The sequence below is a fragment of the Mycobacterium sp. C31M genome, from assembly GCF_053345865.1.
Map to the genome: position 1 here is coordinate 115,344 of NZ_JBKFAX010000005.1, position 230,686 is coordinate 346,029.

The 230,686-nt window shown below is 67.5% G+C and carries 207 protein-coding genes, 1 tRNA gene, 1 pseudogene and 1 riboswitch (2 of these 210 only partly in view); of the genes and pseudogenes, 139 read left to right on the forward strand and 70 right to left on the reverse strand.

What is annotated here, in order from left to right; translation table 11 throughout:
- Positions 1 to 1,053: the 5' portion of a polyprenol phosphomannose-dependent alpha 1,6 mannosyltransferase MptB gene (mptB, locus tag ACLBYA_RS09695; protein WP_447709180.1), read on the reverse strand. 609 nt of this gene lie to the left of the window's left edge; only the first 1,053 of its 1,662 coding nucleotides appear in the window; it begins with the start codon at positions 1,051 to 1,053; the stop codon falls past the left edge of the window.
- A 90-nt stretch (positions 1,054 to 1,143) separates the two neighbouring features.
- Between mptB and ACLBYA_RS09700 the strand changes: the two genes are divergently transcribed.
- The 13 genes from ACLBYA_RS09700 to ACLBYA_RS09760 all read left to right on the forward strand — a co-directional run bounded on the left by ACLBYA_RS09700 (position 1,144) and on the right by ACLBYA_RS09760 (position 13,427).
- Positions 1,144 to 1,896, forward strand: a complete 753-nt coding sequence (locus ACLBYA_RS09700; protein WP_447709181.1) for a helix-turn-helix transcriptional regulator — start codon at positions 1,144 to 1,146, stop codon at positions 1,894 to 1,896.
- Complete coding sequence (sufB, locus tag ACLBYA_RS09705; RefSeq protein WP_304106832.1) at positions 1,893 to 3,323, forward strand: Fe-S cluster assembly protein SufB; 1,431 nt, start codon at positions 1,893 to 1,895, stop codon at positions 3,321 to 3,323. The genes ACLBYA_RS09700 and sufB overlap by 4 nt, the downstream gene beginning before the upstream one ends.
- Positions 3,324 to 4,538, forward strand: coding sequence for a Fe-S cluster assembly protein SufD (gene sufD, locus ACLBYA_RS09710; RefSeq protein ID WP_447709182.1), 1,215 nt, complete (start codon positions 3,324 to 3,326; stop codon positions 4,536 to 4,538).
- Entirely contained in the window at positions 4,538 to 5,302 is a 765-nt protein-coding gene (gene sufC / locus ACLBYA_RS09715) for a Fe-S cluster assembly ATPase SufC (protein WP_447709183.1), read from the forward strand. The genes sufD and sufC overlap by 1 nt, the downstream gene beginning before the upstream one ends.
- Positions 5,303 to 5,322: 20 nt before the next feature.
- Positions 5,323 to 6,612 carry a cysteine desulfurase gene (locus ACLBYA_RS09720; protein ID WP_447709184.1) on the forward strand — a complete coding sequence of 430 codons (1,290 nt, stop codon included), beginning with the start codon at positions 5,323 to 5,325 and terminating at the stop codon, positions 6,610 to 6,612.
- Complete coding sequence (sufU, locus tag ACLBYA_RS09725) at positions 6,612 to 7,070, forward strand: Fe-S cluster assembly sulfur transfer protein SufU (RefSeq protein WP_447709185.1); 459 nt, start codon at positions 6,612 to 6,614, stop codon at positions 7,068 to 7,070. Before ACLBYA_RS09720 ends, sufU begins: the two co-directional genes overlap by 1 nt.
- Complete coding sequence (locus ACLBYA_RS09730) at positions 7,067 to 7,429, forward strand: metal-sulfur cluster assembly factor (protein ID WP_447709186.1); 363 nt, start codon at positions 7,067 to 7,069, stop codon at positions 7,427 to 7,429. Before sufU ends, ACLBYA_RS09730 begins: the two co-directional genes overlap by 4 nt.
- Positions 7,430 to 7,445: 16 nt before the next feature.
- A complete protein-coding gene (locus ACLBYA_RS09735; RefSeq protein ID WP_447709187.1) occupies positions 7,446 to 7,994 on the forward strand; it encodes a hypothetical protein in 549 nt (182 codons plus the stop codon).
- Between the two features lie 508 nt (positions 7,995 to 8,502).
- Positions 8,503 to 10,146: a glycoside hydrolase family 16 protein gene (locus ACLBYA_RS09740; RefSeq protein WP_447709188.1), complete on the forward strand. Its 1,644-nt coding sequence runs from the start codon at positions 8,503 to 8,505 to the stop codon at positions 10,144 to 10,146.
- A 66-nt stretch (positions 10,147 to 10,212) separates the two neighbouring features.
- Positions 10,213 to 10,566 carry a thioredoxin gene (trxA, locus tag ACLBYA_RS09745; RefSeq protein WP_447709189.1) on the forward strand — a complete coding sequence of 118 codons (354 nt, stop codon included), beginning with the start codon at positions 10,213 to 10,215 and terminating at the stop codon, positions 10,564 to 10,566.
- A gap of 45 nt (positions 10,567 to 10,611) precedes the next feature.
- Entirely contained in the window at positions 10,612 to 11,481 is an 870-nt protein-coding gene (locus ACLBYA_RS09750) for an enoyl-CoA hydratase (RefSeq protein WP_447709190.1), read from the forward strand.
- Between the two features lie 23 nt (positions 11,482 to 11,504).
- Positions 11,505 to 13,139 (forward strand): ABC-F family ATP-binding cassette domain-containing protein, encoded by a 1,635-nt coding sequence (locus ACLBYA_RS09755; protein WP_447709191.1) that lies wholly within the window; start codon positions 11,505 to 11,507, stop codon positions 13,137 to 13,139.
- Between the two features lie 96 nt (positions 13,140 to 13,235).
- The gene (locus ACLBYA_RS09760; protein ID WP_447709192.1) at positions 13,236 to 13,427 is read left to right on the forward strand and encodes a helix-turn-helix domain-containing protein; all 192 of its coding nucleotides are present in this window, start codon (positions 13,236 to 13,238) and stop codon (positions 13,425 to 13,427) included.
- On the opposite strand, the gene ACLBYA_RS09765 is transcribed toward ACLBYA_RS09760, so the two are convergent.
- Entirely contained in the window at positions 13,428 to 13,994 is a 567-nt protein-coding gene (locus tag ACLBYA_RS09765) for a TetR/AcrR family transcriptional regulator (protein ID WP_447709193.1), read from the reverse strand.
- 2 nt (positions 13,995 to 13,996) lie between these two features.
- Positions 13,997 to 16,807, reverse strand: a complete 2,811-nt coding sequence (acnA, locus tag ACLBYA_RS09770; protein WP_447709194.1) for an aconitate hydratase AcnA — start codon at positions 16,805 to 16,807, stop codon at positions 13,997 to 13,999.
- A gap of 161 nt (positions 16,808 to 16,968) precedes the next feature.
- Between acnA and ACLBYA_RS09775 the strand changes: the two genes are divergently transcribed.
- From ACLBYA_RS09775 to ACLBYA_RS09800, 6 genes are all read left to right on the forward strand, one after another.
- A complete protein-coding gene (locus ACLBYA_RS09775) occupies positions 16,969 to 17,502 on the forward strand; it encodes an Rv1476 family membrane protein (protein WP_447709195.1) in 534 nt (177 codons plus the stop codon).
- Positions 17,503 to 17,713: 211 nt separating this feature from the next.
- Entirely contained in the window at positions 17,714 to 19,177 is a 1,464-nt protein-coding gene (gene ripA / locus ACLBYA_RS09780) for an NlpC/P60 family peptidoglycan endopeptidase RipA (protein WP_447709196.1), read from the forward strand.
- Between the two features lie 30 nt (positions 19,178 to 19,207).
- Positions 19,208 to 19,915, forward strand: a complete 708-nt coding sequence (gene ripB, locus ACLBYA_RS09785; protein ID WP_447709197.1) for an NlpC/P60 family peptidoglycan endopeptidase RipB — start codon at positions 19,208 to 19,210, stop codon at positions 19,913 to 19,915.
- 141 nt (positions 19,916 to 20,056) lie between these two features.
- On the forward strand, positions 20,057 to 21,193 hold the full coding sequence (moxR1, locus tag ACLBYA_RS09790; protein ID WP_447709198.1) for a chaperone MoxR1: 1,137 nt from the start codon (positions 20,057 to 20,059) through the stop codon (positions 21,191 to 21,193).
- Positions 21,190 to 22,140, forward strand: a complete 951-nt coding sequence (locus ACLBYA_RS09795; RefSeq protein ID WP_447709199.1) for a DUF58 domain-containing protein — start codon at positions 21,190 to 21,192, stop codon at positions 22,138 to 22,140. The genes moxR1 and ACLBYA_RS09795 overlap by 4 nt, the downstream gene beginning before the upstream one ends.
- Positions 22,141 to 22,174: 34 nt before the next feature.
- Positions 22,175 to 23,182 (forward strand): VWA domain-containing protein, encoded by a 1,008-nt coding sequence (locus tag ACLBYA_RS09800; RefSeq protein ID WP_447709200.1) that lies wholly within the window; start codon positions 22,175 to 22,177, stop codon positions 23,180 to 23,182.
- Here ACLBYA_RS09800 and ACLBYA_RS09805 read toward each other — a convergent pair.
- Positions 23,179 to 24,255: an aldo/keto reductase gene (locus ACLBYA_RS09805; RefSeq protein WP_447709201.1), complete on the reverse strand. Its 1,077-nt coding sequence runs from the start codon at positions 24,253 to 24,255 to the stop codon at positions 23,179 to 23,181. The two genes, ACLBYA_RS09800 and ACLBYA_RS09805, sit on opposite strands and share 4 nt — an antisense overlap.
- 131 nt (positions 24,256 to 24,386) lie before the next feature.
- On the opposite strand from ACLBYA_RS09805, the gene ACLBYA_RS09810 reads away from it, so the two are divergent.
- The 4 genes from ACLBYA_RS09810 to ACLBYA_RS09825 are packed head-to-tail and all read left to right on the forward strand — an operon-like array spanning position 24,387 to position 27,987.
- Positions 24,387 to 25,283 (forward strand): AraC family transcriptional regulator, encoded by an 897-nt coding sequence (locus ACLBYA_RS09810; RefSeq protein WP_447709202.1) that lies wholly within the window; start codon positions 24,387 to 24,389, stop codon positions 25,281 to 25,283.
- Between the two features lie 47 nt (positions 25,284 to 25,330).
- Entirely contained in the window at positions 25,331 to 26,086 is a 756-nt protein-coding gene (gene fabG1 / locus ACLBYA_RS09815) for a 3-oxoacyl-ACP reductase FabG1 (RefSeq protein ID WP_447709203.1), read from the forward strand.
- 39 nt (positions 26,087 to 26,125) lie between these two features.
- Entirely contained in the window at positions 26,126 to 26,932 is an 807-nt protein-coding gene (inhA, locus tag ACLBYA_RS09820) for an NADH-dependent enoyl-ACP reductase InhA (RefSeq protein ID WP_447709204.1), read from the forward strand.
- 8 nt (positions 26,933 to 26,940) lie between these two features.
- Entirely contained in the window at positions 26,941 to 27,987 is a 1,047-nt protein-coding gene (locus tag ACLBYA_RS09825) for a ferrochelatase (protein WP_447709205.1), read from the forward strand.
- Here the strand turns inward: ACLBYA_RS09825 and ACLBYA_RS09830 are convergent.
- Positions 27,953 to 28,801 carry a hypothetical protein gene (locus tag ACLBYA_RS09830; RefSeq protein WP_447709206.1) on the reverse strand — a complete coding sequence of 283 codons (849 nt, stop codon included), beginning with the start codon at positions 28,799 to 28,801 and terminating at the stop codon, positions 27,953 to 27,955. The two genes, ACLBYA_RS09825 and ACLBYA_RS09830, sit on opposite strands and share 35 nt — an antisense overlap.
- Before the next feature lie 58 nt (positions 28,802 to 28,859).
- On the opposite strand from ACLBYA_RS09830, the gene ACLBYA_RS09835 reads away from it, so the two are divergent.
- From ACLBYA_RS09835 to ACLBYA_RS09845, 3 genes are all read left to right on the forward strand, one after another.
- The gene (locus ACLBYA_RS09835) at positions 28,860 to 29,291 is read left to right on the forward strand and encodes an NfeD family protein (RefSeq protein ID WP_447709207.1); all 432 of its coding nucleotides are present in this window, start codon (positions 28,860 to 28,862) and stop codon (positions 29,289 to 29,291) included.
- A 35-nt stretch (positions 29,292 to 29,326) separates the two neighbouring features.
- Positions 29,327 to 30,553 carry an SPFH domain-containing protein gene (locus tag ACLBYA_RS09840; protein WP_447709208.1) on the forward strand — a complete coding sequence of 409 codons (1,227 nt, stop codon included), beginning with the start codon at positions 29,327 to 29,329 and terminating at the stop codon, positions 30,551 to 30,553.
- A 156-nt stretch (positions 30,554 to 30,709) separates the two neighbouring features.
- Complete coding sequence (locus tag ACLBYA_RS09845; protein ID WP_447709209.1) at positions 30,710 to 32,053, forward strand: hypothetical protein; 1,344 nt, start codon at positions 30,710 to 30,712, stop codon at positions 32,051 to 32,053.
- A gap of 3 nt (positions 32,054 to 32,056) precedes the next feature.
- Here the strand turns inward: ACLBYA_RS09845 and ACLBYA_RS09850 are convergent, their stop codons facing one another.
- On the reverse strand, positions 32,057 to 32,794 hold the full coding sequence (locus tag ACLBYA_RS09850) for a TVP38/TMEM64 family protein (RefSeq protein ID WP_447709210.1): 738 nt from the start codon (positions 32,792 to 32,794) through the stop codon (positions 32,057 to 32,059).
- A 152-nt stretch (positions 32,795 to 32,946) separates the two neighbouring features.
- Here ACLBYA_RS09850 and mutA point away from each other — a divergent pair, with 152 nt between their 5' ends.
- The 10 genes from mutA (at position 32,947) to ACLBYA_RS09900 (ending at position 53,866) form a co-directional block, all read left to right on the forward strand.
- On the forward strand, positions 32,947 to 34,779 hold the full coding sequence (gene mutA / locus ACLBYA_RS09855; protein ID WP_447709211.1) for a methylmalonyl-CoA mutase small subunit: 1,833 nt from the start codon (positions 32,947 to 32,949) through the stop codon (positions 34,777 to 34,779).
- 1 nt (position 34,780) lies between these two features.
- Entirely contained in the window at positions 34,781 to 37,033 is a 2,253-nt protein-coding gene (scpA, locus tag ACLBYA_RS09860) for a methylmalonyl-CoA mutase (protein WP_447709212.1), read from the forward strand.
- Positions 37,034 to 38,008: a methylmalonyl Co-A mutase-associated GTPase MeaB gene (gene meaB / locus ACLBYA_RS09865; protein WP_447709213.1), complete on the forward strand. Its 975-nt coding sequence runs from the start codon at positions 37,034 to 37,036 to the stop codon at positions 38,006 to 38,008.
- 109 nt (positions 38,009 to 38,117) lie between these two features.
- Positions 38,118 to 39,422, forward strand: a complete 1,305-nt coding sequence (gene lipL / locus ACLBYA_RS09870) for an esterase/beta-lactamase LipL (protein ID WP_447709214.1) — start codon at positions 38,118 to 38,120, stop codon at positions 39,420 to 39,422.
- A 735-nt stretch (positions 39,423 to 40,157) separates the two neighbouring features.
- Entirely contained in the window at positions 40,158 to 46,430 is a 6,273-nt protein-coding gene (pks2, locus tag ACLBYA_RS09875; RefSeq protein WP_447709215.1) for a sulfolipid-1 biosynthesis phthioceranic/hydroxyphthioceranic acid synthase, read from the forward strand.
- Positions 46,431 to 46,491: 61 nt separating this feature from the next.
- Entirely contained in the window at positions 46,492 to 47,937 is a 1,446-nt protein-coding gene (locus ACLBYA_RS09880; RefSeq protein WP_447709216.1) for a condensation domain-containing protein, read from the forward strand.
- A gap of 31 nt (positions 47,938 to 47,968) precedes the next feature.
- Positions 47,969 to 49,333 (forward strand): wax ester/triacylglycerol synthase domain-containing protein, encoded by a 1,365-nt coding sequence (locus tag ACLBYA_RS09885; protein ID WP_447709217.1) that lies wholly within the window; start codon positions 47,969 to 47,971, stop codon positions 49,331 to 49,333.
- A 16-nt stretch (positions 49,334 to 49,349) separates the two neighbouring features.
- Positions 49,350 to 50,714: a hypothetical protein gene (locus ACLBYA_RS09890; protein WP_447709218.1), complete on the forward strand. Its 1,365-nt coding sequence runs from the start codon at positions 49,350 to 49,352 to the stop codon at positions 50,712 to 50,714.
- Positions 50,715 to 50,756: 42 nt separating this feature from the next.
- Positions 50,757 to 52,508, forward strand: a complete 1,752-nt coding sequence (locus tag ACLBYA_RS09895) for an AMP-binding protein (protein WP_447709219.1) — start codon at positions 50,757 to 50,759, stop codon at positions 52,506 to 52,508.
- Positions 52,509 to 52,528: 20 nt separating this feature from the next.
- Entirely contained in the window at positions 52,529 to 53,866 is a 1,338-nt protein-coding gene (locus ACLBYA_RS09900) for a hypothetical protein (RefSeq protein WP_447709220.1), read from the forward strand.
- On the opposite strand, the gene ACLBYA_RS09905 is transcribed toward ACLBYA_RS09900, so the two are convergent.
- From ACLBYA_RS09905 to ACLBYA_RS09915, 3 genes are read right to left on the reverse strand one after another with little or no spacing between them, the layout of a single operon-like run.
- Positions 53,863 to 55,113 carry a glycosyltransferase gene (locus ACLBYA_RS09905; protein WP_447709221.1) on the reverse strand — a complete coding sequence of 417 codons (1,251 nt, stop codon included), beginning with the start codon at positions 55,111 to 55,113 and terminating at the stop codon, positions 53,863 to 53,865. The genes ACLBYA_RS09900 and ACLBYA_RS09905 overlap by 4 nt on opposite strands.
- A 52-nt stretch (positions 55,114 to 55,165) precedes the next feature.
- On the reverse strand, positions 55,166 to 55,900 hold the full coding sequence (locus tag ACLBYA_RS09910) for a hypothetical protein (protein WP_447709222.1): 735 nt from the start codon (positions 55,898 to 55,900) through the stop codon (positions 55,166 to 55,168).
- A gap of 54 nt (positions 55,901 to 55,954) precedes the next feature.
- Positions 55,955 to 56,329 (reverse strand): XRE family transcriptional regulator, encoded by a 375-nt coding sequence (locus tag ACLBYA_RS09915; protein ID WP_447709223.1) that lies wholly within the window; start codon positions 56,327 to 56,329, stop codon positions 55,955 to 55,957.
- A gap of 134 nt (positions 56,330 to 56,463) precedes the next feature.
- On the opposite strand from ACLBYA_RS09915, the gene ACLBYA_RS09920 reads away from it, so the two are divergent.
- Both ACLBYA_RS09920 and ileS read left to right on the forward strand, forming a co-directional pair.
- A complete protein-coding gene (locus ACLBYA_RS09920) occupies positions 56,464 to 57,114 on the forward strand; it encodes a hypothetical protein (RefSeq protein ID WP_447709224.1) in 651 nt (216 codons plus the stop codon).
- A gap of 230 nt (positions 57,115 to 57,344) precedes the next feature.
- Complete coding sequence (gene ileS, locus ACLBYA_RS09925; protein ID WP_447709225.1) at positions 57,345 to 60,464, forward strand: isoleucine--tRNA ligase; 3,120 nt, start codon at positions 57,345 to 57,347, stop codon at positions 60,462 to 60,464.
- Positions 60,465 to 60,481: 17 nt separating this feature from the next.
- Here ileS and ACLBYA_RS09930 read toward each other — a convergent pair whose 3' ends face one another.
- A complete protein-coding gene (locus ACLBYA_RS09930) occupies positions 60,482 to 60,694 on the reverse strand; it encodes an RNA-binding S4 domain-containing protein (protein WP_447709226.1) in 213 nt (70 codons plus the stop codon).
- On the opposite strand from ACLBYA_RS09930, the gene ACLBYA_RS09935 reads away from it, so the two are divergent.
- Positions 60,693 to 62,087: a DNA polymerase IV gene (locus ACLBYA_RS09935; RefSeq protein ID WP_447709227.1), complete on the forward strand. Its 1,395-nt coding sequence runs from the start codon at positions 60,693 to 60,695 to the stop codon at positions 62,085 to 62,087. The genes ACLBYA_RS09930 and ACLBYA_RS09935 overlap by 2 nt on opposite strands.
- A 1-nt stretch (position 62,088) precedes the next feature.
- Here ACLBYA_RS09935 and ACLBYA_RS09940 read toward each other — a convergent pair whose 3' ends face one another.
- Positions 62,089 to 63,009 carry an asparaginase gene (locus ACLBYA_RS09940; RefSeq protein ID WP_447709228.1) on the reverse strand — a complete coding sequence of 307 codons (921 nt, stop codon included), beginning with the start codon at positions 63,007 to 63,009 and terminating at the stop codon, positions 62,089 to 62,091.
- 73 nt (positions 63,010 to 63,082) lie between these two features.
- Here ACLBYA_RS09940 and lspA point away from each other — a divergent pair, with 73 nt between their 5' ends.
- The 6 genes from lspA to ACLBYA_RS09970 all read left to right on the forward strand — a co-directional run bounded on the left by lspA (position 63,083) and on the right by ACLBYA_RS09970 (position 71,307).
- Entirely contained in the window at positions 63,083 to 63,739 is a 657-nt protein-coding gene (gene lspA / locus ACLBYA_RS09945; RefSeq protein ID WP_447709229.1) for a signal peptidase II, read from the forward strand.
- On the forward strand, positions 63,736 to 64,665 hold the full coding sequence (locus ACLBYA_RS09950; RefSeq protein ID WP_447709230.1) for an RluA family pseudouridine synthase: 930 nt from the start codon (positions 63,736 to 63,738) through the stop codon (positions 64,663 to 64,665). The genes lspA and ACLBYA_RS09950 overlap by 4 nt, the downstream gene beginning before the upstream one ends.
- Complete coding sequence (rarD, locus tag ACLBYA_RS09955) at positions 64,662 to 65,585, forward strand: EamA family transporter RarD (RefSeq protein ID WP_447709231.1); 924 nt, start codon at positions 64,662 to 64,664, stop codon at positions 65,583 to 65,585. Before ACLBYA_RS09950 ends, rarD begins: the two co-directional genes overlap by 4 nt.
- Before the next feature lie 73 nt (positions 65,586 to 65,658).
- A complete protein-coding gene (locus ACLBYA_RS09960) occupies positions 65,659 to 68,823 on the forward strand; it encodes an MMPL/RND family transporter (RefSeq protein WP_447709232.1) in 3,165 nt (1,054 codons plus the stop codon).
- A gap of 238 nt (positions 68,824 to 69,061) precedes the next feature.
- A complete protein-coding gene (locus ACLBYA_RS09965; protein ID WP_447709233.1) occupies positions 69,062 to 70,384 on the forward strand; it encodes a UDP-glucose dehydrogenase family protein in 1,323 nt (440 codons plus the stop codon).
- Positions 70,381 to 71,307: a glycosyltransferase gene (locus tag ACLBYA_RS09970; RefSeq protein ID WP_447709234.1), complete on the forward strand. Its 927-nt coding sequence runs from the start codon at positions 70,381 to 70,383 to the stop codon at positions 71,305 to 71,307. The genes ACLBYA_RS09965 and ACLBYA_RS09970 overlap by 4 nt, the downstream gene beginning before the upstream one ends.
- 3 nt (positions 71,308 to 71,310) lie before the next feature.
- Here ACLBYA_RS09970 and ACLBYA_RS09975 read toward each other — a convergent pair whose 3' ends face one another.
- The 4 genes from ACLBYA_RS09975 to ACLBYA_RS09990 form a co-directional block, all read right to left on the reverse strand.
- On the reverse strand, positions 71,311 to 72,105 hold the full coding sequence (locus ACLBYA_RS09975; RefSeq protein ID WP_447709235.1) for an ABC transporter permease: 795 nt from the start codon (positions 72,103 to 72,105) through the stop codon (positions 71,311 to 71,313).
- Positions 72,102 to 72,836, reverse strand: a complete 735-nt coding sequence (locus ACLBYA_RS09980) for an ABC transporter permease (protein WP_447709236.1) — start codon at positions 72,834 to 72,836, stop codon at positions 72,102 to 72,104. The genes ACLBYA_RS09975 and ACLBYA_RS09980 overlap by 4 nt, the downstream gene beginning before the upstream one ends.
- On the reverse strand, positions 72,833 to 73,765 hold the full coding sequence (locus ACLBYA_RS09985; protein ID WP_447709237.1) for an ATP-binding cassette domain-containing protein: 933 nt from the start codon (positions 73,763 to 73,765) through the stop codon (positions 72,833 to 72,835). Before ACLBYA_RS09985 ends, ACLBYA_RS09980 begins: the two co-directional genes overlap by 4 nt.
- 73 nt (positions 73,766 to 73,838) lie before the next feature.
- The gene (locus ACLBYA_RS09990; RefSeq protein WP_447709238.1) at positions 73,839 to 74,093 is read right to left on the reverse strand and encodes a hypothetical protein; all 255 of its coding nucleotides are present in this window, start codon (positions 74,091 to 74,093) and stop codon (positions 73,839 to 73,841) included.
- 126 nt (positions 74,094 to 74,219) lie between these two features.
- Between ACLBYA_RS09990 and dnaE the strand changes: the two genes are divergently transcribed.
- Positions 74,220 to 77,777: a DNA polymerase III subunit alpha gene (gene dnaE / locus ACLBYA_RS09995; RefSeq protein WP_447709239.1), complete on the forward strand. Its 3,558-nt coding sequence runs from the start codon at positions 74,220 to 74,222 to the stop codon at positions 77,775 to 77,777.
- A 267-nt stretch (positions 77,778 to 78,044) separates the two neighbouring features.
- Complete coding sequence (locus tag ACLBYA_RS10000) at positions 78,045 to 78,995, forward strand: hypothetical protein (protein ID WP_447709240.1); 951 nt, start codon at positions 78,045 to 78,047, stop codon at positions 78,993 to 78,995.
- A gap of 205 nt (positions 78,996 to 79,200) precedes the next feature.
- On the opposite strand, the gene ACLBYA_RS10005 is transcribed toward ACLBYA_RS10000, so the two are convergent.
- The 3 genes from ACLBYA_RS10005 to ACLBYA_RS10015 form a co-directional block, all read right to left on the reverse strand.
- Entirely contained in the window at positions 79,201 to 79,902 is a 702-nt protein-coding gene (locus ACLBYA_RS10005) for a hypothetical protein (RefSeq protein ID WP_447709241.1), read from the reverse strand.
- Between the two features lie 51 nt (positions 79,903 to 79,953).
- Positions 79,954 to 81,321: a hypothetical protein gene (locus ACLBYA_RS10010; RefSeq protein WP_447709242.1), complete on the reverse strand. Its 1,368-nt coding sequence runs from the start codon at positions 81,319 to 81,321 to the stop codon at positions 79,954 to 79,956.
- Positions 81,322 to 81,454: 133 nt separating this feature from the next.
- The gene (locus tag ACLBYA_RS10015; protein ID WP_447709243.1) at positions 81,455 to 81,646 is read right to left on the reverse strand and encodes a hypothetical protein; all 192 of its coding nucleotides are present in this window, start codon (positions 81,644 to 81,646) and stop codon (positions 81,455 to 81,457) included.
- A 106-nt stretch (positions 81,647 to 81,752) separates the two neighbouring features.
- Here ACLBYA_RS10015 and ilvA point away from each other — a divergent pair, with 106 nt between their 5' ends.
- Entirely contained in the window at positions 81,753 to 83,036 is a 1,284-nt protein-coding gene (gene ilvA / locus ACLBYA_RS10020) for a threonine ammonia-lyase IlvA (RefSeq protein WP_447709414.1), read from the forward strand.
- Here the strand turns inward: ilvA and treZ are convergent.
- The 4 genes from treZ to ACLBYA_RS10040 are packed head-to-tail and all read right to left on the reverse strand — an operon-like array spanning position 83,024 to position 91,347.
- Positions 83,024 to 84,745 carry a malto-oligosyltrehalose trehalohydrolase gene (gene treZ, locus ACLBYA_RS10025; RefSeq protein ID WP_447709244.1) on the reverse strand — a complete coding sequence of 574 codons (1,722 nt, stop codon included), beginning with the start codon at positions 84,743 to 84,745 and terminating at the stop codon, positions 83,024 to 83,026. The genes ilvA and treZ overlap by 13 nt on opposite strands.
- Positions 84,742 to 87,021, reverse strand: coding sequence for a malto-oligosyltrehalose synthase (gene treY, locus ACLBYA_RS10030; protein WP_447709245.1), 2,280 nt, complete (start codon positions 87,019 to 87,021; stop codon positions 84,742 to 84,744). The genes treZ and treY overlap by 4 nt, the downstream gene beginning before the upstream one ends.
- A gap of 14 nt (positions 87,022 to 87,035) precedes the next feature.
- Complete coding sequence (glgX, locus tag ACLBYA_RS10035) at positions 87,036 to 89,210, reverse strand: glycogen debranching protein GlgX (RefSeq protein ID WP_447709246.1); 2,175 nt, start codon at positions 89,208 to 89,210, stop codon at positions 87,036 to 87,038.
- The gene (locus tag ACLBYA_RS10040) at positions 89,167 to 91,347 is read right to left on the reverse strand and encodes an acyltransferase family protein (protein WP_447709247.1); all 2,181 of its coding nucleotides are present in this window, start codon (positions 91,345 to 91,347) and stop codon (positions 89,167 to 89,169) included. The genes glgX and ACLBYA_RS10040 overlap by 44 nt, the downstream gene beginning before the upstream one ends.
- Before the next feature lie 92 nt (positions 91,348 to 91,439).
- On the opposite strand from ACLBYA_RS10040, the gene ACLBYA_RS10045 reads away from it, so the two are divergent.
- Genes ACLBYA_RS10045 through ACLBYA_RS10060 form a run of 4 tightly spaced genes read left to right on the forward strand, consistent with a single transcriptional unit; the run spans position 91,440 to position 95,105 of the window.
- On the forward strand, positions 91,440 to 92,732 hold the full coding sequence (locus tag ACLBYA_RS10045) for an adenosylmethionine--8-amino-7-oxononanoate transaminase (protein WP_447709248.1): 1,293 nt from the start codon (positions 91,440 to 91,442) through the stop codon (positions 92,730 to 92,732).
- A gap of 29 nt (positions 92,733 to 92,761) precedes the next feature.
- On the forward strand, positions 92,762 to 93,904 hold the full coding sequence (locus ACLBYA_RS10050) for an 8-amino-7-oxononanoate synthase (protein WP_447709249.1): 1,143 nt from the start codon (positions 92,762 to 92,764) through the stop codon (positions 93,902 to 93,904).
- Entirely contained in the window at positions 93,901 to 94,578 is a 678-nt protein-coding gene (gene bioD / locus ACLBYA_RS10055; protein WP_447709250.1) for a dethiobiotin synthase, read from the forward strand. The genes ACLBYA_RS10050 and bioD overlap by 4 nt, the downstream gene beginning before the upstream one ends.
- Positions 94,579 to 94,580: 2 nt before the next feature.
- Positions 94,581 to 95,105: a 2'-5' RNA ligase family protein gene (locus tag ACLBYA_RS10060; RefSeq protein WP_447709251.1), complete on the forward strand. Its 525-nt coding sequence runs from the start codon at positions 94,581 to 94,583 to the stop codon at positions 95,103 to 95,105.
- A gap of 107 nt (positions 95,106 to 95,212) precedes the next feature.
- Here ACLBYA_RS10060 and ACLBYA_RS10065 read toward each other — a convergent pair whose 3' ends face one another.
- Entirely contained in the window at positions 95,213 to 95,797 is a 585-nt protein-coding gene (locus ACLBYA_RS10065) for a TetR family transcriptional regulator (protein WP_447709252.1), read from the reverse strand.
- An 86-nt stretch (positions 95,798 to 95,883) separates the two neighbouring features.
- Here ACLBYA_RS10065 and bioB point away from each other — a divergent pair, with 86 nt between their 5' ends.
- The 5 genes from bioB (at position 95,884) to ACLBYA_RS10090 (ending at position 99,845) form a co-directional block, all read left to right on the forward strand.
- Positions 95,884 to 96,879 carry a biotin synthase BioB gene (gene bioB, locus ACLBYA_RS10070; protein WP_447709253.1) on the forward strand — a complete coding sequence of 332 codons (996 nt, stop codon included), beginning with the start codon at positions 95,884 to 95,886 and terminating at the stop codon, positions 96,877 to 96,879.
- Between the two features lie 26 nt (positions 96,880 to 96,905).
- On the forward strand, positions 96,906 to 97,133 hold the full coding sequence (gene bsaP / locus ACLBYA_RS10075) for a biotin synthase auxiliary protein BsaP (protein ID WP_447709254.1): 228 nt from the start codon (positions 96,906 to 96,908) through the stop codon (positions 97,131 to 97,133).
- A complete protein-coding gene (locus ACLBYA_RS10080; RefSeq protein WP_447709255.1) occupies positions 97,130 to 97,792 on the forward strand; it encodes a DUF2567 domain-containing protein in 663 nt (220 codons plus the stop codon). Before bsaP ends, ACLBYA_RS10080 begins: the two co-directional genes overlap by 4 nt.
- Before the next feature lie 128 nt (positions 97,793 to 97,920).
- Positions 97,921 to 98,832 carry an ATP-grasp fold amidoligase family protein gene (locus tag ACLBYA_RS10085; protein WP_447709256.1) on the forward strand — a complete coding sequence of 304 codons (912 nt, stop codon included), beginning with the start codon at positions 97,921 to 97,923 and terminating at the stop codon, positions 98,830 to 98,832.
- 101 nt (positions 98,833 to 98,933) lie between these two features.
- Positions 98,934 to 99,845, forward strand: coding sequence for an ATP-grasp fold amidoligase family protein (locus ACLBYA_RS10090; RefSeq protein WP_447709257.1), 912 nt, complete (start codon positions 98,934 to 98,936; stop codon positions 99,843 to 99,845).
- Here ACLBYA_RS10090 and ACLBYA_RS10095 read toward each other — a convergent pair.
- Both ACLBYA_RS10095 and ACLBYA_RS10100 read right to left on the reverse strand, forming a co-directional pair.
- A complete protein-coding gene (locus tag ACLBYA_RS10095; RefSeq protein WP_447709258.1) occupies positions 99,842 to 101,194 on the reverse strand; it encodes a lipase family protein in 1,353 nt (450 codons plus the stop codon). The two genes, ACLBYA_RS10090 and ACLBYA_RS10095, sit on opposite strands and share 4 nt — an antisense overlap.
- Positions 101,195 to 101,239: 45 nt before the next feature.
- Positions 101,240 to 101,932: an NUDIX hydrolase gene (locus tag ACLBYA_RS10100; RefSeq protein WP_447709259.1), complete on the reverse strand. Its 693-nt coding sequence runs from the start codon at positions 101,930 to 101,932 to the stop codon at positions 101,240 to 101,242.
- Positions 101,933 to 101,980: 48 nt separating this feature from the next.
- Here ACLBYA_RS10100 and nadA point away from each other — a divergent pair, with 48 nt between their 5' ends.
- The 3 genes from nadA to nadC are packed head-to-tail and all read left to right on the forward strand — an operon-like array spanning position 101,981 to position 105,479.
- Complete coding sequence (gene nadA / locus ACLBYA_RS10105; protein ID WP_447709260.1) at positions 101,981 to 103,027, forward strand: quinolinate synthase NadA; 1,047 nt, start codon at positions 101,981 to 101,983, stop codon at positions 103,025 to 103,027.
- A complete protein-coding gene (locus ACLBYA_RS10110; protein ID WP_447709261.1) occupies positions 103,024 to 104,607 on the forward strand; it encodes an L-aspartate oxidase in 1,584 nt (527 codons plus the stop codon). Before nadA ends, ACLBYA_RS10110 begins: the two co-directional genes overlap by 4 nt.
- On the forward strand, positions 104,604 to 105,479 hold the full coding sequence (nadC, locus tag ACLBYA_RS10115) for a carboxylating nicotinate-nucleotide diphosphorylase (protein ID WP_447709262.1): 876 nt from the start codon (positions 104,604 to 104,606) through the stop codon (positions 105,477 to 105,479). The genes ACLBYA_RS10110 and nadC overlap by 4 nt, the downstream gene beginning before the upstream one ends.
- A 12-nt stretch (positions 105,480 to 105,491) precedes the next feature.
- Here the strand turns inward: nadC and ACLBYA_RS10120 are convergent, their stop codons facing one another.
- The 5 genes from ACLBYA_RS10120 to ACLBYA_RS10140 all read right to left on the reverse strand — a co-directional run bounded on the left by ACLBYA_RS10120 (position 105,492) and on the right by ACLBYA_RS10140 (position 110,094).
- On the reverse strand, positions 105,492 to 106,880 hold the full coding sequence (locus tag ACLBYA_RS10120) for a hypothetical protein (protein WP_447709263.1): 1,389 nt from the start codon (positions 106,878 to 106,880) through the stop codon (positions 105,492 to 105,494).
- A gap of 290 nt (positions 106,881 to 107,170) precedes the next feature.
- Positions 107,171 to 108,256, reverse strand: coding sequence for a PrsW family glutamic-type intramembrane protease (locus ACLBYA_RS10125; protein WP_447709264.1), 1,086 nt, complete (start codon positions 108,254 to 108,256; stop codon positions 107,171 to 107,173).
- Positions 108,253 to 108,825, reverse strand: a complete 573-nt coding sequence (locus ACLBYA_RS10130; RefSeq protein WP_447709265.1) for a hypothetical protein — start codon at positions 108,823 to 108,825, stop codon at positions 108,253 to 108,255. Before ACLBYA_RS10130 ends, ACLBYA_RS10125 begins: the two co-directional genes overlap by 4 nt.
- Positions 108,826 to 108,997: 172 nt before the next feature.
- Positions 108,998 to 109,636: a LysE family transporter gene (locus ACLBYA_RS10135; protein WP_447709266.1), complete on the reverse strand. Its 639-nt coding sequence runs from the start codon at positions 109,634 to 109,636 to the stop codon at positions 108,998 to 109,000.
- Between the two features lie 35 nt (positions 109,637 to 109,671).
- Positions 109,672 to 110,094, reverse strand: a complete 423-nt coding sequence (locus ACLBYA_RS10140) for a nitroreductase family deazaflavin-dependent oxidoreductase (RefSeq protein ID WP_447709267.1) — start codon at positions 110,092 to 110,094, stop codon at positions 109,672 to 109,674.
- 66 nt (positions 110,095 to 110,160) lie between these two features.
- Between ACLBYA_RS10140 and hisD the strand changes: the two genes are divergently transcribed.
- Genes hisD through ACLBYA_RS10190 form a run of 10 tightly spaced genes read left to right on the forward strand, consistent with a single transcriptional unit; the run spans position 110,161 to position 119,224 of the window.
- The gene (gene hisD / locus ACLBYA_RS10145; protein ID WP_447709268.1) at positions 110,161 to 111,474 is read left to right on the forward strand and encodes a histidinol dehydrogenase; all 1,314 of its coding nucleotides are present in this window, start codon (positions 110,161 to 110,163) and stop codon (positions 111,472 to 111,474) included.
- Positions 111,471 to 112,604, forward strand: a complete 1,134-nt coding sequence (locus ACLBYA_RS10150; protein WP_447709269.1) for a histidinol-phosphate transaminase — start codon at positions 111,471 to 111,473, stop codon at positions 112,602 to 112,604. Before hisD ends, ACLBYA_RS10150 begins: the two co-directional genes overlap by 4 nt.
- On the forward strand, positions 112,601 to 113,209 hold the full coding sequence (gene hisB / locus ACLBYA_RS10155) for an imidazoleglycerol-phosphate dehydratase HisB (RefSeq protein ID WP_447709270.1): 609 nt from the start codon (positions 112,601 to 112,603) through the stop codon (positions 113,207 to 113,209). The genes ACLBYA_RS10150 and hisB overlap by 4 nt, the downstream gene beginning before the upstream one ends.
- Positions 113,206 to 113,859 carry an imidazole glycerol phosphate synthase subunit HisH gene (gene hisH, locus ACLBYA_RS10160; protein ID WP_447709271.1) on the forward strand — a complete coding sequence of 218 codons (654 nt, stop codon included), beginning with the start codon at positions 113,206 to 113,208 and terminating at the stop codon, positions 113,857 to 113,859. Before hisB ends, hisH begins: the two co-directional genes overlap by 4 nt.
- 24 nt (positions 113,860 to 113,883) lie before the next feature.
- The gene (priA, locus tag ACLBYA_RS10165; RefSeq protein WP_447709272.1) at positions 113,884 to 114,618 is read left to right on the forward strand and encodes a bifunctional 1-(5-phosphoribosyl)-5-((5-phosphoribosylamino)methylideneamino)imidazole-4-carboxamide isomerase/phosphoribosylanthranilate isomerase PriA; all 735 of its coding nucleotides are present in this window, start codon (positions 113,884 to 113,886) and stop codon (positions 114,616 to 114,618) included.
- The gene (locus tag ACLBYA_RS10170; protein ID WP_447709273.1) at positions 114,618 to 115,430 is read left to right on the forward strand and encodes an inositol monophosphatase family protein; all 813 of its coding nucleotides are present in this window, start codon (positions 114,618 to 114,620) and stop codon (positions 115,428 to 115,430) included. The genes priA and ACLBYA_RS10170 overlap by 1 nt, the downstream gene beginning before the upstream one ends.
- Before the next feature lies 1 nt (position 115,431).
- Complete coding sequence (hisF, locus tag ACLBYA_RS10175; protein ID WP_447709274.1) at positions 115,432 to 116,205, forward strand: imidazole glycerol phosphate synthase subunit HisF; 774 nt, start codon at positions 115,432 to 115,434, stop codon at positions 116,203 to 116,205.
- A 34-nt stretch (positions 116,206 to 116,239) separates the two neighbouring features.
- Positions 116,240 to 116,587: a phosphoribosyl-AMP cyclohydrolase gene (gene hisI / locus ACLBYA_RS10180; RefSeq protein ID WP_447709275.1), complete on the forward strand. Its 348-nt coding sequence runs from the start codon at positions 116,240 to 116,242 to the stop codon at positions 116,585 to 116,587.
- 35 nt (positions 116,588 to 116,622) lie between these two features.
- Positions 116,623 to 118,239, forward strand: coding sequence for an N-6 DNA methylase (locus ACLBYA_RS10185; RefSeq protein WP_447709276.1), 1,617 nt, complete (start codon positions 116,623 to 116,625; stop codon positions 118,237 to 118,239).
- Positions 118,229 to 119,224 (forward strand): hypothetical protein, encoded by a 996-nt coding sequence (locus ACLBYA_RS10190; RefSeq protein WP_447709277.1) that lies wholly within the window; start codon positions 118,229 to 118,231, stop codon positions 119,222 to 119,224. Before ACLBYA_RS10185 ends, ACLBYA_RS10190 begins: the two co-directional genes overlap by 11 nt.
- Here ACLBYA_RS10190 and ACLBYA_RS10195 read toward each other — a convergent pair.
- The 3 genes from ACLBYA_RS10195 to ACLBYA_RS10205 form a co-directional block, all read right to left on the reverse strand.
- Positions 119,221 to 120,018 (reverse strand): ABC transporter ATP-binding protein, encoded by a 798-nt coding sequence (locus ACLBYA_RS10195; protein ID WP_447709278.1) that lies wholly within the window; start codon positions 120,016 to 120,018, stop codon positions 119,221 to 119,223. The genes ACLBYA_RS10190 and ACLBYA_RS10195 overlap by 4 nt on opposite strands.
- Positions 120,015 to 120,692, reverse strand: a complete 678-nt coding sequence (locus tag ACLBYA_RS10200; RefSeq protein ID WP_447709279.1) for a FadR/GntR family transcriptional regulator — start codon at positions 120,690 to 120,692, stop codon at positions 120,015 to 120,017. Before ACLBYA_RS10200 ends, ACLBYA_RS10195 begins: the two co-directional genes overlap by 4 nt.
- Before the next feature lie 76 nt (positions 120,693 to 120,768).
- Positions 120,769 to 121,224, reverse strand: coding sequence for a peroxiredoxin (locus tag ACLBYA_RS10205; RefSeq protein ID WP_447709415.1), 456 nt, complete (start codon positions 121,222 to 121,224; stop codon positions 120,769 to 120,771).
- A 69-nt stretch (positions 121,225 to 121,293) separates the two neighbouring features.
- Between ACLBYA_RS10205 and ACLBYA_RS10210 the strand changes: the two genes are divergently transcribed.
- The 6 genes from ACLBYA_RS10210 (at position 121,294) to lgt (ending at position 128,461) form a co-directional block, all read left to right on the forward strand.
- Entirely contained in the window at positions 121,294 to 122,817 is a 1,524-nt protein-coding gene (locus tag ACLBYA_RS10210) for an anthranilate synthase component I (RefSeq protein WP_447709416.1), read from the forward strand.
- Positions 122,814 to 123,437, forward strand: coding sequence for a TIGR02234 family membrane protein (locus ACLBYA_RS10215; RefSeq protein WP_447709280.1), 624 nt, complete (start codon positions 122,814 to 122,816; stop codon positions 123,435 to 123,437). Before ACLBYA_RS10210 ends, ACLBYA_RS10215 begins: the two co-directional genes overlap by 4 nt.
- A gap of 68 nt (positions 123,438 to 123,505) precedes the next feature.
- Positions 123,506 to 124,321: an indole-3-glycerol phosphate synthase TrpC gene (trpC, locus tag ACLBYA_RS10220; protein WP_447709281.1), complete on the forward strand. Its 816-nt coding sequence runs from the start codon at positions 123,506 to 123,508 to the stop codon at positions 124,319 to 124,321.
- Between the two features lie 44 nt (positions 124,322 to 124,365).
- A complete protein-coding gene (trpB, locus tag ACLBYA_RS10225) occupies positions 124,366 to 125,625 on the forward strand; it encodes a tryptophan synthase subunit beta (protein WP_447709282.1) in 1,260 nt (419 codons plus the stop codon).
- Positions 125,622 to 126,410 carry a tryptophan synthase subunit alpha gene (trpA, locus tag ACLBYA_RS10230; RefSeq protein WP_447709283.1) on the forward strand — a complete coding sequence of 263 codons (789 nt, stop codon included), beginning with the start codon at positions 125,622 to 125,624 and terminating at the stop codon, positions 126,408 to 126,410. Before trpB ends, trpA begins: the two co-directional genes overlap by 4 nt.
- The gene (gene lgt, locus ACLBYA_RS10235; protein WP_447709284.1) at positions 126,407 to 128,461 is read left to right on the forward strand and encodes a prolipoprotein diacylglyceryl transferase; all 2,055 of its coding nucleotides are present in this window, start codon (positions 126,407 to 126,409) and stop codon (positions 128,459 to 128,461) included. Before trpA ends, lgt begins: the two co-directional genes overlap by 4 nt.
- Before the next feature lie 17 nt (positions 128,462 to 128,478).
- Here lgt and ACLBYA_RS10240 read toward each other — a convergent pair whose 3' ends face one another.
- The 4 genes from ACLBYA_RS10240 to ACLBYA_RS10255 form a co-directional block, all read right to left on the reverse strand.
- A complete protein-coding gene (locus ACLBYA_RS10240) occupies positions 128,479 to 130,164 on the reverse strand; it encodes a DUF222 domain-containing protein (RefSeq protein WP_447709285.1) in 1,686 nt (561 codons plus the stop codon).
- A 110-nt stretch (positions 130,165 to 130,274) separates the two neighbouring features.
- Positions 130,275 to 130,577, reverse strand: coding sequence for a Rieske (2Fe-2S) protein (locus ACLBYA_RS10245; RefSeq protein ID WP_447709286.1), 303 nt, complete (start codon positions 130,575 to 130,577; stop codon positions 130,275 to 130,277).
- Entirely contained in the window at positions 130,574 to 133,039 is a 2,466-nt protein-coding gene (nirB, locus tag ACLBYA_RS10250) for a nitrite reductase large subunit NirB (RefSeq protein WP_447709287.1), read from the reverse strand. The genes ACLBYA_RS10245 and nirB overlap by 4 nt, the downstream gene beginning before the upstream one ends.
- Before the next feature lie 5 nt (positions 133,040 to 133,044).
- Positions 133,045 to 133,398, reverse strand: a complete 354-nt coding sequence (locus ACLBYA_RS10255; protein ID WP_447709288.1) for a molybdopterin oxidoreductase — start codon at positions 133,396 to 133,398, stop codon at positions 133,045 to 133,047.
- Positions 133,399 to 133,590: 192 nt separating this feature from the next.
- Between ACLBYA_RS10255 and ACLBYA_RS10260 the strand changes: the two genes are divergently transcribed.
- The 3 genes from ACLBYA_RS10260 to ACLBYA_RS10270 all read left to right on the forward strand — a co-directional run bounded on the left by ACLBYA_RS10260 (position 133,591) and on the right by ACLBYA_RS10270 (position 139,401).
- Positions 133,591 to 135,006, forward strand: a complete 1,416-nt coding sequence (locus tag ACLBYA_RS10260) for a nitrate/nitrite transporter (protein WP_447709289.1) — start codon at positions 133,591 to 133,593, stop codon at positions 135,004 to 135,006.
- Between the two features lie 126 nt (positions 135,007 to 135,132).
- Positions 135,133 to 139,122 (forward strand): molybdopterin-dependent oxidoreductase, encoded by a 3,990-nt coding sequence (locus tag ACLBYA_RS10265; protein WP_447709417.1) that lies wholly within the window; start codon positions 135,133 to 135,135, stop codon positions 139,120 to 139,122.
- A 69-nt stretch (positions 139,123 to 139,191) separates the two neighbouring features.
- Entirely contained in the window at positions 139,192 to 139,401 is a 210-nt protein-coding gene (locus ACLBYA_RS10270; RefSeq protein WP_447709290.1) for a hypothetical protein, read from the forward strand.
- A 7-nt stretch (positions 139,402 to 139,408) separates the two neighbouring features.
- On the opposite strand, the gene ACLBYA_RS10275 is transcribed toward ACLBYA_RS10270, so the two are convergent.
- The 3 genes from ACLBYA_RS10275 to ilvD all read right to left on the reverse strand — a co-directional run bounded on the left by ACLBYA_RS10275 (position 139,409) and on the right by ilvD (position 143,212).
- Positions 139,409 to 140,404, reverse strand: a complete 996-nt coding sequence (locus ACLBYA_RS10275; RefSeq protein WP_447709291.1) for an ABC transporter substrate-binding protein — start codon at positions 140,402 to 140,404, stop codon at positions 139,409 to 139,411.
- Entirely contained in the window at positions 140,404 to 141,180 is a 777-nt protein-coding gene (locus ACLBYA_RS10280; protein WP_447709292.1) for a class I SAM-dependent methyltransferase, read from the reverse strand. Before ACLBYA_RS10280 ends, ACLBYA_RS10275 begins: the two co-directional genes overlap by 1 nt.
- Positions 141,181 to 141,237: 57 nt before the next feature.
- Positions 141,238 to 141,360: riboswitch (cobalamin riboswitch) on the reverse strand.
- A gap of 7 nt (positions 141,361 to 141,367) precedes the next feature.
- Positions 141,368 to 143,212 carry a dihydroxy-acid dehydratase gene (gene ilvD / locus ACLBYA_RS10285; protein WP_447709293.1) on the reverse strand — a complete coding sequence of 615 codons (1,845 nt, stop codon included), beginning with the start codon at positions 143,210 to 143,212 and terminating at the stop codon, positions 141,368 to 141,370.
- 78 nt (positions 143,213 to 143,290) lie between these two features.
- Here ilvD and ACLBYA_RS10290 point away from each other — a divergent pair, with 78 nt between their 5' ends.
- Positions 143,291 to 144,121, forward strand: a complete 831-nt coding sequence (locus tag ACLBYA_RS10290; RefSeq protein ID WP_447709294.1) for a helix-turn-helix transcriptional regulator — start codon at positions 143,291 to 143,293, stop codon at positions 144,119 to 144,121.
- Positions 144,122 to 144,123: 2 nt separating this feature from the next.
- Here the strand turns inward: ACLBYA_RS10290 and ACLBYA_RS10295 are convergent.
- Together ACLBYA_RS10295 and ACLBYA_RS10300 are read right to left on the reverse strand one after the other, a co-directional pair.
- Positions 144,124 to 145,048: pseudogene (locus tag ACLBYA_RS10295) on the reverse strand (type II toxin-antitoxin system HipA family toxin).
- 268 nt (positions 145,049 to 145,316) lie between these two features.
- A tRNA-Leu gene (locus tag ACLBYA_RS10300) sits at positions 145,317 to 145,402 on the reverse strand.
- A 143-nt stretch (positions 145,403 to 145,545) separates the two neighbouring features.
- Between ACLBYA_RS10300 and ACLBYA_RS10305 the strand changes: the two genes are divergently transcribed.
- Positions 145,546 to 146,868 carry a M20/M25/M40 family metallo-hydrolase gene (locus tag ACLBYA_RS10305; protein ID WP_447709418.1) on the forward strand — a complete coding sequence of 441 codons (1,323 nt, stop codon included), beginning with the start codon at positions 145,546 to 145,548 and terminating at the stop codon, positions 146,866 to 146,868.
- A 22-nt stretch (positions 146,869 to 146,890) separates the two neighbouring features.
- The gene (locus tag ACLBYA_RS10310; protein ID WP_447709295.1) at positions 146,891 to 147,415 is read left to right on the forward strand and encodes a YbhB/YbcL family Raf kinase inhibitor-like protein; all 525 of its coding nucleotides are present in this window, start codon (positions 146,891 to 146,893) and stop codon (positions 147,413 to 147,415) included.
- On the opposite strand, the gene ACLBYA_RS10315 is transcribed toward ACLBYA_RS10310, so the two are convergent.
- The 3 genes from ACLBYA_RS10315 to ACLBYA_RS10325 are packed head-to-tail and all read right to left on the reverse strand — an operon-like array spanning position 147,412 to position 149,719.
- The gene (locus ACLBYA_RS10315; protein ID WP_447709296.1) at positions 147,412 to 148,464 is read right to left on the reverse strand and encodes a quinone-dependent dihydroorotate dehydrogenase; all 1,053 of its coding nucleotides are present in this window, start codon (positions 148,462 to 148,464) and stop codon (positions 147,412 to 147,414) included. The genes ACLBYA_RS10310 and ACLBYA_RS10315 overlap by 4 nt on opposite strands.
- An 11-nt stretch (positions 148,465 to 148,475) precedes the next feature.
- Complete coding sequence (locus tag ACLBYA_RS10320; RefSeq protein WP_447709297.1) at positions 148,476 to 148,718, reverse strand: DUF5703 family protein; 243 nt, start codon at positions 148,716 to 148,718, stop codon at positions 148,476 to 148,478.
- Positions 148,715 to 149,719: a YncE family protein gene (locus ACLBYA_RS10325; RefSeq protein WP_447709298.1), complete on the reverse strand. Its 1,005-nt coding sequence runs from the start codon at positions 149,717 to 149,719 to the stop codon at positions 148,715 to 148,717. The genes ACLBYA_RS10320 and ACLBYA_RS10325 overlap by 4 nt, the downstream gene beginning before the upstream one ends.
- A 108-nt stretch (positions 149,720 to 149,827) precedes the next feature.
- Between ACLBYA_RS10325 and ACLBYA_RS10330 the strand changes: the two genes are divergently transcribed.
- Genes ACLBYA_RS10330 through ACLBYA_RS10350 form a run of 5 tightly spaced genes read left to right on the forward strand, consistent with a single transcriptional unit; the run spans position 149,828 to position 153,122 of the window.
- On the forward strand, positions 149,828 to 150,139 hold the full coding sequence (locus ACLBYA_RS10330) for a hypothetical protein (RefSeq protein ID WP_447709299.1): 312 nt from the start codon (positions 149,828 to 149,830) through the stop codon (positions 150,137 to 150,139).
- Positions 150,140 to 150,175: 36 nt separating this feature from the next.
- Positions 150,176 to 151,003 carry an undecaprenyl-diphosphate phosphatase gene (locus ACLBYA_RS10335; RefSeq protein WP_447709419.1) on the forward strand — a complete coding sequence of 276 codons (828 nt, stop codon included), beginning with the start codon at positions 150,176 to 150,178 and terminating at the stop codon, positions 151,001 to 151,003.
- Entirely contained in the window at positions 151,004 to 151,687 is a 684-nt protein-coding gene (locus ACLBYA_RS10340) for a histidine phosphatase family protein (protein WP_447709300.1), read from the forward strand.
- Between the two features lie 33 nt (positions 151,688 to 151,720).
- Complete coding sequence (locus ACLBYA_RS10345) at positions 151,721 to 152,308, forward strand: DUF3090 domain-containing protein (RefSeq protein WP_447709301.1); 588 nt, start codon at positions 151,721 to 151,723, stop codon at positions 152,306 to 152,308.
- On the forward strand, positions 152,292 to 153,122 hold the full coding sequence (locus tag ACLBYA_RS10350) for an SCO1664 family protein (RefSeq protein WP_447709302.1): 831 nt from the start codon (positions 152,292 to 152,294) through the stop codon (positions 153,120 to 153,122). The genes ACLBYA_RS10345 and ACLBYA_RS10350 overlap by 17 nt, the downstream gene beginning before the upstream one ends.
- On the opposite strand, the gene ACLBYA_RS10355 is transcribed toward ACLBYA_RS10350, so the two are convergent.
- Complete coding sequence (locus tag ACLBYA_RS10355; protein ID WP_447709303.1) at positions 153,119 to 153,523, reverse strand: DUF2628 domain-containing protein; 405 nt, start codon at positions 153,521 to 153,523, stop codon at positions 153,119 to 153,121. The genes ACLBYA_RS10350 and ACLBYA_RS10355 overlap by 4 nt on opposite strands.
- On the opposite strand from ACLBYA_RS10355, the gene ACLBYA_RS10360 reads away from it, so the two are divergent.
- The 3 genes from ACLBYA_RS10360 to ACLBYA_RS10370 all read left to right on the forward strand — a co-directional run bounded on the left by ACLBYA_RS10360 (position 153,522) and on the right by ACLBYA_RS10370 (position 156,597).
- Positions 153,522 to 154,352 (forward strand): 3'(2'),5'-bisphosphate nucleotidase CysQ, encoded by an 831-nt coding sequence (locus ACLBYA_RS10360; protein ID WP_447709304.1) that lies wholly within the window; start codon positions 153,522 to 153,524, stop codon positions 154,350 to 154,352. The genes ACLBYA_RS10355 and ACLBYA_RS10360 overlap by 2 nt on opposite strands.
- A gap of 101 nt (positions 154,353 to 154,453) precedes the next feature.
- Positions 154,454 to 155,692 (forward strand): cysteine--1-D-myo-inosityl 2-amino-2-deoxy-alpha-D-glucopyranoside ligase, encoded by a 1,239-nt coding sequence (gene mshC / locus ACLBYA_RS10365; RefSeq protein ID WP_447709305.1) that lies wholly within the window; start codon positions 154,454 to 154,456, stop codon positions 155,690 to 155,692.
- 26 nt (positions 155,693 to 155,718) lie between these two features.
- Positions 155,719 to 156,597, forward strand: a complete 879-nt coding sequence (locus ACLBYA_RS10370; RefSeq protein ID WP_447709306.1) for an SDR family oxidoreductase — start codon at positions 155,719 to 155,721, stop codon at positions 156,595 to 156,597.
- On the opposite strand, the gene ACLBYA_RS10375 is transcribed toward ACLBYA_RS10370, so the two are convergent.
- Positions 156,594 to 157,529, reverse strand: coding sequence for a PAC2 family protein (locus tag ACLBYA_RS10375; protein ID WP_447709307.1), 936 nt, complete (start codon positions 157,527 to 157,529; stop codon positions 156,594 to 156,596). The two genes, ACLBYA_RS10370 and ACLBYA_RS10375, sit on opposite strands and share 4 nt — an antisense overlap.
- Positions 157,530 to 157,674: 145 nt before the next feature.
- On the opposite strand from ACLBYA_RS10375, the gene metH reads away from it, so the two are divergent.
- From metH to ACLBYA_RS10415, 8 genes are all read left to right on the forward strand, one after another.
- Entirely contained in the window at positions 157,675 to 161,409 is a 3,735-nt protein-coding gene (gene metH, locus ACLBYA_RS10380) for a methionine synthase (protein ID WP_447709420.1), read from the forward strand.
- Positions 161,410 to 161,626: 217 nt separating this feature from the next.
- Complete coding sequence (locus ACLBYA_RS10385) at positions 161,627 to 162,310, forward strand: HAD family hydrolase (protein ID WP_447709308.1); 684 nt, start codon at positions 161,627 to 161,629, stop codon at positions 162,308 to 162,310.
- Between the two features lie 115 nt (positions 162,311 to 162,425).
- A complete protein-coding gene (locus tag ACLBYA_RS10390; RefSeq protein ID WP_447709309.1) occupies positions 162,426 to 163,892 on the forward strand; it encodes a sugar porter family MFS transporter in 1,467 nt (488 codons plus the stop codon).
- Positions 163,893 to 163,973: 81 nt separating this feature from the next.
- The gene (locus ACLBYA_RS10395) at positions 163,974 to 166,295 is read left to right on the forward strand and encodes a putative bifunctional diguanylate cyclase/phosphodiesterase (RefSeq protein ID WP_447709310.1); all 2,322 of its coding nucleotides are present in this window, start codon (positions 163,974 to 163,976) and stop codon (positions 166,293 to 166,295) included.
- 29 nt (positions 166,296 to 166,324) lie between these two features.
- A complete protein-coding gene (locus tag ACLBYA_RS10400; RefSeq protein ID WP_447709311.1) occupies positions 166,325 to 166,606 on the forward strand; it encodes a phosphoribosyl-ATP diphosphatase in 282 nt (93 codons plus the stop codon).
- 4 nt (positions 166,607 to 166,610) lie between these two features.
- Complete coding sequence (gene hisG / locus ACLBYA_RS10405; RefSeq protein WP_447709312.1) at positions 166,611 to 167,456, forward strand: ATP phosphoribosyltransferase; 846 nt, start codon at positions 166,611 to 166,613, stop codon at positions 167,454 to 167,456.
- A gap of 68 nt (positions 167,457 to 167,524) precedes the next feature.
- Positions 167,525 to 168,025, forward strand: coding sequence for a DUF4126 family protein (locus tag ACLBYA_RS10410; protein WP_447709313.1), 501 nt, complete (start codon positions 167,525 to 167,527; stop codon positions 168,023 to 168,025).
- Entirely contained in the window at positions 168,025 to 169,404 is a 1,380-nt protein-coding gene (locus ACLBYA_RS10415; RefSeq protein ID WP_447709314.1) for an FAD-containing oxidoreductase, read from the forward strand. Before ACLBYA_RS10410 ends, ACLBYA_RS10415 begins: the two co-directional genes overlap by 1 nt.
- On the opposite strand, the gene ACLBYA_RS10420 is transcribed toward ACLBYA_RS10415, so the two are convergent.
- From ACLBYA_RS10420 to ACLBYA_RS10445, 6 genes are read right to left on the reverse strand one after another with little or no spacing between them, the layout of a single operon-like run.
- Positions 169,388 to 169,987: a flavodoxin family protein gene (locus ACLBYA_RS10420; RefSeq protein ID WP_447709315.1), complete on the reverse strand. Its 600-nt coding sequence runs from the start codon at positions 169,985 to 169,987 to the stop codon at positions 169,388 to 169,390. The two genes, ACLBYA_RS10415 and ACLBYA_RS10420, sit on opposite strands and share 17 nt — an antisense overlap.
- Complete coding sequence (locus ACLBYA_RS10425; RefSeq protein ID WP_447709316.1) at positions 169,980 to 170,495, reverse strand: SRPBCC family protein; 516 nt, start codon at positions 170,493 to 170,495, stop codon at positions 169,980 to 169,982. The genes ACLBYA_RS10420 and ACLBYA_RS10425 overlap by 8 nt, the downstream gene beginning before the upstream one ends.
- A complete protein-coding gene (locus ACLBYA_RS10430; protein WP_447709317.1) occupies positions 170,492 to 170,797 on the reverse strand; it encodes an ArsR/SmtB family transcription factor in 306 nt (101 codons plus the stop codon). The genes ACLBYA_RS10425 and ACLBYA_RS10430 overlap by 4 nt, the downstream gene beginning before the upstream one ends.
- A gap of 43 nt (positions 170,798 to 170,840) precedes the next feature.
- A complete protein-coding gene (locus ACLBYA_RS10435) occupies positions 170,841 to 171,095 on the reverse strand; it encodes a hypothetical protein (RefSeq protein ID WP_447709318.1) in 255 nt (84 codons plus the stop codon).
- A complete protein-coding gene (locus ACLBYA_RS10440; RefSeq protein ID WP_447709319.1) occupies positions 171,092 to 171,886 on the reverse strand; it encodes a thioesterase family protein in 795 nt (264 codons plus the stop codon). Before ACLBYA_RS10440 ends, ACLBYA_RS10435 begins: the two co-directional genes overlap by 4 nt.
- Positions 171,883 to 172,713 (reverse strand): RecB family exonuclease, encoded by an 831-nt coding sequence (locus ACLBYA_RS10445; RefSeq protein WP_447709320.1) that lies wholly within the window; start codon positions 172,711 to 172,713, stop codon positions 171,883 to 171,885. The genes ACLBYA_RS10440 and ACLBYA_RS10445 overlap by 4 nt, the downstream gene beginning before the upstream one ends.
- Before the next feature lie 73 nt (positions 172,714 to 172,786).
- Between ACLBYA_RS10445 and ACLBYA_RS10450 the strand changes: the two genes are divergently transcribed.
- Positions 172,787 to 173,623, forward strand: coding sequence for a tRNA (adenine-N1)-methyltransferase (locus ACLBYA_RS10450; RefSeq protein WP_447709321.1), 837 nt, complete (start codon positions 172,787 to 172,789; stop codon positions 173,621 to 173,623).
- A 4-nt stretch (positions 173,624 to 173,627) separates the two neighbouring features.
- Here ACLBYA_RS10450 and ACLBYA_RS10455 read toward each other — a convergent pair whose 3' ends face one another.
- Genes ACLBYA_RS10455 through ACLBYA_RS10465 form a run of 3 tightly spaced genes read right to left on the reverse strand, consistent with a single transcriptional unit; the run spans position 173,628 to position 174,965 of the window.
- Positions 173,628 to 173,924 (reverse strand): DUF503 domain-containing protein, encoded by a 297-nt coding sequence (locus tag ACLBYA_RS10455; RefSeq protein WP_447709421.1) that lies wholly within the window; start codon positions 173,922 to 173,924, stop codon positions 173,628 to 173,630.
- Positions 173,925 to 173,929: 5 nt separating this feature from the next.
- Positions 173,930 to 174,460 carry a hypothetical protein gene (locus ACLBYA_RS10460; RefSeq protein ID WP_447709322.1) on the reverse strand — a complete coding sequence of 177 codons (531 nt, stop codon included), beginning with the start codon at positions 174,458 to 174,460 and terminating at the stop codon, positions 173,930 to 173,932.
- A 10-nt stretch (positions 174,461 to 174,470) separates the two neighbouring features.
- Positions 174,471 to 174,965, reverse strand: a complete 495-nt coding sequence (locus tag ACLBYA_RS10465; protein ID WP_447709323.1) for a hypothetical protein — start codon at positions 174,963 to 174,965, stop codon at positions 174,471 to 174,473.
- Positions 174,966 to 175,120: 155 nt separating this feature from the next.
- Between ACLBYA_RS10465 and arc the strand changes: the two genes are divergently transcribed.
- Positions 175,121 to 176,932 (forward strand): proteasome ATPase, encoded by a 1,812-nt coding sequence (gene arc / locus ACLBYA_RS10470; protein WP_447709324.1) that lies wholly within the window; start codon positions 175,121 to 175,123, stop codon positions 176,930 to 176,932.
- On the opposite strand, the gene ACLBYA_RS10475 is transcribed toward arc, so the two are convergent.
- The gene (locus tag ACLBYA_RS10475; protein ID WP_447709325.1) at positions 176,929 to 177,822 is read right to left on the reverse strand and encodes a LysR family transcriptional regulator; all 894 of its coding nucleotides are present in this window, start codon (positions 177,820 to 177,822) and stop codon (positions 176,929 to 176,931) included. The two genes, arc and ACLBYA_RS10475, sit on opposite strands and share 4 nt — an antisense overlap.
- A 71-nt stretch (positions 177,823 to 177,893) precedes the next feature.
- Here ACLBYA_RS10475 and ACLBYA_RS10480 point away from each other — a divergent pair, with 71 nt between their 5' ends.
- Entirely contained in the window at positions 177,894 to 178,790 is an 897-nt protein-coding gene (locus ACLBYA_RS10480; protein WP_447709326.1) for a DMT family transporter, read from the forward strand.
- A 9-nt stretch (positions 178,791 to 178,799) separates the two neighbouring features.
- Here ACLBYA_RS10480 and ACLBYA_RS10485 read toward each other — a convergent pair whose 3' ends face one another.
- Positions 178,800 to 179,093, reverse strand: coding sequence for a DUF732 domain-containing protein (locus ACLBYA_RS10485; RefSeq protein WP_447709327.1), 294 nt, complete (start codon positions 179,091 to 179,093; stop codon positions 178,800 to 178,802).
- Positions 179,094 to 179,298: 205 nt separating this feature from the next.
- Between ACLBYA_RS10485 and ACLBYA_RS10490 the strand changes: the two genes are divergently transcribed.
- Complete coding sequence (locus tag ACLBYA_RS10490) at positions 179,299 to 179,667, forward strand: hypothetical protein (RefSeq protein ID WP_447709328.1); 369 nt, start codon at positions 179,299 to 179,301, stop codon at positions 179,665 to 179,667.
- A 6-nt stretch (positions 179,668 to 179,673) separates the two neighbouring features.
- Here ACLBYA_RS10490 and ACLBYA_RS10495 read toward each other — a convergent pair whose 3' ends face one another.
- Positions 179,674 to 180,828 carry a hypothetical protein gene (locus ACLBYA_RS10495; RefSeq protein WP_447709329.1) on the reverse strand — a complete coding sequence of 385 codons (1,155 nt, stop codon included), beginning with the start codon at positions 180,826 to 180,828 and terminating at the stop codon, positions 179,674 to 179,676.
- A gap of 36 nt (positions 180,829 to 180,864) precedes the next feature.
- Here ACLBYA_RS10495 and ACLBYA_RS10500 point away from each other — a divergent pair, with 36 nt between their 5' ends.
- Positions 180,865 to 182,271 carry a sensor histidine kinase gene (locus tag ACLBYA_RS10500; protein WP_447709330.1) on the forward strand — a complete coding sequence of 469 codons (1,407 nt, stop codon included), beginning with the start codon at positions 180,865 to 180,867 and terminating at the stop codon, positions 182,269 to 182,271.
- On the opposite strand, the gene ACLBYA_RS10505 is transcribed toward ACLBYA_RS10500, so the two are convergent.
- Positions 182,247 to 182,921, reverse strand: a complete 675-nt coding sequence (locus tag ACLBYA_RS10505; protein ID WP_447709331.1) for a response regulator transcription factor — start codon at positions 182,919 to 182,921, stop codon at positions 182,247 to 182,249. The two genes, ACLBYA_RS10500 and ACLBYA_RS10505, sit on opposite strands and share 25 nt — an antisense overlap.
- A gap of 543 nt (positions 182,922 to 183,464) precedes the next feature.
- Here ACLBYA_RS10505 and ectA point away from each other — a divergent pair.
- The 15 genes from ectA (at position 183,465) to ACLBYA_RS10580 (ending at position 198,392) form a co-directional block, all read left to right on the forward strand.
- Positions 183,465 to 184,025 (forward strand): diaminobutyrate acetyltransferase, encoded by a 561-nt coding sequence (gene ectA / locus ACLBYA_RS10510; RefSeq protein ID WP_447709332.1) that lies wholly within the window; start codon positions 183,465 to 183,467, stop codon positions 184,023 to 184,025.
- Between the two features lie 66 nt (positions 184,026 to 184,091).
- Complete coding sequence (gene ectB, locus ACLBYA_RS10515; RefSeq protein ID WP_447709333.1) at positions 184,092 to 185,390, forward strand: diaminobutyrate--2-oxoglutarate transaminase; 1,299 nt, start codon at positions 184,092 to 184,094, stop codon at positions 185,388 to 185,390.
- A 30-nt stretch (positions 185,391 to 185,420) separates the two neighbouring features.
- A complete protein-coding gene (locus ACLBYA_RS10520; protein ID WP_447709334.1) occupies positions 185,421 to 185,816 on the forward strand; it encodes an ectoine synthase in 396 nt (131 codons plus the stop codon).
- Complete coding sequence (thpD, locus tag ACLBYA_RS10525; RefSeq protein WP_447709335.1) at positions 185,813 to 186,709, forward strand: ectoine hydroxylase; 897 nt, start codon at positions 185,813 to 185,815, stop codon at positions 186,707 to 186,709. The genes ACLBYA_RS10520 and thpD overlap by 4 nt, the downstream gene beginning before the upstream one ends.
- Positions 186,710 to 186,752: 43 nt before the next feature.
- Positions 186,753 to 188,261 (forward strand): depupylase/deamidase Dop, encoded by a 1,509-nt coding sequence (gene dop, locus ACLBYA_RS10530; protein ID WP_447709336.1) that lies wholly within the window; start codon positions 186,753 to 186,755, stop codon positions 188,259 to 188,261.
- Between the two features lie 87 nt (positions 188,262 to 188,348).
- Positions 188,349 to 188,543 carry a ubiquitin-like protein Pup gene (locus ACLBYA_RS10535; RefSeq protein WP_083054794.1) on the forward strand — a complete coding sequence of 65 codons (195 nt, stop codon included), beginning with the start codon at positions 188,349 to 188,351 and terminating at the stop codon, positions 188,541 to 188,543.
- Positions 188,540 to 189,388 (forward strand): proteasome subunit beta, encoded by an 849-nt coding sequence (gene prcB / locus ACLBYA_RS10540; RefSeq protein WP_447709337.1) that lies wholly within the window; start codon positions 188,540 to 188,542, stop codon positions 189,386 to 189,388. Before ACLBYA_RS10535 ends, prcB begins: the two co-directional genes overlap by 4 nt.
- Entirely contained in the window at positions 189,388 to 190,119 is a 732-nt protein-coding gene (gene prcA, locus ACLBYA_RS10545) for a proteasome subunit alpha (protein WP_447709338.1), read from the forward strand. Before prcB ends, prcA begins: the two co-directional genes overlap by 1 nt.
- Before the next feature lie 91 nt (positions 190,120 to 190,210).
- Positions 190,211 to 191,569 (forward strand): Pup--protein ligase, encoded by a 1,359-nt coding sequence (gene pafA / locus ACLBYA_RS10550; protein WP_447709339.1) that lies wholly within the window; start codon positions 190,211 to 190,213, stop codon positions 191,567 to 191,569.
- 46 nt (positions 191,570 to 191,615) lie between these two features.
- On the forward strand, positions 191,616 to 192,608 hold the full coding sequence (locus ACLBYA_RS10555) for a helix-turn-helix transcriptional regulator (protein WP_447709340.1): 993 nt from the start codon (positions 191,616 to 191,618) through the stop codon (positions 192,606 to 192,608).
- Positions 192,605 to 193,552 carry a helix-turn-helix transcriptional regulator gene (locus ACLBYA_RS10560; RefSeq protein ID WP_447709341.1) on the forward strand — a complete coding sequence of 316 codons (948 nt, stop codon included), beginning with the start codon at positions 192,605 to 192,607 and terminating at the stop codon, positions 193,550 to 193,552. The genes ACLBYA_RS10555 and ACLBYA_RS10560 overlap by 4 nt, the downstream gene beginning before the upstream one ends.
- A gap of 29 nt (positions 193,553 to 193,581) precedes the next feature.
- On the forward strand, positions 193,582 to 193,851 hold the full coding sequence (gene tatA / locus ACLBYA_RS10565; RefSeq protein WP_447709342.1) for a Sec-independent protein translocase subunit TatA: 270 nt from the start codon (positions 193,582 to 193,584) through the stop codon (positions 193,849 to 193,851).
- A gap of 85 nt (positions 193,852 to 193,936) precedes the next feature.
- Positions 193,937 to 194,881, forward strand: a complete 945-nt coding sequence (gene tatC / locus ACLBYA_RS10570) for a twin-arginine translocase subunit TatC (RefSeq protein WP_447709343.1) — start codon at positions 193,937 to 193,939, stop codon at positions 194,879 to 194,881.
- On the forward strand, positions 194,865 to 197,615 hold the full coding sequence (locus ACLBYA_RS10575; protein ID WP_447709344.1) for a DEAD/DEAH box helicase: 2,751 nt from the start codon (positions 194,865 to 194,867) through the stop codon (positions 197,613 to 197,615). Before tatC ends, ACLBYA_RS10575 begins: the two co-directional genes overlap by 17 nt.
- A gap of 42 nt (positions 197,616 to 197,657) precedes the next feature.
- Entirely contained in the window at positions 197,658 to 198,392 is a 735-nt protein-coding gene (locus ACLBYA_RS10580; RefSeq protein ID WP_447709345.1) for a DUF4333 domain-containing protein, read from the forward strand.
- Positions 198,393 to 198,467: 75 nt separating this feature from the next.
- Here the strand turns inward: ACLBYA_RS10580 and ACLBYA_RS10585 are convergent, their stop codons facing one another.
- Positions 198,468 to 199,427, reverse strand: coding sequence for a 5'-3' exonuclease (locus ACLBYA_RS10585; RefSeq protein WP_447709346.1), 960 nt, complete (start codon positions 199,425 to 199,427; stop codon positions 198,468 to 198,470).
- Between the two features lie 19 nt (positions 199,428 to 199,446).
- Here ACLBYA_RS10585 and ACLBYA_RS10590 point away from each other — a divergent pair, with 19 nt between their 5' ends.
- Positions 199,447 to 200,583 (forward strand): M24 family metallopeptidase, encoded by a 1,137-nt coding sequence (locus ACLBYA_RS10590; protein ID WP_447709347.1) that lies wholly within the window; start codon positions 199,447 to 199,449, stop codon positions 200,581 to 200,583.
- 4 nt (positions 200,584 to 200,587) lie between these two features.
- Here ACLBYA_RS10590 and ACLBYA_RS10595 read toward each other — a convergent pair whose 3' ends face one another.
- On the reverse strand, positions 200,588 to 201,001 hold the full coding sequence (locus ACLBYA_RS10595) for a F420-dependent biliverdin reductase (RefSeq protein WP_447709348.1): 414 nt from the start codon (positions 200,999 to 201,001) through the stop codon (positions 200,588 to 200,590).
- Between the two features lie 35 nt (positions 201,002 to 201,036).
- Between ACLBYA_RS10595 and ACLBYA_RS10600 the strand changes: the two genes are divergently transcribed.
- The 4 genes from ACLBYA_RS10600 to ACLBYA_RS10615 are packed head-to-tail and all read left to right on the forward strand — an operon-like array spanning position 201,037 to position 204,461.
- The gene (locus ACLBYA_RS10600) at positions 201,037 to 201,780 is read left to right on the forward strand and encodes an SDR family NAD(P)-dependent oxidoreductase (protein ID WP_447709349.1); all 744 of its coding nucleotides are present in this window, start codon (positions 201,037 to 201,039) and stop codon (positions 201,778 to 201,780) included.
- A 28-nt stretch (positions 201,781 to 201,808) separates the two neighbouring features.
- Entirely contained in the window at positions 201,809 to 202,972 is a 1,164-nt protein-coding gene (gene cbiE, locus ACLBYA_RS10605) for a precorrin-6y C5,15-methyltransferase (decarboxylating) subunit CbiE (protein ID WP_447709350.1), read from the forward strand.
- Complete coding sequence (gene cobM, locus ACLBYA_RS10610; RefSeq protein ID WP_447709351.1) at positions 202,969 to 203,724, forward strand: precorrin-4 C(11)-methyltransferase; 756 nt, start codon at positions 202,969 to 202,971, stop codon at positions 203,722 to 203,724. Before cbiE ends, cobM begins: the two co-directional genes overlap by 4 nt.
- A complete protein-coding gene (locus tag ACLBYA_RS10615) occupies positions 203,724 to 204,461 on the forward strand; it encodes a cobalt-precorrin-6A reductase (RefSeq protein WP_447709352.1) in 738 nt (245 codons plus the stop codon). Before cobM ends, ACLBYA_RS10615 begins: the two co-directional genes overlap by 1 nt.
- Here the strand turns inward: ACLBYA_RS10615 and ACLBYA_RS10620 are convergent.
- The 4 genes from ACLBYA_RS10620 to cobG are packed head-to-tail and all read right to left on the reverse strand — an operon-like array spanning position 204,458 to position 208,800.
- Positions 204,458 to 205,498 (reverse strand): phosphotransferase family protein, encoded by a 1,041-nt coding sequence (locus ACLBYA_RS10620; protein ID WP_447709353.1) that lies wholly within the window; start codon positions 205,496 to 205,498, stop codon positions 204,458 to 204,460. The two genes, ACLBYA_RS10615 and ACLBYA_RS10620, sit on opposite strands and share 4 nt — an antisense overlap.
- A gap of 51 nt (positions 205,499 to 205,549) precedes the next feature.
- Positions 205,550 to 207,037, reverse strand: a complete 1,488-nt coding sequence (locus ACLBYA_RS10625; protein ID WP_447709354.1) for a precorrin-2 C(20)-methyltransferase — start codon at positions 207,035 to 207,037, stop codon at positions 205,550 to 205,552.
- Positions 207,034 to 207,660, reverse strand: coding sequence for a precorrin-8X methylmutase (locus ACLBYA_RS10630; protein ID WP_447709355.1), 627 nt, complete (start codon positions 207,658 to 207,660; stop codon positions 207,034 to 207,036). The genes ACLBYA_RS10625 and ACLBYA_RS10630 overlap by 4 nt, the downstream gene beginning before the upstream one ends.
- A 9-nt stretch (positions 207,661 to 207,669) precedes the next feature.
- Positions 207,670 to 208,800 (reverse strand): precorrin-3B synthase, encoded by a 1,131-nt coding sequence (cobG, locus tag ACLBYA_RS10635; RefSeq protein WP_447709356.1) that lies wholly within the window; start codon positions 208,798 to 208,800, stop codon positions 207,670 to 207,672.
- 153 nt (positions 208,801 to 208,953) lie between these two features.
- Here cobG and ACLBYA_RS10640 point away from each other — a divergent pair, with 153 nt between their 5' ends.
- Positions 208,954 to 209,145 carry a hypothetical protein gene (locus ACLBYA_RS10640; RefSeq protein ID WP_447709357.1) on the forward strand — a complete coding sequence of 64 codons (192 nt, stop codon included), beginning with the start codon at positions 208,954 to 208,956 and terminating at the stop codon, positions 209,143 to 209,145.
- 4 nt (positions 209,146 to 209,149) lie between these two features.
- On the opposite strand, the gene ACLBYA_RS10645 is transcribed toward ACLBYA_RS10640, so the two are convergent.
- Positions 209,150 to 210,079 carry a TauD/TfdA dioxygenase family protein gene (locus tag ACLBYA_RS10645; protein WP_447709358.1) on the reverse strand — a complete coding sequence of 310 codons (930 nt, stop codon included), beginning with the start codon at positions 210,077 to 210,079 and terminating at the stop codon, positions 209,150 to 209,152.
- Between the two features lie 370 nt (positions 210,080 to 210,449).
- Between ACLBYA_RS10645 and cobN the strand changes: the two genes are divergently transcribed.
- Genes cobN through ACLBYA_RS10665 form a run of 4 tightly spaced genes read left to right on the forward strand, consistent with a single transcriptional unit; the run spans position 210,450 to position 215,782 of the window.
- Positions 210,450 to 214,043: a cobaltochelatase subunit CobN gene (cobN, locus tag ACLBYA_RS10650; protein ID WP_447709359.1), complete on the forward strand. Its 3,594-nt coding sequence runs from the start codon at positions 210,450 to 210,452 to the stop codon at positions 214,041 to 214,043.
- 41 nt (positions 214,044 to 214,084) lie between these two features.
- Positions 214,085 to 214,468, forward strand: coding sequence for a PPOX class F420-dependent oxidoreductase (locus ACLBYA_RS10655; protein WP_447709360.1), 384 nt, complete (start codon positions 214,085 to 214,087; stop codon positions 214,466 to 214,468).
- 1 nt (position 214,469) lies between these two features.
- Positions 214,470 to 215,366, forward strand: a complete 897-nt coding sequence (gene purU / locus ACLBYA_RS10660; protein WP_447709361.1) for a formyltetrahydrofolate deformylase — start codon at positions 214,470 to 214,472, stop codon at positions 215,364 to 215,366.
- Between the two features lie 17 nt (positions 215,367 to 215,383).
- On the forward strand, positions 215,384 to 215,782 hold the full coding sequence (locus tag ACLBYA_RS10665; protein ID WP_447709362.1) for a PPOX class F420-dependent oxidoreductase: 399 nt from the start codon (positions 215,384 to 215,386) through the stop codon (positions 215,780 to 215,782).
- A gap of 3 nt (positions 215,783 to 215,785) precedes the next feature.
- Here ACLBYA_RS10665 and ACLBYA_RS10670 read toward each other — a convergent pair whose 3' ends face one another.
- Entirely contained in the window at positions 215,786 to 216,391 is a 606-nt protein-coding gene (locus ACLBYA_RS10670; protein ID WP_447709363.1) for a TetR/AcrR family transcriptional regulator, read from the reverse strand.
- An 88-nt stretch (positions 216,392 to 216,479) separates the two neighbouring features.
- On the opposite strand from ACLBYA_RS10670, the gene ACLBYA_RS10675 reads away from it, so the two are divergent.
- The 5 genes from ACLBYA_RS10675 to ACLBYA_RS10695 are packed head-to-tail and all read left to right on the forward strand — an operon-like array spanning position 216,480 to position 222,422.
- A complete protein-coding gene (locus ACLBYA_RS10675; RefSeq protein ID WP_447709364.1) occupies positions 216,480 to 217,652 on the forward strand; it encodes an aromatic ring-hydroxylating oxygenase subunit alpha in 1,173 nt (390 codons plus the stop codon).
- Positions 217,653 to 217,694: 42 nt separating this feature from the next.
- The gene (locus ACLBYA_RS10680) at positions 217,695 to 218,267 is read left to right on the forward strand and encodes an FxsA family protein (RefSeq protein ID WP_447709365.1); all 573 of its coding nucleotides are present in this window, start codon (positions 217,695 to 217,697) and stop codon (positions 218,265 to 218,267) included.
- Positions 218,268 to 218,279: 12 nt separating this feature from the next.
- A complete protein-coding gene (locus ACLBYA_RS10685) occupies positions 218,280 to 219,884 on the forward strand; it encodes an amidohydrolase (RefSeq protein ID WP_447709366.1) in 1,605 nt (534 codons plus the stop codon).
- Positions 219,877 to 221,643 carry an apolipoprotein N-acyltransferase gene (gene lnt, locus ACLBYA_RS10690; RefSeq protein ID WP_447709367.1) on the forward strand — a complete coding sequence of 589 codons (1,767 nt, stop codon included), beginning with the start codon at positions 219,877 to 219,879 and terminating at the stop codon, positions 221,641 to 221,643. The genes ACLBYA_RS10685 and lnt overlap by 8 nt, the downstream gene beginning before the upstream one ends.
- Positions 221,640 to 222,422: a polyprenol monophosphomannose synthase gene (locus tag ACLBYA_RS10695; RefSeq protein WP_447709368.1), complete on the forward strand. Its 783-nt coding sequence runs from the start codon at positions 221,640 to 221,642 to the stop codon at positions 222,420 to 222,422. The genes lnt and ACLBYA_RS10695 overlap by 4 nt, the downstream gene beginning before the upstream one ends.
- Positions 222,423 to 222,449: 27 nt before the next feature.
- Here ACLBYA_RS10695 and ACLBYA_RS10700 read toward each other — a convergent pair whose 3' ends face one another.
- Entirely contained in the window at positions 222,450 to 222,785 is a 336-nt protein-coding gene (locus tag ACLBYA_RS10700) for an RNA polymerase-binding protein RbpA (protein WP_030135466.1), read from the reverse strand.
- 134 nt (positions 222,786 to 222,919) lie between these two features.
- Between ACLBYA_RS10700 and ACLBYA_RS10705 the strand changes: the two genes are divergently transcribed.
- The 3 genes from ACLBYA_RS10705 (at position 222,920) to ACLBYA_RS10715 (ending at position 225,261) form a co-directional block, all read left to right on the forward strand.
- Entirely contained in the window at positions 222,920 to 223,294 is a 375-nt protein-coding gene (locus tag ACLBYA_RS10705) for a hypothetical protein (protein ID WP_447709369.1), read from the forward strand.
- A 2-nt stretch (positions 223,295 to 223,296) separates the two neighbouring features.
- Complete coding sequence (locus ACLBYA_RS10710; protein WP_447709370.1) at positions 223,297 to 224,502, forward strand: alpha/beta fold hydrolase; 1,206 nt, start codon at positions 223,297 to 223,299, stop codon at positions 224,500 to 224,502.
- A gap of 72 nt (positions 224,503 to 224,574) precedes the next feature.
- The gene (locus ACLBYA_RS10715) at positions 224,575 to 225,261 is read left to right on the forward strand and encodes a hypothetical protein (RefSeq protein WP_447709371.1); all 687 of its coding nucleotides are present in this window, start codon (positions 224,575 to 224,577) and stop codon (positions 225,259 to 225,261) included.
- Positions 225,262 to 225,265: 4 nt separating this feature from the next.
- On the opposite strand, the gene ACLBYA_RS10720 is transcribed toward ACLBYA_RS10715, so the two are convergent.
- A complete protein-coding gene (locus tag ACLBYA_RS10720; RefSeq protein ID WP_447709372.1) occupies positions 225,266 to 225,955 on the reverse strand; it encodes a hypothetical protein in 690 nt (229 codons plus the stop codon).
- A 76-nt stretch (positions 225,956 to 226,031) separates the two neighbouring features.
- On the opposite strand from ACLBYA_RS10720, the gene ACLBYA_RS10725 reads away from it, so the two are divergent.
- The 3 genes in view from ACLBYA_RS10725 to ACLBYA_RS10735 are tightly spaced (at most 53 nt apart) and all read left to right on the forward strand, a layout consistent with a single transcriptional unit that may run on beyond the window.
- Entirely contained in the window at positions 226,032 to 227,540 is a 1,509-nt protein-coding gene (locus tag ACLBYA_RS10725) for a carboxylesterase/lipase family protein (RefSeq protein ID WP_447709373.1), read from the forward strand.
- Between the two features lie 53 nt (positions 227,541 to 227,593).
- Positions 227,594 to 229,507, forward strand: coding sequence for a primary-amine oxidase (locus ACLBYA_RS10730; RefSeq protein ID WP_447709374.1), 1,914 nt, complete (start codon positions 227,594 to 227,596; stop codon positions 229,505 to 229,507).
- A 41-nt stretch (positions 229,508 to 229,548) separates the two neighbouring features.
- Positions 229,549 to 230,686, forward strand: the 5' portion of a protein-coding gene (locus tag ACLBYA_RS10735; RefSeq protein ID WP_447709375.1) for a DUF7064 domain-containing protein. Its footprint extends 863 nt past the window's final position; the window shows 1,138 of its 2,001 coding nt (coding positions 1-1,138); it begins with the start codon at positions 229,549 to 229,551; its stop codon lies off the right edge, out of view.

Consider the following 230,686-nt stretch of genomic DNA (forward strand, 5'->3'; position numbering starts at 1 on the left):
CCACCCGATGATCGCCATCACCGCCAGTGAGATCGCACCCAGGGAGAACCCGGCGGCCAGGAATGCCTTGACGGTGCCGCCCCAGCGCCAGGCCAGGGCCATCGCGACGAACCCGATCGCGAGCAGTGCGGGCAGTTTCACCTGGGAGGCCATCGTGATGAGCACCGTGCCTGCGGTGAGCATCGCGGCGGCCCCGGTCGGCAGCCGCCAGCTGTGCTCGCGGACGCCGTCGACCCCGCGCAGGGCGAACTCGGTACCGGCCAACATCAGACCGAGCATCAGGGCCTCGTTGTGGATACCGGCGACCAGGTGCATGAACAGCAGCGGGTTACACGGGCCCAGCCACAGCGCGCTGACCTCGGCGACGCCGCAGCGTTGCGCTAACCGCGGGGTGGCCCAGACGATCAGGCCGACACCGACCAGCACGACGAGCCGGTGGCACAGCACGGCGGCGACGATGTTGTCGCCGGTGAGCACCGAGATGCCCTCGCCGATCCACAGGAACAGCGGCCCGTACGGGGCCGGGGTCTCGCGCCACAGACTGGGCACCGACAACGTGAAGACATGGTCGAGGCCCAGGCCGGGTGCCGGTCCCACCTGATACGGATCCAGGCCGAGCCGCGCGATCTGGCTCTGCGCCAGGTACGAGTAGACGTCCTTGCTGTACATCGGCGGTGCGATGAGCAGCGGCAACAACCACAGCAGGAGGGTCCGGTCGAGCTGGCTGCGCGACATCTTGTGCGGCCCGAGCGCGAAGCGGCCGAGCATCAACCAGGCCAACGCCATCATCACCGCGCCGGTCGTGGTCATGGTCAGCGAGACGGTCTGGATGCGCGAGGGCAGATTCAGTAGCCGGACCCCGAAGGTCGGATCCTGCACCACCGGCCGGGCCCCCGCGCCGAGCGCACCGATGGCCATCAGCACCGTGCCGGTCGCACCGAACACCCGGGTGCGCCGCATCGAGATGACCTCGGCGTCGTTCAGCGGCGAGCCGGACCGCTCGTCGGCATGCCAACGGGCGACCGCGGAACTGAAGGACCCGAGGGCGGTCATTCGAGCAGCGTAGCGGCCGCCGTTTCGAGGCCCGCCGGGGTTAGGGTCGCCTTGCTGGAACTGCTACACGAATTCCGTCACAATGGTGTTGTGAAATTCCGCCAGGAGGCTCCAGGCGCGACCGCACCCGCTGCTGTCGCGCCTTCTGTGGTGTCTCCGGACGGGCATACCCGCAGCGCCATCGTGCAGATGTTGCTGGAGGGGCCCGTCACCGCCGGTGATATCGGCAGTCGGCTGGGTATCTCCGCGGCCGGGGTGCGTCGGCATCTCGACGCACTGATCGAGGCCGGTGACGCACAGGCCAGTGCGGCCGCGGCATGGCAGCACAACGGTCGTGGCCGGCCGGCCAAGCGGTACCGGCTGACCGCCGCCGGGCGCGGAAAGCTCTCGCACGCCTATGACGACCTCGCGGCCGCCGCCATGCGGCAGTTGCGCGAGATCGGCGGCGACGATGCGGTCCGCACGTTCGCCCGACGCCGGATCGACAGCCTGCTGGCCGGGGTCGACGGAGTGGAAGCCACCGGCGACGTCGAGCAGACCGCCGACGAGATGGCCGTGGCGCTCACCGACGCCGGTTATGCGACGACCACCACACCGGTGGCCGGTCCGCTGCCCGGTGTGCAGATATGTCAGCATCATTGCCCGGTATCGCATGTCGCCGAGGAATTTCCTGAGCTCTGTGACGCTGAACAGGAAGCCTTCGCCGAAATTCTGGGCACCCACGTCCAACGGCTGGCCACCATAGTCAACGGCGACTGCGCCTGCACCACCCACGTTCCGCTGCAACAAGATCGGCCCGCAGCCCGCGCCGATTCCACCACCACACAAGGAGTGTCGCGATGACCCTCACCCCCGAGACACCATTGACCCAGGAAGAGACCATCGCGTCCCTGGGCAATTACGGTTACGGCTGGTCGGACTCCGACGTCGCGGGCGCCAGCGCCCAGCGCGGTCTGTCCGAGGCGGTGGTCCGCGACATCTCGGCGAAGAAGAGCGAACCCGAGTGGATGCTCGACATCCGACTCAAGGCGCTGCGCACCTTCGACAAGAAGCCGATGCCCAACTGGGGCTCCGACCTGGACGGCATCTTCTTCGACAACATCAAGTACTTCGTGCGCTCCAGCGAGAAGCAGGCCGCCACCTGGGACGACCTGCCCGCCGACATCAAGAACACCTACGACAAGCTGGGCATCCCCGAGGCCGAGAAGCAGCGTCTGGTCTCCGGTGTCGCCGCACAGTACGAGTCCGAGGTCGTCTACCACTCGATCCGTGAGGATCTCGAGGCCCAGGGTGTCATCTTCCTGGACACCGATTCCGGACTGCGCGAGCACCCGGAGATCTTCCAGAAGTACTTCGGCACCGTGATCCCGGCCGGGGACAACAAGTTCTCCGCGCTCAACACCGCGGTGTGGTCGGGTGGCTCGTTCATCTACGTTCCGCCGGGAGTGCACGTCGATATCCCGCTGCAGGCCTACTTCCGGATCAACACCGAGAACATGGGGCAGTTCGAGCGCACCCTGATCATCGCCGACGAGGGCTCCTACGTGCACTACGTCGAGGGCTGCACGGCGCCGATCTACAAGAGCGACTCGCTGCACTCGGCCGTGGTCGAGATCATCGTGAAACCCGGTGCGCGCGTGCGGTACACGACCATCCAGAACTGGTCGAACAACGTGTACAACCTGGTCACCAAGCGGGCCCGTGCCGAGGCCGGCGCCACCATGGAGTGGGTCGACGGCAACATCGGGTCCAAGGTCACCATGAAGTACCCGGCGGTCTGGATGACCGGTGAGCACGCCAAGGGCGAGGTGCTGTCGGTGGCGTTCGCCGGCGAGGGCCAGCACCAGGACACCGGCGCCAAGATGCTGCACCTGGCGCCGAACACATCGAGCAACATCGTGTCCAAGTCGGTGGCCCGCGGCGGTGGCCGCGCCTCCTACCGTGGCCTGGTCCAGGTCAACAAGGGTGCGCACGGTTCCAAGTCCAGCGTGAAATGTGATGCGCTGCTGGTCGACACGATCAGCCGGTCCGACACCTACCCGTATGTCGACATCCGCGAGGACGACGTGACGATGGGCCACGAGGCCACCGTGTCCAAGGTCAGCGAGGATCAGCTGTTCTACCTGATGAGCCGCGGCCTCACCGAGGACGAGGCGATGGCCATGGTGGTGCGCGGCTTCGTCGAGCCGATCGCCAAGGAACTGCCGATGGAGTACGCCCTGGAGCTCAACCGGCTGATCGAACTTCAGATGGAAGGCGCGGTCGGTTAAGTGGGAGATTTGACAACGGCGGTCGAGGGCGCCGCCAAGAGCGGCTCGCTGCTCAACCTGAACAAGGGTGAGCAGTTCGCCTCGTTCGACGTCAATGCCTTCGAGGTGCCCGCCGGGCGTGACGAGATGTGGCGGTTCACCCCGCTGCGTCGGCTGCGTGGCCTGCACGACGGCAGCGCCGTGGCCTCGGGTTCGGCGCTGATCGAGGTGACCGAACGTCCCGGCGTCACCGTCGAGACCGTCGGCCGCGACGACGAGCGGCTCGGCCAGGGTGGGGTGCCCACCGATCGTGTTGCCGCCCAGGCGTATTCGGCGTTCTCGCAGGCGACCATCGTGACCGTGGCCCGCGATACCGAGGTGACCGAGCCGATCGAGATCACCATCGACGGTCCCGGTGCGGACACGGTGGCCTACGGGCACCTGCAGATCCGCGTCGAGGAACTGTCGCGCGCCATCGTCGTGGTCGACCTGCGCGGCAGCGGTGTGTACGCCGACAACGTCGACATCATCGTCGGCGATTCGGCCGGCCTGGGTGTCATCTGGATCGCCGATTGGGCCGATGACACCGTGCATGTCAGCGCGCACCACGCCAAGCTCGGCAAGGACGCCACCCTCGGTCATGTGAACGTCACCCTCGGCGGCGATGTGGTGCGCACCGCGGCGACGGTCCGCTTCACCGCCCCCGGCGGCGACGCCAAGCTGCTGGGAACCTATTTCGCCGACGACGGTCAGTTCTTCGAGTCCCGACTGCTGGTCGACCACGCACACCCGAACTGCAAGTCCGATGTGCTGTACAAGGGTGCGTTGCAAGGTGATCCGGCATCGAAGAAGCCCGACGCGCACACCGTGTGGGTGGGCGATGTGCTGATCCGCGCCGCGGCCACCGGCACCGACACCTTCGAGATCAACCGCAACCTGGTGCTCACCGACGGCGCGCGCGCCGACTCGGTGCCCAACCTGGAGATCGAGACCGGCGAGATCGCCGGTGCCGGGCACGCCAGTGCGACCGGTCGTTTCGACGACGAGCAGTTGTTCTACCTGCGTGCCCGGGGTATCCCCGAGGAGCAGGCGCGCCGCCTGGTGGTGCGCGGTTTCTTCAACGAGATCATCGCGAAGATCGCCGTGCCCGCCGTGCGTGAGCGCCTCACCGAAGCCATCGAAAAAGAGCTGGCCATCACCGCTGGGTCTGACTCAAAAGAAGAGAGAACTGTCTGATGACCACACTGGAAATCAAGGACCTGCACGCATCGGTCTTCACCCCTGAGGGGGAAGAGGTACCGATCCTCAAGGGCGTCAACCTGACCGTGAACTCGGGGGAGACCCACGCGGTCATGGGCCCCAACGGTTCCGGCAAGTCCACGCTGTCCTACGCCATCGCCGGGCACCCCAAATACACCGTCACCTCCGGGTCGATCACCCTGGACGGGCAGGACGTCCTGGAGATGTCCATCGATGAAAGAGCGCGAGCGGGGCTCTTTTTGGCCATGCAGTACCCGATCGAGGTGCCCGGGGTGTCGATGTCGAACTTCCTGCGCACCGCGGCGACCGCCGTGCGCGGTGAGGCGCCGAAGCTGCGGCACTGGGTCAAAGAGGTCAAGGGGGCGATGGCCGATCTGGAGATCGACGCCGCCTTCGGCGAGCGCAGTGTCAACGAGGGATTCTCCGGTGGCGAGAAGAAGCGCCACGAGATCCTGCAGCTCGGTCTGCTCAAGCCGAAGATCGCCATCCTCGACGAGACCGACTCCGGCCTGGACGTCGACGCGCTGCGGGTGGTCAGCGAGGGCGTTAACCGCTACAAGGAAGCCGAGAACGGTGGCGTGCTGCTGATCACGCACTACACCCGCATCCTGCGCTATATCCACCCGCAGTTCGTGCACGTGTTCGTCGGTGGCCGCATCATCGAATCGGGTGGCCCCGAGCTCGCCGATGAGCTCGAGAACAACGGCTACGTGCGCTTCACCCAGCCCGCATCCGCCTAGGAGAGATAGGAGTCCCGAGCATGACAATTGTCGGCAGCGCCGTGGATCTGGAGAGGATCGCCCGCATCCGCGCGGACTTTCCCATCCTGAACCGGGTGATGCGCGGCGGTTGTCAGCTCGCCTATCTGGACTCCGGTGCGACCTCGCAGAAACCGCTGCAGGTGCTCGACGCCGAGCGCACCTTCCTGACCACCTCCAACGGTGCGGTGCACCGCGGTGCACACCAGCTGATGGAGGAGTCCACCGACGCCTACGAGCAGGGGCGCGCCGATATCGCCGCGTTCGTGAGTGCCGATGACGACGAGCTGGTGTTCACCAAGAACGCCACCGAGGCCATCAACCTGGTGGCCTATGCGTTGGGGGACAGGCGGTTCGAGAACGCGGTCGGGCCCGGGGACGTCATCGTCACCACCGAGCTGGAGCATCACGCCAATCTGATCCCGTGGCAGGAGCTGGCGGCCCGGACGGGTGCCACCCTGAAGTGGTACTCGGTGACCGATGACGGGCGTATCGATCTGGACTCGCTGGAACTGGACGCGTCCGTGAAGGTTGTTGCCTTCACTCATCATTCGAATGTCACCGGTGCGGTGGCCCCGGTCGCGGAGTTGGTCCGCCGGGCCAAGGCGGTCGGCGCACTGACCGTTCTGGACGCCTGCCAGTCGGTGCCGCACCAGCCGGTGAACTTCCACGCACTCGACGTCGATTTCGCGGCGTTCTCCGGGCACAAGATGCTCGGTCCCACCGGCATCGGGGCGCTCTACGGCCGCCGCGACCTGCTCAATGCGCTGCCGCCGTTCCTGACCGGTGGCTCCATGATCGAGACCGTCACCATGGAGAAGGCCACCTACGCCGCGGCCCCGCAGCGTTTCGAGGCCGGTACCCCGATGACGTCGCAGGTGGTCGGATTGGCCGCGGCCGCACGCTATCTCGGCGCGATCGGGATGGATGTCGTCGAGGCGCACGAGAACGAGTTGGTGTCCGCCGCGCTGGCCGGCCTGGGCACGGTGCCCGGTGTGCGGATCATCGGCCCGGCCGGCATCGAGCATCGTGGTTCGCCGGTGAGCTTCGTGGTGGACGGGATCCACGCCCACGACGTCGGGCAGGTGCTCGACGACGAGGGAGTTGCCGTGCGGGTCGGTCATCACTGTGCCGCACCGCTGCACCGCCGGTTCGGTATCACCGCGACGGCGCGGGCGTCGTTCGCGGTGTACAACACCCTCGACGAGGTGGACCGGCTGGTCGCCGGGGTACGGCGCGCGGTGGAATTTTTCGGTTCGGCGGGTAGGAGCGAAGCGACCGGGGATCGATGATGCGAATGGAACAGATGTACCAGGAAGTGATCCTGGACCATTACAAGCATCCGCATCACCGCGGGCTGCGTGAGCCGTTCAATGCCGAGGTCCATCACGTCAACCCGACCTGTGGGGATGAGGTGACACTGCGGGTGACGTTGTCCGCCGACGGCGACACCGTCGCCGATGTCTCCTATGACGGGCAGGGCTGTTCGATCAGCCAGGCCGCGACCTCGGTGTTGACAGACCAGATCATCGGCCAGACCGTCGGCGACGCTCTCAAGACGGTGGCATCGTTCACCGAGATGATTTCCTCGCGCGGAACGGTTGAAGGGGACGAGGATGTCATCGGTGATGGCATCGCCTTCGCCGGGGTCGCCAAGTATCCGGCGCGGGTGAAGTGTGCACTGTTGGGGTGGACGGCCTTCAAGGCCGCACTCGCCGACGCCAGCCATGATGTGGAGGACAAGCGATGAGCGAGACAGAAGCGGTCGGTACCGATCCAGTGAACGAGGAACTATTGGCCGACGTCGAAGAGGCCATGCGCGACGTCGTCGATCCCGAACTCGGGATCAACGTCGTGGACCTCGGCCTGGTGTACGGCATGAACCTCGAAGAGGGCGAGGCCGGCACAGTTGCGCTCATCGACATGACGCTGACCTCGGCGGCGTGCCCGCTGACCGATGTCATCGAGGATCAGACCCGCACCGCGTTGATCGGTGCCGGGCTGGTCAACGAGATCAAGCTGAATTGGGTGTGGAACCCGCCGTGGGGTCCGGACAAGATCACCGACGACGGCCGCGAGCAGCTGCGCGCACTGGGCTTCACCGTCTGATCGCCGGCGAACGCGGGTGATCACCATCCCGGCGTTCGTATGGCGCTGGGGCCTGGTCGGTCGAGCGCTGATCACCGGTGCGGCCATCGGGTTCGGACTGGGTGTGCTCGCCTGGGTCGATTCGGGTTTGCCGGCCGCGGGCTTGAGCGTGTTCGTGGTGGTCGGCGTCGGCTACGGAGTGTGGACGTCGCGGCGGATGCGCCGCTTCTGGCCGGCGGCCGCGCAGCTGTGCGGATCTGACCGCGTGGCGGTGGTGCGCGCGGTCCGCAGCGGTCACCCGATATCCGAGGCCAGGCTGGCACCGTCGGCCGCCGACTACCGAGACGGACTGCATGCCGCAGCGGCTGCGTCCGGACCGGTGCGTTGGCTGCTGCCGACGGTGCTTGTGGTCGCGCTGGCGGCCGCCTTGTGGGACAGCATGTTCGGTTCCTGGGGCAACCTCGTGGTGTCGGCGGTTTATCTCGGGTTGATGGGCGCCGAGGTGTGGTGGTGGCCGCGGCACCGAGACCGGCTGCTGGCCAACGCCGACCGTTCGTGCCGCACCGACCGTGATGTGCTGCCGTAGAGCGGCTTTCGAGACCTGCCCGGCGCACACGACGGCTGGTGCGATTACAGCAACTCCGCGAGCGCGAACGGAAGGTCGCGCCGACGGGCGGAAATCGCACTTGGATGCCCGATCCACGGATCGTGGCGAATTAACTGACCGCGTTCTGGCGACTCCGGATGGCACTCGCTATTTGAATTCAAGATCACCCGCCGGCATATTTGCTGCACTCGTTAATTGACGCCGAAAATACATTTTTCGAATTTAGCTGTACGCTCTGTACGTCTCGGATACTGTCTGAATCGCGACGGCCCCCCGCCGCAGGCTCGGTCAAATCTGTAGTGGCACCACATGTTCCAAAGCGGTGATCAGTCTCGGTGGGATCGCCGTCACCGTTCGCGGTCTGCTGTGTGACGAGTTGAGTTTGCGCTGTGAGTTAGTAAATGGTTCTCGTACCGTTCCCTCCGCATTTCATCTGAAGTCACGCCCTCCCGCATATTCCCGTGAGCAGATGAATGGGGTTATGTGCATGGCTGATGACGCCAAGAACACCGCCGGCTACCGCTTTTGGCTGGGCGCTTCAGTGATGGCGGCCGGGCTGGGAGCCGCCGTCGCGTCCGGGCAGGGGCTGGCCACCGCGGCGGCCGACGAGGGGGCAGGATCGGGCAGCGCCAGCTCAGAGGCATCATCTGCCGGCGATGCGGGTCCGTCGGCTGCGACCTCACCCACGACGGCGCGGACGGCCGGTGACCGCGGACTGCGGTCGCCCCGCACGGCAATGCGCGCGCGTACCGCGGCGACCGCTCCGCGTCCGTTGGTGCGCCTGGATGCGACGACACAGCGAGACACCTCGACGGCGGTCGAGCCCGGTGACGGCGACCCACGCACCGTCACCGTCGAGGTTGCCGACGTCGAAATCGACACCACCCCAACCGATACCAAGCAAACGGATACCGCGGACGGTCTGATCATCGACGCGGTATCGGAGCAGCCGTATGACCGCCGTCGAGCCGATCACGACACCCGGCCCGCACGCGCCGACCGGGACAGCAGCCGAGCGGACGCCGGTGAGGCGGCGCAGCCACCCGAGCAGTCGACGACCGGTTCCGCGGCAGCCGAGGTCGCCCTTACCACGGCGGCCGCGGCACCGACCGCCGCAGCGGACAAACCCGTCACGTTCGGTAGTCTGATCTCGAACTTCATGTCGCGCCTGGGATTCAAGCCCTTCAACTTCAACTTCTTCACGGTGTCCCTACCCAAGATGGTCAACAACTTCTGGCGCGATATCCGCACTCGACTGTTCGGCGCACCGGCCACCCCGGTGGTGGTGCCGCCGACCAATCCGGGCACCCCGGCCAACCCGGGACCGGTCACCACACCGCCGGCCACTCAGGAGCCGGTGTTGTTGTGGGAGACGAACTTCAGCTCCATCGAGGAGGCCATGGAGGCGTGGTCGCTGCAGAGCGGCCGGTGGGGCGCCGTGGCGGGGGAGAACCAGTACTACACACCCGATTTCTCCAATGTCACCGTCGACGCGAACGGGCACCTGATCATCAGCGTGCGGCGTGGCCCGACCCCGGACAACGCGGCCGCGCCGAACAACTACACCTCGGCCCGAGTGGTGAGCTTCGGCAAGCAGAGCGTGCAGCCCAACAGCCGCATCGTGGCCCGCATGCAGCTGCCGTACTCGAAGGGGCTGTTGCCGGCGTTCTGGATGGTGGGCCTGGAACCGGGGCACGAGTTCGACTGGCCGCGCCAGGGCGAGGTGGACATCGTCGAATACCCGGGTTTCGGCACCGAGGAGGGCAAGACGCACTGGACCGGCAACGTGCACGGCCCGGCAGCCGACGACAACACCGTGGACGTCAAACTGCACAACATCGGCGGCAATCTCGGTGTCGACCTGTCCCAGGGCTTCCATGACTACGGAATCGACTGGTATCCCGACCGGATCGTCTGGCATATCGACGGTGTCCAGACCGGGCAGATCACCCAGGCCCAGTACGAGGCGCTCGGCGGCGACTGGACACCGTTCTCCGGTGCGTGGCCGCACTACCTGATCCTCAACGTCGCCGTCGGCCATGACTGGACCGGCGACCCCGATCCGAGGGCGCAGTTCCCGACGCAGGAGATGAAGGTCGACTGGGTGCGGGTGTACTCGCTCGCGGACTGATACGACGGCCCGGTCGGCAGGGGCGATACTGGGAATTGCACACGTCGCCCCAACGTTAGGAAGATCGTGAGTACAAAGGACATCACCGCAGCCGAATTCAAGTCGATCATCGACGAGAACGAGATCGTGATCGTCGACTTCTGGGCGACCTGGTGCGGTCCGTGTCGGGCCTTTGCCCCGACGTTCGGCGCGTCGGCGGACAAGCACCCCGACGTCGTGCACGCCAAGGTCGACACCGAGGCCGAGCCGGAACTGGCCCAGGCCGCCGAAATCCAGGCCATCCCGACGCTGATGGCGTTCAAGAAGGGGCATCAGGTGTTCCGGCAGTCCGGCGCACTGGGCCCCGCACAACTCGAAGACCTGATCGCCAAGATCAAGGAGTTCGACATCGACGCGGCCGTCGCGTCCCAGCAGAACTGACGTAGCCGCCCCGGTCGCGACGACGCACGCGATAGCGTGCACGTCGTGACGGCGCACAGCGACTTCGTAACGGTCTCCCAACCCGAGCCGGGCGTGTGTTTGGTCACGCTGAACCGCCCCGAGCGGATGAACTCGATGGCCTTCGACGTCATGGTGCCGCTGGGCGCCGTGCTGGCCGACGTGCATCACGACAACTCGGTGCGGGTGGTCGTGCTGACCGGAGCCGGGCGCGGGTTCTCCTCGGGTGCCGACCACAAATCGGCCGGTTCGGTACCGCATGTCGACGGACTCACCCGGCCCAGCTTCGCGCTGCGGTCCATGGAAGTGCTCGATGAGGTGATCCTGGCGTTGCGGCGGTTGCATCAGCCCGTCATCGCGGCGGTCAACGGTGCCGCGATCGGCGGTGGACTGTGCCTGGCGTTGGCCTGTGATATCCGTATCGCCGCAGGTGGCGCCTATTTTCGGGCGGCGGGCATCAACAACGGTCTGACCGCCAGCGAGCTGGGGTTGTCCTATCTGCTGCCCCGCGCCATCGGGGCGTCGAGGGCCTTCGAGATCATGCTCACCGGGCGTGACGTCGATGCCGCCGAGGCCGAGCGCATCGGGCTGGTGTCCAGCGTGGTACCCGAGGACGAGCTGCTGTCGCGGTGCTTCGAGATGGCGCGCGGAATTGCCTCGTTCTCGCGGCCCGGAATCGAGTTGACCAAGCGCACGCTGTGGAGTGGACTGGACGCCGGTAGCCTGGAAGGCCACATGCAGGCCGAAGGTCTGGGCCAGCTCTATGTGCGTCTGCTCACCGCCAACTTTGAGGAAGCGGTCGCCGCACGCAAAGATAAGCGGGATCCGGTGTTCACCGATGAGCGCTTGCGCGAAGAGTCGACGAGCACCGACGACCGGAGCGCTGAGCACACGTAGTGCATTCATGAGGAGGTAGTTGCGTGATCACCGCAACGGACCTGGAGGTCCGCGCCGGGGCGCGCACACTGCTGTCCATCGACGGTGCCGCGCTGCGCATCCAGCCCGGCGACCGGATCGGTCTGGTGGGCCGCAACGGGGCCGGTAAGACCACCACCATGCGGATCCTCGCCGGGGAGGGCGAGCCGTATGCCGGCAAGGTCGAGTCGACCGGTGAGATCGGCTACCTGCCGCAGGATCCGCGCGAGGGCGACCTCGATGTGCTGGCCCGCGATCGGGTGCTCTCGGCCCGCGGCCTGGACACCCTGCTCTCCGACCTGGAGAAGCAGCAGACACTGATGGCCGAGGTCGCCGACGACGACGCCCGCGACAAGGCGGTGCGCCGGTACGGTCAGCTCGAGGAACGTTTTGCCGCCCTCGGCGGATACGCCGCCGAGAGCGAAGCCGGACGGATCTGCGCCAGCCTGGGCCTGCCCGACCGGGTGCTCACCCAGCCGCTGCGCACACTGTCCGGCGGCCAGCGGCGCCGGGTGGAACTGGCCCGCATCTTGTTCGCCGCCGGCGGAGGATCAGGTACCGGCTCGTCCAACACCACCCTGTTGCTCGACGAACCGACCAACCACCTCGATGCCGACTCGATCGGCTGGCTGCGTTCCTTCCTGCAGAACCACACCGGTGGGCTGGTGGTCATCAGCCATGATGTCGACCTGCTCGCCGATGTGGTCAACCGGGTCTGGTTCCTGGACGCCGTACGTGGCGAAGCAGATGTCTACAACATGGGTTGGCAGAAGTACCTCGACGCCCGTGCCACCGACGAGCAGCGCCGCCGCCGCGAGCGCGCCAATGCCGAGAAGAAGGCCGGCGCGCTGCGGGCTCAGGCCGCCAAGATGGGCGCCAAAGCCACCAAAGCCGTTGCCGCGCAGAACATGTTGAAGCGGGCCGAACGGATGATCGCCGAGCTTGACGACGAGCGGGTGGCCGACAAGGTGGCGCGCATCAAATTCCCCGTGCCCGCACCCTGCGGTAAGACTCCGCTGGTGGCCAAAGGGCTGACCAAGACCTACGGTTCGCTGGAGATCTTCACCGGTGTCGATCTGGCCATCGATCGTGGTTCGCGGGTGGTGGTGCTGGGGCTCAACGGTGCCGGTAAGACCACGTTGCTGCGATTGCTGGCGGGCACCGAAAAGGCCGACGCCGGCGGGTTGGAGCCTGGGCACGGCCTCAAGATCGGCTACTTCGCGCAGGAGCACGACACCCTCGACAACGAGGCGTCGGTGTGGGAGAACATCCGGCACGCGGCCCCGGACACCGGCGAGCAGGATCTGCGAGGTCTGTTGGGCGCGTTCATGTTCACCGGACCGCAGTTGGACCAGCCGGCCGGCACGCTGTCCGGTGGTGAGAAGACCCGACTGGCGCTGGCCGGGCTGGTGGCCTCGACAGCGAACGTGCTGCTGCTCGACGAACCGACCAACAACCTCGACCCGGCCTCACGCGAACAGGTGCTCGACGCATTGCGCAGTTATCAGGGCGCGGTGGTGCTGGTGACCCACGACCCGGGCGCGGCCGAGGCGCTGGACCCGCAGCGTGTGGTGCTGCTGCCGGACGGCACCGAGGACTTCTGGTCCACCGAGTACCGCGACCTCATCGAATTGGCATAAAGCCGGTCAAGGCATTTGCTCGAATACGGCGTGTGCCGTTTTGCCGATTCCTACTCTGGGTATCCGCCTCAAGGATCGGGAGTGGGGAGAAGATCGATGAGGGAAACGGATAAGGCCCGTGAGCAGATCCTGACCGACCTGCGCAGCGCGTACGAGCGCGGCGCGAGTATCCGGTCACTGGTCGCCCAGACCGGCCGTTCGTACGGATCGGTGCACAGCATGTTGGTCGAGTCCGGCACGCGGATGCGCAGCCGGGGTGGACCCAACCATCGCCGCCGAGCGGGCTGATCAGCGGGGTTGACGCACCGAATCCTCGACGAGGTCCAGTACCGCGCTGAGGTTTTCGGTGCCCTCGCCGGATGCCAGCCGGGCTACGAGCCCGTCGAGCACCAGGTCGAGGTAGGTCTGCAGCACCGCGCCGGGTACATCCTCGCGTAGCCGACCGGCCTGTTTCTGCTTGCGCAACCGTTCGGTGGTGGCCGCCGACAGTTCGGCGGACCGCTCGGCCCAACCCTGGTGGAACGCAGGGTCATTACGCAGTTTGCGGGCGATCTCCAACCGCGTGACCAGCCAGTCGAACTGGTCCGGCGCGGCCAGCAGATCGCGCATCACCTGGATCAGTCCCTCGCGCGCGGCGACGTCCGCCATCCGTTCGGCATCCTCGCGGGCAAGTTCGAAGAACAGCGTGTCCTTGTCCCGGAAGTGATGAAAGATCGCGCCGCGCGACAGCCCGATGGTGTGTTCGAGCCGCCGCACGGTCGCCTTCTCATAGCCGTACTCGGCGAAGCAGCGCCGGGCGCCGTCGAGGATCTGGCGGCGGCGCGCCGCCAGATGATCGTCGGTAACCCGAGGCATTACTAGGACTTCAGCATGTTGCGCAGGACGTACTGCAGGATGCCGCCGTTGCGGTAGTAGTCCGCCTCACCGGGGGTGTCGATCCGGACCACCGCGTCGAACTCGACCTTGGAACCATCTTCCTTGGTCGCGGTCACCTTCACCGTCTTCGGGGTCTTGCCCTCGTTGAGTTCGGTGATGCCGGTGATGTCGAAGGTCTCGGTACCGTCCAGCTTCAGCGACGCGGCCGACTCACCGGCCGGGAACTGCAGCGGGATGACACCCATACCGATCAGGTTCGACCGGTGGATGCGCTCGAAGGACTCGGTGATGACCGCGCGCACACCCAGCAGCGTGGTGCCCTTGGCCGCCCAGTCGCGCGAGCTGCCCGAGCCGTACTCCTTACCGCCCAGCACGACCAGCGGGATGCCGGCCTTCTGGTAGTTCACCGACGCGTCGTAGATGAACGCCTGCGGCGCGTCCTTCGCACTGGCGGACTGAGTGAAGTCGCGGGTGTAGCCACCGGAGACATCATCGAGCAGCTGGTTCTTGAGCCGGATGTTGGCGAAGGTGCCGCGGATCATCACCTCGTGGTTGCCGCGACGGCTGCCCAGCGAGTTGTAATCCTTGCGCTCGACCCCGTGCGCGTCGAGGTACTGCGCTGCCGGGGTGCCCGGCTTGATGGCACCGGCCGGGCTGATGTGGTCGGTGGTCACCGAATCGCCCAGCAGGGCAAGCACTCTGGCACCGCTGATGTCCTGAACCGGCTCCGGCTCGGCGGGCATCCCGTCGAAGTAGGGAGCCTTGCGCACGTAGGTGGACTTGTCGTCCCAGGCGAAGGTATTGCCCTCCGGTACCTGCAGCGAGCGCCAGCGCTCGTCACCCTTGAACACATCGGCGTAGGACTCGGCGAACATCTCGCGGTTGATCGAGGAGGCGATGGTCTCCTCGATCTCCTGGGCAGATGGCCAGATGTCCTTGAGGAACACGTCATTGCCGTCGTGATCCTGGCCCAGCGGTTCTGACTCGAAGTCGAAGTCCATGGTGCCCGCGAGTCCGTAGGCGATGACCAGCGGCGGCGATGCCAGGTAGTTCATCTTCACATCGGGGGAGATGCGGCCCTCGAAGTTGCGATTGCCGGACAGCACGGCCGTGACCGAGAGGTCATTGTCGTTGATGGCCTTGCTGATCGCGTCGGGCAGCGGGCCGGTGTTGCCGATGCACGTGGTGCAGCCGTAGCCGCCCAGGAAGTAGCCGAGCTTCTCCAGGTACGGCCACAGGCCGGCCTTGTTGTAGTAGTCGGTGACGACCTGGCTGCCCGGCGCCATGTTGGTCTTGACCCAGGGCTTGGTGGTCAGGCCCTTCTCGACGGCCTTCTTGGCCAGCAGTGCCGCGCCGAGCATGACCGACGGGTTCGAGGTGTTGGTGCACGAGGTGATGCCCGCGACGACGACGGCGCCGTGGTCGAGCACAAAGTCACCGCGCTCCTCGTCGTGGACCTTGACCGGCTTGGACGGCCGGCCCTCGGCGCCGTTGGCGGCGTTCGGGATGATCGCGTCATCGTCGGCGAAGGACAGCACCGCCGGATCGCTGGCCGGGAACGACTCCTCGACGGCCTCGTCGAGCTTGGTGTGCTCGACCGGCAGGTTCTCTTCCACGTAGTTGTGGATGTCCTTGCGGAAGGCGGTCTTGGCGTCGGACAGCTCGATGCGGTCCTGCGGACGCTTGGGGCCCGAGATCGAGGGCACCACGGTGGACAGGTCCAGCTCCAGGTACTCGGAGAAGACCGGCTCGGAGTCCGGGTTGTGCCACATGCCTTGCGCCTTGGCGTAGGCCTCGACCAGCGCCAGCTGCTCGTCGGAGCGACCGGTCAGGCGCAGGTAGTTGATGGTCTCCTCATCGATCGGGAACGACGCTGCGGTGGAACCGAATTCGGGGCTCATGTTGCCCAGGGTGGCGCGGTTGGCCAGCGGCACCTCGGCGACACCCTTGCCGTAGAACTCGACGAACTTGCCGACCACACCGTGCTTGCGCAGCATGTCGGTGACGGTCAGCACGACGTCGGTGGCGGTCACGCCGGGCTTGATCTCGCCGGTCAGCTTGAAGCCGACGACGCGGGGGATGAGCATCGACACCGGCTGGCCCAGCATGGCGGCCTCGGCCTCGATACCGCCGACGCCCCAGCCCAGCACGCCCAGACCGTTCTGCATGGTGGTGTGGCTGTCGGTACCCACACAGGTGTCCGGGTAGGCCACCCCGTCGCGCTCGAAGACGACGCGGGCCAGGTACTCGATGTTGACCTGGTGCACGATGCCGGTGCCCGGCGGGACGACCTTGAAGTCGTCGAACGCGCCCTGGCCCCAGCGCAGGAACTGGTAGCGCTCGGTGTTGCGCTCGTATTCGAGTTCGACGTTGCGCTCGAAGGCGCCGGCGTTGCCGAACACGTCCAGGATCACCGAGTGGTCGATGACCATTTCGGCCGGCGACAGCGGGTTGACCTTGTCCGGGTCGCCGCCGAGTGCCGCCACGGCCTGGCGCATGGTGGTGAGGTCGACGATGCAGGGCACACCGGTGAAGTCCTGCATGAGTACCCGGGCCGGGGTGAACTGGATCTCGATGCTCGGCTCGGCCGACGGATCCCAGTTGGCGATGGCCTCGATGTGGTCCTTGGTGATGTTCGCGCCGTCCTCGGTGCGCAGCAGGTTCTCCGCGAGCACCTTCAGGCTGTAGGGCAGCTTCTCGGTTCCGGGTACCGCGCCGAGGCGGTAGAACTCATAGCTTTTGTCCCCGACGGTCAGCGTGTCGTGGGCACCGAATGAATTTACGCTGGTCACATCAACTCCCGGCTAGATCTTGCCGCGGACGGGCTGTGTCGGCGGCACCACTGATCCTAACAGTACGCTTGTCCTGCATTAGAGGGCGGGTGGGGTCAAGTCTTCTCCAGTCCGGCGCGCTGTGCGACCTGGTTGGCCAGATGGTGGGATACCGTTCGGTGGTGACCGGACCGCACGTACTGCCACACCTGCCCGCCTACATCCCGCCGGGAGTGGACATGGTCGCGGTCAACGATCAGGTGGGCGCCGGCGGCGTCAGCGCTCCGGCCGGTGCGGATACCGCGGGCCTGCAGCAAGTGGTGGCGGCCGCCAACGCCGACGGTATCGACCTCAAGATCGTCGTGATCGAGCAGAACCCGCCGATCGACACCCCGCTGCGGGATATCGCCACCGAGGTGGGCGAGAACTTCCCCGGTTCGACGGTGCTGGCCATCAGTCCGGGCTTCGCGGGAACCTATAGCCAGGTGTTCGACCGGGTCACCCTGGAGGCGGGTCAAGACCTCGCGAAAACCGGCGATCCGGTCCAATCTTCGAAGAATTTCGTCGCCGAGTTACAAACGCCGGACTTTAGCTGGATGCCGTTTACCATTTTGTTGGTACTGGGCGTTGCTGTGGCCGCTATTTTCACCCGTGTAATGCAGGTTCGCGCGAAGCGTTCGGTTGCCGACGACCCTGCCGTGACGGCTGTCGATTAATTCGCGCAACACATTCATCGAATTCGAATATCACCATTCGATAACGCTCGATCCAATTACATTCATGTAATTTGTGGCTAAAGTTTCTTTAGCGCGTCCTGTGACGTACGGTGCAAACAGTGCTTGGTGTTGCAGCTGTGATTGATGTGACTCCTGACACGAATGTGAAGTGCCAAGACGTTCGCGTTGAGCCCTAGGAGACTTGAGTCGAATGAGACGCACCCCAGGCGCCTCCGCGTCCCGCCTCTATGGGCGAGTCTGTGCCATTCCCGTCTCGGTGGGCCTGCTGTGCGCGGGTGTCCTACCGCACGGTCCGATCACCGGACCACTGGCCATCGCCGATCCGGTGAAGCCGGAGGGCATTGCGGCACTGGTCGCCGCCGTCGCCGATGCCAACCAGAAACTGCAGGACCTCGGGGCCGCGGTCCAGGTGCAGCAGGAGAGTGTCAACAAGGCCATCGTCGAGGTGCAGAACGCCCGCGACAATGCCGCCACCGCCGCCGCCGCGGTCGAGGCAGGCCAACGTGGTGTCGCCGACGCGAACACCGCGATCGCCGACGCGCAGCGTCGTGTCGACACCTATGCCGTCGCGGCCTATGTCAACGGGCCGTCGGCGTCCTATCTGACCGCGGCCGACCCGGATGCCGCGCTGCAGACCGCCGCCGCCGGACAGGCCCTGGCCGTCGGCTCGCAGCAGGTGCTGGCCGACCTGCAGGCTGCACGCACCGAACAGGTCAACCGGGAGTCCGCGGCGCGGCTGGCCAAGCTCAACGCCGACAAGGCCGCCGCCGACGCCCAGGCCAGCCAGGACGCCGCCGTGGCCAGCCTGACCCAGGCCCAGCAGACCTTCGGATCCCAGCAGGTCGAACTCGACCGGCTGAGCGCCGAACGCAGTGCGGCACAAGCGAAGTTGGACGCCGCCCGGCCTCCGGCCCCGGCCGCGGCGCCGTTGGCGGCTCCGAGTGCGCCCGCACCGGCCGGCCGCGCTCCTGCGGTTCCGGGCCCGTCGACCGCAGGGCCGTCGCCCGACTGGGACCGCCTGCCCGGTGGACCGGCGCCCGCGCAGTCCAGCCAGTGGGACCTGACGCTGCCGGCGATCCCGAGTGCCTTTGTCAGTGGCGATCCGATCGCGATCATCAACGCGATCCTGGGCATCATGCAGACCTCTGCCCAACTGACCGCGGACATGGGCCGCAATTTCCTGCAGAAACTCGGCATCCTTCCGACACCGACCGGCTTCACCAACAACGGGGCCATCCCGCGGGTGCACGGACAGGCGGCCTCCGAGCACGTCATCAAACGGGCCATGTCGCAGATCGGGGTGCCGTACTCCTGGGGTGGCGGCAACGCCGCGGGCAAGAGCAACGGTATCGACGGTGGCGCCGGCACAGTCGGTTTCGACTGCTCCGGGCTGGTGCTGTATGCCTTCGCCGGTGTCGGCATCAAGCTGCCGCACTATTCCGGCGCACAGTACGACATGGGCCGCAAGATCCCCACCTCGCAGATGCGTCGCGGTGACGTCCTGTTCTGGGGACCGGGCGGCAGCCAGCACGTGGCCATCTACCTCGGCAACAACCAGATGATCGAAGCGCCCTATACCGGTTCGCACGTCAAGATCTCGCCGGTGCGCACCAGCGGTATGACGCCGCACGCCGTCCGCTATATCGAGTACTAGATCTGCATTACCGACAACGTTGGGAATCTCTTGAACTTCAACCGCTTTCAACGCCTCAACCGCGTCCTTGCCGTATTGGCGGTGGCCGCAGGGATGGCCATCGGCGCGGCGTCGCCGGCGTCCGCGGCACCGGAGTGGGACCCGACGCTGCCGGCCCGCCCGAGTTCGGGTGCCCCCGGTGACCCCGTCGCGATCGCCAACGCTTCGTTCCAGGTCAGCAAGATCGCCCTGGAGACCACCCAGAGCCTGGGCTCGAAGTTCCTGCAGACCCTCGGCCTGGCGCCTGCCCCGGCGGCGTCGACCGGCGGGTTGCCCGCCGGCGCGCGGGTGCGCGGGCCGCAGGCGATCGAGTACGTGATCCGCCGCGGCGGTTCACAGCTCGGTGTGCCGTACTCCTGGGGCGGGGGCACGTTGACCGGCCCCGGCCCCGGTGTCGACTACGACGCCGGAAAGATGGGTTACGACTGCTCGGGCTTCACCCGGTACGCCTTCGCCGGCGTCGGCGTGCAGATCCCCAAATACTCCGGTGACCAGTACAACTTCGGCCGGGCCATCTCGCCGTCGCAGGCCAAACGCGGCGACCTCATCTTCTGGGGTCCCGGCGGCAGCCAGCACGTTGCCATCTATCTGGGTGGCGGCAAGATGCTGGAGGCCTCGGGCAGCGCAGACAAGGTGACCGTGAGCCCGCTGCGCACCGCGGGGATGTCCCCGCACCTGGTACGCATCATCGAATCCTGACGCACCCGGCGCGCGGGGCGGGCGGGCAACGTCGACGGATTCCGAACTGCCTGGAATAGTTGACGGCGGACGCTCCGCCACCTCGGCGGTTGCCGCGTAGTCCAGCGAGTGTGTAGCAGATCGACCGTGGGAGGAAGCTAGATGACGTCACCGAGTGGGCCGCCGCAGGGCGCCGGAGGCTATCAAGGCCCGGCCCCGACGCAGGGCTACCCGCCCGGAACGCCGAGCGCACCCCCCGCAAGTTCCGGTCTGCAGGGTGAGGTGCACACCCTGGAGCGGGCGATCTTCGAGGTCAAACGCATCATCGTCGGCCAGGACCGGCTCGTCGAGCGGATGCTGGTGGGCCTGCTGGCCAAGGGGCACGTGCTGCTCGAGGGTGTGCCCGGTGTCGCCAAGACACTGGCGGTCGAGACCTTCGCCAAGGTGGTCGGCGGCACCTTCGCCCGTATCCAGTTCACCCCCGACCTGGTGCCCACCGACATCGTCGGTACCCGCATCTACCGGCAGGGCCAGGAGGCGTTCGATATCGAACTCGGGCCCGTCGTGGTCAACTTCCTGCTCGCCGACGAGATCAACCGCGCGCCCGCCAAGGTGCAGTCGGCCCTGCTCGAGGTGATGGCCGAGCGCAAGATCTCCATCGGCGGCAAGACCTTCCCGCTGCCCACCCCGTTCCTGGTGATGGCCACCCAGAACCCGATCGAGCAGGAAGGGGTGTACCAGCTGCCCGAGGCGCAGCGCGACCGCTTCCTGTTCAAGCTCAACGTCGACTACCCGTCACCGGAGGAAGAGCGCGAGATCATCTACCGGATGGGCGTGAAAGCGCCTGAGCCCAAGCAGATCCTGAACACCGGCGACCTGCTGCGGCTGCAGGAGGTCGCGGCCAACAACTTCGTCCACCACGCGCTGGTCGACTACGTGGTGCGGATCGTCACCGCGACCCGGGAGCCGGAGAAGTTCGGCATGCCCGACGCCAAGAGCTGGATCGCCTACGGTGCCTCGCCGCGCGCCTCGCTGGGCATCATCGCCGCCTCGCGTGCGCTGGCGCTGGTGCGCGGCCGCGACTACGTCATCCCGCAGGATGTCGTCGAGGTCATCCCGGATGTGCTGCGGCACCGCCTGGTGCTGACCTATGACGCACTGGCCGACGAGGTCTCGGCCGAGACCGTCATCAACCGCATCATGCAGACCGTCGGTCTGCCCCAGGTGAACGCCATTCCGCAGCAGGGTCATTCGGCGCCTCCCGGGGTGCCTGCCGCGGCGGCGGCCGGCGGTCGGTGACCGGGACCGGCGGGCGCGGGGTCGACCTGCCCTCGCTCAAGCGTGGTGAGATCCGCGACCCCGCACTGAGCGCGGCACTGCGCAAGCTCGAGCTGACGGTGCGCCGCAAGCTCGACGGTGTGCTGCACGGCGACCACCTCGGCCTGATCCCGGGTCCCGGGTCCGAGCCGGGGGAGTCGCGGATGTACCAGCCCGGCGACGATGTCCGCCGGATGGACTGGTCGGTTACTGCGCGCACCACACATCCGCACGTCCGGCAGATGATCGCCGACCGCGAGCTGGAAACCTGGCTGGTGGTCGACGTGTCGGCCAGCCTGGACTTCGGTACCGCCGGCTGCGAGAAGCGTGATCTCGCGGTGGCTGCGGCCGCCGCGATCGCCTTCCTCAACAGCGGCGGCGGTAACCGGATCGGCGCGATCATCTCCAACGGTGAATCCACCAAACGGGTGCCCGCGCTGTCCGGCCGTCTGCACGAGCAGGAGTTGTTGCGTGCCATCGCCACCACCCCGCAGGCGCCGCTGGGCACCCGCGGTGATCTCGCGGCGGCCATCGACTCCCTGCGTCGACCCGAACGCCGCCGCGGAATGGCGGTCATCATCAGCGACTTCCTCGGGCCGATCGACTGGATGCGTCCGTTGCGGGCGATCGCCGGGCGGCACGAGGTACTCGGTATCGAGATCATCGACCCGCGTGATGTCGAACTGCCCGATATCGGTGACGTGGTGTTACAGGACACCGAGTCCGGGGTCACCCGCGAATTCACCATCGACGAGAAACTGCGTGACGACTTCGCACACGCCGCGGCGGCACACCGCGCCGAGGTCGCCCGGACGCTACGCCGCTGTGACGCACCGCTGCTGACATTGCGCACCGACCGGGACTGGATCGCCGACGTGGTGCGGTTCGTGGCGGACCGGCGTCGGGGCGCCGCCGCGGGAAGCCGGTAGCGTTGATGAAAACGACTGAAATGACTAGCTGCACATGACATTGCCGTTGCTCGGCCCGATGAGTCTGTCGGGCTTCGAACACATCTGGTTCTTCCTGTTCCTGCTCGTCGTCGCCGGCCTTGTCGCGCTCTACATCGTGGTGCAGCGGGCGCGACAGAAGCGGATCCTGCGGTTCGCCAACATGGAACTGCTGGAAAAGGTTGCCCCCAAACAACCGACCCGGTGGCGACACCTGCCGGCGATCGCGCTCATCACCGCCCTGTGCCTGTTGACCATCGCGATGGCCGGACCCACCAACGATGTCCGGATCCCGCGTAACCGCGCCGTGGTGATGCTCGTGATCGACGTCTCGCAGTCGATGCGGGCGACCGATGTGGCCCCCAGCCGACTGGTGGCCGCCCAGGAGGCCGCCAAACAGTTCGCCGATCAGCTCACCCCGGGTATCAACCTGGGTTTGATCGCCTACGCGGGTACCGCGACGGTGCTGGTGTCGCCGACCACGAATCGCGAGGCCACCAAGGCCGGTATCGACAAGCTGCAACTGGCCGACCGGACCGCGACCGGTGAGGGCATCTTCACCGCACTGCAGGCCATCGCGACCGTCGGAGCGGTGATCGGCGGCGGGGACGAGCCCCCGCCGGCCCGGGTGGTGCTGATGTCCGACGGTAAGGAAACCGTGCCGTCCAACCCGGACAACCCCAAGGGCGCGTACACCGCGGCCCGGACGGCCAAGGACCAGGGCGTGCCGATCTCGACGGTGTCCTTCGGCACCCCGTATGGCTACGTCGAGATCAACGAGCAACGCCAGCCGGTGCCGGTCGACGACGAGATGCTGGCCAAGATCGCCGAACTGTCCGGCGGTGAAGCCTTCACCGCGTCCAGCCTGGAACAGCTCAAAGAGGTGTTCAGCTCGCTGCAGCAGCAGATCGGCTACGAGACCATCAAGGGTGACGCCAGCGTCGGCTGGTTGCGCCTCGGCGCTGTCATGCTGGCGTTCGCCGCGCTGGCCGCGCTGCTGATCAACCGCCGCCTGCCCGGCTAATAGCGGACGGTCCCGACGGCCAGCGGCGGATAGGCCAGCGAGGCCCGGCCGTCCACCGTCGCACCGGCGAACTGCAATGCCGCCAGCAGTTCGGGTTCCACCGGGACGTGCAGATCCGGTGCCGACACCAGGTCGAGCCGTTGCAACTGCTCCGCGTCCAAGGTGATGTCGAGGCCGGCCAGGTTGGTTTCCAGATGCGCGATCCGCCGCGCGCCGAGGATCGGGATGACGGTGCCTTCCCGAGCCCGCAACCAGGCCAGTGCCACGGCGGCCGGGGTGGTGGCGAGTTCGTCGGCCACGGCGGCAACCGTCTCGATGACCGTGTACTCGTCCTCGGTCGGACCGCCGACATACGCCGCCCGGACCGAGTCGGTGACCTGCGCCCCGCGCCGGTATTTGCCTGACAGGAAACCGTTCTGCAGCGGGCTCCACGGCACCAATGCCATGCCCTGATCCGAGGCCAGCGGTGCGATCTCGGCCTCGACACCACGATTGAGCAGTGAGTAGCCGATCTGCAGGGCGATCAGTGGTGTCCAGCCTTTCAGCTGCGCCATGGTCTGAGCCTGGGCGGTGACCCAGGCCGGGATGTTGGAGAACCCGATGTAGCGGATCTTGCCCGCTCGGACAAGGTCGTCGAGGGTGCGCATGGTCTCCTCGACGGGGGTATACCGGTCCCAATTGTGCAGCCAGTACAGGTCGATGTGGTCGGTGCGCATCCGACGCAGGCTCTCCTCCAGCTGGTTCACGATGGACCGCCGACCGGCACCACCGCCGTTGGGATCGCCGGGGGACATGTTGGTGAAGAACTTGGTCGCCAGGATGACACGATCCCGCCGCTGCCGGTGACTTCCGAAGTAGTCACCGAGGATCTTCTCGGAGTGCCCGTTGGTGTAGAAGTTCGCGGTGTCGATGAAGTTGCCGCCACGCTCCAGGTAGCTCTCGATGATGGCCTCGGATTCGGCGACACTACAGCCGGCGCCGCCGGCATCTTCGCCGAATGTCATGGCGCCGAGTGCAAAAGGGCTGACACGCAGCCCGGACCGGCCCAGGGTGACGTAGTGGTCGAGTGACATGGGATGTGCTCCTTGATGGGGTCGGATGAACGTTCTCCATACAACCGCCGCGGGTATCGGTGGCGGTAGACCGATCCGACCGCACTCTTGCCTGATCCTGTCTATCTTGGTGGTATTGAACAATCAGATGCTTGACTGGGCACATGCATCCGCTCGCCGAGCTTCGCGCGCTCGTCGAGGCCCACGTCGCGCCGGACACGTCGACATCCGTCGACGGGTTGTTGCTGTCCCGGGCCACGACGTCCGATCCGGAGTACTCGTTGACCGCACCGCTGCTGGTGGTGATGGCCGCCGGCGCCAAGCGGCTGCTGCTCGGTGACCAGGTGTTCGAGTACCGGGCCGGCGAGGTGCTGGTGGTCTCCGCCGAACTCCCGGTGAGTGGGCATTTCATCGGCGCCGATGAGCGCCATCCGGCGCTCGGCATCGGTATGGTGCTGCGTCCGCTGGTCATCGCCGAACTGCTGCTGCAGGGCGGTGTGCGACCGCGACCCGCCGCCGCGGCGACGGCGATGTCCACCGGGCCGGCCCCACCCGAACTGCTGGACGCGGTGCTGCGCTTGGTCCGGCTGTTGGATCAGCCCCGTGATGCCGGGGTGCTCGCACCGCTGATCGAGCGGGAGATCCTGTGGCGGTTGCTGACCGGCCCGCACGGGGCCGTGGTGAGCCAGATCGGCAGCGCCGGCAGCAGTGTGGCCCACGTCAACCACGTCATCGGATGGCTCCGGCAGAACTACGCCGAGCCACTGCGCATCGCCGACCTCGCGGCGATGGCCGGGATGAGCGCGTCGGCCTTTCACCGGCACTTCCGGTCCGTCACCGCGATGAGTCCACTGCAGTTCCAGAAGCAGATCCGGCTGCAGGAGGCCAGGACACTGTTGGCCTCCGATGCCGGCGATATCGCCGGCATCGGCCACCTGGTGGGCTATGACAGCCCCACCCAGTTCAGCCGGGAGTACCGACGGATGTTCGGTGCCCCACCGGGCCGCGATGCGGCCCGGTTGAACGCACCGGCGGCGCGACTGCCGTGATCGGGGCGATTTCGGGCGTGCGCCGGTCAGGCACTAAGTTGAGCCATATGAGTGACAGCGAAGCCACCCCCGACGCTCCGGTCGGCCGTCCCGCGTTCGTGTCCCGTTCTGTCCTGGTCACCGGCGGTAACCGGGGTATCGGCCTGGCGATCGCGCAGCGGTTGGCCGCCGACGGTCACAGGGTGGCGGTCACCCACCGCGGCTCCGGTGCACCGGAGGGCCTGTTCGGCGTCGTCTGTGATGTCACCGACAACGACGCCGTCGACCGTGCCTTCAAAGAGGTCGAGGAACACCAGGGTCCGGTCGAGGTGCTGGTGTCCAACGCAGGCATCTCCAAGGACGCCTTCCTGATGCGTATGACCGAGGAGCGGTTCTCCGAGGTCATCAACGCCAACCTCACCGGCGCCTTCCGCGTCACGCAGCGGGCGTCACGCAGCATGCAGCGCAAGCGATTCGGCCGGATCATCTACATCGGCTCGGTCTCGGGCATGTGGGGAATCGGCAACCAGGCCAACTATGCGGCCGCCAAGGCGGGTCTGATCGGGATGGCCCGCTCCATCTCGCGTGAGCTGTCCAAAGCCGGTGTCACCGCCAATGTGGTGGCCCCCGGATACATCGATACCGAGATGACCCGCGCCCTCGACGAGCGGATCCAGGAAGGCGCACTGGAATTCATCCCCGCCAAGCGGGTCGGTACCGCCGAGGATGTCGCCGGAGCGGTCAGCTTCCTGGCCTCCGAGGACGCCGGGTACATCGCGGGCGCGGTGATCCCGGTCGACGGCGGTATGGGCATGGGGCATTAGCAGGCACTGGGCCACCAGAAAGCACAAGGAAGGCAACACATGACACTTCTGCAAGGCAAGCGCATCCTCGTCACGGGGATCATCACCGACAGCTCGATCGCATTCCACATCGCCAAGCAGGCCCAGGAGGCCGGCGCGGAGTTGGTGCTGACCGGTTTCGACCGGCTCAAGCTCATCCAGCGCATCGCCGACCGGCTGCCCAACCCGGCCCCGCTGTTGGAACTCGATGTGCAGAACCCCGAGCACCTCGACTCGTTGGCCGGCCGGATCACCGAGGTGATCGGCGAGGGCAACAAGCTCGACGGTGTGGTGCACTCGATCGGCTTCATGCCGCAGACCGGGATGGGTGTGAACCCGTTCTTCGACGCGCCGTATGAGGACATCGCCAAGGGCATTCACATCTCGGCGTACTCCTACGCCTCGTTGGCCAAGGCCACCCTGCCGGTGCTCAACAGCGGCGGCAGCATCGTCGGGATGGACTTCGACCCGACCCGCGCCATGCCGGCCTACAACTGGATGACGGTCGCCAAGAGTGCCCTGGAATCGGTGAACCGCTTTGTCGCCCGCGAAGCCGGACCGTTCGGTGTGCGCTCGAATCTTGTTGCGGCAGGACCGATCCGGACGCTGGCCATGAGCGCCATCGTAGGTGGTGCGCTGGGTGCCGAGGCCGGCGACCAGATGCGTCTGCTCGAAGAGGGCTGGGACCAGCGCGCCCCGGTCGGCTGGAACATGAAGGATCCGACGCCGGTGGCCAAGACGGTCTGCGCCCTGCTGTCGGATTGGCTGCCCGCCACCACCGGCACCATCATCTACGCCGACGGCGGCGCCAGTACCCAGCTGCTGTAAAGCACGTCGTGCCCACCTCGTTTGACGCGCTGCTGCTGTTGTCCTTCGGCGGCCCGGAGGGTCCTGACCAGGTGATGCCGTTCCTGGAGAACGTCACCCGCGGTCGGGGGATCCCACCCGAGCGCCTTGAGGCGGTTGCCGAGCACTATCACCATTTCGGCGGTGTCTCACCGATCAACGGTATCAACCGTGCGCTGATCGAGCAGATCGAACAGGTGACCGACCTGCCGGTGTACTTCGGCAACCGGAACTGGGAACCGTTCGCCGAGGACACCGTCGCGAAGATGCGTGACGACGGGGTGCGGCGGGCAGCGGTGTTCGCAACCTCGGCCTGGGGCGGCTACTCCGGATGTGCGCAGTACCAGGAGGACATCGTCCGGGCCCGCTCGGCGGTGGGGCAGACCGCACCGGAACTGGTGAAGCTCCGGCAGTACTTCGACCATCCGCTGTTCGTGGCGATGTTCGCCGATGCGATCGCCGATGCCGCGGAGACACTTCCGGCGCCACGGCGCGCCGGGGCCCGGTTGGTGTTCACCGCGCATTCGATCCCGTTTCGTGCGGCGAACCGGTGCGGCCCCGATCTCTACGAACGTCAGGTCGGCTACGCGGCGCGCCTGGTGGCCGCTGCGGCCGGGTATGACGATTTCGACGTGGTGTGGCAGTCGCGGTCGGGTCCGCCCCAGGTGCCGTGGCTGGAACCGGATGTCGGCGATCACCTCGATGCCCTGGTTGCCCTCGGTGTCGACGCGGTGATCGTGTGCCCGATCGGTTTTGTCGCCGATCACATCGAGGTGGTCTGGGACCTGGACAACGAATTGGCCGAGCAGGCCGCCGCCGCGGGGGTATCACTCGCGCGGGCCGGCACGCCGAACGCCCAACGCCGGTTCGCCGAACTGGTGATCGACCTGATCGACGAACTGGGCACCGGCCGGGATGCGCTCAGGGTCGTTGGCCCGCAACCTGTTCCGGGTTACGGCTGCAGCATCGACGGGGCGTTCTGCACCCCGGCGTGCGAGCCGGTCAGCGCTGCCAGGCCGAATACAGTATCGCGCTGATCGCAGCCAACCGTGCGGTCCGTACCACCGAGGCCAGCGGTCGCAGGGTGTCCGAGGCGATCCGCACCTCCGAGCTGGACTGCAGCCCGATCGGCATGAGCCCGGAGCTCGCCGTGATGATGGCGTCGACGTGCGCCGCGTTCTCCAGGACCCGCACCGCCCGCTCGGGCGCATGGTCGGGGATGCGGTGCAGCCGGGTGGCCTCCAGCAGTTGTTCGACCATGCCCCGCGGATCGTCGATATCGGCGGCGCCGATCCCGGCACTCAACGCGCCGAGGGCGTCCGCGGCCGAGCGCACCGCCGACCGCAAGGTGTACTCGGCATCGCCGAGGTCGTAATGGTCGACGTGGCCCGAACTCGGCACCGAGTAGACCGTCCACGCCAGTGACACCGGATCCGGTTCGAAATCCGGATCGTCGACATCCTCGTAGATGTACTCGGGGACCATCCCGACCGAGCGGGCCGGATCGGTGCCGACGATGATGGCCTCGCCCACGCTGATGGCGTCCCGCTGGAACTGGGTGTCCGGTGGCAGGCCCCGGACATCACCGGGCACCGGCATCACCAGGGTCAGCGTCGGTGCCGAGCCGGAGCGGCCGGCCGCGGTCCGCATGGTCTGCAGCAGGCTCATGGTGCCCGAATGATTCAGGTCCGGCCACGGCAGCCCGGTGTTCCCGGCCGCCACCGAATCGTAGGCGGTGACGGAATGCTTTGGTGCCCACTGGGATAACGAGTCCAGCACGTCGTCGGGCGCGGCGACGCCTGCAAGCCAGGCATTGACCCAGACCGTCAGCGAAGCACTCGGACACCACATAGTTTCCGCAGTGTAGTTGTCAGTCGCGGGTACGGCCGGATTCGCTAGGCTGACACACATGCCCGCATGGATTTGGCTGGTGGCAGCGCTGGGGCTGGCAGGTGCGGAAGCCCTGACCGGCGACATGTTCCTGCTGATGCTCAGTGGTGGCGCGCTGGCCGCTGCCGGTGCGAGTTTTGTGTTCGACTGGCCGATCTGGGCCGACGGCGCGGTGTTCCTGGTGGTCTCGGTGCTGCTTCTGGTACTTGTCCGCCCGGCGCTGCGGCGCCGGATGGAGTCCGGCGGCGGTCTGCTCGACCCGGCCAAGGCGTTGGAGGGCAAGGGTGCGTTGGTCCTGATCGACGTGTCGCGCCACGACGGGCAGGTGAAACTTGACGGTGAAATCTGGACGGCGCGGCCACTGAACGACAACGATGTATTCGTCAAGGGCGACCAGGTGACCGTCGTGCACATCGACGGAGCCACCGCGGTCGTGTCCAAGATCGACTAAACCAGCGATCGACCAGACAATCAGAGGGGGACACAGTGGACGGTGCCATCGCAGGGTTGGTCCTGCTAGCGGTGCTGGTGATCTTCGCCGTGATCGTGGTGGCCAAATCGGTGGCGCTCATTCCGCAGGCCGAGGCCGCCGTCATCGAGCGACTCGGCCGGTACAGCAAGACGGTGTCGGGTCAACTGACCCTGCTGTTGCCGTTCGTCGACAAGATCCGGGCCCGGGTGGATCTGCGCGAACGGGTGGTTTCGTTCCCGCCGCAGCCGGTGATCACCGAGGACAATCTGACCGTCAACATTGACACCGTCGTCTACTTCCAGGTCACCAACCCGCAGGCCGCGGTCTACCAGATCAGCAACTACATCGTCGGTGTCGAGCAGCTGACCACCACCACGTTGCGCAATGTGGTCGGCGGGATGACGCTCGAGCAGACCCTGACCTCGCGCGACTCGATCAACGGGCAGCTGCGCGGCGTGCTCGACGAGGCCACCGGCCGCTGGGGCCTGCGGGTCGCCCGTGTCGAACTGCGCAGCATCGACCCGCCGCCGTCGATCCAGGAGTCGATGGAGAAACAGATGCGCGCCGACCGGGAGAAGCGCGCCATGATCCTGATGGCCGAGGGCAACCGCGAGGCGTCGATCAAACAGGCCGAGGGCCAGAAGCAGGCCCAGATCCTGTCGGCCGAGGGGGCCAAGCAGGCCGCGATCCTGGCCGCCGAGGCCGACCGGCAGTCCCGGATGCTGCGCGCCCAGGGTGAGCGGGCCGCGCAATACCTGAAGGCACAGGGTGAGGCCAAGGCCATCGAGAAGACGTTCGCCGCGATCAAGGCGGGCCGCCCCACCCCGGAGATGCTGGCCTACCAGTACCTGCAGACACTGCCCGAGATGGCCAAGGGTGAAGCCAACAAGGTCTGGCTGGTGCCCAGTGATTTCGGATCCGCCCTGGAGGGGTTCACCAAGATGCTGGGCGCGCCGGGATCCGACGGCGTATTCCGGTACACCCCGACGCCGGTCGACGACCACCCGGCGAAAACCGATGCGGAAGATGCGGCCGAGGTTGCCGACTGGTTCTCCACCGAGACCGACCCGGCGATCGCCCAGGCCGTCGCCAAGGCCGAGGCCGAGGCACGTACCCCGGTGCCGCCACTGGGGGCCACACCGGCCGCTCCGCTGGATGCACCGACCCAGTCGCATGCCCTGGGCGGGGTACCCACACCGCCACTGGCACAGCCGGGTGCCGGCACCCACCGCGCGCCCTGAGCGCATTGCCCGGCATCGGTTTGACGCCCCCGTACAATTATTTTGCTGCCACGGGGCCTTGTGGATGGTCTAATGGCATATTGAGCAGTTGCTGACACCTGACTGAACCTTTTGCCGGCGCAATGACGAAATGGCGGCGTTATGACGAGAGCATGCGTGCGGGGCGCAATGGGTGCCGGCGTGCTGTCCGCCGCGCTGTTGCTCGGCGGCCCCATGGCGCTCGCCACGGCCGACGAGGGCAGCGGCAGCACCGGTAGCTCCGGTGCCGGCGGTAGCTCGTCGAGCGAGAGCCAGTCCACCGGGTCTTCCGGGTCGACGAGCAGCTCACCGTCATCGAGCCCCAAGCCCAGGACCGATTTCGGGTCGTCCCTGCGGCAGGGCCTGCGTGATATCCGCACCTCGCTCGGATCGATCACCGATCGTCGGTCATCGTCGACCGCCGGTAACGATTCGACCACCGTCGACGAGGCCGACAGTCCCGCATCGATCGCCGACGCACCCGATGTCACCCCCGAGGTCGCCATCGAGATCGTCGCGCCCGAGTCGGAAACCGTGGTGGCCAAGCCGCCTGCGGTGACCGCGCCCATCACCACGCCGACTGCGTCGCCCACTCCGAAGGTTGCCCCGCTGTCCGCGGCCGGCACCCCGTCGGGCCCGCCGACTTCCAAGGGCACCAACGCCACCAGGCCGCCGCTGCCCTTCGCCAAGGTGCCCGAGGCGGTCGCGGCTGTCGGCGACACCGTCACCACGGTGCTCGATTCCACCCACGACACCATCGCGGCCCTGCCGGCGCTGCTGGCGACCCTGCCGAACTCACGCACACCGGTCACCGACGTCATCACGACGATCGAGTACATGCTCACCTCGGTCAGCTCCGTGGCTGGTGCCATCACCGCTCTGCCGACCGATCTCAGTGCGCTGATGGGTGTTCCGCTGACACCGGTGACCGAACCGGTCGCAACACCGCCTGCGCCGCGCCCCGCCTACCGTGCCGCACCGGCCGGACTGGCCGACCTGATGCTTGTGCCCGCATCGCTCGGTTCTCCCGTACCCGGGTCGGTCGCCGAGGTGCCCGTCGCGCCGGCGCTGCTGTCGGCCGCCACCACCGCGAACCTGCCGCGGGCGACGGTCGCCACGCCGGTTCCGGTGGCCCTGCGGGGTATCGCGGCCTCGGGCACACCGGACTCGTTACTCGATCGTGCGGTCAACGATGTCCTGCTGCCGCTGTCGCTGGCCGCGCTGGCCGCGGTCGCGCTGCCCGGCGTCGGCGGCCTGCTGGTCATCTGCGCACTCGGGGTGCGGATCGGCTACCGGCAGGCCAAGGCCGGCTGGGCCATCCACGTAGCCGGTATCGGGCGGTTCGCCGGACCGGGTCCGCTCGGCGTCGTGCGGTCCGGATCGCTTGTTGCCCTGCATACTCCGCGCGGGCGTAAGGCCCGAGCTGCCGACGGTAATCCGGGGGTCGTGCGATTCCTGGACCGCAGCGACCGCGCGGCCTGATCTTCAGCCGTTGACGGCGGGGTTGTCCTCGGTGGCCTGGTGGCGGCCGTGGTGCCTGCGATGCGCGCGCACCTCGTAGACCAGCCCGACGATTCCCACGGCGGCCGTGCAGGCCGACACCAGAACCAGCAGCGGGCTGATGTTGCCGGTCAACGCGTCACCGAGGATGACGACGGCAGCGGTACCGGGAATGACCCCGACGAACGTGGCCACCGCGTAGGGCAGCAGCCGCACCGCCGATGCTCCGGCCGCGTAGTTCAGCACCGCGAACGGGACAGCCGGGATCATCCGCATGGACAGCACGGTCACCCAACCGCGTTCGCGTAACCGGGCGTCCAGTGTGTCAACCCGCGGGTGGCGCACCAACCGGCTCAGCTGCCAGCCCGCCGCCCGCACCAGCACCACGGCCAGCACGGCGCTGAGCGTGCTGGCCACCACCGCCAGGGTTATCCCGACGAGCGGGCCGAACAGCAGCCCCGCCGAGAGCGTGAAGGCGGTGCGCGGGAAGGGGAACACCGTCATCACGGTGTGCGCGGCGAAGAACACCAGGGGGAACCACGGACCCGCGGCAGTCGCCCAGTCACGTAACTGCATCGCACTCGGCAGCGGCACCAGCAATGCAACTGCGACAAGGATCACAATTGTCACGGCGATGCCCGCAACCCGTCGGCGCGGCAGCTGCGCAGCCGTCGCGGCTACCGTGGCAACAACGGTGCGCAACGTGCTGACGACGGGTTTCACGTCTCCCAACCCTACGGGGCGACCCGGCGTCGGGCCGCGTAGCACCGGCGCCGGGCCCGGCCGCCGATGCCGCCCACCCCACGATGTCGTGGTAACGATCATTTAGCCTCATGGAGAGTTCACCCACCCCACACTGCGAAAACGGGAGTCACATGTCCTCGAGCGTCATGGAATCGGATCGCGAGCGCTGGCGCTCCGGGGTGGCCGGTGTGCTGGCGAAGAGCCTGCGCCGGGATGTGGCCGATCTGCCGGAGGAGCCGGAGCGCCTACTGGACACCGCGACGTATGAGGGGTTCGCGGTGCGCCCGCTGTACACCGCCTTCGACGTGCAGCCCGAGCCGGCATTGCCGGGTGTGTGGCCGTTCGTGCGGGGCGGTGACGCCCGCCGCGATGTGCTCAGCGGCTGGAAGGTTGCCGAGGAATTCGGGGCTGGGTCCGGGTCGGCGGCCGCGACGAACAACGCCGCGCTGTTGGCGCTGACCGAGGGCACCAGTGCGTTGGTGCTCAAGCTGGGCCCCGCGGGTGTGGCGGTATCGGAGTTGGGTCAGCTGCTCGACGGAATCTATCTGGACCTGGTACCGGTGATCGTCGACGCGGGTGCGGACTATTCGGCCGCGAGCGCGGCGCTGCAGGGCCTGGTCGCCGATTTCGACGAGGACAAGCGGTCGCGGCTGTCGTTGGATCTGGGCGCGGATCCGCTGACCGCACCGCTGAGCGTGCGGGACGCCCCCGCGCTGGACGAGGTGGTCACGGTGGCCGCGGGTGTCGCCGGTGGTCGCGGTGTCCGGGCGATCACCGTAGACGGGCCTGCGCTGCACAATCTGGGTGCCAGCGCGGTGTGGGAGTTGGCGGGCGCGGTGGCCGCGGGTGTGGCGTATCTGCGGGCGCTGACCGAGGGCGGCCTGAGTACAGCGGAGGCGCTGGGGCAGATCAGTTTCCGGCTGGCCGCCGATGACGACCAGTTCACCACGATCGCGAAATTGCGGGCCGCGCGCCGGTTGTGGGCGCGGGTGGCCGAGGTGGTCGGTGCCGCGGATGCGGGTGCGGCGGTGGTGCATGCGGTGACCTCGGCGCCGATGATGAGCCGGCGGGATCCTTGGGTGAACATGTTGCGCACCACGCTGGCGGCCTTCGGCGCCGGTGTCGGTGGCGCGGACACCGTGGCGGTGGCGCCGTTTGATGCCGCGATCCCCGGCGGGCTGCCCGGGACGGCGTCGAGTTTCACCCGGCGGATGGCGCGTAACACCCAGCTGTTGCTGCTGGAGGAGTCGCATCTGGGGAAGGTGCTCGACCCGGGTGCGGGTTCCTGGTTCATCGAGGATCTGACCGCTGCCCTGGCCGAGCAGGCCTGGGCACATTTCCAGGATCTGGAGGGCCGCGGCGGATTCGTCGCGGCGCGGGAGTACCTGGCCGAAGAGATCGCCGCGGTGCGCGACGCCCGGGCCGATGACATCGCTCATCGCCGTACCGCCCTGACCGGTGTCAACGAATTCCCCAACCTGGCCGAGAAACCGCTGCCGGCGGCGGCGAGGGAGGCGACCGACACGGTGGCGCGCTACGCGGCCGGTTTCGAGGCGCTGCGGGATCGCTCCGATGCTTATCTGGCCGCCCATGGTGTGCGTCCGTCGGCGGTGCTGTTGCCGTTGGGTCCGCTGGCCGAGCACAACATCCGCACCACATTCGCGGCCAACCTGCTGGCGTCCGGCGGTGTCGAGACCGTCAACCCGGGCACCGTGGCTGCCGACGGGGTGGCCGCCGCGGTCGGTGAGCACACAGTGGCCGTCATCTGCGGCACGGACAAGCGGTACGGCACCGAGGTCTCCGAAATCGCGGCGGCCGCACGCGCGGCCGGCGTCGCACACCTGTATTTGGCCGGACCGGACAAGGCCGTCGCGGACGCGACAAACAAGCCTGATGAGTATCTGACCGCAAAAATCGATGCCGTCGAAGCTCTTTCGACCCTGCTCACCCGATTGGGGGCCTGATATGACTGCCACCGAACCCACCGTGATCGGGAGTTTCGCCGACGTACCGCTGACCGGCGAATCCGGTGTGACACCAACTGCGGAGGCGGTGACCGAACAGGTCGCGACCGCGGCGGCCGCGCACGGCTACACACCTGAGCAGTCGGTGTGGTCCACTCCCGAGGGCATCGACGTCAAGCCGGTGTTCATCGGTGCCGACCGCGACGCCGCGGTCGAGGCGGGGTACCCGCTGGACACCTTCCCGGGTGAGCCGCCGTTCATCCGCGGGCCGTACCCGACGATGTATGTCAATCAGCCGTGGACCATCCGCCAGTACGCCGGTTTCTCCACTGCCGCCGAATCGAATGCCTTCTACCGGCGCAACCTGGCCGCCGGCCAGAAGGGTCTGTCGGTGGCCTTCGACCTGGCCACCCACCGCGGTTACGACTCCGACCACCCGCGGGTGTCCGGCGATGTCGGCATGGCCGGGGTGGCCATCGACTCCATCCTGGACATGCGCCAGCTCTTCGACGGGATCGACCTGGGCAGTGTGTCGGTGTCGATGACCATGAACGGTGCGGTGCTGCCGATCCTGGCGCTGTATGTGGTGGCCGCCGAGGAGCAGGGGGTCGGGCCGGAGAAGTTGGCCGGGACCATCCAGAACGACATCCTCAAAGAGTTCATGGTCCGCAACACCTACATCTATCCACCGAAGCCCTCGATGCGGATCATCTCCGACATCTTCGGCTACACGAGTACCAAGATGCCGAAGTTCAACAGCATCTCGATCTCGGGTTATCACATCCAGGAGGCGGGCGCGACCGCCGATCTGGAGCTGGCGTACACGCTGGCCGACGGTGTCGAATACATCAAGGCCGGCCTGGACGCGGGTCTGGATATCGACAAGTTCGCGCCCCGGTTGTCGTTCTTCTGGGGTATCGGAATGAACTTCTTCATGGAGGTGGCCAAACTGCGGGCGGGCCGGCTGCTGTGGAGTGAACTGGTGTCGCAGTTCGACCCGAAGAGCGCGAAATCGCTGTCGCTGCGCACCCATTCGCAGACCTCCGGTTGGTCGCTGACCGCCCAGGACGTGTTCAACAATGTCGCGCGCACCTGTGTGGAGGCGATGGCCGCCACCCAGGGCCACACCCAGTCGCTGCACACCAACGCCCTCGACGAGGCACTGGCGCTGCCGACGGACTTCTCCGCCCGGATCGCCCGCAACACCCAGCTGCTGCTGCAGCAGGAGTCCGGCACCACCCGGCCCATCGATCCGTGGGGCGGCTCGTACTACGTCGAGTGGCTGACCCATCAGCTGGCCGAGAAGGCCCGGGCCCACATCAAGGAGGTCGCCGAATACGGCGGCATGGCCCAGGCCATCGGCGAGGGCATCCCGAAGATGCGCATCGAGGAGGCCGCCGCGCGCACCCAGGCGCGTATCGACTCCGGCGTGCAGGCACTGATCGGTGTCAACAAGTACCAGGTGGCCGAGGACCAGGAGATCGAGGTCCTCAAGGTCGAGAACAGCCGGGTGCGCGCCGAGCAGTTGGCCAAACTGGACAAGCTGCGCGCGGAACGCGATGAGCAGGCCTGTCAGGCGGCACTGGCCGAACTGACCCGGGCGGCGGGGGAGAACGAGTCCGCAGGGGAGGACGGCCTGGGCAACAACCTGATGGCGCTGGCCATCAACGCCGCTCGCATGCATGCCACGGTCGGTGAGATCTCTGATGCGCTGGAGAAGGTCTATGGCCGCCACGTCGCCGAGATCCGCACGATCTCCGGTGTCTACCGTGACGAGGTCGGGAAGGCGGGGAAAGTGTCCAGCGCAACGGATCTGGTGGAGAAATTCGCCGAGGCCGACGGCCGCCGGCCGCGCATCCTGGTGGCCAAGATGGGTCAGGACGGGCACGACCGCGGCCAGAAGGTGATCGCCACCGCCTTCGCCGACATCGGCTTCGACGTCGACGTCGGCTCGCTGTTCTCCACCCCGGACGAGGTGGCGCGCCAGGCCGCCGACAACGATGTGCACGTCGTCGGGGTGTCCTCGTTGGCGGCCGGGCACCTGACGTTGGTGCCCGCGCTGCGTGACGCGCTTGCCGAGGTGGGCCGTCCCGACATCATGGTGGTGGTGGGCGGGGTGATCCCGCCGGGCGATTTCGACGAGCTGTATGAGGCCGGCGCGACCGCGATCTTCCCGCCGGGCACGGTGATCGCCGACGCCGCGATCGGACTGCTGGGCAAGCTGGCCGAACGACTCGGCTACACCCTGAGCTAGATGAGCCCGTCCGTCGTTGAACTGGCGAGCGCGCTGCGAGGCGGTGATCGTTCGGCGCTGGCCCGGGCGATCACCCTGGTCGAATCGACGCGTGCCGACCACCGCGCCAAGGCACAGGAGCTGCTTCTGGAACTGATGCCCGAAGCGGGATCAGCGCTACATGTGGGTATCACCGGGGTGCCCGGGGTGGGTAAGTCGACCACCATCGAGGCCCTCGGCATGCATCTGATCGATGCCGGGCACAAGGTGGCGGTGCTCGCGGTGGACCCGTCCTCGACCCGCACCGGTGGGTCGATCCTGGGTGACAAGACCCGGATGGCGAAACTCGCGGTGCATCCGGACGCTTACATTCGGCCCTCGCCCACCTCGGGGACCCTCGGTGGGGTGGCGCGCGCCACCCGCGAGACCATCGTGTTGTTGGAGGCCGCCGGGTTCGACGTCATCCTGGTCGAGACGGTCGGCGTCGGGCAGTCCGAGGTGACCGTGTCCGACATGGTCGACACCTTCGTCTTCTTGACCCTGGCCCGCACCGGCGATCAGTTGCAGGGCATCAAGAAGGGTGTGCTGGAACTCGCCGACATCGTGGTGGTGAACAAGGCCGACGGGCCGCATGCGGTGGAGGCCAAGGCCGCCGCCCGGGAACTGACCGGCGCGCTGCGTCTGATCTATCCGCGTGAAACCCTTTGGCGGCCACCAGCTCTCACGATGAGTGCGCTGACCGGCGAGGGCCTGGTGCAACTGTGGGAGACCGTGCTGCAGCATCGTGATGTGCTCACCGAGGCCGGTGAGTTCGCGGCGCGCCGGCGCACCCAGCAGGTCAACTGGACCTGGTCGATGGTCCGTGACACGGTGCTCGACCGCGTGCTCAGTAATCCCGAGGTGAAACGCATCCGCACCGATGTGGAGCGCCAGGTTCGCGACGGCGAGCTGACCCCGGCGTTGGCCGCCCAACAGATCCTCGATGCGGCGGACTGACACCGTGGGTGCGCTGGACTACGTTTCGTGTCCGTCAAACGTCCACGTCCTCACGGTTAGGTAACGCCCCTCGATAGTTAGCTGGGCTGCGGAGTAAATTATTGGCACTGTGACCTACGCAATAGACGGCGAGCGCAGCGCGGCGCTCACTGGAGAACCCGCGGACACCGGCGATCACCGGCTGCCGCGCGGTGTACATGGCGCGGCCGATCCCAACTTCGCCTGTGCCGTGTCGGCATTCGCCCGGCTGTTCGGCCACCACCGATTCGGCGGTGGTGCGCTCGCGGTGTACCTGGACGGGGTGCCCGTCGTCGACGTCTGGACCGGCTGGGCCGACCGCGCCGGCCGACGACGCTGGTCGGCCGATACCGGCGCCATGGTGTTCTCGGCCACCAAGGGCCTGGCATCCACCGTCATCCACCGGCTCGTCGACCGCGGGCTCATCGACTACGACGCCCCCGTCGCCGAGTATTGGCCGGAGTTCGCCGCCAATGGCAAGGCGGCGATCACGGTGCGCGAGATGATGCGGCACCGGGCGGGACTGTCCCAGCTGGGCGGCGTGTCCAAGACCGAGCTGCTGGACCATCTGCGCATGGAGGAACGCATCGCGGCCGCACCGGCCGGTCTGCTGCGCGGCCGACCGGCCTACCACGCGCTGACCTACGGCTGGCTGATCTCGGGGTTGGCCCGTTCGGTGACCGGGCTCGGGATGCGCGAGTTGTTCCGCACCGAGTTGGCCCACCCGCTCGACGTCGACGGCATCCATCTGGGTCGGCCGGAGGCGTCTGCGCCCACGCAGCCCGCGCAGATCATCGGCCCGCAATGGCACCCGCAGAACCCGATCTTCAACGCCGTGGCGCCGCACCTCGCCGCCTTGCCGCTCTCCGGCGGTCTGGGCGCGCTGTACTTCCCCGGGATGAAGTCGATGGTGCAGGGCGATACCCCGTTGCTCGACAGTGAAATGGCCTCGGCGAACGGTGTCGCGACCGCGCGGGCGCTGGCACGGGTGTACGGAGCGATCGCCAACGGCGGCGAGATCGACGGCACCCGGTTCCTGTCCCGAGAGCTGGTTGCCGGCCTGACCGGGCCACGCAGCCTGCATCCGGACGGTTCGATCGGTCTGCCGATGGCGTTCCACCTCGGCTACCACGCGTTGCCGTTCCCAGGTGTGCTGCCCGGCTTCGGTCACGTCGGGCTGGGCGGCTCGCTCGGGTGGGCGGACCCGGCAACCGGACTGGCGTTCGGTTACACGCACAACCGACTCCTCACCCCGCTGGTGGTCGCGGATCAGGCCGGGTTCGTGGCGACTGCGGCATTGATCCGGCGCGGTGCGGCACATGCCCGGGGAAACGGATTCTCCGCGATTCCGCGACTCGGAGCGGCCTCTGCGGGACCCGCTTCGGCGGCCGTCTGACGGGTTCGCCGATCGTGGTTTCGGCTACCCGAAGTTTTGCTTGCCGCCGCAACGACCACGCGATACCGCCGGTTACGGGATATTGCTGGTGACCTCGGCAGTTGGCTACGGGAATGGGTTCCAGGCCCCCTGGAAGGCCAATTCGGCGGACGGTGGCGCGGAAAGTCGGTCGTGTCGCTAAAGGTGGATACCGTTACGTAGTCAAATGTTGCCACCGTTCTGGCGAACTTGCTGTGATGCGCACGTTATGTGCTCGGCGACACCTAACGCGTCGTCGCCAGTGGGGTGGGTGTGACACCTGTTTACTGAGCTAGTGGCGTTGAACGGGGTGATTGGCTGCCTGACCAACAGCTGATTCACAGGTTCGCGCGTGGCTCCCAGAATGTGCATAGCTCGCCAAAATGGTTTGCTGGAGAAATTCTTGGCTAATGTGTGACTTGACAAGGTGACGCCAATCACATTTACTCAAACGTCAATATGACAATGGATTCGCAGGTGGAGGCGTTTTCGTGAAGTTGCTGGATGACCGTGATGTAGCTGGTGTAGCCTGCGCGTCGCGGGTCTTGACGCTGTAGAGTCACCAGTGGATTTGCTCAGTTTTTGACGACGTCGTCAACGGAGACGACTACGGTACCGAGTCACGGACGAGTCCTGGCAAGGTGCGAGCATCACGATCCGCCCGCGGCACCGTTGCCCCTCAGTTCTGCAGTACCGCTTGGAAGAGGTTTGAACTACGTGGTTGATACACCTGTCACAACGGTCGCCGTCATCGGGATGGCGTGCCGCTTGCCTGGCGGAATCGACTCACCTGACCGTATGTGGCAGGCGTTGCTCGGTGGCGAGGACCACGTCACCATCATCCCGGCGGACCGCTGGGATGCCGACGAGTATTACGACCCGGAGCCCGGTGTACCCGGACGGTCGGTCTCCAAATGGGGTGCCTTCCTCGATGATGTAGCGGGCTTTGACGCCGACTTCTTCGGCATCAGCGACCGCGAGGCCACCGCCGTCGACCCGCAGCACCGACTGCTGCTCGAGACGGCCTGGGAGGCCATCGAGCACGCCGGCATCGACCCGGCGACATTGCAGGGCTCGCTCACCGGTGTTTTCATGGGCCTGACCCACGGCGACTACCAACTGCTGGCCGCCGATGCCCATTCGATCGAGGGGCCCTACGGCTTCACCGGCAACAACTTCAGCATGGCGTCGGGACGCATCGCGTATCACCTCGGCGTACACGGCCCCGCCTACTCGGTGGACTCTGCGTGCTCGTCGGGCCTGTTGGCCCTGCACCTGGGCTGCCGCAGCCTGCACGACGGCGAGAGCGACCTGGTGCTCGCCGGTGGCGTCAACCTGGTGCTCGAACCGCGCAAGCTGTCCTCGGGCTCGGCCCAGGGCATGCTGTCGCCGACCGGACACTGCCACGCCTTCGACGCCGCCGCCGACGGGTTCGTGCCCGGCGAGGCCTCTGGTGTGCTGCTGCTCAAGCGGCTGGCCGACGCCGAACGCGACGGTGACCGCATCCTGGCCGTGGTGCGCGGCAGCGCGGTCAACCAGGACGGCCACACCGTCAACATCGCCACCCCGTCCCGGGACGCGCAGGTGGCCGTCTACAAGGCGGCCCTGGATTCCGGTGGGATCGACCCGGCCACCGTCGGCATGGTCGAGGCGCACGGCACCGGAACCCCGGTCGGCGACCCGATCGAGTTCTCCAGCCTGGCCGCGGTGTACGGCACCGACGGGCCCGTCGCGCTCGGGTCGTCGAAGACCAACTTCGGGCACTCTCAGTCGGCCTCCGGCACGATCGGTCTGATCAAGAGTGTGCTCGCCCTGCAGCACGCGACCGTGCCGCCCAACGCGAACTTCAACCGGCTGCCCGACGAACTGGCCGCCATCAAGAGCGAACTGTTCGTGCCTGCCGCGGTGACCCCCTGGCCGGCCGGCGATCAGCCGCGGCGCGCCGCGGTCTCGGCCTACGGACTGTCCGGTACCAACGTGCACGCCGTGCTCGAAGAGGCTCCGGCTGCGCAGCAGACGGCATCGACGGCAGTCGAGGGCGCCCCGCACATCTTCGTGCTGTCCTCCACCTCGGCCGAGGAACTGCGCCGCAGCGCGGGCCGGTTGGCCGACTGGGTCGCCGGCAGTGGCTCCGATGTCGTCCTGCACGACCTGGCGTACACCCTGGCCCGTCGCCGTGCGCATCGGCCGGTGCGCACCACGGTGCTCGCCCATGACCACGACACGCTGGTCGCCGCGCTGCGCGAGGTCGCCGACGGTGAGACGCCGTATCAGCGGGCCGTGGCCAACAGTGACCGTGGCCCGGTCTGGGTGTTCTCCGGACAAGGCTCGCAGTGGGCGGGCATGGGTGCCGAGCTGCTGGCCGCCGAGCCTGCCTTCGCTGCGGCCGTCGCCGAGATCGAACCGCTGATCGCCGCCGAATCCGGCTTCTCGGTCACCGAGGAGCTGCGCGCCGCGCAGACCGTCACCGGCATCAACAAGGTGCAGCCGACGGTGTTCACCGTCCAGGTCGCGCTGGCCGCCACGCTGCGCTCCTACGGTGTAGCCCCGGGCGCGGTGATCGGCCATTCGATGGGTGAGGTCGCCGCGGCCGTGGTGTCCGGTGTGCTGGCCCTGGCCGACGGTGTCAGCGTCATCTGCCGCCGCTCCAAGCTGATGGCCACCATCGCCGGGTCCGGCGCCATGGCCTCGGTCGAGCTACCGGCCCAGCAGGTGCTCTCCGAGCTGGCCGCCCGCGGCATCAACGATGTCGTGCTGTCGGTCGTCGCCTCGCCGCGCTCGACCGTGGTCGGCGGCGCCAAGGAATCCATCCGCGAACTGGTCGCCGACTGGGAGAGCCGGGATGTGATGGCCCGCGAGGTCGCCGTCGACGTCGCCTCGCACTCACCGCAGGTCGACCCGATCCTCGACGATCTCGCCGACGCCCTGGAAGACCTCGACCCGGCCGAACCGACCGTCGACTACTACTCGGCCACGCTGTACGACCCGCGGGACATCGCCGACTTCGATGCCGACTACTGGGTGGACAACCTGCGCCATGCGGTGCGGTTCGCCGCGGCCGTGCAGGCTGCCCTGGAGGACGGCTACCGCGTCTTCACCGAGCTGTCCCCGCACCCGCTGCTGACCCACGCGGTCGACCAGACCGCCAGCAGCCTGGACATCGCGCATGCCGCGCTGGCCAGTGTGCGGCGCGAGCAGGAACTGCCCTACGGTTTGCGGGGTGTGCTGGCCGATCTGCACAACGCCGGCGCCCGGATCGACCTCGACGTGCTGTACCCGGCGGGCAACCTGGTCGACGCGCCGCTGCCGACCTGGACGCACCGCGAGCTGATCCTGGTCCGCGATCCGTCCGAGCTGGCCCCCGGTGGCGCGACGATCGCGGTGCACCCGCTGCTCGGTGCCCACGTCCGGCTGCCAGAAGAGCCCGAACGGCATGCCTGGCAGGCCGATATCGGGACCGAGACCCAGCCGTGGCTCGGTGATCACCAGGTGCACAACGTCGCGTCGCTGCCCGGTGCCGCGTACTGCGAGATGGCACTGGCCGCGGCCCGTGCCACCCTCGGCGAGGCCGGCGAGGTGCAGGACATCACCTTCGATCAGCTGCTGCTGCTGGAGGAGAACACCGAGGTGTCGGCGACGGCGACCGTCACGGGTACCGGATCGTCGGCCTTCGTCGTGGAGACCCATCTGCAGGGCGAGCAGGTCAAGCGCGCGTCGGCAATCCTGCGCGAGGTCGCCGAGACCGTTACCCCGGCCGCCGTGGACATCGACGCCGTGCTGGCCGCGCACACCGTGCGGATCGACGGTGCCGAGATGCGTACCTGGTACGGCCAGCGCGGTATCCAGTACGGCCCGGCCTTTGCGGGTCTGGTCGCGGTGAACATCAACGACGGCTCGGACATCCAGTCGGATTCGGTGCTGGCCGAGGTGGCGCTGCCCGGTTCGATCCGCTCCCAGCAGGGTGCCTACGGTGTGCACCCCGCGCTGCTGGATGCCTGCTTCCAGGCCGTCGGGGCCCACCCGGCACTGCGCAGCGACACCACCGGGACCCTGATGCTGCCGCTGGGCGTGCGTCGGTTGCGCGCGTTCGGTTCCACCCGCAATGCGCATTACTGCCACGCGCGGATCATCAGCGTCACCGCCACCGCGGTCGAGGTCGATCTGGACGTGCTCGACGAGAGCGGCACCGTGCTGCTGTCGGTGAGTGGCCTGCGGCTGGGCACCGGTGTCTCCGACAGCGGCCAGCGCGACCGCACGTTCAACGATCGACTGCTGTCCATCGAGTGGCGCCAGCTGGAACTGCCCGAGGTCGACTACCACGATGCCGGCCGTTGGCTGCTGATCAGCACCTCCGATGCGGCCGACCTGCTCGCCACCAAACTGGCCGACGCGCTCAAGAGCCACGATGTCGATGTCACCACCATGGTGTGGCCGCAGCATTCCGATCACGACGCCCATGCGGCCCGGCTACGTGAGCAGTTGGCCGCCCACGCGTTCGGCGATGTCCTGGTGGTCACCCCGCCGCGGCATGGTGTCACCGATGAGCAGTCCGGTGTGCGCGGCGGCGACAACGTCCGCCACCTGGTGAAGATCGCGCGCGAGCTGCCCGAGACACCGGGGGAGGCGCCGCGGCTGCACGTGCTGACCCGCAACGCCCAGACCGTGCTCGCCGAGGATTCGGCCAATCTGGACGAGGCCGGCCTGCGCGGGCTGATCCGGGTGATCGGCACCGAGCACCCGGCGCTCAAGGCCACCCAGATCGACGTCGACGACTACACCGACGCCGCCCAGATCGCCGCACAGCTGGTGTCCGGATCCGATGAGGACGAGACGGCCTGGCGCGGTAGCGAGTGGTACGTGGCGCGGCTGGTGCCCGGAGCGCTGCGGCCCGACGAGCGGCGCACCACGGTCGTCAACCCGGCCCGGGAGGGCATGCGCCTGCAGATCCGGACACCCGGGGACATCCAGTCCCTGGAGTTGGCCGCCTTCGAGCGCGTCGCACCCGGCCCGGGTCAGATCGAGGTGTCGGTCACCGCGTCCAACCTGAACTTCGCCGATGTGCTGGTCGCCTTCGGCCGGTACCCGTCCTTCGAGGGTCGGCTGCCCAAGCTGGGCGCCGACTTCGCCGGTGTGGTCACGGGGGTCGGGCCCGGGGTCACCGGGCACAAGGTCGGCGACCGGGTCGGCGGTATCTCGGCCGACGGCGCCTGGGCGACGTTCGTGACCTGCGATGCCAACCTCGCCGTCACGCTGCCGCCCGGACTGCCCACCAACCGGGCCGCCGCGGTGCCCAGCGCGCACGCGACCGCCTGGTACAGCCTGCACGATCTGGCCCGCATCACCGCCGGGGACAAGGTGCTGATCCACTCCGCCACCGGCGGTGTCGGCCAGGCCGCAATCGCCATCGCGCGGGCCGCCGGTGCCGAGATCTACGCCACCGCAGGCTCCGACGCACGTCGGGAACTGTTGCGCGGCATGGGAATCGAGCACGTCTACGATTCGCGCAGCACCGACTTCGCCGACCAGATCCGCGCGGACACGGACGGCTACGGGGTCGACATCGTGCTCAACTCGCTGACCGGGGCCTCGCAGAAGGCCGGCCTGGAACTGCTGTCCTTCGGCGGCCGGTTCGTCGAGATCGGCAAGCGCGACATCTACGGCGATACCCGCATGGGACTGTTCCCGTTCCGTCGCAACCTGTCGTTCTACGCCGTCGACCTGGCGTTGCTGTCGCTGACCAACTCCGACACACTGCGCCGCCTGTTGGAGGTCTGCTACCAGCAGATCGCCGACGGGGTGTTGCCGCTGCCGGAGACCACGCACTATCCGCTGCAGGATGGCGCCACCGCCATCCGGGTGATGGGCGCGGCCGAGCACACCGGCAAGTTGGTGCTCGACATCCCGCACGGCGGGCAGATCGACGCCGTCGTGCCACCCGAAGAAGCTCGCGTGGTCCGGTCCGATTCGGCCTATGTGGTGACCGGTGGCCTCACCGGGCTGGGGCTGTTCCTGGCCGAGCAACTCGCCGAGTCCGGCGCCGGCCGCATCATCCTCAACGGCCGCTCGGCCCCGTCGGCGACGGCACTCGAGACCATCGAGCGGATCCGCCGCGGTGGCACCGAGGTCGAGGTCGAGCGTGGTGACATCGCCGAGCCCGGCGTCTCCGACCGACTGGTCGAGGCCGCCTGCGCGACCGGGTTACCGTTGCGCGGCGTGCTGCACGGCGCGGCCGTCATCGAGGATGCGGCACTGGCCAACATCACCGATGAACTGGTCGAACGTGACTGGGCGCCAAAGGTTTACGGTGCGCTGAACCTGCACCGCGCCACCGCCAAGCAGACACTCGACTGGTTCTGCGTGTTCTCCTCGGCGGCGGCGCTGGTCGGCTCACCCGGCCAGGGCGCCTATGCCGCGGCCAACAGCTGGCTGGACGCCTTCACCCACTGGCGGCGCAGCCAGGGCCTGCCCAGCACCGCCATCGCCTGGGGCCCCTGGTCGGAGATCGGCGCGGGCACCGCGCTGGCCGAGACCGGCGATGCCGCGATCGCCCCGGCCGAGGGCGCGTACGCGTTCGAGACGCTGCTTCGCCATGACAGGGCTTACAGTGGATACGCCCCGGTGCTCGGAACACCGTGGCTGACGGCGTTCGCGCAGAGCAGCAAGTTCGCCGAGGCGTTCCAGTCCACCGGGCAGCGCAGCACCGGCAGTGCCTTCCTTGCAGAGTTGCACGAACTGCCGCGTGACGAGTGGCCGGCCCGGATGCGTCGGATGATCTCCGAGCAGATCAGCCTGATCCTGCGGAGGTCCGTGGACCCCGACCGCCCGCTCGCCGAGTACGGTCTGGACTCGCTGGGCACGTTGGAGGTACGCACCCGCATCGAAGCGGAGACAGGTATACGTATCGGATCGACAGATATTTCAACCATTCGGGTGCTTGCGGATCGCCTATGTGACGTTCTCGCCCCCGAAGAAGTATCGGTTCCGTCATGATCAGAGGTCGCGCAGCGTCGCACGATCACCGATCTGACGTCGTCGAAGCAGGAGAGAAATAGTGGTAGCGATGAAACCGATCCATGACTGGGTCGGCGAACCGGGTGCCGTCATTTCCTGGCATCCCTCGAGGTCGACCCTGGCCAAGGTCAAGGACGCCCCCGTCAGCGACGTACCGGTCAGCTACCAGCAGGCTCAGCATCTGCTGGCGTACCGCAAACACTCGGCCTCCGGCACCGACATGGCCAGGCTGAACATCCCGTCCTGGGACATCCCCGGACGTTGTGATGTCCGGGCGATGACCCATGTCATCAATGCGTATCTGCGCAGGCACGACACCTTCCACAGTTGGTTCGAATACACCGACTCCGGCGAGATCGTGCGGCACACGGTGACCAACCCGCGCGATATCAAGTTCGTCGCCACCGAACAGGGCGAGATGACCTCGCAGCAGTGGCGCGAGCACATCCTGGCGACCGCCAGCCCGTGGGAATGGGACTGCTTCCACGTCGGTGTCATCCAGCGCGACGATCACTTCACCGTCTACATCAGCGTCGACCACGTGCACACCGACGCCATGTTCATGGGCCTGGCCTTCGTCGAGATCCACATGATGTACAACACGCTGGTCGAGGGTGCCGCGCCGCTGAAGCTGCCGGAGCCCGGCAGTTATGACACCTACTGCCGCGAGCAGCACGAGTACGTGTCCGCGCTGACCACCGAATCACCCGAGGTGGCCGGCTGGATCGACTTCCTGCAGTCCAGCGGCGGTTCACTGCCGACGTTCCCACTGCCCCTCGGTGACCCGTCGGTGACCTACACCGGCGATGTCATCACCGTCCGACTGCTGGACAAGGAGCAGGGCGACCGTTTCGAGGCCGCCTGCATCGCGGCCGGTGCCCGGTTCAGCGGTGGTGTGTTCGCCTGTGGCGCGATCGCCCATGCCGCCCTGACCGGTGACGACGTGTACCGCGTCATCACACCCACCACCACCCGGCGTACCCCGGCGGAGTTCATGACCACCGGCTGGTTCACCGGTCTGGTGCCGATCACCGTGCCCGTCGATGCCTCGGCGTTCGGGGACACCGCCCGCGCGGCCCAGGAGTCCTTCGACGGCGGCCTGGACATGGCGCATGTACCGGTCGAGCGGGTGCTGGAGATCGGTTCTGAGTCGCACGGGCTGCGTACGCCCAACGGCGGCGTGCCGATGTTGTCCTATCTGGACGTCGGTCTGCTCTCACCCGGTGTGATCGCCGAATGGCAGCGCCTCAACGGGACCATCTGGAGTGATTCCCGGGCCGCCTATCAGGTCGGTATGTGGGTCAACCGGGTCGAGCAGGAGACCACCGTCACCGCGGCGTTCCCGGCCAACCCGATAGCGCGCGAGTCGGTGCTGCGGTTCCTTGAGGCGATGAAAGCCGTCTACGTCAGCGTCGTCGAGGGTCGCGAGATCACGATTGTGCCGCTGGACGCCGATACCGCCCGTCTGAAGCTCAAGACGGCCTGATCGCCCTGTCCGTATCGGAGGTGCCGCCGCGATGACTCGTGCCGTCACACGGGTGACACAGCCGGACAACCGGATCGACTTCACCGATCAGGCGATGTTCCTGGGCCTGCGCGCCACCGGCCAGGAAGCGGTCATGCAGGTCGTGTGGATCTATGAGCGGCCCATCGACCTCGACGGTGTGCGCAGTTTCCACGAGCACATCGGGCACGGGCTGCTCGGCCGGCGGATCGAACGTTCGGCGTTGCCGTTCGGCAGGCACCGCTGGGTGTCGACGCCGGGGCCACAGTCCGCACTGGACGTCGCCGAGCCCCGCAACCGGGCAGATCTGGGCCGCTGGATCGACGAACGCGCCAGCATGGAGTTGGACCCCGAACACGGTCCGGCCTGGCATGTCGGGGTGCTGCCGATGACCGACGGGGCGACCGCGGTCAGCATCGTCATCTCGCACTGCGTCAGCGACGGCGGCGGCGCACTGCAGGCGATGGTGAACGCCATCGATCGACGCCGGCTGGACTTCGGGTATCCGCTGCCCGGCTCGCGTACCCGAGGTGAGGCGCTGCGCGCCGACCTGCGCGACACCGTGCGCGGGCTGCCCGAGGTCGGGCGCACCATCATCGAGGCCGTCCGACAGGCCACCCGACGCCGCGACCAGCTGTCCAAGTCGGGTGCCGCCAAGCCGGTGGTGACCGGCCCCGACCATCAGGTCTTCACCCCGTCGGCGACGGTCTGCGTCAAGCTCGACGACTGGGATCGCCGGGCCGCCGAACTCGGCGGCAACGGTCACTCGCTGGTCGCCGGATTCGTGGCCCGACTGGCCCAGCAGATCGGCCGGGTCGGTCCCGATGGCCGCGTCACGCTCAACATCCCGCAGGGCGACCGGGACCCCGGTGACGACGACACCCGCGCCAACGCGGTGATCCTGGTGAATCTGGCCGTCGATCCGGTCAAGGTGACCACCGACCTGACCGAGGCACGTGCGGCGCTGCGGGAGGGTCTGCGGGTGGCCCGCGACGTCCCCAACGAGGATCTCAAACTGCTGCCGCTGACGCCGTTCATCCCGAAACGGGTGGTGCGCAAGATGGCCGATGTGGCCTTCGGCTTCTCCACCGAGTTGCCGGTGTCCTGCTCGAATATGGGCGATGTGCCGCCCGGGCTGCCCAACCTCGACGGCACCGCGGCCGATTTTGTGTTCCTGCGCGGTATCGACCGGGTCGCCACCCGGCACGCGCTGGAGGAACGCTGCGGACTGCTGACCGTGGTCGCCGGTCGGATCAACGGCACCGAGACACTGACCTTCGCCGCCTACGCGCCGGGCGCGCAGAACACCACGGCATGGTTGCGCACCGAACTGGAGCAGACGCTGGCGGCATTCGAGCTTTCCGGTGTGATCGAGTAGCAGGGGGACTGGTCTCTTGGAGTTCACCAATGGCGACGCCGTGGGCAACCGGCTGACGCTGTGGGACGAGGCGCTGGTACGCGCCAATCGGGCCACCGGCCGGGTACAGATGATCCAGGTGGTGTGGGTCTACGAGCATCCGGTGGACATGGACCAGGTGCGGCGTTTCCACCGCAATTTCGGCTACGGGATGGCCGGTCGCCGTGTCGAGCGCTCACCGCTGCCGTTCGGCCGGTACCGGTGGGTCTCGGCGCTGGGACCGGCGGCGCCGCTGCACATCAACACCGACCCCCTGCCGCGCGATCAGGTCAGTGACTGGGCCGACCGGTGGGCCCAGGTCACCGTCGACCCCGAGGACGGGCCCGGCTGGCAGATGGCCGTGCAGTCGTTCACCGACGGTGTCACCGCCATCTCGGTGGTCGGGTCGCACTGCCTCGGTGACGGTGTCGCCGCGCTGCTGGCCGTCGGCACCGCCGTGGCCGGGGCCAATGTCGACATCGGCTATCCACCGCCACTGTCGAGGCGCACCCGCCGCGCCATCGTCGAGGACCTGCGTGAGACCGTGCGTGAGCTTCCCACCATTGCCCGCGCCGCCCGCAAGGCGGTCAAGGTGCTGCGCGCCGGCGCCCAGGAGGCCGCCGAGCAGACCGCCACGGCGCCTGCCCGCCCGCCGGTGGCCCACCCGGACGAACTCGTCATCGTGCCCGCCATCACCACCTATGTCGATCTGACCGAATGGGACGCCAAGGCCGCGTCGCTCGGCGGCAACGGCTACTCGATGCTGGCCGCGATCAGCGCGAAGCTCGGCGAGCGGATGGGCCGGCGCAACCCGGACGGCAACGTGTCGCTGCTGATCGCGATCAGCGACCGCACGTCGGAGACCGATGTCCGGGCCAATGCCATGACACTGGTGAACGCGAAGGTCGACCCGACCGAGCTGACCAAGGACCTCAGCGTCACCCGCAGCACGCTGCGCACCGCGCTGAAATCGGCCAAGGATCAACCCGACGAGATCCTGGAGCTGATGCCGCTGACCCCGCTGGTGCCCAAGGCGCTGGTGAAGAAGGTCGCCGACATGATGATCGCCTCCGATGACATGCCGGTGGTGTGTTCCAACATGGGCGATCTGCCGCCGGTGCTGACCTGTCCTGACGGCACCGAGGCCGAGTACACCTCGTTCTACGGTGTCGATCAGGCCACCCCGCGCGGCGAGCTGGAGAGCGGTGACGGCCAGCTGGTGGTGGTCTCCGGACGCATCAATGGCAAGGTCATCATCGGCATCGTCGCCTATGAGTCCGGGGCGGAGAACTCGAAGGCGCGGCTGCGCGAACTGTCCGCAGCCACCCTGGCCGAATTCGACCTGACCGGCGTGTTCGTTTAATACTGCTTACCGACTGAGCAAGGCTGAGAAAGGCACAAACCGATGTCCGATACCTCCCTCGTAGGCGTGCTCCGCGAACGCGCGAGCCTGCAGCCTGAGGACATTGCCTACACCTTCATGGACTACGACCATGAGTGGGACGGGGTGCCCGTCACTCTCACCTGGTCACAGCTCAACCGTCGGGTGCGCAACCTGGCCGTGGAGATGCGGGCCGTCGGGCAGCTCGGTGACCGCGCGGTGCTGCTGGCCCCGCAGGGCCTGGAATACGTGATCGGTTTCCTGGCCTCGCTGGAGGCGGGCATCATCGCGGTGCCGCTGTCGGTGCCGATGGTCGGCCAGCACGACGAGCGGGTCTCGGCCGTCATCAAGGACTCCTCGCCGTCGATCATCCTGACCACCTCGGCGGTGGCCCCCACCGTCGCCGAGTACGTCAAGATCGATGATGGTGCCGCCGCGGCGACCGTCATCGAGGTGGACAAACTGGACCTCGACGCCCGCCGCAAGTCACTGAGCAGCCGTGAGCAGAAGCCCGAGACGGCTTACCTGCAGTACACTTCGGGATCCACCCGCACACCGGCCGGCGTGATGGTGACCAACCGCAACCTGACCTCGAACTTCGAGCAGATGATGTGCGCGTTCTTCCCGCATTTCGGCAAGGTGCCGCCCTCGGGTGCACATGTGGTGTCGTGGCTGCCCTTCTACCACGACATGGGCCTGATGCTCGGCATCGTCGCCCCCATCCTGGGTGGCTGGAGCACCGTCTTCACCACACCACTGGCGTTCCTGGCCCGGCCGGCCCGCTGGATCCAGCTGATGGGCAGCTTCGGCCGCGTGGTCACCGCGGGCCCGAACTTCGCCTTCGAACTGGCCGCCGGCCGCACCACCGATGAGGACCTCGCCGGTATCGACCTCTCCGATGTCATCGCGGTGTGGAGCGGCGCCGAGCGGGTGCACGAGGCCACCCTGAAGCGGTTCTCGCAGCGGTTCACCAAGTTCAACTTCACCCAGGATGTGCTGCGGCCGTCCTACGGGCTGGCCGAGGCCACCCTGTACGTGGGCACCGGCGAGCCCGGGCCGCCGAGTGTGGTCGCCTTCGACGCCGAGAAGCTGTCCGCGGGTGTTGCCGAGCGCACCACCGACGGCAGTGGTACCCAGCTGGTCGGCTACGGCCGCCCGGAGGAGCCCATCGTGCGGATCGTCGATCCGGATAGCCGGGTCGAGGCCGCGCCCGGCAGGATCGGCGAGATCTGGAGCTACGGCGAGAACAACTGCCTGGGCTACTGGGAGCGGCCCGAGCAGACCGAGCACACCTTCCGCGGTCAGATCGAGAACCCGACCGACGGCACCCCGACCGGGCCGTGGCTGCGCACCGGCGACCTCGGTTTCCTCTCTGACGGTGAGCTGTTCATCATCGGCCGCATCAAGGACCTGTTGATCGTGCGAGGTGTCAATCACTATCCCGACGACATCGAGGCCACCATCCAGGAGATCACCGGCGGCCGGGTTGCCGCGATCGCCGTGGAGGAGGAGCGCACCGAGCAGCTCGTCGCGATCATCGAGGTCAAGAAGCGCGGCGAGACCGAGGAGGATGTGATCGAGCACTTCCTCAACATCAAGCGTGATGTCGCCTCGGCGGTCTCGCAGACACACGGCATCAGCGCCGCCGATCTGGTGTTGGTGCCGCGCGGCGCCATCCCGATCACCACCAGCGGCAAGATCCGCCGCCAGTCGTGTGTCGAGCTGTACCGCAAGCACGAGTTCTCCCGACTCGACGACAAAGTTCCGACCGCCTGAGCGCCAATTATCCTGTGGGGGTGGACAACACCCTCGCCTATATCGATCAGGGATCGTTTCTCGGACTGCGTGCACTGGGCCGTGGGCCGATCGACCAGGCCATCTGGATCTACGAGCACCCGGTCGATCTGGACGGTCTGTTGCGGTTCCGCCGCAACCTGGCCAAGGGGCTGTTGGGCCGCCGGATCGAACGCTCGCCGCTACCGTTCGGCCGGCACCGGTGGGTGGCGGACCAGGATCTGCAATCGCTGGACATGTCCGCCCGGGAGTGCCGGCGTGCCGACATGTGGTCCTGGGCCGACGAATGCATGCGCAGCTCCATCGACCCCGAGCACGGTCCCGGGTGGCGGCTGGCGGTGCAACCGTTCAGTGACGGGGGAGCGGCGGTCAGTCTGGTCACCTCACATTCCATCGTCGACGGTCTCGGGCTGATCACCGCCGTCGTCGACGCCGTCAACGGGGTGGACCGCAGGCTCGGATATCCGGCGCCGAAATCCCGGACCCGCCGGCGAGCGCTGGTCGAGGACACCCGCCAGACCCTGGCCGGTGTGCCCGGCATCGCGCGGGCCGTGGTCGCCTCGGTCAAGGTGGCCCGAGCGGAGAGCAGTGACCTGGCGACGTCGATCAAGGCAGCCGGTGACGCACCGGCCGGTGACGACAGGCCGTTGCTGCCGCCCGCGGTGGTGGCGTTCATCGACGCCGAACAGTGGGACGCCTGCGCCCGGCGGCTCGGCGGCACCAGCAACTCACTGTTCTCCGCCGTCGCGGCCCGGCTCGGCCACCACATGGGCCGGGTCGACGAGGACGGCCTGGCCTACCTGTCCTGGCCGGTGAGCGAGCGCACCGAGGGGGATACCCGGGCCAACGCCCTGGTCGAGGCCAATATGTCGGTGGACCCCGAACAGGTGGTCACCGATCTGAGTGCGCTGCGAGCGGCGACCAAGAAGGCACTCTCGGAGTCCGCCGAGACCTCCGTGCGGATGACCGGACCGCTGCCGCTGACGCCGTTGACACCACAGGCCGTGTTGCGCCGGCTGGAGGGCATGGTGCTCGCGGTCAACAGCCCGATCGCCTGCTCGAACATGGGTGAACTGGATCCGGCGTTCGGGCGTCCGGACGGGACCGACGCCGAGTACACCGTGATCAGGGGGCTGGAGCCGCAGATCACCAGCCGGGTGCTGCACCGCATCGGTGGCCAGTTGCTGCTCGCCGGGTGCCGGCTGCGTGGTCACATGTCGGTGGCCGTCGGATCATGGTCGGCCGGGCGGGACAACTCCAAGGAGGAGCTGCGTGACATCGTCGTCGAAACGCTCGCCGATTTCGGGCTGACCGGCACTGTCGAAGGTCCGGCGGCCTAACTACGGGGCTGGGACCGAGCCTGGGCCTGCTCGATCAGGTCAGCCGCATCGCGGACACTCTGCTCGGGGGTGGCCAGCCGGTCGGCGAAATCGCGGGCCCGGGTGGCGACGGCCGGATCGAGGACCGTGCGCAGCGCCGCGGTGAGCGATGTGCGCGTCATATGGGTGAATCGTTGTGAGGTACCGATCCCCAGCTTCTTCACCTGTCGGGCCCAGACCGGTTGGTCGGCGGACACCCACAGCACCAGGGTGGGCACCCCGGCGCGGGCGCCCGCGGCGGTGGTTCCCGCCCCGCCGTGGTGCACCACTGCGCGGCACGTCGGGAACACCGCGGCATGGTTCACCGCGCCGACCAGCTTGACGTGCTCGGCGTGCGGCATGTCCGCGAGCTCCCAGACACCGGCACTGATCAGCGCCCGCTCACCGAGCTCGGCGCACACCTGCGTGATCATCGCGACGGCCTCGGCAGGCGATTGCACGGGCATCGAGCCGAAACCGAAATAGATGGGCGGTGTGCCGTCGGCGATCCACGAGGTCACCTCATGATCGGTTTCGGTCTGCAGGCCCAGGGTGATGGCGCCGACGAACGGCCGACTGCCGTTCCACTCCTCGGTCAGCCCGGGATAGAACAGTTGGTCGTAGGCCTGGATTTCCAGGGTGCCACTGTCGACGACCCGTTTGGCCGAGCGGACGGTGGTCTTCGGCAGCCCGAGGGTGCGGCGCTGCTCGTCCTCGGCGCCCTTGGCCACCCGCCACAGCCCCCATTCGATGACGGCGAACCCGGCCTTGGCCACCCAGGGCGGGGTGGGGACGGGGATCAGCTGGCTGTTCGGCCGGTTCGGGAAGTAATGTAGCGCGGCCAGCGGGATGCCGAACTTCTCGGCGACGTTGGCGGCCACCTCCTGATATGTGGTGCCGGTGAGGATCATGTCGGCGTCGGCGGCCAGTGTGCTCAGCGCCGCGTTCATATCGGCCCAGCCTGCGGTGTAATAGTCGACCGCCTTACGGACCACGGTGAGTGGGTTGTGCAGCTTCCAGTAGTTCTGGAACGCGTCACTTTCCACCTGCTCGGCCGAGTCCACGCCGTAGGGCACCGCATCGGTGAAGCCGACGCCGGCCACGAAACCGAGCAGATTGGGTGGCACCGCCATCGCTACCTGGTGACCGCGGTCGCGCAGTTCACGGGCCAGCGCGGTGCATGGTTCGACATCGCCACGGGTGCCGTGGACTGCCACAACGATTCTCATGTCAGGGGAGAAGTGTAGGTCCTCGCCGACGCGGATGACCGGGTGCCGTCGCTCAGCGGTCGGCCTTGGCGAACCACTTCGTCTTGATCCGCCAGGAATGCGCCGAGGACAGCGCGAAACCGGCACCACAACCGCAGGCGAAGACCCAGACCAGAACGCCGCCCTCCCATTCCAGGGCGGCCGGCCACAGGGCGGTGGTGATCCGGATGACGCAGGCGATGATGCCACTGGCGCACGCCGCGAGGTAGATGTTGGCGATTCGGCGCGACCGCGGATCCTTGCGCAGCACCAGCAGCGCGCGGCCGCCGTATCCCAGCAGGTAGATCAGCAGGCCACACAGCATCGCCCAGTACACACCCAGCCAGACGTCGGTCGGCGAGGCGAAGAAGTCCCGCGCGTAGGTGTCGTGGGCGCTGCTCATCGCGAACGCCGCCAGCAGCAGCGGTATGCAGATGGTGGCGGGGAACTCGACGTACTGCTTGAAGGCCCGTTGCATCGCGTGGTCGTCCTGCAGCCGGCCGAGCGCGTTGTAGACGATGGCCGAGGCGGCGACGATGTACATGTCGTGGCCGATGAAGTCCTCGAGATTCCACATCCCGGTCATCGAGTGCAGGGCCTTGCCGACGGTCTCGGAGGCCCATGGCGACATCAGCAGGATCGCACCGCCCTGGAGGGCGATATTGAGGGTTGCGGCAACCTCCCAGCGACACGACCAGGTGACACGGCGAATCCACAGACTCCACGAGATACACATGAGCGTGATCACGATCAGTGCTGTGAGTTGCATCGGGATGCGCCTTCGAGGCCGTTGAGCTGAATTACTTCCAGCAAATACTACCCGTTAAAGGGGCGGTGCGTCGCTACGCGGAGTCAATTCGGAAAGGCGTTTCGGCCGCGCGTGTTGCTGGGTGGTCTGTTCCCGCACGGCTTCCTTGACGGCGGTCACGGTGAACGGTGTGGACTCGATGTAGTTCCACACTTCCTGCCTGCTCATCAGGCCGAAACGGATCTGCAGATCGGGATAACTCAGTGCGAACCGGTCGGCGATGCGGCGGAGTTCCTCGGCATCTGGGTAGCTGGCCTCTTTGATGCGCCGGTAATAGGTGCTGCTGGAGATGTCCAGCGCGTCGTAGATGTCCTTGGCTTCGACATCCCCGTCCAAGAGGTAGTCGAGCAGGGCTTTCAGCTGTCGGCCGTTCTCATCGGTACGAGGCACCCAATGACAATAGCGCTTTCCCGCTATTGGCGGCTAGCAACCGTTCAGCGGACATTTGCCCTTTAATTGACACGGGTGTCAGACTTTCGGGAGTGATGTCCCATTTTTGGGAATCCGGCTGTAGTCTCATGCTCATGGTTGCTCCGCTTTTCCAGGACCGGGTTAACTCCGACGCACTGTCGGCTTCCGGCTTCGAACTCGTCATCGGGTCCGCGCGCGATATCGCCGCCACTCTGACGTTGACCGACTACGACGCGGACGGTGCGCCCGCCGAGTCGGACCTGCAGCAGCTGTCGGTGCGGCTGCCCGAGCTGCTCAGCGTGGAACTCGACGGCGCCGCCGAACACCTCGGCCTGCTCAACGGCAAGATCCTGCTCGCCGCGCTCGGGCGGGCCGTGGCCCGCAGCATCGGGCACGGTGTGGTGGCGGTCGATGTCGACTCGCACATCATCGCCCTGGACTGCGTCAAGCCCGCCGAGCTCGACGCCACCGAACTGCTCGACCATGTGTGCGCGGCCCTGGCCGGTTCCACCGTGCGACACCCCGACCAGGCGCTGGCCGAACTGGCCTTCCGGTGCGCCGGCCCGGTATCGGCGGCCGAGCCACTGGCAGGCCATGCGCTGGAACTGCGCGCCTACCGCAGCGAGGGTCTGGTGCAACTGGACCTGTGGTTCGACACCCGCAGGTTCGAGACCTACACCATCACCGAACTCGCCGAGCAGTTCCCGATGGCGCTCATCGAGATCACCTCGGAGGCCGTCCCCAGCATCGATGATGCGGCCTGACGGCTAGACTTCCTCGCAGCGGCGTCGATCCGGCCATCACCGGGGAGCCTTCGGAAGAACAGCCCCGCTCTGGCGGGGCCCACTAGAACCGAACGGTCGGGCCCGTCATAGCCCGTAGTTGAGCGGCGCTCCGTCACCGGGGCGCAAGCGGGGTGGTACCGCGGGCTCGCGCACCGTGCGCGTTGTTCGTCCCCGTGCCTGAAGCTCTGGGCACACAGGAGACGACAGCAGTGACCGCCTACCCGAAGCCGGCCGCCGGAACACCGAACTTCCCGGCACTGGAAGCCGAGGTCCTCGACTACTGGGGAACCGATGACACCTTCCGCGCCAGCATCGCGCGCCGCGACGGGGCGCCGGAATATGTGTTCTACGACGGCCCGCCGTTCGCCAACGGCCTGCCGCATTACGGCCACCTGCTGACCGGGTACGTCAAGGACATCGTTCCGCGCTACCGGACGATGCGCGGCTACAAGGTCGAGCGCCGCTTCGGTTGGGACACCCACGGTCTGCCCGCCGAGCTCGAGGTGCAGCGCCAGCTCGGGATCACCGACAAGACCCAGATCGAAGAACTGGGCATCGAGAAGTTCAACGACGCCTGCCGCGCCTCGGTGATGAAGTACGCCGGCGAATGGCGTGCCTACGTCACCCGGCAGGCCCGCTGGGTGGACTTCGAAAATGATTACAAAACAATGGATCTGGACTTCATGGAGTCCACCATCTGGGCGTTCAAGCAGTTGTGGGACAAGGGCCTGGCCTATGAGGGCAACCGGGTGCTGCCGTACTGCTGGAACGACGAGACACCGCTGTCCAACCACGAGCTGCGGATGGACGACGACGTCTACCAGAGCCGGCAGGACCCGGCGCTGACCGTCGGATTCAAGGCGACCGACGGCCCGGCTGCCGGGGCCTACTTGCTGATCTGGACCACCACTCCATGGACGCTGCCGTCCAACCAGGCCGTCGCAGTCAATCCGGCGGTCAACTATGTGGTGGTCGACGGACCGGACGGACACCGGTTCGTGCTCGCCGAGGCCCGGCTGGGCGCCTACGCACGCGAACTGGGTGAAGAACCCGTCGTTGTCGACACTTATCTCGGGGAGCAGCTGCTCGGTACGCACTACCTGCCGCCGTTCGCATTCTTCGTCGACTCCGACCAGGCGCGCAACTCCTTCCAGGTGCTGGGTGCGGAGTTCGTCAGCACCGAGGACGGCACCGGGCTGGTGCACATGGCGCCCGCCTACGGCGAGGATGACAAGGCGACCGCCGACACCGCCGGTATCGTCGCCGTCACCCCGGTGGATTCCAAGGGCCGATTCGACACAACCGTGCCCGATTACGCGGGCCAGCAGGTTTTCGAGGCCAACCCACAGATCATCAAAGATCTCAAGAACGGCACCGGCCCGGCGGCCGTGAACGCGCCGGTGCTGCTGCGCCAGGAGACCTACGACCACTCCTACCCGCACTGCTGGCGCTGCCGTAACCCACTGATCTACCGGGCGGTGTCGTCCTGGTTCGTCAAGGTCACCGAGTTCCGGGACCGGATGGTCGAACTCAACCAGCAGATCACCTGGTATCCCGAGCACGTCAAGGACGGCCAGTTCGGCAAGTGGCTGTCCAATGCCCGCGACTGGTCGATCTCGCGGAACCGCTACTGGGGTACGCCCATTCCGGTGTGGGTATCCGACGACCCGACCTACCCGCGCACCGATGTGTACGGCAGCCTGGACGAACTGGAAGCAGATTTCGGGGTCCGCCCGGACAACCTGCACCGGCCCTTCATCGACGAGCTGACCCGGCCCAATCCCGATGACCCGACCGGTAAGTCGACCATGCGGCGTATCGAGGATGTCCTCGATGTCTGGTTCGACTCCGGTTCGATGCCCTACGCCCAGGTGCACTATCCGTTCGAGAACCAGGACTGGTTCGACACGCATTTCCCCGGCGATTTCATCGTCGAGTACATCGGCCAGACCCGCGGCTGGTTCTACACCATGCACGTGCTGGCCACCGCGCTGTTCGACAAGCCGGCCTTCAAAACCTGTGTTTCCCACGGCATCGTGCTCGGCAACGACGGCGCGAAGATGAGCAAGTCGCTGCGCAACTACCCGGACGTGTCCGAGGTGTTCGACCGCGACGGCTCCGATGCCATGCGCTGGTTCCTGATGGCCTCGCCGATCCTGCGCGGCGGCAACCTGATCGTCACCGAACAGGGCATCCGCGAGGGTGTCCGCCAGGTGCAGTTGCCGTTCTGGAATGCCTACACCTTCCTGACTCTCTACGCGGGTCAGAAGGGCACCTGGCGCACCGATTCGACCAATGTCCTGGACCGCTACATCCTGGCCAAGCTCGCCGCGCTGCGTGACGAGCTGACCGCATCGCTGGATGTCTGTGACATCTCCGGAGCGTGTGATCAGCTGCGTCAGTTCACCGAGGCGCTGACCAATTGGTATGTGCGGCGGTCACGTTCGCGGTTCTGGGACGAGGATCCCGACGCCATCGACACCCTGCACACCGTGCTGGAGGTCACCGGCCGGCTCGCGGCACCGCTGCTCCCGCTGGTGTCCGAGGTCATCTGGCGTGGTGTGACCGGTGAACGTTCGGTGCACCTGACCGACTGGCCGAGCGCAGACGAACTGCCGCACGACCCGGCGTTGGTCGAGGCCATGGACCAGGTGCGTGAGGTCTGCTCCACCGGGTCCTCGCTGCGTAAGGCAAAGAAGCTGCGGGTTCGGCTGCCGCTGCCGAAACTGACTGTCGCGGTGCAGAATCCGGACAGCTTGGCGCCGTTCGCCGACCTGATCACCGATGAGCTCAACATCAAGACCGTCGAGCTCAGCGACGCCATCGACACCTACGGACGGTTCGAGCTGGCGGTCAACGCGCGGGTCGCGGGCCCGCGTATCGGCAAGGATGTGCAGGCGGCCATCAAGGCAGTCAAGGCCGGTGAGGGTGTGCTCAACCCCGATGGCACGCTCACCGCGGGCCCGACCACTCTGTTGCCTGCCGAGTTCACCTCCAAACTGGTTGCGGCGGATCCGGAGTGGACCGCGGCGCTGCCCGACGGCGCAGGACTGGTGGTGCTCGACGGCACGGTCACCCCGGAGTTGGAGGCTGAGGGCTGGGCCAAGGACCGCATCCGCGAGCTGCAGGAGCTGCGTAAGACGACCGGGCTGGAGGTCTCCGACCGGATCAGCGTGGTGCTCGACGTGCCCGCCGAGAAGCTGGATTGGGCACACACGCATGCCGAGCTGATCGCCGGGGAGATCCTGGCCACGGCCTTCGAATTCGGCAGCCTGCCCGACGGCACGGATATCGGCGACGGCACCCGGGCGACCATCACGAAGGCCTAGAGCGCAAGGCCTGCGCTCTAGGCGGAGCTCACCCGGGCGGTGGCCCCGGCGATCTCGACGGTGTCGCCGGGGTGCAGCTGCCTGCCCCGGCGGACATCGACCTCGCCGTTGACGCTGACCTGTCCGTCGGCGATGACGAACTTGGCGTCCGCCCCGGTGTCGACCAGCCCGGCCAGCTGCAGGAACTGGCCGAGGCGAATCGAGTCGTCGCGGATCGGCACGTCTTCCATGGCGTCAGCGTATCGGTGTCTGAACGGCCACCTAGCATTTGCAGTTGTGCAACGGTGGGTCCTGCATCTGGACATGGATGCGTTCTTCGCCTCCGTCGAGCAGCTGACCCGGCCCACCCTGGCGCAGCGCCCGGTCCTGGTCGGCGGTCTCGGCGGACGCGGTGTCGTCGCCGGCGCCAGTTATCAGGCGCGGGTGTTCGGGGCGCGCTCGGCGATGCCGATGCACCAGGCCCGTCGGCTCGTCGGCGCCGGCGCGGTGGTGCTGCCGCCGCGCGGCGTGGTGTACGGCGCCGCCAGCCGGCGCGTCTTCGAGACGGTGCGCTCGGTGGTGCCGGTACTGGAACAGTTGTCCTTCGACGAGGCGTTCGGCGAGCCGGCCGAGCTGACCGGCGCATCGGAGGCCGCGGTCATGGACTTCTGCGCGGGCTTGCGTGCCCGGGTGCTCGCCGAGACCGGTTTGATTGCCTCGGTGGGAGCCGGGTCGGGCAAGCAGGTCGCCAAGATCGCCTCCGGGTTGGCCAAACCGGACGGTATCCGGGTCATCGGACGCGCCGATGAGCGCCCGATGCTGGCGGCGTTGCCGGTGCGTCGGCTGTGGGGGATCGGGCCGGTCGCCGAGGACAAGTTGCGTCGCCTCGGTATCGAGACCATCGGGGCGTTCGCCGCACTGACCGACAACGAGGTGGCCGATGTGCTGGGCGGCACCGTCGGGCCGGCGCTGCACCGGTTGGCCCGCGGTATCGACGACCGGCCGGTGGCCGAGAACGCACCCGCCAAGCAGATCAGCGCCGAATCCACCTTCGCCGAGGACCTGCGCACCCTCGACCAACTGCGCGACGCGGTCGCCTCCATCGGTGAACATGCGCACCGCCGACTGCTCAAGGACGGGCGCGGCGCGCGGACCGTCACGGTCAAGCTGAAGAAATCCGATATGGCCACCCTGACCCGGTCGGCGACATTGCCCTATGCCAGCACCGACGCCGCGACCCTGGTGGCCACCGCGCGTCGACTGTTGCTCGATCCGCTTGAGGTGGGCCCGATCCGCCTTGTCGGCGTGGGCTTTTCGGGTCTGTCCGAGGTGCAGCAGGAGTCGCTGTTCCCCGATCTGGACCTCATCGACGACGAGGTGGGCGACAGTCACGCCCCGGCCCCGGCGCACGCGGGCCCCGAGCCGTGGCGCGTCGGCGACGATGTGAGCCATACCGAGTTCGGTCATGGCTGGGTGCAGGGGGCCGGGCACGGGGTGATGACGGTCCGGTTCGAGACCCGCGCATCGGGTCCGGGTACCGCGCGGACCTTTCGGGCCGACCTGCCGGAGATCAGCCGGGCGAACCCGATCGACAGCCTGGACTGGCGCGACTACCTCGACGCGCTGCACCGCGACACCGATTGATTCAGCCCCAGTCGGCGAATATCTCTGCCACCGGGGCGCCGGCGGCCAACGCGGCCATCAGCAGCACCCGCGCCTGGGCCGGCCGTAGCGTCGGGACCGGCACCGCGCCGGCGTCGGCAAGATCCTTGCCCGGTCCATAGGCCGGCCGTACCCGGCCGCCGGGCACCCGGGTACCGATGACTACGGTCACCCCGGATTGCACCGCGCGGCGGACCCCGTCGATGATCGGATCGCCGGCATTACCGGATCCCAGCGCCTCCAGCACCAGGCCGCGGGCCCCGGCCGCCACGCAGGCATCGATGGCCACCGCGTCGGCGCCGGGATAGGCCGCGACGATGTCGACCCGGGGTGCACGATCGGCACACAGCGCACCGAACTGCGGCCCGCGGGGCTGAGCCTGCAGGTCGACCCGACCGTCGCGCACCGTACCGACCGACGTGCCTGCGAAACCGGACAGGGCCTCGGTGGCCGCCTTGTACAGGCCCAACGGCTGCCAGAGTGTCCCGGCGAAGCCGACCAGCACCCCGTCGGTGAGGGCGGCGGCGGCCGCGACGGCGTCACGCAGGTTGGCCGGGCCGTCGGCATCGGGGGCATCGGCGCTGCGCTGCGCGCCGGTGAGCACCACCGGTACCGGCACGACACAGGTCGACGACAGCCACAGCGCCGTCTCCTCCATGGTGTCGGTGCCATGGGTGATGACGACGCCGTCGGCACCGGAGTCGGCCGCCGCGACGACGGCCGTCGTGATCCGGTCCCAGTCCGCCGGCCCCAGGGCCGAACTGTCCACGGCCATCAGATCGACGGTGTGCACGTCCAGACCCGCGGCCAGATCGGCGCCACTTCGGGTGGGGCGGGCCACGCCGTCGGCCCCGGAGCTGGTCGCGATTGTGCCCCCGGTGCTGATGACGGTGATCCCGGGCATGGGGAGATTCTTCCCCATGGGCGATCGGCGATGGCATCGCGGCACCGGCGTGACAGTTTGGGATGATGGTCGGGTGACTGAGGAATCGACAGGTGATGCCGAGCAGGCGGCCGCGGACACAGAAGCTCAACCGCAGCCCCGCAAGCGCCTGCGACTGCTGCTCACGATCGCCGGGGTGATCCTGGTGCTGGACATCGTCACCAAGGTCTTGGCCGTGAAACTGCTGGTGCCGGGACAGCCGGTGTCGATCATCGGGGACACGGTCACCTGGACGCTGGTCCGCAACTCCGGGGCCGCCTTCTCCATGGCCACCGGCTACACCTGGGTGCTGACGCTGATCGCGACCGGTGTGGTGATCGGCATCATCTGGATGGGTCGCCGGCTGGTCTCGCCGTGGTGGGCCCTGGGTCTGGGCATGATCCTCGGCGGTGCGCTGGGCAACCTGATCGACCGGTTCTTCCGGTCACCGGGCCCGTTGCGCGGCCACGTCGTCGATTTCCTGTCCATCGGCTGGTGGCCGGTGTTCAACGTCGCCGACCCGGCCGTCGTCGGTGGCGCGATCCTGCTGGTGGTGCTGTCACTGTTCGGCTTCGACTACGACACCGCCGGCCGGCAACGCCCCGAGCAGCCCGCCGAAGTGGACAACACCGAGGCCGAGACGCCGGCGGCGGGCGCGGCGAAGACCGCCACCGAGCCCGCCGGCGAGCAGCCGGACACCACGAACGGATGACCACCCGCTCGATGCCCGTCCCCGAGGGGCTGGCCGGTATGCGGGTCGACGCGGGGTTGGCCCGATTGCTCGGACTGTCCCGGACGGCGGCGGCGGCCATCGCCGAAGAGGGCGGTGTCGAACTCGACGGTGCGGCGGCCGGGAAATCCGACAAGCTGATCGCGGGCGCGTGGTTGGAGGTGCGGTTACCGGAACCGCCTGCGCCGGTGGAGAACACGCCCGTCGACATCGAGGGCATGGACATCTTGTACTCGGACGCCGATATCGTCGTCGTCGACAAACCGGCGGGGGTCGCCGCGCATGCCTCCGTCGGTTGGACCGGGCCGACGGTGCTGGGCGGGCTGGCGGCCGCCGGGTACCGCATCACCACCTCGGGGGTGCACGAGCGCCAAGGCATCGTGCACCGCCTGGACGTCGGTACTTCCGGCGCCATGGTGGTGGCGATCTCCGAGCGCGCCTACACGCTGCTCAAGCGGGCATTCAAACAGCGCACCGTCGACAAGCGCTATCACGCGCTGGTGCAGGGCCATCCGGATCCGTCCAGCGGCACCATCGACGCCCCGATCGGGCGGCACCGAGGTCACGACTGGAAGTTCGCGGTCACCGAGGGCGGCCGGCACAGCATCACCCACTACGACACCGTAGAGGCCCACGTGCGGGCCAGCCTGCTCGACATCCACCTGGAAACCGGTCGCACCCACCAGATCCGGGTGCATTTCGCGGCACTGCACCACCCCTGCTGCGGGGACCTGACCTACGGCGCGGATCCGACACTGGCCGCCAAGCTCGGGCTGGAGCGGCAGTGGCTGCATGCCCGGTCGCTGGGCTTCGCGCACCCGGCCGACGGTCGATGGGTCGAGTTCACCAGCCCGTACCCCGCCGATCTGCAGGTGGCACTGGACCGCATCCGCAGCCACGAGCTGTGAGCCGGGCGCAGCGCGCCGGGACCGGACTGCTGTTCGGTGCCGGCGCCTACGGCATCTGGGGCCTCTTCCCGGCCTTCTTCCCGCTGCTCAAACCGGCCGGGGCGATCGAGATCCTGGCCCACCGGATCATCTGGAGCTTCGTGTTCATGACGGTCGTCGTGATCGCGGTGCGCCGACTGGGGGATCTGCGGCGGATCGCCGGTCGCACCTGGCTGCTGCTGACGCTGGCCTCGGCGCTGATATCGGCCAACTGGGTCATTTATGTCTACGCGGTCAACAACGGTCACGTCGTCGACGCCGCGCTGGGCTATTTCATCAACCCGCTGGTGACCGTCATGTTGGGCCTGTTGGTGTTCCGGGAGCGACTGACCGGTGCGCAGTGGGCCGCATTGGTGATCGCGGTGGCCGGGGTGCTGGTGCTCACGGTCCACGTGGGCGCGCCCCCATATATAGGTATCGGTCTGGCGCTGTCCTTCGGGCTGTACGGCGCGGTGAAGAAGGTGGTGCCCACCGACCCGCGGGTCGGCGTCGGTGTCGAGGCCGGGCTGGCCACTCCCTTCGCGCTTGCCTACCTGATGGTGCTGCAGCAATCCGGTGCCGGCACCTTCACTGGTGACGGTGCCGGTCACACCGCGTTGCTGATCCTGGCCGGTGTCTTGACGGCACTGCCGCTGCTGTTGTTTGCCGCCGCCGCGCAGCGGCTGCCGCTGGTGACGATGGGACTGCTGTTCTACATGACACCGGTGATGCAGCTGACCTGGGGTGTGCTGGTCGGCGGCGAGCCGATGCCGCCCGCGCGTTGGCTCGGGTTTGCGCTGATCTGGGTGGCGCTGGCGGTGTTCACCGTCGATTCGGTACTGCGGACCCGGGCCCGCCGGGGCGCCACCGAACCAGGGCCGGCCGGTGGGGGCCCGTCGTGACGGTCCCGACACCGCAGGGGCACCGATTCGTAGCTGGACGAGTTAACAGCAACACCATGTAGCCTAGTCGCCAATGTCCAGACGTTCGAAGGTGACGCTGCGCGGCCTTCTCAACGCCAACGGTCGCACGATCGTTCGCCATCCGGTGCTCATGATCGTCGGATGGCTGGTCATGGCGGGTTCGCTGTTCTTGGCATTCCCGCCCCTGCTACAGGTCGCCGAACGCAACCCGCCCGATTTCATGCCCGCCAACTCGTCGGTCATCGCAGCCAACCAGCAAATGAAAGACGCCTTCGACGAGGCGGATGCGGCGAACCTGATCGCGGTCGTGCTGGTCAACGAGAACGGCCTGACCGAGGCCGACGAGGCGACCTATCGCGCGCTCGTCGACAGATTGCGCGCGCGCACCGACATCGTGTCGTCGATGCAGGACTTCATCAGCATTCCCGAGATCCGCCAGGCCATGACCAGCAAGGACGGCCTGGCCTGGAACCTGCCGGTCAGCCTGTACGGCTCGATGGGCAGCGGTCAGGGGCAGGCCGCCTACCGGGACGCCAAGGAGATCATCGAGGAGGTGACGGCCGGCACGACGCTGAAACCGGCAATCGTCGGCGCCGCCGCAACATTCGAGGACGTCAGCAAGATCTCGCTGAGCGACCAGGTGCTGATCGAGGTCTCGACCGTCGTGACGGTGCTCCTGATCCTGATCATCGTCTACCGCAACATCGTCGCGATGATCATCCCGCTGATCAGCATCGGCATCTCACTGGCGGTGGCCCAGCAGGTGGTGGCCGGCCTCGGTTTGATCGGTCTGGGGTTGGCCCCGCAAACGATCGTGTTGATCACCGGCATGATGCTCGGTGCGGGCGTCGACTACGCCGTCTTCTTCTTCAGTCGCTATCAGGAGTTTCTGAGACGCGGGTACAAATCCGACGACGCCATCGTCGCGGCCATGGTCACCATCGGTGAGGTCATCGCCGGATCGGCGGGCACGGTCGCGATCACGTTCCTGGGGCTGTCTTTTGCGACGCTGAGCGTGTTCTCCACCGTCGGCCCGGCGCTCGCCGCCACCATCTTCATCGGCTTCCTGGGCTCGATCACCCTGCTCCCGGCCTTCATCACGCTCGCCGGACGTCGCGGCTGGGTCAACCCCCGCAAGGACATCACCGGTCCGTTCTGGCGCCGGATGGGTGTCTTCATCGTCCGAAAGCCAAAACTGAACCTGTTCGTGAGCTTGGCGATCCTGATGGCGCTGGCGGGCTGTGCGCTATTGGTCGACTTCAACTACGACGACCGCAAGAACCTGCCGACGGAGTCGGCGAGCAACGGCTCCTACGAGATCATGGACGATCACTTCTCGATCAGCTCCTCGATCCAGCAGTTCATCGTCATCCACTCCGAGACCGAGGATCTGCGGTCACCACGTGCCCTAGCGGACCTCGAACAGATGGCCAACCGCGTCAGTCAGTTGCCGAACATCGAGGCCGTGCGCGGTATCACCCGGCCCAACGGCGAGATGCTGGCCGAGGCCCGGGCCACCCATCAGGCCGGCGAGGTCGGCGACAAGCTCGGCGAGGCAACCGATCTGATCGACGAGAACGACTCCAGGCTGACGCAGCTGTCCGAGGGCGCGCGCACCTTGGCCACCGTGCTGGATCAGATCCGCGACGAGATCGTGGCGGCGGAACCCTCGCTGCGCACCATCCTCACCTCGCTGGTCGAGGTGGAGCAGGAATTCGGCGGTACCGAGACACTGCGTTCGATCGATGCCGGCGCCCGGATGATCGATCTGCTGCGCGGAGTCGGCAAGTCGATGGGGGTGGGCCTGGAACAGGTGGTGCTGAACACTCTCTGGATGCAGCCCACCGTCGCCCTGATGAAGTCCAGCCCGGTCTGCCAGCTCGACCCGGTCTGCAACGCGGTGCGCATCGACATGGAGCGCATCCTCATCGCCTACGACGACGGAACCATCCAGCAGCTCTACGAGCTGTCCAAGCAGCTGGAGACCACGCAGCGCGGTGACAGTCTGCATCAGTCCGTCGGCGGTATCACCGAGCGGTTGGACACCTCGCTGCAGGCGGCCGAGGACCTGGGTCTGAACAGCCCTGCCGATGTCGCGGCTCAGATGGACGAGCTGCTCAACGGGATGAACATGTTGGCCGACTCGAGTGAGGCGTTGGCCCAAGGCGTGCAGTTGCTGGTCGACCAGACCCGCCAGATGGGCGGCGGACTGAGCCAGGCCTCGGACTTCCTGCTCGCCATGAAGCGAGACGCCGGCGAACCGTCGATGTCGGGCTTCTACATTCCGCCGCAGATCCTGACCCGGCCGGAATTCGAGAAGGCCGCCAAACTGTTCATCTCCGAGGACGGCCACACCGCGCGGTACGCCGTGCAGACCGCGCTCGATCCGTTCGGTGCCGACGCCATGGATCAGGTCGACGACATCATCGCCGCGGCCGAGAGCGCCCGCCCCAACACCACTCTCGAAGACGCCACCATCCAGATGGTGGGAACGAGCGTCTACCAGAACGAGATTCGCGGCTACTACAACGGCGATATCCGCTACATCGTGCTGGTGACCCTGATCGTGGTGTTCCTGATCCTGGCGTTCATTCTCAAGGCGATCGTCGCACCGATCTATCTGGTGCTCTCGGTTGTGCTGTCCTATGCCTCCGCGCTCGGCATCGCCGTCATCGTGTTCCAGTACATCCTGGATCAACCACTGTTCTGGAACACCCCGGGTATGACGTTCCTGGTGCTCGTGGCCGTCGGCGCCGACTACAACCTGCTGCTGATATCCCGCATCCGCGAGGAGGCGCATCGCGGCACCAAGGTGGCGGTCATCCGCACCGTCGGTGCAACCGGTGGCGTGATCACCTCGGCGGGTCTGATCTTCGCGGCCTCGATGCTCGCCATGACGGTCAGCAGCATCGCCGCGATCGTGCAGTTGGGCTTCATCATCGGTGTCGGCCTGCTGCTGGACACCTTCCTGGTGCGCACCATCACGGTGCCCGCCATCGCGGTGCTGTTGGGTGAGCTGAACTGGTGGCCTTCGGTGGTGCCGAATGAGCTGCGCAGTAAGTTGCCGTTCCTCAAAAAGAAGGCGGCCGCCGACGATCGCACCACCTCGATGCGGTTCGCGGTCGACGACGACCCCGAGGATGACGACACCGACGTGGGCTACGGCGTGGCGGTGGCCAAGGCCTCGATGGTCAACGCCGCCTGGCGGGACCACTAGCCCGAGTCGTTTCGCTTCGCAACGAAATTTGCTGGTAACGAGCGGCTTTGGCCGATGCTCGTCGCCACGGCAACTGCCGCACGGCGTTCGCGGTTGCGTGATCTGCCTGCCGGTGCGGCGATCACCGAGGGAGGCAGGGCCGGATCCGGCTGGACGTGGCGTCAGCGCCACCATGTGGTGTACTTAGCCGACGAGCCCGCGTGGTCACATCATCCTTTCGAGCCTGGAGTCGACCTAGATGAAATTGAGCGTGATTGGAACGGGCTATCTGGGCGCCGTTCACGCCGCCTGCATGGCACGTATCGGTCATGAGGTTGTCGCCTTCGACACCGACGAGAAGAAGATCGCCGCGCTATCCACCGGCACCTCACCGTTCTTCGAGCCCGGATTCGACGAATTGCTCGCCGAGGTCCTCGCCACCGGTCGACTGCGGTTCACCCAGTCGGTGCAGGATGCGGTCTCCGGCGCGTCGGTGCACTTCGTCTGTGTCGGAACGCCGCAGTTGGCCGGGTCCGATGCCGCCAACATCGGCTACGTCGATGCAGCGTTCCGGTCGGTGGCCGCCAATGCCGACTGTGACGGGTTGATCGTCGGTAAGTCCACCGTCCCGGTCGGCACGGCCCAGCGCCTGGCCACCGAGGTGGCGGCCACTCAGTCGCCACACCGCCTCGAGGTCGCCTGGAACCCGGAGTTCCTGCGTGAGGGCAAGGCCATCGAGGACACTCTGCAGCCGGATCGGCTGGTTTTCGGCGTCACCTCCGAGTACGCCGAGAAGACCCTGCAGGAGGTGTACGGCTCCCTGCTCGACGCCGGTACCCCGCATCTGACCGCCGATCTGCCGACCTCGGAACTGGTCAAGGTGGCCGCCAACGCCTTCCTGGCCACCAAGATCTCGTTCATCAACGCGATGGCCGAGGTGTGCGAGATCGTCGACGCCGACGTGGTGACGTTGAGCCGCGCACTCGGCTATGACGACCGCATCGGCAAGCGATTCCTCAACGCCGGGTTGGGTTTCGGCGGTGGCTGCCTGCCCAAGGACATCCGTGCCTTCAGCGCCCGCGCCGGCGAACTCGGCGCGTCGGACGCGCTGCGCTTCCTGCACGAGGTCGACAAGATCAACCTGCGTCGCCGCGAGAAGGCCGTCTCGGTCGCCCGTGCGGTGGTCGGCGGTGAGTTCCTGGGCAAGAGCATTGCCGTGTTGGGCGCCGCGTTCAAGCCCAACAGTGACGATGTCCGCGACTCACCCGCGCTGAATGTCGCGGCGGCAATGCATTTGAAGGGTGCCGACGTCCGCGTCCACGACCCGAAGGCCATCGAGAACGCCAAGGCGAGGTTCCCGACGTTGGGCTATTTCGACAGCGTCGAGGATGCCTGCCGCAATGTCGACCTCATCGTGGTGGCCACCGAATGGGATGAGTACTGCAATCTGGATCCGGCGGCCGTCCGGTCGCTGGTCAAGCAGCCCCGCCTGCTCGACACCCGCAATGCCCTGGACCGTGAGTACTGGGCCGGCGCCGGGTGGCAGGTGTACAACCTGGGCAGGGGTGGGCTGAACGCGTGACCCGGATCGAGGTCATCATCCCGGTGCGCAACATGGCCGACCATCTGCCGAAGTTGTTGCAGCCCACGCTGGATCAGCTCGGCGAGGGTGACCGGGTGACCGTCGTCGACGATGCATCCACCGACGACACCGAGGCCGCGGCACGTGCACTCGGCGTCAACGTGGTGCGGCTGACCGACAATCGCGGTCCGTACTACGCCCGGCAGGTCGCCGCGGTCAGGTCGACCGCCGAGGTGCTGCTGTTCACCGACGGCCGGTGCCGGCCGTTGCCCGGCCTGCTCGACGCGCACCGCGCACTGCAACAGCAACCCGGTGTCGCGTTGTCCTGCACCAATGTCCGGACGTTGTCCGGGCCGACCCTGGCCGCGCGGCTGGCCGCCGCGATGCAGCCCTTCATGCTTCCCCGTTCCGGTGGCGCGATGAAGGCGACCATCGGGATGGTGCCGCCCAAACCGGACTACTACCCGACGGCCAACCTGGGGATCGACCGGTCCGCATTCATGGCGGTCGGCGGATTCCGGTCGATGCGCGGCGGTGGAGATCTCGATATCTGCTGGCGTATCCAGGAATCCGGGCTCGGCAGCATCGCCACAGACACCCGGGTGTTGATGGAGTGGGAACCGCGCACGTCGATGCGCGACCTGGGCAGTCAATGGAAGCGGTACGGCAACAGCAACGCCTATATTCGGTGGGCCAACCGCAACGACAAGGCGAGCGCGGGGGAGCAGGCTGCGGCCAAGCACTCCGCGGTCGAGGCGTGGGCGACGCTGCGTGCCGAGCTGCGCCGGCCGCCCAGTGAACTGTTGGCAAATGCCCTGGTCGGCCTTGCCTTTCAGTACGGCTATGTCTCGGCGACCATGAAACGGGCGAAGTTCGAGATGCCCGCCACCTTCGATTTGGCATCGGACGGCGACAGCGCCTGATTCTCAGCCCTCCTGCTTACCACCCTCGACCGCGGCCCGGTAGCCGCGCACCGTGATCGGCACGAATACCGCGGCGATCACGATCGTCCACAGGATGGTCAGCAGAACCGGTTGGAGCAATGGGCCACCCGAGGACAGCGCCCGCATGGTCGCCGCCGCCGGAGCCACCGGCTGGTACTCCGCCAACGGCCGCAGCACGGCAGGCACCCGATCGAGTGGTATCAAAGTGGCGAACGCCAGACCCATACACGCCGATTGGGTCCAGGTCAGGATGACCCGGCCCTTGGGTTGCAACGCCAGCGTGATCACGATGGTCGCGAACGACACCACGACCACCGACGGGATCAGCAGGTAGATCAGGAATCCGAAGGTGTTGCCCTCGAACCGGAATCCCATCGCAAAGGCGACGGCCACCACCAACGCGGAGCCGATGACGGTGCGCAACGCCTCGGCGAGCAGGGCACCGGCCAGCACGGAGGTCCGATGCACCGGCATGATCCACATCCTGGTCAACAGACCGCTGTCGCGGTCATACGGCACCACCAGACCCGCTCCCACGGCGGCCGACATGGCGCCTGCCAAGGTGCAGACCGGGATCAGCAGATCCAGCCCGCTGCTACCGGTGAGCCGGACCATCGACTTGCCGACCAGCAGGCCGTAGATGACCAGCAGGCCGGTGGGGAACAGCAGCGCCTGCAGCGGCACCATCGGGAAGCGGCGCCACTGGGTGAACAGTCGGCCGGCGAAGATCCAGCTCTCGGTGAGCAGCGAGTGCTGGTACTGCGAGTCCGATTTCACGATTCGCGCCCCTGCAGTCGAACGGCCATGGCGCCGAAGACGATCAGCATTCCCAGACACCAGGCCAGGCTGGCGAACAGGTTGCCCGGCACGGTGTCACCACTGGTGAACCCGCGCAACGTGTCGATGATCTGCGAGATCGGCTGGTATTGCACGAACGGATGCACCCAGGTGGGGAAGGCATCGACCGGCACCAGGCCGGTGGACAGCACCACCAGCACCACCTGCGGGATGAGCAACAGCTGGCTTGCCACCTCCGGCCGGCCCGCCTTGGAGCCGATGACGTCGGCGCCGAAGGACAGCGCCAGGGTCAGCAACAGCGACAGCAGCACGAACGCCGCGAAATAGCCGAAGCCGGTGGTGAATCTGAAGCCGAGAATGTAGGCGCCCAGGATCGAGGCCGCCAATCCGATGACGCCACGGACCAGGCAGTAGTTCATCCGGGCAATCAGCGGTGCATAGGGCGAGATCGGCAGGGTCCGCATCCGGGAGCCCAGGCCGCTGACCCGTTCCCAGGCCGCCCGGTCGGTGGTGGTCAGTGCGCCGAACAACATGGCCTGCACCACGATGGCCGGCAGGATGTACTGCTCATAGCTCATACCGGTCGGGATGACATCCCGCAGTAGCAGGGCCAGGCCGATCAGGCCGGAAATCGGCACCAGCACCGCGAACGCGAGATCGAGCTGGCCGCGCCGCAGGATGCGCCCGGTCAGAATTCCGGTCGCCGTCACGTCGAGGAGGCCGGGGCGGTCAGGTGCAGGAAGACCTCGTCGAGGGACGGCCGGCGCAGCGAGATGTCGATCAGCTCGACGTCGATTTCGTCCATCCGGCGGAACACCTCGGTCAGGGTGGCCACCCCGTTGGGGGCGGGAACCGACACCGTGGTGGCATCGGTGTCGACCTCGACCTCGTCGAAGTCGGCCAGCGCCGCGGCGATCCGCGGGAGGTCGGCCCGGTCGAGTGGGGTCATCTCGCAGTAGCTGGAGCCGGTCTGACGCTTGAGCTCGTCGGCGGTGCCCTTGGCGACGATCTGACCGGCATTGAGGATGACGATGGAATCGCTGAGGATGTCCGCCTCCTCCAGATACTGGGTGGTCAGCAGCACCGTGATGCCCTGAGCCTTCAACGAGGACACCAGGTTCCACACATCGCGACGGCTGCGCGGATCCAGCCCGGTGGTCGGTTCGTCGAGGAACAGCACCTTGGGCAGCACGACCAGCGATACGGCAATGTCGATACGCCGCCGCATGCCCCCGGAGTAGCCGACCACCTGGCGGTCGGCGGCGTGGCCCATATCGAACTGGGTGATCAGTTCCTCGGCGCGGGCCCGGGCCGCGGCGCGCTTCATCCCACGCAGCCGACCGAACAACACCAGGTTCTCCCGGCCGGTCAGTCGCGGGTCCAGCGCAGCGTCCTGGCCGGTCACCCCGATGTGATGGCGAACCTTGGTCGGTTCCTTGGCCACATCGAAACCGGCGACGATGGCCTGCCCCGAGGTCGGTGTCAGCAGCGTGGACAGGATCTTGACCGTGGTCGTCTTGCCGGCGCCATTGTGTCCCAGCAACCCACAGACCGACCCGGTCGGAACCGAAAAGCTCACGTCGCGCAGGGCGGGAACGCTACCGCCGAATGTCTTGGCGACGTTGATGAGCTCGATCACGGAGTCATACGATACAGCCGCGGCCAGATATCTGAGACCTTCGGTACGCGGGTTCTCGGCAGGACAGCGCTGGTCACCTTTTCGTGTGTCGCCGCAGCGCGGCACCGATCGCGATGACAGACAGAACGGCCAGCACCGGATAGATCAGCAGCAGGTCGATCCTGATGTTCGCATCGGGCCCTTCGGTGACGAACAGCTCCCATCCCGCATAGGCGATCCAGGCTGCGGCCGCCGCAGCGGCCCACCGCGAACACGACCGCCACCACAGCGCCAGCAGCGCCGTGCCTGCGAGCACGGCCAGCCACGGATGAGCGATCAGAACACCCATCCGACAAGCGTGCGGGGTACACGGCGGCCGATGCCGGACGACACGCCGCACGGCACGCCGAGACCGTTTCGCACTCCCGCGCGTCCGCCCGGGCCTGTCGGTCGGGGACCCTAGACTGACGTGTCTATGAGTACCGGTGGATCGTCTTCGAGCTTCGTGCATCTGCACAACCACACCGAGTATTCGATGCTCGACGGCGCCGCCAAGGTGAAGCCGATGGTCGCGGAGGCACAGCGACTGGAGATGCCTGCCATCGGGATGACCGACCACGGCAACATGTTCGGCGCCAGCGAGTTCTACAACGTCGCCACCGACGCCGGCATCAAGCCCATCATCGGTATCGAGGCCTATATCGCCCCCGGCTCGCGGTTCGACACCAAGCGCGTGCTGTGGGGCGACCGCAGCCAGAAGAGCGACGACGTCTCCGGTAGCGGTGCCTACACCCACATGACGATGGTCGCCGAGAACGCGACGGGGCTGCGCAACCTGTTCAAGCTGTCCTCGCTGGCCTCTTTCGAGGGGCAGCTGGGCAAGTGGTCTCGGATGGATGCCGAGCTGATCGCCGAGAACGCGAGCGGCATCATCGCGACCACCGGCTGCCCGTCCGGGGAAGTGCAGACCCGGCTACGCCTCGGCCACGTCGACGAGGCGATCGCCGCCGCCGCCAAATGGCAGGACATCTTCGGCAAGGACAACTTCTTCCTGGAGTTGATGGATCACGGTATCGAGATCGAGCGTCGGGTCCGTGACGGTCTGCTCGAGGTGGGCCGCAAGCTCGGCATCCCGCCGCTGGCCACCAACGACTGCCACTACGTGACTCGCGAGGCCTCGCACAGCCATGAGGCACTGCTGTGTGTGCAGACCGGCAAGACGCTGTCCGACCCGGCCCGCTTCAAGTTCGACGGTGACGGCTACTACCTGAAATCGGCGGCCGATATGCGGGCGCTGTGGGATCCGATGGTGCCCGGCGCCTGTGATTCCACCCTGTTGATCGCCGAACGGGTGCAGCCCTACACCGATGTGTGGTCGGCCCGGGACCGGATGCCGATCTTCCCGGTGCCCGACGGCCACGATCAGCAGTCCTGGCTGACCCATGAGGTGATGACCGGCCTGGCCGAGCGTCGCTTCGCCGGGGCCACCGTCCCGCAGGAGTATCTGGATCGCGCCGAATACGAGATCAAGGTCATCTGCGACAAGGGCTTCCCGGCCTACTTCCTGATCGTGGCCGACCTGATCAACTACGCCCGCTCGGTCAACATCCGGGTCGGGCCCGGCCGTGGCTCGGCAGCCGGTTCGCTGGTGGCCTACGCCATGGGCATCACCAACATCGATCCGATCCCGCACGGCCTGCTGTTCGAGCGGTTCCTCAACCCGGAACGTCCGTCGGCACCCGATATCGATATCGACTTCGACGACCGTCGCCGCGGCGAGATGGTGCGCTACGCCTCCGAGAAGTGGGGCAGCGACCGGGTCGCCCAGGTCATCACCTTCGGCACCATCAAGACCAAGGCCGCACTGAAGGACTCGGCCCGGGTCAATTACGGCCAACCCGGTTTTGCCATCGCCGACCGGATCACCAAGGCGCTGCCGCCGCCCATCATGGCCAAGGACATCCCACTGTCGGGAATCATCGACCCGACCCATGAGCGGTACAAGGAAGCCGCCGAGGTCCGTGGCCTGATCGACACCGATCCGGACGTCCGCACCATCTACGAGACCGCCCGCGGCCTGGAGGGCCTGGTCCGCAACGCCGGCGTGCACGCCTGCGCGGTCATCATGAGCTCCGAACCGCTGGTGGATGCGATCCCGCTGTGGAAGCGGCCCCAGGACGGCGCCATCATCACCGGCTGGGATTACCCGTCGTGTGAGGCCATCGGCCTGCTCAAGATGGACTTCCTGGGCCTGCGCAACCTCACCGTCATCGGTGACGCCCTGGAGAACATCAAGGCCAACCGCGGTATCGACCTGGACATGGACCACTTGCCGTTGGATGATCCGGCGACCTACGAGCTGCTGTCCCGTGGTGACACGCTGGGGGTGTTCCAGCTCGACGGCGGGCCGATGCGCGATCTGCTGCGCCGCATGCAGCCCACCGGGTTCAACGACATCGTCGCGGTGCTGGCGCTGTACCGGCCCGGCCCGATGGGTATGAACGCGCACAACGACTACGCCGATCGAAAGAACGGCCGCCAGCCCATCAAACCGATCCACCCCGAGCTCGAGGAACCGCTCAAGGAGATCCTGGCCGAGACCTACGGCCTGATCGTCTACCAAGAGCAGATCATGTTCATCGCGCAGAAGGTCGCCTCCTACACCATGGGCAAGGCCGATGCGCTGCGAAAAGCCATGGGTAAGAAGAAGCTTGAGGTGCTCGAAGCCGAGTACAAGGGCTTCAAGGAGGGCATGACGGCCAACGGCTTCTCCGAGGCCGCCGTGAAGGCGTTGTGGGACACCATCCTTCCGTTCGCCGGATACGCCTTCAACAAATCGCATGCTGCCGGCTACGGGCTGGTGTCGTTCTGGACGGCCTATCTCAAGGCCAACTTCCAGGCCGAGTACATGGCCGGTCTGCTGACCTCCGTCGGCGATGACAAGGACAAGGCCGCGATCTATCTGTCGGACTGCCGCCGGCTCGGGATCACCGTGCTGCCACCGGATGTCAATGAGTCGGTGCACAACTTCGCCTCGGTCGGTGAGGACATCCGGTACGGCCTCGGCGGTGTGCGCAATGTCGGCGCCAACGTGGTGCAGTCGATCATCAACGCGCGCAACGAGAAGGGCAAGTACACCGACTTCTCGGACTACCTCAACAAGATCGATATCGGGGCCTGCAACAAGAAGGTGACGGAATCCCTGGTCAAGGCCGGGGCGTTCGACTCGCTGGGGCATCCGCGCAAGGGTCTTTTCCTGGTTCACGCCGACGCCGTCGATTCGGTGCTGGGCACCAAGAAGGCCGAGGCCATCGGTCAGTTCGACCTGTTCGGCGGTGGTGACGCCGATACCGGAATGGAGTCGGTGTTCTCCATCCCGGTGCCCGAGGGGGAGTGGGAGGACAAGCACAAGCTGGCCCTGGAGCGCGAGATGCTGGGCCTGTACGTGTCCGGGCACCCGCTCGACGGTGTTGCACACCTGCTCACCTCGCATATCGACACCCAGATCCCGGCAATCCTGGAAGGTGATATCGCCAACGACACCCAGGTGCGGATCGGCGGCATCCTGGCCTCGGTGAACCGGCGGGTCAACAAGAACGGTCTGCCGTGGGCCTCGGCGCAGGTCGAGGACCTGACCGGTGGTATCGAGGTGTTGTTCTTCCCGCAGACCTATTCCGCGTTCGGCGCCGATATCGCCGACGACGCCGTCGTGATCGTCGGGGCGAAGGTCGCCATCCGCGATGACCGGATCTCGCTGATCGCCAATGATCTTGTGGTGCCGGACTTCTCGAATGCCACCGGCGACCGGCCGGTGGCGGTCAGCCTGCCGACCCGACAGTGCACGGTGGACAAGGTGACTGCCCTCAAGCAGGTGCTGGCCCGCCATCCGGGTACCTCGCAGGTGCACCTGCGGCTGATCAGCGGTGAGCGCATCACCACGCTCGAACTCGACCAGTCGTTGCGGGTGACGCCATCCTCGGCGCTGATGGGCGACCTGAAGGCGCTGCTGGGCCCGGGGTGCCTGGGCGGCTGAGCTTGCTGGCAGGTGGCTGTGAGTTAGCCATCGCTGCATGCCCGCGCGTCGATTCAAGATCAATAACGGCCTCATCACTTACTTCGGTCCACAGGCCTGGTCCAATTGTGATTGGCGTCAATTAACCAATATTTGGCTAGCCTCATTTGCTGAATATCGCATTTCGAGAATGTTTGAAAATGTTCACAGAGAATTGCGCTGAGATCTTTCGCGAAATGCCATTCTCTTGGTTATTGTTTCGCTGTGGGGGCAGACAAAATACGGCCGGTGCCGTGGTCTTTTGGATACTCAACAGAAGCTGGTTCGGCAGGCGCGCATGTCGTCGGCGGTCTCGTCACCCACCTGCATCGTCAGGCAGTCTGGGGACACGGGCACGTCACCCAGAACAAGGGCTTCAACCCGACATCGATTCCAGGGTATTGCAAGGCGTTGGTGGAGTTCGCCCTGCTGGGGCCCAGGCTCACGCTGACCAACCGCCACTCGAACCGGTCGGTGGTCGGATCCGGTGCAGCCAACGTCTCCCTGACGACGTATGGCAAGCGCATCGCCACGGTGTGGAAGACCATCGAGACCATCGGAAGCGGCACGGTGCGGCCGGGCCGGCTGATCCTGTGGCTCGATGACGCGGCGGTGGTGGCCGACCCGCCGGAGTCCCTCAAGCGACTGCAGGCCCGCGGCCTGGAGATCCGGCACTGCCACGACTACGGACCGCACAAGAAGTACTTTCCCTACGTCCAGGAAATCCTTCCGGACGAGCCGGAAACCACGCTGGTCACCGTCGATGACGATGCCTACTATCCGGATACCTGGTTGGCGGAATTGCTGGCCGCGCACCGGCCCGACGAGGTCACCGCGTTCCGGGCCCGGATCCGCAACGACGGCCCGTACGGCACCTGGCCGGTCTGTACCACCGACCGGCCGTCACCGTACGTATTCGCCACCGGCGTCTCCGGGGTTGCCTATCCGCCGCACCTGCTGCGCACGCTGCGAGACCGGGGTGACGAGTTCATCGAGGTATGCCCGCGGGCCGACGACTACTGGCTGCATTACGCGGCAGTCGCCACCGATACGCCCATCCGGCAGGTTCGCGATACCGCGGCCATGTGGTGGGAGATGCCGCGGGCGGCGGGCAGCGGCCTCTGGGATAAAAAGGGCACGGCAAACGATGCCATCTCGGATCAGGCAAAGGCGGCGTGGCTCGGCGCGAAAGCCGGGTAGTAATTCTCGCGCTCTTTGTATCTGATGCTGAAATTTCGAACGCTTTCATTATTTGTGCGTGCAATTGTCACGTTGATTGAGTCAATCCCTCGGCGGTGTCGATGCAATGAATGCCGCCGTCGCAGTTCGACGCGAGCAATCAACCATCAGTCTCGGCCCGCCCTGTGTCGGCAAACCAGATATCGGTCGAATGGTCACGTACTGGTCAGTGCAGCAAGCTGACGGCGCGGGTGAAGACCAGCGCGATGGTCGTCACCGCAACCAACGATTGCACCGCCATCATGAGTTTGGCCCAGCGCGCCAGTGGCATGGTGTCGGTAGGTGAGAACGCGACGGAATTGGTGAATGCCACGTACAGGTAGTCGATGAACATCGGCCGCCAATCCGGGGGTGCGTGATCGGGATCCGACATCTGCGGGAACAGGAAATCGGGAATGTCCTGATCACCGGTCAGTCTGGCCGCCGGTCCGCCACGATCGAGCAACCAGTACCAGATGCCGAAGGCGATGATGTTGGTGATGTAGATCGCGCCGCCGCTACCGAGGAGCACGGCCACATCGTCACCGACATCGCCGGTCAGGATCCGGTAGTCCAGAACGGCAGCGGAGGCGGTGTTGTCCAGCGTTATCGCCGCAACGAGTGCGCGCGTGGCCCAGGCAGATACGAACCCGAACCGGGACGGCTTGAGCGGATTCACCACCAGCAGCACCAGCAGAAGCAGAATCTCCAGCGTGATCAACGGCCAGCGCGGGACGATGGTGTACCGGTCCGGAATCGCGTACTGCAGCGCGATGACTGCCACGATTGCGGTCAGGGCCGGCCATCGTTGTTCCGGCGTCGACGCGCGCAGCCAGGATGGGACGACCCGTTCTGGATCGAGGGGATTCGATTGTGGACGTTCCGCCATGGCTACAGCATGGAGTCGTGAAGTCGACACGATCGGATGAAACGCCGTTGCTTACCGGCACTGTTCGGTCGAGGACAACACCGGGAGTCTGTTCTGCGGCCATACGCTGCGTTGCTGTTCGACAGCGCGATCCAACACCCACACGTTGCTGCCCGGCGGGAGCCATGACGGGTTCGACGGCACGTCGGGATAGGCCTCGAAGCGAAACTCGTTGTCCCGCAGTCCATCGTTGTGCGGCCGCACGGTGTACATGACACGGTCTGCGTCACGGGAATCCATGACTTCCGCGATCTGCGGCCGACGATAGCCGACAACGACATATCCGTCATTGGTCGACAGCCAATCCTGCACGAGGTGCGCGATGCACCTGCGCTCGTTCTGCTCGTCGACTTCCCACAGAACGGGTCCTCGCACGTACTCCACTCGTCCAGGTTCGCCATCGACCTTGATGAGGAAGCAGGACACCAACAGCAGGGCGATCATCGCCCACATGGCTCGCACACCCGCATCCCGGCAGATCAGCCAGTAGAGCGCGGGCAAGGCCGGCAACAGATAGCCGGACTCGTGCGGCAATACCAGGAACAGCAACCCGAATGTCGCAACGTTTGCGACGGCCCAGCGGTTCATCCGATTGGCCACATTGCCTACGTCACGCGGCTTTCGATTCCGAACGGCTGACCAGATCGCGATGGCGACGCCGATGGTTCCGGCAGCGCCGAACAGGCCGACGGTGGCGAAGTTGACCGCCTGCAAGATGTCGTACTTGCTATCTGCTGCGCGAAAGGCTGCCCACCCCAACGAGACGAATTCCGGTGTGTAGAAAGCAACCGCGATGGCGAGGGCGCCCACAAGCGGCCAGATCAGCCTCTTCCACGATACGTCCAGGAGCAGCACGATGGCGATCACCGCCAGTGCGTTGGTGGGACGCGCCGCAACTGCAAATCCGAGCAATAGGCATGCGGGCCAGATGTGTTGGCGCGTCGCGCACAGGGCCGCCGCCAGTACGAACGTCAGGCCCCACAGGTAGTCCATGGCACCGAGGCCGGCCACATAGGCCGCCGGGGTCAGCGCCAGCGCGAGCGCGGCAACCAATGCACGTGCCTCGCCCAACGGTTGGAACAGCAGGTACACAAGCACGACCGCGGCCGCGGAGAGGGCGGTCGCGATCAGACCCATCCAGATGCTCGAGACCAGTCCCACCTGGAACAGGCCTGCGAGCACGAACTCGGTCAGTGGATATCCCGGCGGCCGCGACGGAATATACACACCGGTTTCCAGGAGCATCTCCGCCGATGTGACCGCTCGCCATGCGTCGGGGTCGGTGCCATAACCGTGACCGATGAACGGAAGCCGCGAAAGGATGACCCCAACGGCCAAGAGCAGCACCGTCTTATGGGTCCCAGAAACCAGCGTCGCCATTCGCCCCCCTCGAAGCACGCGCAAGTCAGGTCATAGTACGGCGCGTTCGACGGGGATACTCAATTGGGCAGGGCGGCCGAACGACGCCATGTAAGCGTCGGGATCGGCGAGCGGGTGTGAATTCCTCGATGACCTAGCGGCGGGCGGTGATGCCGCCGACCAGCCATACCACCGTCGCGGTGCCGGCCGCGGTCAATACCGCCGGACCCATGCTCGAGGCTGCGACACCGACCACCACCAGCGCCAACGCGCCGAGGACGAGCGCGAGCACCTTGTACATCGGCCAGGGCACCCCGGCGATGGCGATTTCGGTGTGTGTGGTCACTGCTACACGATAACTCTCAACCAAGAGTTCGGGCAACCGAAACCCTGGATACGGTGTGTCCGGCCGGCGGTAACCGGTTTTCGTCTAGAGCCCAGGTGGTGGCACCATTGTCCGGGTGTCCACCGATCTGAACCATCGCACTTCGCCGCCGACCGCCACCGACGTGGATGAGGCCGCCGAGCGAATTTCCGGTGTGGTCACCATCAGCCCGCTGCAGTTCAGCGATCGGTTGTCTCAGGTCACCGGCGCCCAGGTCTACCTCAAGCGTGAGGACCTGCAAGCGGTACGGTCCTACAAACTGCGTGGCGCCTACAACCTGCTGATGCAGCTCACCCCCGACGAACTCGCCGCCGGCGTGGTCTGCTCCTCGGCAGGCAACCATGCGCAGGGGTTCGCGCTGGCCTGTCGCTCCATGGGTGTGCATGGCCGCATCTATGTGCCGGCCAAGACGCCCAAACAGAAGCGAGACCGCATCCGCTACCACGGCGGCGACTTCATCGAACTCATCGTCGGCGGCAAGACCTACGACCTGGCCGCCGAGGCCGCGCTCGACGATGTGGCGCGCACCGGTGCGACACTGGTTCCGCCGTACGACGATCCGCGCACCATGGCGGGGCAGGGCACCATCGCGGTCGAACTGCTCGACCAGCTGCCCGGCGAGCCCGATCTGGTGATCGTTCCGGTCGGCGGCGGCGGCTGCATCTCGGGTATCACGACCTATCTGGCCGAGCGCACCACCGGAACTGCAGTGCTCGGTGTCGAACCCGCCGGGGCGGCATCGATGTTGGCCGCGCTCGCGGCCGGTGAGCCGGTGACCCTGGACCACGTCGATCAGTTCGTCGACGGCGCGGCGGTGGCCCGGGCCGGTGCACACACCTTCGCCGCGCTGGCGGCCGCCGGCGACATGCTGTCGGTCACCGCGGTCGACGAGGGCGCGGTGTGCTCGGCGATGCTCGACCTGTACCAGAACGAGGGCATCATCGCCGAGCCCGCAGGCGCATTGTCGGTGGCCGCACTGCTCGAGGCCGATGTCACCCCGGGATCCACGGTGGTGTGCATCATCTCCGGCGGTAACAACGATGTCTCCCGCTACGGCGAGATCCTGGAACGTTCGCTGGTGCACCGCGGCCTCAAGCACTACTTCCTGGTCGACTTCCCGCAGGAACCCGGTGCGCTGCGCGGATTCCTGGACACCGTGTTGGGTCCCAACGACGACATCACGCTGTTCGAGTACGTCAAGCGCAACAATCGGGAGACCGGTGAGGCACTGGTCGGGATCGAGATGGGATCGGCCGGCGACCTGGAGGGCCTGCTCAAACGCATGCACGACTCGGACGCCCATGTCGAACTGCTGGAGCCGGGTTCGCCGACCTACCGCTACCTGACCTGAACGCGTAGCACCGCATAGGAGTGCCCCGGGATGACGGTCGCCTCGCCCTCGACCGCGGTGTCATCCCAGGCCAGCACCGTCTCGCCGGTAACCGGGACGGCCACCGCGTCGGTACCCAGATTGCAGACCACCGCCAGGCTGCCGCGGTGCAGCACGATCCAGCGGGCATCCTCGTCATAGTCGACGCGCAGATGTCCCAACCACGGATCGGCCAGGTCGGGTTCGTTGCGCCGCAAACAGATCAGATCCCGGTAGGTCTGCAGCAGACGGCCATGGGCACCCTCGCCGACCTCGGCCCAGTTCAGCTTCGACCGCTCGAAGGTGGCCGGGTCCTGCGGGTCCGGGATATCGTCGGCATCCCAGCCGTGCGCCGCGAATTCGGCCTTGCGTCCCTCGGCGGTGGCCCGGCCCAGTTCCGGTTCGGGATGTGAGCTGAAGAACTGGAACGGGCTACTCGACCCCCATTCCTCGCCCATGAAAAGCATTGCGGTGTAGGGGGAACCGAGAGCCAACGCGGCCTTCACGGCGATTTGCCCGGGGGACAGGTTCTGCGAGGGTCGGTCGCCGATCGCCCGGTTGCCGACCTGATCGTGGGTCAGCGTGTAGGCGACCAGGCGGGTCGCCGGAATGGCGGCCTTGTCCAACGGGCGGCCGTGCCGGCGCCCCCGGAACGACGAATACGTCCCGGCATGGAAGAACCCGTCGGCCAGGGTCTGCGCGAGCGTGCGCATGGAGCCGAAATCGGAGTAATAACCCTGCCGCTCACCGGATACCGCGGTGTGGATCGCGTGGTGGACATCGTCGTCCCACTGGGCCGTCATGCCCAGCCCGCCTTGTTCACGCGGGGTGATGGTCCGCGGGTCGTTCATGTCGCTCTCTGCGATCAACGACAGCGGCCGACCCAATTGTGCCGCCAAGGCCTCGGTTTCGCCGGCGAGTTCTTCCAGGATGTGGATGGCGGTGGTGTCCACCAGGGCGTGGACGGCATCCAGTCGCAGACCGTCGGCGCCGAAGTCACGCATCCACCGCAGAGCACATTCGATGATGTACCGGCGCACCTCGTCGGCGCCGGCGTCGGCGATGTTGACCGACTCGCCCCAGGGGTTGCTTCCACTGGACAGGTATGGACCGTAGCGCGGCAGGTAGTTACCTGACGGGCCGAGGTGGTTGAACACCGCGTCGATGATGACCCCCAGACCGCGGGCATGGCAGGCCTCGATGAATCGCAGTAATCCGTCCGGGCCACCGTACGGTTCGTGCACGGCGTACCACAGCACGCCGTCGTAGCCCCAGCCGTGCGTCCCGCTGTAGGCGTTGACGGGCATCACCTCGACGAAGTCGACCCCGAGATCGACAAGGTGGTCCAGCTTTTCGGCGGCCGCGTCGAAGGTGCCGGCGGCGGTGAAGGTGCCGATGTGCAGTTCGTAGATGACCGCACCCTCGACAGAGCGGCCCGCCCAGGTCGGCGGCGGGCCGGCCGGCTGCCACAGCGCAGACCGGGCATGTACCCCGTCGGGCTGGCGGGCCGAACGGGGATCGGGGAGCACGGTGTCGTCATCGTCGAGCACAAATCCGTAGCGGCTGTCCGGGGTCGACGGCACCTCGGCGCGCCACCAGTCATCGGCCGTCCGCTCCATCGGATGACGGGTACCCTCGATATCGAGTTGGACCCGCTGCGGCCGCGGCGCCCACACCGCAAAGGACGTCACAGCGCACGCTCCAACAACACCCCGGGCAGCTCCGCAAACAGTTCCGCTGCCGGCACCGCGCCACTGAACATGCGACCGGTCAGCCGGTCGTTCCAGGTCCCGTCGGGCAGCGTCACTGTGGTGTCCTCCCAACCGGTTTCGATCAGGCGCACGGTCCAGCGGGGCACCGCCACCAGGATGTCGGAACCACGAAGGTAGGCCACCACATGCGCGGCGGCCGCGCCGTCGGCCGGCACCGGCCGGTAGCCGCCGTCGGTGAAGGTCTCCGGATGTTCCCGGCGAAGCCGCAATGCGGCGTGCACCACCCGGACCTTCGGGTCGGTCGCCGCCGTCAGTGCTGCGCGCCGTGCCGCGTAATCCACCGGTCGCCGATTGTCCGGATCGACGAGGCTGTCGTCGAACAGCTCGGTGCCCTGATAGACATCCGGGATACCGGGCACGGTGAGCGCCAACAGTTTCTGCGCGACGGCGTCGTTGCGGGCGGCGCCATCAGCCTGCCCGACGAACTCCGTCATCTCGGTCGCCACCGGACCGTCGAGCACTGCGTCGATCCAGTCGTGCACCGCCGTCTCGAACTCGATGTCCGGGTCGTTCCAGGTGGTGCGTACGGCGGCCTCACGGATCGCCTTCTCGGCGTATGCGTGCAGACGGTCCCGCAGCGTGTCGGAGACCTCGCCGTCGGCGGGCCAGACTCCGAAGATATTCTGCCACAGGAACAGCCCGGTGGCCGCATCCGGCGGCAGCACAATCGCGGACCACCGCGCCACCTGTGCCGACCACCGGTCGGCCACCTGGGACAGCACACCGATCCGGGCCCGGACATCCTCGCTGCGTTTGGTGTCGTGGGTGGACAGCGTGACCATGGCGTGCGGCCACAACCGTGCCCGGGTTGCGGCGCGTTCATGGAATTCCGCGGCGCTCACCCCGAATCGGGTGGGCTCGCCACCGACCTCGTTGAGGGAGACCAGCCGGGCGTCCCGGTAGAACAGGCAGTCCTCGACGGCCTTGGCGGTCACCGCACCGCACAGCTGCTGCAGGCGGGTCGCCGACTCTCCGTCCACGGCCAGCGCGGTCGCCACCAGCTGGAGCGGTGCGGCCAGATCCGGTTGTGCGGCAACGGTACCGGCGATCGCGATGGGCGCGACCGCGGCCAAGTTGTGGTAGTCGAACCGGTAGACGTGGACATGGGTCAGCAAGGCCACGACGGCATCGGCCAACCTCGGATGGTCGGTGCCCACCTCGGCGACGATGCACCGCCGCAACCGGGCCAGTTCACTGCTCAGGGTGTGCGTGGCGGCCGCGGTCTTCAGTTCGGCGACCGTGGTCTCGGTGCCGGCGTAGTCGACACCCGCCGTTTCGTAGAGGGCCGTCAGGGCCGCCTCGCCGGCCGGGTCGACGAACAGCCCGCCGATCTCACGCAGGGCGTCGTAGCCGGTGGTGCCGTCGACCGGCAGCCCGGTGTCCAATGCTTCCTCCGGCGCCAGGATCTTCTCGATCACGATCCAGGCCTGCGGGCCCACCAGCTCGCGCAGGCGGTGTACGTAGTCCACCGGATCGGCCAGCCCGTCGGGATGGTCGATGCGCAGACCGTCGACCAGCCCGTCGGTGAACCAGCGACCGACCTCGGTGTGCGCGTCGGCGAACACCGCCGGATCGTCCTGCCGCAGCCCGGCCAGTGAGGTGATGGAGAAGAACCTGCGGTAGCCACACAGGTTGTTGCGCCAACCGATCAGTTTGTAATGCTGCCGGTCATGCACCTGTGGCCCGGTACCGTCGCCCGTGCCCGGGGCGATCGGCCAGCTGCGGCCGTGCAGCCGCAGGACGTCCCCGTCGACCTCGAGGTCGGCGATATCGCCGTCGGATCCCAGCACCGGCAACAGGATCCGACCGTCGGCCACCTCCCAGTCGACGTCGAAATGGGCGCCGTGCGCACCGTCGCGGCCGTGCTTGAGCAGGTCCCACCACCACGGGTTCTGCTCGGGCATGTCGACACCGACATGGTTGGGCACGATATCGACGATCAGCCCGAGGCCCCGTTCGCGCGCCGCGGCGGACAGCGTCGCCAGGCCCTCGGCACCCCCGAGTTCCGCCGACACCGATGTCGGATCGGTCACGTCGTAACCGTGGCTGGAACCGTGCACCGCGGTCAGGATGGGGGACAGGTACAGGTGCGACACACCGAGATCGTCCAGATAGTCCACCAGGTCGGCAGCATCGGCGAGGGTGAACGAATCACCGCGCAGCTGAAGGCGATACGTCGAGAGCGGGACACCCATCCAATCGGCTCCGTTCAACCCGTCTTCCGCAGCACCCGCAGTGAACGTGGCGGCAGTGAGATCTTCTCCTCCGCGGCGATCGGCTGATCGGCCTCGCCGGTCGGGTCGGCAGTGTCCAGACTCGGTGACCACTGCTCGGCGTACTTGGCCGCGGGCAGCACAAAATCGAGCGGCTCGTCGTGCGCGTTGAAGAACAGCAGGAACGAATCGTCGCGGACCCGTTCACCGCGCGCGTTCGGCTCCGGGATCGCATCGCCGTTGAGGAACACCGCGATGCACTTGCCGAATCCCGAACCCCAGTCCTCCGGGGTCATCTCGGTGCCCGCCGGGGTGAACCAGGCGATATCGTGCACATCCTCGCCACTGCGGATCGGTGTCCCGGCGAAGAACCGGCGCCGGCGGAACACCGGATGACTCTTACGCAGCTGCACCGCTTTTCGGGTGAACTCCAGCAACCCGTCATCGGTGTCACACTTCGACCAGTCGACCCAGGCGATCGGTGAGTCCTGACAGTAGGCGTTGTTGTTGCCGCCCTGGGATCGTCCGATCTCGTCGCCGTGGCTGATCATCGGGGTACCCTGGGACACCATCAGCGTGGCGATGATGTTGCGCTTCTGGCGTTCCCGCAATGCCAGGATGTCCGGGTCGTCGGTCGGGCCCTCCACCCCGCAGTTCCAGGACCGGTTGTGATTCTCGCCGTCCTTGTTGTCCTCGCCGTTGGCCTCGTTGTGCTTCTCGTTGTAGGACACCAGATCCGCCAGCGTGAATCCGTCGTGGCAGGTGACGAAGTTGATGGACGCGCCGGGACGCCGCCCGGTGTTCTCGTAGAGATCCGAGGAACCGGTCAGCCGCGAGGCGAACTCGCCGAGGGTTGCGGGCTCACCCCGCCAGTAGTCGCGCACAGTGTCGCGATATTTCCCGTTCCACTCGGTCCATAAACCTGGGAAGTTGCCGACCTGGTAGCCGCCCTCGCCGACATCCCACGGTTCGGCGATCAACTTGACCTGACTGATCACCGGATCCTGTTGCACCAGATCGAAGAACGCGCTGAGGCGGTCCACGTCGTAGAACTCACGGGCCAGCGTGGAGGCCAGGTCGAAGCGGAACCCGTCGACGTGCATGTCCAGAACCCAGTACCGCAGCGAGTCCATGATCAGCTGCAAGGTGTGCGGGTGCCGGGCGTTGAGACTGTTACCCGTGCCGGTGAAGTCCTTGTAGTACTGCAGTTCGCCGTCGAGCAGCCGGTAGTAGGCGGCGTTGTCGATACCGCGGAAGTTCAGCGTCGGACCCAGGTGGTTGCCCTCGGCGGTGTGGTTGTAGACCACATCGAGGATCACCTCGATGCCGGCGTTGTGGAAGGACCGCACCATGTACTTGAACTCGGCCACCGCGCCGCCGGCGTGATGGTTGGCCGCGTACTGCGAGTGCGGGGCGAAGAACCCGAAGGTGTTGTATCCCCAGTAGTTTCGCAGACCGAGCTCAAGCAATCGGTGATCGTGCAGGAACTGGTGCACCGGCATCAACTCGATGGCGGTGACGTTCAGCGATTTGAGGTGTTCGATGATCGCCGGGTGCGCCAGCCCGGCGTAGGTGCCGCGCAGCTCCTCCGGGATGTCGGGGTGCTGCTGGGTCAAACCCTTGACGTGGGCCTCATAGATCACCGTCTCGTGGTAGGGCGTCTTGGGCGCCCGGTCCGAACCCCAGTCGAAGAACGGATTGATCACCACGCTGGTCATGGTGTGCCCCACCGAATCCACCGCGGGTGATGCCGGCGTGACCGCGGGTTCGTCGGATTCCAGGTCATAGGAGAACAGCGCCTGGCTGAACTCGAAATCGCCGTGGAAGGACTTGCCGTAGGGGTCGAGCAGCAACTTGCTGGGATCACACCGGTGGCCGGCCGCCGGATCCCAAGGACCGTGCACCCGGAATCCGTACCGCTGCCCGGGGCTGACCGTCGGCAGGTAGGCGTGCCACACGTAACCGTCGACCTCGTCGAGCGGAATGCGTTCCTCGGTGCCGTCCTTGGCGATCAGGCAGAGTTCGACCTTGGTGGCGGCTTCGGAGAACACCGAGAAGTTGGTACCCGCACCGTCGTAGGTGGCGCCCAGCGGGTAGGGAGTGCCGGGCCAGACCGTCGCGACCATGTCACCACCAGCCGGTCGCCGCGGCGAGCTGGCGGCCGAGCTCATTGGTCATGGTGCGCACGTACGTCGTCGACAGGTGATGGGAGTCGTGGTACATCAACACATTTCCCTCCACTACTCGGCAGAAGTCCGGTCGGCACACGGCGTCGGTCATATCGAGCGGTTTCAGGTTCGGGAACCGTCCTACGTAATCGAGGGTGGGGTTGTCGTCGGACAGTACCGTAGCGCGCTTGATGCCGCAGGAGATGGAATCGCCGCCGCTGGCCAGGCAGTCGGCGGGGAAGTACGGCTTGTTGTTACGCACCAGCCACGGGGTGTCGCGCATCGCCAGCACATCGATGCCGGCATCCGAGAAGGCTTGCCAGATACCGAGATACTGGCTGGGCATGACGTCACCGGGCTTGATGTTCCACGGTCGGGTCGAGGTGGTGAACACAAATTCGGGCTTGTCGGCGAGCAGCTTGGGCATCACCTTCTCGTTCCACTCCCGGCACTTCGGGTAGGGACGGTTGTCACCCATCACAAGAGGTTTTTGCTCGGTGGTCAGTGGGCAACCCATCTTCAGATAGGTGACGACCTTGAAGTCGTGCAATCTGCCCAACAGATCGAGAGCGGTGATCCAGTGTTCGGCGTGCGAGCCGCCCGCCAACGCGATGGTGCGCGCCGAATCCGTGTTGCCGTAGGTGCAGTTGATGACGTCGACGTTGTCGAAATCGCTGATACAGCCGGCATTGGTGGATTCGGGGATGTCGTTCTTGGCCTCCAGCACCGTCGGGCGCATCGGCAGCTTGGGCACCTTGGCGTTGTTGATCAGGGCGCGGGCGCCGGGGTAGTCGCGCGCCGACAGCCCGGACAGCTCCTTACCGCTGGCCCGTTCGATGGTGACATGCTCCCGCCAGGTGAACGAGGTCGCGGTCAGCGTGACACCGAGCAGCGTGACGATCGAACCGAGCACCATAGTGGGGCGACGCAGCCGCCTGCGCCACGGGATCGCCGGCGCATCGGTCACCCGCGCCGGCGCGCTGTAGCGCAGCGGCGTCTCGACGTACTTCATCGTCAGCCAGGCCAGCACCCCGGAGATCAGCAGCACCATGGCACCGTCGACGAAGTCGACATGCTCCTTGCCGCTGTAGGCCAGCCAGAAGATCAGCAGCGGCCAGTGCCACAGGTACAGCGAGTAGGCGATCGACCCGAGCCACACGAACGGCCGCGAGGCCAGCAGACGGTTGGGTGCGGGCAGTTTGCCGTCCATCCGGGGATCGGCGGCGCGGTTGGCCGCCGACAGGATGAACAGCACCGTCGCGCCGACCGGGACCAGCGTCCACGGACCGGGGAACTCCTGAACTCCGTCGATCAACCAGCCGCACAACAGGATGGCAGTTAGCGCCACGGTGGCCACGACGGTGCGCAACCACATCGGCCACCGCACATAGGGCACCAGCGCACCGACCAGTGCGCCCAGGGTCAGTTCCCAGGCACGGGCGAAGCTGTTGTAGTACGCCACCGCCTGATCGGTGTTGTGCGCGATGATCGCGTACACGAACGAGGCGATGGTCAGCGCCGACAGCAGCACGATGAAGACGGTCCGCAGATGCCTGCCCAACCGGCCGCGCAGGACATACGCCAAGGCCAGGATGAGCGCCAGGAAGGCGATGTAGAACTGGCCCTGCACCGACATCGACCAGATGTGTTGCAGCGGGCTGACGGTCTCACCGGCGCGCAGATAGTCGGCGGCGGTGTTGGCCAGCTCCCAATTCTGGTAGTACCCCAGGCTGGCCAGGCTCTGATCGGCGAACGTCTCCCAGCGGGTTTCCGGCTGGATGAGGATGGTGAGGACCGCGGCTGCGGCGAGCACCACGATCAGGGCGGGCAGTAGCCGCCGGATCAGGCGCACCACTTCCGATATCGGGCGGATCGCGGCATTGGTGTCCAATGCCGACCGCAGCAACCGGCCACCGAAGAAGAAGCCCGACAGCGCCAGGAAGACATCGACACCACCGGAGACCCGGCCGAACCAGACATGGAAGATCGCGACGAGCGCGATCGCGACCCCGCGGAGTCCGTCGAGGTCATGCCGGTAGAAGCCCGAGGAGCGGGTTCTCGATGCGGCGCCGGAGGGACGTGCGGGCCCGGCGCCCGATTCGGTACGAGCCGCAGGTCGGGCTGGAGCGAGGGTCATCATGGTCGGGGAGTCAATCTACCTAAGAACCCTGGGTGCCTCAGGCCACGGGCGTGACCTCACAGTCGCCGGGCGAGGCGATAGTGTCCGATTCCATGCCGGCGTTGACACCTTCGGAGATCAGCGCGATCGACACCGCGCACATCTGGCACCCCTACAGCACCATCGGGACCGGCGCTCTGGCGCCGGTGGTGGCCGTCGGCGCCAAGGGTGCCTGGCTGCAGCTCGACCACCACGGGCAGCGGGTCGACGCGCTGGATGCCATGAGCTCGTGGTGGACGGCCGTGCACGGACATGGCCATCCACGTCTGGACGCCGCGATCACCGCACAACTGGCCACCATGAACCACGTCATGTTCGGTGGCCTGACCCACGAACCGGCGGCCCGGTTGGCCCAGTTGCTGGTGCAGATCACCCCGGCGGGCCTGGAGACGGTGTTCTTCAGCGACTCGGGGTCGGTGTCGGTGGAGGTGGCCGCCAAGATGGCGCTGCAGTACTGGCGCAGCCGCGGACGGTCCACCAAACACCGATTGATGACCTGGCGCGGCGGCTACCACGGTGACACCTTCACCCCGATGAGCGTCTGCGATCCCGACGGTGGCATGCATGCCATCTGGACCGACGTCCTGGTGCGGCAGGTGTTCGCGCCGCAGGTGCCCGGTCCGTATGACCCGGAATACATCGCGGCCTTCGAGGCCCAGCTAGCCGAACATGCCGAGGAACTCGCGGCCGTCATCGTCGAACCGGTGGTGCAGGGCGCCGGCGGCATGCGCTTCCACGATCCGCGCTATCTCACCGAACTGCGGCGGATCTGCGATGCGCACGATGTGCTGTTGATCTTCGACGAGATCGCCACCGGGTTCGGTCGTACCGGCGAGCTGTTCGCCGCCGACCACGCCGCGGTGAGCCCGGACATCATGTGTGTCGGCAAGGCGCTCACCGGTGGCTATGTCACCCTGGCGGCCACGCTGTGCACCGCCGAGGTGGCCCGGACCATCAGCGCGGGCGAGCCGGGTGCCCTGATGCACGGTCCGACGTTCATGGCCAATGCGCTGGCGTGCGCGGTCTCGGTGGCAGCGGTCGAGCTGTTGCTGGATTCCGATTGGCGCGCCCGGGTGCGCGATATCGAAGCGGGGCTGCGTGCGGGTCTGGAACCGGCCCGCGAGTTGGCGGGGGTGGCCGATGTCCGGGTGCTCGGCGCCATCGGCGTCATCGAGATGGCCGAGCCCGTCGATATGGCCGTGGCCACCGAGACCGCATTGCTGCACGGGGTGTGGCTGCGTCCGTTCGGCAGGCTGGTCTACGCCATGCCGCCGTTCATCTGCACCGCCGACGAGATCGCGCAGATCGGTGCGGGCATGGTCGGGGTCGCGCGTGCACTAACCTGAACGGTGTTCAAGTGTCGAAAGGACGTCCAGTGACGCGCACCGGTCTTTCCCCGCTGGCCTGGTTGACCGAGGTCGAGGAGCGCCGTCGCGCCCAGGGCTTACGGCGCGCCCTGCGGGTGCGGCCGGCGGTCGGCACCGAACTGGACCTGGCCTCCAACGACTACCTGGGCCTGTCCCAGCATCCGGCCGTGCTCGACGGTGGGGTGCAGGCGCTGCGCACCTGGGGGGCGGGTGCCGGCGGATCGCGACTGGTCACCGGGAACACCGAACTGCACGAGGAGTTCGAGACCGAACTGGCAGGGTTCGTCGGCGCCAAATCGGCCCTGGTGTTCTCCTCGGGTTACACCGCCAACATCGGTGCGCTGGTCGCCCTGACCGGTCAGGGCGCGCTGTTGGTGTCCGACGCGCTGACCCACGCCTCCATCGTCGACGCGTGCCGATTGTCGCGGGCGCGGGTGGCGGTCACCGGACACCGTGATGTCGATGCCGTCGCCGAGGCGCTTTCCGGCCGCACCGAGGAGCGCGCCGTCGTGGTCACCGAATCGGTGTTCAGCACCGACGGTGTGCTCGCCCCGCTGCGTGAACTGCATGACGTGTGCCGCCGCTACGGCGCGCTGCTGGTCGTCGACGAGGCGCACGGCCTCGGTGTACGCGGCCCCGGCGGGCAGGGCCTGCTGCATGAGCTCGGCCTGGCCGGCGCCCCGGACGTGGTCATGACCACGACGCTGTCCAAGGCGTTGGGCAGCCAGGGCGGTGCGGTGCTCGGTCCGGCCGCGGTCCGGGCCCACCTCATCGACACCGCGCGGCCCTTCATCTTCGACACCGGGCTGGCCCCGGCCGCCGTCGGTGCGGCGCTGGCCGCGCTGCGTGTGCTGATGGCCGAGCCCGGTCTGGCCGGCGCCGTGCTGGCGCGGGCCACCGAACTCGCTCAGATCTGCGATGTTGCCGAGGAACCCACGTCAGCCGTCGTCTCGGTGATCCTGGGGGACCCGGAGGTCTCGGTCGCCGCGGCCGCGGCCTGCCTGGAACTCGGTGTGCGGGTGGGCTGCTTCCGGCCGCCCACCGTGCCGGCCGGCACGTCGAGGCTGCGGCTGACCGCCCGGGCGGCGTTGACCGCCGAGGACATGGCTCTGGCGCGCACGGTGCTCACCGAGGTGCTCGGTCGGTCGTGACGGTCCTGGTGGTCACCGGCACCGACACCGGTGTCGGCAAGACGGTGACGACGGCGGCGCTGGCCTGCGCGGCCCGGCTGGCCGGCCTCGATGTGGCGGTATGCAAACCCGTGCAGACCGGCACCCGGGACGGTGACGACGATTTGGGCGAGGTCGGCAGATTATCGGGAGTGACTGCGCTGCAAGGCGGTTGGCGCTATCCGGAGCCACTTGCCCCGGTCGCGGCGGCCACCCGGGCAGGACTGCCGTTACCCACCTCGGCGGAACTGCTGGCCGCGGTGCGCACTGCCGATGCTCCGGGCCGATTGACCATCGTCGAGGGCGCCGGCGGACTGTTGGTCGAGCTCGGCGCCGGCGGGGTGACGCTGCGCGACCTGGCCGCGGCGTTGGCTGCCCCGGTGCTGGTGGTTGTGTCACCCGGGCTGGGCACCCTCAACCACACCGCGCTCACCGTGGAATCGCTTACCGCACAGCGACTCACCGGAGCCGGCCTGGTGATCGGCAGCTGGCCGGTCGATCCCGGGGTGGCCGAGCAGGGGAACCGGGAGGCGCTGGCCGCACTCGGCGACATCCGCGCGGTGCTGCCGGCGGGCGCGGGTGCGCTGAGCCCGCAACGATTCGCGGACGTCAGCGCCGCGGCCTTCGACCGGGACTGGATCGCGAGTCTGGTGTAACCGTGGTGCACTCGGTCGAGCTGCTTGTCGATGACGCCACCGATGCCGCGGTGCGGGAGATCTGGGCGGATCTGCACAACGCCGAGCTGCCCAGCCGCGCCACCCACACCGCACCCAGTAACCGGCCACATGTCACCGTCGCGGTCGGCGAGCGGTTGGCCGATGCGGCCGACGCGGAACTGGCCGAGGTGACCGGCCGGCTGCCGCTACCGTGCCGCCTCGGCGCGCCCTTGGTGTTCGGGCATGGTCGGATGACACTGGCGCTGCTGGTGGTGCCGTCGGCGGATCTGCTCGACCTACACCGGCAGGTGCATCGGATATGTCTGCCGCACATGGCGTCCGGGCTGTACCCGCATGCGGCGCCCGGCCACTGGACACCACATGTGACGCTGGCCCGGCGGGTCCGTCACGATCAGATCGCGGCGGCGCTGGACCTCGCGGCCGCGCACCGGGAGATCGTGGGGGCGTTCACCGGCCTGCGGCACTGGGATGGCGATGCGAAGTCCGAGTACCCGATCACCATGTGACAAGCGTCACCACCTCGGCGGCGGTGTGGGTCGCCCTTGCGGTGGCTATATTGACACCGTCGACGACGGGCCATGCGCAAAGTGGAGGTTGGCGGCGCGTTTCCTTGCTACGGCGACAGTCGGCTGTGTGATCCGACCCCGTCGACCAGCAGCCCCAGCCCGAAGGCGAATCGCTGGCCGGCGTCCTCGGCCAACGCCGATTGGGCGGTGGGCAGTTCGGCTCCCGCGGCGTCCCATTGCAGGCGCGACTGCTCGTCGACGGTGAAGCCCAGCACGTAGTACACGACCGTACGGGCGGCAAGTTCGGTGTGCGCCACGGTCACCCCGGCCTCGGCGGCAGCCTCGGCGAGGGCGGCCACGATCTGTGTCATCGCCTCGGACTGCCCGGCCGCGAAGCTCGCCGAGACCAGTTCGGCACCGTCGGTATGCGACAGCAGGGCATCACGCAGCCGGTGCGCATCGGCGACCAGGCGGTCCTGCCATGCGCCGGTCGCCATGGCGGTCAGTGTCGGTTGCAGGATCCGGTCCGCAACGGCGCCCAGGAGCTCCTGCTTGTTGGCGAAATGCCAGTACAGCGCGCCCGGACTGACCCTGAGCTCACGCGCTAGCCGGCGCATGGTGAGATCCGCGATCCCGAAGTTGTCCAGGATCGCGGCGGCGGCATCGACCACGTCACGTTTGTGCAGTTGCACGTGATTACCCTAACCTGAACACCGTTCAAGACTGAACGGTGTTCAATTTCCGACGTTCACTTTCCGACCCGACTGGAGAATTTCTGGTGACCGACATTCTGGCAGTGGCGCGCGAACAGGTGCTCGAGCGGGGCGACGGCCTCGATCAGGACCAGACCCTGCAGGTGCTACAGCTGCCCGACGATCAGCTCGATGATCTGCTGGAGCTGGCCCACGAGGTCCGGATGAAGTGGTGCGGACCCGATGTCGAGGTCGAGGGCATCATCAGCCTCAAGACCGGCGGCTGCCCCGAGGACTGCCACTTCTGCTCACAGTCGGGCCTTTTCGCATCCCCGGTGCGCAGCGCGTGGCTGGATATCCCGAGCCTGGTGGAGGCCGCCAAGCAGACCGCCAAGACCGGCGCCACCGAATTCTGCATCGTGGCCGCCGTCCGCGGTCCCGACGAGCGCCTGCTGTCCCAGGTCGCCGCGGGCATCGAAGCCATCCGCAACGAGGTCGACATCCAGATCGCCTGTTCGCTGGGCATGCTCGACCAGGAACAGGTGGAGCGGCTCGCAGGCATGGGTGTGCACCGCTACAACCACAATCTGGAGACCGCCCGGTCCTTCTTCACCAACGTCGTGACCACCCATACCTGGGAGGAGCGCTGGGACACCCTGCGCATGGTCCGCGAGGCCGGTATGGAGGTCTGCTGTGGCGGCATCCTGGGCATGGGGGAGACGCTGGAGCAGCGTGCCGAGTTCGCCGCCAACCTGGCCGAGCTGAACCCGCACGAGGTGCCGTTGAACTTCCTGAACCCGCGTCCGGGCACCCCGTTCGGTGATCTGGAGGTGCTGCCGGCTTCCGAGGCTCTCAAGGCGGTGGCCGCATTCCGGCTGGCACTACCGCGCACCATGCTGCGCTTCGCCGGCGGCCGCGAGATCACCCTGGGCGACCTGGGCGCCAAGCAGGGCATCCTCGGCGGCATCAACGCCGTCATCGTCGGCAACTACCTGACCACGCTGGGTCGGCCCGCCGAGGCCGATCTGGAGCTGCTGGTTGATCTGCAGATGCCGATCAAGGCTCTCAACGCCACGCTGTAGAACGACGCTGTAGAACTTAAGTGGTGATGACTCACGAGCTGCCGGTGCCCGTCGGGGCCGGCGTCTACAACGTCTACACCGGCGGACCGGCCGGTAGTGCGGTACCGACCGCCGCCCAGCTGGGCCTGGAACCGCCGCGGTTCTGCGCCGAGTGTGGTCGCCGGATGATCGTGCAGGTGCGACCCACCGGGTGGTGGGCCAAGTGCTCACGGCACGGAGAGGTGGATTCCACCGACCTGGACACCCGTCGGTGACCTCGATCGATCTTGCGCCACCGCGTATCTCGCGGGTGGCCGCGGCCCTTCGGGTGTTCGTCGCGATGTCGGCCGGCGGTGCGGTGGCCGGTGCGCTGTGGGCGTGGCTGGCACCACCGGCGCAGGGCATCGTGGCGCTGACACGGGCCGGTGACCGGGTGCGGGCCTATCTGGGCAACGATTCGGATCAACTCTTCCTCGGTGCCTTTCTGCTGGTCGGTTTCGTCGGGGTGCTCGCGGTCGTCGGCGCTGTCGCGGTGTGGCAGTGGCGCGCGCACCGCGGGCCGGCGTTACTGGCCGCGTTGTCCGCCGGTGCAGCGACTGCGACGACGGTCGCTGCCGGGGTCGGTGCGGTCCTGGTGCGCTGGCGCTACGGCGTCATCGACGTGGACACCGCCCCGGTCAGCGAGGGCAACCGTGTGCACTATGTCTTCGAGGCTCCCGCGGTGTTCTTCGGGCACAACCCGTTCGTGATCGGCGCGACGATCCTGCTGCCTGCGGCGGTGGCCGCAATCACCTATGCGTTGCTGGTGGCCTCGGCATCGAGGGATGACCTCGGCGCCTGGCCGCCGGTGCAGTACGCCGGCGTGTACCCACCCGTGCCGATGCCGGTGGCAACCGGCACGTACCCGACCGATCAGGGCAGATCTGGCGACTGACCAGGTATGACGAATCTCGCATAGGTAACCCTCACAAACCGTGGTCAGCGGTGTAAGGTGTCGTGCGCGCGACGATATTTGAGCAAAGTGGTCGCCGCGTCAATTACCTGATATCGACGGAGACCGTTATGCCGCTGCTCAAGTACCAGTCGACCCCGCAGTGGCTGCAGGCCCCGCGTCGCCGGATGATCGAGAAGCTGCCGGTGCGCACCATGCGCAAGGCGTTGTACTTGATGATGATCCGCAAGCCCGGAAACTTCACCGACCCGACCACCTTCAACGAGAAGGTCAACTGGCGGATCTTCAACGATCGCCGCGACCGGATCGTCAAGGCCTGCGACAAGTTGTGGATGAAGGAGATGGCCCGCGAGGCCTTCCCGGGTGCCGAACTCCGGATACCGAAGACCTACTGGTCGGGCACCGACCTGCGCGACGCCCCCGATCTGACGACCCTGCCGCCGTGGGTGCTCAAGCCCAACGCCAGCAGTGGGCACGCGCTGTTCGGGCCGGGGCCCGATACCGATCTCGACGACCTGATCGAGCGGACCGGGACCTGGTTCACCGAGACGCCGTTGGAACTCGGCGAGTGGGGTTACAGCGCGGCCCGCACCCGGTACCTGCTCGAGGAGCGCATCCCCACCCCGGACGGGCAGGCGCCGGTGGACTACAAGTTCTTCGTGTTCAACGGCCGCATCGAACTGATCCAGGTGAACCGGGGCCGGTTCGCCAAGGAACAGACCACGACGTTCCTTGATGCCGACTGGCGCACACTGCCGGTCAAATGGCGGATCCAGCCGGTGGGCGCGGAGGAGCGTCCCGTCGAGTTGGACAAGATGATGGAGATCGCCCGAACCCTGGGCCGGGACTGGGATTTCATCCGGATCGATCTGTACGCCGTCGACGGTGAGGTGTGGTTCGGCGAGTACACCCCGTACCCGGGCAGTGGTCTGCTGCGGTACAAGCCGATGACCTTCGATCTGGAGCAGGGCAGGCAGTGGCAGCTGCCGGCGCTGGCCGAGGTGCAGCCGGGCTGCCCCTGAGCCGGAGGTAGATGAGAGCCGACTCATGTGCGGCTCCTCATCACTTCATCTGCGGTCGCGAATCTCGTGGTGTCCGACACACCACAGGGGGTCCTCCGCCGATGCCACTACTGACCTATCGCGCCACGCCACCGTGGCTGCTGCCGGCCCGCCGCCGCCTTGTGTCGCTGATCCCGGTCCGGATTCTGCGACAGTTGTTGTTCCTGGCCGTGATTCGCCGATGGGGCGACTTCGCCGAGCCCGAGAGCTTGAGCGAGAAGGTGAACTGGCGGATCCTCAACGACCGTCGGGAACGGATTGTCAGGGCGTGTGACAAGTTGTGGATGAAGGAGATGGCCCGCGCGGCGTATCCCGGTCCGGATCTGCACATCCCGCAGACGTACTGGTCGGGTACCGACCTGCGTGACGCCCCCGATCTCACGACGCTGCCGCCGTGGGTGCTCAAACCGAACCATGGCAGCGGGCACGCAGTATTCGGCCCGGAGCCGCAGGCCGATCTGGCCCGATTGACCCGGCAGACCAGGAACTGGCTGGCGGAGAGCCCGCTCGAGCTCGGGGAGTGGGGCTACGGCCGCGCCCGCCGAAAGCTGTTGCTGGAACAGCGAATCCCGACATCCGACGGCACCCCGCCGGTCGACTACAAGTTCCTGGTCTTCCACGGCCGGGTCGGGGTCATCCAGGTGAACCGGGGCCGGTTCTCGGCGGCGCGGACCACCACCCTGCTGGATGCCGATTGGCAACCACTGCCGGCGCGCTGGCGGGATCACCCGGTGGCCGACGAGCCTCGTCCGGCGGAACTGGGCAAGATGCTGGAGATCGCCGTCGCGCTCGCCGTGGGCTGGGACTTCGTGCGGATCGATCTGTACGCCGTCGACGGGCAGGTGTGGTTCGGGGAGTACACGCCCTACCCGGGCAGTGGATTACGCGCGTTCACCCCGACGAGCTTCGACCGTGCACAGGGCAAATTGTGGGATCTGCCGGCGTGGGCGCAGGTGCAGCCCGGCTGTGCCTAACGGTCCAGGACCGAGAGCGGAAGTCGGTGAAGATGCCTGCCCGTCAACACCTTTGCCGTGATGACAGCCAGCCGCGCCATGCCCTTGTAGGTCGACGGATTGAACAGGGTGGGCCATTTCGTCCGGGCCAGGTTCTCACCGAGGGGCCGTCCGGCGAATCGGTCGGACAGCCAGCGCAGTGCCATCGGCGCCGACATCGGGTGCAGCAGCAGGTGTTCGCTGAACATGTCACGGTGGTAGGTGACGTTGGCCCCGCCGGAGGCGTAGGTGTCGGCCAGCTCGTCGATACCGTGCACCGAGATGATCTCGTCGTGCACCGCCTGGATGATCAGCACCGGCGGGGTCGGCACCGCGGCACCGAGTTTGATGTCGGCGAAGACGTGTTGCACCTCGGGAGTGTCCAGGATCTGTTCCAACGGCTGGTCCAGCAGATCGCCCATGTCGGTACCGACCAGGCGCAGCACGGCCTCCACCGTGGTCATGTGGTGCAACCGGTCCAGCAGGGCGCGGCCCTTCTCGCTGGCGTGGTCGGCGATGATCTTCTGCAGGCCGGGGTAGACGTCGGCCAGGGCGGCCACCACCAGTGCGGGCAGCGCGGCCGCGAAGGTCCCGTTGAGCTTGCGGAAGGTCTGGCCCAGATCGCCGACCGGCGAACCGAGCACCGCACCGACGATGTTGAGCTCGGGGGCGTAGCTGCCGCTCACCTCGGCGGCCCATGCGCTGGCCAGCCCACCACCGGAATATCCCCACAGCCCGATCGGCGCCTCGGCGGATATCGACAGCTGATCCGAGCGGGTAGCCGCCCGCAGGCCGTCCAGAATGCGGTAGCCGGGCTCGTACGGCGTGCCCCAGCTGCCGTTGACCCCCTCGTGGTCGGGTACCGACACGGCCCACCCCTCGGCGACCGCGGCGGCGATCAACAGCATCTCCAGCTGCGGTACCGAGCCGGCCGCCATGGCGTGCCGACGCAGGGCGTAGGACGGGAAACAGCGCGACGAGATGGCATCGATGGCGCACTGGTAGGAGACCAGCGGGCACACCCGTTCGGGGCCGCGTTCGTCGGGCATCAGGACGGTGGTGGCGGCCGCCTCGGGCTGCCCGTTCATATCGGTGGTGCGGTAGAGCAGTTGGACGGCCCGGATCTGCTGCGGGATCAGTCCCAGGAAGGCGAGTTCGACGTCCCGGCTGCGCAGCACCGTGCCCGCCGTCGCATGCTCGAAGCCTTCCGGCGCCTGGTAGAACGGATCATCCTTGGGCAGCAATGGACGCGCGGCGCGGTCGAGCGACGTGTGCGGGATCGCACCGAGCCATTCGGCGTCGGATGCGGCGGCCGAGCTGCCGAAGTCCATCCGGGCATTCTTACTTAAGAAGCGTCTAAGAATCCAGTCCGACACTCAGCCCGGCGGACGCAATGCGGCGAATTCGTCGGTGACCCGGTACTGCGATTCGGTGAACCGGTACAGCGCCGCCGGTCGGCCGCCGCTGCGTCCCGACCGGGCGGTGGTGCCGGTGCGGGTGATGACATTACGACGTTCCAGCACCCGTTGCAGGTTGGTGGCGTCGACCGGGTGGCCGAGTGCCGCACTGTAGATGTCGCGCAGTGTCGACAGCGCAAATTCCCTGGGCGCCAACGCGAATCCGATATTCGTATAGGACAGCTTGGCGATCAACCGGGCACAGGCGTTGGCCACCATGGTGCCGTGGTCGAAGGCCATCGGCGGGAGTGCCGACACCGGATGCCAGCGGGTGTCCGACGGTAACTCCGGGGTGGCGGGAGAAGGCACCAGACCAAGGAAGGTCGACGCGATGGTCCGTGGGCCAGGGACCCGATGCGGGTCGGAGAACACCGCCAACTGCTCCAGATGGGTCAACTGCTGCAGGTCGACCTTCTCGGCGAGTTGACGTCGGACTGAACTCGTCATGTCCTCGTCGTGACGCAGTCGCCCGCCGGGCAGTGACCACGCACCGCGCTGCGGTTCCATGGCACGTTCCCAGAGCAGCACGCTGAGCTGCGGTTTCTTCGTGTCGAGTCGGCGAACCTGGAGGACGACGGCAAGTACTTCGTGCTCGGTGCTACCATGAACCATGTTTTCGATCATAAGTCGAAAACCTCAGCCGGCAAAAGGAGACTTGCCATGACGGTCCTGGATCGCACCGCTTACAGCAGCGTGCTCGCCTCGCGCATCGTCGACGGACCCGGTGGATACAGCGGCATCGTCGGCGACGGGCAGTGGGCCGCCGAGGTGCGCCGGCTCGCCGATCTGCGCAACGCGACACTGTTGGCGCACAACTACCAACTCCCGGCCATCCAGGACGTCGCCGACCACGTCGGGGACTCGCTGGCGCTGTCCCGCATCGCCGCCGAGGCCGCCGAGGAGACCATCGTCTTCTGCGGTGTGCACTTCATGGCCGAGACCGCCAAGATCCTGAGCCCCGAGAAGACCGTGCTGATTCCCGATCAGCGCGCCGGGTGCTCGCTGGCCGACTCGATCACCGCCGAGGAACTGCGCGAGTGGAAGGCCGACTTCCCGGACGCCGTGGTGGTGTCGTACGTGAACACCACCGCCGCGGTGAAGGCGCTGACCGATATCTGCTGCACCTCCTCCAACGCGGTCGAGGTGGTGGCCTCCATCCCCGAGGACCGCACCGTGCTGTTCTGCCCGGACCAGTTCCTGGGCGCCCACGTCAAGCGTGTCACCGGCCGAAAGAACCTGCACATCTGGGCCGGCGAATGCCATGTCCACGCCGGGATCAACGGTGACGAACTCGCCGATCAGGCCCGCGCACACCCGGACGCCGAACTGTTCGTCCACCCCGAGTGCGGCTGCGCCACCTCGGCGCTGTATCTGGCCGGTGAGGGCGCCGTGCCCGAGGACCGGGTCAAGATCCTGTCCACCGGCGGCATGTTGGACGCGGCCCGGGAGACCAATGCCCGCCAGGTCCTGGTGGCCACCGAGGTCGGCATGCTGCACCAGTTGCGCCGTGCCGCACCCGATGTGGACTTCCTGGCGGTCAACGACCGGGCCTCCTGCAGCTACATGAAGATGATCACCCCGGCCGCACTGCTGCGCTGCCTGGTCGAGGGTGGCGACGAGGTGCACGTCGACATGCAGACCGCCAAGGCGGCCCAGGCCAGCGTGCAGCGAATGATCGAGATCGGACAGCCCGGCGGCGGGGAATGACTGCGTGCGGTGGTGCCGGTTACTGGCAGCAGCGCGCTGACGTCGTCGTCATCGGAACCGGGGTGGCCGGTCTGGTCGCCGCGCTGGCCGCGGTGCGGGCCGGCCGCAAGGTGGTCGTGCTCAGCAAGATCGCCGAGACGGCCACCTTCTATGCCCAGGGCGGCATCGCCGTCGTGCTACCGGCGTCCGATGATTCGGTGGATGCCCACGTCGCCGACACGGTGGCGGCCGGTGGCGGACTCTGCGATGTCGACGCGGTGCGCTCGATCGTCGCCGACGGCTACGGTGCGGTGGCCGACCTGGTGGCAGACGGGGCCCGGTTCGACGAATCCACACCGGGGCAGTGGTCGCTGACCCGCGAGGGTGGGCACACCCGCCGGCGCATCATCCACGCCGGCGGTGACGCCACCGGGGCCGAGGTGCAGCGGGCGTTGAATCAGGCTGCCGCCCAACTGGATATCCGCCGCAATCACGTGGCACTGCAGATCTGTCGGGACGCCGGCGCGGTCACCGGCGTGCTGGTGCACAGCGAGGCCGGCCTGGGCCTGTTGCATGCGCCGGCGGTCATCCTGGCCACCGGTGGACTCGGTCACCTGTACGCCGCGACCACCAACCCGGAGGGATCCACCGGCGACGGTGTGGCGCTTGCCCTGCAGGCCGGGCTGGCAGTCGGCGATATCGAGTTCATCCAGTTCCACCCGACGATGTTGGCCACCGGCGGCCCGGGTGGTGGCGGCGGACGTCGCCCGCTGATCACCGAGGCACTACGCGGCGAGGGTGCGATTCTGGTTGACGCCCAGGGTGATTCGATCACCGCGGGAGTGCACCCGCTCGGCGACTTGGCACCGCGCGACGTGGTGGCCGCGGCGATCGATGCCCGATTGCAGGCCACTGGTGACAGCTGCGTGTACCTCGATGCCACCGGCGTACCCGATGTCGCTGCCCGGTTCCCGACCGTCACCGCGGCGTGCCTCGCCGCGGGCATCGACCCGGCCCGCCAACGGATCCCGGTGGTACCCGGTGCGCACTACAGCTGTGGTGGTGTCAGCACCGATGTACACGGCCGCACGGCCCTGCCGGGTCTCTACGCGGCCGGCGAGGTGGCCCGTACCGGGATGCACGGCGCCAACCGGCTGGCCTCCAACAGTCTGCTCGAGGGGCTCGTGGTGGGCGGCCGGGCCGGGCGGGCCGCCGCCGACCATGCCGTCGCCGCGGGCCCGTCACGGGCGACAGTCCCCGCCCCGGTGCGGCTGCCGGTGCTCGACCGCACCGTGCTGCAGCGGGCAATGAGCCGCGACGCCTCGGTGGTGCGTGACGGCACCGGACTGGCCCGGCTGGCCGGGACGCTCGCCGAGGCCACCGAGCGCACCATCACCGACCGGGCCGCGGTCGAAGCCGCAGCCCTCGCCCTGACCGCCCGCGCCGTCACCGCGGCGGCCGCCGCGCGTACCGAATCCCGCGGCTGCCACCATCGCGGAGATCACCCGGAACCCGATGCGGCACAGGCGGTCAGCGGCACCGTCACCCTCGACGACACCGGCACGCCGGTCGTCTCCCTACCGGTAGGAGTGGGCGCATGAACGCAGCACAGGTGCAGACACTGTCGGCGGCCGAACTGGCCGAGGCGCGCGCGGTCATCGACCGGGCCCTCGAGGAGGATCTGCGGTACGGACCGGATGTCACCACGCTGGCGACCGTGCCCGCCGACGCGACCACCACGGCATCGATGGCCTCCCGGGAGGCCGGGGTGGCCGCGGGGATCGACCTGGCGCTGCTGGTGCTCGATGCGGTGCTCGGAGACGGCGGCTACACCGTGCTCGACCGCGTCGAGGACGGCACCCGTCTGCAACCCGGCCAGTCGCTGCTGCGCGTGCAGGCTCCGGCACAGGGCCTGCTGACCGCCGAGCGGACCATGCTCAACCTGGTGTGCCACCTGTCTGGGATCGCCAGCGCTACCGCACGCTGGGTCGATGCCGTCGAAGGCACCGGCGCCAAGATCCGCGACACCCGAAAGACCCTGCCCGGGCTGCGATTCCTGCAGAAGTACGCGGTGCGCGTCGGCGGTGGTGTCAACCATCGGATGGGGCTAGGCGATGCGGCCCTGATCAAGGACAACCACGTCGCGGCGGCGGGCTCGGTCCTGGCGGCCCTGCAGGCGGTGCGTTCCGCTGCGCCCGAGATCCCCTGCGAGGTCGAGGTCGACTCGCTGGAGCAGCTCGACGATATCCTCGGCGCCGGAGTCGAACTGGTGCTGCTGGACAACTTTCCGGTGTGGCAGACCCAGGTGGCGGTGCAGCGCCGGGATTCCCGCTCGCCGGGCACCAAGCTGGAATCCTCGGGTGGGCTCTCGCTGGAGTCCGCCGCGGACTATGCGGCCACCGGCGTCGACTATCTGGCCGTCGGTGCACTCACCCATTCGGTGCGGGTACTCGACATCGGCTTGGATACCTAGGGTTCGACCGGGTCAGCCGTCGGCACCGTCGGTGCCGTCGCGGCTGCCCGCGGCCGTACCGGTACCGGTACCGCCGCTGCCACCCGATCCGCCCGGGCCGCCGATACCACCGGCAGCGCCGTTGCCACCGTTTCCACCGCGGCCGATACCTGTGGTGGCGGAACCGTTTCCGCCGTCTCCGCCGTCGCCACCACGGGTGCCGGAGCCGGCCCCGGCACCACGGCCGCCGTTGCCGCCGTGTCCGCCCGCCGAGAAGCCGTCGTCGCTCTGCGCGGAGCCGCCGCCTCCGCCGCTACCACCGGAACCGGTCGTGGAGCTGGTGCCACCGTCACCACCGGAACCACCGAAGGAACTGGTGCCACCGGTCGCGTCGCCCCCTGCGCCGCCACCACCGGCGCTGCCGTTGGTGGCATTCCCGCCCTGCCCGCCGCGGCCGCCGGAGGCGTCACCGGTCGCGGAATCGCCGTTCCCGCCCCGGCCGCCGTTGCCGCCGTTGCCCAGCAGGCCGCCGCTGCCGCCATCGCCACCCGCAGCGCCACCGGCCTGTCGGCCGTCGGCTGCCACTCCGTCGCCCCCGGAGCCGCCGTCGCCACCGGTACCGCCCAGCAAGCCGCCGTTGCCGCCCCGCCCACCGGCACCGCCGTAATTGCTGGAGCCACCGGTGCCGGTATTGGTGCCGCCGGCACCACCCTGTCCGCCGTTTCCGATCAGGCCCGCACCGCCACCGTCACCACCGCGGCCACCGAGATCGCCGCTGCCCCCGGCTCCGCCGTTGCCGATGAAGCCGGCCTTGCCGCCGGCGCCGCCCGGACCGCCGTCGACCCCGTCGCCACCCCGGCCACCATTGCCGAACAGCAGGCCGGCGTTGCCACCCGGCTGGCCGGGCGCCCCGGGTGCACCGTTACCGCCGAGCAGACCACCGTCCTGGCCGGGGTCGACCCCGTTGCCGATGAGCAGCCCACCGGGTCCGAACAGCACCTGCGGATCGAAGGGCACCGGCTCCGCCGCGCCGCCCGTACCACCATCAGACGGATCTGCCGCCGCAGCGTCGGCTTCCTCGAAGACCGTGGGCAGGATGAACCGCGGCGCCTCGTCTTTGTCAGCCACAATGTCCGGTCCTGCGGACGAATCCTGTTGGGGTGGTGCCGGGTCCATTGTCGCCGCGGCAGCGTAGAGCGCATTGGGCGCGGGCGGTTCACCGCTCAGCGGGCTCTCGGTGGACAGCGGCCGGATCGCCGGGGCGGCCACCACGACCACGGGGTGCAGTTCGGCGTGCACAGGTCCCGGTGCGTCCGGCGGGCTTTCGTCGGCGTTGTTCAGCCCGGTCGCCGCGACGACGCCGGCCGCCAGGGCCCAGGCCATCAGTGTCCGTTGTGCCGTCGCGCCGCTGGTCGGCCGCATGGAGAGTCCCTTCATCGCTGACGAAAAGCACTTCTCCACTTAGCTATACACGAACAACGGCGCTGATCCGAGCGCAGCATGTTCTCGGCATTTGCTGTAAATTCGCTGCCCGGCAACATCTTTGGCGGCAAATTGCGGTGCAGTCAATTCAACGGGTGTGGAGTGTACGGAGATCTCGCAATGCCGGGGGGTCGGTTCGGACCCGTGTCACGAGGGCATTACGCCGACGGCGGCTGGTCCAGCGAAGCCCCGCACGCATTTGCCGGCTTTGCTGAAAGGCGTTGTGTGCGTTATCCGGTCTGCTGCACCAGGTCGAGTGCATCATTTTGGGATCGGCGCATGGCTTTCTTGGCGTGTCGCCCATCGTCCCGGCGAGCCTGCCTGCGCAGCCGGCGGCGCGCCCGTGTGGTCAGCAGCGAGTCGAGGACCTCATCCGGGACCGCCGCCAGCGTGCCGTCGGCCCGCCCGGTGGCGATCCGGTCGGCCACCCAGCTGCGTTCGAAGCCCAGCAGCATCCACACCGGCAGTCCGAACAGCAGCAGGTTGATCGCCAGCTTCACCCACAGCGACGTCCAGTCCCAGCCCTCGGGTTCGGGTGCATCCCAGACGAAGTGCATGGTGGCGGCCGCCGCGAACAATGACAATGCGACGGTGACGCGGCGGGCGCGACCCCATGCGGGTGGTCCGGTGAACGTGGGCAACAGCAGTAGGACGCCGACGGCGGCCAGTGCGGTGTAGGCCCAGTGCGCCGGCACCGCGGTGGCGAACCGCATGATCAGATTCGGTCCGGCTCCGGCGATATCGGAGTCCAGGTTGTAGATCGCCTCGCGGGTGGCGTAGGTCAGATCTTCGGCGACGTCGAAACCGAAGCCGACGAACATGCCGACCAGCAGGGCGTGGGAGATGCGGTGGAACACCGCGGAACACAGCACCAGGATCACCGCGACGCACATCGCCTTGGCGGCTTCCTCGATGAACGGGGCGGTCAGCGAGGCCTGCCAGTCTGCCATCGTCGCGGGGGACAGGTACCGTGCCCACACCCCGCCGAGGGCTTCGTTGCCGTACACCGCCATCATCAGCGCCGCGGTACCGCCCAGTGCGGTCCCGGCCAGCAGTGCCTGCGGGTAGCGGCGCGTACTGCGGTACGGATCGAACTTGAGGATCAGCCACGCCAACACCACGATGAAGCCGATCCACAGGGGCGCCAACGCGATCTCGGCGTCCATCGTCAGGCTGATCGCGGCACCGTAGTCGCGCACCAGCAGGTAGCCGCTGTAGGTGAGGGTGATCACGAACAGCCAGAACACCGCGGAGTCCGGTCGGTAGACCACCGGCACCCGGGCCGGTGTCGCGGTGCGCGCAAGAGTGGTGGTCACGACTGGTCCTCCCGGCTGATCCGGTCGATGATCGTGCGGACATGTGGGGCGGGGCGGTCCGGTTCACCCAGCGCGATCACCGACACCACGACTTCGTCGTCATAGAGGAACGCACACGTGCCCGTCGTCGCGGTTGTCACGGCGACACAGGTGTCACCGGACAACGCGGCGCCGTCCTGCGCGCCGACGACACCGCCGTCGAGTGCGGCGTTGATGCCGTGCAGTCGATTGACCCGCATCAGTCGTTGCGCGACAGCCGCGGGGTCGCGGTCCATCCGGTCGTACACCTCGACCAACACGACGGTTCCGTCGCCGGTCATCGACAACGACGTTCCCTCGTCGGTCACCTGCCACCCGTCGAGCGCGTCGATGACGACGCGCTGGCCACCGTCGGTCTCCAGTTCCAGCGACGTCTCATCGCCGGCCTCGGCTGCCCAGTCCCGCTCGGGCAGAACAGCGTTAGCTGCGAGCGGAAGCAGTGGCACCGCGAGCAGTCCGATGCCCAGGGCCACGGCTGCCGGCTTCTGAGCCAGTCGGCGTCGACGCGGCGGCGCTGCGGGTTGTGCCATGGCCCAGAAGGTACGGCAGATACGCAGCTCACGGTGTTATTTACCAACACGTCAATTTTCTGTCACCGGATGGAATCTTGGCAAAGGTGAGCCGCCGACATCGCTGTTCCGCAATCAGTGAGCGAAATGTGCTTGCGACTGCAATGGTTGTGCTGGATTGGAGGTTTGCTGATCAGGCGGGGGCGCCTCGGCGCACCAGCGAGAGGACCACCGCCGCGCCGGCGAACATCGCCGAGATCACCCGGTTCAGGATCGTCTGCTGCCGCGCGTTGTGCAGCCAGCCCACCAAACGGCCGGCCAGCCCGGTGTACACACCCATCACCACGATGTCGACGACGACCATGGTCAGCCCGATCGCCAGATACTGGGGCAGCAGCGGCGCTGTCGGCGTCACGAACTGCGGCAGTGCCGCCAGGAAGAACACCAGGCCCTTCGGGTTGGTGACATTGACCAGAATGCCTCGCAGCACCAGTCCCGTCCGGCTGCTGCCGACGGCGGCGGTGCTCATCTGCTCCCGCAGGTCCCGCGGTGCGGTACGCCACTGGCGGACCGCCAGATACGCCAGATAGGCCACGCCGAGCCACTTCACCACGGTGAACGCGACGGCCGATCCGGCGACGATCGCGCCGACCCCGGCGGCCACCAGCACCAGTTGCAGCATCAGGCCGATCTCCAGGCCCAGCACGCTCCACCACCCGCGGCGCAGGCCCTCGGTCATGCCCGTCGCCATCGACTGCACCGCACCCGGGCCGGGCGCGATGCTGATCGCGATCGCGGCGCCCAGGAACGCCAGCCACACCTGCCAGGTCATGGGACACAGTGTCGCAGGTTCGGCCAAACCCGACTTCAGGCGATATCGGCGACGAAGACCCCGGTCTTGCGGGCCATGATGCGAGCGATGAGCGGCAGCGACGAGTCCGACGTGCCGGCCGGGACGACCCGGGGGTTCACCAGATGCAGGTCGTTACGGGAAACCCGGATGTCGGCCTCTCCGGCGGCCAATACGTTCTTGACCCAGTTCGTCTTACCGTGGACCAGTCCGATGGCCAGGATGTCGCCCTTGCGGTAGGCAGTGACGGGTGTTTCGTACTGGGCACCGGAGGATCGTCCGGTGTGCTTGATCAGGCTTATTCCGGGCAGCTTCCGGCTGATCGGTGTGATCAGCGGGTTGATGTACTTGATCTGGAAGTTCTCCAATGCCGGTGGCACCAGCATCGGCACGCCGGCGGCGTTGTTGGGGTGTTCCTTACGAGACGATGACGCGGACATGACGGCTCCCGAATTCGATTTGGCCTGCTCTGGGACAATAGACCCGTGACGTATTCAGGATCCCTCATGGCCCGCATCGATCTACGCGGCGCCGAGCTGTCGGCGGCCCGATTGCGGATCACGCTGCCACGCGGCGGAGTGGATGTCGATGCCGTCGTGCCGAAGGTCCGTCCCATCGTCGACGACGTGGCAGCCCGCGGCGCGGTCGCCGCCCTCGACTACGGCCAGTCCTTCGACGGGGTACGCCCCGACACGGTCCGGGTGTCTGCCACCGAACTGACCGCGGCACTGGCCGCCCTGGACGCCGATGTGCGGGCCGCCCTGGAGGTCGCCATCGAGCGGACCCGGATCGTGCACGCCGACCAACGGCGCACCGACACCACCACCACGCTGGCCCCCGGCGCGACGGTCACCGAACGCTGGGTACCGGTGGAACGGGTCGGCCTCTATGTACCGGGCGGCAATGCCGTCTACCCGTCCAGCGTCGTGATGAACGTGGTGCCCGCGCAGACCGCCGGGGTCGACTCGCTGGTGATCGCCAGCCCGCCGCAGGCCGAACACGGTGGTTTGCCGCACCCGACCATCCTGGCGGCCGCCGCGCTGCTCGGTGTGGACGAGGTCTGGGCCGTCGGCGGCGCTCAGGCCGTGGCCCTGTTGGCCTATGGCGGCACCGACACCGACGGGGCCGAACTGGCCCCGGTCGACATGATCACCGGCCCCGGCAACATCTATGTCACCGCCGCCAAACGCATCTGCCGCTCGCAGGTGGGTATCGACGCCGAGGCCGGTCCCACCGAGATCGCCATCCTGGCCGACCACACCGCCGACCCTCGCCATGTCGCGGCCGACCTGATCAGCCAGGCCGAGCACGACGAGATGGCCGCCAGCGTGCTGGTCACCGACAGCGTGGCTCTGGCCGACGCCAGTGATGCTGAGGTGGCCGCCCAGCTGGAGACCACCGTGCACCGCGAGCGGGTGGCCGCGGCCCTGACCGGTAGGCAGTCCGCGATCGTGCTGGTCGACGATGTCGAGGCGGGCATCAAGGTCGTCAATGCCTATGCTGCCGAGCATCTGGAGATCCAGACCGACGACGCCGCGGCGGTGGCCGCCCGGATCCGTTCCGCGGGCGCCATCTTCGTGGGCGCCTGGTCGCCGGTGAGCCTCGGTGACTACTGCGCCGGGTCCAACCACGTGCTGCCCACCGCCGGCTGTGCCCGGCATTCCAGCGGCCTGTCGGTGCAGACCTTCCTGCGTGGCATCCACGTCGTCGAGTACGACGAGGCGGCTCTGAAAGATGTTGCCGGGCATGTCATCACGTTGTCCAAGGCGGAGAATCTGCCGGCCCACGGCGAGGCGGTCCGGCGGAGGTTCGAAAGGTGAGCACCATAGTCAAGATCACGCTGGACGATCTGCCATTGCGGGACAACCTGCGTGGCAAATCGCCGTACGGCGCCCCGCAGCTGTCGGTTCCGGTGCGGCTGAACACCAACGAGAATCCGCACCCGCCCACCCAGGCGCTCATCGACGATGTCGCCGAGTCGGTGCGTGATGCCGCCGCCGAACTGCACCGCTATCCCGACCGTGACGCTGTCGCCCTGCGCACCGATCTGGCCGCCTATCTGACCGGTCAAACCGGTGTCGATGTCGCGAAAGACAACGTCTGGGCCGCAAACGGATCCAACGAGATCCTGCAGCAGCTGCTGCAGGCGTTCGGTGGCCCCGGCCGGCGCGCCATCGGGTTCGTGCCGTCCTATTCGATGCACCCGATCATCTCCGACGGCACCCAGACCGACTGGCTGGAAGCGGCCCGCGCCGAGGATTTCGGTCTCGACACCGACCGTGCCGTGACCGCGGTGGCCGAGCACCACCCCGATGTGGTGTTCCTGGCCAGCCCCAACAATCCGTCCGGGCAGAGCGTCACCATCGACGAACTGCGCCGTGTGCTGGACGCCGCGCCCGGGGTCGTCATCGTCGACGAGGCCTACGGCGAGTTCTCCAGCCAGCCCAGCTCGATCGGGCTGATCGCCGAGTATCCGGCCAAGCTGATCGTCACCCGCACCATGAGCAAGGCGTTCGCGTTCGCCGGTGGACGACTCGGCTACCTGATCGCAGACCCCGCCGTGATCGACGCGATCCTGCTGGTGCGGCTGCCGTATCACCTGTCGGTGCTCACCCAGGCCGGTGCCCGTGCCGCGTTGCGGCACGCCGACGACACCCTGGGCAGTGTCGCGACGCTGATCGCCGAGCGTGAGCGTGTCGCAGCCGCGTTGACGGACATGGGTTTCCGGGTCATCCCCAGCGATGCCAACTTCGTGCTCTTCGGCGGTTTCGACGACGCGCCGGCGGTCTGGCAGAGCTACCTGGACGCCGGGGTGTTGATCCGCGACGTCGGGATACCGGGCTACCTGCGGACCACCGTCGGCCTCGCCGAAGAGAACGACATCTTTCTCGATGTCAGCGCCAAGATCGCCGAATCCGGCGTGGTATCGCAAAATCAAGGAGCCTCATGACCCGCCGCGCGAAGGTCGAACGCAAGACCCGCGAATCCGACATCGTCGTCGAGATCGACCTGGACGGCACCGGTCAGGTCGACATCAACACCGGCGTGCCGTTCTTCGATCACATGCTCACCGCGCTGGGCAGCCATGCCAGTTTCGATCTGACCGTGCATGCCAAGGGCGACATCGAGATCGAGGGGCACCACACCGTCGAGGACACCGCCATCGTGCTGGGTCAGGCGCTGGGCCAGGCGCTGGGTGACAAGAAGGGCATCCGCCGTTTCGGCGATGCCTACATCCCGATGGACGAGACGCTGGCCCACGCCGCGGTCGACGTGTCCGGACGTCCGTACTTTGTGCACACCGGTGAGCCGGATTACATGGTGGAGTTCACCATTGCCGGATCCAGCACGCCCTACCACACCGTGATCAACCGGCATGTGTTCGAGTCGTTGGCCTACAACGCCCGCATCGCGCTGCACGTGCGCACGCTCTATGGTCGCGACCCGCACCACATCACCGAGGCCGAGTACAAGGCAGTCGCCCGGGCACTGCGCCAGGCCGTCGAATACGACCCACGGGTGACCGGTGTGCCGTCCACCAAGGGAACTCTGTGACGGCGCCGGGGCGAGCGGAGCGACGGGGAAGGAAACAGCACGTAGTCGTGCTGGACTATGGCTCCGGCAATCTGCGATCTGCGCAGCGCGCTCTGGAACGGACCGGCGCCGACGTCACTGTCACCGACGACGCCGCGGCGGCATTCGAGGCGGACGGCCTGGTCGTTCCCGGTGTCGGCGCCTACGAGGCGTGCATGGCCGGGCTGCGTGGTATCGACGGCGAGCAGATCATCGCGAAGCGGCTGGCCGCCGGACGGCCCGTCCTCGGGGTGTGCGTCGGGATGCAGATCATGTTCGCCGAGGGTGTCGAGTTCGGTGTGCAGACCCAGGGGTGCGGGCAGTGGCCCGGCGCGGTGACGCGCCTCGACGCCCCGGTGATCCCGCACATGGGATGGAACGTCGTCGATGCACCGGCCGACAGCACCCTGTTCAAGGGCCTCGATGCCGACACCCGGTTCTACTTCGTGCATTCCTACGCCGCACAGAGTTGGGTCGGCGACGCCGATGCGCTGCTGACCTGGGCCACCCATCAGGTCCCGTTCCTGGCGGCGGTCGAGAACGGTCCGCTGGCCGCTACCCAGTTCCACCCGGAGAAGAGCGGCGACGCAGGCGCGACGCTGCTGCACAACTGGGTCGACAGCCTCGACTGAGGCAGACAAGTAAGGTAACCGCACGTGTCATTGATTCTTCTTCCCGCCGTCGACGTCGTCGAGGGCCGCGCGGTGCGCCTGGTTCAAGGTGTGGCCGGCAGCGAAACCGAGTACGGCTCGGCACTGGACGCGGCGCTGGGCTGGCAGCGTGACGGCGCCGAGTGGATCCACCTGGTGGACCTCGACGCCGCCTTCGGCCGCGGCTCCAACCGGGAACTGTTGGCCGATGTGGTCGGTCGACTCGATGTGGCCGTCGAACTCTCCGGCGGTATTCGCGACGATGAATCGCTGAAGGCCGCGCTGGCCACCGGGTGCCGCCGGGTCAACCTCGGCACCGCCGCACTGGAGAACCCGCAGTGGTGTGCCGCGGCCATCGCCGAGCACGGCGACAAGATCGCCGTCGGACTGGATGTGAAGCTGGAGAACGGCGACTACCGGCTGCGTGGGCGCGGCTGGGAGACCGACGGCGGCGACCTGTGGCCGGTGCTGAATCGTCTTGTCAGCGAAGGTTGTTCACGGTTCGTCGTCACCGATGTGACCAAGGACGGCACTCTCAACGGCCCGAACCTGGAACTGCTGGGTTCGGTCACCGACCGCACCGACGCCCCGGTGATCGCCTCCGGTGGCGTGTCCAGCATCGCGGACCTGGAGGCCATCGCCACCCTCACCGACCGCGGAGTCGAGGGAGCGATCGTCGGGAAGGCGCTCTACGCTGGTCGGTTCACCCTGCCCGAGGCTCTCGCCGCGGTCGGCGGCTGATGCTGGAGCCCACGCAGCTGGCCGAATTGGTGGCGACCGCCGCCGAGGTGCTCGATGACGCGTCGGTCCCGTTCGTCGCCGGTCACCGGGCCGATTCTGCGGTACGTAAGCAGGGCAACGATTTCGCCACCGAGGTCGACCTGGCCATCGAGCGTCAGGTGGTGGCCGCCCTGACCGAGCGCACCGGGATCGGGGTGCACGGTGAGGAGTTCGGCGGTGCACCGGTCGATTCGGAGCTGGTCTGGGTGCTCGATCCGATCGACGGCACGTTCAACTACGCCGCGGGTTCACCGATGGCCGCGATCCTGCTCGGCCTGCTGTACCGCGGCACGCCGGTCGCCGGTCTGACCTGGTTGCCCTTCACCGGGAACCGGTATACCTCGATGGTCGGTACCCCGTTGCGCGACAACGGGATCGAACTGCCGATGCTGGGCAGTTCCGGACTGGCTGATTCGATCGTCGGCATTCAGACGTTCAACATCGATTCCCGCGGCCGGTTCCCCGGGCGGTACCGTGCCGAGGTGCTGGCCAACCTGAGCCGGGTGTCCTCGCGGGTACGGATGCACGGCGCCACGGGCGTCGACCTGGCGTATGTGGCGGCCGGAATCCTGGGCGGTGCCATCAGTTTCGGTCATCATGTGTGGGATCACGCCGCGGGCGTCGCCCTGGCGCGGGCCGCCGGCGGGATCGTCACCGACCTGGCCGGAGCGCCCTGGACCATCGAATCGAAATCGGCGTTGGCCGCTGCACCGGGGATCCACGAACAGATCCTCGAGTTGGTCGCCGCCGCGGGTGCTCCGGAGGATTACTGAGATGGGTGTCGCGGTCCGGGTCATCCCGTGCCTGGACGTCGATGACGGCCGGGTTGTCAAGGGCGTCAACTTCGAAAACCTCAGGGATGCCGGCGATCCGGTCGAACTGGCCGCCGCCTATGACGCGGCCGGTGCCGATGAGTTGACCTTCCTCGATGTCACGGCCTCCTCGGCCGGCCGCAGCACCATGCTCGAGGTGGTGCGCCGCACCGCCGAACAGGTGTTCATCCCGCTGACGGTCGGCGGCGGGGTCCGCTCGGTGGCCGATGTCGACACGCTGCTGCGTGCCGGCGCGGACAAGGTGTCGGTGAACACCGCGGCGATCGCCCGTCCCGAACTGCTGGCCGAACTGTCGCGGCAATTCGGCGCGCAGTGCATCGTGTTGAGCGTGGACGCCCGCACCGTCCCGGCGGGGGAGCCGGCCACGCCCTCGGGTTGGGAGGTCACCACCCACGGCGGTCGGCGCGGCACCGGCATCGACGCCGTCGAATGGGCCCGGCGCGGAGCCGAACTCGGGGTCGGCGAGATTCTGCTGAACTCGATGGACGCCGACGGCACCAAGGCCGGCTTCGATCTGCCGATGCTGCACGCGGTACGCACGGCGGTCACGGTGCCGGTGATCGCCAGCGGCGGCGCCGGAGCAGTCGACCATTTTGCACCCGCCGTGCAGGCCGGCGCCGACGCGGTGCTGGCGGCCAGTGTCTTCCACTTCGGTGAGCTGACCATCGGTGAGGTGAAAGCGGCGATGGCTGCCGATGGGATCACCGTCCGATGAGCGAGGCGACATCGGCGAATCGAGGTGGAGTCCGGTGACCGCCTTGGACCCCGCCATCACTTCGCGGCTCAAGCGCAATGCCGAGGGTCTGTTCACCGCCGTGGTGCAGGAACGTGGCAGCGGCGATGTGTTGATGGTCGCCTGGATGGATGACGCCGCCCTGGCCCGCACCCTGGAAACCCGCGAGGCGACCTACTTCTCCCGCTCCCGCGGCGAACAGTGGATCAAGGGCGCCACCAGCGGACACACCCAGTACGTGCACTCGGTGCGGCTGGATTGCGACGGGGACTGTGTGCTGCTGACGGTCGATCAGGTCGGCGGCGCGTGCCACACCGGTGACCACAGCTGTTTCGATGCCGACGAATTGCTCGGAGAGCCCTGAGGCGACTTGTCGGTGCCGTCGTTCAGAATGTCTGGGTGACCGACACCGCTGCAGCACGTAAGGCGCGCGGTGCGTTCTTCACCCCGCCGGCCATCACCCGGTATCTGGCGCAGTGGGCGGTGCGCACCGCCGAGGACACCGTATTCGAGCCCTCCGCCGGGGATGCCGCGTTTCTGGTCGCCGCCACCGAACGGTTGCGTGACCTGGGGGTGGCAACGCCTGAACTGCACGGTGTCGAGATCCACGCCGGCAGTGCGGCCACCGCCCGCCGCCGGGTCACCGAGGCCGGGGGACGGGCCCGGGTGCGCACCGCCGATTTCTTCGACGTGGTCCCGCAGCCGGCCTACAGCGTGGTGCTGGGTAACCCGCCCTATATTCGCTACCAGGACTTCCGCGGTCGCCAGCGCGCCCAGTCCCGGCGTGCCGCGCTGCACGCCGGGGTCACCCTGTCCGCGCTGGCTTCGAGCTGGGCCGCGTTCACCGTGCACGCCGCACTGTTCCTGCGCCCGGGCGGTCGGCTGGCGCTCGTGCTGCCCGCCGAGCTGCTCAGCGTCAACTACGCGGCCGCGGTCCGGCAGTTCCTGTTCGACCGGTTCGCCAGTGTGGAGCTGGTGATGTTCGACGAACAGGTCTTTCCCGGCGCCGAGGCCGATGTGGTGCTGCTGCTGGCCGACGGATTCGGTGCCGGACCGTCCGGACACGCCGTCATCCACCGAGCCCGCAACGCCGAGTCGCTGAGTTCGCAACTGGTGCAGCGGCATTGGTCGCCGAAGGACCCGTCCGACAAATGGGTCAGCGGGCTCATCGGGCACCGGCCGGTCGACGCCCTGCACGCCCTGCAGGGCGGCGGCCAGTTCGACGTGCTGGAACGCTGGGGTGAGACCACGCTCGGTATGGTCACCGGCAACAACGGGTTCTTCGCGCTTTCCCCGGCGCGGGTCGCCGAACTCGGGCTGGGCGGCGATGACCTGCTGCCGCTTTCGCCACCCGGCAGCGCCCACCTGCGTGGGCTCACCCTGACAGCCGGACAATTGGCAGCGTTGGGCGCCGAGGGCAAGTCCATACATCTGTTCCGGCCGCCAGACGACATGTCCGACGCCGCCCAGAGTTATGTGCAAGCCGGCCACGCCGCCGGGGTGCAGCTGGCCTACAAGTGCCGGGTACGCACACCCTGGTATCGGGTGCCGTTGCTGGCGCCCGCGGATCTGCTGTTGACCTGCATGAACGCCGATACCCCACGGCTGGTCACCAACCGGGCGCACGCGCATCACCTCAACTCTGTGCACGGGGTGTACCTGGGTGCCGAGCATGCCGCGCTCGGCCGTGATCTGCTGCCGCTGGCGGCGCTGAACTCGGCGACCGTGCTGCATGCCGAGATGGTGGGCCGGGCCTACGGCGGCGGGGTACTAAAGATCGAACCGCGCGAGGCCGATCGCTGGCTGGTGCCCGCACCCGAGCTGGTGGCGGCCCGTGCGGCGGCGTTGCGCGCGGTGCGCCGCCCGGTGACCGGACTGCTCGGCCGCGGCCGGCTACTCGATGCCGTGGCGCTCGTCGATGACGCGCTGGGCCTGGACACGGACCTGGAATCGGTTCGGGCGGCGCGGAATTCACTGGCATCACGACGGGCGGTAAGGTCGCGGCGTGCCCGCTGAACCCTCCACGAAGGCCACCGCGTGGGCGATCTTCGACCGGATCGTCGCCGATGCCGCTCCGGGCGGCGAACACAGCAATCCATGGCGACGCACCGGTGACTCGCTGGCCTACACCCCGGACTTCCGGGTGCTCCGCAAGTTGCTCGGGGTGCCGCTGTACCTGGATGCGCCGTCGACCACCGGGGTTCCGGCACTGGCACTGGACGTCTGGCTGTCCTATGAACTGCGCCGCATCGGGTTCGACCCGGACGCGGTGTGGCCGCGGCCGACCGACCCACGCATCATGCCCAGCGCGATCGCCAATCTGCTGCAGGCGCTGCCGCTCAAGGAACGTGCGCTCATCGAACAACGGTTGCAGCGTTCGATGAAGGGGGTTTCCTCATCGAGCGCCAGCGTGCTGGGCAAGCACTACATGAAGCAGGTCGACGTCATCATGTCCGACTGGGACACCGGCCCGGAGCTGCTGATCAGCACCAAGCGGATGGATTCCAGCTTCGGTAAGAACGCCGCCAACCGGGTCGAGGAGAGTTACGGCGACGCCAAGAACCTGCGGCTGCGGCATCCGCTTGCCGCGCTGGGCTTCGTCTACGGCCTGCGCTCGACGATCCTGACCTCCGAACCGGACAAGGCCGAGTGGATGATCGATTTGCTCGGCAAGCTCGGCACCGAGGACGACGCCTACCACGCGGTGGCCCTGGTGATGATCGACTATGACGCTGAGGTGGCCGTGTCCGAATCCGATGAGGTCGACAGCATCGAGAAGGCGGACCCGGAAACGCTTTTCGAGATCGTCGACGTCGAGACCGCCGCCGTGGATGCCGCGCTGGCGGCACTGCCGCACGTCGCGATCCGCCATGACGTCGTGCCCGCGGCGCTGCAGCCCGCGCGATTCTTGGCCGACATGGCCTCCCGCGTCATCGACACCGCGCCGGTGACCCGGCACCGCGAGGCCCGCCGTCGGCGCAACAACGCGCCCGAAGGCTAGATCACCCGCGAGCTGGCCTTGGCCCTTGCACTCCAGCGGCCGTCGGCGAAACCGACGGTCACCGGATGGCGGAACGCCTCACTGACATGCTCGGTGGTGACCGTGCTCAGTGCGGGACCGCTGGCCACGGTGCGGCCTTCGCCGATCAACAGGGCGTGGGTGGTGCTGGTCGGCAGCTCCTCGAGGTGATGGGTCACCAGGATGGAGGCCATCTCCGGATGCGTATCGTCCAGCGTGTCAATGGTTTCCAGCAGCTGCTCGCGGGCGGCGACATCGAGCCCGGTGCTCGGCTCGTCGAGCAGCAGCAGTTCCGGCTCGGCGATCAGCGCGCGGGCGATCAGGGCGCGGCCCCGTTCGCCCTGGGACAGCGTCGGCCACACCGCCGCGGCACGGGCCGACAGCCCGACGGTGTCGATCAGCTCGTCGGCACGGCGCAATTGTTCGGGGGTAGGGGACCAGCGAGCGGCGGTGTCGATGGTGGCGGTGTAGCCGGTGAGCACCACCTCGCGCACCGTCAGCGGGTACTGCAGCCGGTGCCGGGGATTGACGTGCCCGATCGACCGGCGTAACACCGTCAGGTCGGTCTTGCCCATCTCGGCGCCCAGGATCCGCACCGTGCCGCTGCTCGGAAATGTCACGGCTGCACAGAATCCCAGCAGCGTGCTCTTGCCCGCACCGTTCGGTCCCAGCAACGCCCAGTGTTCGCCGGCCTGCACGGTCAGCGACATACCGTCGATGATCTGCTTACCGTCGCGGCGGAACGTGACGTCGGTGATCTCCAGGACCGGTGTCATGAAAAGGACTCCTTCAGTGCGGTCAGATGGCTCCGGCTGGCGGTGGCCGCTGCCTCGGGGGCGCGTGCCGCGATGGCCTCGGTCAACTCGTGATGGCACAGGTGATCGGCCGGTTCGGCGACCGGCGCGATCTTGAGCATGTCGATCATCGCGGTGCGCAGCCGTGGCAGGAATGCGTCGAACAGCCCGATCAGCACCTCGTTGTGCGCCGCGGCGATGACCGCCCGGTGGAAGGCCATATCGGCATCGACATGGTCGGGTACGGACTGGCCCTGCACGCCACGGATGGCCAGGGCGCGACGGATCTCCCGCAGATCGGCCGGAGTGCGTCGGGTCGCGGCCAGCGCCGCGGCCTCGGCCTCGATCGCGATGCGGGCCTCGATGACCGAGGCGATGCTGGTGCGGCGTAGCACGCTGTCCCAATCCTCGGTGACATCCAGTGCGGTGACGAAAACACCTGCGCCCTGCCGACTTTCCAGTACCCCGCGGCCGGCGAGCTCGCGGATCGCCTCACGCAGTGTGGAGCGGCCCACTCCGATCTGCGCGGCCAGCGTGGTCTCACCGGGCAGACGGTGCCCCAAGGGCCACTCACCGTCACGGATCCGGGAGAGCAGCAGCTGGGCGGCCTGGGCTGCCAGCGGGCTTCGCTGCACCTGCCGGATCTGCGATGTCATCTCAGCCTCTCTACTTGTCTGAGGAGTTGACTCCAGGGTACCCGCCGCGGGACGACAGGCCGTTGTCAGCCCGCCGTCACCGCGCCCGCAGCACCTCGAGTGCCTTGTCGGCATGGGCGTCCATGCTGAACTCGCTGGAGATGACCTCCAGCACGGTGCGGTCGGTGTCGATGACGAACGTCGTCCGCTTCACCGGCATCAACTTGCCCAGCAGCCCGCGCTTGACGCCGAAGGCGCCTGCCACCGCACCATCGCTGTCCGACAGCAGTGGATAGTCGAACCGCTGCTGGTCGGCGAACTTGGCTTGCTTGTCCACCGAGTCGGTGCTGATGCCGACCCGGGAGGCGCCGACGGCGGCGAACTCACCGGCCAGATCGCGGAAGTGGCAGGCCTCCTTCGTGCAACCCGGCGTCATGGCCGCCGGGTAGAAGAACAGCACCACCGGACCGTCCGCGAGCAGCGCCGTCAGGCTGCGCACGGTGCCGGTCTGATCGGGCAGTTCGAACTCGGCGACGCGGTCGCCGGTCTTCAAAAGCGTCATGGCTGTCACGTTACGCGGAACCGGTGATCGGGGTCTGGGAGGATTGTCCTCGTGCAGACCGTGAATACCAGCACGCTGGCCGTCACCACCCCCCGCGAGGCGTTCCGGGAACTCGCCGCCGGACACCGGGTCGTGCCGGTGACCCGCAAGGTGCTCGCCGACAGTGAGACGCCGTTGTCGGCGTATCGCAAGCTCGCCGCCAACCGACCGGGCACGTTCCTGTTGGAGTCGGCCGAGAACGGCCGGTCCTGGTCACGCTGGTCGTTCATCGGTGCGGGTGCGCCGTCGGCCCTGACGGTGCGCGGCGGACAGGCCGTCTGGCTGGGCAGCACCCCGCAGGGCGCACCGGTCGGCGGTGATCCGCTGGTTGCGCTGCGCGAAACGTTGGATCTGCTGGCCACTGCGGCATTGCCGGGTCTGCCGCCGTTGTCCTCGGGGCTGGTCGGGTTCTTCGCCTATGACCTGGTGCGTCGACTCGAGCGGCTGCCCGAAGTGGCCACCGACGATCTCGGGCTGCCCGACATGCTGTTGTTGTTGGCCACCGATATCGCCGCCGTCGACCACCACGAGGGCACCATCACCCTGATCGCCAACGCGGTGAACTGGAACGCCACCGACGAACACGTCGACGAGGCCTATGACGATGCGGTCGCGCGGCTGGACGTGATGACCGCCGCCCTCGGCGAGCCGCTGGGGTCCAGCGTGGCCACCTTCAGCAGGCCGCAGCCGCAGTACCGTGCGCAGCGCACCGTCGAGGAGTACACCGCCATCGTCGAGAAGCTGGTCGGCGATATCGAAGCGGGTGAGGCGTTCCAGGTGGTGCCCTCGCAGCGTTTCGAGGTCAGCACCACCGCCGATCCGATCGACGTGTACCGGATGCTTCGGGCCACCAATCCGAGCCCGTACATGTACCTGCTCAACGTTCCCGATGCCGAAGGCGGCCTTGACTTCTCGGTCGTCGGCTCCAGCCCCGAGGCGCTGGTCACCGTGAAGGACGGCCGGGCCACCACGCATCCGATCGCGGGTACCCGGTGGCGTGGCGAGACCGAAGAGGAGGACGTGCTGCTGGAGAAGGAGCTGCTGGCCGACGACAAGGAACGCGCCGAGCACCTGATGCTGGTCGACCTGGGTCGCAACGATCTGGGCCGGGTGTGCGAACCGGGCACCGTCCGGGTCGAGGACTACAGCCATATCGAGCGGTACAGCCACGTCATGCACCTGGTCTCCACCGTGACGGGGCAGCTGGCCGACGGCAAGACGGCGTTGGACGCCGTCACCGCCTGCTTCCCGGCGGGCACACTGTCCGGGGCGCCGAAGGTGCGGGCGATGGAGCTCATCGAGGAGGTCGAGTTGACCCGGCGAGGGCTCTACGGCGGTGTGCTGGGCTACCTGGACTTCGCAGGCAACGCCGATTTCGCCATCGCGATCCGGACCGCCCTGATGCGCAACGGCACCGCCTATGTGCAGGCCGGCGGGGGAGTCGTGGCCGATTCCAACGGCCCGTATGAGTACAACGAGGCGACCAACAAGGCCAAGGCCGTGCTGGCCGCCGTCGCCGCGGCCGAGACCCTCGGATCACCGTGATCCGGCTCGCGCAGGTGTTGCTGGTGGCCGCCGCCCTCGCCTTGTGGGTGGCGTCCCGGCTGACCTGGGTCGAGATCAGCAGTGCCGATGGCCTGGGGCAGCCGAAGACCACGACGCTCAACGGTGCGGCCTGGTCGACGGCGCTGGTACCGCTGGCGCTGGTCCTGCTGGCCGCCGCGGTGGTGGCGCTGGCGGTGCGCGGACGAGCGTTGCGTGCGGTGGCGGTTCTGGTGGCGGTGACCAGCGCCGGGATCGCCTATCTGGGAGTCAGTCAGTGGGTGGTGCATGACATCGCGGTGCGGGCCGCCGGGCTGGCCGAGGTACCGGTGGCAGCGCTGGTGGGTTCACAGCGGTTCTACGCGGGTGCCGGGACAGCATTGCTGGCCGCGGTGATCACCCTGGTCGCAGCGGTGATCTTGATGCGCTCCGCCGGAACCGCCAAAGCGTCGGGCAACCGTTACGCGGCGCCGGCGGCCCGGCGTGAGGCGGCCCGTACCGAATCGTCCGAGGGAACCGAAGGCATGTCGGAACGGATGCTGTGGGATGCGTTGGACGAGGGTAGTGATCCCACCCGTGAACCGACCGACCGCGGTGCCGACCCGGACAACAAGGGTCGGTGACGGCGAGTGCAGCGCTGGCGACTAACCTTCATGGAAACGCTCCGACCGACCGCAAAGGACGATGGCCAATGACGGCGACCGTGCTCGACTCCATCATCGAAGGAGTCCGTGCCGACGTTGCCCGCCGTGAAGCCGCTGTGAGCTTCGCCGATATCAAGCAGCGAGCCAAGGACGCCCGGCCTGCACTCGATGTGATGGCAGCGCTGCGCGCACCGGGTATCGCCGTGATCGCCGAGGTGAAACGGGCCAGCCCGTCGCGCGGTGAACTGGCCTCGATTGCGGATCCGGCTCAGCTCGCGACGGCCTACGAGGACGGCGGTGCACGGATCATCAGCGTGCTCACCGAGGAGCGCCGGTTCAACGGTTCGCTCGACGACCTGGACGCCGTCCGGGCCGCGGTGTCGATTCCGGTGCTGCGCAAGGACTTCATCGTGGGTCCGTATCAGATCCACGAGGCGCGGGCGCACGGCGCCGACCTGCTGTTGCTGATCGTCGCGGCGCTGGAGCAGAAGGCGCTGGAGTCGATGCTGGACCGTACCGAGTCGCTGGGCATGACGGCACTGGTCGAGGTCCACACCGAGGAAGAGGCCAACCGCGCGCTGGAAGCCGGTGCCACCGTCATCGGCGTGAACGCCCGCGATCTGAAGACGCTGCAGGTCGACCGCGATTGCTTCGCTCGCATTGCACCGGGGCTGCCCACCGACACCATCCGGGTCGCCGAATCCGGTATCCGCGGGACCGCCGACCTGTTGGCCTACGCCGGCGCCGGAGCCGATGCGGTGCTGGTCGGTGAGGGCCTGGTGACCAGTGGTGATCCTCGCGGCGCGGTGTCCGAACTGGTCACCGCGGGTGCGCATCCGTCCTGCCCGAAGCCCTCCCGCTGAATTCTGTAACGATGAGCCGCTCACCCGAAGAGGCGCTGTAGAACATGGGCGATATCGCCGGCCCCGCATTGCCGAACGCCAGTGCCGCACTGGCCGAACCCACCAGCCACGATCCGGACGCCAAGGGACACTTCGGTGCTTACGGCGGTCGACTGGTGCCCGAAGCGCTGATGGCCGTCATCGAAGAAGTGACCGCGGCCTACGAGAAGGCCCGCGGTGATCAGACCTTCCTCGACGAACTGGACCGGCTGCAGCGCCATTACAGCGGTCGCCCGTCACCCCTGTACGAGGCGGAGCGGCTGTCCGCCCACGTCGGTGGCGCGCGGATCTTCCTGAAGCGAGAAGACCTCAACCACACCGGTTCTCACAAGATCAACAACGTGCTGGGCCAGGCGTTGTTGGCCCGCCAGATGGGCAAGACCCGCGTCATCGCCGAGACCGGTGCCGGCCAGCACGGGGTCGCGACCGCTACCGCGTGTGCGCTGCTGGGCCTGGAGTGCGTCATCTACATGGGTGCGGTGGACACAGCCCGCCAGGCACTCAACGTGGCGCGGATGCGGCTGCTCGGTGCCCAGGTGGTCGCCGTCGAATCCGGATCCAAGACGCTCAAGGACGCCATCAACGAGACGTTCCGCGACTGGGTCGCCAACGCGGACAACACCTATTACGCCTTCGGGACCGCGGCCGGGCCGCATCCGTTCCCGCTGCTGGTGCGCGACTTCCAGCGCGTCATCGGCATGGAGACCCGGGTACAGATCCGCGAACAGGCCGGCCGGCTACCCGATGCGGTTGTCGCGTGTGTGGGTGGCGGATCCAATGCCATCGGCATCTTCCATGCGTTCATCGACGATCCGGCCGTGCGCCTGGTCGGCTACGAGGCCGCCGGCGACGGGGTGGAGACCGGACGGCATGCCGCCACCTTCACCGGTGGGTCCCCGGGTGCGTTCCAGGGGTCGTTCTCCTACCTCATGCAGGACGAGGACGGCCAGACCATCGAATCGCATTCGATCTCGGCGGGTCTGGACTATCCGGGCGTCGGGCCCGAGCACGCGCTGCTCAAGGATGTCGGCCGGGCCGAGTACCAGCCGATCACCGATACCGAGGCGATGGACGCGTTCGCGCTGCTGTGCCGCACCGAGGGCATCATCCCGGCCATCGAGTCGGCCCATGCAGTGGCGGGCGCGCTGAAACTCGCCGCCGAGTTGGGCCCGGGGGCGATCATCGTGGCGAACGTGTCGGGCCGCGGTGACAAGGACGTCGAGACAGCCGCCAAGTGGTTCGGCTTGATGGAGGATCCGGCATGAGTCGGCTTGCTGAGGTGTTCGACGGCTGCCGCGCAGAGGGCCGGTCGGCACTGATCGGCTACCTGCCCACCGGTTACCCGGATGTGGACACGTCGATCGCCGCGATGACCGCGCTCGTCGAGTCCGGTTGCGACATCGTCGAAGTGGGTGTGGCGTACTCCGATCCCGGGATGGACGGGCCGACCATCGCCCGGGCCACCGAGGCCGCGCTGGCCGGTGGGGTGCGGGTGTACGACGCACTGCGCGCCGTGGAGGCGATCAGCAACGCGGGCGGGCATGCCGTGGTGATGACGTACTGGAATCCGGTGCTGCGCAAGGGCGTCGATGCGTTCGCCCGCGATCTGGCGGCGGCCGGAGGCCTGGGGTTGATCACCCCGGATCTGATCCCCGACGAGGCCGACGACTGGATGGCGGCCTCCGACGCGCACGGTCTGGACCGCATCTTCCTGGTGGCGCCGTCCTCGACGCCGGAGCGGCTGGCCGCGACGGTGCAGGCGTCACGCGGGTTCGTCTACGCCGCGTCGACCATGGGTGTGACCGGGGCCCGTGATGCCGTCTCGAATGCCGCCCCCGAGTTGGTGAGCCGGGTCAAGGCCATCTCCGATATCCCGGTGGGTGTCGGGCTGGGGGTGCGCTCGGGTGCACAGGCCGCCGACATCGGGTCCTATGCCGATGGTGTGATCGTCGGCTCGGCGCTGGTTTCCGCGCTCGATGAAGGGCTGGATGCGGTGCGGTCGCTGACTGCGGAACTCGCCGAAGGTGTTCGGCAGGCGGTGCGGGCATGACGGTGACGACGCTGGCCTACATACCCAGTCCTGATCAGGGTGTGTGGTTCATCGGCGGGGTGCCGTTGCGCGCGTATGCGTTGTGCATCATCGCCGGCATCGTTGCGGCGTTGGTCATCGGTGATCGCCGCTGGGCGGCGCGTGGCGGTGAGCGTGGCGTCATCTATGACATCGCGTTGTGGGCGGTGCCGTTCGGCTTGGTCGGTGGGCGGTTGTACCACGTGATGACCGACTGGCCGACGTACTTCGGTGAGGGCGGCGCCGGTCTGGTTGCGGCGTTCCGCATCTGGGACGGTGGCCTCGGCATCTGGGGTGCGGTGGCACTCGGTGCGGTGGGTGCGTGGATCGCGTGTCGGCGCAGGGGTATTCCGTTGCCCGCGTTCGGTGATGCCATTGCGCCCGGCATCATCCTGGCCCAGGCGATCGGTCGGCTGGGCAACTACTTCAACCAGGAGCTCTACGGGCGTGCCACGACGGTGCCGTGGGGCCTGGAGATCTACGAGCGCAGGGATGCGGCCGGGTTCCGGGACACCCTCAACGGTGTGTCGACCGGCGAGGTCATCGGTGTCGTGCACCCGACGTTCCTGTACGAACTGCTGTGGAATGTCTTGGTTTTCGCGGTGCTCATCTGGGTGGACCGCCGATTCAAGTTCGGGCACGGCCGGTTGTTCGCGTTGTACGTGGCCGGCTACTGCCTGGGCCGGTTCTGGATCGAGTTGCTGCGCAGCGATACCGCGACATTGATCGCCGGGATTCGGATCAACTCGTTCACCGCGACGTTCGTGTTCATTGCGGCGGTGGTGTACATCATGGTCGCGCCGAAGGGGCGAGAGGCGCCCGAGACGCTGCAGGGCAACGGGACCCGCGAAGTGTCTGTCGGCGATCTGGACACCGAGGTGATCACCGGTGCTGCTGCAGGCGGGGTGGTGGCGGCGACTGCCGTGGCGGTGGCCAAGGACGGGGCCGGTGGGAATGGCGGTATAGCGGATGCGGCCGAGCGAGCCGATGCCGACGAAGTAGCCGGCGAGACCGAAGTGCTCGAGGCTGTGGAGGCCGAGGTCGTCGAGGGCGACGAGATGACGCCGGATAAGGCCGCCACAAAGGTGGTGCCGGTTGTTGTCGAGGCTGAGGCTGAGGCTGACGAGTCTGACGTGGCCGATGGTGGGCCCGCCGAGGTCGCCGAGCTCACGCTGGACGCCGCCTCCGACGAAGTGGTCGAGGTCGATGACACGGCCGCAGAGACTGCCGAGGAAGCAGAGTCCGCTGCCGAGCAGGCCGAAGGCGATACCGAACTCGCCGAGGAGTCTGCAGCCGAGTCCACCCCTGACGAGGATGAGACGGCAGACGCCGAGGCTGCGGAAGAGTCGGACACCGAGGTTGATGGCGCACCCGCCGCGGTCGCCGACACAGACACCGAACATGTCGGGGGCTCGGAAGCGGAAGCGGCTCGTGCGGAAGATGATGCCGTAGACGTCGAGGCTCCTGAAGAGACCGACATAGCCGATGGCGACTCCACCGAAGCCGCCGAGCTCACCGAGGACGCCGCGTCCGGCGAAGTGATCGAAGACGAAGACCCGGCCACAGATACTGCCGTGGAAGCAGAGCCCGCCGCCGATGGCGAATCCGCCGTGGTCGCTGACCTCACTCAGGACGCTGCCTCAGAAGAGGTAGTCGAGGCCGAAGACCCGGCCGCCGAATCTGCCGAGGCTCCTGAGACAGAGCAGACCTCTGGGCATGAGACCGACGTAGCCGATGGCGACTCCACCGAAGCCGCCGAGCTCACCCAGGACGCCGCCTCCGACGAAGTGATCGAGGCCGAAGCAGCGGCTGCAGAGACTGCCGAGGCGGACGACGACGTGGCCGCCGAGTCAGGCGACGCCGAGCAGGCCGAGACCGGCGCCGAGCCGGGGGAGTCGGACAGTACGACGGACAAGCCCGTTGAAGGTGCGCCCGAAACTGCATCTGCACCTTGGGAAACCAAGTCCGCACCTGCGTCGGCACCGACGCCTGCGCCGGCACCGGCCAAGCGCTGGTGGCAGCGCCGCCGCTGAGCTGATCACTACGACCGCTAGTAACGCGGCGGATCTGCGTTGCTTTCGGCTTTTTCGCGGGCGCGTTGTTCCCTGTTGCGGGTGCGTTCGGCGGTGATGCGTTGTTGACGTTCTTGGGCTCGGGTGCGGCGCCGTGTGGGCAGCATGGTGCCACGGCACGCGTTGTCGAGCGGTGTGATGTTCCGTTTTCGTGGGACCGGAACGTCAAAGCGTCTGTCGGGGAACAGTAGTGCCGCACCGGGTGCCGTGCGATACACGTGGCCGGTGGGTGCCGTCCAACAGATCGTGCCGTCGGGTTCCATGACCGGTGTCCACCCATAGTGGGTCTTCAGCACGTGGTGTTCACGGCACATCGGGTGCAGGTTGCCCGGATGGGTCGGCCCGGCCGGCCACGGCTCCACATGATCCAGGTCGCAGCGGTGTGCGGGCCGGTTACAGCCCGGGAAGCCGCACCGCAGATACCGCATCCGCACGAATGCGGTCAGCGCGGCCGAGGGCCGGTACTGCCGCTCGGTACCCAGATCGGCCACGGTGGCCAGCGATTTGACCTTGGCGCCGGTGGCCACCAGTGCGACCAGCATCGCCGCCGGGATGATCGCGCCGCCGAGCATGAACCCCGGGCCCGCGGGCTGGGCGGGCTGCGGGCAGAACGCCGGGCCCGCGGCAGACTGCGACTCAGGACCAGACGCAGCGTCGGGTTCGGTATCAGGTGTGGGCCCAGGGGCCGGCGGTGTCGTCGGCTCGAAGCCCAGGTCCGGCTCGGCCTCGGCTTCCACACCCGGCTCGGCCGCCGGTGCCGGTTCAGGCTCGGGTGCTGGCTCAGGCTCCGGTGTGGGCGCGGGTTCGGTCCGCGCTTGGGCAGGGTCGGCCGCGGCACCGGATATCTGCTCGGCGAGCACATAGATCGCCACCGCACTGGACCGGGGATCCTTCCCGCTGCCCTCGCAGGCGGCCTCACCGCACAGACACACCAGCCGTTCCAGCTGCGGGCCGACCACACCCAACGTGGCCAGCGCATCAGCCCGGCGCTCACGGCGGGTGCGGGGATCATTCGCACAGACCGTCACGGCGAGATCGTCGAGACGCTGCTCGAGAATCTTGCGGTCGGTGACCCGCAGCCGCCCCCAGAACGACGACACCCCATTGGGGTCGTCCTTGTCATCGAACTCGACATAGCAGTCCTTGGCGGTCGGATCAGACCGGATCACCGCGTCCGGATCGAACTTCTCGACCCAGAGATCCACCGCGTCGACCAGACCCTTCTCGGATTTGGTGCCGTAGTTGGCGGCCTCGCGGGCGATGGCGGCATCAATGAGCGCCATCGCGTCGGGATCCTCGACGAGGCGGGTGCGCCAGGTGATCGCATCGACCACCGTCGCCGAGACCTCACCGCGCGCGAACACCGCCGCGGTGCGGGGCAGCCGATTGCGCAGTGCGACCGCGATGCGCATCTGTTTGGATGCCGCCGTCGGCCCCAGGTTGCAGGCCGCACTGATATCGGCCTTGGCCACTGCCCAGCCGTCGATCAGCTGATGGGCGGACTCGTCGTCCTCGTCAGCGCACTGTCGGGCGGTCACTTCGCCGATCAACGCGAGCCGACGGGCCGCGACTGCGGACTCGCACCGGGTCGTGGCAGCCGTGGCGCTGATGAGCATCGCATCGCTCATCGCCGCCAACGCGGCCCGACTCGGCACTTCGAACATATGAGCAATCTACGCCGCGGCACCGACATCCGAGCCCGTCATCCACAGCGCAGGATTCATCCACAGATGCAGAAAAAGCATTGGCGGACAATCAATTCAAAGAGTACAAGCTACGTGCTGATCTGAATCTGCCCATCCACATCACACACCGGATAGCTGCGCACCGACTCACCTCCGCCGACCTCGACACCCGAGCACATGTCGTAGGTCGCGCCGTGCAATGGGCAGACCACCACGGCCTCATCGGCCAACCCGTCCGCGAGCGGTCCGCCCTTGTGCGGGCACACCGCATCCAGTGCCCGTAGCGATCCATCCCGCAGCCGGAACACCGCCACCTGCGCGTCCTCGACGGCGAACGTGCGTCCCTCGCCGAACGGGATCTCGTCGACCGCACCGATCAGGAACTCGGTCATCGCACCGGCACCTGGGGCAGCGGCAACAGCGGCAGCGACGTCCGGAACTGCCCCTCGGTCACCGGTTCCCGACCATCGAGCCACGGATCCCGATATGCGTCAACGGATTTCTGCATCCGGGCGTCCAGGCCCTCGGCCAGCCCGAGAGCGTCGTCGACGACAACGGACCGGATGTGTTCGATACCGACCCGCGGCACCCACGCGTACGTGCGCTCGAGCCAATTGGCGTCCTCGCGGTAGTACTGCAGGAATCGGCCCGTCAAGGTCATCACAGCCTCGGCCGAGTCCACGGTCGCAAGAAGGTCGCCCTTACGGATATGGGCCCCGGCGGCCCCGCCGACGTACATCTCCCACCGGCCGCCGTCGACCGCCACAACGCCGAGGTCCTTGCACAACGCCTCGGCACAATTGCGAGGGCAACCCGTCACCGCCAGCTTCATCTTGGCAGGGCTGGCCAACCCTTGGTATCGCTCCTCCAAGGCGATCCCGAGCGCCGTCGAGTCACCCACGCCATAGCGGCAGAAGTCGCTACCCACACAGGTTTTCACGGTACGGAAGCTCTTGCCGTACGCATACCCCGACGGCATGTCCAGATCGGCCCACACCGCAGGAAGATCTTCCTTGCGAATCCCGAGCAGGTCGATACGTTGCCCGCCCGTGCATTTGATCATCGGAATGGCGTACTTGTCGGCGACATCGGCGATCCGGCGCAGTTGCGCCGAATTGGTCACCCCGCCCTTCATCTGTGGTACCACCGAAAAGGTGCCGTCGCGCTGGATGTTGGCGTGCACCCGGTCATTGATGAAGCGGGCGTCCTTCTCGTCGACGAACTCGTCGGCCCACATCATCTCCAACAGCGAGGACAACGCCATCTTTGAACCGGCGTCCACCCGGCCATCGGGTGTCAGCGCGGCGAAAACCGAGGACACCGAATGCAACTGCAGTTCGCGGATCAGGGCCATCAGTTCCGATTTCGGATACGGCACACCGGGCACATACCACGATGCCGATGGATCCTCGGTCACCGCGCCGCCCGCCGCCCATTCCACGATCTGCCCGACCAACTCTTTACAGGATCCACATCCCTTGCCGGCCTTGGTCTTCGCCATGACGCCCGATACCGACGTCTCGCCCGACCGAACACACGAGACCAGCGCATCCTTGGAAACCCCGTTGCAGTTGCACACCTGTGCATCGTCGGCGAGTTCCGAAACGCCGACCGCGACATCGGGGGTGCCGATGTCGAACATCAACGCCACCCGCTCATCGGGCAGCGGGAGCCCGTTGTCGAAGGCCTGCGTCAGGAAGGACACCTTGCTGACATCGCCGACCAGTGTCGCCCCGACCAGCTTGCCGTCCCGGATCACCACGGTCTTGTACACGCCGTGCCGCGGTTCGGAGTACTGCACGAACTCGTCATCGGGAAACTCGGGAGCCTTGACACCCATCGAAGCGACATCGACGCCGGCCACCTTGAGCTTCGTGGCAACCCGGGAGCCGTGATAGGCCGCCGATCTGTCGGTATCGGTCAGGTGCTCGGCCAGCACCTTGGCCTGCTCCCACAGCGGAGCCACCAGGCCGTAGACCTGCCCGCGGTGCTGGGCGCATTCGCCGACGACGTAGATATCGTCATCGTCGACCGAGCGCATGTGATCGTCGGTGACGATGGCCCGTTCGACGGTGAGGCCCGCCCGTTCGGCCAGACCGACATTCGGTCGGATGCCCGCCGCGATCACCAACATGTCGCAGTCCAGCCGGCCGCCGTCGGAGAAGACGATTCCGGTGAGTCGGCCGTCCGAGACCAGAACCTCGGTGGTGCGCTTGGAAGTGTGCACGCCGATCCCGAGACTCTCGACCGAGCGTTGCAGGATGGCGCCGGCCAGGTCGTCCAGTTGTGCGTTCATCAGGGTCGGTCCCGCGTGCACCACATCGACGGCCAGTCCGCGACTCTGCAGGCCGCGGGCCGCCTCCAAGCCCAGCAGGCCGCCGCCGATGACGACGGCCTTGGTGCGATTGACGGCCTCGGCGATCATGGTGGCGGTGTCATCGAGGGTGCGGAAACCGAAAACGCCGTCGGCCAAGGTCTTGTCATCGGCCCACAGCCCGGTCATCGGCGGGAAGAACGACCGGCTCCCCGTCGCCAGAATGAGCTTGTCATAACGCATCCGGGAGCCGTCATCGGCGAGCACTGTGTGTGCGAACGTGTCGATGCGCACCACCCGGACACCCGCCCGCAGGTCGATGTTGTTGTCGGTGTACCAGTCCAGCGCGTTCAAATAGATCTCGGCCGGATCATCCTTGCCGGCAAGGACATTGGACAGCAGGATACGGTTGTAATTGCCGTACGGCTCATCCCCGAACACGGTGATGTCGAACTTGTCGGCGCCGCCGCGGGCGAGCACCTCCTCGATGGCGCGGATACCGGCCATCCCGTTGCCCACGACGACCAGACGGCTGTGCATGACGTCTACACCTCGACCAGGCCGAGGTCGACGATGACTGTCCCCGAACACCCTTCAGGAGCAGCGATATAAAGCTCGAGCACGGTATCGGCCAGCAGATCTTCCACCACGCGCAGTGCCACATGGGTGGCGCCCTTCGCAGCCATCGGGAAGTACCGCATCGGTGCGCCGTCTCGGAACAGCACCACCGAGATCATCTGTTTGGTGGAATTCCCGCCGCGGAAGTACACCGGCTGGGTGATCGCACCCGCCGGCACCACGTAGCGCAACGCGGGGCTGATGACCACCGGCTTGTCCAGACCGGCACCCTCGAATGCAAAGGCGCCCTGCAGAAACTGTGGCGTGCTGCCATCGCTCATGCTTCAGCGAAGGTAGGGAAGGTTTGTTTCCGATTCGTTTCCGGAGTGCTTCGCTGATGAATCCCCTCCCGCACCGAGGTGGCAGCCACGGATGTGAGTAGGTGTTGACAGAGACGACACGGTCGTGCAACCGACACGGCATCGCCGAAACATAACTTTGCGCTCAACCGTTTCCGCTGCTGGGAGGAATTCGTGCTCAACACACGCCGCAACCGCGACATCGCGCACTGGGATGCCGAAGATGTCGACGCCTGGGAATCAGGCGGCAAACAGGTCGCCAAACGCAACCTGATCTGGTCGATCTTCGCCGAGCACGTCGGCTTCTCGGTGTGGTCGATCTGGTCGGTGATGGTGCTGTTCATGCCGCAGGACGTCTACGGCATCGACGCCGCGGGCAAGTTCTATCTCGTCGCCATGCCGACCCTGGTCGGCGCGTTCATGCGGATTCCGTACACCATCGCCCCAGCCCGGTTCGGTGGTCGGAACTGGACCATCGCCAGCGCATTGCTGCTGCTGATCCCGCTGGCACTGACGCTGTGGGTGATGTCGCAACCGGGCACCTCGTACACCACGTTCATGATCGTCGCCGCCTTCGCCGGCCTCGGCGGTGGCAACTTCGCCTCGTCGATGACGAATATCAACGCCTTCTATCCGCAGCGGCTCAAGGGCTGGGCGCTGGGCCTGAACGCCGGCGGCGGTAACATCGGGGTGCCGGTCATCCAGCTGATCGGCCTGCTGGTCATCGCCACGGTCAGCAACACCGCGCCCTACCTGGTCTGCGCCATCTACCTGGTGCTGGTCGGCCTGGCGGCCTTGGGCGCCGCGCTGTTCATGGACAATCTGGGTAATCAGCGCTCGAATCTGGGCGCCATGGTCGAGGCCATGCGGTTCAAGCACTCCTGGGTGATGAGTTTCCTGTACATCGGCACGTTCGGGTCGTTCATCGGCTTCAGCTTCGCGTTCGGGCAGGTGTTGCAGATCAACTTCCTGGCCGGCGGCGACACTCCCGCGCAGGCCTCGCTGCACGCTGCGCAGATCGCCTTTCTCGGGCCGCTGTTGGGCTCGATCTCCCGCCCCTTCGGCGGGAAGCTGGCCGACAAGATCGGCGGCGGCAAGATCACCCTGTACGTCTTCGTCGCGATGATCTTTGCCGCCGGCGTCCTGGTGGCCGCCGGTGTGCTCGACGACGGTATGGCCGGCGCCCCGACCGGAGGCCAGATGGCCGCCTACGTAACCGGTTTCATCGTCCTGTTCATCCTGTCCGGGCTCGGTAACGGCTCGACCTACAAGATGATCCCGTCCATTTTCGAGGCCAAGGCACAGGGCCATGACGAGTGGAGCAAGGACGAGAAGGCGGCCTGGTCGCGCAGCATGTCCGGCGCTTTGATCGGGTTCGCCGGTGCCGTCGGCGCACTCGGTGGCGTGTTCATCAACATCGTGCTGCGGATGTCCTACGTCAGCGATGCGAAGTCGGCCACCAACGCGTTCTGGGTCTTCCTCGGGTTCTATGTGATCTGCGCCATCGTCACGTGGGTGGTGTTCCTGCGGATCTCCAGCCCCAAGGCGGCCGTCAGCAAGGAGCTGCCGGAGTCGGTGGCCACCGCGTAATTCAGGGCCGAACGACTCGGCCTCATGACGCGCTCACCGCGGGGATGAGCGTGTTGTGAGGTCGAGTTTTCCTTGCGCTAACGTCGCCTCAAAGGAGCCGGAACAGTGCCGACCGACGATGGTGTCATGCCGGTGAAAACGCGGACCGCCTGCTCGTATTGCGGTGTGGGCTGCGGTATCGAGGTCACCACCAAGGCCGACCCGGTCACCGGACTCCCGGTCATCGCCCAGGTCAGCGGGGACAAGTTGCACCCCACCAACTTCGGTCGACTGTGCACCAAGGGTGCCACCCACGCCGAGATGATGGCCGCCACCGACGGTCGACTGGCCACTGCGCTGGTGCGTTCCGAACGCGGTGCCGAGGCGGTGTCCACGCCGGTCGACGAGGCCGTCGCGGAGGCCGGCCGGCGCCTGCGCGCGATCGTCGACGAGCACGGACCCGACGCCGTGGCGCTCTACGTCTCGGGCCAGATGTCCATCGAGGCTCAGTATCTGGCCACCAAACTGGCCAAGGGATTCCTGCGGACCGTCCACATCGAATCCAATTCGCGGCTGTGCATGGCCAGCGCAGGTACCGGTTACAAGCAGTCGCTCGGTGCCGACGGGCCGCCCGGTTCGTACACCGACTTCGATTCGGCCGACCTGTTCTTCGTCATCGGCGCCAACATGGCCGACTGTCACCCGATCCTGTTCCTGCGTATGGCCGACCGGCTCAAGGCCGGCGCCAGGCTGATCGTGGTCGACCCGCGCCGTACCGCCACCGCCGACAAGGCCGACCTGTACCTGCCGATCAATCCCGGCACCGATCTGGCACTGCTCAACGGATTACTGCATCTGCTCGTCGAGAACGGCGATATCGACGCTGAATTCATCGCCGAGCACACCGAGGGCTGGGACGCCATGCCGGCCTTCCTGGCCGACTACCCACCGGACCGGGTTGCCGACATCACCGGCATCGCGGCCGACGACATCCGCACCGCCGCAGCGATGATCGCCGAGTCGGGGGAGTGGATGACGTGCTGGACGATGGGCCTGAACCAGAGCACCCATGGCACCTGGAACACCAATGCCATCGTCAATCTGCACCTGGCGACCGGAGCCATCTGCCGGCCGGGCAGCGGGCCGATGTCACTCACCGGGCAGCCCAACGCGATGGGTGGTCGCGAGATGGGTTACATGGGGCCGGGCCTACCCGGTCAACGCGCGGTGCTGTCGGCCGACGACCGCGCCTTCTGCGAGGACCAGTGGGGACTTGAGCCCGGCACCATCCGCACCGATGTCGGCCCCGGCACCATCGCGATGTTCGAGCAGGCCGCGGCCGGAGACATCAAGGCGTGCTGGATCATCTGCACCAACCCGGTTGCCTCGGTGCCCAATCGTGCCACGGTGATCAACGGGCTTGAGACGTGCGAACTGGTCATCACCCAGGACGCGTACCGGGACACCGCAACCAATCGTTATGCCGACATCGTGCTGCCGGCCGCGCTGTGGGCCGAGAGCGATGCCGTCATGATCAACTCCGACCGCAACCTCACACTGCTGCAGCAGTCGATACCCCCCATCGGCGATGCGCGGCCGGACTGGGAGCTGATCTGCGGGGTCGCCGAATACCTGGGTTTCGGTGACGATTTCGCCTACAAGTCCAGCGCCGAGATCTTCGACGAGATCCGTCGGTTCGACAATCCGCGCACCGGGTACGACCTGCGCGGTGCCAGCTACGAACGGCTGCGGGAATCGCCGCTGCAGTGGCCGTGCCCGCCGGACGACGGTGTGGACCGGCATCCCATCCGCTATCTCAACGACGGGGTGTCCCAGACGCTGCACGTCGGCGACAACGGTCACCAGCCCAGGCTGGCGTTCGCGACACCCTCGCGACGGGCCAAGTTCTTCGCGCGCCCGCACATGGATCCGCACGAACTCCCCGACGACGACTACCCGATGGTGCTCAACACCGGCCGGCTGCAGCATCAGTGGCACACCATGACCAAGACCGGGCTCGTCGACAAGCTCAACAAACTCAACGGGGCACCGTTCGTCGAGATCCATCCCGAAGATGCGGCGGCCCAGTCGATCACCAAGGACCATCAGGTCGAGCTGACCTCGCGGCGCGGCCGTGCCGTGCTGCCCGTGGTGATCACCGACCGGGTACAGCCGGGCAACGTGTGGACCCCGTTCCACTGGAACGACGAGCACGGCGAATATCTGACCGTCAACGCGTTGACCAACGATGCTGTCGACGCCGACTCACTGCAGCCCGAGCTCAAGGTATGCGCCGTGCGGTTGCGGCCCATCCCCATCGAACGGCCGAACATCGGCATGGCGGGGCTGGGCCTCGACACGTCCGCACCGGAACTGAACGAGGACGAGAAGCTCTATCTGTCAGGCTTTCTCACGGGTCTGGAGGCTGGGACCCCCGGTGTGCCGGTGCTGCCGGCGTCGGCACCGGTCCGGCGACCGGTCCGGTTGTGGATCGACGGCATGCTGGCCGGCAGTTACTCCCGGGCCACCGACACCGAAACTGTCGACGCCGATTCAGGGCCGATGGTGCTGTGGGCATCCCAGACCGGCACCGCCGAGGAGTTTGCCGCCCGGGTGGCAGGCCGACTGGCCGGCGCCAGGTTGGTCAGCATGGACGATGTCACCCCGGAGCAGCTCGCCGAGGCCGAGCAGACCATCTTCGTGACAAGCACTTTCGGTGACGGTGGGCCACCGGACAACGGTACGGAATTCTGGAATCGCCTCACCGCCGCCGACGCACCACAGTTGCCCGGCCTGAATTACGCGGTGCTCGGGATCGGTGACCGGTCCTATGACAGCTTCTGCGGACACGCCAAGGCACTGGACGCCCGGCTCGCCGCCCTCGGTGCCACCCGCCTGCTCGAGCGCATCGACTGTGAGGCCTACGACGACGAGCCGATGGCCGCCTGGGCCGACCAGATCACCACGATCCTGGCGCCCGGCGCCGAGCCCGTGCCGACCGTCCGGCCGGTCACGCTGCAGACCCCGCTGACCCGCACCGCGCCGCTGCTGGCACCGTTGAGCCGCAATATCCGGCTGACCCCGGAGTCGGCACGTAAAGAGGTGCGCCAGTTCGGGTTCGACATCTCCGAACATGTGGCCGAGCACGGTGCAGCTTATGCCGCTGGGGACTCGCTCGGTGTCTTCGTCACGAACTCCGACGATTCGGTGGCGGCCTGGCTGGCGGCGACCGGGCTGTCCGGAAATGAGGTGATCGAGGTCGACGGTGCCGAGACCGACGTGCGCGGCGCCCTGACGGCCTCCTACGACATCTGCCGCATCACCCCGAACCTGCTCAACTTCGTCGCCGAGCGCTGCCCGGACGCCAAGATCCTGCGGCGTTCGAAGGACAAAATCGACAAGTGGCTCGCCGACCGCAACGGCCTGGACATCGTCGAGGAATTCGCCGTGCGGGCCGAACCGCAGGAATGGCAGGACGCGCTGGTGCGGCTGACCCCGCGGCAGTACTCGATCGCGTCGAGCCCCCTGGTCAGCCCTGAGGAGGTGCAGTTGACCGTCTCGGTGGTGCGCTATCGCAGCGCGCGCGACGCGCACCGCGGCGGGGTGGCCTCGACGTTCCTGGCCGATCGGGCGCACGCCGCGCCGGTGTTCGTACAGCGGTCTCCGAATTTCCGACCACCCGAGGAATCCGCGACCCCGATGATCATGGTCGGCCCGGGCACCGGCATCGCCCCGTTCCGGGGATTCCTGCAGGAACGCCGCGCGCTCGGCCACCGCGGACCCAACTGGCTGTTCTTCGGCGACCAGCACCGCAACGAGAACTTCTACTACCGCGACGAACTCGAGGACATGGTCGACGACGGGTTCCTCAACCGTCTCGATCTGGCGTTCTCCCGGGATCAGGCCCGACGGGTGTACGTGCAGGACAAGATGACCGATTACGGCGCGGACGTGTGGCGCTGGCTCGAGGACGGTGCGCACTTCTATGTCTGCGGCGATGCGTCCCGGATGGCGGCCGATGTCGACGCGGCCCTACTCAAGATCATCCGCACGCATGGCGGTCTGTCGGCCGAGGCCGCACACGACTACAAGAAGGAACTCGTCGCGACCAAGCGGTACGTCCGCGACGTCTACTGATCGCCGCGAATAAAAGTCGCTCCCGCGGCGTTGCACCCCACGTATTCAGAGAAGATGTTGGGGAGAGAAATGACTTGGCATACCGGTGACGTTGTGACCGCCCGCCGCGAGATCGATCAGATGGACGTTCAGACCGTTCCCGAAGGTGCCGCCGGCACCGTCGAAGAGACCACCGTGTTCGGACAGCCCAAGGTGGTCTGCTTTGACGTTCCCACTGTGTGGGGACCCAAGCGTGCCTGCGTGCACGTACACCGCGGGGACGTGGCACTGGCCGGCTGAGGGCAGGTCAGCGGTCCGCGACGGACCGTAGCGCGGTCGAGATCTGCTCGACCGCGTCGACATTGCGAAGCGACGGATCCAGCGCGGTCCCAGGCACCACGACATAGCGCTTCTCGCGCACCGCGGTGAGCCGGCTGGCCAGCGGATCACTCTCGAGGAACTCCATCTTGGCCGCGGCGCTGTCCCCGTCGTCACCGCGGGTCAGATCGGCCAACACCAGCACGTCTGGATCACGATCCAGGATGGCCTCCCACGAGGTCTCCGGCCACAGTTGGCGGCTGTCGCCGAACGCGTTGCGGGCGCCGGCCGCCTCGGTGATCAACCCAGGCGCACCGCAGCACCCGGCGATATAGGGCGTCCGGGTCGCCGAGTACCAGTACATCAACGTGGTGTCGGCGGCGTCCAAGCCGCTTGTGGCTGCCGCGAGCCGATCCTGCATCGACGTGACCAACCGATCACCGGCATCCTCGACACCGAACACCTGGGAGATATCTGCGATCTCGGCATAGATGTCGTCGAAGGTCAACGCACGGTGCTGAATTGCCTCCTGCCCGCTGCATTCACTGGCGGACAGGTATGTCGGAATGCCCAGCTGCTGGAACCGGTCCCGGCCGGCGATGCCCTGATCGGAGAAGGTGTACGCGAACGTCGCGTACACAAAGTCCGGCTCCTGCTCCAGGACCACCTCCAGCGAGGGGAAATCCGGGCTCAGTTCGGGGACGGTGGCGTTGGCGGCGGCCAGTTCCGGGAGCACCGGGTCGTTCCACGACGCGGTCCCGACCATCCGGTCGGCCAATCCGAGGGTGAGCATGAGTTCGGTCGCGGGCTGATTCACCGAGATGGCCCGCGACGGTGAGCCCGCGATGTCAATCTCGACCCCACAGTTCTGCAGTGATACCGATTGTGTTGTGGGGGAGGCAGTCTGATCGGTCGTGTCGGCACCACAGCCGGCCGCCAGAAGTGACACCGTCGCGGCGGCTGCCGCAACCGCGCCGCGCGACATCACTTCACCCCCAACACGACGTAGTCGTCGAGTAGCTGCCACACGGTGCCGACCTCGGAAAAGCCGGCCTGTGCGAGTGCGGCAAGGTGGAAGTCGACCGCGGTACTCGGTGGAGCGCCGCGTTGCGCAAACCGCTCCTCGCGCAGGGCGGCCAGCGGAGCGACACCGTCGCGCGCCGCGGCGGTCGCCCACCACTGGTCCCAGGTGAGCGCACCCGCGGCATGCGCCCGCTCCTGGGTTGCGGTGTCGTGGGTGTCGGCGAGCCGTTTCAGTGCCGGTTGGCGGCCGTCGAACCGGAAGTGGTCGCCGTTGAGCAGGATCCCGTTGCCGGGCAGCAACTCTGCCGCCGCGGTGTAGACACGCAACAGGGCGTCGGGGGACAGCCAGTGCAGCGCGGTTGTCGAGACGACGGCCGATACGGTTTCCCCGGCCAGCGCATCGGTCAGCACGTCCGACCACGCCGCATCGGCGAGGTCGGCCTCGACAAACCGCACACGGTCACCGTGCTCGACGGCCACCGTCTTGGCAGCGAGGTCGAGCAACAGAGGGTCGAAGTCGACGGCGATGACGCGCGCGCCGGGCAGTGCCTGCAGCACCCGGGCGCTCAGGGAGCCTGGCCCACACGCGAGATCGACGACCACCGGTTCGGTACCGCAGGCAAGACCGATGACATCGGTGATGGCGGTGAAGCGCGACTCGCGACCTGCGATATAGGCGGACTGCTGGTCATCCCAGGCACGTACGAGTGCGGCCGGGTCGCTGGCGGATGCGGACACGAGGCGATCCTTCGGACATCAGGGGCCTGATCAGCGAGACCCGTTGACAGACCGCGACGGTCGTCGCGGGTGCCAGCAGGTATTCGGACTCGGGGTCATCCCTCACCGTTGCGCGTCAGTCCCGGATTCGCACCGGGTTCCCTACTCCTTGCGGAGGTGACTGGCCCGCAAAGGTTAGCAGGCGTCCTCAGACCGCATCGATGTCCCGTGCGGCGCCCTTGTCCGCCGAAAGCGCCAGGGCCGCGTAGGCACGTAGCGCCGCCGACACGGTGCGTTCACGGTTCTTCGGCCGGTACCCGCCGGCAGCCTCCAACGCCTCACGGCGGCGGTTGAGTTCCTCGTCGGGCACGTCGACCTGGATACTGCGGTGCGGGATGTCGATGGTGATCAGATCGCCGTCCTCGATCAGCGCGATGGTGCCGCCCGCGGCAGCCTCGGGGGAGACGTGGCCGATCGAAAGGCCCGATGTCCCACCGGAGAACCGGCCATCGGTGATCAGCGCACACTGCGCACCCAGACCCCGGCCCTTCAGAAAGGCGGTCGGGTAGAGCATCTCCTGCATACCCGGGCCGCCCTTGGGCCCCTCGTAGCGAACCACCACGACATCGCCGGCCTGCACCCGCTTGTTCAGGATGGCGTCGACCGCGTCCTCCTGGGATTCCACGACCACCGCGGGACCACTGAACTTCCAGATCGATTCGTCGACGCCCGCGGTCTTGACGATGCAGCCGTCGACCGACAGATTTCCGCGCAGCACCGCCAGGCCACCGTCGGCGGAGTAGGCGTTCGCCATATCTCGGATGCAGCCGTTCTCAGCGTCGGTGTCCAGGCTGTCCCAGCGTTCGGATTGGGAGAAGGCTTTCGCCGAACGCACACAACCCGGAGCGGCATGGAACAGTTCGACGGCCTCGCCCGAGGGCAACCCTCCACGAATATCCCACTCGCGCAACCACTGTGCCATCGACCCGGCGTGCACGGTGTGCACCGTCTCGTGCAGGTGCCCGCCGCGCCACAGCTCGCCGAGAATGGCCGGGATGCCACCGGCGCGGTGCACATCCTCCATCAGGTAGTGGCCGTTGGGGGCCACCTTGCACAGACACGGGATCATCTGGCTGCGCTTCTCGATGTCCTCGAGGGTGTAGTCGAGTTCGGCCTCCCGCGCGGCGGCCAGCAGGTGCAGCACGGTGTTTGTGGACCCGCCCATCGCGATGTCCAGTGCCATCGCGTTGTCGAAGGCGTCGCGGGTGGCGATGGCCCGCGGCAGCACCGACGCGTCATCGTCGTCGTAGTACCGGCGCACGATGTCCATGACCGTGCTGCCGGCCTTCTCGTAGAGGGCGCGTCGCGCGGTATGCGTGGCCAGCACCGATCCGTTGCCCGGCAGCGCCAGACCCAACGCCTCGGTGAGGCAGTTCATCGAGTTCGCGGTGAACATGCCCGAGCAGGAGCCGCAGGTGGGGCACGCGGCCTCCTCGATGCGGGCGATGTCGTCGTCGGAGACATCGGTGTTCACGGCATCGGCGATCGCGGTGACCAGGTTGAGCCGGGTCCGCACGGTGCCGTCGACCAGGACGGCGGTGCCGCCCTCCATGGGGCCGCCGGAGACGAAGACCGTCGGGATGTTGAGCCGCAGCGCGGCCATCAGCATGCCGGGAGTGATCTTGTCGCAGTTGGAGATACACACCAGAGCGTCCGCACAGTGCGCGTTGACCATGTACTCCACCGAGTCGGCGATCAGCTCGCGCGACGGCAACGAATACAGCATGCCGCCGTGGCCCATGGCGATACCGTCGTCGACGGCAATCGTGTTGAACTCGCGCGGCACACCGCCGGCGGCGGAGATGGCCTCGGAGACGATCCGCCCGACGGGCTGCAGATGGGTATGGCCCGGCACGAACTCGGTGAAGCTGTTGGCCACCGCGACGATCGGCTTGCCGATGTCCTCGCCGGCCACCCCGGCGGCGCGCAGCAACGAGCGGGCACCGGCCATGTTGCGACCATGGGTGACGGTTCGAGACCTGAGTTCTGCCATAACACACAGCCTGCCCATCCGGGGCGCTACCTGGAAGACGGCGCTGATACTAGTACTGGCACTACTACCATCGACCGTATGGACAACCGCAGCAGCCAGCGCTCCGCCCTCGGCGAGTTCCTGCGGGCCCGCCGTATTGCGGCGCCACGTGCCGAGTTCGGCTTCCCGGAGGTGGCCCGGATGCGGGGCTCGGGTCTGCGCCGCGAGGAGGTCGCGGTGCTGTCCGGGGTGAGCGCCACCTGGTACACCTGGCTGGAACAGGGTCGCGATATCAACCCGTCCAAACAGGTTCTGGAAGCGGTGGGCCGAGCGCTGCGGCTCTCGCCGGCCGAGCACGACTATGTGTTGGCGCTGGGCGGTTACCGTCCCGACAAGGCGCCGAGTGCCGGTCCGACACCGCCGCACATCCAGCGGTTCCTCGATGCGCTGGCCGGCCACCCCGCCTTCGCGATCGGTCCGAGCTGGGACATCACTGCGTGGAACGATGCCTATGCGGCGCTGTACCCGAACATCGCCGACGCCGATGACCGCAATCTGCTGTGGCGGGTGTTCATGGACCCGGCAATCCGGGAGTTGTTGCCGGACTGGGAGATCGACAGTCGCCGGTTCCTGGCGGAGTTCCGCGCCGAGGCCGGGCCGCGGATCGGGGAGTCGTCCTACACCGCGCTCATCGAGCGGCTGCTCGCCGCCAGTGAGCACTTTCGCGCGGGCTGGCAGGCCAGCGCCGTCGAACGGTTCGCCTCCCGCGAGCGGCGGTTCTTTCACGGCAACGTAGGGGAGCTACTGCTCGAACATCATCAGCTGACGCCGGCCGATGCCCCGGAGATCCAGATCGTGGCGTATCTGCCGGCGCCCGGCGGCGGGGCCGCGGAGAAACTGAAGCGGTTGACGGAGTCGACCTCACATTGAGGTCACTGCAAGCTGGCCAGTCGACTGCGTAGCGTTCGCGCGAGGCGTTCGGTTTGACCGTCGTCAAAACCGATCTCGCCACATCTGTCCGGCCATGCAGTGGCACCGTCGACGATGGTGTCGATCATGCTCTTGATGGCACGTTCACGAATCCCGAGCCGTTCGCCCGCCTCGATGAAGTTGGCCCGCGTGAGACTGTTCGCTCGGCCGTGCAGGTTGAGCGCCATGGGGTCGTTCCATCCGGCGTAGGGCTGCGTGCAGAGCAGATCGTAGGCGGGGGTCGGCCGCCACTTGGCACGCATCTTCTTGCGGAATTCGCTCTGGCCCAACCCGATCGAACCGGTTCACCAGGAGGGCGCTGCGGGCCGGGTTCAGCTTGAGTATGGCCGGGCCCGCGCGGGTCTGAGTGGGGGTCGAGATCATGGCGGCACTGACCTTGGGTTGAACACCGGCCAAGCCGACCGGGTCGGCCTCGACGGAACCCGTCAGCTTCGCAAAGACCGCGTGAAAGTCGTTGTCCCGCTCCGGCTCGAACAGTGGCAGCGGCAGCCGGGGTGTTGAGCCGGCGGGCACCACACGAATGTTGCCGAGAGTGTCGGCTCCGATCGCGAGCAGCAGGGTCAGGTGGTCATCTGCTGATGTCTTGGTCGACGAAGTGACAACGCCGAGTCGAACGCCCTCTGGCAGCAGGCCGGCGAAAAAAGGCGGAACGGACCCTCCCGCGGTGACGATCGGGTAGGGACCGGATCGCGGCAACGACCAGGAGACCGATCGATCGCGTAGACGTCCACCGCCCGGGTCTTCACCGACGTAGTTGAAGCTGACGGCATCACCACGATCTCGAGTCAGGTTAGTGGCGAGCACCTCATCGATGTACACGTCAGCGTCGTTGACCTCGCGAAGGTCGGGGCCGCCGCGGCGGGTCATTCGGGTTCCGCACTCACATCTATGCGCAGTCCGAGAATATTGGCGATCTCCAGGACAGAACCGATCTAGGTCGCACCTGTCCCGGCTTCGAGGGTTTGGACGCTGTAGCGCGAGACCCCTGCCAGGTCGGCCAGGGTCTCCTGGGTGGGCTGCAATGCCGAGCGTCGCTCGATGATCGCTGTGCTTATGCGGGTTAACTCAGGCATAACGCAAGGTCAAGGCGTTATACCTGGTTTTTCGAGCATAGGGTTGATCGAAAGAGAATGTGTGTCCGAGGGGGGACTTGAACCCCCACGCCCGTTAATAGGGCACTAGCACCTCAAGCTAGCGCGTCTGCCATTCCGCCACTCGGACATTCTCTCGCAAGCCTTCGGCAAGGAGCGACTAAGGCTAACGGATAGGGGCGGCCGGACCAAAACCAGGCGGCACGTCACATCGGCCGCAGCTCCGAAACCCACGGGGCCGGTGGTACGAATGGACACGTGGATCAGTCCCCGATGGCCGCAGAAGACGAAGTCGTCGACCTCGTCAGCACCCTCATCCGATTCGACACCTCCAACACCGGTGACCCGGCCACCACCCGCGGTGAGGCGGACTGTGCCCAGTGGGTCGGGGACCGCCTGCGCGAGGTCGGCTACACGACCGAATACATCGAGGCGGGCGCCCCGGGCCGCGGCAACCTGATCGCCCGGCTGCCCGGCGCGGATCCCAGCCGCGGCGCGCTGCTCATCCACGGCCATCTCGACGTCGTTCCCGCCGAGCCCGCCGACTGGAGCGTGCACCCGTTCTCGGGCGCGGTGAAGGACGGCTATGTCTGGGGCCGCGGCGCGGTCGACATGAAGGACATGGTCGGCATGATGATCGCGGTCGCCCGGCACTTCAAGCGGGCGAACATCGTGCCGCCCCGGGACCTGGTGTTCGCCTTCGTCTCCGACGAGGAGCACGGCGGCACTTATGGCGCGCAGTGGCTCGTCGAGCACCGGCCCGACCTGTTCGCCGGTGTCACCGAGGCGATCGGTGAGGTCGGCGGGTTCTCGCTGACCGTCCCGTCCCGCCACGGTGGTGAGCGCCGGCTGTATCTCATCGAGACCGCCGAGAAGGGCATCGCCTGGATGCGACTGTCGGCCCGCGGTCGCGCCGGGCACGGCTCGATGGTGCACCAGGACAACGCCGTCACCACCGTCGCCGAGGCCGTCGCCAAACTCGGCCGCCACCAGTTCCCGCTGGTGCTGACCGAACCGGTCGCACAGTTCCTGGCCGCGGTCGCCGAGGAGACCGGCTACGAGTTCGACATCGACTCACCGGATCTGGACGGCACCATCGCCAAACTCGGTGACATCGCCCGCATCGTCGGGGCGACACTGCGCGACACCGCCAACCCGACCATGCTCAAGGCCGGCTACAAGGCCAACGTCATCCCCGCCACCGCGGAGGCCGTGATCGACTGCCGCGTGCTGCCCGGTCGCCGGGAGGCCTTCGAGCGCGAGGTCGACGAGATCATCGGTCCCGACGTCGTGCGCACCTGGGAACGCGACCTGCCGTCGGTAGAGACCTCCTTCGACGGTGACCTGGTCGACGCCATGAACGACGCACTGTTGGCCGTCGACCCCGAGGCCCGCATCGTGCCGTACATGCTCTCCGGTGGCACCGATGCGAAGGCATTCTCCCGCTTGGGGATTCGTTGCTTCGGCTTCGCGCCGCTGCGCTTGCCACCCGATCTGGACTTCGCGGCGTTGTTCCATGGCGTCGACGAACGGGTACCCGTGGACGCACTACAGTTCGGGACGAAAGTCCTCGAGCACTTCTTGACGCACTGCTGACACCTACTGCTGAAAGGCCACGATGAGCACTTCGCCGTATGACACGCTGCCCCAACTGCCCACCTTCACGCTGACCTCCGAAACGGTGACCAACGGACAGGCTTTCGGCAACGACCAGGTCAGCGGCATCATGGGTGCGGGCGGCTCGGATGTGTCACCGCAGATCAGCTGGTCGGGATTCCCGGCCGAGACCCGCAGCTTCGCGGTCACCATGTACGACCCCGATGCGCCGACGCTGTCCGGCTTCTGGCACTGGGCGGTGGCCGATCTGCCGGTCGAGGTGACCTCGTTGCCCGCCGACGCGGGCAACGGTGACCCGCTGCCCGGTGGCGCGGTCACCTTGAGCAACGATGCCGGCCTCAAGCGTTTCATCGGAGCCGCTCCGCCGGCCGGCCACGGCCCGCATCGCTACTACATCGCCGTGCACGCGCTGCCGGTGGAGAGCCTGGGCCTGCCCGACGGCGCCACCCCGGCCTACCTGGGGTTCAACCTTTTCGGGCAGGCGATCGCGCGCGCCGTGATCCACGCCACCTACGAGCAGAACTAGAGTCGGGTCGCCGCGCCGACTGCCTCCGACAACGAGGCGAACCCGCCCTCGCGCAGTCGGCGCGCGATGCCGTCGTGGATCTGCCGGGCCCACAGCCCGCCGCCATAGATGAACCCGGTGTAGCCCTGCAGCAGGGTCGCACCGTTGACGATGCGCTCCCAGGCATCATCGGCGGTCTCGATCCCGCCGACGCTGACCAACACCAGCTTGTCGCCCACTCGGGCGTACAGCCGGCGCAGCACCTCCAGCGAGCGCTGCGCGACGGGCGCACCGGACACCCCACCGGCGCCGAGCGCCTCGACATCGGGGGTCACCAGATCGCCCCGCGACACCGTCGTATTGGTGGCGACGATGCCGGCCAGCCCCAATTCCACGGCCAGATCTGCGATCTCGTCGATATCGGCATCGGAGAGATCCGGGGCGATCTTTACCAGCACCGGCACCGTGGTGACCTCGCGGACCGCGCTCAGGATCGGCCGCAGCGAGGACACGGCCTGCAGATCGCGCAGGCCCGGGGTGTTCGGTGAGCTGACGTTGACCACCAGATAGGAGGCCAGCGATCCGACCAACCGGGCGCTGGTGACGTAGTCGGCGACCGCCTCTTCCGGTGGGGTCACCTTGGTCTTGCCGATGTTCACGCCGATCGGCACGTCCGGGGTGTGCCGGCTGAGCTGCCCGGCCAGCGCCGCGGCGCCGTGATTGTTGAACCCCATCCGGTTGAGCAGGGCACGGTCGGCGGGCAGCCGGAACATCCGTGGTTTGGGATTGCCGGGCTGCGGCTGCGCGGTCACCGTCCCGACCTCGGCGTAGCCGAATCCGAGTGCACCCCAGGCGTGTAGGCCGTGGCCGTCCTTGTCGAATCCGGCAGCCAGCCCGAGCGGACCCGGAAACCGCACACCCCACACCGTGCTGGTCAGGATCGGGTCGGTGGGGGAGAAGCGACGGGTCAGCAGACGCCGGGTGGGTGCGGGCGCGGTCGCGAGTCGCAGGACCGCGAAGACGAAGGTGTGGATGCGTTCAGGAGCGACGAGGAAGAAAACCCGTCGCATCAGGGAATAGATCACAGTGCCGGCTGCTCCCCGAGCATCGTCTTCTTGCGGCGCAGCAGCACGCGGCGGCTCCCGTCGGTGTAGAGGCGGACCCGGGTCAGCTCCCAGCCGCGGTACTGGGCCTCGATGGAGAGCCGCACCGATGCCGACAACCGGGTCACATCGGGTGGCAGCCGCAACGGCACCCATTCGTACTCGTCGGACAGGTCCCCGGCCCATCCCGCCGGCATGCGTCCGCGCTGCACTGTGGTCACCTGCTGGCCCCCTCGATGGTCTGCACCCCGGCACCGGAACCGGACACCACGTAGAGGGTGTCGCTGTCATCGTCGAACGCCAGGATGTCGGGTTGCTGCACGGTCCTATAACGCACCTTTTCGACGGGTATTCCGGTGGCCAGATCGTAACCAATGACCGTGTTCGTCGCCGTCTGTGACACCCAGGCCAGCGAGTTCGATCCGGTCACCCCGTACGGGGCCTCGGGCACCGGGAAGCGCTGCCGCATGATCAGCGGTTCGGTGCCGAAGACCATCAGCGCGCCGCCGCGGGTGTCGACGACCAGCACCCGGCCTGCGCTGTCGACGGCCATCGAGGTGGCACCCTCGCCGGCGCGCAGGGCCTGTTCGGCGGTCGCACCGTCGATCTCGGTCACCGAGGTCTGCCCCCGATCCAGCACGATCACCGAATCATCTTGGGTGACAAGCGCATCCACCCGCGCGAAACGCTTGAGGGTGGCACCCACCTCGGTGTCCGAGCTCAGTGTGTAGACGCTGCCGTCGGCGCTGCCGAGCACCAGTGCGCCGTCCTCGTGGCGCGCGATCGCACTGAACTCGGTGTCGGCGTGACCGTCCACCTCCACCGGGGTGACGGCCGCGGGGGCGACGTTCGCGCGCAGATAACCCCCGCGGGTCGCCAGCCACACCTGTCCGGCACCGTCACCGGTCAGTGCGGTGGCCTCGGCGGGCAGGGCGAGCGTGCGTGCGGGGCCCGTCTTGGGCAGCACCGTGAGCTGATCGGCCGGGCCGAGCACGATCAGCGAGTCGGTGCGGATATCGAAGGTGGCCGCGATCGCGGGCGCCCGAAGCGGTGCCACCACCCCGTCGGGCACGCCGCTGACCGGTGGCGACACCGCCGGTGTCGCCACCGGAATGGTCGGTGGTGGCGAATCCACGGTCGATGATGAGCATCCCGAAGCAATGACGGTTACCAGGGTCAACGCCAGCGTCGCCCGGACCCGGAATGCGGTTTTCGTGTTCAAGGGCCCTGAAAACTCCTGATTCCGTATTTGTGGTGCTTTCGCTTTCAAGCTTTGCGCAAAGTTTGTCAAGACGAACGTAATCGTCAATTTGTGGGTATGGTGCGAGGCATGGCTCTGGTGCCGGAAACCGCACTGCCCGAAGAAGAGTTTGCCATTGAGCACATTTCGACCGGCGTGCACGCGAGTGGCTTCGGCACGCTCGGTGATGGCCGCAGCTTCTCCTTTCACGTCGAAGACCGCTCAAGCCTGGTCGTCGAGGTGTACCGGCCGCGTCTGAGCGGCCCCGTCCCGCACGACGAGGACATCGTCGCCCGGACCACCCGCAGCCTGACCGATATCGACGTCACCGACGAGCGCAGCGTAGCCGCCACCGTGCGTGACGCCGTGGCCGGAGCGGAGCCGGTGCGCACGGCGCGCTGACATCGACCCCACGGTACGGTCGTCGGCGTGGCGGAGATGTCGTGGTTGCAGGTCGTCGTGCTTGCCGTGGTCCAGGGACTGACCGAGTTCCTACCGGTGTCCTCGTCAGGTCACCTGGCCATCGTGTCCGAGGCCTTCTTCGGCGGTGACGCCGGCGCGTCCTTCACCGCCGTCGTCCAGATCGGCACCGAGGTGGCGGTACTGCTCTACTTCGCCAGGGACATCGGCCGGATTCTCACGGCCTGGTTCGGCGGGCTGCGCAATCCCGACCGGCGCACCCCGGACTACTGGCTGGGCTGGTGGGTGATCCTGGGCACGGTGCCGATCGGCGTGTTCGGATTCACCCTGCAGCACTTCATCCGCGATGACATCCGCAATCTGTGGATCATCGCCACCGCGCTGATCGTCTTCTCGTTCGTCATCGCCGCCGCCGAGTACTTCGGCAAGCAGACCCGCACCATCGAGCAGTTCACCTGGCGCGACAGCCTCATCGTCGGGTCGGCCCAGGCGCTCGCCCTCATTCCCGGTGTGTCGCGTTCCGGTGTGACCATCAGCACGGGTCTGTTCCTCGGCCAGAAGCGCGAGGCCGCCGCGCGGTTCGGATTCCTGCTGGCCATCCCGGCCGTGCTCGGCTCCGGTCTCTACGAGCTTCGCCACGTCTTCGACCCCGGAACGACGGGCATGAGCTCGACCGTCCCGCAGATCGTGCTCGGCACCGTGGTGGCCTTCGTGGTGGGCTACGCCGCGGTGGCGTGGTTCCTGAAATTCCTGGTCAACCACAGCATGTACTGGTTCGTCGGCTACCGGATCATCCTGGGCGTCGTCGTGCTGATCCTGCTCAACGCCGGCGTGCTGGCGGCGTAGATGACGGTCATCCTGTTGCGGCACGGCCGCTCGACATCGAACACCGCACACACCCTGGCGGGCCGCTCCGAGGGGGTCGACCTCGACGACCTGGGCCGCGAGCAGGCCCAGTCGGTGGTCTCCCGGATCGGCGAGCTGCCGGTCAAGGCGATCGTGCGGTCCCCACTGCTGCGCTGCGCCAGCACCGTGGCCCCGTTGGCGGCCGCGCTGAATCTGGAACCGGTGGTCGACGACCGCATCACCGAGGTCGACTACGGCACCTGGACGGGCCGCAAGATCGGCGAACTGTTCAAAGAACCGCTGTGGAAGGTCGTGCAGGTCCAGCCGAGCGCCGCGGTGTTCCCCGACGGCGAGGGGCTGGCCCAGGTACAGGCCCGGGCCGTCGCCGCCGTCCGCGAGCACGACCGGCGACTGGCGCAGGCCCATGACGGCGATGTGCTCTGGGTGGCCTGCACGCACGGCGACGTCATCAAGTCCGTCCTGGCCGACGCGCTGGGCACCCACCTGGACAGCTTCCAGCGCATCACCGCCGACCCGGCCTCGATGAGTGTCATCCGCTACACCGAGACCCGGCCCTTCGTCCTGCATGTCAACCACACCGGTGACGGTCTGACCGCCGGTCTGGCCGCCAAGCCCGCCGTAGCACCATCCGGGGATGCGGTGGTCGGCGGCTCCACCGATTGATCCGGACCCGCTACCGGTATTTTGAAAGGTGCCATGGCCCGCGCAATTCACGTCTTCCGCTCACCCGACCGCTTCGTGGCCGGGACCGTCGGGCAGCCCGGGAACCGCACGTTCTATCTGCAGGCCGTGCACGACAAACGCATCATCTCGGTGATGCTGGAGAAGCAGCAGGTGGCGGTACTCGCCGAGCGCATCTCCGCACTGCTGGTGGAGATCAACCGGCGCTTCGGCACCCCGATCCCGCCCGATACCGGCGAGGTCGACGATCTGCACCCGCTGGAGATGCCCGTCGACGCCGAATTCCGGGTCGGCACCATGGGGCTGGGCTGGGACGCCGAGGCGCAGACCGTCGTGGTGGAGCTGCTTGCGGTGTCCGACACCGAGTTCGACGCCTCGGTGGTGCTCGACGACGCCGAGGACGGCCCCGACGCCGTGCGGGTGTTCCTGTCCCCAGAGTCCGCCCGCGAGTTCGCCACCCGGTCCAACCGTGTGATCTCGGCCGGCCGGCCGCCGTGTCCACTGTGTGACGAACCGCTCGACCCCGAGGGCCACATCTGTGTGCGCACCAACGGCTATCGACGCGGGGCCTTCGGTGGGACAGACGATGAACCGCCCTTCTGAGGACGATGTCGAGCAGGTCCTGACCGCCGGCGAATTGACCGTCATCGGCCGGATCCGTTCGGCGAGCAACGCAACCTTCCTGTGCGAGGCACAGCTGGGGGAGCACCGCGCGCACTGTGTGTACAAGCCGGTGGCCGGTGAGGCCCCGCTGTGGGACTTCCCGGACGGCACGCTGGCAGGCCGGGAACGCGCCGCCTTCCTGGTTTCTGCGGCGCTGGGCTGGGATGTTGTGCCGCACACCATCATTCGTGGCGGCCCGGCCGGCTCGGGCATGGTGCAGCTGTGGGTCGATCAGCCCGGCGACGGACTGACCGACACACCCGCGGCCGACGAGGATGGACCGGACCTGGTGGATCTGGTGCCCTCGGGTCAGATCCCGGCCGGCTATCTGGCCATCCTGGAGGCCTACGACCACGCCGGTGACGCCGTCACCCTGGTGCACGCCGACGACGACCGGCTGCGCCGGATGGCCGTCTTCGATGTGCTGATCAACAACGCCGACCGCAAGGGCGGCCACATTCTGGCCGGTGTGGACGGTCGCGTCCGCGGCGTCGACCACGGCGTCACGCTGCACTGCGAGGACAAGCTGCGCACCGTGCTGTGGGGCTGGGCGGGCAAGCCGGTCGACGATGAGCTGCTGGCGGCGATCGCGACCCTGGGCGAGGCGGTTCGTGGTGAGCTCGGCGCACAGTTGCGCGAGCACCTGACCGCCCGCGAGGTGGCCGCGCTGGCGGCGAGAGTGGTTGCGCTGCTGGATGATCCGGTGATGCCATCACCGGACCGGCACCGGCCGATCCCGTGGCCGGCGTTCTAACGACGCGGGCCGAAACCCTCGAACGGATTCCAGGACTGGCTGTTGCGCCGGACGTGCAGGTAGTAGCCGTAATTGGCCACCGTCATGATCGCGCCGGCGAAACCGAACGTCACCGCGTTGGCCAGCAGGCTGGGCGCCTCCAGCACCGCCAGCAGCACACCCAGGCCGGCTCCGATCCCGAGCACCGAGGTGCCCTTGCGCCACATGCCCTTCACGAAGAAATAGATGAAGCCGAACAGGAACGCCCAGACGTTGGATGTCAGCCGGAGCTTGTCCCACAGCGGCAACACCTTGTACGCGGCCTTGGCGGCCGGGCTGGAACTGGGCAGACCGTAGAGATCGAAGAAGTCGAATCGGCGTTGCCAGGACGCGGGTAACTCACCGGCCTCGGGTGTGGTCATGAACTCATTGAATACCGCGCCGTGCGGGCCCGCGGCACCGCCACGCAATACTGGACCGGTGAATTCCGCTGCGCAGACCGACGCCGACGTGGCCGCACTGGTGGCTGCCGAGGCAGGTGAACTGCTGCTGGCCGTTCGTGAGGAGGTCGGTTTCTACGACTCCTACGACCTCGGTGACGCCGGTGATCGGCGGGCAAACACGCTGATCCTGAAGCGACTCGACGAACTGCGCCCGGGTGATGCCGTGCTGTCCGAGGAGGCCGTCGACGACCGATCCCGGGTGCACGCCGACCGGGTGTGGATCGTCGACCCGGTGGACGGCACCCGCGAGTTCTCGATGCCCGGTCACAACGACTGGGCGGTGCACATCGCTTTGTGGCAACGCAACGGAACCGAACAGGGCGCCATCACCGATGCGGCGGTGGCTCTGCCTGCCGTCGGGCAGGTCTACCGCACCGACACCGTCGCCCCGCCACCACCGCGGCGCGAGGGCCCTATCCGCATCACCGCCAGTACCTATCGCCCACCGGCCGTGCTGTGGTGGCTACGTGAGCAGATGGACATCGAGGTGGTGCGCATCGGTTCGGCGGGCGCCAAGGCGATGGCCGTGGTCCGCGGTGACGTCGATGCCTACATCCACGCCGGCGGGCAGTGGGAGTGGGATTCGGCGGCCCCGGCCGGTGTGGTGCAGGCCGCCGGGCTGCACGCGACCCGCCTGGGTGGTGCCCCGCTGATCTACAACCGCCGTGATCCCTACCTGCCCGACCTGCTGATGTGTCGCACCGAACTGGCGGAGCCACTGCTGCAGACCATCCGGTCGGCATTTTGATCGGCGAGTTCGGGAATGGAATCGGCCGCGCGGTTGTCGGATTCGGGGGAGCCGCCAACCACCGGAGGGAACAGGTGACCCAACCCCCTAGAGTCGATGCCATGCAGTCCTGGCCGGCGCCGACCGTTCCCACGTTGCCCGGCAGCGGCGTGCCAATGCGGCTCTACGACACCGCCGACGGGCAGGTCCGCCCGGTGACCCCGGGGCCGACCGCCACGATGTATGTCTGCGGCATCACCCCGTATGACGCCACCCACCTCGGGCACGCCGCGACCTATCTGACATTCGACCTCGTCAACCGGGTCTGGCGCGACGGCGGCCACGATGTGCACTACGTGCAGAACATCACCGATGTCGACGATCCGCTGTTCGAACGTGCCGCCCGCGACGGGATCGGCTGGCGTGAGCTCGGCGACCGGGAGACCCAGCTGTTCCGCGAGGACATGGCCGCGCTGCGGGTGCTGCCGCCGCGGGACTATGTGGCGGCCACCGATGCGATCGCCGAGGTGATCGAGCTCGTCGAGAAGATGCTGGCCTCCGGGGCCGCCTATGTCGTCGACGATGCGCAGTATCCCGATGTGTACTTCCACGCCGACGCCACCGTGCAGTTCGGCTACGAGTCGGGTTATGACCACGAGACCATGTCGCGATTGTTCGCCGAGCGCGGCGGCGACCCCGACCGCACCGGCAAGGCCGACCCGCTGGATGCGCTGCTGTGGCGCAGCAAGCGTCCCGACGAGCCGAGCTGGCCGTCCCCGTTCGGTGACGGACGGCCGGGCTGGCATGTCGAATGCGCGGCGATCGCACTGACCCGGATCGGCACCGGCCTGGACATCCAGGGTGGCGGTTCCGACCTGATCTTCCCGCACCACGAGTTCTCGGCCGCGCATGCCGAATCGGTCAGTGGGGAGCGCCGATTCGCCCGGCACTATGTGCACGCCGGGATGATCGGCTGGGACGGGCACAAGATGAGCAAGAGCCGCGGCAACCTGGTGCTGGTGTCCCGGCTGCGCGCCGACGGCGTCGATCCGTCCGCGGTCCGGCTCGGCCTGTTCGCGGGGCACTACCGCGAGGATCGGTTCTGGAGCAACGCCGTGCTGGAGCAGGCGCAGGCCAGATTGCAGCAGTGGCGGGCGGCAACGGCATTGCCTGCCGGTCCCGATGCCACCGATGTGCTGGCACGCGTGCGCGGCTACCTGGCCGACGACCTGAACACCCCGAAAGCGCTTGCCGCCATAGATGGTTGGTGTACCGACGCATTGACCTACGGGGGCGCCGACGCGGCGGCTCCGCGCCTGGTCGCCGACCTCGCCGATGCGTTGCTGGGTGTAGACCTGTAGCCGCTACGGCGGTACGTTCTACCGCCATGGGTTCACTGCACGGCAAAGTCGTCTTCATCACCGGTGGCGCCCGCGGCGTCGGCGCCGAACTGGCGCTGCGGCTGCGTAGCAAGGGCGCCGACCTGGTGCTGACCGATCTGGACGAGGCGCCGCTGATCGAGCTGGCGGCCAAGCTCGGTGGGGACGCTCACGTGCTGACGGCCCTGGCCGACGTCCGTGACCTGCCGGCCATGGAGGCGGCCGCCGCGGCGGCCGTCGAGCGCTTCGGCGGTATCGACATCGTCATCGCCAATGCCGGGATCGCCAGTTTCGGGTCGCTTCTGGCCGTCGATCCCGACGCCTTCCGGCGGGTCGTCGACGTCAACGTGGTCGGCGTGTTCAACACGGTGCGGGCCACCTTGCCGGCGGTACTGCAACGGCGCGGCTACGTGTTGGTGGTGTCCTCGCTGGCGGCGTTCACCTCGGCACCGGGTCTGGCCGCCTATCACGCGTCCAAGGCCGGTGCCGAATACCTCGCGAACACCCTGCGCCTGGAGGTCGCCCATCGCGGTGTCGATGTCGGCTGCGCCCACATGAGCTGGATCGACACCCCGCTGGTGCAGGACGCCAAGGCCGATCTGTCCACCTTCCGCGAGATGCTCACCCGGATGCCCGGGCCGCTGAAGCAGACCACCACCGTGCAGGCCTGCGGGGCTGCCTTCGTGCGCGGTATAGAGCGGCGCAGCAAGCGCATCTACTGCCCGCGCTGGGTCGGGCTGTTCCGCTGGATCCGGCCGCTGGTGTCGACACCGGTGGGCGAACGAGACATCCGCCGGTTCACTCCGGAACTCCTGCCGAAACTGGATGCCGAGGTGGCCGCGCTGGGCCGCTCGACCAGCGCCCGCACCGAGGCGCTGGAGAACTAGCGACCTCGTCTGCGCAGGTAGCGCTCGAACTCCGCGGCCAGCGCGTCCCCGTCGATCTTGCCCAGCGCATCGTTCATGTCGACCTCGGCGTCGCCGCGTTCCTCCAGCGACTGCACGTACTCGGCGATCTCGTCGTCCTCGGCGGTCATCTCGGTGACGGCCTGCTCCCACTCCTCGGCGGCACTGGGCAGATCGGCCAGCGGCACCTCGATATCGAGCACATCCTCGACCCGGCGCAACAGCGCCACCGTCGCCTTCGGGTTGGGCGGCTGCGACACATAGTGGGGGACCGCAGCCCAGAACGTCACGGCCGGGATCCCGGCCTGCACACAGGCGTCCTGGAACACCCCGGCGATACCGGTGGGTCCTTCGTAGCGGGTCTCCTCCAGGCCGAAGAACTTGGCCGAATCGGCCGAATAGGCGGCGCCGGACACCGGCACCGGACGGGTGTGTGGTGTGTCGGCCAGCAACGCACCGAGGATCACCACGGTGTCGACATTGAGCTTGTCGGCGATCGCCAGCAGTTCGGCGCAGAAGGTGCGCCACCGCATATTGGGTTCCACACCGTGCATCAGCACGATGTCTCGGTCACTGCCCGGCGGGCGGCAGTGCGATATCCGCATCGACGGCCACACCAGCTCGCGGGTCACCCCGTCCACCTGCCGGATCACCGGGCGGTTCACCTGGTAGTCGTAATAGGTCTCGTCGTCGATCTCGACGATCGTCTCGGCCTCCCAGATGGAGTCCAGGTGCTCCAGCGCACCGCTGGCCGCGTCACCGGCGTCGTTCCAGCCCTCGAAGGCCGCAACAACGACCGTGTTCTGCAGTTTCGGCAGGCCGGGTCCGCTCGCATCCGACGGTGTCACTCCCTCAGCGTAAGCCCTGACAGGCGGTCGTGAGCCGTGGCCGGCGGCGTGGCGGCGAGCGGGCATCAAGACGTCGATCGGGTGAACACGTAGACTTTTGTGCGTCGAGAGGCGTTGCAACGGTTTGCCGGTGTCACCCGGTCATCCGCCACGCTCGGCAGAGTCAAGGACGCCTTCCGTCACGGAAGGAACGTATGTGAGCACCCCTGAGTTGAATCCTTTTGTGCCGAACATCCGACCGGACTGCACCGACGAACTGACCGCTGCGCTGCAACAGCGCATCGTGGTGATCGACGGCGCCATGGGCACCGCCATCCAGCGTGACCGGCCCGATGAGGCCGGCTACCGCGGTGACCGCTTCAAGGACTGGCCGAGCGATCTGATCGGCAACAACGACCTGCTGAATCTGACCCAGCCACACATCATCGAGGACATCCACCGCGAGTACCTGCAGGCCGGTGCGGACATCCTGGAGACCAATACCTTCAACGCGAACGCCGTCTCGCTGTCTGACTACGGCATGGAGGAGTTCGCGTACGAGCTGAACTACGCGGGCGCCGCGCTCGCCCGCGCCGCCGCCGACGAGTTCAGCACGCCCGACAAGCCGCGGTATGTCGCCGGCGCGCTGGGCCCCACCACCAGGACCGCGTCGATCTCGCCGGATGTCAACGATCCGGGCGCCCGCAACGTGTCCTACGACCAGCTGGTCACCGCATACCTGGAGGCCGCGGGCGGCCTGGTCGACGGCGGCTCCGACATCATCATCGTCGAGACCATCTTCGACTCGCTGAACGCCAAGGCCGCGGTGTTCGCCATCGAGACGCTGTTCGAACAGCGCGGCCGCCGCTGGCCGGTGATCATCTCCGGCACCATCACCGACGCGTCCGGTCGGACCCTGTCCGGTCAGGTCACCGAGGCGTTCTGGAACGCCATCCGGCACGCCAAGCCGATCGCGGTGGGCCTGAACTGCGCCCTGGGCGCCCCGGAGATGCGGCCCTACATCGCCGAGATGGCGCGCATCGCCGACACCTATGTGTCCTGCTATCCGAATGCGGGCCTGCCCAACGCCTTCGGTGAGTACGACGAGTCGCCGGAGCGGCAGGCCTCCTATGTCGCCGAGTTCGCCGATGCCGGTCTGGTGAACCTGGTCGGCGGATGCTGCGGCACCGCGCCACAGCACATCGCCGAGATCGCCAAGGTCGTCGACGGCAAGACACCGCGCCCGCTGCCGCAGATCGAGGTGGCCACCCGGCTCTCGGGGCTGGAGCCGCTCAACATCACCGACGACTCGCTGTTCGTCAACATCGGTGAGCGCACCAACATCACCGGCTCGGCACGGTTCCGCAACCTCATCAAATCCGAGGACTACGACACCGCGCTGTCGGTGGCCCTGCAGCAGGTCGAGGTCGGTGCCCAGGTCATCGACATCAACATGGACGAGGGCATGATCGACGGTGTCGCCGCCATGGACCGGTTCACCAAGCTGATCGCGGCCGAGCCCGATATCAGCCGGGTCCCCGTGATGATCGACTCCTCCAAGTGGGACGTCATCGAGAGCGGCCTGAAGAACGTGCAGGGCAAGCCGATCGTCAACTCGATCTCCCTGAAGGAGGGCGAGGAGAAGTTCCTGCGCGAGGCCCGGCTGTGCCGCAAGTACGGCGCCGCCGTGGTGGTGATGGCCTTCGACGAGCAGGGCCAGGCCGACAATCTGGAGCGGCGCAAGGAGATCTGCGGGCGGGCCTACCGGATCCTGACCGAAGAGGTCGGGTTCCCGGCCGAGGACATCATCTTCGACCCGAACTGCTTCGCGCTGGCCACCGGTATCGAGGAACACGCCACCTACGGCATCGACTTCATCGAGGCCTGCGCGTGGATCAAGGAGAACCTGCCCGGGGTGCACATCTCCGGCGGTATCTCCAACGTGTCCTTCTCGTTCCGCGGTAACAATCCGGTGCGCGAGGCGATCCACGCGGTGTTCCTGTTCCACGCCATCAAGGCGGGCCTGGACATGGGCATCGTCAACGCCGGCGCGCTGGTGCCCTACGACTCGATCGACCCCGAACTGCGGGACCGTATCGAGGATGTGGTGCTGAACCGGCGCGAGGACGCCGCCGAACGGCTGCTGGAGATCGCCGAGCGGTTCAACACCAAGGCGGACAAGACCGACGAGGCCGCCGCGGCCGAATGGCGTAATCTTCCTGTCCGGGAACGGATCACGCATGCGCTGGTGAAGGGCATCGACGCACACGTCGACGCCGACACCGAGGAGTTGCGGGCCGATATCGCCGCCGCCGGCGGCCGCCCGATCGAGGTGATCGAGGGACCGCTGATGGACGGCATGAACGTCGTCGGCGATCTCTTCGGCTCGGGCAAGATGTTCCTGCCGCAGGTGGTCAAGTCCGCGCGCGTGATGAAGAAGGCCGTCGCCTATCTACTGCCGTTCATCGAGGAGGAGAAGGCCGAATCCGGTATCGCGGACAAGGACACCAACGGCACCATCATCATGGCGACCGTAAAGGGCGACGTCCACGACATCGGGAAGAACATCGTCGGAGTTGTGCTGCAGTGCAACAACTATGAGGTTATCGACCTCGGCGTGATGGTGCCCGCGCAGAAGATCCTGGACGCGGCAAAGGAACACAACGCCGATATCATCGGACTGTCCGGCCTGATCACGCCGTCGCTGGACGAGATGGTCAACTTCGCCGTCGAGATGGAGCGCGAGGGCTTGCAGATCCCGCTGCTGATCGGCGGCGCGACCACCTCGCGCGCGCATACCGCGGTCAAGGTGGCCCCGCGCCGCAGCGGTCCGGTGGTGTGGGTCAAGGATGCCTCCCGGTCGGTGCCGGTGGCCGCCGCCCTGCTCGACGACAAGCAGCGCCCCGGTCTGTTGGAGGCCACCGCGGCCGACTACGCGGCGCTGCGCGAACGGCATGCCCAGAAGAACGAGCGGCCCATGCTGACCCTGGAGAAGGCGCGGGCGAACCGCACGCCGATCGACTGGGCCGGCTACACGCCGCCGGCACCGGTCATCGGGACGGGTGTACGAGAATTTCTGGACTACGACCTGGCCGAACTGCGCGAGTACATCGACTGGCAGCCGTTCTTCAACGCCTGGGAGATGAAGGGTCGCTTTCCGGACATCCTGAACAACCCGGCCTCCGGTGAGGCCGCTCGCAAGCTGTACGACGATGCCCAGACGATGCTGGACACCTTGATCAAGGAGAAGTGGCTGACGGCCAACGGCGTGATCGGGTTCTTCCCCGCGAACGCCGTCGGTGACGATATCGAGGTCTACACCGACGCTGCGCGCACCCAGGTGCTGACCACGCTGCACAACCTGCGCCAGCAGGGGGAGCACCGCGACGGTGTTCCGAACAAGTCGCTGGGTGACTTCGTCGCGCCGAAGGAGACCGGGTTGGCCGACCATGTCGGCGCGTTCGCCGTCACCGCGGGTCTGGGCAGTCACGACAAGATCGTCGAGTTCAAGGCAGACCTCGACGACTACAGCGCGATCCTGCTGGAGTCGCTGGCCGACCGGCTGGCCGAGGCCTTCGCCGAACGGATGCATCAGCGGGTCCGCGAGGAGTTCTGGGGTTACCGGCCCGACGAGCAACTCGACAACGAGTCGCTGATCGGCGAGAAGTACGTCGGCATCCGGCCGGCGCCGGGTTACCCGGCCTGCCCGGAGCACACCGAGAAGACGACGCTGTTCGAGTTGATGGATGTGACCAAGCGGACCGGTATCGAGCTCACCGAGTCGATGGCGATGTGGCCGGGCGCCGCGGTCAGCGGCTGGTATTTCTCGCACCCGCAGTCGCAGTACTTCGTCGTCGGCAGGCTGTCCCAGGACCAGGTCGCCGACTACGCGCGGCGCAAGGGCTGGACATTGCAGGAGGCGGAACGCTGGCTGGCGCCCAACCTCGGCTACAACCCGGAGGACTGAGCGGGATCACGAACGTAATGTGACGCTGACAGCCTCGCCGTGCATATATGTCCACGGCGAGGCTGTCAGCGTCACATTACGTCAGTGACAACCGTTGACACCCAGCGGCTTCAGCCGTCCCCGTGGCCGCTGTCACAAGAATCACCCTGCCGGGCAGCGGATCACGCAGCCACCGCCGGATTTCCCCGGTCATCGGCCGCGATGCGAGAATGACTGCATGCGCGCAGTGCTCTGGGACATGGACGGCACGCTGGTGGACTCCGAAAAGCTCTGGGATATCGCCATTCATGAGCTGTACCGGCGATTCGACCGGGAGCTGACCGCCGCGGTCCGGACCTCCACCATCGGCGGTTCCAGTGACACCGTCATGAAGATCGTCTACGACGACCTCGGCCTGGACCCGGATCCACAGCACATGGCGGGCACCGCCGACTGGATGCACGACTACGTCGGTGAACTGTTCGCCGAAGGACTGCCATGGTGTGCCGGTGCCCGCGAGATGCTCGACGCACTGTCCGGTGATGGTGTGACGATGGCGCTGGTGACCAACACCCGCCGGGGGTTGACCGAGAAGGCGCTCAACAGCATTGGCCGCGACTACTTCGCGGTCACGGTGTGCGGCGACGAGGTGCCGGTGGGCAAGCCGGCACCCGATATCTATCTGCACGCCGCGGCGGCGCTGGGGCTGGACGCGACCGAGTGCCTGGCGATCGAGGATTCGGTGACCGGGACCACCGCGGCCGAGGCCGCCGGGTGCGCCGTGTTGGTGATCCCCAACGAGATCGAGGTACCGACCGGCGATCGACGGCGGCACGCCGAATCCCTGGCCGGGTTGACCGTCGGCGATCTGCGGGCCATCCACACCGAACTCGGTCTGGTCGCGGGCGAACGCTCAGCCTGAGCGCGCGCCTTTCGTCACAACTGCGGTATCACCCGTTTGGTTACGGTCCGCACCGGGCATCGTTGTGCCATCGTGAGATGTCACGCATCACTGTCTGCTGCGGAAGGACGATCCGATGACACATGGCCCGGTCGGCGGAGAAGCTTCTTTTCTGGACGACGATCCCGATTTCCACTCCGGGCGCACCGCTGTGCGCATCGCCGGCGTCGCCGCGCTCGGCGGGTTGCTGTTCGGCTACGACAGCGCCGTCATCAACGGCGCGGTGAGTTCCATCCAGGAGGACTTCGGGATCGGGAACGCCGAACTCGGATTCGCCGTAGCGTCGGCACTGCTGGGTGCGGCGGCCGGCGCCATGACGGCAGGCCGCATCGCGGACAAGATCGGCCGGATCGCGGTCATGAAGATCGCCGCGGTGTTGTTCCTGATCAGCGCATTCGGAACCGGTCTGGCCCATGACGTCTGGACCGTGGTGCTGTTCCGGATCGTCGGCGGTATCGGTGTGGGCGTGGCGTCGGTCATCGCGCCGGCCTACATCGCCGAGACCTCACCACCGCAGATCCGCGGCAGGCTCGGATCGCTGCAACAACTCGCGATCGTGCTCGGCATCTTCGCCTCGTTCGCCGTCAACTGGGTGCTGCAATGGATCGCCGGTGGCCCCAACGAGGTGCTGTGGCTGGGCCTGGACGCCTGGCGCTGGATGTTCCTGGCCATGGCGGTGCCCGCCGTGTTGTACGGCGTGCTGGCCTACACCATCCCGGAGTCGCCGCGTTATCTTGTTGCCAGCCACAAGATCCCGGAAGCGCGCCGGGTGCTGAGCATGCTGCTGGGGCAGAAGAACCTGGAGATCACCATCACCCGCATCCGGGACACCCTGGAGCGGGAGGACAAGCCGTCCTGGCGTGATCTGCGTAAGCCCACGGGTGGGGTGTACGGCATCGTCTGGGTCGGCCTGGGGCTGTCGATCTTCCAGCAGTTCGTCGGGATCAACGTGATCTTCTACTACTCGAATGTGCTGTGGCAGGCGGTCGGATTCAGCGCCGACGAATCGGCGGTGTACACGGTGATCACCTCGGTGATCAACGTGCTGACCACCTTGATCGCCATCGCACTCATCGACAAGATCGGCCGCAAGCCCCTGCTGCTGATCGGGTCGGCAGGTATGGCGGTCACCCTGGCCACCATGGCCGTCATCTTCGCCAATGCCACCGTCAACGCCGACGGCACCCCGAGCCTGCCGGGCGCATCCGGGATCATCGCGCTCGTCGCCGCCAACCTGTTCGTGGTCGCGTTCGGCATGTCCTGGGGACCGGTGGTGTGGGTGCTGCTCGGCGAGATGTTCCCCAACCGAATCAGGGCAGCCGCCCTGGGGTTGGCCGCGGCCGGGCAGTGGGCGGCCAACTGGGCCATCACCGTCAGCTTCCCCGAGCTGCGCAATCACCTGGGGCTGGCCTACGGGTTCTACGCGCTGTGCGCGGTGCTGTCGTTCGTGTTCGTCACCAGGTGGGTCCGCGAAACCAAGGGTGTGTCGCTGGAGGACATGCACGCCGAATTGCTCAACGAGGACAAACCCGTCACCAACTAGCGTGCAGGGGTGATCTGCGACACGACATCGCCGCCATTACGGTGAGGGCCTGGTGTACGACGGTCGGTGGGGGGTGAGCGGTTGGGCACCAGCCTGAACTCGTCGCGCGACCACGTCGCCATCGCGGTGCCCTGCGCACTGGTTGCCGCGCTCGCGGTGACGATGATCTTCGCCGGCGACGCCTGGTGGCTGGCACTGGCCAACGACACGATCTCGGTGAGCCTGTCCGCCTTTGCGGCCGGCTGCGCGGCGATGGCGGCCCGCCACGCCGAAGGGCCGACGCGGCGCGCCTGGATCACGCTGTCGACCGCGCTGTGTGCCTGGGCCGTCGGCGACGCGATCTGGCTGTTCTACGACGTGATCCTGCGGGAACCGCCGTCGCCCTCGCCCGCCGATCTGTTCTATCTGGCGTTCTCGCTGCTCGTCGCGGTAGGGCTGGCCCAACTGCTGGCCGGCGGGGGCTTGGTCTCGCGGGTGCATCTGACCCTCGACGCGCTGACGGTATCGCTGTGCCTGTTCCTGCTGATGTGGATCTTCAGTCTCAACAAGGTTGTCGACACACTGCGCGACAACAACGTCGAGCTGACGTTGGCCTTGATCACCCCGCTGGCCGATGTGGTGGTGCTGTCGGTGGCCGTGCTCGCGCTGGCCCGCTCCCGGCGCCGTCGTCCGGTGGCGCTGGCGGTGGTGGCGCTGGCACTCACCTTGATCACCATCGCCGATGTCACGCTGGCGTTCCTGATCGTGGAGGGCGGGTACCGCACCGGCCATTTCATCGACATTCTGTGGGCGGCCGGGATGGCCCTGTTCGCGGTCGCGGCGGTGATCAGTCGGCGCCCGACCGCCGTGCCCGACCGACCCGCACCGGTGCCGTCACATTCATCGCTGTGGCTGCCCTACGTTCCGTTCCTGCTGGTTGGCGCACTCGGCCCGCCGGTGTTGATGCGTGGGCTGGAGAGTGTGCTGGTCCCGTTACTCGTCTGTGTGGTCTGCGCGCGGCAGATGCTGTCGGCATGGGAGAACCGGCGACTACTGGCTGAGGCAGCCGATCAGGCGCTGCGCGATCCACTCACCGGACTGGCCAACCGGACGTTGTTCGACGAGCGTCTGCATCACGCGATGCTGCTGCGCACCCGCGACGAGCGGCCCATCACGGTGGTCTCGATCGACCTCGACGATTTCAAGCTGGTCAACGACAGCCTCGGGCATCCGGTCGCCGACCGGTTGTTGATCGATGCGGGGCAACGCATCCTGGAATGCGTCCGCACCGGTGACACCGTCGCCCGAATGGGTGGTGACGAGTTCGCCCTGTTGATGGAGGGCGGCGCCGACGACCATCAGCTGGTGGCCCGTCGGGTGGCCGACGAGTTCGCGGTGCCCTTTGTGGTCGACGGTCAGGAGGTGTTCCTGCGGCCCAGTATCGGGGTGGCCACCGCGACCCCGGAATCGCCGGAACTGACGGCGGCGATGCTGGTCCAACGCGCCGATATCGCCATGTACGCGGCCAAGCGGTCCCGGACCTCCGAAGTGCGGACATTCGAGGACGATCTGGCCACGGCCCGAGGCTGGAGCCCCGAAACCCGTGGCGGACCGCGTATTTCCGACAGTAGCGGCGCCGACCGTATCCGGCTGCTCGGCGAACTGCGTGATGCGGTCGACGAGGGTCGGATCGAGGTCGCCTACCAACCCAAGGTCGACCTCGCCAGCCGACGCATCGCCGGCGTCGAGGCACTGCTGCGTTGGCCGCATCCACGGCTGGGCACGCTGCGCCCGGACACCTTCCTGTCCCTGGTGCGCCAGCACGGACTGATGCGTCCGGTCTCCGAGCTCGTGGTGACCAAGGTTCTCGACGATGCCGCGCAGTGGCGTTCCCGCGGCCTGGACGTCGATGTCGCGATCAACCTGTTCGCCCCGATGCTGCGCGATACCGAATTGCCTGCAGCGCTGTGCCGCCAGCTCGACCGGCGCGGACTGCCGCACGGTCTGCTGACCGTCGAGATCACCGAGGATCAGGTCCTCACCGACCTGGTCACCGTCACCGACGTGCTGCGGGGGCTGCGTGGCCGGGGGATCCGGGTGGCGATCGACGATTTCGGCAGCGGCTATTCGGCACTGTCGTACCTGCGTGACCTCGTGATCGACGAGGTGAAACTCGACGGTCGCCTGATCGCCGGTGTCACCACCGACCGCCGCGCCGAGGCGATCGTCAAGGCCGTGATCGATCTGGCGCGCATCCTCGGTGTCGCGGTGGTGGCCGAGGGTGTCGAGGACGCCGACACCGCGCAGTGGCTGACCCGGCACGGCTGTGACACCGGCCAGGGTTACTACTTCAGCGCACCGGTACATCCGGGTGACGTGCCGGCACTGGTCGCCCGGCTGGAGGCACCTGATCCGGCCGGATGACACCGCGTCTTGGGGGTTGTGACCGGCACATGAAACAATCGCTGCCCGTGAAGACCTTCGACGGCCTGTTCGCCGAGCTCAGTGAGAAAGCGCAGACCCGCCCGCCGGGCAGCGGTACCGTCGCGGCACTCGACGCAGGGGTGCACGGACTGGGCAAGAAGATCCTCGAGGAGGCCGGTGAGGTCTGGCTGGCGGCCGAGCATGAGAGCGATGACGCGTTGGCCGACGAGATCAGCCAGTTGCTGTATTGGACCCAGGTGCTCATGCTGTCGCGCGGGTTGAGCCTCGACGACGTCTACCGGAAGCTCTAGTCATATGTTGCGTGTTGCGGTACCCAACAAGGGTGCGCTGAGCGAATCGGCCTCGGAGATCCTGTCTGAGGCCGGCTACCGGCGGCGCACCGATCCCAAGGATCTGACGGTCATCGACCCGGAGAACAACGTCGAGTTCTTCTTCCTGCGCCCCAAGGACATCGCCATCTACGTCGGTTCCGGCGAGCTGGACCTCGGGATCACGGGCCGCGATCTGGCCGCCGACGCCGACGCCCCGGTCGCCGAACGGCTGGCCCTCGGTTTCGGGTCGTCTACCTTCCGGTACGCTGCACCGGCCGGCCGGGACTGGCAGGTGTCCGAACTGGCCGGCAAGCGGATCGCCACGGCGTATCCGAATCTGGTCCGAAATGATCTGGCCGACAAAGGTATCGAGGCCACGGTCATCCGGCTGGACGGGGCGGTGGAGATCTCCATCCAGCTCGGTGTGGCCGATGTGATCGCCGATATCGTCGGGTCCGGGCGGACCCTGCGTCTGCACAATCTGGTCGCGTTCGGGGAGTCGCTGTGTGACTCGGAGGCGATCCTGATCGAACGGGCCGGCTCCGAACCCGATCCGGCGCGTGATCAGCTGGCCGCCCGGGTGCAGGGTGTGGTGTTCGGGCAGCAGTATCTGATGCTCGACTACGACTGTCCACGTAGCCTTCTGGATCAGGCGACCGCGGTGACACCGGGGTTGGAATCGCCGACGATCGCCCCGCTGGCCGACCCCGACTGGGTGGCCGTGCGCGCGTTGGTGCCGCGCCGCACCGTCAACACCATCATGGACCAGCTCGCCGCGATCGGCGCCAAGGCCATCCTCGCCTCCGACATCAGGTTCTGCCGCTTCTGATACAGCGGGTACGCAGCCGATTTGCGTGTTAGCGTCCGGAGGCATCTGGTCAGCACACGGAGGTGGTCATGACGGTTGTTCTGGTTCTGCTCTTGGCGTTGCTCATCGGTGTGGTGGCCGGACTCCGTGCCCTCACCCCGCCGGCGGTGGTGGCCTGGGGTGGTCTGCTCGGTTGGATCAACCTGGACGGGACCTGGGCGCAGTTTCTGACCCACCCGATCACCGTGACAGTGCTGACCATCCTGCTGCTGGTGGAGCTGGTCACCGATCAGCTGCCCAGCACACCGTCGCGCACGGTACCCATGCAGTTCGCGGCGCGGCTGCTGACCGGCGGGTTCGCCGGAGCCGTACTGGTCAGCGGTGTCATCGGTGCCGCCACCGGCGGTAACGTCGTCTCCGGGATCGGCGCGGGCATCGTCGGCGCGGTGCTGGGCACGATGGGCGGCTATCAGGCACGTAAGGCTCTCGTCGAACGCAACGGCGGCAAGGATCTTCCGGTGGCTGTGGCCGAGGACATCGTCGCGGTGCTCGGCGGCTTCGCCGTCGTATTCCTCGCATCGTTGATCTGATGGTCAGCGAGACAACCGCTTACGACGCCATCATCGTCGGCGCAGGCCAGGCCGGCCCGCCGCTGGCCGGCCGACTCACCGAGGCAGGTCAGCGGGTCGCCGTCATCGAACGCAAACTGGTCGGCGGCACCTGCGTCAACTACGGCTGCATCCCCACCAAAACCCTGGTGGCCAGTGCGCATGCGGCCCATATCGCCCGCCGCGGGCCCGAATTCGGGATCGACACCGGTGCGGTCACCGTCGACATGGCGAAGGTGAAGGCCCGCAAGGACGGCATCGTGGACTCCGATCGCCGCGGCGTGGAATCCTGGATCGCGGGGATGACGGGTGCGACGCTACTGCGGGGGCATGCACGGTTTGTCGACCCGCACACCATGGATGTCGACGGTGAACTGATCAGCGCCGACCGCATCTTCCTCAACGTCGGCGGTCGCGCCGTGGTGCCCGACCTTCCCGGCCTGACCGATATCGACTATCTGACCAACGTGTCAGTGCTGGAACTCGACACCCTGCCCGAGCATCTGGTGGTGGTCGGCGGCAGTTACATCGCGCTGGAGTTCGCGCAGATGTACCGGCGGTTCGGCGCCCGGGTGACCGTGCTGGAGCGCGGGCCGCGGCTGACCTCGCGCGAGGACGAGGATGTCTCGGCCGCGATCCGTGGCATCCTGGAAGCCGAGGGCATCGAGATCCATACCGACGCCGACGACATCCGCTTCACCAAGCGCGACAACGGTTTTGTTGTCACGACCCACGCCGGCGCAGAGCCCATCGCCGGGAGTCACGCGCTGATCGCCGTCGGCCGCACCCCGAACACCGACGACCTCGGGCTGGAAGCCGCCGGCGTGGCGACCGACAGGCGTGGCTACATCCAGGTCGACGATCAACTGCGCACCACCGCCGAGCACATCTGGGCGATGGGGGACTGCAACGGCAAGGGCGCCTTCACCCACACGTCGTACAACGATTTCGAGATCGTCGCGGCCAACCTTCTCGACAACGACCCGCGCCGGGTCAGCGATCGTGTCCCGACCTACGCGCTCTACATCGACCCGCCGCTCGGCCGCGCCGGGTTGAGCGCCGACGAGGTGCGCCGGGCCGGTCGAAAAGCGTTGGTGGGCAAGAGAATGATGACCCGGGTGGGCCGCGCCGTCGAGAAGGGGGAGACCCAGGGGTTCATGAAGGTGGTGGTGGACGCCGAAACCTCCGAGATCCTGGGCGCGTCGATCCTCGGGGTCGGCGGCGACGAGGTGGTGCATGCCATCCTGGACGTGATGACCGCCAAGCTGCCCTACACCGCGATATCACGCACCATGCACATCCATCCCACCGTCAGCGAACTGGTACCGACCCTGCTGCAGGATCTCAAGCCGCTGACGTGACGGCCCGTCCGGCGGCGAGTTCCGCGCTCACCAGCGCGACGCGTCGGCCCAGGTGGGTGAAGGTGGCGAGATCGGCGGGGTGAACGTCGCGCGGGCCGGAGTCGACATCGGTCTGCGCCGCCGCGCCGAGCCAGAAGCCCAACCGGTTCAGGTCATGTTCGCTGCCACCCGAGCTGTTCCAGCCCGGGCCGAGACCCAAACTGACCCAATGCATGTGGTGTTGGGCGGCGAAGACCGCCAGCGACACCAGGGCGGTCAGCTTGTCGCCGCTCTTGGCACCCGAGTTCGTGAATCCGGCGGCCACCTTGTCCCGCCAGGTCCCGGTCATGCACCGTCGGCCGGTCTGCTCGGCGAACTCCTGGAATCCGGCGGAGATGTTGCCCATATAGGTAGGGGCACCGAAGATGATGGCGTCGGCGGAATCGAGTATGGCCCAGTCGGCCTCGGTGATGGTATCGACCGTGATCGGGGCGACCAGCGCACCGGCCTCGCGGACGCCGTCGGCGACGGCGCCGGCCAGCGTGGCGGTATGCCCGAAACCGGAGTGATACGCCACAGCGACGGTGAGCTGGGTATCAGACATCATGTGCTTCTCCATCGGTGTAGATCGTCTGGGCCAGTTCGCGATAGCGCTCGGGCCAGTCGGGCGGCGGTGTGCCGGTCAGTAGCGCGGCCAGCCGGTCCAGGTAGGCATGGGTACCGGGCCGGAATCCGTTGGCGTTACGCACTCCGAGGCCGCGGTGGATCAACAGCAGTCGGGTGCCGTGGTTCTCGGGATGCAGTTCGTAGCGCACCAGGCCGGGCTCGACGATCCGCTGATTCCATTCGTGTTCGAACACCCGCGGCGGATCCCACACCGTGATCCGTCCCGTCATCCGCTTGGCCTCGGCGGGTGCCGGCGGATCGGCGGGCACCATGTCGATCCGGCCGCCCTCGCGGGGGTCGATCTCGGTGGGTCCCATCCACTGCTCGCGTCGGGCCGGGTCGGTGAGCGCCGCCCAGACCGTGTCCGGTGGGTGCGGCAGCCAACGCTGGAAGCGTAGGGTGGCGCGGTCACCGTCGATGATGAGTTCACCTGGAAGATTCGTCATTTCGTTTCGTCCAGGTGTCGCTCGAGGGCGTCGAGGTGAGCCGACCAGAAGTGCCGGTAGCGGTTCAGCCAATCGTCCATCTCGACCAGACCGTCGGCGCGCAGGGCGTAGATCCGCCGCTGGGCGTCCGAACGCACCTCGACCAGCCCGACCTCGCGCAGTACCCGCAGATGCCGGGATACGGTCGGCTGGGTCAGCCCGGGCAGGCTGGCAACCAGGTCGCCCGCAGTCCGTTCACCGTCGCGCAATACGTCGAGCAGAATGCGCCGACTGGGCTCGGCCACCGCCTCGAAGACATCCATACATTCAGTATTGCACTCCATCTATATAGACGCAATGCGATATTCAACGTGTCGCTGCCCGTAACAACCGCAGTTGCCCTATCTCGGCGGCGTTCTTGGCCAGTTCGACATTGAGCCACAGCGCAGTATCGGCGACGGTGCGGTCGGTGTCCGGCGTCCACGTGCTGTGCGCCCCGCGGCGCATCGTCCACACCAGATCGGCGGGCTCCCAACCGAAATCATCGGCGGTCAGCGCGTTCAGGTGCAGATCGGCCAGCGCCCACGCGAGATCGAACTGGCGGCGCAGTGCGTCGATCACGGCGCGCGCTGCACCAGCAGCGTTTGCGCCGACGTGCCGATGAACCCATCCCGGTCGAAGATCTCGGCGGTGGTGGCCCCGATACCGTCGGGGCCGATGGAACCGCGGGCGCGCAGCGCAAAATCATGGCCGCGCGGGGCCCGGTGCAGGTGTACCGCGGTATCGGTGTTCATGAACACGAACACGTTCGGATCGAGCGCGGCGCCGACGCCATTGGCGGAGTCGACCACCTGCGCCAGCCGCTGCAACGCCGTCGTGGGTTCGTCGTCGATCAAGGGCACCAGCGGACTCATCCAGGACACCGCGGCCGCACCCGGATCAATGTGCTGCCGACGCCAACTCACCGTCTCCAGGTAACCGGGCGCACCCATCCAACCGTGTGGGGTGTCCACCGCCGCGCCCTCGGCGAGCGGGCGATACCGGTCGGTCGCGGCGTCGGCGGTGTCGCTGGTGGCCAACAGCCACGCGCTCACCCGGGCAACCGGGCGGTCCGGACGCTCGACGGTAGCCATCTCGGCGACGACCATCGCGATCCGGGTGCCCGGACGCTGCATCCAGGACCGCACCCGCACCGGCGCCACCGGGATGGCCCCCAGGATGTCGAGCACCAGCCGGCCGACCCGCATCTGCGGGCGGTCGGCGAACAGGTCCTCGATGGCCCTGGTCAACAACGCCAGCGGCGGCGAACCGTGCTGGATCCGGGCATCCCAGTTGCTGGCGGTCCCGATGGTGGATTCGAACACGCTGACATCGCCGTCGATACCGAGGCGGCGGTAGTGCGGTGAGGTCACTCGGTCACCTGCGGCCAGCCCGGATACGGCGGCGGGGTGCCGCCGAACTCGGGACACAACGCCTGATGTGCGCACCAGCCGCACAACCGTGACTTCTTGGCGCGGAAATCGCCTGTGCTACCGGCGGATTGGATGGCCTTCCAGATGGCCGTCAGGGTCCGCTCGAAGCGGGTCAACTCGTCGACGTCGGGGGAGTAGTCGAGCACCTGACCGTCGGCGAGATAGATCAGCCGCAGCCGGGCGGGCAGCACCCCGCGCGAGCGCCACAGCGCGACTGCGTAGAACTTCATCTGGAACAGCGCCTGCGCCTCGGCCAGCGCCCACAGCTCCGACGGTGACTTACCGGTCTTGTAGTCGACCACCCGCATCTCACCGGTGGCCGCCACATCGATGCGGTCGACGAACCCGCGGAGCAGCGTGCCGTCGGCGAGTTCGACCTCGACGCGCTGTTCGCAGCTGTGCGGATCGAACCGCGTCGGATCCTCCAGCCGGTAGTAGCCCGACAGCAGCCTGCGGGCATCGCGCAGCAGCTCGGCCCGCAGCTGCGCATCGAGTTGTTGACCGTCTTCGGCACTCTCGGCCGCGATGCGCTCCAGCGCGGGGTCGACGAGCGCCTGCGCCGTATCGTGCACACGCTGTGCGGCGGGCAGCGCGTAGAGCTTCTCCAGTGCCGCATGCACCACCGAACCGCGCAACTGGGCCGGTGACACCGGCTCGGGCAGCCGGTCGATCGCCCGGAACCGGTACAGCAGCGGGCACTGCTTGAAGTCGCCGGCTCGGGACGGAGACAGGGCGGGGCGCCGACCGATTGCAGCTGGGGCGCTCATATCGCAAGCCTATGCCCGGGCGCCGACAATCCCGGGAAATCGCGCGGCAGCGCGTCTGGCAGGCTAGACCCTCGTGGCAATCACTGGTCCATTCGTCATCGGCGATCGTGTGCAACTCACCGACGCCCGGGGGCGGCACTACACATTGGTGCTCAGCCCCGGCGCAGAGTTCCACACCCACCGCGGCGCGATCCCGCACGACAGCGTGGTCGGTCAGCCCGAGGGCAGCGTCGTGAAATCTACCAACGGTGACCCATTCCTGGTGCTGCGGCCGTTGTTGATCGACTATGTGCTGTCGATGCCGCGCGGCGCTCAGGTCATCTATCCCAAGGACGCCGCCCAGATCGTGCACGAGGGCGATATCTTCCCCGGCGCGAAGGTGCTGGAGGCCGGTGCCGGGTCGGGTGCGCTCACCTGCTCGTTGCTGCGGGCCGTCGGACCGACCGGGCAGGTGATCTCATATGAGGTGCGTGACGATCACGCCGTGCATGCCATCCGCAATGTCGCGACGTTCTTCGGGGAGCGTCCGGCGAACTGGGATCTGCGCATTGCGGACCTGAACGAGTACCCGGCCGACGCTGCGCAGGTGGACCGCGTGGTGCTGGACATGCTGGCGCCCTGGGAGGTGCTCGGCACCGTCTCGGACGCGCTGGTCGCCGGCGGGGTGCTGATCATCTACGTGGCCACCGTGACTCAGCTGTCCCGGACCGTCGAGGCACTGCGCGAGCAACGGTGCTGGACCGAGCCGCGGTCGTGGGAGACCATGCAGCGCGGCTGGAACGTCGTCGGCCTGGCGGTGCGGCCACAGCACAACATGCGCGGGCACACCGCGTTCCTGATCAGCGCCCGCAAGCTGGCTCCCGGCACGGTGACACCGACTCCGCTGAAACGTCGCAAGCAGCAGGTCTAGCCCACTAGTCGTCGTCGCTGCGGGACAGCCCACGGCGCACCGACAGCAATTCGATCTCCGGACGGGCGGCGACCAGTCGCTCGGCCGCATCCAGCACCTCGACCACATGTGCCCGGTCGGCGGCGACGACCGCCACACCGATCCCCGCGCGCCGGTGCAGGTCGAGGTGTCCGGTCTCGGCGGCGCTCACCTCGAACCGGCGGCGCAGCTCAGCCACGATGGGTCGGACCACCGACCGTTTCTCCTTGAGCGAGTGCACGTCACCGAGCAGCAGGTCACAGTCCAGCCAGCCGATCCACATGGCGGTCACCGCGGCGGGGTGGGCAGCGGCGTCTGCGCCTGCAGTTCGAGCAGCTGGTCGGCGGTTTCGCGGGTCAGTTGCCACGCACCCGCGTGCATCGTGAACTGCATCGGGAAGGTGAACGGCGCGGCCCCAGGCACCGGATTGGCCGGTGCCACCGTCACCGTGGCGACCACATCGCCGTACTCGGAGTCCGACCAGACCAGATCGGCGGCCAGGAACGTCAGCGGCGCCAGCCCCGCATCGACGGTCGCCGTCGCGAACCGGTCCAGTGCCGGGGCATCCTCCGGTGTCGCGAACTGCACCAGGGCCACCTTCTGCTCACCGGGAACCGAAGGATCGGCCAGTCGGGCCAACACGTCGGTGAGCGCCTCCGGTGCGGGCAGCGGGGCGGCGGGCGCCGTCTGCGCACCGGCCACCGCCGTCGTCGTCGCGGACGGTTCCGGCACCGGTGGCACGGATTCTTCGCTGCAGCTCGAGAGCATGAGCGCCGCCACCGAGGTGACGGCGCTCAATGCCAGACGTGCGCGGGGCATCGCCGTTGGGTCAGCCGACCGCCGACAGCAGTGCCAGTGCGGACTGCTTGGAGACCTGCCAGCCGGTCGGGCTCGGCCCGGCGATGAAGGTGACCGGCTGCGACGCGGTGGCGCCGGTGGCGGCGGTCGCGGTGACGAATGCGGTCGCGACCGGACCGTTGACGTCGATGTTGTCCACCAGGAAGGTCAGCGGGAACTGGCCCTTGGCGGCCGCGTTGGTGTAAGCGCGGTCGGCGGCGATGGTCTCGATGCGGCCCAGGCCGCCCTCGATGAAGACCTTCTTGCCGGCGAACCCGCCGGGTCCGGCCAGGCCGGACAGCGTCTGCACCAGCGGCGGCTGGAGTTCGGGGGCGGGCAGCTGCGGCAACGGGGTGTCCCACACCACCGGGGTGATGGCCGGGGCGCTACTGGCTGTTACCGATGACACGCCCGCCGCTGCAGCGGTAACCATGCCGACTGCCGCGGCGCTGGTTACGAAGCCGGTGACGAGGGTTTTGATGAGCACAGTGGTCCTTTCCGGGCCGTCCCTGAGGGCCAAGTATCCAGTGAGGTTAACAGCGTTGCTGGTGTGTCGAATTCCTAGACCGCACACAAAGGCTGAATCGCCGGTAGCGTTGAAGTTGTTACTGCACCAACATTCGGTGCGGGAGGGAGCGCAACATGAGTGAATCCGAATCGAGCTACTCCGCTGAGGATGCCGCCGAACTGGAGAGGTTGCGCCGCGAAGCTGCGGCTCTACGAGAACAGCTCGAACAGGCCGTCGGAGCCGGGAGCGGATTGCGGACCGCACGCGATGTCCAGCAACTCGAGGCGCGTATCGATTCGCTGGCCGCGCGTAACGCCAAACTGATGGACACCCTCAAGGAAGCTCGCCAGCAACTGCTCGCGCTGCGCGAGGAGGTCGACCGGCTGGGTCAGCCGCCGAGCGGCTACGGGGTGTTGCTCGCCACCTACGAGGACGAGACCGTCGACGTCTTCACCTCGGGTCGCAAGATGCGGTTGACGCTCTCGCCCAATATCGAGGCGGCCTCGCTCAAGCAGGGGCAGACGGTGCGGCTCAACGAGGCGTTGACGGTCGTGGAGGCCGGCACCTTCGAGGCGGTCGGCGAGATCAGCACGTTGCGCGAGATCCTGGCCGACGGGCACCGCGCCCTGGTGGTCGGGCATGCCGACGAGGAGCGCATCGTCTGGCTGGCCGAGCCGTTGATCGCCGCGGAGTTCCTGCCCGAGGGTGTCGAGATCGCCGCCGAGGAAGGCCTGGACGGCGAGCCGACCCGCAAACTGCGCCCCGGTGACTCGCTGCTGGTCGACACCAAGGCCGGTTATGCGTTCGAACGGATCCCGAAGGCCGAGGTCGAGGATCTGGTGCTGGAGGAGGTGCCCGATGTCGCCTACAACGACATCGGCGGCCTGACCCGGCAGATCGAGCAGATCCGCGATGCGGTCGAGCTGCCCTTCCTGCACAAAGACCTGTATCGGGAGTACGCGCTGCGCCCGCCCAAGGGTGTGTTGCTCTACGGTCCGCCCGGGTGCGGTAAGACGTTGATCGCCAAGGCGGTGGCGAACTCGCTGGCCAAGAAGATGGCCGAGCTGCGTGGCGAAGAGTCCCGGGAGGCCAAGAGCTACTTCCTGAACATCAAGGGCCCCGAGCTGCTCAACAAGTTCGTCGGTGAGACCGAGCGCCATATCCGGCTGATCTTCCAGCGTGCCCGGGAGAAGGCTTCCGAGGGCACCCCGGTGATCGTGTTCTTCGACGAGATGGACTCGATCTTCCGGACGCGTGGTACCGGCGTGAGCTCCGATGTGGAGACCACCGTGGTGCCACAGCTGCTCAGCGAGATCGACGGTGTCGAGGGGCTGGAGAACGTCATCGTCATAGGCGCCTCCAACCGTGAGGACATGATCGACCCGGCCATCCTGAGGCCCGGCCGCCTCGATGTGAAGATCAAGATCGAACGCCCGGATGCCGAAGCGGCACAGGACATCTTCAGCAAGTACCTCACCGAGGAGTTGCCGGTGAACGCCGACGATCTCGGCGAGTTCGGCGGGGATCGCGCGCTGACCATCAAGTCGATGATCGAGAAGGTCGTCGACCGGATGTACGCCGAGATCGATGACAACCGGTTCCTGGAGGTCACCTACGCCAACGGTGACAAGGAAGTCATGTACTTCAAGGACTTCAACTCCGGCGCCATGATTCAGAACGTCGTGGACCGGGCCAAGAAGTATGCGATCAAGTCGGTGCTGGAGACCGGTTCGCACGGTCTGCGTATCCAGCACCTGCTGGACTCGATCGTCGACGAGTTCGCCGAGAACGAGGACCTGCCCAACACCACCAATCCCGATGACTGGGCCAGGATCTCGGGCAAGAAGGGCGAGCGGATCGTCTACATCCGCACCCTGGTCACCGGCAAGTCGTCCAGCGCCAGCCGGGCAATCGACACCGAATCCAACCTGGGGCAGTACCTCTAGCCGACGATCCCGGCGGCGATTGCGCTCAGCTCCTGCAGCACCAGCGCGATCGCCGGCCGGGTATCGGCCCCCGCCCGGGTGACCGCCTCGATGCGGCGGGCCAAGCGGATATCGGCGATCGGCCGCTGCACCAGGTCGCGGGCCAGCACCACATGACGCGGTAGCAGCGCAATGCCGACCTGTGCCTCGACCAGCTCCTCGACCACCCGAAAATCGTTGACACGCTGGGTGATCCGTGGGGCGATCCCAGTCAGGGTGGCGATCGATCTGAAGACATCGTCGACCATCAGGCCACCCTCGACACCGATCCAGTCCTGATCGGCGAGCTCGCGCAGGGTCAGGTGGGAACGGTCGGCCAGTGGGTGCGCGGGGGACAGCAAGACGTCGAGTGGTTCACGCATCAGCACCGTCGAGGCGAACCGGGGCCCCCACGGCGCGGTGTCCCGGTCGTCGCGGTGTACAACCACCACATCGAACTCGGTGAGTTGTTGGGGCGCTTGGGCAGCCGCGACATCCACGTCGCGACCGATCACCTGTACACCGTGATGGCCGGCGGCGCCGATCAGCGGGGCCAGCAGCATGGCCGCACCTGAGGGGAAGAAGGACACCGTCACCTGGCCGCGGGCGGTTTCGCGGTAGCTGTCCATCTCGGCCTGCGCCCGGTCCAGCGCAGCCAGCACCAGGTCGGCATGCCCAACCAGAACCTGACCGGCGTCGGTCAGTCGCACCCGACGACCGGCCCGTTCCAGCAGCGCCACCCCCGCCTCCCGCTGCAGAGTCTTGAGCTGTTGGGACACCGCCGACGGGGTCATCGAGAGCACATCGGCGACGGCAGCGACGGTGCCGTGGTCGGCCAGCTCGCGCAGCATTCGTAGCCGCAAGGCATCCATGTAGTGATACTACTGCTATACATAAGTTTAAGTAGCTGGACTATATGATTGTGACTGGTCACGCTGACCTGGTGAATCGATATCGTGTGGATCTCGCCCTACTGGCCGTGGCGGCGGTATGGGGTTCGAGCTATCTGGCCACCAAGGCCGCCGTCGAACAGGACGGTGTGTTCGCCTTTCTGACACTGCGATTCGCCATCGCGACAGGGCTGCTGGTTGCGGTCCTCGCGTCTCGACTGCGCCGGATCGGAAGAGCCGAACTGACGACCGGCATCGCGCTCGGCGCCATCCTGAGCACCGTCTGTATCTGCGAAACATACGGCGTGACAATGACATCGGCCTCGAATGCCGGATTGATCATGGCGCTCACGATTGTGCTCACCCCACTGTTGGCGCGCGGCGGCACGGCACCGCTGTTCTACGCGCCGGCGGCCGTTGTCGTGCTGGGGTGTGTTGTGCTCACCCAATCGGGTGGATTCGCGGCACCCGGCCGCGGTGATGTGTTGATCGCCGGCGCGGCGGTGTTGCGGGCCGTGCATATCAGCGTGATGACCCGGCGCGGTGCCAGTCTGGACCCTGCCGTCGTCACGGTGGTGCAACTGGCGACGGTGGCGGTGGTCGCGTCGGTGTCGGCGGGCATCGCCGGCCAGTTCGGCACGATATCGCGGATGACGACCGAACAGTGGTGGCTGACCGGCTATCTGGCACTCGCCTGTACGGTGTTCGCCTTCGGGTTGCAGATGTGGGCAGCGCGACGCAGCACGGCGGCTCGGATCGCAATGCTGTTGGGTACCGAACCGCTGTGGGCATTGCTGATCGGTATCGGACTGGCTGCCGAACCCGTCACCGTCACCGGAATGGTCGGCGCGACAATGATTCTCGCGGGAACACACTGGGGCCGAGTCGTCGATGCCCGATTCGGACGTGAACACGAAACGGCCCCGCACCGAATCGGAGCAGGTCCGTGACGCCGGGTGTCAGCAGAGGTGGACGATCGCGGTCTTGTAGATGAAGTTCGCGTCCTCGTAATTGACGTTCTCGTTGGTGTTCTCGTAGATGGCGTCGAGCGTGACCTGCATGGGCACACCGTTGGACAGGTCCTGGCAGACCGAGTAGCCCAGATCGAGCGCGACATCCTGGGCGGTGTCACCGTAACCGTAATCGGTCAGCGCGGTGAAGTATCCGGTCTCGTCAGCGAAGGCAGGAGCCGCGGTGGCGAGTCCGATCGCCAGCGCGGCCGCGCCGACCGGAAGCATGAGCAGTTTCTTCATGGTGGAGCCCCCTCGTTCGTGTGCGCAGTGGTCACGAGGTCACAGGATGGTCACCGGTGATGCGCAGCAATTTGGCAGTGTAGAACCACCCGCACGTTCACGCACGGCAAACCTCAAGGATCGGGTTTCGCCCAGGCTCGCCGCTGTTCGACGCGCTGAGCAAAGAACCTGGGAAATTATTGCGATGGTAAATATCCGGTAGCTGATGGATTTCCAGCCGATGATCCCCGACGTGCGCACCATGTGGATGGTGGTCGCCACCACGGCAGTGCTGTTCGGCACCCAGCGGGTGCTGCCGTATGTGCTGTCCGAGGCGGTGGCGAGGAGTTCTGTGCGCTGCTGGTCGACATCGGCGATGCCGACGCCGCGGTGGTCGCCGACCGGGCACGGATCGCCTTCGCCGGTACCGAATTCGACCACGCTGGTCAGGTGCTCACCGCGACGATCAGCATGGGTGTGGCGAGGTCGGGTCCAGGAGGACCTGGCCGCCACCATCCGTCGGGCCGATATGGCGATGTACCGGGCCAAATACGACGGCCGGGACAGCGTGGTGCGCGCCGAACCGGAGCGCTGAACCCTCTCAGCGTGCGGCGCGTTCCATCTCCAGATAGGCATCGCGGCCGGCCAGGCTCACCGCGACATCGGCGATCAGCGGTTCGAAGAACCGCTGCCGGTACTGCGGATCGGTGCTGGTGCTGACGGTGAAGTACAGGCCCGACAGCACGGCGACGAACAGCGACATGTGCACCACCGTCTGCGGAATCGGAATGTGTACACCGAACCAGGTTCCGGCACAAGGCGGTTGACCCACCGCGCAGGTTTCCTCGGCAGCCCACAGCACGGTCACGTCGTCGGGGATGGCGATGATGCCCAGCGCCAGGAAGAACGCGAACAGGCCCGCGGTGAACAGCACCACCTGGATGGCCTGCGATACCACCATGACGGCGACGACGTTGATCTGTTCGGCCCGCGACAGCGGGGTCCGGGCGGGTTGATGTCCGGGTGGTGGGGCCAGCGGTGTGCCTGCCAGCAGCCGCGCCGGATCGGACTGTTCGGCGCGGTCCTCGCGCAGCGCTCGCACCTCGTCGCGGATGGTGGTGACCATGAACACCAGCCCGACCGCGGCGAGAAAACCGATTGTCTCCCAGAGTCGTTGCCGGGTCATCCGGGCAGCCAACTGCCACAGCTCCCCGGTGAAGAACACCACCACGGTCAGCATCAGCAGCGGAAGCGCCCGGCTCATCAAACTGCCCAGTGCACCCAGTTGCACCCAGGCGAACCGGAACGCCCATGCGGCAATGGATCCGAAGCCCAGGTAGGTCAGCCAGATCGCCAGCAGCGAGATCAGCACAAAAAGTGGTGCCTCGGCAGCGGCCTCGGCGGACCAGCCGCTGACCGTCACCGGCATCACCACCACGAAGATCGCCATCACCAGCCAGGAGCCCCAGCGCCGACCCATATCGCCCAGCGCGGTGTCGACATGGTGCAGCGCGTAGAGCACAAATGGTGCGGCCAGCAGCACCAGCGCGATGACACCGAGCCGTAGTGCGTAGCTGTAGTCGGGATCGTCACCGGTGACCTCGGCCAGCAGCATCGTCACCGCGGTGAGCGCACCGACCGAGCTGATCATCGGCGCGGACCGTTCGATGAGCCCGCGTGACCGCACCCGCCGGGTCAGAACCAGCGGTAACCCACGGTGCAGGAACCACTCGTGCACCTGCTCGGTATCGGCCACTGCAACAGTGTGCAGTACATGAGGCACAGTGGACGGATGCGACGTGCGCTTGTACGGCCCGGAGAATGGGGGATCTCGGCCCGTTCGGCGTTCGTCGCGGCCAGTGTGGTGCTCGGCGCGTTGGCGGTGACCGCTGTGGTCGTGGCCTGGGTGCTGTATCAGTCGATGCTGACCGGTGTCGACAATGCGGCCGCCGCCCGGGTGGCCCGGGTCGCCGGCGTCGTCGCCACCGACGGGCCCGCCGCCCTGGACGCCGAACTGCTCTCCACCGACACCCGCATCCTGGCCGTCCAGGTCATCGACGCCGAGGGCGCGGTGCTGAAACGCTCACCGGGCGCACCCGATTCACCGCTGATCCCGATCGATCAGATCGGGCCCGGCCCGTTGATCGGTATGCCCGAACACGATTCGGCGCTGGGCCAGATCCGGTTCAGCGCGCAGTCCATTTCCGGCCCGGACGACAACCGCTACACCATCGTCGTGGGGGAGGGCAGCCGCGTCGTCACCTCCACGGTCACGACCGTGATCGGAGCGTTGGCCGTGGCGGCGCCCGTGGTGATCGGGGTGTCGGCCGCCGCGACGTACCTGCTGGTGCGACGCTCGATGCGGTCGGTGGACGATATCCGGTCCAGAGTTGCGGCAATCACCACCTCCGATCTCACCGGCCGCGTCCCGGTGCCCGACGGTCGCGACGAGATCGCCGCGCTCGCGGTCACCATGAACGAGATGTTGGCTCGAGTCGAGGCCGGGCATGCCGCGCAGCAACGCTTCGTCGGCGACGCGTCCCACGAATTGCGCAGCCCGCTCGCCACCATCATCTCCGCGCTCGAGGTCGCCGCGGCCCATCCCGAACTGCTGAACACCGAACTGGCCGAGCACACCCTGATGCCCGAGGCGCAGCGCATGCGGTCGCTGATCGACGATCTGCTGCTGCTGGCCCGTGCCGACGAACGGGGTTGGAACCTGCGCCGTGAGGACGTCGACCTCGACGATCTGGCGGCGAGCGAAGTGGAAAGGCTCCGAAGGGAATCCGACTGCACCGGGGCGAGCGAAGCGACGGGTCGTTTACAGGTAGTGTCCTCGATCCGGCCGGTCCAGGTCAGCGGGGACCCGGCCGCACTGGCCCGGGTGCTGCGCAACCTGCTCGACAACGCCGCCCGGCATGCGACATCGGTGGTCGAACTGCAGTTACGGCACACCGGCGACGAGGCGGTGCTGACCATCGGCGATGACGGACCCGGCATCCCGGTGGCCGACCGGCTGCGGGTGTTCGACCGCTTCGTCCGACTCGACGAGGGCCGCTCCCGTGACGCCGGGGGCACCGGCCTGGGCCTGGCCATCGTCTCGGAGATCGTGGCTGCCCACCGCGGCCGGGTGCGCATCGAGGACCGTCCGGGCGGCGGCGCCTGCGCGGTGGTTCAGTTGTCGGCGGCCAACCGGTAGCCGACGCCGCGGATGGTTTCGATGGTGCTGGTGCCGAACGGGATGTCGATCTTGCGGCGGACATACCCGACGTAGACCTCGACGACATTGTCCGGACCGTCGTAGTGGGCGTCCCAGACGTTGTGCAGGATATCGGCCTTGGTGACGGCGACATTCTTGTTGCGCATCAGATACTCCAGCAGCCCGAACTCACGCGGGGTGAGTGAGAGCGCCTTGTCGCCGCGTTGCACGGTCCGACGCCCGGGATCGACCGACAGATCACCCGCGGTGAGGACCGGGGGCTGGTGCGGTGCGGCGCGGCGAACCAGCGCCCGCAGTCGCGCGACCAACACGATGAACGAGAACGGTTTGGTCAGATAGTCGTCGGCGCCGAGATCAAAAGCGTCGGTCTGATCGTACTCGCCGTCCTTGGCGGTGAGCATCAGCACCGGGGTCCATACCGCCTTGGCGCGCATCCTGCGCAGCACCTCGTAACCGTTGAGTCCCGGCAGCATGATGTCGAGAACCACGACGTCGAAATCGTTCTCACATGCCTGCCACAGTCCGTCGACACCATTGGCAGCCTCGACGACGACGAATCCTTCGGCACGCAATCCGATGGCCAGGGTGGAACTCAGGCGGGGCTCGTCCTCGACGATCAGAACTCTCATATTGCCTCTATTGTCCACTGCGCAGAGGTCGGCGCGTCACGCTGTGCTCCGGCCCCCCATGCCAGGGTGTCAACGATGAGCATGCAGAGGTTCGGGCGCGTGGCGCGCCGACGGTCTGGCGGTGCGGTGATTCCCTTTCTCACCTGCTGATTTCACCGTACGGCATATCCACTGACGTTAGCGTCTACCAGCGCGAACGGGGGTCGAATCGACCAACTCGGCCGGGCCGGGTCATCGCCTGCCGTCAGTGCTCCCTCTTTTCCGTTCCGGTCCGGGCCGCCTGACCGATCCGACCGGGCAGAACTGTGAGGTGGGCCACTACAGGCAGCCGTGAGGTCACGATTGGATAACGGCGTGAGGGCCGGATATGCGCTGGCAGATGCCCAGGTCTATGCAGGTCGATCGACGCGACCGTGCCGACGAGCGGCCCGGAAACGGCGACCGAGAGGCTTGATCGAGATGTTACGGCTGCATACGGTCGGGGTACCGACGACGTGAACTGAACAAGATCGATAACTCCCTCGGTGGTGACTTTTACTGAATATGAACGGATTGACGAAAGCTCCGGATCACCCGGCCGGAGCCGATGAGATCGAGGCGCACATATTGCGCCGCCCGCACGGCTCCGACGCTATCGCCATCCGGCGCATCGTGGCCGAAACCGGTGTGCTGGACCTTAATTCGACCTACGCGTACCTGCTACTGGCCACCGACTTCGCCGACACCTCGATCGTCGCCGAAATCGGCGGCGAGTTGCAGGGCTTCATCACCGGATATCAGCCGCCGCAACGGCCCGGGGTGCTGTTCGTCTGGCAGGTTGCCGTGGCGCCGGCGGCGCAGGGCTCGGGACTGGCTGCCGCCATGATCGATTATCTGGTGCGGCGCATCAGATCTGGGCGCAACGGTGAACCGCTCACCGTGGAAGCCACGGTGGCACCGGACAACGTCGCCTCGCGAGCCTTTTTCGGATCGTTTGCGCGCCGCCATGGCGTACCACTCACCGAGAAACCACATTTCACGGCCGCACAACTCGATCCCGATCTCGCACATGCGGATGAACCGCTGTTGCGCATCGGCCCGCTCACCGCACCTCTCGCCGTCTGACCGCGGCGACGCACATCGAGGCCAACTCATTCGGAGCTGGCCGGATATCCATTGGAGGATAGTTTCTTGCTGCTCGAACCGACCCTGCTCCACGACACGTCATCGCTGACCGAGGCCGATCTTCCCGACGTCTTTGCATCGGTGGAGTCCGAGGTCCGCAGCTACTGCCGAGCCTGGCCGACCACACTTGCCACCGCGAAGGATTCCTGGGTCACCGATACCGAGGGCCGAACCTTCCTCGACATGTTCGCCGGTGCCGGCGCGCTGAACTACGGCCACAACAACCCGATCCTCAAGCAGGCACTTGTGCAGTACCTCAGTGAGGACGGCATCGTGCACTCGCTGGACATCGCCACGACCGCGAAAAAGAACTTCCTGGAGGCATTCGACCGGCTGATCCTGGCCCCACGCGGACTCGACTACAAGGTGCAGTTCCCCGGCCCCACCGGCGCGAACTCCGTGGAGGCCGCACTCAAGCTGGCGCGCAAGGTCACCGGGCGCGAGTCGATCATCAGCTTCACCAACGCATTTCACGGCATGACGCTCGGTGCACTGTCGGTGACCGGCAACTCGATGAAACGCGCGGGCGCCGGCATCCCACTGGTACACGCCACCCCGATGCCCTACGACAACTATTTCGGCGGTGTCACCGAGGACTTCCACTGGTTCGAGCGGGTTCTCGACGATTCGGGCAGTGGGCTGAACCGACCCGCCGCCGTGATCGTCGAGACCGTGCAGGGCGAAGGCGGACTGAACGTCGCCCGTCTGGAGTGGTTGCGGGCCTTGGCCGAACTCTGCCGCGACCGCGAGATCCTGCTGATCGTCGACGACGTGCAGATGGGCTGCGGGCGCACGGGTGGTTTCTTCTCGTTCGAGGCGGCGGGCATCGTGCCCGATATCGTGACGCTGTCCAAGTCCATCAGCGGCTACGGCCTGCCGATGGCACTGACCCTGCTGCGTCGTGACTTGGACGTCTGGTCGCCAGGTGAGCACAACGGCACCTTCCGTGGCCACAACCCGGCCTTCGTCACCGCCACCAAGGCGTTGGAAACCTACTGGAGCACTACCGAGTTCGCCCAGGAGACGGCCGATAAGGGTGCCTTCGTGCGCGACGGGCTCGACCGCATCGCCGAGACTCACGAGGGTGTGTCGGCCCGCGGCCGTGGGATGGCGCAGGGTCTGCGCTTCGAGAAGGCCGAACTGGCCGAGCAGGTGTGCCGCGCCGCATTCGACCGGGGTGCGCTGATGGAAACCAGCGGTCCGTCGGATGAAGTCGTCAAATTGCTTCCGCCGCTCACCACCTCGCGTAGCGACCTGGAGACCGGACTGGAGATCCTGGCCGACGCCGTCAACGCCACCGTCTGACACCACGACACGCAAGAGGAGTACAGCGAAATGATTGTGCGTACCACCGCCGAGATCACCGGCACCGACCGTGACATCGCCGCCGGCGCCTGGCGATCCAAGCGAATCATCCTGGCCGGCGACGGTGTCGGGTTCTCCTTCCACGAGACCGTCATCGAATCGGGCTCGGTGAGCGAATTCCACTATCAGCATCATGTCGAGGCGGTGTGGGTCATCGAAGGCTCCGGCACCTTGACCAACCACGAGACCGGCGAGGTGCACGACCTCGGCCCGGGCACCATGTACCTGCTCAACGGCCATGAGCGCCACCGGGTGACGTGCACCGACCAGTTGCGCATGTTCTGCGTGTTCAATCCGCCGGTCACCGGGGACGAGGTGCACGACCAGACCGGCGCGTACCCGCCGCCGCAGGTGGTGGCCTCGTGAGTTCAGCTGTCCTGCAACGGATCATCGACCCGTATCCCAGCCGGCTGGACCATGCCATCACGCCGGTGGAGCGCCAGGACCCGACGGTCTGGGGGGATGTGCCCGGGCCGCTCGAGGTCACCGAGCTCAACAAATTCACCGACGATGGCCACCTGATCCGACCGGGCACCGTGGACGAGGACACGCTAGCGCCGGTACGCCACGAGATCGACCGGATGGCAGCCGAGTTGGACGCGGACGACCCGCGCGTCATCCGGGAGCCGAAGGGCACCATCCGGTCGATCTTTCAGCCACACCTGCTCAGCGAGCTGATCGCCGATATCGTGCGTCTGGACACCGTGCTGCCGGTGGCCCGCCAGTTGCTCGGCGGCGATGTCTACATCCACCAGGCGCGGATCAATCTGATGCCCGGTTTCACGGGGTCGGGGTTCTACTGGCACTCCGACTTCGAGACTTGGCACGCCGAGGACGGGATGCCGCGTATGCGGGCGGTGTCGTGTTCGATCGCGTTGACGCACAACTATCCCTACAACGGATCGCTGATGGTGGTCCCGGGCTCACACCACATGTTCTATCCATGTGTGGGTGCGACCCCGGACAACCACCACCAGCAGTCGTTGGTCGCCCAGCAGTTCGGGGTGCCCGACGAGGACACCCTGACCAAGGCCGTCGACCGGTATGGGATCGACCAGTTCACCGGCGCCGCCGGCTCCGCACTGTGGTTCGACTGCAACCTGCTGCACGGTTCGGGTTCCAACATCACCCCACTGCCGAGGTCCAACGTCTTCCTGGTGTTCAACTCGGTGGACAATCAGTTGACCGAACCGTATGCCGCCGACGGGATCCGGCCCGAACATCTTGCGGCGCGCGCCACCGCGACGGCCCTGGCCTAGACGTGCCGACGGCGCGTTGCGGCCCGTCGCCTAGGCTTCCCGTATGCAACGGATCATCGGAACAGAGGTCGAATACGGCATCTCCTCGCCGTCGGACCCCACCGCCAATCCGATACTGACCTCCACCCAGGCGGTGCTGGCATATGCGGCAGCTGCCGGGCTGCAGCGCGCCAAGCGCACCCGCTGGGACTACGAGGTGGAATCGCCGCTGCGTGATGCCCGCGGATTCGACCTGTCCCGCGGTACCGGGCCTGCCCCGATCGTGGACGCCGACGAGGTCGGCGCGGCCAACATGATCCTGACCAACGGTGCCCGGCTCTACGTCGACCACGCCCACCCGGAGTATTCGGCACCCGAGGTGACCGATCCGATGGACGCCGTCATCTGGGACAAGGCCGGCGAGCGGGTCATGGAGGCGGCCGCCCGACATGTGGCGAGCGTGCCCGGCGCGGTCAAGCTGCAGCTGTACAAGAACAACGTGGACGGCAAGGGCGCCTCCTACGGCACCCACGAGAACTATCTGATGAGCCGGCAGACCCCGTTCTCGGCGGTGATCGCCGGATTCACCCCGTTCCTGGTGTCCCGCCAGGTGGTCACCGGATCGGGCCGGGTCGGGATCGGGCCGTCCGGCGACGAGCCGGGCTTCCAGCTCTCCCAGCGCGCCGACTACATCGAGGTCGAGGTCGGGCTGGAGACCACCCTCAAACGCGGCATCATCAACACCCGCGACGAACCGCATGCCGACGCCGACAAGTACCGCAGGCTGCACGTCATCATCGGTGACGCCAACCTGGCCGAGACGTCGACCTATCTCAAGGTCGGCACCAGCTCACTCGTGCTCGATCTGATCGAGGAGGGCCCGGCACACGGGATCGATCTGTCAGATCTGGCGTTGGCCCGACCGGTACACGCGGTGCACGTCATCAGCCGTGACCCGTCACTGCGTGCCACCGTCGCCCTTGCCGACGGCCGCGAACTGACCGCCCTTGCGCTGCAACGGATCTACCTGGACCGGGTGGCCGAACTGGTCGACGCGCGTGATCCCGACCCACAGGCCGCCCAGGTCCTCGAGACCTGGGCCAACGTGCTGGATCTGCTGGAACGCGACCCGATGGAATGCGCGGAGATCCTGGACTGGCCGGCCAAGCTGCGACTGCTCGACGGTTTCCGGCAACGCGAGAACCTGTCCTGGTCGGCCCCGCGGCTGCACCTGGTGGACCTGCAGTACTCCGATGTGCGTCTGGACAAAGGTCTGTACAACCGGCTGGTCGCCCGCGGCTCGATGCAGCGCCTGGTCACCGAACAGCAGGTGCTCGACGCCGTCGACAACCCGCCGACGGATACCCGGGCGTACTTCCGCGGCGAGTGTCTGCGCCGGTTCGGCGCGGACATCGCGGCGGCCAGCTGGGACTCGGTGATCTTCGACCTGGGCGGGGATTCGCTCGTCCGGATTCCGACCCTGGAACCGCTGCGCGGCAGCAAGGCCCATGTCGGTGCGCTGCTGGATTCGGTGGACAGTGCCGTCGAACTCGTCGAGCAGCTGACGACGTAACTGTTCGATAACTCGCTCGCTAACCCGAGCAATGCCGGTGTCGACCGGTAGTGTGAAAGATCCGGACCGAGCAATCAGGAGGCAGCGATGGCTCAGGAGCAGACCAAGCGTGGCGGTGGCGGCGGTGAGGATGACGACGTTCCCGGCGCATCGGCCGCTGGGCAGGAGCGTCGCGAGAAGCTGGCCGAGGAGACCGACGATCTGCTCGACGAGATTGACGACGTCCTGGAGGAGAACGCTGAGGACTTCGTGCGCGCATACGTGCAAAAGGGTGGCCAGTGACGGCCTGGTCGAATAAGCCGTTACCCACCAGCCTCGACATCGGTACCAACCACCTGAATCTCTCGTCGTTCTCCGACTTCCTGAGTCGGCAGGCGCCGCAGTTGCTTCCGGGTGGGCGAGACACGGTCGGCGGCAACGCCGTAGACCTGCCGCACGGGACCACGATCGTCGCGCTCAAGTACCCGGGCGGTGTGCTGATCGCCGGTGACCGGCGGGCCACCCAGGGGCATATGATCGCCAGCCGCGATGTCCAGAAGGTGCACATCGCCGACGATTACGCGGCCACCGGCATCGCCGGGACCGCTGCGATCGCCGTCGAGTTCGCCCGGCTGTACGCCGTCGAGCTCGAGCATTACGAGAAGGTCGAAGGTGTCCCGCTGACCTTCCGTGGCAAGGTCAACCGGTTGGCCACCATGGTCCGCGGCAATCTCGGTGCGGCGCTGCAAGGTTTCGTCGCGCTCCCGCTGCTGGTGGCGTTCGATGTCGATGCCGTCGACCCGACCCACGCCGGGCGCATCGTGTCGTTCGATGCCGCCGGTGGCTGGAACATCGAGGAGGAGGGCTACCAGGCGGTGGGCTCGGGCTCGCTGTTCGCCAAATCCTCGATCAAGAAGCTGTATCCGCAGGTCACCGACGCCGACTCGGCGCTGCGGGCCGGTATCGAGGCGCTCTACGATGCCGCCGATGACGATTCCGCCACCGGCGGACCCGACCTGGTGCGCGGTATCTACCCGACCGCGGTGCTGATCGGCGCCGACGGTGCCGAGGAGGTCACCGAGGCCCGGATCGCGGAACTGGCCAGACAGGTCATCGAAAAACGGACTCGCGCGGACGGTAACGGCTGATGAGCTTCCCCTATTTCATCTCGCCCGAACAGGCGATGCGCGAGCGTTCCGAGCTTGCGCGCAAAGGTATTTCACGCGGGCGCAGTGTGGTGGTATTGACCTACGACAGCGGTGTGCTGTTCGTCGCGGAGAACCCGTCGCGGTCGCTGCAGAAGATCAGCGAGCTCTACGACCGGGTGGGTTTTGCCGCCGTCGGACGGTTCAACGAGTTCGACAAGCTGCGGGTGGCCGGTATCCAGTTCGCCGACACCCGGGGCTACGCGTACGACCGTCGCGATGTGACGGGCCGGCAGTTGGCCAATGTGTACGCCCAGGCGCTGGGGACCATCTTCACCGAGCAGGCCAAACCCTTCGAGGTGGAACTCTGCGTCGCCGAGGTGGCCCATCACGGCGAGACGAAAGCACCTGAGCTGTACCGCATCACCTACGACGGGTCGATCGCCGACGAACCACATTTCGTGGTGATGGGCGGCACCACCGAGCCGATCGCCACCGCGCTGGGGGAGTCCTACACCGAGAACGCCAACCTGGGCGACGCGGTGAGGATCGCCGTCGACGCGCTGCGGGCGGGCATCGGCAGCGGGAGCGAGGCCCGGGTGCTGGGGCCGGCCACCATGGAGGTGGCCATCCTGGACGCCAACCGTCCGCGCCGGGCGTTCCGGCGGATCACCGGGGCGGCGCTGGAGGCACTGGTGCCCGAGCAGACGACGGACCCGGCGCCGGCCGAGTAGCCGCACGGCGCCCGCACGGTGGGTGCTGAGAAACGAACACCCGGCGGGGCTTGCACACCGTTACCGTGAGCCAACCCGTAAGCTCGACTTTGTGCAGCGACGGATCATGGGTATCGAGACGGAATTCGGTGTGACCTGCACGTTCCACGGTCACCGCCGGCTCAGCCCCGACGAGGTTGCCCGCTATCTGTTCCGGCGGGTGGTGTCCTGGGGCCGCAGCTCCAATGTGTTCCTGCGCAACGGGGCCCGGCTCTACCTCGATGTCGGGTCGCATCCCGAGTACGCGACCGCCGAATGCGACAACCTGCACCAGCTGGTCACCCACGACCGGGCCGGCGAGCGGGTCCTGGAAGATCTGCTGATCGACGCCGAGCAGCGCCTCGCCGACGAGGGCATCGGTGGCGACATCTACCTGTTCAAGAACAACACCGACTCGGCGGGCAACTCCTACGGCTGCCACGAGAACTACCTGATCGTGCGGGCCGGTGAGTTCTCCCGGATCTCCGACGTGCTGCTGCCGTTCCTGGTGACCCGCCAGCTGATCTGCGGCGCGGGCAAGGTGCTGCAGACGCCGAAGTCGGCGACGTTCTGCCTGTCCCAGCGCGCCGAGCACATCTGGGAGGGCGTCTCCAGCGCGACCACCCGCAGCCGGCCGATCATCAACACCCGCGACGAGCCGCACGCCGATGCCGAGAAGTACCGGCGCCTGCACGTCATCGTCGGCGACTCGAACATGAGCGAGTCGACCACCATGCTCAAGGTCGGCACCGCCTCGTTGGTGCTGGAGATGATCGAGGCCGGGGTGGCGTTCCGGGACTTCTCGCTGGACAACCCGATCCGGGCCATCCGCGAGGTCAGCCACGACCTGACCGGTCGCCGCCCGGTGCGGTTGGCGGGCGGCCGGCAGGCCAGTGCCCTGGACATCCAACGCGAGTACTACGGCCGGGCTGTGGAGTACCTGCAGACCCGCGAACCGAACACCCAGATCGAGCAGGTCGTCGATCTCTGGGGCCGCCAACTCGACGCGGTGGAGAGCCAGGATTTCGCGAAGGTCGACACCGAGATCGACTGGGTGATCAAGCGCAAGCTGTTCCAGCGCTACCAGGACCGCTACGACATGGAGCTGTCTGATCCCAAGATCGCCCAGCTCGACCTCGCCTATCACGACATCAAGCGTGGCCGCGGTGTCTTCGACCTGCTGCAGCGCAAGGGGCTGGCCGCCCGGATCACCACCGATGAGGATATCGAAGCGGCCGTCAACACCCCACCGCAGACCACCCGGGCCAAGCTGCGCGGCGAATTCATCAGCGCCGCACAGGAAGCCGGTCGTGACTTCACGGTGGACTGGGTGCACCTCAAGCTCAACGACCAGGCCCAGCGCACGGTGCTGTGCAAGGACCCGTTCCGGTCCGTCGACGAGCGGGTGAAGCGACTCATCGCCAGTATGTGAGCGCGTGGTGCGCGGTCGGGGGCCCGGCAACCCCTAAGCTGCTCGAGTGGCGACGTCCAAGGTCGAAAGACTGATGAATCTGGTGATCGCACTGCTGGCCACCAGCTCCTATCTGACGGCCGAAAAGATCCGTAAGAGTGTGGCCGGCTACTCCGAGAGCCCGTCCGACGAGGCGTTCTCTCGGATGTTCGAGCGGGACAAGAACGAGCTGCGTGACCTCGGCATCCCGTTGGAGACCGGCAAACTGTCCTCGTTCGATGCCACCGAGGGCTACCGCATCAACCGCAAGGCCTATGCCCTGCCGCCGGTCGAGCTGACCCCCGAGGAGTCGGCCTCGGTGGCCGTGGCCACCCAGCTGTGGCAATCACCGGAACTGGTCACCGCCACCCAGAGCGCCCTGCTGAAACTCCGCGCCGCCGGTGTCGACGTCGACGCCGAGGAGTCCGGGGTGGCCATCACCTCCACCGCGACCCTGCCGGGCCTGCGCGGTTCCGAGGAGGCGCTCGGGGTCCTGCTGGCCGCCACCAACTCGGGACGGGTGGTGCAGTTCGAGCACCGCCCCAACCGCACCGACCCGTACAAGAACCGGACTCTGGAGCCGTGGGGGGTGATCACCCACCGTGGTCGCTGGTACGTCGTCGGCCATGACCGCGACCGGGCCGACACCCGGACCTTCCGGCTGTCCCGGATCGGGCCCGGCGCCAAGGCCATCGGCCCGGCCGGGGCGGTGACCGTGCCCGACGGCGTCAACTTGCGCGAGATCGTGGCCCGCGTGGTGTCCGATGTACCGACCGGAGAGCAGGCCCGGGTGTGGGTCGCCGACGGCCGGGCGACCGCATTACGCCGCCAGGCCACCTCCGCGACACCGCTGACCTGGCGGGGGCGGGCCGGGGAGGAGATCACCGTCGATATCGGGATGTACGACCGGCTGGCGCGCGAGATCGCGAGCTACGGCACCGATGCGGTGGCACTGCACCCGGCGCACCTGCGCGAAGACGTGCTGAGCAGGCTGCGGGCGCAGGCGGGGGACGCCCAGTGAGTCAGGTGTCCACCCGGCTGGTCCGGCTGCTGAACATGGTGCCGTACTTCCAGGCCAATCCGCGGGTCACCCGGGACGAGGCCGCGGCAGCGCTCGGCGTCACTCGCAAGCAGCTCGACGAGGATCTCGAGCAGCTCTGGTTGTGCGGCCTGCCCGGTTACGGTCCCGGCGATCTCATCGACTTCGATTTCACCGGCGACACCATCGAGGTGACCTTCGCCGCCGGTGTCGACCACCCGTTGCGGCTGACCTCCACCGAGGCGACCGGGATCCTGGTCGCGCTGCGGGCCCTGCTCGATGTGCCCGGCATGGTCGACCCGGAGGCGGCGCGCAGCGCCATCGCCAAGATCGAGTCCGCCGCGGGGACGGCCAGTGCGACCGAGCCGGTGGGTGTCGAGGAACCCGAGAGCGCCACGGCCACCGCGGTACGCGATGCGACCCGGTCGGGTCGCGCACTGGCACTGGAGTACCACTCCGCCTCCCATGACACCGTCTCCAGCCGGATCGTCGACCCGATCCGCGTCGTGCTGGTCAGCGATCGCAGCTATCTGGAGGCCTGGTGTCGCACCGCCGAGGGAGTGCGACTGTTCCGGTTCGACCGCATCGTGTCCGCGCAGGTTCTCGACGAACCCTCGGCGCCCCCGGCCCCGGCGGTGCAGGCCGGTCCGGACACCGCCTTGTTCGACGCCGACCCGGCGCTGCCGGCCGCGACACTGCTCATCGACCGGTCGGCGAGCTGGATGTTCGACTACTACCCGCTGCGGGTGCTGACCGAGCTTCCCGACGGTGCGTGCGAAGCGGCCATGACCTACGCTTCCGATGAGTGGATGGCCCGCTTCGTGCTGGGTTTCGGCTCAGCCGTGCGGGTCCTGCAACCGCAGCAGTTGGCCGACAAGGTTCGCGAGACGGCCGCGGCCGCGGTTCGCGCGTATGAAGACGAGTAGACTGATCACAACTTCTGGAGGTGTTCGAATTGGGTGCAGTTCAACCGTGGCACTGGCTGATCGTCATCATCGCTTTCATTCTGCTGTTCGGTGCCAAGAAGCTCCCGGACGCTGCGCGATCGCTGGGTAAGTCGATGCGCATCTTCAAGTCCGAGATCAAGGAAATGCAGTCCGACGGCGCCGACAAACCGAGTACGCAGCTGCCGGAGGCCCCGACTTCTACGCCGGCCCCCGCCACGCCGGTCGCCTCGGAGCGGGTCGAAACCCCCGAGCAGTCCAGCGACAAGCGACCGGCCTAACAGCCGGCGAGTCCCACCCGTGACGTGACGCCGCCGTGACGTAGCGGGCGGGACACTACTGCGTGCAAAGACGTTAAGACTGCCCGTGCAGACCCCTGGACTCTTCAAAAAATTCGACCCGCGCAACCGCCGCTCGAGGGCCAACCCCGACGGCACCATGTCGTTGGTCGATCACCTCGCCGAACTGCGCAACCGGCTGCTGATCGCCACCGCGGCCGTCGTGCTCACCACCATCCTCGGCTTCATCTGGTACACCCACGGCTTCCTGGGGTTCCACAGCCTCGGTGAGTGGTTGCGCGGCCCGTACTGCGCGCTCCCGGAATCCGCACGCGCCACCATCGCCCCGGACGGACAGTGCCGCCTGCTGGCGACCGGTCCGTTCGACCAGTTCATGCTGCGGCTGAAGGTGTCGCTGACCGCCGGCATCGTGCTGGCCAGTCCGGTCTGGCTCTACCAGCTCTGGGCCTTCATCACCCCGGGCCTCTACGCCAAGGAACGTCGCTTCGGGGTGGCGTTCGTGGCCGTGGGTGCGGTGCTGTTCATCGGTGGTGCGGTGCTGGCCTACGTGGTGCTCTCGACCGCGTTGAGCTTCCTGCTGACCGTGGGTAGTGACGTCCAGGTGACGGCGCTGTCCGGTGATCAGTACTTCGGTTTCCTGATCAATCTGCTGCTGGTGTTCGGTATCAGCTTCGAGTTCCCGCTGCTGATCATCATGCTCAACATGATCGGAGTGCTCAGCTACGAGAAGCTCAAGAACTGGCGACGCGGGCTGATCTTCGGCCTGTTCGTGTTCGCCGCGTTCGCGACGCCGGGTTCGGACCCGTTCTCCATGTTGGCGCTTGCGATGGCGCTGACCCTGCTGCTCGAGTTCGCCATCCAGGTCACCCGTGTGCACGACAAGCGCAAGGCAAAGCGCGAGGCGCTCGCCGAGGTGCCCGAGGACCGGGCCGCCCCCATCGGTGCGGCCGAGCCGATCACCCCGCCCACCGCGGTGTCCTCGCAGTCGTTGTTCGATGACGACGCCACCTGACGCAGGACCCGCGCTGCGGGACTTCGCCGCCCAGCTGTCCTTCGGGCTCGACGGATTCCAGGTGCGGGCCTGCGCTGCCCTGGAGAACGGTCACGGTGTGCTGGTCTGTGCACCCACCGGTGCCGGCAAGACCGTGGTGGGCGAGTTCGCCGTGCACCTGGCGCTGGCCGCGGGACGCAAATGCTTCTACACCACCCCGATCAAGGCACTGAGCAACCAGAAGCACACCGATCTGGTGCGCCGGTACGGTGCGGAGAAGATCGGCCTGCTCACCGGGGATCAGTCCATCAACGGTGACGCCCCCGTGGTGGTGATGACCACCGAGGTGCTGCGCAATATGCTCTACGCCAACTCCTCTGCCCTGCAGGGTCTTTCACATGTGGTGATGGACGAGGTGCACTTCCTGGCCGACCGGATGCGCGGGGCCGTGTGGGAGGAGGTGATCCTGCATCTGCCGGAGGAGGTGCGGTTGGTCAGCCTGTCCGCCACCGTCAGCAACGCCGAGGAGTTCGGCGGCTGGATCCAGACTGTGCGCGGGGACACCACCGTCGTGGTCGACGAGCACCGCCCGGTCCCGCTGTCGCAGCACATGATGGTCGGCAAGCGCCTGTTCGACCTGTTCTCCGGCACCGACCACACGCTGGTCGATCAGGATCTGCTGCGGCATATCGCGCACCGCCGGGAGGCCGACCGGCTCACCGACTGGCAGCCGCGCGGCCGCGGCCGGGGACGCCAACACGGCAGACCCAGCCTGAGCCGGCCGCCGTCACGTCCCGATGTCATCGCCACCCTGGATGCCGAAGGCCTGCTGCCGGCCATCACCTTCGTCTTCTCCCGGGCCGGCTGCGATGCCGCGGTCAAACAGTGCCTGCGCTCGCCGCTGCGGCTGACCACCGACGAGGACCGCGACGCCATCGCCGCGATCATCGACCGCCGGTGCGCCGAACTGCCGGACTCCGATCTGGCGGTGCTGGGCTACTACGAGTGGCGGGAGGGCCTGCTGCGCGGGCTGGCCGCCCACCACGCCGGGATGCTGCCGGTGTTCCGGCACACCGTCGAGGAGTTGTTCACCGCGGGCCTGACCAAGGCCGTGTTCGCCACCGAGACCCTGGCCCTGGGCATCAACATGCCCGCCCGCACCGTGGTGCTGGAGCGGCTGGTGAAGTACAACGGCGAGCAGCACGCGCCGCTGACACCGGGGGAGTACACCCAGCTGACCGGCCGGGCCGGTCGGCGCGGTATCGATGTCGAGGGCCACGCGGTGGTGCTGTGGCACCCCGAGGACAGTGCGGCCGAGCCCGCCGAGGTGGCCGGATTGGCGTCCACCCGGACGTTCCCGCTGAAGAGTTCGTTCGCCCCGTCGTACAACATGACGATCAACCTGGTTGCGCAGATGGGCCCCGAGCAGGCGCGCAAGCTGCTGGAACGCTCCTTCGCGCAGTATCAGGCGGACCGTTCGGTGGTCGGCTTGGTCCGCGGTCTGGCCCGGGGCGAGAAGATGCTGGCCGACCTGGCCACCGAGATGGGCGGCAAGCCCGGCAAGAGCACCGAACCGCCGATCCTGGAGTACGCGCGGTTGCGGGCGGCGATCAGCGGACGCGAGCGCTCCCAGTCCCGGGCATCCCGGATGCAGCGGCGCCGGGCCGCCGATGACGCGCTGACCGCCTTGCGGCGCGGGGACATCATCAACATCACCGGCGGCCGGCGAGGCGGGCTGGCCGTCGTGTTGGAATCGGCCCGCGACAGCGAGGACCCCCGCCCGCTGGTGCTCACCGAACACCGCTGGGCCGGCCGCATCTCATCGGCCGACTATTCGGGCGGGCAGCCACCGCTGGGTTCGATGCAGCTGCCCAAACGGGTCGAACACCGGCAGCCGCGGGTGCGCCGCGACCTGGCGTCGGCATTGCTGTCGGCGGCGGCCGGTTTGACGGTGCCGAGCCGGCAGCGGGCCGCTCGTGGCGAGCCCGATGTCGACCCGGAACTGGCCGGGTTGCGCGATCAGCTGCGTCGCCACCCGGTGCACGCGTCGGCCGACCGCGAGACCAAGATGCGGCTGGCCGAACGCTATCTGCGCCTCGAGCGCGACAACGAGCAGATCCGCCAGAAGGTCGGCGCCGCGACGAACTCGTTGGCCCGCACCTTCGACCGCATCCTGGTGCTGCTCACCGAGCGGGGTTTCGTGGATCGCTCGCGGGACACCCCCCGAGTCACCGATGACGGTCGGCTACTGGCCCGGATCTACAGCGAGAGTGACCTTTTGGTGGCCGAATGCCTGCGCCGCGGCGTGTGGGACGGGCTGGGTCCGGCGGAGCTGGCCGGCGTGCTCTCGGCTGTGCAATTCGAATCCCGAGGTGACGGCCCCAGTCCGCAGGGTCAGCAGATTCCCACCGGTGGCCTGCGCAAGGCGCTGGCCGGCACCCGCCGGTTGTGGGCCGAGATACGCGGTGACGAGCAACGACACCGCATCGCGCACAGCCGAGAACCCGATGACGGTTTCGTCGCGGCGATCCACCAGTGGGCCACCACCGGCGACCTGGCCTCGTCGTTGGCGGCCTCGGACGTGACTGGCAGCGGATCCCCGCTGTCTGCGGGCGATTTCGTGCGCTGGTGCCGTCAGGTGCTCGATCTGTCCGACCAGGTTCGCAACGCCGCGCCCGTACCGGCACTGCGAACAACCGCGAAACGCGCCATCGACGACATTCGACGGGGCGTCGTGGCAGTTGATGCAGGGTAGTGTGGCGGCGAGCGTTTTACGAGCCCGGATCAAGGAGACACGATGAGCGGACCGCAGGGATCTGACCCCACGCAGGCGTGGTCAGGTCAGCCGCCGCAGCCGGGCGAGCAGCCCGCCTGGCAACCGCCTCCCACCCCCGAACAGCCCGCCGCCGACGCACCGGCATGGGGCCAGCCGCCGGCTTACGGCCAACCACCGCAGTATCCGCAGTACCAGCAGCCGGGGCAGCCCGCCTATGGCCAGCCGCCGCAGCAGCAGTACGGCCAGCCCGAGCAGTACGGGCAGCAGCCGACGGCTTACGCGCCGCAGGGTTACCCGCAGTACGGCCAGCAGCCGGGCCAGCCCTACGGCCAGCCGCAGCAGTACGGCCAGCCGGGTCAGTACGACCCGAACCAGCAGTACTCGCCCTACGGTCAGCCGGGCGGCGAAGAGGGCTCGAAGAAGTCGCTTGCCGTCATCGGCAGCGTGCTGGGCGGTCTGGCCCTGGTGATCGTCGCCGCGGTGCTGATCCTCGGCTTCTGGAAGCCTGGGTTCTTCGTGACCACCACGCTGGACGTGGATGCCGCGCAGACCGGTGTGCAGCAGATCCTCACCGACGAGGCCAACGGCTACGGCGCCAAGAACGTCCGCGACGTCAGCTGCAACGGCGGTGTCAGCCCCGAGGTCCGCAAGGGCGACACCTTCACCTGCGATGTCAGCGTCGACGGAACCAAGCGTCAGGTCACAGTCACCTTCCAGGATGACAACGGCACCTACGAGGTCGGCCGACCGAAGTAACCGACGTACCTGAAACGGCCCCTGCAACACGCGGTTGCAAGGGCCGTTTTCGGCTCGAGCCTGGCTAGAGCTTGTCTATAACTTGTCGAGAGCCTTCTGCAGCCGCGCGATCGAGGAACCCACCCCGAACTCGGTGGCCAGCTCGACCACCCGGGCCGGGTCCGCGGCGACCAACGGCAGCGCGTCTGACGGCTTGGACAGGGTCACCGGCGCATCGAGGGCCACCCGGACGACCGGCTCGGCGGCGGCGATGTAGTCGGCAGCGGCCAGCAGCTTCTTGCGTTGTGCGGTAGGCACACTCGACGACGGATCGGCCGCGGCGGCGACGATGGCGTCCAGCGACGCGTGCTGGGCGAGCAGGTTGGCCGCGGTCTTCTCGCCGATCCCCGCGACACCGGGCAGCCCGTCGGACGGATCGCCGCGCAGCAACGCCAGTTCGGCATACGCGGGACCGGCACGGTGCACGGGGACACCGTAGGTTTCGGCGACCTCGGCCGGGCCATAGAGCACGGCCTTGGCCAACCCACGGCCGATGTAGAACACCCGCACCGGCACCGGATCGTCACCGACCAGCTGCAGCAGGTCGCGGTCGCCGCTGACGACCACGACCGGGTCGGTGCGCTCCGCGGCGGCCAGCGTGCCCAGCACATCGTCGGCCTCATAGCCGGGTGCGCCCGCGGTGGCGATGCCGAAACTGTCGAGCATCGCCATGATCATGTCGACCTGCGGGGTCAGATCGTCGGGCACCTCTTCGACATCGGGCTCGCCGTCTGGCCGTGGCTGCTCGACGCGGTGCGCCTTGTAGGACGGGATGCGGTCGACCCGCCACTGCGGGCGCCAGTCCAGATCCAGACACACCACCAACCGGGACGGTCGGTGGGTGGTCACCAGCGCGGCGATGTTGTCCAGGAATCCGCGCAGCGCATTGACCGGGCGACCGTCGGGCGCGGTGATCGAGGACGGTACCCCGAAGAACGAGCGGAACCACATGCTGGCACCGTCGAGCAGCAGGACGGGGCGATGGTCGTCTGTCATGACCACTAGCCTATGAGCCATGGCCGCCACCGATACAGCCCGCTTCAGCACCGAGGTCTACGCCCAGCGTCTGCATGCCGCCGCCGATGGTGCCGCGGCGGCCGGGCTCGCGGGGCTGATCATCACGCCGGGTTATGACCTGCGCTATCTGCTGGGTTCGCGCGCGCAGACCTTCGAACGGCTGACCGCGCTGGTGCTACCGGCCGATGGATCCACCCCGACGGTGGTGGTACCCCGGTTGGAGTTGGCCGCTCTGCGCGAGTCGGCGGTGCCCGAACTCGATGTGACGGTGCGTGATTGGGTCGACGGGCAGGATCCGTACGCGCTGGTGGGCCAGGCGATCGGCGCGTTGCCCGCCGCGACGGCGGTCACCGATTCGATGCCGGCGCTGCATCTGCTGCCGCTGGCCGATGTGCTCGGCCGGGTGCCGGTGCTGGCCACCGATGTGCTGCGCCGGCTGCGGATGATCAAGGATCCGGCCGAGGTCGACGCGCTGCGCAAGGCCGGTGCGGCGATCGACCGGGTGCACGCCCGAGTGCCCGAATTCCTGGTACCGGGCCGCACCGAGGCCGACGTCGCCGCCGATATCGCCGAAGCCATTGTCGCCGAAGGCCATTCGGAAGTGGCGTTCATCATCGTCGGATCCGGCCCCAACGGCGCCGACCCGCACCACGAATGCTCCGAGCGCACCCTGGTTGCCGGGGACATCGTGGTCGTGGATATCGGCGGCCCGTACGCTCCGGGCTACAACTCTGATTCCACCCGCACCTACAGCCTCGGCGAACCCGATCCCGAGGTCGCCCGGCAGTACGCGGTGCTGCAACAGGCCCAGGCCGATGCGGTGGCGGCGGTACGCCCCGGGATCAGCGCCGAATCGGTGGATGCGGTGGCCCGCGACGTGCTGGCCGCCGAGGGACTCGCCGAATGGTTCGTGCACCGAACCGGGCACGGGATCGGGTTGTCGGTGCACGAAGAGCCCTACATCGTGGCCGGCAACGACATCACGCTGGAACCCGGCATGGCGTTCTCCGTCGAGCCGGGGATCTACTTCCCGGGCCAGTGGGGCGCTCGCATCGAGGACATCGTCATCGTCACCGCGGACGGCGTGGAGTCGGTGAACTACCGGCCGCACGACCTGATCGTGGTGCCGGTCTGACCGGTCAGGATTCGGAACGATCCAGCAGCGTCGACGAGCCGAGCACCCGCTCGATGCGGACCTCGATGACCACGCGGCGCGGGTTCACCCGCGGGGTGCGGTAGCGCTGGGCGTACCGCAGTTCGGCATCGCGCACATCGTCGGGATCGGCGCTGACGGTGGCCGAACCCTCCAGCGACAGCCAGCGCGCGCCGTCGACCTGACTGAGCACCGCGACGCCACGCTCCTTGGCGTTGACGGCCTTCTGCGAGCCGCCGGTTGTGATCACCCGGGCCAGATGGGTGGTCGGGTCGAAGGTGAAGCCCACCGCGACCACGTGCGGGGAGTTGTCCCCGCGCAGGGTGGTGAGCATGGCCAGATGGCGCTCGGTGAGGAACGCCAGCGCATCGTTGGTCAGTCGAGTGGTTGCCTTGCCCATCGGGCTCCACGCTAGCGCAGGACATAATCACTGCCATGGAAGACACGGGCTACGTCGTCATATTCGGCGGGCGCAGCGAGATCGGTGTCGAGATCGCCGAGCGGATGGCGCCTGGGCGGAAGGTCATCCTGGCCGCCCGGCGGGCCGGTGAGCTGACCGCCGAGGTCGCCGAGGTGCGCGGCGCCGGGGCCACCGCGGTGCATGTGCAGGAGTTCGATGCCGACGCGGTGTCCTCGCACGCCGCCCTGGTGTCCTCGATGATTTCCGAGCACGGTCCGATCGGCACCGCGGTCCTCGCCTTCGGGATTCTCGGCGACCAGGCCCGCGCCGAAACCGATTCCGCACATGCGGCCGCGATCGTGCACACCGATTACCTCGCCCAGGTCAGCCTGCTCACCGAATTGGCGGCGGCCATGCGGCGTACCGGTACCGGGACCATCGTGACGTTCTCGTCGATCGCCGGGGTCAGGGTGCGGCGGGCAAATTACGTGTACGGGTCGGCCAAGGCCGGCCTGGATGGGTTCTGCGGTGGACTGACCGACAGTTTGGCCGGTTCGGGGATACACCTGCTGGTGGTACGTCCCGGATTCGTGATCGGCCGGATGACCGAGGGCATGAAACCGGCACCGTTCTCCAGCACCCCGGCACAGGTCGCCGACGCCACGGTGCGGGCGCTGAAGGCCGGGCGCCGCAGCGTCTGGGTGCCTTGGCAGGTGGGTGTCATCGCCGCGGTGTTCCGGATCCTGCCCGGCCCGATCTGGCGGAGGTTGCCGCGATGAGCGCTTGCGCGAAGAGCAGAGGACACCGATGATCGTCGTCATCGGGATCGGCGCGGACGGCATGGCGGGATTGTCACCCAACTCGGCAGCCGAACTTCGCAGCGCCACCGTCATTTTCGGCGGTCCGCGCCAACTCGAGCTGCTCGACGCGAGTATCAGCGGGGAACGCAGACAGTGGCCCTCGCCGCTGCTGGACGCACTGCCCACGCTGTTCGACGGCGAAGGGGACACGCATGTGCTGGCGTCGGGGGATCCGATGCTGCACGGTATCGGGTCCACCCTGGTCCGGGTGTTCGGCGCCGACCGGGTCCGGGTGCTTCCGCACGTCTCCTCGGTGACGCTGGCCTGTGCGCGGCTCGGCTGGCCGGTACAGGACACCGAGGTGATCAGCCTGGTCACCGCCGACCCGGCCACCGCCGTGCGCCGCGGCGGCCGCGCCGTGGTGCTGTGCCGCAACGGCAGCACCCCCGGCGCACTGGCCCGGTTGCTGACCGAGACCGGCCGCGGCGCCTCCGAGTTCACCGTGCTCGAGCAACTCGGCGGCCCGGGGGAGCGGGTCACCCGCACCACCGCAGCGGAATTCGAGACAGCGGTCGACGATCTCAATGTGGTCGCCGTGCACTACCTGCCCGAAGAGCGCCGGGCCCACGCGCTGCCCGATGACGTGTTCAACCATGACGGACAGATCACCAAACAGAGCATCCGGGCGGTGACGTTGGCGGCGCTGGGCCCGCGGCCCGGCGAGCGGTTGTGGGATGTGGGTTCGGGCTCGGGCAGTGTGGCCATCGAGTGGTGCCGCAGCGTGTCTGGTTGTACGGCAGTGGCATTCGAACGTGACGCCGTACGGGGCGAACGGATCGCCGCCAATGCCGCGGCCTTCGGTGTACGGGTGGGGGTGCGCGGCGCGGCGCCGGCGGCTCTGGACGACGCCCCCGACCCCGACGTCGTCTTCATCGGCGGCGGCATCACCGAACCAGGCCTGCTCACCGCCTGTTTCGACCGACTGGCGCCCGGCGGTCGCCTGGTGGCCAATGTCGTCACCGCAGAGTCGGAATCCGTTCTGATCGAGGCATATTCACGACTAGGAGGCCAGTTGCACCGCTACCAGCACTACCAGGGTGAGCCGATCGGGGGTTTCACCGGTTTCCGGCCGGCCTATCCGGTGACCCAGTGGGTGGTGACCAAGCGGTGACGATCTACTTCATCGGCGCCGGACCCGGTGCCGCCGATCTGATCACGGTGCGCGGCCAACGACTGCTCAGCGCAAGCGCGGTGTGTCTGTACGCGGGTTCGATCATGCCCACCGACCTGTTGGAGTTCTGTGGCCCGGACACCCGGATCGTCGATACCGGGCCGCTGACGCTGGACCAGATCATCGACGAGCTCGTCGCGGCCGATGCCGCCGGTCACGATGTGGCCCGGCTGCATTCGGGGGATCCGTCGCTCTACAGCGCACTGGCCGAACAGTGCCGGCGCCTCGATGCGCTCGGCATCGCCTGGGAGGTGGTGCCCGGCGTGCCGGCCTTCGCCGCCGCCGCAGCCGCCTTGGGCCGTGAGCTGACGGTGCCGGGGGTTTCCCAGACCGTCACGCTCAGCCGGGTGGCGACGCTGTCGACGGCGATGCCGGCCGGCGAGGACCTGCGCTCGCTGTCTGCCCCGGGCGCCACCCTGGTGCTGCATCTGGCTGCCGCGCAGGCCGACACCATCGTCGCCGAGCTGACCGCCGGTGGTTGCACCGCCCAGACACCGTGCGCCGTGGTGGCCTATGCCAGCTGGCCGACCCAACAGGTGCTGCGCTGCGCGCTGGGCGATCTCGCCGAGTCACTGCGGACCGCCGGGATCACCAAGACCGCGGTCATCATCGTCGGGGATGTGCTTGCGGCCGAAGGTTTCACCGACAGCTACCTGTACTCGTCGGGTCGCCGCCGCGGGAGTCGGCACTAGTGCGTGTGCTGTTGCTCGGCGGTACCGCCGAGGCGCGGGCCCTGGCCGCCCGGCTGCACCCCGAGATCGCGGTGATCAGCTCGCTGGCCGGTCGGGTACCCGACCCGGCGTTGCCGGTGGGCGAGGTACGTATCGGCGGCTTCGGCGGGGCCGACGGGCTGGCGGCCTGGCTACGCGACAACAACATCGCCGCCGTCGTCGACGCGACCCACCCGTTTGCCGCCACCATCACCGGCAACGCCGCGCGGGCGGCCGCGGCGGTCGGGTTGCCGCATCTGGCGCTGGCGCGCCCCGCCTGGCCGCACGGCGACGCGATCGTCGTCAACTCCGATGTCGAGGCCGCGGCCGTGGTGACCCGCAGCGGCTATGCGCGGGTGTTCCTGACCACCGGTCGTTCCGGCACCGCCGCCTTCCGCGAGGTGGACGCATGGTTCCTGATCCGGGCGGTCACCGCTCCGGAGCCGCAGCTACTGCCTGCCCGGCACCAGTTGCTGCTTTCGCGTGGCCCCTACGATGTCGACGGTGAGCTGAAGCTGTTGCAGGAGTTCGCCATCGACGCGTTGGTCACCAAGAACAGCGGCGGATCCATGACCCACGCCAAGCTGGACGCCGCGGCAGAGGCCGGTGTCCCGGTCGTCATGGTGGACCGGCCCGCGTTGCCGGCCGGCGTACACACGGTGCCGACCGTCGATGCCGCAGTGGCCTGGCTGGACGCGCTGGGTCGCAGCACCGTCTAGATCAGCGCCAGCGAGTCCAGTTCCCGGATCGCCTGACACGACCGCCGCGCCATCGCCAGCATCATGTCGTCACCCCGATCGGTCGAGGTCGCGAAGGCAACCCCGAACACGATGATCAACGGTGCCTGCAACATGCCGAGACGGTAGTCGCGCCAGCAGGTTTCGACGTCATAGTCGGCCACACCCAGCGCCACCAGCCCGGCGTGATATTCCTCTACCAGGCCGCGTTCGGCGGCGGCCCGGATCTCCGGGTCCAGGCTGGTACCGGTGAAGTACGCCAGGTCCCGGGTGGGCAGTCCGACCCCGAGGGTCTGCCAGTCCACGACCGTGACGTCGGTCCGGTCCGGGTCGAAGAGCATGTTGTCGAGTCGATAATCACCGTGCAGCAGGGCGAACCGATCCGGCTCGGTCATCAACCATGGGGTCACCAGCGCCATAGCCGCCACCAGCGTCGCGCGATCGTCGGCGCTCATCCGGTCGCCGAGGCGCCCCAGCGTCGTCTCGGTGGCCATCTTGGCGACATCACCCATCCCCGAGGCCATCGCAGCGTCGGGCCGGGGCATGGCGATGCCAGGGAATGCGGTCAGCTTCGCGCTGCACCAACTCGGTGCGTGCAGACCGGCGAGTGCGCGCACGGCCAGCGAGGCCTCGGTGGCGCTGCAACCGGCGATCTGATCGCCCTGCTCGGCAGGTGCCATATCGGCGAGCAGCAGCACGAATTCCGCACCGTCCCCGCCGATCTCGCAGTGATAGCTGCGGGGGATGGGCACCCGCACCAGATCGGCGACCTGCGAGTAGAACGCGTGCTCGGAGCGATACCCGATGGCCACCCGGTCTCGGACGGTGTCGTCCTGCGACGGCAGCTTGATCGCAAAACTGCGCGGCAGGTCGGTGGCGGCGCCGTAGTCGACCGTCAGTCGATAGGTAGCGCCGGTCTGACCGGTGCCGATCGGCACGGTGGTCACGGCGGCGACCTCGGCACCGAGCACGCCGGTCAACCAATCCGCTGTCACGTCATCGGGAGTACGCGGGATCACGAGCGGACACTAAACCCGATACTGACGCGTGTCAACGATCGTCGACAGGCGTCAGCCAGGGTAGTTGCGCGGCGTGAACACCACGCCGCCGTGCACCTTGGTCTGCGAGGAACCGATGATCAGCAGGCAGCGCATATCCACCTCGGCCGGATCCAGATCGCCGAGGGTCACCACCCGCACGTTCTCGTTGGGCCCGGCCACGTCGCGCCCGATCACCACCGGGGTCTCCGGGGCGCGATGCGCCAGCAGCAGCGCCCGCATCGCGCCGACCTGCCAGGTCCTGGTCTTCGACGCCGGGTTGTAGACGGCGATGGCCAGATCCGCCGCAGCCGCCGCGCTGATCCGCTTGGCGATGATCTCCCACGGCTTGAGTCGGTCGGACAGCGAGATCACCGCATAGTCATGTCCGAGTGGTGCCCCCACCCGGCTGGCCACCGCCTGGGCCGCCGTCATCGCCGGGATCACCCGGACCGGCACATCCGGCCACGCCACGGCCTCCTCGAGCACCGCGGTGGCCATCGCGAACACCCCGGGATCACCGGAGGACACCACCACCACCGAACGTCCCTGGCGGGCGAGCTCGCAGGCCAGCCGTGCCCGCGCCGGCTCATCGGTGTTGTCGCTGGGGTGCCGGGTCTGCCCGGTGCGTACACCCACCCGGTCCAGGTAGGGGAAGTAGCCGATCAGATCGGTGGCGGCGGCCAACTCGCGGCGGGCCTGCGGGGTGATCCAGTCCAGATCGCCGGGGCCCAACCCGACCACCGCGATACTGCCCGCCGGGGCGAGCGAAGCGACGGGCGAACGACCGGGGCGCGGGGCGGCCGCCTCCCCGGGCAGCATGACCACCGAGAAGTAGGGCACCGAACCCTCGTCGACCTCGGCGGCCGGCAGCACCCGCTGGGCATCGGTGCTGGCGCGCTCCACATAGAACGCGCGGTCGAGCCGATGCGTTTCCGAAAGTGCTTGCCGCACTTCCGGGAACGACTTGCCCAGCTTCATGATCACCGCGGCGTCGGTGTCGGCGAGCCGACGGGTCAGCTCGGCGGCGGGCAGGGTGCCGGGCAGGATGGTCAGCACCTCGTCGCCCTGCACCAGCGGGGTCCCGGTGGCCGCCGACGCGGCACTCACGGAGGTCACGCCGGGCACGATGACGGCATCGAACCGTTCGGTCAGCCGGGTGTGCATGTGCATGTACGAGCTGTAGAACAGCGGATCACCCTCGGCCAGCAGCGCGACACTGCGCCCGGCGGTCAGGTGCTCGGCGATGCGCTCGGCGGACTCGGCGTAGAAATCCTCCATCGCACCGGCATAACCGCCGGGATGGTCGGTGGTCTCGGTGGTGACCGGGTAGACTAGATGCTCCTCGATCTGCCCGGCCCGCAGGTACGGCTCTGCGATGCGCCGCGCGATGCTGCGGCCGTGCCGGGCGCTGTGATAGGCCACCACATCGACCTCACCGATCACCCGGGCGGCCTTGACCGTCACCAGCTCCGGATCGCCGGGTCCCAGCCCGACGCCGTAGAGGGTGCCTGTGCTCATTCCTGCACACTCGCAATCGCGTTCACCGCGGCGGCGGCCATCGCACTACCACCGCGTCGGCCGGTCACCACCAGATAGGACATCCCGCGGGGACGGGCGATCAGCTCGTCCTTGGACTGCGCCGACCCGACGAATCCGACCGGGCCGCCGAGCACCGCGGCCGGCATGGGCGCGCCCTCGTCCAGCAGCTCGAGAAGCCGGAACAGCGCGGTCGGCGCGTTCCCGATGGCCAGCACCGCACCACCCAACCGGTCGGCCCAGATGTCCACCCCGGCCGCCGAGCGGGTGCTGCCCAACGTGGCGGCCACCTCGGCGGCACGCGGATCGGTCACCAGCGACACCACCTCGTTGTCCGCGGGCAGCCGACTGCGGGTGATACCGGCGGCGACCATCGAGGAATCGCACAGCACCGGGGCGCCGGCGGCGAGCGCGGCGGCGGCCCGGGTCACCACATCCGGTGTGTAGGCGACGTGGTCGGTGACGTCGACCTGTCCGCAGGTGTGGATGAGGCGGACGACGACCCGTGAGACATCGGCGGGAAAGCGGTCCAGATCCGCCTCGGCGCGGATGGTCGCGAACGATTCCCGGTAGATCTCCGCGGCGTCGCGGATGTATTCGAGCACCCGCATACCCTACGGGTGCCGGGGTCGGTAACCGTCCGCGGACGGCACCAGCACCTGGGCACCGGCGGGCGCACCGCAGCCCCGCTCGCACCCCGCGTAGTGCACGTGCCCGGCATCACCGGCATGGCCGTGCTCGACGGCACCGGCCGCATCGGCCCGGACATCGCCGCGCGACCGTTCACAACCCGGGCTGCCCGCACACGAGCTGATCGACAGCCAGGGTGAGTTCTCGTCGAACACCAGCCCCTGCGGGGCCAACACCCGCAGCGCGGTGTCGGCGACCCCCTCGGCCACATCGCACACCAGAATCGAGCGCCACGGCGTCACCACCAGGGGCGCCTCGATGGCTGCCAGGAACTCCGCGGTGCGGGCCTTCAGGACGCCCAGCGGGACGACGGCGGCCAGGGTCACGCGATGGTCGTCACCGGTCTGCGGGATCCAGCCCACCGGGCCCCGGGTGGTGTCGGTGACGACCAGCCGGCTCTCCGGCGGAACTTCCACGGCCAGACCATTCAGCAACGTCGGCGGATCATCGAGTTCAGCGATCCGCCAACGTGTTCCGCGGATCCGCTGAAAACGCGCGGCGATATCGACCAGGGTCGGCACGGCCTGCGCGGCCGACAGCCGCACACCGGTGTCGACCCCGCTCAGCAGCAGTGCCATCCCGGCTTCGGTGGCCTGCACTCCGATATCGGTGCGCAAACCTGATACGTCGCCGCGGCCGTCGTCGAGCGAGAACCAGAACCGGCCGGGCAGCTGGGCCAGCAGCGGATCATCCTGCAACGCCGCATCGAGGTCGCGTACCAGGTCGCGAACATCGGTGAGCCCGCCATTGCGCCCCGAGAGCGGCGAGGCCACGATGTTGCGGACCCGTTCGTGTTGCGGCGAGGGCAGCAGCCCGGCCGCGGCCACCGCATCGGCCACGCCGCTGGTGTCGGCGATACCCCGGATCTGCAGACTGCCACGAGATGTCAGTTCCAGCGCACCGTTACCCCGGTCGGCGGCCAGGTGGGCCAACGTCTCCAAAGCCTTGGCGGCGAGGAATCCGCCGGGCAGGCGCACCCGCACCAGCGCGCCATCGGCCGCCTGGTGGACCTGCAGGGCGCCGGGACAGGCGTCCTGATCACGGGTGCGACTCACATCCTCACCGTACTGCCCGAGGAGTCACATCCGCCCGCGCTGCACGCGGACGAACTCGGGTAGTGCGCTACGCAGTCACGAAACCGACGGTGCGCATAGCGTTTTCGACAGGCGGGTTCGGCGATCCGGGCCCGTGCAGGGTAGGAGGACGACATGTCCAGTTTGACACTTCACCGGATCTACGTGCCCCATGCGCCACATCTGGATCTGCACTGGGTGGCAACGGCAGTACAGGCGTTGCAGACGCGGGCTAAAGACCTGTTCGCCGTCGAGGCCAAACACGAATGCAAGCGCTACCGGTTCCTGGAGGATTCGCTGATGGCGCGTGAGATGCGACGCCTGTGAGCGCTCAACTCGCCAGCGGCACCGGGGTGATCACCGCCGAGTAGCGCGTCGCGTCACCGGCGATGACCCGGCTGGGCCGGCCGTGCACGTCCACCGGGATGTCACCGGCAAGGGTGACCCGGCTCAGCCGCCGGAACTGGTCGTCGTAATCGGACACCGCGTAGTGCTGGGTCGCCCGGTTGTCCCAGATGGCCAGGTCGCCTAGCTGCCAGTTCCACCGAACGGTGTTCTCCAGCTTGGTGATCCGCGTCTGCAGCAGGTGGAACAGGGCGGCCGATTCGGCGCTGCCCAGCCCGACGAAACGTTTGACGAAGTGACCGAGCAGCAGTACCCGCTCGCCGGTCTCCGGATGCACCCGGACCACCGGGTGTTCGGTCTCGAAGTACTCGGACTCGAATTCGGCGCGGTGTTCACTCACGGTATCGGCCAGTTGCTCATGGCGGCCGTCGTAGTCGGCGGCATAGTCGTAGGTGTTTGTGTGCACCGCCCACAGGTTCTCGGCAAGCACCCGCAGCGGTTCCGGTAGCTGGGTATAGGCGGTCTCGGTGTTGGCCCAGACCGTGGTGCCGCCGTAGTCGGGTAGCGCGACGGCCCGCAGCAGCGAGGCCTTCGGGATGCGGTCGACGAAGGTGACGTCGGTATGCCAGCTGTTGGCCTTGTCGTAGCGCGAGTCGATGGGCAGCACCCGCGCGCCGCGGGACAACACCGTGGGATGGGCCGCCGTGGTGGTGCCGAGCCGCTGCGCGAAGGCCAACTGTCCGTCGTCGTCCAGGTGATCCTGGTTACGGAAGAAGATCACCTTGTGGGTCAGCAGCGCATCGTTGATGGCCGTCACCGTCGACTCGTCGAGATCACCGGACAGGCGCACACCGTCGATACGGGCACCGATGAACGCACCGAGTTTCGCGACGGACAGGGGATTGCGAGGGCTCATGGCTCTATTGCGCCAGCGCCGGTGATGCGGTGTAAACGGTTTGACCACGCCAGATCGAAACCCCGAAAAGCCCAGCTCGAAAGCCCTCATTGTGAGATGCGCCACAGTCATGCTGGGGCTGTCTGCTCACGCACAGAATGCCTGCGCAGCGGCGGTCGGGGACTACCTTCGCAGACATCAACCGGTACCGCCGGTACCTAGAAGAAAGGAGGCGACCCAAATGGCCTCAATGATTGCGATCGGTTTGGGCGTCGCCCTCGTCGCCGCCGCCATTGCCACCCCGTATCGCGATTCCTGGTACGGACGCTGGAGCCGCTCCGACCGCTGACCGGCCGGCCACGCGGGGCGCGTGGTGAGGCAGGATTGAGCGGTGCCGACCGTGCTGCTGCTCTCGACATCCGATACCGACCTCATCACGGCCCGCGCCAGCGGCGCCGACTTCCGATGGGCCAATCCGTCGCGGCTTCTCGACGACGATCTCGCTCGTGAGCTCGCGGAACTGCTCACCGGTGTCGATATCGCCGTGATCCGCATCCTGGGCGGTTACCGCGCCTGGCAGGACGGGATCGACGCCGTCGTCGCCAGCGGCGTGCCCACCGTGGTGCTCTCCGGTGAGCAGGCACCCGACGCGGAGCTGATGCGGTACTCGACGGTGCCGGCGGGTGTCGCGCTGGAAGCACACGTGTACCTGGCCCAGGGCGGTACCGCCAATCTGCGCGGACTGCACGCCTTCCTCAGCGACACCGTGCTGATGACCGGCGAGGGTTTCGACCCGCCGGTGGCCATCCCCACCTGGGGTGTGCTGGAACGCACCGGGCACGGCACGCCGAATGCGCCGACCGTCGCGGTGCTCTACTACCGGGCCCAACACCTGGCGGGTAACACCGGCTACATCGAAGCACTGTGCGATGCCATCGACACCGCGGGCGGACGGGCGCTGCCGGTCTACTGCGCGTCGCTGCGCACCGCCGAACCCGAACTGCTGGAGCTGCTCGGCACCGCCGACACCCTGATCACCACCGTGCTCGCCGCCGGTGGCGCCACCCCGGCGACCGTGGCCGCCGGCGGTGACGACGACGGCTGGAATGTCGCCCACCTGGCGGCACTGGACGTGCCGATCCTGCAGGGTCTGTGCCTGACCAGCTCCCGCGCGAAATGGTCGGAGAACAACGACGGCCTGTCCCCGCTGGACGTCGCCACCCAGGTCGCCGTGCCCGAGTTCGACGGACGCGTCATCACGGTGCCGTTCTCGTTCAAGGAGATCGACGACGAGGGTCTGATCACCTACGCCGCCGACCCGGAGCGCTGCGCCCGGGTCGCCGGCCTTGCGGTGCGCCATGCCCGGCTGCGGCATGTCCCGGCCGCCGACAAGCGGGTCGCACTGGTGTTCTCGGCGTACCCGACCAAGCATGCCCGCATCGGCAACGCGGTGGGCCTGGACACCCCGGCCAGTGCGGTCGCCCTGCTGCGCGCACTGCGCGAGCACGGTGTCGATATCGGCGAGGTACCCGGGGTGGACGCCGGAGATGGTGATGCCCTGGTGCACGCCCTGATCGAACGCGGGGGACAGGACCCCGACTGGCTGACCGAGGAATCCTTGGCGCTCAACCCGATCCGGGTGCCGGCGGCAGACTACCGGGCCTGGTTCGCCACCCTGCCCACCGATTTCGCCGACGCCGTCGTAGCGCACTGGGGACCTCCCCCGGGGGAGCTGTTCGTCGACCGCAGCCAGAACACGGACGGCGAAATCGTCATCGCCGCCATGGCTTCCGGCAACACCGTGATCCTGGTGCAGCCGCCGCGCGGGTTCGGGGAGAACCCGGTGGCCATCTACCATGACCCCGATCTGCCGCCGAGCCACCACTATCTGGCCGCCTACCGCTGGGTGGACAACAGCTTTCCGGGCAGTTTCAACGCCGACGTGGTCATCCACCTGGGCAAGCACGGCAACCTGGAATGGCTGCCGGGCAAGACGCTGGGCATGAGCGCCGAATGTGGCACCGACGCGGCACTCGGCGACCTGCCGCTGATATACCCGTTCCTGGTCAACGATCCCGGTGAGGGCACCCAGGCCAAGCGCCGGGCGCACGCCACCCTGGTCGACCATCTGATCCCGCCGATGGCGCGCGCCGAAACCTACGGTGATATCGCCCGCCTGGAGCAGTTGCTCGACGAGCACTCCAACGTCTCGGCGCTGGACCCGTCGAAACTGCCCGCCGTCCGCCAGCAGATCTGGACGCTGATGCGCGCAGCCAAGATGGATCACGATCTGGGCCTGGAAGACCGCCCCGACGAGGATTCCTTCGATGACATGCTGCTGCACGTCGACGGCTGGCTGTGCGAGATCAAGGACGTGCAGATCCGCGACGGCCTGCACATCCTGGGGCTGGCACCCGACGGTGAATCCGAGCTCGACCTGGTGCTGGCGATCCTGCGGGCCCGCCAGCTCTTCGGCGGCGAGCAGACCGTGCCCGGGCTGCGCCAGGCACTCGGCCTGGCCGAGGACGGTGGCGATGACAAAGCTGCCGTCGACGCCGCCGAGGCCGCCGCCCGCGCCCTGGTGGCCGGGCTGCAGGAAAGCGGCTGGGACGCGAATGCAGTGCCCGGCCTGACCGATGACCCGGTTATCGCGCAGATCCTGACGTTCGCAGCCACCGAGGTGGTGCCGCGGCTGCGGGCCACCGCCGGCGAGATCGACGCGGTCCTGCGGGCCATCGACGGCCACTACATCCCTGCCGGACCGTCGGGCTCACCGCTGCGCGGACTGGTCAATGTGCTGCCCACCGGGCGCAATTTCTATTCGGTGGACCCCAAGGCGGTACCGTCCAAGCTGGCCTGGGAAACCGGTGTGGCGCTGGCCGATTCGCTGTTGGAGCGGTACCGCACCGAGAATGGCGAGTGGCCGAAGTCGGTGGGCCTGTCGGTGTGGGGGACCTCGGCCATGCGCACCGCCGGCGACGATATCGCCGAGGTGCTCGCCCTGCTGGGTGTGCGGCCGATCTGGGACGACGCGTCGCGACGGGTGATCGATCTGGAAGCCATCGGTCTCGACGAACTCGGCCGCCCGCGCATCGATGTGACGGTGCGCATCTCCGGATTCTTCCGGGACGCCTTCCCGCATGTGGTGACCATGCTCGACGATGCCGTCGCGTTGGTCGCCGGCCTCGACGAGAGCGCCGAGGACAACTACGTGCGCGCCCACTCGCTGGTCGACCTGGCCGAGCACGGTGACCAGCGCCGCAGCACCACAAGGATTTTCGGCTCCAAGCCGGGCACCTACGGGGCGGGTCTACTGCAGCTGATCGACAGCCGCAACTGGCGTGACGATGCCGACCTGGCGCAGGTCTACACTGCCTGGGGTGGCTTCGCCTACGGCCGCGGACTGGACGGGGCACCGGCCTCCGACGATATGAACCGGGCGTACCGGCGGATCGTGGTGGCGGCCAAGAACACCGACACCCGCGAGCACGATATCGCCGACTCCGACGACTACTTCCAGTATCACGGCGGCATGATCGCCACCGTCCGAGCGCTCACCGGTAAGGACCCGGCCGCCTATATCGGTGACAACACCCGTCCCGACGCGGTGCGCACCCGCACCCTGAGCGAGGAGACCACCCGGGTGTTCCGGGCCCGGGTGGTGAATCCGCGCTGGATCAACGCGATGCGCAGGCACGGCTACAAGGGCGCGTTCGAGATGGCGGCCACCGTCGACTACCTGTTCGGTTACGACGCCACCGCACACGTCATGTCGGACTGGATGTACGAGCAGCTCAGCCAGACCTACGTGCTCGACGCCGAGAACCGCAAGTTCATGGAGGAGTCGAACCCGTGGGCGCTGCACGGGATGGCCGAACGGCTGCTGGAGGCGGCCGGCCGCGGCATGTGGGCCCAACCCGATGCGGCCACCCTGGACGGCCTCAAGCAGGTGCTGCTGGAGACCGAGGGTGAGCTGGAGGGCTGACGTGACCGGGCGCGACGGCCCATGACACTAGGATTCACGGCATGGCTCTCACCTTCGCCGATGTCGCCAAGGCCGACTACATCCTGCTGACCACGTTCACCAAGGACGGGCGGCCCAAGCCGACCGCGGTGTGGGCGGTACCGGAGGCCGACCGGCTGCTGGTACTGACCCAGGCGAAGGCCTGGAAGGTCAAGCGGATCCGCAACACCCCCCGGGTCACGGTCGCGGTCTGCGACCGGCGCGGCAATCCCAAGAGCGAGGCCGTCGAGGCCCGGGCCGCCCTCCTCGACGAGGATGCGCTGCGCCGCACCTACGACGGTATCGGCAAGCGGTACGGCCTGTTCGGCAAGCTGTTCAACCTGTTCTCCAAGCTGCGCGGTGGGATGCAGAACAACCTCGCGCTGGAGCTGCGCGCGGCCGCCTGAGATGACCGGAAGCCATCCCGCCGGATCGCCGAAAGCCGTCCGCCACAAGGACATCGGCCGGCTGCTGCTGCGCTGCCCGGACCACAGCGGCATCATCGCCGCGGTCACGACCTTCCTCACCGAGGCCGGTGCCAACATCATCGCGCTGGATCAACATTCCACCCAGCCCGAGGACGGAACCTTCCTGCAGCGCACGGTGTTCCACCTGCCGGGCCTGGCCGCCGCCGGTCCGGAACTGGAGAGCGAGTTCGCGACCCGCATCGCGCCGGCGTTCGATATCGACTTCCGGTTCACCGACGCCGCCAAGCCGAAACGGGTGGCCATCCTGGCCTCGACCGCCGACCACTGCCTGCTCGATCTGCTGTGGCGCAACCGCCGCGGTGAGTTGGACATGACGGTGGCGATGGTGATCGCCAACCATCCCGACCTGGCCGAACAGGTGCGGCCGTTCGGGGTGCCGTTTGTGCACATCCCGGCCACCCGGGACACCCGCGCGGCGGCCGAGGCCCGTCAGCTGGAACTGCTGCGCGGCAATGTCGACCTGGTGGTGCTGGCCCGGTACATGCAGATCGTCACCCCAGAATTCCTGGACGCGGTCGGCTGCCCGCTGATCAACATCCATCACTCCTTCCTGCCCGCCTTCATCGGCGCCAACACCTACCGGCGAGCCAAGGAACGCGGTGTGAAACTGGTCGGCGCCACGGCGCACTACGTCACCGAGAACCTGGACGAGGGCCCGATCATCGAGCAGGACGTGGTGCGCGTCGACCACACGCACACCGTCGAGGACCTGGTACGCCTCGGCGCCGACGTGGAGCGGGCGGTGCTCTCGCGGGCGGTGCTGTGGCACTGCCAGGACCGGATCGTCCGCCACGCCAATGAGACGGTCATCTTCTGACATGGTGAACTGACCACATGGCTCCCACGTTCGAAGACGTCTACCGCGAGAAGTACCTGCTGCTGACCACGTTCACCAAGGACGGTCGGCCCAAACCCACCCCGGTGTGGGCGGTGCCGCATGAGGGCAAGTTGCTCATCAGCACCGACGACGGTAGCTGGAAGACCAAGCGGATCAACAACACGCCGCGGGTCACGATCCAGAAATGCGGGGTGCTGGGCAAGGTCAAGGGTGAGCCGGTCGAGGCGGTGGCCCGCAATCTGCCCAAGTCCGATACCCGGCGGGTGTTCGACATGGTGACCCGGCGGTATTGGTGGCACGCGTGGTGGTGGATCCCGCAGGCGCTGATCCGCGGTGGGGTGGACAAGGTGCACGCCGCCATCGAGGTCAGCCCGGTGGACGTCGCGACCCCATAACACTCAGGCGTCGGCGGTGGCCGCGACCACTGCCGGCGCCACCCAGCGGTGCAGAAACGCCCGCAACTCCGGCCCGCGACGGCTCGCCCCGTCCGGATCCAGGATGAACGACTGCAGGATGCGCAGCATGAACTCGACCAGCTCGTCGAAGCCGTCACCGGTGAAACCCGCTGCCGCCCAGTCGACATCGAAGCGCTCCAGGATCGATCGGCCGAAGGCGATCGCCGTTGCCGCGGTGACGCCGACGGCGAAGGCGCTGGCCCGGCCGGGCTGCATGACCAGTCCGAGGTACCGGTCGTGCGGTAACCGTTCCAACGTGTAGGCGATGCCCTCGACAACCGCGGTGGTGGGGTCGTCGATGGCGTGCAGATCCGTGGCGAGCTGGTTCAGGAATCCACCGACCGAGGCCATCGCGGTGGCCTGCAGCAGCGCCTCCTGGGTGGCGAAATAGCGGTACACCGTCTGTCGGGTGACACCGAGTGCGGTGGCGACATCGGAGATGCTCACCGCGCCCCGCAGGTCGATGGATGCGCGCGCCGCTTCGATGATGCGTCGGGCCGCCTCATCATCATCGGTCGGTATGTCACCGCCCCAGCCGTGCCTGCGCATCGGGTCATCGTGCCATCCCGGCCCGATCCGCGGGGCCCCCACGTCAAATTCAGAACATACATTTGATCGTTGATGTATGTTCTGAATCATGACGGCGACAATCGGCAAACCGGTCAGCAACCGGGACGAGGAACTGACCAGACGCGCACTGGCACATGCCAGCGCCAAGACCACCGACATGGCCGATCGCGAATTGCGGGTGCCGTTGCACTACTACCGCGACCCCAAGATCACCGAGATCGAGGAGTCTCAGATCCTGCGCCGGGTGCCGCTGGCGATCGTGCCGTCCGCGCAACTGCCCGGCGCGAATGACTACGTGGTGCGCACGGTGCTCGGTGACTCGCTGCTGGTCACCCGCGATCGGCACGGGCACAGTCACGTCCTGCTCAACTACTGCCGGCACCGTGGCGCCATCCCGGCCTGCGGATCCGGAAACGCATCGCGGTTCGTCTGTCCGTACCACGCCTGGACGTACAGGAACACCGGCGAGCTGTTCGCGGTGCCCGGGCAGGCCGGCTTCGACTCGATGAACAAGGCCGACTACGGCCTGGTCGAATTGCCCAGCCAGGAACGACACGGTTTCATCTGGGCGGTGCTCAGCGCCGATGCCACCATCGACGTCGACGCCCACCTCGGGCCGCTGGGCCCCGAACTCGCCCTGCTGGACTACGCGTCCTACGGCTATCACGCCGACAAGGAGTTCGAGTCGCAGGTGTCCTGGAAGGGTGCGCTGGAGGCCTTCGCCGAGGGGTATCACTTCCCGTTCGTGCACGGTGAGAGCGTCATCGGGCAGAACACCCTGCCCAATACCGGGGTCTATGACGAGTTCGGTAGACACCACCGAATCGGCTTCCCGTTCAACTGGATTCACGGACTCGCCGACGATCCGAGCGGATCCTGGGATCCGCAGATGAACATGGGCGTCATCTACTGGATCTACCCGAACCTGATCCTGGCCAACAGCCCGGTCGGCGTCGAGATCATCGACATGCTGCCCGCCGGTGAACCCACCCGGTGCACGGTGCGGCACAGCTGGATGGGCCGGGTACCGGCCGAGAACGACGAGATGCGGGCGAACTACGACCTGATCTACGAGGGTGTACACGCCGCCGTGCGCGACGAGGATTTTGCGATGCTGCCGCAGTGCGGCGAGGGCGTTCGGCACGGCCAGCACGATCACATGATCATCGGCCGCAACGAGATCGGCGTCCAACACATGATCAAGGTGTTCGCCGCCGAACTCGGCGTCGCGCTGCAGTAGCGGCGTGCGGAACCCGAGCGGGTTCCCGCACGTTGTTCGGACATGGCAATGCGGATGTTCGGTGTCTACCTCCTCGTCGAGCTGGCGGTGGTGGTCGCGCTGGTCTCGACCATCGGGTTCGGTTGGACCATCCTGGCGATCATGGCCACCTTCGTGGTGGGCCTCGCGCTGGCCGGCTCGCAGATCGCCCGCCACCTGGCCCGGTTGCAGTCCGCGCTGAACTCACGCTCGGCATCCTCGGAACTGGCCACCGACAGCGCCCTGGTCGCCCTCGGCGCGGTCCTGGTCGTGATCCCGGGCCTGGCCAGCTCGCTGCTCGGCGCGTTGCTGCTGCTGCCACCCACCCGGCGGGTCGCCCGCCCGGTCGCGACGGCGCTGGTCGGCCGCCGACTGGCCGCCACCCCGCTGGTGATGACCTACCCGGCCGGTTACGGACCGGCCGCAGCGCAGCGGCCGACCGGTGACTACGGCCCGACCGGTGACTACGTCGACGGCGAAGTGATCGACGTACACGATTTCCAGGACACTCCGGGCGCCCCGCACACCGACCGCACACCCGGGCCCGGAAGCCCTGATCCGACCGCACTGGAGCATCGCGTCATCCGCCCCGATTAACGTGTCACCCTCGTGACGACTCTGTTGATCAACGGGCGGGTGCACAGCCCGGCTGCCCCCGACGCCACCGCCATCGCATTCAGTGACGGCCCGGACTCCGCCGTGGTCTGGCTGGGCACCGACGACACCGCTCGATCCGAGTTTCCCGACGCCGAGGTGGTCGACCTCGCCGGGACGTTCGTGGCACCGGCGTTCGTCGACAGTCATGTGCACCTCACCGCGACCGGGCTGAGCCTGACCGGGCTTGATCTGCGCTCCGCGACCTCGCGGGAGCACTGCCTGGCACTGATCGCCGAATTCGCGGGCACCCACCCGGACGGCATCGTCTGGGGCTCCGGGTGGGACGAGTCGTCCTGGCCGGATCGCACGCCGCCCAGTACCGCCGACCTCGACGGCGTGCTCGGCGGCCGGCCCGCCTACCTCAGCCGCATCGATGTGCACTCCGCGGCCGCCTCGACCGGTCTGCGCGCCGCCACCCCCGGACTGGCCACCGCCGCGGGATTCGATCCCCAACGCCCGCTGACCGCCGATGCCCATCACCTGGCCCGCGCCGCCGCCCGGGAGCTGTTGACGGCTGCGCAGCGGCACACCGCCCAGATCGCCGCATTGGACACCGCCGCCGCGTACGGCATCGTCGCGGTCCACGAGTGCGGTGGGCCCGATATCGGCGGCCTCGACGACTGGCATGCGGTGCAGGCGCTGGACCACGGCGTGCAGATCACCGGCTACTGGGGTGAGGCCGTCGAGAGCGCCGCCGCGGCGCGGGCACTCGTCGAGGCCACCGGGGCCGCCGGACTGGCGGGGGATCTGTTCGTCGACGGCGCGCTCGGCTCACGCACGGCCTCGCTGCACAGCCCGTATGCCGATGCCGAACACACTTGCGGCAACAGCTATCTGGACACCGAGCAGATCACCGCGCACGTGCACGCGTGCACCGAAGCGGGTATCACCGCGGGGTTCCACGTCATCGGGGACGCCGCCGTCGCCGCCGTCATCGAAGCGTTGCGAGCTGTGGTCGACCGGTTCGGCGGGCCGGCCGTGGCGCGGTGCGGGCACCGGCTGGAGCACCTGGAGATGGTCACCGCCGAGCAGGCTGCCGACCTGGGCCGTTGGGGTGTGATCGGGAGCATGCAGCCCAATTTCGACGACCTGTGGGGCGGTCCGGACGGGATGTACGCACAACGGCTGGGCGCCGACCGGGCGGCGTTGCTGAATCCGTTCGCGCTGTTAGCATCCCAAGGCGTGCCCCTCGCCTTCGGCTCCGACAGCCCGGTGACCGGATTGAATCCGTGGGCGACGGTCCGCGCCGCCGTGCACCACCGCACCCCGGGTAGTGGGATATCGGCGCGGGCGGCGTTCTCCGCGGCCACCCGCGGCGCGTGGCGGGCCGGCGGAATCCGCGACGGTGCCACCGGAACCCTGGTGCCCGGCGCGCCCGCCTCCTATGCCATCTGGGACACCGGGCCGCTCGAGGTCAGCACCTCGGCCACCGATGCCGCCGCGCGCTGGTCGACCGACCCGCGGTCGCGGGTCCCCGCCCTGCCTCGACTGGACGCCGACACCGAGTTGCCGCGCTGCCTGCGCACGGTGCACCGGGGCGCGGTGCTCCATGGCTGATCCCAGCGACACCGGCGCCGACACCGACGCGGCCGAACACGAGCCGTCGGCCGACGAGCCGGTCGAGGAGACACCGGCCGAACCGGGCCGCGGCGCCCGGTTCTTCGTCGCGGCCCGCCGGGCCCTGACCATCCGCCTGACCCGGCTGATCGCCTCTGTGGCGGGCGGCTGGCTGCTGTATTCGACCTTCCCGCCGCTGGGCTGGTGGTGGGCCGCGTTCCCGGCGCTGGCGTTGCTCGGCTGGGTGCTCACCCGACAGCAGACCACCCGCGCCGGGGGCTTCGGCTACGGCCTGCTGTTCGGGCTCGCATTCAACCTGCCGCTGCTGCCGTGGATCGGTCTGTTCGTCGGCACCGGCCCGTGGCTGGCGCTGGCGCTGCTGCAGGCCCTGTTCCCGGCACTGTTCGGGCTGGTGGCCGTGCACGTGCGCGCGCTGCCGGGATGGCCGGTGTGGTTCGCCGCGGAATGGGCGGTCCAGGAATGGCTGAAGTCCAGCGTGCCGTTCGGAGGTTTCCCGTGGGGCGTCCTCGGCTTCGGACAGACCGAGGGGCCACTGCTGCCACTGGCCCAGCTCGGCGGCGCCCCGCTGGTATCGGTGGCCACCGCGCTGATCGGGTTCAGCCTGACCGCACTGACGTTGGAGATCGTGCTGTGGTGGCGGCGCAGCCACCCGCACGCCAGCTCGGATGCCGCCCGCCCGGAGGCCGTCCTGCCCGGCATGCTGATCTGCCTGGTGCTGCTGGCCACCGCCCTGGTGTGGCCCGGGGTGCGTCAGTCCGGTGCGGGAGCCGGTGAGCATCCCGCCGTCACCGTCGCCGCGGTCCAGGGCAACGTGCCGCGACTCGGCCTGGATTTCAACGCTCAGCGCCGGGCGGTGCTGGACAACCATGTCCAGCAGACACTGCGGTTGGCCGACGATGTGCGGGCCGGCCGGGCACCGCAGCCCATGGTGGTGATCTGGCCGGAGAACTCCTCGGATATCGACCCGCTGCGTAACACCGACGCGGCCGCCCAGATCGATGAGGCCGCCCGCGCCATCGGGGTGCCGATTCTGGTGGGCACCGTGTTGGCCGCCCCGGAGTACACCCGCGATCTCCCGGTCACCAACAACTCAGTGCTGGTCTGGGATTCCGAGAACGGACCGCAGGACCGCCACGACAAACGCATCGTGCAGCCATTCGGGGAATACCTGCCCTGGCGCGACTTCTTCAGCAAGTTCTCGTCCTACGCCGCGCGGGCGGGCTATTTCGTCCCCGGCCACGACAACGGTGTGGTGCAGGCCGCCGGTATCCCGATCGGGGTGGCCACCTGCTGGGAGGTGATCTTCGACCGGGCGGTGCGCGAGTCGGTTCTCAGCGGCGCCCAGCTGCTGGCCATTCCCAGCAACAACGCGACCTTCGACGAGACGATGAGTGTGCAGCAGCTGGCCTTCGCCCGGCTGCGGGCCGTCGAGCACGATCGCTACGTGGTGGTGGCCGGAACGACCGGCATCAGCGCGGTGATTGCGCCGGACGGTCGTGAGCTCGCGCGCACCGATTGGTTCCAGCCGGCCTACCTGGACACCGCCGTGAAGCTGCGCTCCAACCTGACGTTCGCCACCGAGTGGGGACCCGTGGTGCAGGCGGTGCTGGTGGGTCTCGGCCTTGCGGCTGTGGTGGCCGCCATGCTGCACAATGGGAGGTTCGTGCGTCGACGGCACTCCGCCGCGCGCACCGAGGATCGGCCCGACCTGGGCAGTGAGGACGCGAAGACAGTATGACCTCGATTGGTGATCCGGGGGCTCCCAGCCGGCGGACGCTGGTGATCATCCCCACGTACAACGAACGCGACAACCTGCCGCTGATCGTCGGCCGGGTGCACGCGGCCACCCCGCAGGTCCACATCCTCATCGTCGACGACGGCAGCCCGGACGGCACCGGGCAGCTCGCCGACGAATTGTCGTTGGCCGACCCCGACCGGGTGCACGTCATGCACCGGGTCAGCAAGGACGGGCTGGGTGCGGCGTACCTGGCCGGTTTCGCGTGGGGCCTGGGCCGGGAGTACTCGGTCCTGGTCGAGATGGACGCCGACGGCAGCCATGCGCCCGAGGAGCTGCATCGGCTGCTTGCCGCCGTCGATGACGGCGCCGATGTGGTGATCGGTTCGCGCTACGTGCCCGGCGGTGCGATCCGCAACTGGCCGCGGCGTCGGTTCGCCCTGTCCAAGACCGCCAACACCTATGCCAGGGTGCTGCTCGGTGTGGGCATCAAGGACATCACCGCCGGCTACCGGGCCTACCGGCGCGAGGTGCTGGAGAAGATCGACCTGTCCGCCGTGGACTCGAAGGGCTACTGCTTCCAGATCGACCTGACCTGGCGGGCCATCAACGCCGGCTTCACCGTGGTCGAGGTGCCCATCACCTTCTCCGAGCGTGAACTCGGTGTCTCCAAGATGAGCGGTTCGAATATCCGCGAGGCGATGTTCAAGGTCGCCGAATGGGGTCTGCGCGGTCGGGTCGACCGCGCCCGTGGTGTCGCCAGCAGGCCGGCACAGCTCTAGGAGCTGCGCCGGCCCGGCGGCGGGGGATTACCCGCGGCGCTTGGTCTTGATGATGTCGAGCCGCTCCTTGAGCAGCTCTTCGAGCTCTTCCACCGACCGACGCTCAAGCAGCATGTCCCAGTGGGTACGGGGCGGCTTGACCTTCTTGGGCTCCGGGACGTCACCGTCGATCAGGGTGCCTTCCATGCCGTTCTTGCACGGCCAGGTGCCCGGGATCTCGGCATCGTCGGCGAACGGAACCTCGAATTCCTCGCCGTTGTCGGTGCGGTAGCGCGCGACCTGGCGTGGCGCCAGATCATGGTTGCGATCGGTTTCGTAGCTCACGGCACCGAGGCGGCTGCCTCTCAGGACACGATCAGCCATCGTCAACTCTCCTTCAACACGCGCATTTTCGTCCGGAGGATCAACGCAGCGGATGCGCACATAGTTCCCGGACTCAACTGACCAGGATACGGCAGATACTGGGATACCCCGGCCAGGCCGTCTACAGTCGGCCCGTGACATCCGCTACGCCGGGGACTTCGGCATCGCCGGGTCGTTCCGCTGCGCGACGGCGCCGGTCCCAGCCGTGCCGCTGGTGTGGCCGGGAGGTGCCCGACGCCGGTATGGGCCGCCGCCGCCAATATTGCCGGCAATCGTGTCGCCAGCGCGCCTACGAACAGCGCGCACAGGTCAAAGGCACCTCGGTGGCACCGGACGCGGTGGTGCTCAGTGCCGACGAGGCGGCCGACCTGTCCGACCGGTTGTTCCAGCTGCGCTGTGCCGCCGAGGATGTGAACACCGCCGTGGCCGAAGGCGCCGAAGCAGCCGAGCTCGCGGCGCTCTGCGAGGATCTGCTGCGTGCCGCGAAGGCCGCCGACGGCTGGCGCTGACGGTGCCCGCCGACGACCACGACAACCCCGGCGTCTGGCGTTTTGGCGAGTTCGTCCTGGACACCAAACGCTACGAGCTACGCCGCGACGGCGCCGTGGTGCATGTCGAACCGCAGGTTTTCGATGTGCTGACCCAGCTGGTGTCCCATCACGACCGGTTCGTCGGCAAGGAGGAGCTGTTCGACGCGGTCTGGGGTGGCCGGTTCGTCGGGGAGGCCGCGCTGACCAGCCGCATCAAGGCCGCACGGCGGGCTCTCGGCGACGACGGTGAATCGCAGCGTTTCATCCGCACCGTCCGTGGCCGTGGCTATCAGTTCGTCGGCACGCTCATCGCAGCCCAGCCCCCTGTGCCGCCGGCGCCGCGCCAACACATCGCGTTCTGCCGCGCCGCCGACGGGGTCCGGTTGGCCTACGCGGAAGTCGGTCAGGGGCCACCGCTGGTCCGTGCCGCGAACTGGATGACCCACCTGGGTTATGACATCGAGAGCCCGGTGTGGCGGCATTGGGTGCGCGACCTCGCCGCCGCACATACCTTCATCCGCTACGACGAGCGCGGCTGCGGACTATCCGATTGGGACGCCGAGGATTTCACCTTCGATGACTGGGTCACCGATCTGGAGTCGGTGGTCGAGGCCCTCGGACTGGACCGTTTCCCGCTGCTCGGTGTCTCGCAGGGCGGCGCGGTGGCTGTGGCCTATGCGGCCCGCCATCCCGACCGGGTCACCCATCTGGTGCTGTGCGGCGCCTATGCCCGCGGCCGCGCCGTGCGGGCCGTGGGGGAGGACGAGAAGCGCGCCGCGGCACTGGATCTGGAGCTCGCCAGAGTCGGGTGGGGGCGCGACGACCCGGCCTTCCGGCAGGTCTTCGCAGCACAGTTCCAGCCCGACGGCACGCGCGCGGACTGGGAGGCCTTCGACCATCTGCAGCGGCGGACCACCTCACCGGAGAACGCGGTGCGCTTCCTTGACGAGTTCGGTCGCATCGACGTGCGCGACGAAGCCCAGCGGGTGTCCTGTCCGACACTGATCATGCATTCCGCCGACGACCGTCGGGTCCCGATGCGTTACGGCGAGGAGCTGGCGACACTGATCCCCGATTCCCGGCTGGTGGCCCTGCACAGCAACAACCATCTGCTCACCGAGAGCGAACCGGCCTGGCAGGTGTTCCGTACCGAGCTGGCCGCGTTCCTGGGCACCTCCGGCGCCTGACCCTGGGTTTCTCCACACAATCTCCATACAAACTCCATGCGCGCGGACACCGCGGCAGACCAAGCTGAACCCATGAGACACATCCCGCGCACGCTGCTCGTCGGCGTCGCCACCGCGCTGGCCCTGGGCACCGTGGCGGCCTGTTCGGGCGCGCCGCAAACACCCACGGCGACAGCCACTCCGGCGTCCCCGGCCGCCTCGTTTCCGGCATCGGCCAAGTACATCGCCGACATGCCTGCCGCGGACGGCCGCACCATGACCATCGGCATCGCCGTCGACGGTGACGAGTTCGCCGCCTACGCCTGCAACGGCGTCGACGACGAGGCCTGGTTCTTCGGTGACCAGAGCGACGGCAACATCACCGCCGACGGAAAGTTCCGCGACACCCTGACCGCCCGGGTCGAGGGTGATGACGTCGTCGGCGACCTCGCCATGAACGGGATCTCCTACCGATTCACCGCGGCCTCGGTGCCCGCGCCGGCCGGCATGTACACCGGCGAACTGAACGGCACCCGGGCCACCTGGGTGGTGCGCCCGGGCGACTCGGCCACCGGTGTCGAGGTGACTGCCCGCCCCGCAGCCACCGGCGGACCCGACCCGGCCACGCTGGACGATCAGCAGTTCCGCGCCACAGTGCGCAACATCCGTGATCTCGGGCCGGCCTCGCCGATCCTGTCGTTGGACAACGGATCCGGGACTGCCGATATCGGCGGCCAGGTGGTGACACTGACCGTCGTGAACGGCGACTTCCGCCTCTGAGTCCTCAGCAGGCCAGCCGAACCCCGATACCCGGTGGGGCCTCGGCCGCGGTCAGACAACCGAATCCGTCGACACCGTCGGCCGCGAGCCGTACCCCGGATCGGTCGGCGTAGTTGACACACAACACGGCCGCGGTGTCGGCGCGGCAGCGGAAGTCGCCGAAGGTCAGGGTGTCCCCGGCAGGCAGGGTAGCGCCCCGGCCGTCCCGGAACGGACCGGGGTCACCGCGCACCGAACCGATCTCGACGTTCGCACCGTCGAAGTCGACCCAGTTGCCCTTCCACACCGAGATCGCATCCGGGGGCCGCGGCGGCGGGTTATCGAGGTCCACCAGGCAGGCCAGCGCGCCGTCGCGGTAGGCCGCGGTGCTGATGCAGTTGACGGTATCGGTGCTGAAGGCCACGCCCTCGACCGTGCCGGCGGCCCCGTCGCGCGTGACCTCGGTGAACTGCGCGGCCGGTACCGGTTGCCCGGCTTCGATCCAGGCGATCACCGCCGCCACGTCGGTGCCCGGCACCGGAGTCGCCGAGATCGTCGTGGTGGTGGCCGTGGTCGACGGTGTGGTGGTGTCCGCTCGGGTTGAGTCGGCCGTCTTGGCGGGCACCGAGAGCGGTGTGCGTGCCGGGATGGTGTCCTGTCCCCAGGAACACCCCGCGACCAGCGCCGATGTCGCCACCACCAGCATCCATCGCATCCGGCCAGGGTAGCGGGCAGCGACGCGACCGGCGCAACGTACGGCGTCGCGCGGGTTTTTCGCTAACGTCGGCGGCATGCACGAACACACGGTGCGGGCCCGAATCAGCACGGGCACCGTCGAGGGCTTCACCAGGGACGGTGTGCATCGCTGGCGCTCCATCCCGTATGCGAAACCGCCGGTGGGCACCTTGCGCTATCGGGACCCTGTGCCGGCGCAACCCTGGCCCGGCGTGCGGTACTGCCATGGGTTCACCTATTGCGCCCCGCAACAGAAGATGTACACCCTGCTCGGGGTCGGTCGATACCAGCCGATGAGTGAGGATTGCCTGACGGTCAATGTCGTCACCCCGGAGAACCCGGATTCCGAGTCCTTGCCGGTGATGTTCTTCATCCACGGCGGCGGCTACATCATGGGCAGTTCGGCGACCCCGATCTACGACGGTGTCTCGCTCGCCAAGCGGGGTTGTGTATTCGTCTCGGTGAACTACCGACTCGGGGCGCTGGGCTGTTTCGACCTGTCCGCGCTGTCCACGGCCGAACATCGCATCGACGGCAACCTGTTCCTCGCCGATCTGCTGCTCGCACTGCGCTGGGTGCAGGACAACATCGCGGTGTTCGGCGGCGATCCGGACAATGTGACGATCTTCGGCGAAAGTGCCGGCGCACACGCAGTAGCCACCCTGATGGCGGTTCCCGCGGCGAAAGGCCTTTTTGCCCAGGCTGTTTCACAGAGCCCGGCCAGCGGCATGGTGCGCACACCGGAGGCTGCGGCGGTGTTCGCCGAACAGTTCGCCGGCCTGCTCGGCGCATCGGCGGGCGAGGGTGCCGCCGCGGTCATGGCGGCCCGGCCCGCGGAACTGGTCACCGCGCTGGACAAACTGATCGCGCGTGGCGGGCGGGACATGCCGGGTGCGTTTCCCGCCGGACCGACCTGCGGTACCGAACTGCTGCCGCAGGATCCGGTGGCCGCCATGATATCCGGAGCCGCACACCCATTGCCGCTGATCGTCGGCACCAATGCCGACGAGGGCCGGCTGTTCACCCGATTCATGCAGCTGTTGCCGATGACCGAGCAGAGCATCGAGATGCTGCTGGCCGGCGCCGACGGTGACACCCGTGCCCGGATCCTGGCCGCGTATCCGGACTATCCGGCTCGCCGGGCGTGTATCCGGCTCGGTGGCGACTTCGCTTTCGGTTCGGCGGCTTGGGATATCGCCAATGCGCACAGCGAGCACGCGCCGACCTTCGTCTACCGGTACGACTACGCGCCGCGCATCCTGAACTGGTCGGGGATGGGCGCCACGCACGCCACCGAACTGTTGGCGGTGTTCGGTATCTACCGCACCCGGGTCGGCGGCCTGCTCACCGTAGCGGCCGACGGTGGGTCCGCCCGCCGGGTCAGCCGTGAGGTGCAGTACCGGTGGGGTGAATTCAGCCGTACCGGGTCGCCCGGTGAGGGCTGGCCCCGCTACGACGACAGCATGCGGGCGGTGCTGGTGTTCGACCGGCAGACCCACCTCGAATACGACCCGCATGCCGAGCGCCGACGTGCCTGGGCCGGGTTCACCCTGTCGGCCCGGTAACGGCTTGTGCCGAACGGCCTGCGCGGCGAGGTCGGGTGTGGTTGCGTATTCGGATGACACACCCGCTGGATCCACTGGGTCTCGACGAATTCACCGCTGTCGCTGCGATCCTGGGTCGTGAGCACGGCGTCGGCGACGGTTGGCGCTTCGCGTCGATCGAACTCGCCGAGCCCACAAAAGCGGAGCTGCGCAGCTTCGAGGAGGGTGGCCCGACACCACCGCGCCGTGCGCTGGCGGTGTGCTTGAATCGGGCGGCCAACAGCACCCACAAGGCTCTGGTATCGCTGACCGAGGACCGGGTGGAATCCTTCGAGCACATCCCCGGGGTGCAGCCGAACTTCACCGTCGACGAGTTCAACGAATGTGATCAGCTGCTGCGCACCCATCCCGAGTTGCTCGCCGCCCTGGCGCGCCGCGGTATCGACGATATCGACCTGGTGTTCTTCGACACCTGGACCTACGGGGACGCCGTCGCACCGCCCGAGTTCGCCGGGCGCCGACTCGGCTGGTCGGACACCTGGCTCAAGGACGGGCCCGGGATGAACCCGTACGCACACCTGATCAGCGGGTTGCACTGCGTCCTCGACGTCAACACCATGGAGGTGCTGCGCGTCGAGGACGGTGCACACATCGATATCCCGGCCGTCATGGGCGAATACGCCCCGCGCCACCTCCCCGAACACATCCGGGCCGGTATGCGGCGTGACGATCTCGCCCCGCTGCACATCAGCCAACCCGAGGGCCCGTCGTTCATCCTGGACGGCAACCTGTTGCGCTGGCAGAACTGGTCGCTGCGGGTCGGATTCAACTATCGCGAGGGCATGGTGCTGCACACCGTGCGCTACCGCGACGGGGACCGCGACCGCCCGGTGGCGCACCGGCTGTCGTTCGCCGAAATGGTGGTGCCCTACCGGGATCCGTCCGCCGACCACTACCGGCGCACCGCCTTCGACATCGGCGAGTGGGGCCTGGGTTTCATGACCACCTCGCTGACCCTGGGCTGTGACTGCCTCGGCGAGATCCGTTATCTGGACGCGGTTCTGCACGACAGCACGGGTGCGCCGTACACCATCACGAACGCCATCTGCATCCACGAGGAGGATGGCGCGGTGCTGTGGAAGCACGTTGACCATCACACCGGCGCCGAGGTACGCCGGATGCGCAGGCTGACCATCTCCTTCCACGTCACCGTGGCCAACTACGAGTACCTGGTCTACTGGCGGCTCTACCAGGACGGCAACATCGAATGTGAGGTCCGGGCCACCGGCATCATGGTCACCACCCCACTGGCGGCCGGGGCACCCAACCCGAACGGCACCCTGGTCGACGAACGCACCTACGCGCCCTATCACCAGCACTTCCTGGTGGCACGACTGGACCTCGACGTCGACGGGCCCGACAACACGGTATTCATGTCCGAGTCCTACGCCGAGCCGATCGGACCGGACAATCCGCACGGCCTGTCCCTGGTCACCCGCAATGTGGCGTTGCGCACCGAGCAGGACGGTAAACAGGACGTCGACTTCGCCACCCAGCGCGGCTGGAAGATCGTCAACACCAATGTGCGCAACGGCCTGGGCACCCACCCGGCGTACAAGCTGGTGCCCACCGGGGCGATCCCGGCCATGTTCGATCCGGCGTCCCCGGTGCTGCAGCGCGCCAACGTCATCGGGCACACCCTGTGGGTGACGCCCAATAGTCCCGATGAACGCTGGCCCGCAGGGGAATTCGTCAACCAGTCGGTTTCCGATACCGGCCTGGGCGTGTGGACCCAGGCCAACCGGTCCATCGAGAACACCGATGTTGTGCTCTGGTACGTGTTCGGCATCCACCACATCACCCGGCCCGAGGACTGGCCGGTGATGCCTGTCGACGTGGTGTCGTTCTGGCTGAAACCGTTCGGCTTCTTCGACCGCAACCCCGCGCTGGATGTGGCCGCGACACCCGCCGAATGCCATAACAGTTGACACCTGTCATGTGTGACGCGCACCACTGCTAGGTTGCGTCTGTGCAACTGACACTGATCGAACGGCCAGGAGATCTCACCGACGAATGGCTGACCGCGGCACTCGGCGGCGCGACGGTCATCGGCCACGAGGTCCAGCGGATCGGCACCGGTCAGATGAGCGAGTGCTACCGGGTGACGCTGCGCTACAGGACGGGCGAGAGTGGACCGGACTCGGTGGTGCTCAAGGTCGCCGCCGCCGACCCGAACAGCCGGCAGACCGGTCTGGCGCTGGGACTCTACGAGCGTGAGGTGCGGTTCTACGCCGAGATCGCACCCACCTTGTCCGGTCCGTTCGCACCCTGCCATCACCATGCCTACGATGCCGAGACCGGAGCGTTCGATCTGTTGCTCGATGATGCCGCACCGGCAACCGTGGGTGACGAGATCCGCGGCGCCACAGCCGAACAGGCCATGCTGGCGCTGGCACAGCTGGGCCGGGTACACGGTTCGTTGCTGGGTGATGACGGGCCGGCCCAGGCCGATTGGCTCAACCGCGAGGCCCCGGTGAGCCAAGCCCTGCTGGCCGGGCTGTGGGCCGGGTTCGTCGAACGGTTCGGCGACCGCATCACCGCCGAGCACCGCCAGGTGTGTGAGCGATTGGTGGCGGTGTTCGACGACCATCTGGCCGGTGAGGCCCGCGCGGTACAGGGCCTGGTGCACGGGGACTACCGGTTGGACAACATGCTCTTCGGCGAGGCCGGGGCGCAGCGGCCACTGACGGTGGTGGACTGGCAGACCGTCACCCGAGGACCGGCCCTGACCGATGTCGCCTACTTCCTCGGTTGCGCCTTGCCCGATGACCTGCGGCGGGGCCACTATGACGCGCTGCTGGGTAGCTATCACGAGGCACTCGGCCCGGATTCACCACTGACCCTGGCCGATGTCCGCGAAGGGGTCCGGCACGCGAGCTTCTTCGGGGTCATGATGGCCATCGTCTCCTCGATGCTGGTGCAGCGCACCGCACGCGGTGACGAGATGTTCATGACGATGCTGGCCCGGCATTGTGCACATGTGCTCGACACCGACGCCCTCGCGGTGTTACCGGACGCGTCCACCCCGGAACCGTTGACCCCGGATCCCGCCGACGAGGGACCGCATCCGGCCACCGACGAGCCGCTGTGGAACGAGAGCTGGTACT

What these genes read in the sequence shown, in the direction of transcription:
- sufB (WP_304106832.1), top strand. Translation starts at nt 1,893, where the DNA reads ATGACCCTCACCCCCGAGACACCATTGACCCAGGAAGAGACCATCGCG.
- sufC (WP_447709183.1), top strand. Translation starts at nt 4,538, where the DNA reads ATGACCACACTGGAAATCAAGGACCTGCACGCATCGGTCTTCACCCCT.
- ACLBYA_RS09720 (WP_447709184.1), top strand. Translation starts at nt 5,323, where the DNA reads ATGACAATTGTCGGCAGCGCCGTGGATCTGGAGAGGATCGCCCGCATC.
- sufU (WP_447709185.1), top strand. Translation starts at nt 6,612, where the DNA reads ATGCGAATGGAACAGATGTACCAGGAAGTGATCCTGGACCATTACAAG.
- ACLBYA_RS09730 (WP_447709186.1), top strand. Translation starts at nt 7,067, where the DNA reads ATGAGCGAGACAGAAGCGGTCGGTACCGATCCAGTGAACGAGGAACTA.
- ACLBYA_RS09740 (WP_447709188.1), top strand. Translation starts at nt 8,503, where the DNA reads ATGGCTGATGACGCCAAGAACACCGCCGGCTACCGCTTTTGGCTGGGC.
- ACLBYA_RS09760 (WP_447709192.1), top strand. Translation starts at nt 13,236, where the DNA reads ATGAGGGAAACGGATAAGGCCCGTGAGCAGATCCTGACCGACCTGCGC.
- ACLBYA_RS09765 (WP_447709193.1), bottom strand. Translation starts at nt 13,994, where the DNA reads ATGCCTCGGGTTACCGACGATCATCTGGCGGCGCGCCGCCGCCAGATC.
- ripA (WP_447709196.1), top strand. Translation starts at nt 17,714, where the DNA reads ATGAGACGCACCCCAGGCGCCTCCGCGTCCCGCCTCTATGGGCGAGTC.
- moxR1 (WP_447709198.1), top strand. Translation starts at nt 20,057, where the DNA reads ATGACGTCACCGAGTGGGCCGCCGCAGGGCGCCGGAGGCTATCAAGGC.
- ACLBYA_RS09800 (WP_447709200.1), top strand. Translation starts at nt 22,175, where the DNA reads ATGACATTGCCGTTGCTCGGCCCGATGAGTCTGTCGGGCTTCGAACAC.
- ACLBYA_RS09805 (WP_447709201.1), bottom strand. Translation starts at nt 24,255, where the DNA reads ATGTCACTCGACCACTACGTCACCCTGGGCCGGTCCGGGCTGCGTGTC.
- fabG1 (WP_447709203.1), top strand. Translation starts at nt 25,331, where the DNA reads ATGAGTGACAGCGAAGCCACCCCCGACGCTCCGGTCGGCCGTCCCGCG.
- inhA (WP_447709204.1), top strand. Translation starts at nt 26,126, where the DNA reads ATGACACTTCTGCAAGGCAAGCGCATCCTCGTCACGGGGATCATCACC.
- ACLBYA_RS09830 (WP_447709206.1), bottom strand. Translation starts at nt 28,801, where the DNA reads ATGTGGTGTCCGAGTGCTTCGCTGACGGTCTGGGTCAATGCCTGGCTT.
- ACLBYA_RS09835 (WP_447709207.1), top strand. Translation starts at nt 28,860, where the DNA reads ATGCCCGCATGGATTTGGCTGGTGGCAGCGCTGGGGCTGGCAGGTGCG.
- mutA (WP_447709211.1), top strand. Translation starts at nt 32,947, where the DNA reads ATGTCCTCGAGCGTCATGGAATCGGATCGCGAGCGCTGGCGCTCCGGG.
- scpA (WP_447709212.1), top strand. Translation starts at nt 34,781, where the DNA reads ATGACTGCCACCGAACCCACCGTGATCGGGAGTTTCGCCGACGTACCG.
- meaB (WP_447709213.1), top strand. Translation starts at nt 37,034, where the DNA reads ATGAGCCCGTCCGTCGTTGAACTGGCGAGCGCGCTGCGAGGCGGTGAT.
- ACLBYA_RS09885 (WP_447709217.1), top strand. Translation starts at nt 47,969, where the DNA reads ATGACTCGTGCCGTCACACGGGTGACACAGCCGGACAACCGGATCGAC.
- ACLBYA_RS09895 (WP_447709219.1), top strand. Translation starts at nt 50,757, where the DNA reads ATGTCCGATACCTCCCTCGTAGGCGTGCTCCGCGAACGCGCGAGCCTG.
- ACLBYA_RS09905 (WP_447709221.1), bottom strand. Translation starts at nt 55,113, where the DNA reads ATGAGAATCGTTGTGGCAGTCCACGGCACCCGTGGCGATGTCGAACCA.
- ACLBYA_RS09910 (WP_447709222.1), bottom strand. Translation starts at nt 55,900, where the DNA reads ATGCAACTCACAGCACTGATCGTGATCACGCTCATGTGTATCTCGTGG.
- ACLBYA_RS09920 (WP_447709224.1), top strand. Translation starts at nt 56,464, where the DNA reads ATGGTTGCTCCGCTTTTCCAGGACCGGGTTAACTCCGACGCACTGTCG.
- ACLBYA_RS09935 (WP_447709227.1), top strand. Translation starts at nt 60,693, where the DNA reads ATGGCGTCAGCGTATCGGTGTCTGAACGGCCACCTAGCATTTGCAGTT.
- ACLBYA_RS09930 (WP_447709226.1), bottom strand. Translation starts at nt 60,694, where the DNA reads ATGGAAGACGTGCCGATCCGCGACGACTCGATTCGCCTCGGCCAGTTC.
- ACLBYA_RS09940 (WP_447709228.1), bottom strand. Translation starts at nt 63,009, where the DNA reads ATGCCCGGGATCACCGTCATCAGCACCGGGGGCACAATCGCGACCAGC.
- ACLBYA_RS09950 (WP_447709230.1), top strand. Translation starts at nt 63,736, where the DNA reads ATGACCACCCGCTCGATGCCCGTCCCCGAGGGGCTGGCCGGTATGCGG.
- ACLBYA_RS09960 (WP_447709232.1), top strand. Translation starts at nt 65,659, where the DNA reads ATGTCCAGACGTTCGAAGGTGACGCTGCGCGGCCTTCTCAACGCCAAC.
- ACLBYA_RS09965 (WP_447709233.1), top strand. Translation starts at nt 69,062, where the DNA reads ATGAAATTGAGCGTGATTGGAACGGGCTATCTGGGCGCCGTTCACGCC.
- ACLBYA_RS09990 (WP_447709238.1), bottom strand. Translation starts at nt 74,093, where the DNA reads ATGGGTGTTCTGATCGCTCATCCGTGGCTGGCCGTGCTCGCAGGCACG.
- dnaE (WP_447709239.1), top strand. Translation starts at nt 74,220, where the DNA reads ATGAGTACCGGTGGATCGTCTTCGAGCTTCGTGCATCTGCACAACCAC.
- ACLBYA_RS10005 (WP_447709241.1), bottom strand. Translation starts at nt 79,902, where the DNA reads ATGGCGGAACGTCCACAATCGAATCCCCTCGATCCAGAACGGGTCGTC.
- ACLBYA_RS10010 (WP_447709242.1), bottom strand. Translation starts at nt 81,321, where the DNA reads ATGGCGACGCTGGTTTCTGGGACCCATAAGACGGTGCTGCTCTTGGCC.
- treY (WP_447709245.1), bottom strand. Translation starts at nt 87,021, where the DNA reads ATGGGTGTCCCGCTCTCGACGTATCGCCTTCAGCTGCGCGGTGATTCG.
- glgX (WP_447709246.1), bottom strand. Translation starts at nt 89,210, where the DNA reads ATGAGCTCGGCCGCCAGCTCGCCGCGGCGACCGGCTGGTGGTGACATG.
- ACLBYA_RS10040 (WP_447709247.1), bottom strand. Translation starts at nt 91,347, where the DNA reads ATGATGACCCTCGCTCCAGCCCGACCTGCGGCTCGTACCGAATCGGGC.
- ACLBYA_RS10045 (WP_447709248.1), top strand. Translation starts at nt 91,440, where the DNA reads ATGCCGGCGTTGACACCTTCGGAGATCAGCGCGATCGACACCGCGCAC.
- bsaP (WP_447709254.1), top strand. Translation starts at nt 96,906, where the DNA reads ATGACTCACGAGCTGCCGGTGCCCGTCGGGGCCGGCGTCTACAACGTC.
- ACLBYA_RS10085 (WP_447709256.1), top strand. Translation starts at nt 97,921, where the DNA reads ATGCCGCTGCTCAAGTACCAGTCGACCCCGCAGTGGCTGCAGGCCCCG.
- ACLBYA_RS10090 (WP_447709257.1), top strand. Translation starts at nt 98,934, where the DNA reads ATGCCACTACTGACCTATCGCGCCACGCCACCGTGGCTGCTGCCGGCC.
- ACLBYA_RS10095 (WP_447709258.1), bottom strand. Translation starts at nt 101,194, where the DNA reads ATGGACTTCGGCAGCTCGGCCGCCGCATCCGACGCCGAATGGCTCGGT.
- ACLBYA_RS10100 (WP_447709259.1), bottom strand. Translation starts at nt 101,932, where the DNA reads ATGGTTCATGGTAGCACCGAGCACGAAGTACTTGCCGTCGTCCTCCAG.
- nadA (WP_447709260.1), top strand. Translation starts at nt 101,981, where the DNA reads ATGACGGTCCTGGATCGCACCGCTTACAGCAGCGTGCTCGCCTCGCGC.
- ACLBYA_RS10110 (WP_447709261.1), top strand. Translation starts at nt 103,024, where the DNA reads ATGACTGCGTGCGGTGGTGCCGGTTACTGGCAGCAGCGCGCTGACGTC.
- nadC (WP_447709262.1), top strand. Translation starts at nt 104,604, where the DNA reads ATGAACGCAGCACAGGTGCAGACACTGTCGGCGGCCGAACTGGCCGAG.
- ACLBYA_RS10120 (WP_447709263.1), bottom strand. Translation starts at nt 106,880, where the DNA reads ATGCGGCCGACCAGCGGCGCGACGGCACAACGGACACTGATGGCCTGG.
- ACLBYA_RS10130 (WP_447709265.1), bottom strand. Translation starts at nt 108,825, where the DNA reads ATGGCACAACCCGCAGCGCCGCCGCGTCGACGCCGACTGGCTCAGAAG.
- ACLBYA_RS10135 (WP_447709266.1), bottom strand. Translation starts at nt 109,636, where the DNA reads ATGACCTGGCAGGTGTGGCTGGCGTTCCTGGGCGCCGCGATCGCGATC.
- ACLBYA_RS10140 (WP_447709267.1), bottom strand. Translation starts at nt 110,094, where the DNA reads ATGTCCGCGTCATCGTCTCGTAAGGAACACCCCAACAACGCCGCCGGC.
- hisD (WP_447709268.1), top strand. Translation starts at nt 110,161, where the DNA reads ATGGCCCGCATCGATCTACGCGGCGCCGAGCTGTCGGCGGCCCGATTG.
- hisB (WP_447709270.1), top strand. Translation starts at nt 112,601, where the DNA reads ATGACCCGCCGCGCGAAGGTCGAACGCAAGACCCGCGAATCCGACATC.
- ACLBYA_RS10170 (WP_447709273.1), top strand. Translation starts at nt 114,618, where the DNA reads ATGCTGGAGCCCACGCAGCTGGCCGAATTGGTGGCGACCGCCGCCGAG.
- hisF (WP_447709274.1), top strand. Translation starts at nt 115,432, where the DNA reads ATGGGTGTCGCGGTCCGGGTCATCCCGTGCCTGGACGTCGATGACGGC.
- ACLBYA_RS10195 (WP_447709278.1), bottom strand. Translation starts at nt 120,018, where the DNA reads ATGACACCGGTCCTGGAGATCACCGACGTCACGTTCCGCCGCGACGGT.
- ACLBYA_RS10200 (WP_447709279.1), bottom strand. Translation starts at nt 120,692, where the DNA reads ATGACATCGCAGATCCGGCAGGTGCAGCGAAGCCCGCTGGCAGCCCAG.
- trpC (WP_447709281.1), top strand. Translation starts at nt 123,506, where the DNA reads ATGACGGCGACCGTGCTCGACTCCATCATCGAAGGAGTCCGTGCCGAC.
- trpB (WP_447709282.1), top strand. Translation starts at nt 124,366, where the DNA reads ATGGGCGATATCGCCGGCCCCGCATTGCCGAACGCCAGTGCCGCACTG.
- trpA (WP_447709283.1), top strand. Translation starts at nt 125,622, where the DNA reads ATGAGTCGGCTTGCTGAGGTGTTCGACGGCTGCCGCGCAGAGGGCCGG.
- lgt (WP_447709284.1), top strand. Translation starts at nt 126,407, where the DNA reads ATGACGGTGACGACGCTGGCCTACATACCCAGTCCTGATCAGGGTGTG.
- ACLBYA_RS10240 (WP_447709285.1), bottom strand. Translation starts at nt 130,164, where the DNA reads ATGTTCGAAGTGCCGAGTCGGGCCGCGTTGGCGGCGATGAGCGATGCG.
- ACLBYA_RS10245 (WP_447709286.1), bottom strand. Translation starts at nt 130,577, where the DNA reads ATGACCGAGTTCCTGATCGGTGCGGTCGACGAGATCCCGTTCGGCGAG.
- nirB (WP_447709287.1), bottom strand. Translation starts at nt 133,039, where the DNA reads ATGCACAGCCGTCTGGTCGTCGTGGGCAACGGGATGGCCGGTATCCGC.
- ACLBYA_RS10255 (WP_447709288.1), bottom strand. Translation starts at nt 133,398, where the DNA reads ATGAGCGATGGCAGCACGCCACAGTTTCTGCAGGGCGCCTTTGCATTC.
- ACLBYA_RS10265 (WP_447709417.1), top strand. Translation starts at nt 135,133, where the DNA reads ATGCCGGTGAAAACGCGGACCGCCTGCTCGTATTGCGGTGTGGGCTGC.
- ACLBYA_RS10270 (WP_447709290.1), top strand. Translation starts at nt 139,192, where the DNA reads ATGACTTGGCATACCGGTGACGTTGTGACCGCCCGCCGCGAGATCGAT.
- ACLBYA_RS10275 (WP_447709291.1), bottom strand. Translation starts at nt 140,404, where the DNA reads ATGTCGCGCGGCGCGGTTGCGGCAGCCGCCGCGACGGTGTCACTTCTG.
- ilvD (WP_447709293.1), bottom strand. Translation starts at nt 143,212, where the DNA reads ATGGCAGAACTCAGGTCTCGAACCGTCACCCATGGTCGCAACATGGCC.
- ACLBYA_RS10290 (WP_447709294.1), top strand. Translation starts at nt 143,291, where the DNA reads ATGGACAACCGCAGCAGCCAGCGCTCCGCCCTCGGCGAGTTCCTGCGG.
- ACLBYA_RS10305 (WP_447709418.1), top strand. Translation starts at nt 145,546, where the DNA reads ATGGCCGCAGAAGACGAAGTCGTCGACCTCGTCAGCACCCTCATCCGA.
- ACLBYA_RS10310 (WP_447709295.1), top strand. Translation starts at nt 146,891, where the DNA reads ATGAGCACTTCGCCGTATGACACGCTGCCCCAACTGCCCACCTTCACG.
- ACLBYA_RS10315 (WP_447709296.1), bottom strand. Translation starts at nt 148,464, where the DNA reads ATGCGACGGGTTTTCTTCCTCGTCGCTCCTGAACGCATCCACACCTTC.
- ACLBYA_RS10330 (WP_447709299.1), top strand. Translation starts at nt 149,828, where the DNA reads ATGGCTCTGGTGCCGGAAACCGCACTGCCCGAAGAAGAGTTTGCCATT.
- ACLBYA_RS10335 (WP_447709419.1), top strand. Translation starts at nt 150,176, where the DNA reads ATGTCGTGGTTGCAGGTCGTCGTGCTTGCCGTGGTCCAGGGACTGACC.
- ACLBYA_RS10340 (WP_447709300.1), top strand. Translation starts at nt 151,004, where the DNA reads ATGACGGTCATCCTGTTGCGGCACGGCCGCTCGACATCGAACACCGCA.
- ACLBYA_RS10345 (WP_447709301.1), top strand. Translation starts at nt 151,721, where the DNA reads ATGGCCCGCGCAATTCACGTCTTCCGCTCACCCGACCGCTTCGTGGCC.
- ACLBYA_RS10350 (WP_447709302.1), top strand. Translation starts at nt 152,292, where the DNA reads ATGAACCGCCCTTCTGAGGACGATGTCGAGCAGGTCCTGACCGCCGGC.
- ACLBYA_RS10360 (WP_447709304.1), top strand. Translation starts at nt 153,522, where the DNA reads ATGAACTCATTGAATACCGCGCCGTGCGGGCCCGCGGCACCGCCACGC.
- ACLBYA_RS10355 (WP_447709303.1), bottom strand. Translation starts at nt 153,523, where the DNA reads ATGACCACACCCGAGGCCGGTGAGTTACCCGCGTCCTGGCAACGCCGA.
- mshC (WP_447709305.1), top strand. Translation starts at nt 154,454, where the DNA reads ATGCAGTCCTGGCCGGCGCCGACCGTTCCCACGTTGCCCGGCAGCGGC.
- ACLBYA_RS10370 (WP_447709306.1), top strand. Translation starts at nt 155,719, where the DNA reads ATGGGTTCACTGCACGGCAAAGTCGTCTTCATCACCGGTGGCGCCCGC.
- ACLBYA_RS10375 (WP_447709307.1), bottom strand. Translation starts at nt 157,529, where the DNA reads ATGCCCGCTCGCCGCCACGCCGCCGGCCACGGCTCACGACCGCCTGTC.
- ACLBYA_RS10385 (WP_447709308.1), top strand. Translation starts at nt 161,627, where the DNA reads ATGCGCGCAGTGCTCTGGGACATGGACGGCACGCTGGTGGACTCCGAA.
- ACLBYA_RS10390 (WP_447709309.1), top strand. Translation starts at nt 162,426, where the DNA reads ATGACACATGGCCCGGTCGGCGGAGAAGCTTCTTTTCTGGACGACGAT.
- ACLBYA_RS10400 (WP_447709311.1), top strand. Translation starts at nt 166,325, where the DNA reads ATGAAACAATCGCTGCCCGTGAAGACCTTCGACGGCCTGTTCGCCGAG.
- hisG (WP_447709312.1), top strand. Translation starts at nt 166,611, where the DNA reads ATGTTGCGTGTTGCGGTACCCAACAAGGGTGCGCTGAGCGAATCGGCC.
- ACLBYA_RS10410 (WP_447709313.1), top strand. Translation starts at nt 167,525, where the DNA reads ATGACGGTTGTTCTGGTTCTGCTCTTGGCGTTGCTCATCGGTGTGGTG.
- ACLBYA_RS10415 (WP_447709314.1), top strand. Translation starts at nt 168,025, where the DNA reads ATGGTCAGCGAGACAACCGCTTACGACGCCATCATCGTCGGCGCAGGC.
- ACLBYA_RS10420 (WP_447709315.1), bottom strand. Translation starts at nt 169,987, where the DNA reads ATGTCTGATACCCAGCTCACCGTCGCTGTGGCGTATCACTCCGGTTTC.
- ACLBYA_RS10425 (WP_447709316.1), bottom strand. Translation starts at nt 170,495, where the DNA reads ATGACGAATCTTCCAGGTGAACTCATCATCGACGGTGACCGCGCCACC.
- ACLBYA_RS10430 (WP_447709317.1), bottom strand. Translation starts at nt 170,797, where the DNA reads ATGGATGTCTTCGAGGCGGTGGCCGAGCCCAGTCGGCGCATTCTGCTC.
- ACLBYA_RS10445 (WP_447709320.1), bottom strand. Translation starts at nt 172,713, where the DNA reads ATGAGCGCCCCAGCTGCAATCGGTCGGCGCCCCGCCCTGTCTCCGTCC.
- ACLBYA_RS10455 (WP_447709421.1), bottom strand. Translation starts at nt 173,924, where the DNA reads ATGTGGATCGGCTGGCTGGACTGTGACCTGCTGCTCGGTGACGTGCAC.
- ACLBYA_RS10460 (WP_447709322.1), bottom strand. Translation starts at nt 174,460, where the DNA reads ATGCCCCGCGCACGTCTGGCATTGAGCGCCGTCACCTCGGTGGCGGCG.
- arc (WP_447709324.1), top strand. Translation starts at nt 175,121, where the DNA reads ATGAGTGAATCCGAATCGAGCTACTCCGCTGAGGATGCCGCCGAACTG.
- ACLBYA_RS10475 (WP_447709325.1), bottom strand. Translation starts at nt 177,822, where the DNA reads ATGGATGCCTTGCGGCTACGAATGCTGCGCGAGCTGGCCGACCACGGC.
- ACLBYA_RS10485 (WP_447709327.1), bottom strand. Translation starts at nt 179,093, where the DNA reads ATGAAGAAACTGCTCATGCTTCCGGTCGGCGCGGCCGCGCTGGCGATC.
- ACLBYA_RS10490 (WP_447709328.1), top strand. Translation starts at nt 179,299, where the DNA reads ATGGATTTCCAGCCGATGATCCCCGACGTGCGCACCATGTGGATGGTG.
- ACLBYA_RS10500 (WP_447709330.1), top strand. Translation starts at nt 180,865, where the DNA reads ATGCGACGTGCGCTTGTACGGCCCGGAGAATGGGGGATCTCGGCCCGT.
- ACLBYA_RS10505 (WP_447709331.1), bottom strand. Translation starts at nt 182,921, where the DNA reads ATGAGAGTTCTGATCGTCGAGGACGAGCCCCGCCTGAGTTCCACCCTG.
- ectA (WP_447709332.1), top strand. Translation starts at nt 183,465, where the DNA reads ATGAACGGATTGACGAAAGCTCCGGATCACCCGGCCGGAGCCGATGAG.
- ACLBYA_RS10520 (WP_447709334.1), top strand. Translation starts at nt 185,421, where the DNA reads ATGATTGTGCGTACCACCGCCGAGATCACCGGCACCGACCGTGACATC.
- dop (WP_447709336.1), top strand. Translation starts at nt 186,753, where the DNA reads ATGCAACGGATCATCGGAACAGAGGTCGAATACGGCATCTCCTCGCCG.
- ACLBYA_RS10535 (WP_083054794.1), top strand. Translation starts at nt 188,349, where the DNA reads ATGGCTCAGGAGCAGACCAAGCGTGGCGGTGGCGGCGGTGAGGATGAC.
- prcA (WP_447709338.1), top strand. Translation starts at nt 189,388, where the DNA reads ATGAGCTTCCCCTATTTCATCTCGCCCGAACAGGCGATGCGCGAGCGT.
- ACLBYA_RS10575 (WP_447709344.1), top strand. Translation starts at nt 194,865, where the DNA reads ATGACGACGCCACCTGACGCAGGACCCGCGCTGCGGGACTTCGCCGCC.
- ACLBYA_RS10580 (WP_447709345.1), top strand. Translation starts at nt 197,658, where the DNA reads ATGAGCGGACCGCAGGGATCTGACCCCACGCAGGCGTGGTCAGGTCAG.
- ACLBYA_RS10585 (WP_447709346.1), bottom strand. Translation starts at nt 199,427, where the DNA reads ATGACAGACGACCATCGCCCCGTCCTGCTGCTCGACGGTGCCAGCATG.
- ACLBYA_RS10590 (WP_447709347.1), top strand. Translation starts at nt 199,447, where the DNA reads ATGGCCGCCACCGATACAGCCCGCTTCAGCACCGAGGTCTACGCCCAG.
- ACLBYA_RS10595 (WP_447709348.1), bottom strand. Translation starts at nt 201,001, where the DNA reads ATGGGCAAGGCAACCACTCGACTGACCAACGATGCGCTGGCGTTCCTC.
- ACLBYA_RS10600 (WP_447709349.1), top strand. Translation starts at nt 201,037, where the DNA reads ATGGAAGACACGGGCTACGTCGTCATATTCGGCGGGCGCAGCGAGATC.
- cbiE (WP_447709350.1), top strand. Translation starts at nt 201,809, where the DNA reads ATGATCGTCGTCATCGGGATCGGCGCGGACGGCATGGCGGGATTGTCA.
- ACLBYA_RS10625 (WP_447709354.1), bottom strand. Translation starts at nt 207,037, where the DNA reads ATGAGCACAGGCACCCTCTACGGCGTCGGGCTGGGACCCGGCGATCCG.
- ACLBYA_RS10640 (WP_447709357.1), top strand. Translation starts at nt 208,954, where the DNA reads ATGTCCAGTTTGACACTTCACCGGATCTACGTGCCCCATGCGCCACAT.
- ACLBYA_RS10645 (WP_447709358.1), bottom strand. Translation starts at nt 210,079, where the DNA reads ATGAGCCCTCGCAATCCCCTGTCCGTCGCGAAACTCGGTGCGTTCATC.
- ACLBYA_RS10655 (WP_447709360.1), top strand. Translation starts at nt 214,085, where the DNA reads ATGGCTCTCACCTTCGCCGATGTCGCCAAGGCCGACTACATCCTGCTG.
- purU (WP_447709361.1), top strand. Translation starts at nt 214,470, where the DNA reads ATGACCGGAAGCCATCCCGCCGGATCGCCGAAAGCCGTCCGCCACAAG.
- ACLBYA_RS10665 (WP_447709362.1), top strand. Translation starts at nt 215,384, where the DNA reads ATGGCTCCCACGTTCGAAGACGTCTACCGCGAGAAGTACCTGCTGCTG.
- ACLBYA_RS10670 (WP_447709363.1), bottom strand. Translation starts at nt 216,391, where the DNA reads ATGCGCAGGCACGGCTGGGGCGGTGACATACCGACCGATGATGATGAG.
- ACLBYA_RS10675 (WP_447709364.1), top strand. Translation starts at nt 216,480, where the DNA reads ATGACGGCGACAATCGGCAAACCGGTCAGCAACCGGGACGAGGAACTG.
- ACLBYA_RS10680 (WP_447709365.1), top strand. Translation starts at nt 217,695, where the DNA reads ATGGCAATGCGGATGTTCGGTGTCTACCTCCTCGTCGAGCTGGCGGTG.
- lnt (WP_447709367.1), top strand. Translation starts at nt 219,877, where the DNA reads ATGGCTGATCCCAGCGACACCGGCGCCGACACCGACGCGGCCGAACAC.
- ACLBYA_RS10695 (WP_447709368.1), top strand. Translation starts at nt 221,640, where the DNA reads ATGACCTCGATTGGTGATCCGGGGGCTCCCAGCCGGCGGACGCTGGTG.
- ACLBYA_RS10700 (WP_030135466.1), bottom strand. Translation starts at nt 222,785, where the DNA reads ATGGCTGATCGTGTCCTGAGAGGCAGCCGCCTCGGTGCCGTGAGCTAC.
- ACLBYA_RS10715 (WP_447709371.1), top strand. Translation starts at nt 224,575, where the DNA reads ATGAGACACATCCCGCGCACGCTGCTCGTCGGCGTCGCCACCGCGCTG.
- ACLBYA_RS10720 (WP_447709372.1), bottom strand. Translation starts at nt 225,955, where the DNA reads ATGCGATGGATGCTGGTGGTGGCGACATCGGCGCTGGTCGCGGGGTGT.
- ACLBYA_RS10725 (WP_447709373.1), top strand. Translation starts at nt 226,032, where the DNA reads ATGCACGAACACACGGTGCGGGCCCGAATCAGCACGGGCACCGTCGAG.
- ACLBYA_RS10730 (WP_447709374.1), top strand. Translation starts at nt 227,594, where the DNA reads ATGACACACCCGCTGGATCCACTGGGTCTCGACGAATTCACCGCTGTC.